At 32.7% G+C, this 230,686-nt stretch carries 210 protein-coding genes and 2 tRNA genes (2 of these 212 cut by a window edge); 98 read left to right on the top strand and 114 right to left on the bottom strand.

Going from position 1 to position 230,686, the window contains the following annotated elements:
* Positions 1–2,680, top strand: the 3' portion of a protein-coding gene (locus RH81_RS09675) for an alpha-amylase family glycosyl hydrolase (RefSeq protein WP_033959980.1). Its footprint begins 188 nt before the window's first position; the window shows 2,680 of its 2,868 coding nt (coding positions 189–2,868); the start codon falls outside the window, past its left edge; the stop codon is at positions 2,678–2,680.
* A gap of 121 nt (positions 2,681–2,801) precedes the next feature.
* On the opposite strand, the gene RH81_RS09670 is transcribed toward RH81_RS09675, so the two are convergent.
* Positions 2,802–2,883: transfer RNA gene (locus tag RH81_RS09670), tRNA-Leu, on the bottom strand.
* Between the two features lie 120 nt (positions 2,884–3,003).
* Here RH81_RS09670 and RH81_RS09665 point away from each other — a divergent pair.
* Positions 3,004–4,392 carry a dipeptidase gene (locus RH81_RS09665; protein WP_033959979.1) on the top strand — a complete coding sequence of 463 codons (1,389 nt, stop codon included), beginning with the start codon at positions 3,004–3,006 and terminating at the stop codon, positions 4,390–4,392.
* A gap of 9 nt (positions 4,393–4,401) precedes the next feature.
* Here the strand turns inward: RH81_RS09665 and RH81_RS09660 are convergent, their stop codons facing one another.
* Positions 4,402–5,778 (bottom strand): M28 family peptidase, encoded by a 1,377-nt coding sequence (locus tag RH81_RS09660; protein WP_033959977.1) that lies wholly within the window; start codon positions 5,776–5,778, stop codon positions 4,402–4,404.
* Between the two features lie 125 nt (positions 5,779–5,903).
* On the opposite strand from RH81_RS09660, the gene RH81_RS09655 reads away from it, so the two are divergent.
* The 3 genes from RH81_RS09655 (at position 5,904) to RH81_RS09645 (ending at position 9,939) form a co-directional block, all read left to right on the top strand.
* The gene (locus RH81_RS09655) at positions 5,904–6,269 is read left to right on the top strand and encodes a BlaI/MecI/CopY family transcriptional regulator (RefSeq protein ID WP_033959975.1); all 366 of its coding nucleotides are present in this window, start codon (positions 5,904–5,906) and stop codon (positions 6,267–6,269) included.
* 146 nt (positions 6,270–6,415) lie between these two features.
* Positions 6,416–8,644, top strand: a complete 2,229-nt coding sequence (locus RH81_RS16505; RefSeq protein WP_161791981.1) for a M56 family metallopeptidase — start codon at positions 6,416–6,418, stop codon at positions 8,642–8,644.
* 194 nt (positions 8,645–8,838) lie between these two features.
* On the top strand, positions 8,839–9,939 hold the full coding sequence (locus RH81_RS09645; protein ID WP_033959974.1) for a DUF4407 domain-containing protein: 1,101 nt from the start codon (positions 8,839–8,841) through the stop codon (positions 9,937–9,939).
* 3 nt (positions 9,940–9,942) lie between these two features.
* On the opposite strand, the gene RH81_RS09640 is transcribed toward RH81_RS09645, so the two are convergent.
* The 12 genes from RH81_RS09640 to RH81_RS09585 all read right to left on the bottom strand — a co-directional run bounded on the left by RH81_RS09640 (position 9,943) and on the right by RH81_RS09585 (position 18,807).
* Complete coding sequence (locus RH81_RS09640) at positions 9,943–10,236, bottom strand: STAS domain-containing protein (RefSeq protein WP_033959973.1); 294 nt, start codon at positions 10,234–10,236, stop codon at positions 9,943–9,945.
* Between the two features lie 187 nt (positions 10,237–10,423).
* On the bottom strand, positions 10,424–12,157 hold the full coding sequence (locus tag RH81_RS09635) for a DUF885 domain-containing protein (RefSeq protein WP_033959971.1): 1,734 nt from the start codon (positions 12,155–12,157) through the stop codon (positions 10,424–10,426).
* 4 nt (positions 12,158–12,161) lie between these two features.
* Complete coding sequence (locus tag RH81_RS09630; RefSeq protein ID WP_033959970.1) at positions 12,162–12,428, bottom strand: DUF1272 domain-containing protein; 267 nt, start codon at positions 12,426–12,428, stop codon at positions 12,162–12,164.
* A 124-nt stretch (positions 12,429–12,552) separates the two neighbouring features.
* On the bottom strand, positions 12,553–13,380 hold the full coding sequence (locus tag RH81_RS09625; protein WP_033959969.1) for a hypothetical protein: 828 nt from the start codon (positions 13,378–13,380) through the stop codon (positions 12,553–12,555).
* Between the two features lie 272 nt (positions 13,381–13,652).
* Positions 13,653–14,231 (bottom strand): PhnA domain-containing protein, encoded by a 579-nt coding sequence (locus RH81_RS09620; RefSeq protein ID WP_033959968.1) that lies wholly within the window; start codon positions 14,229–14,231, stop codon positions 13,653–13,655.
* 31 nt (positions 14,232–14,262) lie between these two features.
* Entirely contained in the window at positions 14,263–14,625 is a 363-nt protein-coding gene (locus RH81_RS09615) for an MmcQ/YjbR family DNA-binding protein (RefSeq protein ID WP_033959967.1), read from the bottom strand.
* Positions 14,622–15,023 carry a GNAT family N-acetyltransferase gene (locus RH81_RS09610; RefSeq protein WP_033959966.1) on the bottom strand — a complete coding sequence of 134 codons (402 nt, stop codon included), beginning with the start codon at positions 15,021–15,023 and terminating at the stop codon, positions 14,622–14,624. The genes RH81_RS09615 and RH81_RS09610 overlap by 4 nt, the downstream gene beginning before the upstream one ends.
* Positions 15,020–15,631, bottom strand: coding sequence for a DUF4230 domain-containing protein (locus RH81_RS09605; protein ID WP_033959964.1), 612 nt, complete (start codon positions 15,629–15,631; stop codon positions 15,020–15,022). Before RH81_RS09605 ends, RH81_RS09610 begins: the two co-directional genes overlap by 4 nt.
* Positions 15,632–15,667: 36 nt before the next feature.
* On the bottom strand, positions 15,668–16,435 hold the full coding sequence (locus RH81_RS09600; RefSeq protein ID WP_033959963.1) for a cyclase family protein: 768 nt from the start codon (positions 16,433–16,435) through the stop codon (positions 15,668–15,670).
* Positions 16,435–17,595, bottom strand: coding sequence for a radical SAM family heme chaperone HemW (gene hemW / locus RH81_RS09595; protein ID WP_033959962.1), 1,161 nt, complete (start codon positions 17,593–17,595; stop codon positions 16,435–16,437). The genes RH81_RS09600 and hemW overlap by 1 nt, the downstream gene beginning before the upstream one ends.
* A 21-nt stretch (positions 17,596–17,616) precedes the next feature.
* On the bottom strand, positions 17,617–18,171 hold the full coding sequence (gene ruvC / locus RH81_RS09590) for a crossover junction endodeoxyribonuclease RuvC (protein WP_033959960.1): 555 nt from the start codon (positions 18,169–18,171) through the stop codon (positions 17,617–17,619).
* A gap of 3 nt (positions 18,172–18,174) precedes the next feature.
* Positions 18,175–18,807 carry an outer membrane beta-barrel protein gene (locus tag RH81_RS09585; RefSeq protein WP_033959959.1) on the bottom strand — a complete coding sequence of 211 codons (633 nt, stop codon included), beginning with the start codon at positions 18,805–18,807 and terminating at the stop codon, positions 18,175–18,177.
* 26 nt (positions 18,808–18,833) lie between these two features.
* Here RH81_RS09585 and RH81_RS09580 point away from each other — a divergent pair, with 26 nt between their 5' ends.
* The 4 genes from RH81_RS09580 to RH81_RS09565 are packed head-to-tail and all read left to right on the top strand — an operon-like array spanning position 18,834 to position 22,595.
* Entirely contained in the window at positions 18,834–19,808 is a 975-nt protein-coding gene (locus RH81_RS09580) for a lysylphosphatidylglycerol synthase domain-containing protein (protein WP_033959957.1), read from the top strand.
* Positions 19,808–20,932 (top strand): glycosyltransferase, encoded by a 1,125-nt coding sequence (locus RH81_RS09575; RefSeq protein ID WP_033959956.1) that lies wholly within the window; start codon positions 19,808–19,810, stop codon positions 20,930–20,932. The genes RH81_RS09580 and RH81_RS09575 overlap by 1 nt, the downstream gene beginning before the upstream one ends.
* A gap of 53 nt (positions 20,933–20,985) precedes the next feature.
* Positions 20,986–21,858 (top strand): outer membrane beta-barrel protein, encoded by an 873-nt coding sequence (locus RH81_RS09570; RefSeq protein ID WP_033959951.1) that lies wholly within the window; start codon positions 20,986–20,988, stop codon positions 21,856–21,858.
* Positions 21,858–22,595, top strand: a complete 738-nt coding sequence (locus RH81_RS09565) for a Bax inhibitor-1/YccA family protein (protein WP_033959950.1) — start codon at positions 21,858–21,860, stop codon at positions 22,593–22,595. The genes RH81_RS09570 and RH81_RS09565 overlap by 1 nt, the downstream gene beginning before the upstream one ends.
* On the opposite strand, the gene RH81_RS09560 is transcribed toward RH81_RS09565, so the two are convergent.
* The 3 genes from RH81_RS09560 to RH81_RS09550 all read right to left on the bottom strand — a co-directional run bounded on the left by RH81_RS09560 (position 22,582) and on the right by RH81_RS09550 (position 25,298).
* Positions 22,582–23,058 (bottom strand): hypothetical protein, encoded by a 477-nt coding sequence (locus RH81_RS09560; RefSeq protein WP_033959949.1) that lies wholly within the window; start codon positions 23,056–23,058, stop codon positions 22,582–22,584. The genes RH81_RS09565 and RH81_RS09560 overlap by 14 nt on opposite strands.
* 217 nt (positions 23,059–23,275) lie before the next feature.
* A complete protein-coding gene (locus RH81_RS09555; protein ID WP_033959948.1) occupies positions 23,276–24,934 on the bottom strand; it encodes a M56 family metallopeptidase in 1,659 nt (552 codons plus the stop codon).
* Between the two features lies 1 nt (position 24,935).
* Complete coding sequence (locus RH81_RS09550) at positions 24,936–25,298, bottom strand: BlaI/MecI/CopY family transcriptional regulator (protein ID WP_033959947.1); 363 nt, start codon at positions 25,296–25,298, stop codon at positions 24,936–24,938.
* A 119-nt stretch (positions 25,299–25,417) separates the two neighbouring features.
* Here RH81_RS09550 and RH81_RS09545 point away from each other — a divergent pair, with 119 nt between their 5' ends.
* On the top strand, positions 25,418–25,915 hold the full coding sequence (locus RH81_RS09545; protein ID WP_033959946.1) for a DUF456 domain-containing protein: 498 nt from the start codon (positions 25,418–25,420) through the stop codon (positions 25,913–25,915).
* A gap of 250 nt (positions 25,916–26,165) precedes the next feature.
* On the opposite strand, the gene RH81_RS09540 is transcribed toward RH81_RS09545, so the two are convergent.
* From RH81_RS09540 to RH81_RS09515, 6 genes are all read right to left on the bottom strand, one after another.
* Complete coding sequence (locus tag RH81_RS09540; RefSeq protein ID WP_033959945.1) at positions 26,166–26,834, bottom strand: response regulator; 669 nt, start codon at positions 26,832–26,834, stop codon at positions 26,166–26,168.
* Positions 26,834–28,867: a tetratricopeptide repeat-containing sensor histidine kinase gene (locus tag RH81_RS09535; RefSeq protein ID WP_152604816.1), complete on the bottom strand. Its 2,034-nt coding sequence runs from the start codon at positions 28,865–28,867 to the stop codon at positions 26,834–26,836. The genes RH81_RS09540 and RH81_RS09535 overlap by 1 nt, the downstream gene beginning before the upstream one ends.
* A 135-nt stretch (positions 28,868–29,002) precedes the next feature.
* Complete coding sequence (locus RH81_RS09530) at positions 29,003–29,185, bottom strand: hypothetical protein (protein WP_033959943.1); 183 nt, start codon at positions 29,183–29,185, stop codon at positions 29,003–29,005.
* An 807-nt stretch (positions 29,186–29,992) separates the two neighbouring features.
* Positions 29,993–30,376 carry a hypothetical protein gene (locus RH81_RS16500; protein ID WP_152604815.1) on the bottom strand — a complete coding sequence of 128 codons (384 nt, stop codon included), beginning with the start codon at positions 30,374–30,376 and terminating at the stop codon, positions 29,993–29,995.
* A gap of 86 nt (positions 30,377–30,462) precedes the next feature.
* The gene (locus RH81_RS09520) at positions 30,463–30,996 is read right to left on the bottom strand and encodes a hypothetical protein (RefSeq protein ID WP_033959942.1); all 534 of its coding nucleotides are present in this window, start codon (positions 30,994–30,996) and stop codon (positions 30,463–30,465) included.
* Between the two features lies 1 nt (position 30,997).
* Positions 30,998–31,822 carry an MraY family glycosyltransferase gene (locus RH81_RS09515; protein ID WP_033959941.1) on the bottom strand — a complete coding sequence of 275 codons (825 nt, stop codon included), beginning with the start codon at positions 31,820–31,822 and terminating at the stop codon, positions 30,998–31,000.
* 77 nt (positions 31,823–31,899) lie between these two features.
* On the opposite strand from RH81_RS09515, the gene RH81_RS09510 reads away from it, so the two are divergent.
* Complete coding sequence (locus RH81_RS09510; RefSeq protein WP_033960305.1) at positions 31,900–32,142, top strand: helix-turn-helix domain-containing protein; 243 nt, start codon at positions 31,900–31,902, stop codon at positions 32,140–32,142.
* A 280-nt stretch (positions 32,143–32,422) separates the two neighbouring features.
* On the opposite strand, the gene RH81_RS09505 is transcribed toward RH81_RS09510, so the two are convergent.
* Together RH81_RS09505 and RH81_RS09500 are read right to left on the bottom strand one after the other, a co-directional pair.
* Positions 32,423–32,857, bottom strand: a complete 435-nt coding sequence (locus RH81_RS09505; RefSeq protein WP_033959940.1) for a JAB domain-containing protein — start codon at positions 32,855–32,857, stop codon at positions 32,423–32,425.
* Between the two features lie 76 nt (positions 32,858–32,933).
* Positions 32,934–33,329, bottom strand: coding sequence for a hypothetical protein (locus tag RH81_RS09500; protein WP_033959939.1), 396 nt, complete (start codon positions 33,327–33,329; stop codon positions 32,934–32,936).
* Between the two features lie 595 nt (positions 33,330–33,924).
* Here RH81_RS09500 and RH81_RS09495 point away from each other — a divergent pair.
* From RH81_RS09495 to RH81_RS09480, 4 genes are all read left to right on the top strand, one after another.
* Positions 33,925–34,434: a hypothetical protein gene (locus RH81_RS09495; RefSeq protein ID WP_033959938.1), complete on the top strand. Its 510-nt coding sequence runs from the start codon at positions 33,925–33,927 to the stop codon at positions 34,432–34,434.
* 167 nt (positions 34,435–34,601) lie between these two features.
* Entirely contained in the window at positions 34,602–35,426 is an 825-nt protein-coding gene (locus RH81_RS09490) for a class I SAM-dependent methyltransferase (protein ID WP_033959937.1), read from the top strand.
* A 144-nt stretch (positions 35,427–35,570) separates the two neighbouring features.
* Entirely contained in the window at positions 35,571–35,837 is a 267-nt protein-coding gene (locus RH81_RS09485) for a hypothetical protein (RefSeq protein WP_033959936.1), read from the top strand.
* A gap of 45 nt (positions 35,838–35,882) precedes the next feature.
* The gene (locus RH81_RS09480) at positions 35,883–36,122 is read left to right on the top strand and encodes an RNA-binding protein (protein ID WP_033959935.1); all 240 of its coding nucleotides are present in this window, start codon (positions 35,883–35,885) and stop codon (positions 36,120–36,122) included.
* A gap of 72 nt (positions 36,123–36,194) precedes the next feature.
* Here the strand turns inward: RH81_RS09480 and RH81_RS09475 are convergent, their stop codons facing one another.
* From RH81_RS09475 to trxA, 6 genes are all read right to left on the bottom strand, one after another.
* Positions 36,195–36,761, bottom strand: coding sequence for a DUF3871 family protein (locus RH81_RS09475; RefSeq protein ID WP_081988262.1), 567 nt, complete (start codon positions 36,759–36,761; stop codon positions 36,195–36,197).
* A gap of 48 nt (positions 36,762–36,809) precedes the next feature.
* Positions 36,810–38,024: a site-specific integrase gene (locus RH81_RS09470; RefSeq protein ID WP_033959934.1), complete on the bottom strand. Its 1,215-nt coding sequence runs from the start codon at positions 38,022–38,024 to the stop codon at positions 36,810–36,812.
* Positions 38,025–38,329: 305 nt separating this feature from the next.
* Positions 38,330–38,403, bottom strand: a tRNA-Asp gene (locus tag RH81_RS09465).
* 77 nt (positions 38,404–38,480) lie between these two features.
* Complete coding sequence (locus RH81_RS09460; RefSeq protein WP_033959933.1) at positions 38,481–39,410, bottom strand: DUF58 domain-containing protein; 930 nt, start codon at positions 39,408–39,410, stop codon at positions 38,481–38,483.
* 4 nt (positions 39,411–39,414) lie between these two features.
* Positions 39,415–39,960, bottom strand: coding sequence for a ClpP family protease (locus RH81_RS09455; RefSeq protein ID WP_033959932.1), 546 nt, complete (start codon positions 39,958–39,960; stop codon positions 39,415–39,417).
* A gap of 92 nt (positions 39,961–40,052) precedes the next feature.
* Positions 40,053–40,370 (bottom strand): thioredoxin, encoded by a 318-nt coding sequence (trxA, locus tag RH81_RS09450; RefSeq protein WP_033959931.1) that lies wholly within the window; start codon positions 40,368–40,370, stop codon positions 40,053–40,055.
* A gap of 298 nt (positions 40,371–40,668) precedes the next feature.
* On the opposite strand from trxA, the gene RH81_RS09445 reads away from it, so the two are divergent.
* The 3 genes from RH81_RS09445 to RH81_RS16495 are packed head-to-tail and all read left to right on the top strand — an operon-like array spanning position 40,669 to position 41,846.
* The gene (locus RH81_RS09445) at positions 40,669–41,100 is read left to right on the top strand and encodes an SRPBCC family protein (protein ID WP_033959930.1); all 432 of its coding nucleotides are present in this window, start codon (positions 40,669–40,671) and stop codon (positions 41,098–41,100) included.
* Positions 41,090–41,419, top strand: a complete 330-nt coding sequence (locus tag RH81_RS09440) for an ArsR/SmtB family transcription factor (RefSeq protein ID WP_033959929.1) — start codon at positions 41,090–41,092, stop codon at positions 41,417–41,419. The genes RH81_RS09445 and RH81_RS09440 overlap by 11 nt, the downstream gene beginning before the upstream one ends.
* A complete protein-coding gene (locus tag RH81_RS16495; RefSeq protein ID WP_052172493.1) occupies positions 41,412–41,846 on the top strand; it encodes an SRPBCC family protein in 435 nt (144 codons plus the stop codon). The genes RH81_RS09440 and RH81_RS16495 overlap by 8 nt, the downstream gene beginning before the upstream one ends.
* Positions 41,847–41,858: 12 nt before the next feature.
* Here the strand turns inward: RH81_RS16495 and dnaE are convergent, their stop codons facing one another.
* On the bottom strand, positions 41,859–46,244 hold the full coding sequence (gene dnaE, locus RH81_RS09430; protein ID WP_033959928.1) for a DNA polymerase III subunit alpha: 4,386 nt from the start codon (positions 46,242–46,244) through the stop codon (positions 41,859–41,861).
* A gap of 167 nt (positions 46,245–46,411) precedes the next feature.
* Positions 46,412–47,809, bottom strand: coding sequence for a DUF6252 domain-containing protein (locus tag RH81_RS16490; RefSeq protein WP_152604814.1), 1,398 nt, complete (start codon positions 47,807–47,809; stop codon positions 46,412–46,414).
* Between the two features lie 193 nt (positions 47,810–48,002).
* On the opposite strand from RH81_RS16490, the gene RH81_RS09420 reads away from it, so the two are divergent.
* The 5 genes from RH81_RS09420 to RH81_RS09400 all read left to right on the top strand — a co-directional run bounded on the left by RH81_RS09420 (position 48,003) and on the right by RH81_RS09400 (position 52,102).
* Positions 48,003–48,545 (top strand): 30S ribosomal protein S16, encoded by a 543-nt coding sequence (locus tag RH81_RS09420; RefSeq protein ID WP_033959927.1) that lies wholly within the window; start codon positions 48,003–48,005, stop codon positions 48,543–48,545.
* Positions 48,546–48,622: 77 nt separating this feature from the next.
* Positions 48,623–49,153, top strand: a complete 531-nt coding sequence (rimM, locus tag RH81_RS09415; RefSeq protein WP_033959926.1) for a ribosome maturation factor RimM — start codon at positions 48,623–48,625, stop codon at positions 49,151–49,153.
* Entirely contained in the window at positions 49,146–49,859 is a 714-nt protein-coding gene (locus RH81_RS09410) for a tRNA1(Val) (adenine(37)-N6)-methyltransferase (protein ID WP_033959925.1), read from the top strand. Before rimM ends, RH81_RS09410 begins: the two co-directional genes overlap by 8 nt.
* A gap of 53 nt (positions 49,860–49,912) precedes the next feature.
* Complete coding sequence (locus RH81_RS09405) at positions 49,913–51,091, top strand: acyl-CoA dehydrogenase family protein (RefSeq protein WP_033959923.1); 1,179 nt, start codon at positions 49,913–49,915, stop codon at positions 51,089–51,091.
* Between the two features lie 114 nt (positions 51,092–51,205).
* Complete coding sequence (locus RH81_RS09400) at positions 51,206–52,102, top strand: metallophosphoesterase family protein (RefSeq protein WP_033959922.1); 897 nt, start codon at positions 51,206–51,208, stop codon at positions 52,100–52,102.
* Between the two features lie 2 nt (positions 52,103–52,104).
* Here RH81_RS09400 and RH81_RS09395 read toward each other — a convergent pair whose 3' ends face one another.
* The 4 genes from RH81_RS09395 to RH81_RS09380 all read right to left on the bottom strand — a co-directional run bounded on the left by RH81_RS09395 (position 52,105) and on the right by RH81_RS09380 (position 54,946).
* Positions 52,105–52,437, bottom strand: coding sequence for a 2Fe-2S iron-sulfur cluster-binding protein (locus RH81_RS09395; RefSeq protein WP_033959921.1), 333 nt, complete (start codon positions 52,435–52,437; stop codon positions 52,105–52,107).
* The gene (locus RH81_RS09390) at positions 52,437–53,498 is read right to left on the bottom strand and encodes an NAD(P)/FAD-dependent oxidoreductase (RefSeq protein WP_033959920.1); all 1,062 of its coding nucleotides are present in this window, start codon (positions 53,496–53,498) and stop codon (positions 52,437–52,439) included. The genes RH81_RS09395 and RH81_RS09390 overlap by 1 nt, the downstream gene beginning before the upstream one ends.
* 65 nt (positions 53,499–53,563) lie before the next feature.
* On the bottom strand, positions 53,564–53,806 hold the full coding sequence (locus tag RH81_RS09385; protein WP_033959917.1) for a NifU family protein: 243 nt from the start codon (positions 53,804–53,806) through the stop codon (positions 53,564–53,566).
* 3 nt (positions 53,807–53,809) lie between these two features.
* A complete protein-coding gene (locus RH81_RS09380) occupies positions 53,810–54,946 on the bottom strand; it encodes an Mrp/NBP35 family ATP-binding protein (RefSeq protein WP_033960301.1) in 1,137 nt (378 codons plus the stop codon).
* Between the two features lie 168 nt (positions 54,947–55,114).
* Here RH81_RS09380 and RH81_RS09375 point away from each other — a divergent pair, with 168 nt between their 5' ends.
* Genes RH81_RS09375 through RH81_RS09365 form a run of 3 tightly spaced genes read left to right on the top strand, consistent with a single transcriptional unit; the run spans position 55,115 to position 62,449 of the window.
* The gene (locus tag RH81_RS09375; RefSeq protein WP_033960300.1) at positions 55,115–57,529 is read left to right on the top strand and encodes a T9SS type A sorting domain-containing protein; all 2,415 of its coding nucleotides are present in this window, start codon (positions 55,115–55,117) and stop codon (positions 57,527–57,529) included.
* A 3-nt stretch (positions 57,530–57,532) separates the two neighbouring features.
* A complete protein-coding gene (locus RH81_RS09370) occupies positions 57,533–59,947 on the top strand; it encodes a T9SS type A sorting domain-containing protein (protein ID WP_033959912.1) in 2,415 nt (804 codons plus the stop codon).
* 3 nt (positions 59,948–59,950) lie between these two features.
* Positions 59,951–62,449, top strand: coding sequence for a T9SS type A sorting domain-containing protein (locus RH81_RS09365; RefSeq protein WP_033959911.1), 2,499 nt, complete (start codon positions 59,951–59,953; stop codon positions 62,447–62,449).
* Here the strand turns inward: RH81_RS09365 and RH81_RS09360 are convergent, their stop codons facing one another.
* From RH81_RS09360 to trmB, 3 genes are read right to left on the bottom strand one after another with little or no spacing between them, the layout of a single operon-like run.
* On the bottom strand, positions 62,450–62,779 hold the full coding sequence (locus RH81_RS09360) for an MGMT family protein (protein WP_033959910.1): 330 nt from the start codon (positions 62,777–62,779) through the stop codon (positions 62,450–62,452).
* 1 nt (position 62,780) lies between these two features.
* Positions 62,781–63,413, bottom strand: coding sequence for a LysE family transporter (locus RH81_RS09355; RefSeq protein ID WP_033959909.1), 633 nt, complete (start codon positions 63,411–63,413; stop codon positions 62,781–62,783).
* Positions 63,414–63,416: 3 nt separating this feature from the next.
* Positions 63,417–64,091 carry a tRNA (guanosine(46)-N7)-methyltransferase TrmB gene (gene trmB / locus RH81_RS09350; protein ID WP_033959908.1) on the bottom strand — a complete coding sequence of 225 codons (675 nt, stop codon included), beginning with the start codon at positions 64,089–64,091 and terminating at the stop codon, positions 63,417–63,419.
* A 177-nt stretch (positions 64,092–64,268) separates the two neighbouring features.
* On the opposite strand from trmB, the gene RH81_RS09345 reads away from it, so the two are divergent.
* Positions 64,269–65,246, top strand: a complete 978-nt coding sequence (locus RH81_RS09345; protein WP_241478976.1) for a glycosyltransferase — start codon at positions 64,269–64,271, stop codon at positions 65,244–65,246.
* Here the strand turns inward: RH81_RS09345 and RH81_RS09340 are convergent.
* Together RH81_RS09340 and RH81_RS09335 are read right to left on the bottom strand one after the other, a co-directional pair.
* Positions 65,220–66,263 carry a sensor histidine kinase gene (locus RH81_RS09340; RefSeq protein ID WP_033959906.1) on the bottom strand — a complete coding sequence of 348 codons (1,044 nt, stop codon included), beginning with the start codon at positions 66,261–66,263 and terminating at the stop codon, positions 65,220–65,222. The two genes, RH81_RS09345 and RH81_RS09340, sit on opposite strands and share 27 nt — an antisense overlap.
* Positions 66,263–66,946, bottom strand: coding sequence for a response regulator transcription factor (locus tag RH81_RS09335; protein ID WP_033959905.1), 684 nt, complete (start codon positions 66,944–66,946; stop codon positions 66,263–66,265). Before RH81_RS09335 ends, RH81_RS09340 begins: the two co-directional genes overlap by 1 nt.
* A gap of 265 nt (positions 66,947–67,211) precedes the next feature.
* Between RH81_RS09335 and RH81_RS09330 the strand changes: the two genes are divergently transcribed.
* The 4 genes from RH81_RS09330 to RH81_RS09315 all read left to right on the top strand — a co-directional run bounded on the left by RH81_RS09330 (position 67,212) and on the right by RH81_RS09315 (position 71,192).
* Positions 67,212–67,505, top strand: coding sequence for a T9SS type A sorting domain-containing protein (locus RH81_RS09330; RefSeq protein WP_241478975.1), 294 nt, complete (start codon positions 67,212–67,214; stop codon positions 67,503–67,505).
* A 120-nt stretch (positions 67,506–67,625) separates the two neighbouring features.
* Positions 67,626–69,656: a T9SS type A sorting domain-containing protein gene (locus tag RH81_RS09325; RefSeq protein ID WP_033959903.1), complete on the top strand. Its 2,031-nt coding sequence runs from the start codon at positions 67,626–67,628 to the stop codon at positions 69,654–69,656.
* A 75-nt stretch (positions 69,657–69,731) separates the two neighbouring features.
* Entirely contained in the window at positions 69,732–70,712 is a 981-nt protein-coding gene (locus RH81_RS09320) for a LuxE/PaaK family acyltransferase (RefSeq protein WP_033959902.1), read from the top strand.
* 30 nt (positions 70,713–70,742) lie between these two features.
* Positions 70,743–71,192, top strand: coding sequence for a YHS domain-containing (seleno)protein (locus RH81_RS09315; RefSeq protein WP_033959901.1), 450 nt, complete (start codon positions 70,743–70,745; stop codon positions 71,190–71,192).
* 86 nt (positions 71,193–71,278) lie between these two features.
* Here the strand turns inward: RH81_RS09315 and tyrS are convergent, their stop codons facing one another.
* Positions 71,279–72,571 (bottom strand): tyrosine--tRNA ligase, encoded by a 1,293-nt coding sequence (tyrS, locus tag RH81_RS09310; RefSeq protein ID WP_033959899.1) that lies wholly within the window; start codon positions 72,569–72,571, stop codon positions 71,279–71,281.
* A 70-nt stretch (positions 72,572–72,641) separates the two neighbouring features.
* Here tyrS and RH81_RS09305 point away from each other — a divergent pair, with 70 nt between their 5' ends.
* A complete protein-coding gene (locus tag RH81_RS09305) occupies positions 72,642–73,664 on the top strand; it encodes an NAD-dependent epimerase/dehydratase family protein (protein WP_033959898.1) in 1,023 nt (340 codons plus the stop codon).
* On the opposite strand, the gene RH81_RS09300 is transcribed toward RH81_RS09305, so the two are convergent.
* The 3 genes from RH81_RS09300 to RH81_RS09290 are packed head-to-tail and all read right to left on the bottom strand — an operon-like array spanning position 73,661 to position 76,209.
* Positions 73,661–74,107, bottom strand: coding sequence for a DUF4296 domain-containing protein (locus tag RH81_RS09300; protein ID WP_052172490.1), 447 nt, complete (start codon positions 74,105–74,107; stop codon positions 73,661–73,663). The genes RH81_RS09305 and RH81_RS09300 overlap by 4 nt on opposite strands.
* Complete coding sequence (locus RH81_RS09295; protein ID WP_033959897.1) at positions 74,104–75,450, bottom strand: dihydroorotase; 1,347 nt, start codon at positions 75,448–75,450, stop codon at positions 74,104–74,106. Before RH81_RS09295 ends, RH81_RS09300 begins: the two co-directional genes overlap by 4 nt.
* A 30-nt stretch (positions 75,451–75,480) precedes the next feature.
* Complete coding sequence (locus RH81_RS09290) at positions 75,481–76,209, bottom strand: polyprenol monophosphomannose synthase (RefSeq protein WP_033959895.1); 729 nt, start codon at positions 76,207–76,209, stop codon at positions 75,481–75,483.
* Between the two features lie 167 nt (positions 76,210–76,376).
* Here RH81_RS09290 and RH81_RS09285 point away from each other — a divergent pair, with 167 nt between their 5' ends.
* Complete coding sequence (locus RH81_RS09285) at positions 76,377–77,030, top strand: DUF4271 domain-containing protein (RefSeq protein ID WP_033959894.1); 654 nt, start codon at positions 76,377–76,379, stop codon at positions 77,028–77,030.
* A 15-nt stretch (positions 77,031–77,045) separates the two neighbouring features.
* Positions 77,046–77,798 (top strand): uroporphyrinogen-III synthase, encoded by a 753-nt coding sequence (locus RH81_RS09280; protein WP_033960298.1) that lies wholly within the window; start codon positions 77,046–77,048, stop codon positions 77,796–77,798.
* Between the two features lie 75 nt (positions 77,799–77,873).
* Here RH81_RS09280 and pckA read toward each other — a convergent pair whose 3' ends face one another.
* Both pckA and RH81_RS09270 read right to left on the bottom strand, forming a co-directional pair.
* On the bottom strand, positions 77,874–79,490 hold the full coding sequence (pckA, locus tag RH81_RS09275; protein ID WP_033959892.1) for a phosphoenolpyruvate carboxykinase (ATP): 1,617 nt from the start codon (positions 79,488–79,490) through the stop codon (positions 77,874–77,876).
* Positions 79,491–79,550: 60 nt separating this feature from the next.
* Positions 79,551–79,946, bottom strand: coding sequence for a DUF423 domain-containing protein (locus RH81_RS09270; RefSeq protein ID WP_033959890.1), 396 nt, complete (start codon positions 79,944–79,946; stop codon positions 79,551–79,553).
* A 77-nt stretch (positions 79,947–80,023) separates the two neighbouring features.
* Here RH81_RS09270 and RH81_RS09265 point away from each other — a divergent pair, with 77 nt between their 5' ends.
* Both RH81_RS09265 and RH81_RS09260 read left to right on the top strand, forming a co-directional pair.
* Complete coding sequence (locus RH81_RS09265; RefSeq protein ID WP_033959883.1) at positions 80,024–81,388, top strand: saccharopine dehydrogenase family protein; 1,365 nt, start codon at positions 80,024–80,026, stop codon at positions 81,386–81,388.
* Positions 81,389–81,410: 22 nt separating this feature from the next.
* Entirely contained in the window at positions 81,411–81,881 is a 471-nt protein-coding gene (locus tag RH81_RS09260) for an Lrp/AsnC ligand binding domain-containing protein (protein ID WP_033959882.1), read from the top strand.
* 51 nt (positions 81,882–81,932) lie between these two features.
* On the opposite strand, the gene RH81_RS09255 is transcribed toward RH81_RS09260, so the two are convergent.
* The 3 genes from RH81_RS09255 to leuS form a co-directional block, all read right to left on the bottom strand.
* A complete protein-coding gene (locus tag RH81_RS09255) occupies positions 81,933–82,628 on the bottom strand; it encodes a zinc metallopeptidase (protein WP_033960297.1) in 696 nt (231 codons plus the stop codon).
* Positions 82,629–82,712: 84 nt separating this feature from the next.
* Positions 82,713–83,054: an outer membrane protein assembly factor BamE domain-containing protein gene (gene bamE, locus RH81_RS09250; protein WP_052172489.1), complete on the bottom strand. Its 342-nt coding sequence runs from the start codon at positions 83,052–83,054 to the stop codon at positions 82,713–82,715.
* A gap of 1 nt (position 83,055) precedes the next feature.
* The gene (gene leuS, locus RH81_RS09245; RefSeq protein ID WP_033959881.1) at positions 83,056–85,908 is read right to left on the bottom strand and encodes a leucine--tRNA ligase; all 2,853 of its coding nucleotides are present in this window, start codon (positions 85,906–85,908) and stop codon (positions 83,056–83,058) included.
* A 122-nt stretch (positions 85,909–86,030) separates the two neighbouring features.
* Between leuS and RH81_RS09240 the strand changes: the two genes are divergently transcribed.
* The 5 genes from RH81_RS09240 to RH81_RS16485 all read left to right on the top strand — a co-directional run bounded on the left by RH81_RS09240 (position 86,031) and on the right by RH81_RS16485 (position 89,619).
* A complete protein-coding gene (locus RH81_RS09240) occupies positions 86,031–86,909 on the top strand; it encodes a cell division protein FtsX (RefSeq protein WP_033959879.1) in 879 nt (292 codons plus the stop codon).
* Positions 86,910–86,965: 56 nt separating this feature from the next.
* Positions 86,966–87,229 carry a DUF3098 domain-containing protein gene (locus RH81_RS09235; RefSeq protein WP_033959878.1) on the top strand — a complete coding sequence of 88 codons (264 nt, stop codon included), beginning with the start codon at positions 86,966–86,968 and terminating at the stop codon, positions 87,227–87,229.
* Between the two features lie 50 nt (positions 87,230–87,279).
* Positions 87,280–88,071, top strand: coding sequence for an undecaprenyl-diphosphate phosphatase (locus RH81_RS09230; protein ID WP_033959876.1), 792 nt, complete (start codon positions 87,280–87,282; stop codon positions 88,069–88,071).
* 4 nt (positions 88,072–88,075) lie between these two features.
* Positions 88,076–88,765, top strand: coding sequence for a tRNA pseudouridine(55) synthase TruB (gene truB, locus RH81_RS09225; protein WP_033959875.1), 690 nt, complete (start codon positions 88,076–88,078; stop codon positions 88,763–88,765).
* A gap of 98 nt (positions 88,766–88,863) precedes the next feature.
* Positions 88,864–89,619: a hypothetical protein gene (locus tag RH81_RS16485; protein WP_152604813.1), complete on the top strand. Its 756-nt coding sequence runs from the start codon at positions 88,864–88,866 to the stop codon at positions 89,617–89,619.
* On the opposite strand, the gene RH81_RS09215 is transcribed toward RH81_RS16485, so the two are convergent.
* Complete coding sequence (locus RH81_RS09215; protein ID WP_033959874.1) at positions 89,616–90,236, bottom strand: thioredoxin family protein; 621 nt, start codon at positions 90,234–90,236, stop codon at positions 89,616–89,618. The two genes, RH81_RS16485 and RH81_RS09215, sit on opposite strands and share 4 nt — an antisense overlap.
* 144 nt (positions 90,237–90,380) lie before the next feature.
* Here RH81_RS09215 and RH81_RS09210 point away from each other — a divergent pair, with 144 nt between their 5' ends.
* Positions 90,381–90,944: a DNA-3-methyladenine glycosylase I gene (locus tag RH81_RS09210; RefSeq protein ID WP_033959873.1), complete on the top strand. Its 564-nt coding sequence runs from the start codon at positions 90,381–90,383 to the stop codon at positions 90,942–90,944.
* On the opposite strand, the gene aat is transcribed toward RH81_RS09210, so the two are convergent.
* The 3 genes from aat to RH81_RS09195 all read right to left on the bottom strand — a co-directional run bounded on the left by aat (position 90,941) and on the right by RH81_RS09195 (position 92,959).
* Entirely contained in the window at positions 90,941–91,573 is a 633-nt protein-coding gene (gene aat, locus RH81_RS09205) for a leucyl/phenylalanyl-tRNA--protein transferase (protein WP_033959872.1), read from the bottom strand. The two genes, RH81_RS09210 and aat, sit on opposite strands and share 4 nt — an antisense overlap.
* A 108-nt stretch (positions 91,574–91,681) precedes the next feature.
* Positions 91,682–92,053 (bottom strand): DUF3127 domain-containing protein, encoded by a 372-nt coding sequence (locus RH81_RS09200; RefSeq protein WP_033959871.1) that lies wholly within the window; start codon positions 92,051–92,053, stop codon positions 91,682–91,684.
* Positions 92,054–92,089: 36 nt separating this feature from the next.
* The gene (locus tag RH81_RS09195; protein WP_033959869.1) at positions 92,090–92,959 is read right to left on the bottom strand and encodes a flavin reductase family protein; all 870 of its coding nucleotides are present in this window, start codon (positions 92,957–92,959) and stop codon (positions 92,090–92,092) included.
* Between the two features lie 201 nt (positions 92,960–93,160).
* Between RH81_RS09195 and RH81_RS09190 the strand changes: the two genes are divergently transcribed.
* Positions 93,161–94,315, top strand: coding sequence for a sensor histidine kinase (locus tag RH81_RS09190; protein ID WP_033959867.1), 1,155 nt, complete (start codon positions 93,161–93,163; stop codon positions 94,313–94,315).
* 9 nt (positions 94,316–94,324) lie between these two features.
* A complete protein-coding gene (locus RH81_RS09185) occupies positions 94,325–94,681 on the top strand; it encodes a hypothetical protein (RefSeq protein ID WP_033959866.1) in 357 nt (118 codons plus the stop codon).
* Here RH81_RS09185 and RH81_RS09180 read toward each other — a convergent pair whose 3' ends face one another.
* Both RH81_RS09180 and greA read right to left on the bottom strand, forming a co-directional pair.
* Positions 94,682–95,071 carry an HIT family protein gene (locus RH81_RS09180; RefSeq protein WP_033959865.1) on the bottom strand — a complete coding sequence of 130 codons (390 nt, stop codon included), beginning with the start codon at positions 95,069–95,071 and terminating at the stop codon, positions 94,682–94,684.
* A 115-nt stretch (positions 95,072–95,186) separates the two neighbouring features.
* Positions 95,187–95,660, bottom strand: a complete 474-nt coding sequence (gene greA / locus RH81_RS09175; RefSeq protein WP_033959864.1) for a transcription elongation factor GreA — start codon at positions 95,658–95,660, stop codon at positions 95,187–95,189.
* Between the two features lie 148 nt (positions 95,661–95,808).
* Here greA and RH81_RS09170 point away from each other — a divergent pair, with 148 nt between their 5' ends.
* Positions 95,809–96,237, top strand: coding sequence for a Rieske (2Fe-2S) protein (locus tag RH81_RS09170; RefSeq protein ID WP_033959863.1), 429 nt, complete (start codon positions 95,809–95,811; stop codon positions 96,235–96,237).
* 73 nt (positions 96,238–96,310) lie between these two features.
* Here RH81_RS09170 and RH81_RS09165 read toward each other — a convergent pair whose 3' ends face one another.
* The 8 genes from RH81_RS09165 to RH81_RS09130 all read right to left on the bottom strand — a co-directional run bounded on the left by RH81_RS09165 (position 96,311) and on the right by RH81_RS09130 (position 103,567).
* A complete protein-coding gene (locus RH81_RS09165; protein ID WP_033959862.1) occupies positions 96,311–98,491 on the bottom strand; it encodes a TonB-dependent receptor in 2,181 nt (726 codons plus the stop codon).
* A 346-nt stretch (positions 98,492–98,837) separates the two neighbouring features.
* Positions 98,838–99,245 carry an alternative ribosome rescue aminoacyl-tRNA hydrolase ArfB gene (gene arfB, locus RH81_RS09160; protein WP_033959861.1) on the bottom strand — a complete coding sequence of 136 codons (408 nt, stop codon included), beginning with the start codon at positions 99,243–99,245 and terminating at the stop codon, positions 98,838–98,840.
* A gap of 1 nt (position 99,246) precedes the next feature.
* The gene (locus RH81_RS09155) at positions 99,247–100,803 is read right to left on the bottom strand and encodes a DUF4301 family protein (RefSeq protein WP_033959860.1); all 1,557 of its coding nucleotides are present in this window, start codon (positions 100,801–100,803) and stop codon (positions 99,247–99,249) included.
* Positions 100,800–101,375: an AAA family ATPase gene (locus RH81_RS09150; RefSeq protein ID WP_033959859.1), complete on the bottom strand. Its 576-nt coding sequence runs from the start codon at positions 101,373–101,375 to the stop codon at positions 100,800–100,802. Before RH81_RS09150 ends, RH81_RS09155 begins: the two co-directional genes overlap by 4 nt.
* Positions 101,327–101,968 carry a nicotinamide riboside transporter PnuC gene (gene pnuC, locus RH81_RS09145; protein WP_081988260.1) on the bottom strand — a complete coding sequence of 214 codons (642 nt, stop codon included), beginning with the start codon at positions 101,966–101,968 and terminating at the stop codon, positions 101,327–101,329. The genes RH81_RS09150 and pnuC overlap by 49 nt, the downstream gene beginning before the upstream one ends.
* The gene (locus tag RH81_RS09140) at positions 101,952–102,212 is read right to left on the bottom strand and encodes a thiamine-binding protein (protein WP_033959858.1); all 261 of its coding nucleotides are present in this window, start codon (positions 102,210–102,212) and stop codon (positions 101,952–101,954) included. Before RH81_RS09140 ends, pnuC begins: the two co-directional genes overlap by 17 nt.
* Positions 102,213–102,214: 2 nt before the next feature.
* Positions 102,215–102,940 carry a phosphoglycerol geranylgeranyltransferase gene (locus tag RH81_RS09135; RefSeq protein WP_033959857.1) on the bottom strand — a complete coding sequence of 242 codons (726 nt, stop codon included), beginning with the start codon at positions 102,938–102,940 and terminating at the stop codon, positions 102,215–102,217.
* The gene (locus RH81_RS09130; RefSeq protein WP_033959856.1) at positions 102,941–103,567 is read right to left on the bottom strand and encodes a 4'-phosphopantetheinyl transferase family protein; all 627 of its coding nucleotides are present in this window, start codon (positions 103,565–103,567) and stop codon (positions 102,941–102,943) included.
* Positions 103,568–103,702: 135 nt separating this feature from the next.
* Between RH81_RS09130 and ahcY the strand changes: the two genes are divergently transcribed.
* The 4 genes from ahcY to RH81_RS09110 all read left to right on the top strand — a co-directional run bounded on the left by ahcY (position 103,703) and on the right by RH81_RS09110 (position 107,646).
* Positions 103,703–105,019, top strand: a complete 1,317-nt coding sequence (ahcY, locus tag RH81_RS09125) for an adenosylhomocysteinase (protein ID WP_033959855.1) — start codon at positions 103,703–103,705, stop codon at positions 105,017–105,019.
* A gap of 112 nt (positions 105,020–105,131) precedes the next feature.
* Positions 105,132–106,274 (top strand): methionine aminotransferase, encoded by a 1,143-nt coding sequence (locus RH81_RS09120; RefSeq protein WP_033959853.1) that lies wholly within the window; start codon positions 105,132–105,134, stop codon positions 106,272–106,274.
* Between the two features lie 65 nt (positions 106,275–106,339).
* Entirely contained in the window at positions 106,340–106,681 is a 342-nt protein-coding gene (locus RH81_RS09115) for a hypothetical protein (protein WP_152604812.1), read from the top strand.
* 185 nt (positions 106,682–106,866) lie between these two features.
* Positions 106,867–107,646, top strand: coding sequence for an amidohydrolase (locus RH81_RS09110; protein ID WP_033959849.1), 780 nt, complete (start codon positions 106,867–106,869; stop codon positions 107,644–107,646).
* Here RH81_RS09110 and RH81_RS09105 read toward each other — a convergent pair.
* Positions 107,633–109,240 (bottom strand): Ig-like domain-containing domain, encoded by a 1,608-nt coding sequence (locus tag RH81_RS09105; protein WP_033959848.1) that lies wholly within the window; start codon positions 109,238–109,240, stop codon positions 107,633–107,635. The two genes, RH81_RS09110 and RH81_RS09105, sit on opposite strands and share 14 nt — an antisense overlap.
* Before the next feature lie 84 nt (positions 109,241–109,324).
* Entirely contained in the window at positions 109,325–110,005 is a 681-nt protein-coding gene (locus tag RH81_RS09100; protein WP_033959847.1) for a ComF family protein, read from the bottom strand.
* A gap of 69 nt (positions 110,006–110,074) precedes the next feature.
* Here RH81_RS09100 and RH81_RS09095 point away from each other — a divergent pair, with 69 nt between their 5' ends.
* The gene (locus RH81_RS09095) at positions 110,075–110,959 is read left to right on the top strand and encodes a hypothetical protein (RefSeq protein WP_033959846.1); all 885 of its coding nucleotides are present in this window, start codon (positions 110,075–110,077) and stop codon (positions 110,957–110,959) included.
* Between the two features lie 63 nt (positions 110,960–111,022).
* Entirely contained in the window at positions 111,023–112,564 is a 1,542-nt protein-coding gene (locus RH81_RS09090; RefSeq protein WP_033959844.1) for a glycine--tRNA ligase, read from the top strand.
* A 145-nt stretch (positions 112,565–112,709) separates the two neighbouring features.
* Here RH81_RS09090 and RH81_RS09085 read toward each other — a convergent pair whose 3' ends face one another.
* From RH81_RS09085 to RH81_RS09070, 4 genes are all read right to left on the bottom strand, one after another.
* Positions 112,710–113,855: an efflux RND transporter periplasmic adaptor subunit gene (locus RH81_RS09085; protein ID WP_033959843.1), complete on the bottom strand. Its 1,146-nt coding sequence runs from the start codon at positions 113,853–113,855 to the stop codon at positions 112,710–112,712.
* 2 nt (positions 113,856–113,857) lie between these two features.
* The gene (locus RH81_RS09080; RefSeq protein WP_033959841.1) at positions 113,858–118,171 is read right to left on the bottom strand and encodes a CusA/CzcA family heavy metal efflux RND transporter; all 4,314 of its coding nucleotides are present in this window, start codon (positions 118,169–118,171) and stop codon (positions 113,858–113,860) included.
* 77 nt (positions 118,172–118,248) lie between these two features.
* On the bottom strand, positions 118,249–118,638 hold the full coding sequence (locus RH81_RS09075) for a hypothetical protein (RefSeq protein ID WP_033959840.1): 390 nt from the start codon (positions 118,636–118,638) through the stop codon (positions 118,249–118,251).
* 55 nt (positions 118,639–118,693) lie between these two features.
* Positions 118,694–122,104: a hypothetical protein gene (locus RH81_RS09070; protein ID WP_033959838.1), complete on the bottom strand. Its 3,411-nt coding sequence runs from the start codon at positions 122,102–122,104 to the stop codon at positions 118,694–118,696.
* A gap of 111 nt (positions 122,105–122,215) precedes the next feature.
* On the opposite strand from RH81_RS09070, the gene RH81_RS09065 reads away from it, so the two are divergent.
* The 3 genes from RH81_RS09065 to RH81_RS09055 all read left to right on the top strand — a co-directional run bounded on the left by RH81_RS09065 (position 122,216) and on the right by RH81_RS09055 (position 125,097).
* Positions 122,216–122,977, top strand: a complete 762-nt coding sequence (locus RH81_RS09065; RefSeq protein ID WP_033959837.1) for an exodeoxyribonuclease III — start codon at positions 122,216–122,218, stop codon at positions 122,975–122,977.
* Between the two features lie 35 nt (positions 122,978–123,012).
* Entirely contained in the window at positions 123,013–123,972 is a 960-nt protein-coding gene (locus tag RH81_RS09060; protein ID WP_033959836.1) for an OmpA family protein, read from the top strand.
* An 87-nt stretch (positions 123,973–124,059) separates the two neighbouring features.
* Positions 124,060–125,097, top strand: coding sequence for an aldo/keto reductase (locus RH81_RS09055; protein ID WP_033959835.1), 1,038 nt, complete (start codon positions 124,060–124,062; stop codon positions 125,095–125,097).
* A 62-nt stretch (positions 125,098–125,159) separates the two neighbouring features.
* Here the strand turns inward: RH81_RS09055 and RH81_RS09050 are convergent, their stop codons facing one another.
* The gene (locus tag RH81_RS09050; protein WP_033959834.1) at positions 125,160–126,704 is read right to left on the bottom strand and encodes an Rne/Rng family ribonuclease; all 1,545 of its coding nucleotides are present in this window, start codon (positions 126,702–126,704) and stop codon (positions 125,160–125,162) included.
* A gap of 311 nt (positions 126,705–127,015) precedes the next feature.
* Entirely contained in the window at positions 127,016–127,306 is a 291-nt protein-coding gene (locus tag RH81_RS09045; protein WP_028870804.1) for an HU family DNA-binding protein, read from the bottom strand.
* A 133-nt stretch (positions 127,307–127,439) separates the two neighbouring features.
* On the opposite strand from RH81_RS09045, the gene mutY reads away from it, so the two are divergent.
* The 4 genes from mutY (at position 127,440) to gldD (ending at position 130,955) form a co-directional block, all read left to right on the top strand.
* On the top strand, positions 127,440–128,486 hold the full coding sequence (gene mutY, locus RH81_RS09040) for an A/G-specific adenine glycosylase (protein WP_033959832.1): 1,047 nt from the start codon (positions 127,440–127,442) through the stop codon (positions 128,484–128,486).
* A 77-nt stretch (positions 128,487–128,563) separates the two neighbouring features.
* Complete coding sequence (locus RH81_RS09035; RefSeq protein ID WP_033959830.1) at positions 128,564–129,007, top strand: single-stranded DNA-binding protein; 444 nt, start codon at positions 128,564–128,566, stop codon at positions 129,005–129,007.
* Positions 129,008–129,025: 18 nt separating this feature from the next.
* A complete protein-coding gene (locus tag RH81_RS09030; protein WP_033959829.1) occupies positions 129,026–130,336 on the top strand; it encodes a gliding motility-associated protein GldE in 1,311 nt (436 codons plus the stop codon).
* 43 nt (positions 130,337–130,379) lie between these two features.
* Entirely contained in the window at positions 130,380–130,955 is a 576-nt protein-coding gene (gldD, locus tag RH81_RS09025; RefSeq protein WP_033959828.1) for a gliding motility lipoprotein GldD, read from the top strand.
* Between the two features lie 5 nt (positions 130,956–130,960).
* Here gldD and pgi read toward each other — a convergent pair whose 3' ends face one another.
* The 9 genes from pgi to uvrC all read right to left on the bottom strand — a co-directional run bounded on the left by pgi (position 130,961) and on the right by uvrC (position 142,931).
* Positions 130,961–132,607, bottom strand: a complete 1,647-nt coding sequence (gene pgi / locus RH81_RS09020) for a glucose-6-phosphate isomerase (RefSeq protein WP_033959827.1) — start codon at positions 132,605–132,607, stop codon at positions 130,961–130,963.
* A 2-nt stretch (positions 132,608–132,609) separates the two neighbouring features.
* Positions 132,610–133,896: a M23 family metallopeptidase gene (locus RH81_RS09015; RefSeq protein ID WP_033959826.1), complete on the bottom strand. Its 1,287-nt coding sequence runs from the start codon at positions 133,894–133,896 to the stop codon at positions 132,610–132,612.
* Between the two features lie 9 nt (positions 133,897–133,905).
* Complete coding sequence (locus tag RH81_RS09010) at positions 133,906–134,838, bottom strand: tryptophan 2,3-dioxygenase family protein (RefSeq protein ID WP_033959825.1); 933 nt, start codon at positions 134,836–134,838, stop codon at positions 133,906–133,908.
* A gap of 6 nt (positions 134,839–134,844) precedes the next feature.
* Positions 134,845–135,624, bottom strand: coding sequence for a DUF3108 domain-containing protein (locus tag RH81_RS09005; RefSeq protein WP_033960293.1), 780 nt, complete (start codon positions 135,622–135,624; stop codon positions 134,845–134,847).
* A gap of 196 nt (positions 135,625–135,820) precedes the next feature.
* Entirely contained in the window at positions 135,821–136,981 is a 1,161-nt protein-coding gene (gene hppD / locus RH81_RS09000; RefSeq protein ID WP_033959824.1) for a 4-hydroxyphenylpyruvate dioxygenase, read from the bottom strand.
* A gap of 76 nt (positions 136,982–137,057) precedes the next feature.
* A complete protein-coding gene (locus RH81_RS08995; RefSeq protein WP_052172487.1) occupies positions 137,058–137,543 on the bottom strand; it encodes a CCC motif membrane protein in 486 nt (161 codons plus the stop codon).
* A gap of 9 nt (positions 137,544–137,552) precedes the next feature.
* A complete protein-coding gene (locus RH81_RS08990) occupies positions 137,553–138,710 on the bottom strand; it encodes a homogentisate 1,2-dioxygenase (RefSeq protein ID WP_033959823.1) in 1,158 nt (385 codons plus the stop codon).
* 187 nt (positions 138,711–138,897) lie between these two features.
* Positions 138,898–141,141 carry a patatin-like phospholipase family protein gene (locus RH81_RS08985; protein WP_033959822.1) on the bottom strand — a complete coding sequence of 748 codons (2,244 nt, stop codon included), beginning with the start codon at positions 141,139–141,141 and terminating at the stop codon, positions 138,898–138,900.
* Positions 141,138–142,931, bottom strand: coding sequence for an excinuclease ABC subunit UvrC (gene uvrC / locus RH81_RS08980; protein WP_033959821.1), 1,794 nt, complete (start codon positions 142,929–142,931; stop codon positions 141,138–141,140). Before uvrC ends, RH81_RS08985 begins: the two co-directional genes overlap by 4 nt.
* A gap of 120 nt (positions 142,932–143,051) precedes the next feature.
* Between uvrC and rimK the strand changes: the two genes are divergently transcribed.
* The 3 genes from rimK to RH81_RS08965 are packed head-to-tail and all read left to right on the top strand — an operon-like array spanning position 143,052 to position 145,454.
* Positions 143,052–143,930 (top strand): 30S ribosomal protein S6--L-glutamate ligase, encoded by an 879-nt coding sequence (rimK, locus tag RH81_RS08975; protein ID WP_033959820.1) that lies wholly within the window; start codon positions 143,052–143,054, stop codon positions 143,928–143,930.
* Positions 143,927–144,898 carry a succinylglutamate desuccinylase/aspartoacylase family protein gene (locus tag RH81_RS08970; RefSeq protein WP_033959818.1) on the top strand — a complete coding sequence of 324 codons (972 nt, stop codon included), beginning with the start codon at positions 143,927–143,929 and terminating at the stop codon, positions 144,896–144,898. The genes rimK and RH81_RS08970 overlap by 4 nt, the downstream gene beginning before the upstream one ends.
* Positions 144,891–145,454: a 5-formyltetrahydrofolate cyclo-ligase gene (locus tag RH81_RS08965; protein ID WP_033959817.1), complete on the top strand. Its 564-nt coding sequence runs from the start codon at positions 144,891–144,893 to the stop codon at positions 145,452–145,454. Before RH81_RS08970 ends, RH81_RS08965 begins: the two co-directional genes overlap by 8 nt.
* On the opposite strand, the gene RH81_RS08960 is transcribed toward RH81_RS08965, so the two are convergent.
* The 10 genes from RH81_RS08960 to panC all read right to left on the bottom strand — a co-directional run bounded on the left by RH81_RS08960 (position 145,451) and on the right by panC (position 157,393).
* On the bottom strand, positions 145,451–146,104 hold the full coding sequence (locus RH81_RS08960; protein ID WP_033959815.1) for a lipoprotein signal peptidase: 654 nt from the start codon (positions 146,102–146,104) through the stop codon (positions 145,451–145,453). The genes RH81_RS08965 and RH81_RS08960 overlap by 4 nt on opposite strands.
* 112 nt (positions 146,105–146,216) lie before the next feature.
* On the bottom strand, positions 146,217–146,597 hold the full coding sequence (locus RH81_RS08955) for a TraR/DksA family transcriptional regulator (protein WP_033959814.1): 381 nt from the start codon (positions 146,595–146,597) through the stop codon (positions 146,217–146,219).
* Positions 146,598–146,601: 4 nt separating this feature from the next.
* Complete coding sequence (ileS, locus tag RH81_RS08950; protein WP_033959813.1) at positions 146,602–150,006, bottom strand: isoleucine--tRNA ligase; 3,405 nt, start codon at positions 150,004–150,006, stop codon at positions 146,602–146,604.
* Positions 150,007–150,555: 549 nt separating this feature from the next.
* The gene (locus RH81_RS08945) at positions 150,556–151,134 is read right to left on the bottom strand and encodes a Crp/Fnr family transcriptional regulator (RefSeq protein WP_033959812.1); all 579 of its coding nucleotides are present in this window, start codon (positions 151,132–151,134) and stop codon (positions 150,556–150,558) included.
* Between the two features lie 114 nt (positions 151,135–151,248).
* Entirely contained in the window at positions 151,249–152,607 is a 1,359-nt protein-coding gene (radA, locus tag RH81_RS08940; protein ID WP_033959811.1) for a DNA repair protein RadA, read from the bottom strand.
* Between the two features lie 172 nt (positions 152,608–152,779).
* Positions 152,780–153,961, bottom strand: coding sequence for an alpha/beta hydrolase (locus tag RH81_RS08935; protein WP_052172486.1), 1,182 nt, complete (start codon positions 153,959–153,961; stop codon positions 152,780–152,782).
* Positions 153,962–154,048: 87 nt separating this feature from the next.
* A complete protein-coding gene (locus RH81_RS08930; RefSeq protein ID WP_241478974.1) occupies positions 154,049–155,188 on the bottom strand; it encodes an alpha/beta hydrolase in 1,140 nt (379 codons plus the stop codon).
* 32 nt (positions 155,189–155,220) lie between these two features.
* Entirely contained in the window at positions 155,221–156,174 is a 954-nt protein-coding gene (locus RH81_RS08925) for a lysylphosphatidylglycerol synthase transmembrane domain-containing protein (protein WP_033959809.1), read from the bottom strand.
* A 4-nt stretch (positions 156,175–156,178) separates the two neighbouring features.
* Positions 156,179–156,529 carry an aspartate 1-decarboxylase gene (panD, locus tag RH81_RS08920; protein ID WP_033959808.1) on the bottom strand — a complete coding sequence of 117 codons (351 nt, stop codon included), beginning with the start codon at positions 156,527–156,529 and terminating at the stop codon, positions 156,179–156,181.
* A gap of 12 nt (positions 156,530–156,541) precedes the next feature.
* Positions 156,542–157,393 (bottom strand): pantoate--beta-alanine ligase, encoded by an 852-nt coding sequence (gene panC / locus RH81_RS08915; RefSeq protein ID WP_033959807.1) that lies wholly within the window; start codon positions 157,391–157,393, stop codon positions 156,542–156,544.
* 108 nt (positions 157,394–157,501) lie between these two features.
* On the opposite strand from panC, the gene RH81_RS08910 reads away from it, so the two are divergent.
* The 7 genes from RH81_RS08910 to RH81_RS08880 all read left to right on the top strand — a co-directional run bounded on the left by RH81_RS08910 (position 157,502) and on the right by RH81_RS08880 (position 168,485).
* Entirely contained in the window at positions 157,502–158,311 is an 810-nt protein-coding gene (locus RH81_RS08910; protein WP_033959806.1) for a glycogen/starch synthase, read from the top strand.
* A gap of 12 nt (positions 158,312–158,323) precedes the next feature.
* On the top strand, positions 158,324–159,970 hold the full coding sequence (locus tag RH81_RS08905; RefSeq protein ID WP_033959805.1) for a BamH family beta-barrel-assembly machinery protein: 1,647 nt from the start codon (positions 158,324–158,326) through the stop codon (positions 159,968–159,970).
* An 8-nt stretch (positions 159,971–159,978) separates the two neighbouring features.
* Positions 159,979–161,826, top strand: coding sequence for a glutamine--fructose-6-phosphate transaminase (isomerizing) (glmS, locus tag RH81_RS08900; RefSeq protein WP_033959804.1), 1,848 nt, complete (start codon positions 159,979–159,981; stop codon positions 161,824–161,826).
* A gap of 163 nt (positions 161,827–161,989) precedes the next feature.
* Positions 161,990–164,818 (top strand): TonB-dependent receptor, encoded by a 2,829-nt coding sequence (locus tag RH81_RS08895; protein ID WP_033959803.1) that lies wholly within the window; start codon positions 161,990–161,992, stop codon positions 164,816–164,818.
* Positions 164,819–164,840: 22 nt separating this feature from the next.
* Positions 164,841–166,490 (top strand): lipase, encoded by a 1,650-nt coding sequence (locus RH81_RS08890; RefSeq protein WP_033959802.1) that lies wholly within the window; start codon positions 164,841–164,843, stop codon positions 166,488–166,490.
* A gap of 191 nt (positions 166,491–166,681) precedes the next feature.
* Entirely contained in the window at positions 166,682–168,190 is a 1,509-nt protein-coding gene (gene atpD, locus RH81_RS08885; RefSeq protein WP_033959800.1) for a F0F1 ATP synthase subunit beta, read from the top strand.
* A gap of 19 nt (positions 168,191–168,209) precedes the next feature.
* Positions 168,210–168,485: a F0F1 ATP synthase subunit delta/epsilon gene (locus tag RH81_RS08880; protein ID WP_033959799.1), complete on the top strand. Its 276-nt coding sequence runs from the start codon at positions 168,210–168,212 to the stop codon at positions 168,483–168,485.
* Positions 168,486–168,565: 80 nt separating this feature from the next.
* Here RH81_RS08880 and RH81_RS17010 read toward each other — a convergent pair whose 3' ends face one another.
* From RH81_RS17010 to RH81_RS08870, 3 genes are all read right to left on the bottom strand, one after another.
* Positions 168,566–168,733, bottom strand: a complete 168-nt coding sequence (locus RH81_RS17010; protein WP_161791980.1) for a hypothetical protein — start codon at positions 168,731–168,733, stop codon at positions 168,566–168,568.
* 167 nt (positions 168,734–168,900) lie between these two features.
* On the bottom strand, positions 168,901–169,116 hold the full coding sequence (locus tag RH81_RS08875; protein WP_033959797.1) for a helix-turn-helix domain-containing protein: 216 nt from the start codon (positions 169,114–169,116) through the stop codon (positions 168,901–168,903).
* A 2-nt stretch (positions 169,117–169,118) separates the two neighbouring features.
* Positions 169,119–169,643, bottom strand: coding sequence for a DUF2975 domain-containing protein (locus tag RH81_RS08870; protein ID WP_033959796.1), 525 nt, complete (start codon positions 169,641–169,643; stop codon positions 169,119–169,121).
* A gap of 60 nt (positions 169,644–169,703) precedes the next feature.
* Here RH81_RS08870 and RH81_RS08865 point away from each other — a divergent pair, with 60 nt between their 5' ends.
* From RH81_RS08865 to RH81_RS08820, 10 genes are all read left to right on the top strand, one after another.
* A complete protein-coding gene (locus RH81_RS08865) occupies positions 169,704–170,303 on the top strand; it encodes a hypothetical protein (RefSeq protein WP_152604811.1) in 600 nt (199 codons plus the stop codon).
* 9 nt (positions 170,304–170,312) lie between these two features.
* Positions 170,313–171,458 (top strand): aminotransferase class I/II-fold pyridoxal phosphate-dependent enzyme, encoded by a 1,146-nt coding sequence (locus RH81_RS08860; protein WP_033959789.1) that lies wholly within the window; start codon positions 170,313–170,315, stop codon positions 171,456–171,458.
* A 15-nt stretch (positions 171,459–171,473) separates the two neighbouring features.
* On the top strand, positions 171,474–171,851 hold the full coding sequence (locus RH81_RS08855) for a putative signal transducing protein (protein WP_033959788.1): 378 nt from the start codon (positions 171,474–171,476) through the stop codon (positions 171,849–171,851).
* Complete coding sequence (gene bioD / locus RH81_RS08850; protein WP_033959787.1) at positions 171,851–172,459, top strand: dethiobiotin synthase; 609 nt, start codon at positions 171,851–171,853, stop codon at positions 172,457–172,459. Before RH81_RS08855 ends, bioD begins: the two co-directional genes overlap by 1 nt.
* Entirely contained in the window at positions 172,456–173,721 is a 1,266-nt protein-coding gene (bioA, locus tag RH81_RS08845; protein ID WP_033959786.1) for an adenosylmethionine--8-amino-7-oxononanoate transaminase, read from the top strand. Before bioD ends, bioA begins: the two co-directional genes overlap by 4 nt.
* A 24-nt stretch (positions 173,722–173,745) precedes the next feature.
* A complete protein-coding gene (locus tag RH81_RS08840) occupies positions 173,746–174,888 on the top strand; it encodes a beta-ketoacyl synthase N-terminal-like domain-containing protein (RefSeq protein WP_033959785.1) in 1,143 nt (380 codons plus the stop codon).
* Between the two features lie 74 nt (positions 174,889–174,962).
* The gene (bioB, locus tag RH81_RS08835; RefSeq protein ID WP_033959783.1) at positions 174,963–176,057 is read left to right on the top strand and encodes a biotin synthase BioB; all 1,095 of its coding nucleotides are present in this window, start codon (positions 174,963–174,965) and stop codon (positions 176,055–176,057) included.
* Between the two features lie 2 nt (positions 176,058–176,059).
* Entirely contained in the window at positions 176,060–176,377 is a 318-nt protein-coding gene (locus RH81_RS08830; RefSeq protein WP_277619913.1) for a DUF3784 domain-containing protein, read from the top strand.
* A gap of 103 nt (positions 176,378–176,480) precedes the next feature.
* On the top strand, positions 176,481–177,344 hold the full coding sequence (locus RH81_RS08825) for a cupin-like domain-containing protein (protein WP_033959782.1): 864 nt from the start codon (positions 176,481–176,483) through the stop codon (positions 177,342–177,344).
* Between the two features lie 62 nt (positions 177,345–177,406).
* Positions 177,407–177,898 (top strand): DUF6646 family protein, encoded by a 492-nt coding sequence (locus RH81_RS08820; protein WP_033959781.1) that lies wholly within the window; start codon positions 177,407–177,409, stop codon positions 177,896–177,898.
* 49 nt (positions 177,899–177,947) lie between these two features.
* On the opposite strand, the gene RH81_RS08815 is transcribed toward RH81_RS08820, so the two are convergent.
* Complete coding sequence (locus RH81_RS08815) at positions 177,948–178,421, bottom strand: regulatory protein RecX (RefSeq protein ID WP_033959780.1); 474 nt, start codon at positions 178,419–178,421, stop codon at positions 177,948–177,950.
* 113 nt (positions 178,422–178,534) lie between these two features.
* Between RH81_RS08815 and RH81_RS08810 the strand changes: the two genes are divergently transcribed.
* On the top strand, positions 178,535–183,205 hold the full coding sequence (locus RH81_RS08810; RefSeq protein ID WP_033959779.1) for a lamin tail domain-containing protein: 4,671 nt from the start codon (positions 178,535–178,537) through the stop codon (positions 183,203–183,205).
* 54 nt (positions 183,206–183,259) lie between these two features.
* Here RH81_RS08810 and RH81_RS08805 read toward each other — a convergent pair whose 3' ends face one another.
* The 4 genes from RH81_RS08805 to gdhA all read right to left on the bottom strand — a co-directional run bounded on the left by RH81_RS08805 (position 183,260) and on the right by gdhA (position 190,280).
* Positions 183,260–185,674, bottom strand: coding sequence for a TonB-dependent receptor plug domain-containing protein (locus tag RH81_RS08805; RefSeq protein ID WP_033959778.1), 2,415 nt, complete (start codon positions 185,672–185,674; stop codon positions 183,260–183,262).
* 17 nt (positions 185,675–185,691) lie between these two features.
* Positions 185,692–186,411, bottom strand: a complete 720-nt coding sequence (gene recO, locus RH81_RS08800; protein ID WP_033959777.1) for a DNA repair protein RecO — start codon at positions 186,409–186,411, stop codon at positions 185,692–185,694.
* An 18-nt stretch (positions 186,412–186,429) separates the two neighbouring features.
* Complete coding sequence (gene porZ, locus RH81_RS08795; RefSeq protein ID WP_033959776.1) at positions 186,430–188,820, bottom strand: type IX secretion system anionic LPS delivery protein PorZ; 2,391 nt, start codon at positions 188,818–188,820, stop codon at positions 186,430–186,432.
* A 116-nt stretch (positions 188,821–188,936) separates the two neighbouring features.
* Positions 188,937–190,280 (bottom strand): NADP-specific glutamate dehydrogenase, encoded by a 1,344-nt coding sequence (gdhA, locus tag RH81_RS08790; protein WP_033959775.1) that lies wholly within the window; start codon positions 190,278–190,280, stop codon positions 188,937–188,939.
* A gap of 212 nt (positions 190,281–190,492) precedes the next feature.
* Here gdhA and RH81_RS08785 point away from each other — a divergent pair, with 212 nt between their 5' ends.
* The gene (locus tag RH81_RS08785; protein ID WP_033959773.1) at positions 190,493–191,308 is read left to right on the top strand and encodes a THC0290_0291 family protein; all 816 of its coding nucleotides are present in this window, start codon (positions 190,493–190,495) and stop codon (positions 191,306–191,308) included.
* A 72-nt stretch (positions 191,309–191,380) separates the two neighbouring features.
* On the opposite strand, the gene RH81_RS08780 is transcribed toward RH81_RS08785, so the two are convergent.
* Positions 191,381–192,523: a cystathionine gamma-synthase gene (locus RH81_RS08780; RefSeq protein WP_033959772.1), complete on the bottom strand. Its 1,143-nt coding sequence runs from the start codon at positions 192,521–192,523 to the stop codon at positions 191,381–191,383.
* Between the two features lie 144 nt (positions 192,524–192,667).
* Between RH81_RS08780 and RH81_RS08775 the strand changes: the two genes are divergently transcribed.
* The gene (locus RH81_RS08775) at positions 192,668–193,387 is read left to right on the top strand and encodes a DUF3298 and DUF4163 domain-containing protein (RefSeq protein ID WP_033960289.1); all 720 of its coding nucleotides are present in this window, start codon (positions 192,668–192,670) and stop codon (positions 193,385–193,387) included.
* Here RH81_RS08775 and RH81_RS08770 read toward each other — a convergent pair.
* The gene (locus RH81_RS08770; RefSeq protein WP_033959771.1) at positions 193,384–194,631 is read right to left on the bottom strand and encodes a cation:proton antiporter; all 1,248 of its coding nucleotides are present in this window, start codon (positions 194,629–194,631) and stop codon (positions 193,384–193,386) included. The two genes, RH81_RS08775 and RH81_RS08770, sit on opposite strands and share 4 nt — an antisense overlap.
* A 95-nt stretch (positions 194,632–194,726) precedes the next feature.
* Here RH81_RS08770 and RH81_RS08765 point away from each other — a divergent pair, with 95 nt between their 5' ends.
* Both RH81_RS08765 and RH81_RS08760 read left to right on the top strand, forming a co-directional pair.
* Positions 194,727–195,086: an arsenate reductase family protein gene (locus tag RH81_RS08765; RefSeq protein ID WP_033959770.1), complete on the top strand. Its 360-nt coding sequence runs from the start codon at positions 194,727–194,729 to the stop codon at positions 195,084–195,086.
* Complete coding sequence (locus tag RH81_RS08760) at positions 195,079–195,972, top strand: DMT family transporter (protein ID WP_033959769.1); 894 nt, start codon at positions 195,079–195,081, stop codon at positions 195,970–195,972. The genes RH81_RS08765 and RH81_RS08760 overlap by 8 nt, the downstream gene beginning before the upstream one ends.
* Here the strand turns inward: RH81_RS08760 and RH81_RS08755 are convergent.
* Positions 195,964–196,440 (bottom strand): acyl-CoA thioesterase, encoded by a 477-nt coding sequence (locus tag RH81_RS08755; RefSeq protein WP_033959768.1) that lies wholly within the window; start codon positions 196,438–196,440, stop codon positions 195,964–195,966. The two genes, RH81_RS08760 and RH81_RS08755, sit on opposite strands and share 9 nt — an antisense overlap.
* Before the next feature lie 106 nt (positions 196,441–196,546).
* On the opposite strand from RH81_RS08755, the gene RH81_RS08750 reads away from it, so the two are divergent.
* Genes RH81_RS08750 through nadD form a run of 3 tightly spaced genes read left to right on the top strand, consistent with a single transcriptional unit; the run spans position 196,547 to position 198,600 of the window.
* Positions 196,547–197,404 carry a YicC/YloC family endoribonuclease gene (locus RH81_RS08750; RefSeq protein ID WP_033959767.1) on the top strand — a complete coding sequence of 286 codons (858 nt, stop codon included), beginning with the start codon at positions 196,547–196,549 and terminating at the stop codon, positions 197,402–197,404.
* Positions 197,405–197,427: 23 nt separating this feature from the next.
* Entirely contained in the window at positions 197,428–198,018 is a 591-nt protein-coding gene (gmk, locus tag RH81_RS08745; RefSeq protein WP_033959766.1) for a guanylate kinase, read from the top strand.
* A 3-nt stretch (positions 198,019–198,021) separates the two neighbouring features.
* Positions 198,022–198,600, top strand: a complete 579-nt coding sequence (nadD, locus tag RH81_RS08740; RefSeq protein WP_033959765.1) for a nicotinate (nicotinamide) nucleotide adenylyltransferase — start codon at positions 198,022–198,024, stop codon at positions 198,598–198,600.
* 3 nt (positions 198,601–198,603) lie between these two features.
* Here the strand turns inward: nadD and RH81_RS08735 are convergent, their stop codons facing one another.
* The 4 genes from RH81_RS08735 to RH81_RS08720 form a co-directional block, all read right to left on the bottom strand.
* A complete protein-coding gene (locus tag RH81_RS08735) occupies positions 198,604–198,963 on the bottom strand; it encodes a YraN family protein (protein ID WP_033959764.1) in 360 nt (119 codons plus the stop codon).
* The gene (locus tag RH81_RS08730; protein WP_033959763.1) at positions 198,964–199,725 is read right to left on the bottom strand and encodes a HEAT repeat domain-containing protein; all 762 of its coding nucleotides are present in this window, start codon (positions 199,723–199,725) and stop codon (positions 198,964–198,966) included. It abuts the gene before it with no gap.
* Between the two features lie 18 nt (positions 199,726–199,743).
* Positions 199,744–200,583 (bottom strand): winged helix-turn-helix domain-containing protein, encoded by an 840-nt coding sequence (locus RH81_RS08725; protein WP_033959762.1) that lies wholly within the window; start codon positions 200,581–200,583, stop codon positions 199,744–199,746.
* 137 nt (positions 200,584–200,720) lie between these two features.
* Positions 200,721–201,734: a S66 peptidase family protein gene (locus RH81_RS08720; RefSeq protein ID WP_033959761.1), complete on the bottom strand. Its 1,014-nt coding sequence runs from the start codon at positions 201,732–201,734 to the stop codon at positions 200,721–200,723.
* A gap of 74 nt (positions 201,735–201,808) precedes the next feature.
* On the opposite strand from RH81_RS08720, the gene metG reads away from it, so the two are divergent.
* Complete coding sequence (metG, locus tag RH81_RS08715; RefSeq protein WP_033959760.1) at positions 201,809–203,854, top strand: methionine--tRNA ligase; 2,046 nt, start codon at positions 201,809–201,811, stop codon at positions 203,852–203,854.
* Position 203,855: 1 nt separating this feature from the next.
* Here metG and RH81_RS08710 read toward each other — a convergent pair whose 3' ends face one another.
* Positions 203,856–204,200, bottom strand: a complete 345-nt coding sequence (locus tag RH81_RS08710) for a T9SS type A sorting domain-containing protein (RefSeq protein WP_033959759.1) — start codon at positions 204,198–204,200, stop codon at positions 203,856–203,858.
* A gap of 87 nt (positions 204,201–204,287) precedes the next feature.
* Between RH81_RS08710 and RH81_RS08705 the strand changes: the two genes are divergently transcribed.
* The 8 genes from RH81_RS08705 (at position 204,288) to RH81_RS08675 (ending at position 210,477) form a co-directional block, all read left to right on the top strand.
* Positions 204,288–206,417: a Tex family protein gene (locus tag RH81_RS08705; protein ID WP_033959758.1), complete on the top strand. Its 2,130-nt coding sequence runs from the start codon at positions 204,288–204,290 to the stop codon at positions 206,415–206,417.
* 109 nt (positions 206,418–206,526) lie between these two features.
* Complete coding sequence (locus RH81_RS08700; RefSeq protein WP_033959757.1) at positions 206,527–207,048, top strand: ferritin; 522 nt, start codon at positions 206,527–206,529, stop codon at positions 207,046–207,048.
* Between the two features lie 292 nt (positions 207,049–207,340).
* Positions 207,341–208,183: an AraC family transcriptional regulator gene (locus RH81_RS08695; RefSeq protein WP_033959756.1), complete on the top strand. Its 843-nt coding sequence runs from the start codon at positions 207,341–207,343 to the stop codon at positions 208,181–208,183.
* A gap of 90 nt (positions 208,184–208,273) precedes the next feature.
* Positions 208,274–208,432: a hypothetical protein gene (locus RH81_RS17005; protein WP_161791979.1), complete on the top strand. Its 159-nt coding sequence runs from the start codon at positions 208,274–208,276 to the stop codon at positions 208,430–208,432.
* A gap of 141 nt (positions 208,433–208,573) precedes the next feature.
* Positions 208,574–209,122, top strand: coding sequence for a carboxymuconolactone decarboxylase family protein (locus RH81_RS08690; RefSeq protein WP_033959755.1), 549 nt, complete (start codon positions 208,574–208,576; stop codon positions 209,120–209,122).
* A 25-nt stretch (positions 209,123–209,147) separates the two neighbouring features.
* Complete coding sequence (locus RH81_RS08685) at positions 209,148–209,501, top strand: hypothetical protein (protein WP_033959754.1); 354 nt, start codon at positions 209,148–209,150, stop codon at positions 209,499–209,501.
* Between the two features lie 24 nt (positions 209,502–209,525).
* Positions 209,526–209,915, top strand: coding sequence for a cupredoxin domain-containing protein (locus RH81_RS08680; RefSeq protein ID WP_033959753.1), 390 nt, complete (start codon positions 209,526–209,528; stop codon positions 209,913–209,915).
* Positions 209,916–210,042: 127 nt separating this feature from the next.
* Entirely contained in the window at positions 210,043–210,477 is a 435-nt protein-coding gene (locus RH81_RS08675) for a hypothetical protein (RefSeq protein WP_033959751.1), read from the top strand.
* 72 nt (positions 210,478–210,549) lie between these two features.
* Here RH81_RS08675 and RH81_RS08670 read toward each other — a convergent pair whose 3' ends face one another.
* Entirely contained in the window at positions 210,550–211,611 is a 1,062-nt protein-coding gene (locus tag RH81_RS08670) for an endonuclease/exonuclease/phosphatase family protein (protein WP_033959745.1), read from the bottom strand.
* Positions 211,612–211,751: 140 nt separating this feature from the next.
* Here RH81_RS08670 and RH81_RS08665 point away from each other — a divergent pair, with 140 nt between their 5' ends.
* The 3 genes from RH81_RS08665 (at position 211,752) to RH81_RS08655 (ending at position 216,434) form a co-directional block, all read left to right on the top strand.
* A complete protein-coding gene (locus RH81_RS08665; protein WP_033959744.1) occupies positions 211,752–214,535 on the top strand; it encodes a TonB-dependent receptor in 2,784 nt (927 codons plus the stop codon).
* Between the two features lie 12 nt (positions 214,536–214,547).
* A complete protein-coding gene (locus tag RH81_RS08660; RefSeq protein ID WP_241478973.1) occupies positions 214,548–215,990 on the top strand; it encodes a DUF5689 domain-containing protein in 1,443 nt (480 codons plus the stop codon).
* 69 nt (positions 215,991–216,059) lie between these two features.
* Positions 216,060–216,434, top strand: coding sequence for a hypothetical protein (locus RH81_RS08655; protein WP_033959743.1), 375 nt, complete (start codon positions 216,060–216,062; stop codon positions 216,432–216,434).
* A 45-nt stretch (positions 216,435–216,479) separates the two neighbouring features.
* On the opposite strand, the gene RH81_RS16480 is transcribed toward RH81_RS08655, so the two are convergent.
* The 5 genes from RH81_RS16480 to RH81_RS08630 form a co-directional block, all read right to left on the bottom strand.
* Positions 216,480–221,810 (bottom strand): choice-of-anchor L domain-containing protein, encoded by a 5,331-nt coding sequence (locus RH81_RS16480; protein WP_081988258.1) that lies wholly within the window; start codon positions 221,808–221,810, stop codon positions 216,480–216,482.
* Positions 221,811–221,928: 118 nt separating this feature from the next.
* Entirely contained in the window at positions 221,929–223,842 is a 1,914-nt protein-coding gene (locus RH81_RS08645) for an OmpA family protein (RefSeq protein ID WP_033959742.1), read from the bottom strand.
* A gap of 18 nt (positions 223,843–223,860) precedes the next feature.
* The gene (locus RH81_RS08640; protein WP_033959741.1) at positions 223,861–224,769 is read right to left on the bottom strand and encodes a PorP/SprF family type IX secretion system membrane protein; all 909 of its coding nucleotides are present in this window, start codon (positions 224,767–224,769) and stop codon (positions 223,861–223,863) included.
* Between the two features lie 108 nt (positions 224,770–224,877).
* Positions 224,878–230,073 carry a T9SS type B sorting domain-containing protein gene (locus tag RH81_RS08635; RefSeq protein ID WP_033959740.1) on the bottom strand — a complete coding sequence of 1,732 codons (5,196 nt, stop codon included), beginning with the start codon at positions 230,071–230,073 and terminating at the stop codon, positions 224,878–224,880.
* Between the two features lie 211 nt (positions 230,074–230,284).
* A protein-coding gene (locus tag RH81_RS08630; protein ID WP_033959738.1) for an endonuclease/exonuclease/phosphatase family protein crosses the window boundary here: on the bottom strand, positions 230,285–230,686 show its 3' end. The gene runs 561 nt beyond the window's last position; the window shows 402 of its 963 coding nt (coding positions 562–963); its start codon lies off the right edge, out of view; it ends in the stop codon at positions 230,285–230,287.

Raw genomic sequence — 230,686 nt, 5'->3', positions numbered from 1 at the left:
TAATGCAGACGCTTTTGGTTTTAATGTTATAGGTAATTGGGGACAAGATGATGGTGTTGGTCAAATGACAAATGAAGGTGGTGGACTATATAGTATTACGATTACACCTCAAAACTATTATGCTATTACTCAACCGCAAGCAGATGCTGCAACTCAATTAGGAATTGTATTCAGAAATGAAGATGGCACTCAAGAATTAAAAGATGATGGATGTAATGATTTTATATTTCCAGTAGGTACGGTAAATGTAACTATTATGCAACCATCAAGTTCTCCCGTTGTGATAAACTCTGGAGATGATTTAACTATTAATGCACTTATAGCTTTCCAAGGATCAACTACAGTAATGGGAAGTTTCGAAATATTCTATAATAATGTCTCCGTAGACACAGGAACTTGTGGTTTTCCTACATGTAGTAGTACTATTCAAAATATTACTGAAAGTGGTATCGTTCGTGTTGTTGGATCTCCAACTAGTACAACCGATACTGGAGAAGCTAGCTTTGAGGTTTTTGTAGTAACTACAGTTACAGAACAAGCGCTTCCTGCAGGTGTTGAAGATGGTATTAATTATAGCTCAGATCCAACAAGAGCAACTTTAGTATTAACAGCTCCTGGAAAAGAATTTATACAAATAGCTGGCAGTTTTAATAACTATACACCTACTAATGCTGACGTTATGAAACGTGATCCTAGCACAGGAAAATATTGGTTAGAACTAACTGGTTTAACATCGGGTCAAATAGAAACCTATCAATATTGGGTTTTTGACACTAATCCTATTACAGATTCTCCTGGATTAGTAAAAACTTCTGACCCATTTTCTACCTTAGTATTATCGCCTTTTGATGATCCATATATTCCAAGTAATAGTTACCCTAATTTACCCGTATATCCTGCTGGTCAAGAACGCGAGGTAACAGTTTTGCAAACAGGTCAAACCCCTTACCCTTGGCAAGTAACAAATTTCACAAAACCAAAAAAGGAAGATTTAATAGTTTACGAAGTTTTAATAAGAGATTTTGATGCTGATAGAAATTATCAAAACCTAATTGATCGTATAGACTACTTTAAAAATCTTAATGTTAATGCAATACAATTAATGCCAGTAATGGAGTATGAAGGCAATGAAAGTTGGGGATACAATACAGCATTCCACATGGCATTAGATAAATACTATGGTACAGAAGATAAATTTAAAGAATTTGTAGACCTATGCCACCAAAATGGAATAGCTGTCATTCTTGATATTGCTTTAAATCATGCTTTCGGAAGAAATCCTATGGCACGCATGTGGATGGACGATCCAGATGGTGATGGTTGGGGTGGACCAAGTAGTGATAACCCCTATTTTAATGAAGTCCCACAACATAGTTATAATGTAGGATCTGATTTTAATCATCAAAGTAGTTTAACTCAAGAATACACAAGACGTGTCGTTAAACATTGGATTGAAGACTTTAAAATTGATGGATTCCGTTGGGATTTAACTAAAGGGTTTACTCAAAATTGTGAAAACAATGAAGGATGTACTAATAGTTACCAACAAGATCGTGTAGATATATTAAAAGCTTATGCAGATTATTCTTGGTCATTAGATAACAATCATTACGTGATTTTTGAACACTTAGGGTCAGAAAATGAAGAAAAAGAATGGGCTAACCATCGTTATAGTGAAGGAAAAGGTGTTATGATGTGGGGAAAAATGACTGACCCATACAACCAACTTACAATGGGCTTTAATTCTAACAATGACATTAATGGTGTAGGTCACAAATCTCGTTCTCAATTTCAAGGACCAAGACTTATGGGATACACTGAAAGTCATGATGAAGAACGTTTAATGTATAAAAATGTTACATTCGGAAACCAATCAAATGGGTCTCATAATGTTAGAGATTTAAATACTGCACTTTCAAGAATGTCAGCATTAGGTGCCGTTTCTATAACAGTTCCAGGGCCAAAAATGTTATGGCATTTTGCTCCTTTAGGTATGGATAATTCATTATTTACATGTCCCGACGGAAGTGTTGATGATGATGGATGTAAACTAGATACAAAACCTCAACCACAATGGGTAGACAACTGGTTAGGCAATTCGAATAGAAAACAAATTTATGATGATTGGGCTAGATTAATTGAACTAAAAATTAATGAACCAGTTTTTGAAGGTGATTATGCTATTACTTCAGGTAGTCTAACTCCAAGAATTGACATTTTCGACGCTAGTGTTCCAAGTGGTGAAATACAAAATGTTATTGTATTAGCTAACTTTGATGTTGTTTCACGAACGATCAACACAAACTTTCCTACAGGAGGTAACTGGTATGATTTAATGGATGAGACAGGCAATACAACCTTTAGTGCATCAACAATTAATATTCCAGCTGGTCAGTTTAGAATCTTTGGTAATCTTCCTTCTACCTTAGGTAATGAAGGGTTTACTGCAGATGAATCTTTTAGTATTTATCCTAACCCAGTAAACGATTCTTTTAAAACGAATAAAGCTTTAGAGAACTTGCAAATATTTGATATCACTGGAAAATTAGTAAAATCATTTAATGGTGAGTTTACTAGAAACGATACTTATGATATTTCAGATTTGACGCCAAGTCTTTATCTAGTTAAGATAGAAAATAAAAATGGTCAAACTTTGACTTCAAAAATTTTAAAACTTTAAATTGATTTTATAGCAATTTGAATTAGCCTGAAAAAAGCTTTCCATATTTATTGGAAAGCTTTTTTATTTAAATAATATCCAAAAAAAAGTCAACTCTAAAGAGTTGACTTTTAAAACTATGTACAGGCGGAGAGACTCGAACTCTCACACCTCGCGGCACTAGATCCTAAGTCTAGCGTGTCTACCAATTCCACCACGCCTGCAACTTTCCAATTAATATTGGGATGCAAATATAAACAATACTTTCAATATTCAAATAACTTTAATTGCGAAAAAATCATCTTCATTTTCGTATTTTTGAAAGAATCTAAAAATAGTTACCCATGCAACACATTCAATCGTATATAAAAGACCATAAAGACCGGTTTCTAAATGAACTAATCGACCTCCTTAAAATACCTTCAGTTAGTGCAGATCCAGCATTTAAAGATCATGTATTTAAAACTGCAGATGTCATTAAAGAAAGTCTATTAAAAGCTGGCTGTGATCATGTGGAAATTTGCGAAACGGATGGCTTCCCAATTGTTTATGGTGAAAAAATGATTGATGAAAATCTTCCGACTGTATTGGTTTACGGACATTATGACGTTCAACCAGCCGATCCATTAGAATTATGGGATTCGCCACCTTATGAACCGGTTATCAAAAAAACTGATATTCACCCGGAAGGCGCAATTTTTGCTCGTGGTGCGTGTGATGACAAAGGACAAATGTACATGCATGTTAAAGCCATGGAGTTTATGACTGAAACTGACCAATTGCCCTGTAATGTGAAGTTTATGATTGAAGGTGAGGAAGAAGTTGGAAGTGTGAACCTTTCTAAATTTGTAAAAAACAACCAGGAAAAACTTAAAAATGATGTAATCTTAATTTCTGACACTGGAATGATTGCACAAGATGTACCATCAATTACCACTGGGTTAAGAGGTTTAAGTTATGTTGAAGTTGAAGTGACAGGACCAAATAGAGACCTGCATTCTGGTTTATATGGAGGCGCTGTAGCAAACCCAATAAATATTCTTACAAAAATGATTGCGTCACTACATGATGAAAACAATCACATTACAATTCCTGGTTTTTATGATAAAGTAGAAGATCTCTCTGATGAAGAAAGAGCAGAAATGGCTAAGGCTCCTTTCTCATTAGAAGGTTACCAAAAATCAATAGACATTGATTCTGTTTATGGCGAAAAAGGTTACACAACCAACGAACGAAATTCTATAAGACCAACACTTGATGTAAATGGAATTTGGGGAGGATATATAGGTGAAGGTGCAAAAACCGTTATTGCTAGTAAGGCCTATGCAAAAATATCTATGCGATTAGTACCTAATCAAGAATGGGAAGAGATTACAGAATTATTTACAGTTCATTTTGAAAGCATTGCTCCCGCTGGTGTACGAGTCAAGGTAAAGCCTCATCATGGTGGACAAGGTTATGTAACTCCTATTGATAGTATTGGATATAAAGCTGCATCAATGGCTTATCAAGATACATTTGGTAAAACACCAATCCCACAACGTAGTGGAGGAAGTATTCCTATAGTATCACTTTTTGAACAAGAATTAAAAAGTAAAACCATTTTAATGGGATTCGGATTAAATAGTGATGCCATTCATTCTCCTAACGAACATTTTGGAGTATGGAACTATTTTAAAGGGATAGAAACTATTCCGTTATTTTATAAATACTTTACAGAGTTAAAGAAATAGCTAGTAAGACTATTCTTTTACAATTTTATAGGTTCCTGTTTTTTCAGAAGATGACACTTTTAAGAAATAAACACCTCGAGGTAAATTTTTCATATTTAATGAAATTACTTCGTTGGTAATACTCTTTTGTAATACTAATTTTCCAGACACATCAAATAAGTCTAAAGCAATAGATTCGGTATTATTAGTGATTTCAATATTAAGATTTGTCTTTACAGGATTAGGAAAGACTTTAATTTCTGACGCTAAGAAATCATCTAGACCTAATGTATCAAATACGATACATTCACTTAATTCTGTACAAGTCCCTGAAGTAATTTCAACAGCATAATTCCCACTTACCGAAGGTATATAAGATTGTGATGTGGCACCAGAAATCGAAGAACTTGTATCACAATTTATCCATTGGTATGATGCAGAAGCTTGATTTGCAGTTAATGTTGTAACCGTCTGACTAACACCATTATCAACATTTACTAATCCTCCAACAGTTGCCATATAAGCGGTTGTTAGCTTCGTCAACTCATGAAAATAAGGTAAATCAATAGTGCTAAAACGATCTCCAGATGAATGATAAAAAGGAGTTTGATCATTGGTTTCCCATGATTCCCCTAACAAAACTGCAGAATAATCATTAGCCCAAAAACTAGAATGATCACTTGAAAAAGTTCCGGGATTTACCACAATAACACTCAAGTCGAAAGTATAACTATTTAACACTGCAACAATATCGTCTTTCATATCGATAGAACCAGCAAAATCTCTAATATCAATATCAAATTGATTATCGCCTGCAGTTCCTGGAGCATCACCATCATATCCCATCATATCTAAATTTAAAACACCTAAAATATTGTCACCATTACCAGCAGCTTGTGCAGCATAAAATGATGACCCATTTAGTCCAGTTTCTTCTTCATCCCACAAAGCATAAACTATTGTATTATCTAAACACTGAGTTGAAAGGATTCTTGCGGCTTCCAAAACAGCAGCTGTACCTGTTGCGTTATCATCTGCGCAATAATCTGCTACAGAATCATAATGCGCACAAATAATATAAATATTGTTTGGATTGGTCTTACCTAGTTGCGTTGCAATTATATTTCTCCCATTAGAATCAAACTGTTGATCATTTATAGTGATATTGTCCAATTCCTCAAGCTTTTGAACTAAATAGTCACCAGCTAATTCATTATTTGCTTGTTGTCTATTCGTTATTGTAACTGTATTTTCATCAACAACAGTTGTTATTTCTCCAGTAAATTCTCTTAGTGTAAGTGATAAATTGTCTAAATCAACCGCATCAATAATATCTTGAATGGATTGCGCATAGGAACTAAACACACATAAAAAAAAGCATATAATAGTAGATCTAAAAGTATTCATTGTGGGCAATTTTTCTTTTAATTTTTACCAAATATAGTGGATTTTAACAAAATAAGAGTTGGTGTAATTTGGAAATTAGCTTTTTTGTTCTACATTTGTAGAATTAACTCTAAACATGTAGAAGAATGCAATTGTCAAAAACGGAAGAACAACTCATGCAACATTTGTGGAAATTAGAAAAGGCATTCATGAAAGATTTACTTGTCGCCTACCCAGAACCAAAACCAGCGACAACAACTGTGGCCACGCTCTTAAAACGCATGATAGATAAAGGTTTTGTAGCATACAAACTCTACGGGAAATCTAGAGAATACATACCATTGGTTAAGAAAAAAGATTACTTCTCAAAGCATATGAATTCATTAATAAAGACATTTTTTGACGATAGTGCAAGTCAATTTGCATCATTCTTTACTAAAGAAACGAATTTGACTAAAGAAGAATTAGAAGATTTAAAAGCCTTAATAGATAACGAAATTAAAAATAAGTAATCATGTTGATTTATCTTTTAAAGTCCAGCGCTTGTCTTGCGATCTTTATGATCTTCTATAAATTGATCTTAGAAAAAACAAGCGCTCATAAACTCAAACGCCTATATCTATTAAGCGCTCTAGGATTAGCCTTTGTTATTCCTTTTATGACTTTCATAGAGTATGTAGAACCCGTTATTTCAGAATTACAATTGGTATCGACGACTAATGACTTAATGATTAGTGATACTGCTATAATAGAAGAAAAAGTAAATTATTTACCCATTATATTATATTTGATTTATGCTATAGGCGCTTTGTTTTTTTTAATTAAGTTTTGTGTCAACTTAACTCAAATCATTTCCAGAATTAAGCGCAGCCCTAAATTTAATTCTAATCCATTTATAAATGTTTTAGTAAAAAACTTAGCAGTACCTCATACGTTTTTCAATTACATCTTTTTGAATAAACATAAGTTTGAAACTAATGACATTCCTACTGAAGTCATTTTACATGAACAGACACATGCAAAACAAAAGCATAGTCTTGATATCATTATTTTAGAACTTCTACAAATTGCATTCTGGTTTAATCCTTTAATTTATTTCATCAAAAAAGACATAAAACTAAATCACGAATTTCTAGCAGATTCTGCTGTTTTAAAAAATGGCATTCAGCCGTCAACCTATCAAAATATCATATTGGCTTTCTCATCAAAAGCGACTAATCATCAATTGGCAAACGCCATTAATTATTCATCTATCAAAAAACGATTTACAGTTATGAACACAAGAACATCAAAAACATCAGTTTGGTTTAGAAGTCTTTTACTTTTTCCTTTAATTGCATTCACGCTATACGGTTTCAGCGAAAAAATAGAAATTGAAAAAGAAACTACTTTAGAAAATTCATTAGAAGAGTCAGTTAATAATGCAAAGACGGACAAAGCGGCTTATTATAAGTATGTCACATTCATGTTTAAGGACACAAACGGAAAAGTAATTGCAACTAAAAGCTATTATGAATTAACTCAAGAAGAGAAGGACAGGTTGCTTCCACTTAATGGACAAATTAAAAGAAAATCACCTACCCAATCTGATTTAAACCGTTGGAAAGATTCTAAAACTTATGGTGTTTGGTATGGCGACAAACAAATAAGTAATAGTTCACTAGACACATTCTCACCATCTGACTTTAGTTTATTTAACGAAAGTAAACTAGAAAAAAATGCTGTAGACTACGGCAAATATTTCCATCAAGTAAACCTATATTCTAACATGTACTTTAATGAGCAGCATAAAAACAATGCAGCATATCTAAGTAAAAACACTGTTATTACAATTATTCAAAACGACACACAAAAAACAGCATCTTCTAAAGAAGTTTCAGAGTACAACAAACTTGCAAAACAGTACAATGCACAACCAAAAGACAAACGTATTATAAAACTTAAGGACATCAAGCGTCTTGAAACACTTTATGGTTTAATGAGTGTAGAACAAAAGAAAAACGCTCAACCTTTTCCAGAATGTCCACCTCAACCTCCTGCTCCACCTAAAGTAAAAAAGGATAATCATACCAAAACTGGATTTATTAAAATTAATGGTGCTGCGCACTATTTTGTAAAGAACGATAACAGCACTAAGTATTATAACCGAAAAGGTTTTGAAGTATCGAAATCCGGAAAGGTTCTAAGTGATTCACAAATAAACGCATCAGATGTTATTCCTGGTCAATACATTACTAAAGTGTATTCCAATGACGAAGTCGTTGTAGAGTTTAAAAAAAACAAACAAAATCAAGAGGGAGTATTAAACATACCACCACCTCCAAAAGAACCAAAAGAACCAAAAGCTCCGAAAGAACCAAAAACTCCGAAAGTTGAGAAAGCTCCGAAAGTTGAGAAAGCTCCGAAGACCGAAAAAGGTTCAAAAGAAAAGAAAAAAATAAAAACTGAAAAGAAAACAAAGACCAAGTCAATTCAAGATAAAAAAGCACCTGTACCAACAGCAAATTCAACTGGAGATCATATTGTAGACATGGCTAAAAAAAATGCAGAGTTTTATTATCAAGGAAGAGTCATTTCTTCAGATAGAGCCATCAGACTTTATAAAAAAAACAATACGCTTAATTTTGTTACTAAAAATAATGAAACAAATAAGCCCAAAGTTTTTCTAAGTACAGGACCCAAAATAAACGATGATAGAGTACAAAAAGATCTTCCAAAACCAAATCGTGGAAATATTATAAGTCATGTAAAGGTTATGAATAGACATGGTGCAAAGTTCTTTATAGAACAAAAAGAGGTGACTTTTAAAGACGCCTTAAAACATCTACGACATAACAAAGATTCAGACTTAATAACTTCATATGAATCTAACAATGTTATCATTTAACCTAGACCAAAATTAGTTGGTGTTTTAGGTAAAAGGATCTCTGATTAAAATTTCATTAGTCAGATTACAAAAATTGTAAGGCCTTTCTAACAAAATCAGAAGATTTGAGTTGGAAAGGTCTTTTTCTTCATAAAAAGTGTAACATCTGAGGCTTTTTTGCGTTCTAATAGACAATCAATCAAAATCAAATCATTATGCTTAAAAAATTCTTCATCATCTGTTCAGGTTCTGATACAGACATTCTAGAAAATTGCTCTATTGGCGAACAAAACAAATTTGCTGGCATTGGCGCCACAGTATTTTTTACTGCTGTAATGGCATTTATTGCTTGTAGCTATGCATTATATACTGTTTTTGACAATCTTTATGCAGCTATAGGTTTTGGTTTTGTTTGGGGATTATTAATCTTTAATTTAGATCGTTTTATTGTGTCAACAATTAAAAAACGTGACAATATAATTGATGAAATCATACAAGCGTCACCAAGATTAATCTTAGCAGTGATAATTGCTGTTGTGATTTCAAAACCTTTAGAATTAAAGATTTTCGAGAAGGAAATCAATCAGGTCCTTTTAGAACAAAAGAACGATTTAACTCTAGCAAATAAGACCCAAATCGCACAACAATTCACTCCAAATGTTCTAGCACTTGAAGATGATGCAAAAGCATTACAATCTCAAATAAACACTAAAGAAACTGAAGTTAATGCACTTTACGACACTTACATTTCAGAAGCTGAGGGAACTGCAGGCACGCAACTTTTAGGAAAAGGTCCTGTGTACAAAGAAAAACGAGAAAAACACGATGCCGCTTTAGCAGAATTACAACAACTCAAAGCAGATAATAAAGCAAAAATTGCATCTGTTGAAAATCAGATAGTGCAATTAAAAACAGATTATGACACTCAAGTTGTAACGTCACAGCCTATTATTGATGGTTTTGATGGTTTAATGGCTCGTGTTAATGCTTTAGGTGAATTACCTTGGTTACCATCACTTTTTATTTTACTGTTGTTTTTGGCTATTGAAACGTCACCTATATTCGCGAAACTTTTATCTCCTAAGGGAGAATATGATTATAAGTTAGAAGATGCAGAAACTGCTGTTAAAACTTGGGTAGAGCAGAAAGTAAACGAGCGTAAAGTTCTTTTAAAAACTGATCAAACACTCAATAATAAAATTTACAACGATATTGCTGAAGAGGATGAGCTCTATGCTTATAAACGCAAAAAAGCTAGGGAATTAATGCAACTGCAGGCAGATGCCTTTTTTAATCATCAAAAAAATGCTTTGTAGTTACTAAGCTGCTGTTGTTTCTTGTTCTTTATTTTTAAAATGGTTAAACACCTCTTGGCATCCTAACCCAATTATTGATAAACGCTTTTGTTTTAAAATCGATTCATTGTGTAATTGTGCAATTGCAGTAACACCATGTCTATCTATACTTTTTAAATCTTCAATACTAATAGTAATTGCATTAGCTTTATCAAAAATGTTTCTGAATTTACTTTTAAACAGGTGAATGTTGTGCCTATCTAAAGACCCTTTTACTTTAAAAAAGTTGTTTGAGAAGTGTGTAATTTCTAAGTTCATAATAATAGCATTATAAGGTTAATTTTACTGTAAATTTTGGCGCTATAATCAATGATTTGTGATATAAATATGCGACAATCTAAACAGCTTATGCTATTTACTCGACTAAATGTATAATTGGTAAGATTTCGTTCATGAATGGCATTTTTTATCCGATAAAATACACACTCACAGTATTTTAAAAGACTTAATCGGAATTTACTTTTGAAATATAATCGTTGATTCTATCCTCTAAAATAGCTAGTGTAACTGTTCCTTGATTTAAAATAACATCATGAAACTCTCTAATATCAAATTTTAAACCTAAAGTGGTCTCAGCCTTTGTGCGAAGTTCTCTGATTTTAAGCTCGCCTATTTTGTACGATAAGGCTTGTCCTGGCCAAGAAATATATCGATCTGTTTCCGTATTAATTTCATGAAGAGATAATGCTGTATTTGAAGCCATATAATCCACGACTTGTTCACGTGTCCAGCCTTTAGCATGAATGCCAGTATCAACAACCAATCTACAAGCTCTCCACATTTCATATGTAAGCTTCCCAAACTGTTCGTAAGGTGTAGTGTACATTCCCATTTCTTCGGCTAAAAACTCACAGTACAAACCCCAACCCTCTCCATATGCAGATAAGTACAGGTTTTTTCTAAATCTAGGAATGCTGTCGCCTAATTCATTATTTAAACTCCCTTGCAAATGATGACCAGGAACGGCTTCATGAACTGTTAACGATGGCATAGTATATAAAGTTCTACTTGGTAAATTATAGGTGTTCACCCAATAATAACCTGGATTTGTACTTTCTTTTGTAGTACCAATATAACGACCTGTTGTATATTTTGGTGCAATTGCATCCGGAACTGGAGCCACACCATAAGGTTTACGAGGCAAAGTTTTAAAGAAACGTGGTAATTGTGCATCTGCACGTTTTGCCATATCTCTAGCTATCATTAATAGTTGTTCTGGTGTATCTGCATAAAACTGTTTGTCAGTTCTTAAAAAATGAAAGAAATCTTCAAAGCTTCCCTTGAAGTTTAAATCACTGATAATCGTTTCCATTTCAGATTTTATCCGAGAAACTTCCTTGAGTCCGATTTGATGAATATCATCAGCACTATACTGTGTACTCGTTGTATAATAATTAATTCTGTTTTGATAATAGGCGTTTCCATTAGGTGTTTCAGAAACTCCTAAGGTTGTTCTTGTTTTTGGTAAGTATTCAGTTTCAAAAAACGTCTTAATTCTTTTGAATTGAGGAGTCACGTTGGTTTTAATAGCTGTTTTTGCAGCCGTTAAAACTGAATCTTTCTGGCTTTTACTCAAATCACTAGGAAGGTTTTTAAATGGCGAATAGTAAAAACTGTCTTCAAAATCAGCAACGATATGCGTATCGTAAGTAGACTCATAACCTTCAAAAATAATTCTTGGTTGCGACACACCTTTTTCTAAACCTTCTCTTAAGTGCGCCAAATTTTGATTTACAAATTCAGGAATAGCATTTAGCTTTTTCAGATATTCTCTAACTTGCCAATAGTTTGCTAGTGGTCGCACTTCATAAGTTAAATTGGAGTGAAACCCTGAATCAGATAATAACGGATTTAAATAGCCTTCAAAATCATAAAAATCAATTTGATCTTGTAACACAAACTTTAATAGTGTAAATGAAATTTGTTCAGTTCCACTGAGTGTCTCTGGATTAATTTTAGAAAGCTCAACTAATTTTACTTTAGCAAATTCAGCTTCAGATTTATAATAATCTTTTGTAAAAAGTCCTAATGGATATTCATTTCTGTCATAACCTTCGTGATCTTGATAGTTTTCAATTATAGCATTGAAATCTTTTGAACTCGAATCTGATTTAACCACATCTTGAACTGAAAGAAGACTAAAAGATAAGGCAACTATTAGAAATTTAAAATAGGACATGAATTTAATTTTTATTTAATCGTTCTTGATGTTTTTTTAGATCAACAGGCTTATGCACAATAGTTGTTGAAACAGGATATTTTTTCAATAAATTTTTAGGGCGAGTTGGACGTTTTTCAAAACCACCTCCACAATTAGGACAAACATGTTCTAAAACTGTTTCAACACATTCTTTACAAAACGTACATTCAAATGTACAAATCATCGCTTCAGAAGAATCGAAAGGCAATGCTTTATTACAGTTTTCACAAGTTGGTCTTGTCTCTAACATTATGAAATTTTATATTTCTTCACTAAATTAATATTTATATTTCATTAAGGCGTTGTTAACTTAAAACATTACTAAATAAAAAGAGAGAGTCTTTCAACTCTCTCTTTTTAAAACTATTATTTTTTTATTTACTTAGACCAGCTATAGATGTAAATATTTCATCTCCATGATTTGGAGCAAGATATTTACTCATTGTCTTTCCAAAAGCATTTCTTGAAGCTTCATCTGTCCAATGTGCATTAAAAAGCTCTCCGTTTTTTTCTCCCATGTTTTCTAAATCTTCCATATTATCTAATATATAAGCTTGCATAAATACTGTTCTATCTGCTCCCCAAGCATGACTATGTGGATAATATGCCTTTATCGTTTCATTTTTGTGAATTACATTTTCAACGTACTCCATTCTAAGTTTATTAAATTCTTCAGCAGAACCATCTTCTGGATAGGCAAAATGTCTTGTTTGTAGATACAAAATCATATCTTCTGTAGGCTTGTTTGCCATGATTTTTGAGCCAGGCATTACTGCATAAATTTCATCAGAATGATCTATTGAATAAAAATCTCCTTGTTTTTTTAAAAAAGCGTCTCTTGCTGCTTCATCAGGCCACGCTTCTTTTTCAAGTTCTGCGTTTCGTATTCCTGCTTTTTCAATTGCATCCCAATTCGCAAATACTCGCACATACCTAAGTTCGGTATTATCACTTGTCCAGCGGTGAACAAAAAATCCAGAACCCATAATATGCTCATTTTTCATAGTGACTTTATCAAGATATTCTTTCTCAACCTCATCCCATGAGTCTTCTGTATCATAGTCTAAATCCCAATGCATGGTAGTTATAACATAATATTGAGGTCCTGCTTGGTCAGCTTTGGCATCTTGTGCAGACATTGTGGTAGAAAATAGCAATGCAAATACAGCTATTGCAACAAAAAAATTAATGGTTGTTTTCATAATTTTAAAAATTAAGATTAGTATAATTGATTAATAATAAAATACTTAATGTTAATTTGGGACAACCTTAATCTGGGAAAATAAATAATTTAAATAGGATACTATTTATTTTTTCGTGTGGAGATGAATAAAATGTAATATACAAAAAAAAGAATGGATAATTATCTTTTAAAATCCTTAGTAACAAAGCTTACTGCATAATACAATACTATTGATTAACTGAAAAAGGCTTGCAATTTCTTGCAAGCCTTTTTGTATTTGTGTTTATAGAACTATATTTTCTTCACGTAGTCAGTAATTATAACAGTTAGCGTAGGACCAACTTTACCTTCAATATACTTTTCGTTTTCGTGATCTAATCGAATGTTTCTAACGGCAGTTCCTTGTTTAGCAACCAAGCTAGAACCTTTCACTTTTAAATCTTTTATAAGTACTACAGAATCTCCTACTTGAAGTACTACACCATTAACATCTCTATGAATTAACTTTTCTGGATCTGCCTCACCTTCACCTGTAGATTTAGCAAATTCTAAAACCTCATCTTCCAAATACATCATATCTAGCAAATCTTTAGGCCAACCTTCTTCTCTCAATCTAGACAACATTCTCCAAGCAGTAACTTGCACAGCTTGATGCTCGCTCCACATACTATCGTTTAAACATCTCCAATGGTTTGGGTCTGTCGTTTCTGGATCTTCAATTTGGCTAACACATATTTTACATGCTAAAATCGATTTATTTAAACTTTCATCTTTTATAGGAGCAAGTGTATAGACTTTTAAATGTTCGTCATTACCACATAATTCACATTTACTATCTGCTCTCTTATTTAATTCTCTTTCTAAACTCATTGTTATATTTTATGATTCAAAAGTACTGTTATTATTTTAAGCTTTCTCTCATTTTTTTAGTCATGCCTTTAACGACCATATCATAAGAATGATCAATTAACTCCAAAATAAATTTAGGCTGCAATTCGCCTTTGTAGATATACACTGAATTCCAATGTTTTTTACTCATATGCCAACCAGCAGTAATACTTTCATATTCGGCACGTAACTCTTCTGAATATTCCGGATCACATTTTAGATTGACCGATCCTTCGCCTTTCTCCCATTTTTCTAATGGGAATAGAGCAAACATTTTTCCTAATACTTTAAACACAAGGGTATCTTGATCGAAAGGAAATCCATCAGTTACTCCTTTTTTCTTGAGGCAGTATTCTCTTAGTTGTTCTATGTTCATTTTATTAAGCGTTCCATTACTTTTTCAGGATACTTCAGCTCACTATATCCAAACTGATTATAAAGCTTATGAGCATCTGAAGTTTTTAACATCCAAACCTTGCAAGATTTAAGCAAAGGTTCTTCATTTACAACTTTCATTAATTGCTTAGAATAACCTTTCCCTCTGTGTTCAGTAAGAATAAATACATCCATTAAGTAGGCAAAAACCACATAATCGGTAGCTATACGAGCAAATCCTATTTGTTTATTATCTATGTAAACGCCAAAACACAAAGAATGCTCAATTGATGTTTTTACTTCATCTTTTGTTCTGCCTTTAGCCCAATAAGTATCGGTCAAAAACTCATGAATCAGGTTAATATCTAAACGTGATTTGTCTTTGGATATTTCTATCACTCCTTAATTTTTTTTGGTGTTTTATCTTCAATTTTTAAAGCAGAATAATCTAGCTTCCAACCTATAGTATGAACAATGGTTTCTATAAGTAATACTGAATCTAGCGCTTCTTTTTTTGCGATTTCATACAAACCACTTTCTGGCACTTTATTCATAATATGAAGTTTAGCCTCGTTGTGTAATTCGGTTAAATCTGAAGCTTCAAACTTATTAAACATACCATCAGTCTTATCATAATAATTTAAATCGGTTTCAATAGATAGTACTTCTGGCTGCGGAAAATGAAATAGTTTTACTGTTTTAGTTTTAGTATCAGACTCTAATTGAATTTTAGACAAATCAAAACCAACATGTGCTTTGGCATTAATAATCACCAATGCTTTTTTACGACTAGTTACTAGTTTTAGAAAACGTTCTTTAACGTCTTCATAATGATATATCTCGGCGAAATCACCTTCAACAGTAATAAACTTACAAACTTTCTTAATCTTATCTAATAGGATAACAGATTGAGAATTTGTTCGTTTTTTTATACTGAATTGTTTGACTATAGTAACAATGGCTAAGGTTACTAAGATACTTATGATAATGATAAAAAATGTTTCCATATTAATTGTAATTGCTTTAAAGATTCTTAATAAAGACTAAAAATTCACTTTTATATTATTAAGAACTTTAAATAAAACCGGTTTACTTGGTGAGGCATCATTTTCAAAAGGAGCAATTTGCAAATTTAGCATATACTCACCATCATCTATTTTATTTGAGACGTATATAAATTCGGTTATTGTGCAATCTTTCCGAAGTTTGCCATTAAAATTCCAAAAGGCTTTATGAGCTTTAAGTTCGCCTCCATCTTCTTCTTTATCAACACTTGGCAAATCAATTAACAAATGCTTTATCCCTTTGCTTACTAAATATTCAACAGCATCTTCTTTTAAATACGTCCAATTGGTTTTTGAATATTGTTTAGACAATTTATCCTTCATATTTGGAATTGTTCTTATCACAATAGCATCGCGCTTTTTATTGCCTAATGCGAACTGGAATTGTTTTTTTGAAATCACAGTATCTTCACCTTCTTGTTCAGGAGCAACGGTAATCACTTCCGCTAAAAAGAAAAACTGTTTAAGATTTTTATTTACAGAATGAAATTCTTTGGTGATGTGACCTACACATTCAGTATGTGTTCCATGAGCGTGCGGATTAAACTGAATGTTATTGAAATTCACGTCTGCACCTTCTGCAACACTTCCAATCCAATCATCTGTTTTTACAGGTTCTATTTTTGGCTCATCAATATACCATGCATTCACATTCGATTTTGTGGCTCGCATTGGTATTGAGATATCCAAAGGTTGTGATAAGTCTACTTGTAGTTTTCTTGAGTTGTATTGTATTGTTGCTAACACTATAAATTAATTTTAAATAAATCTGAAGCTATTCCATCACATAAAAATTGTCCTTTTTTGGTGACTCGTAAATGCTCATCATCAATATACAATAAATGTTGATTTATAAAAACTTCTGATTGTTCTATTAGATAATCCTTAAAAACTGTGCCAAAGTCTTTTTTAACTTTATGAAGAGACACTCCCCAAATTGTTCTCAAACCAGTCATAACATACTCGTTGTATTGATCTGTAGTTGTTAAAGTCTCTGTTTCTATTGGAAGCGTTTCACTTTGAATCGCCTTAATATATTTCGAATTATTACGAACATTCCAACCACGTTCTTTTCCATTAAACGAATGTGCTGAAGGTCCGATGCCTATATAAGATTTCCCTTGCCAATAGGCAGAATTATTTTTACTGAAATAATCTTCCTTTCCAAAATTTGATAATTCGTAGTGAATAAAACCATTTTGATCCAATGTATCGACAAGCAAATGAAATTGCTCATGAGCTTTATCATCATCGACATTATCAATAATTCCTTTTTTTATAAAACTTGCTAAAGCCGTTTTTGGCTCGACAGTTAATGCATAGCTTGAAATATGCGGAATGTTATAAGATAAGGCTATTTCTATATTTTGCTTCCAACGATTGTTACTCAAACCAGGAATGCCATAAATTAAATCGACTGAAATGTTATCGAAATATTGCGTTGCTACATCTAAACATACTTTTGCTTCTTCAGCATTGTGAGCGCGATTCATGAGCTTAAGGTCTTCTTCAAAAAAAGATTGAATACCAATTGATAGTCGATTGATTCCAATGCTCCTATAGTCTTCAAAAATAGTCTTAGATTCTGTTTGAACTGACTGTTCTGCTTTAATCAGATCATCAGGATTAGCTTCAAGGGTAATTTCTGGAGTTGATACCACTTCATAAGAACCATAAACAGTGTCTATTAAAAACTTAAGTTCTTTAATGGTTAGTAAACTTGGAGTTCCGCCACCAAAATAAATAGTCTCAATTGTGATGTTCTCAAATTCATCCTTTCTAAGTTGAATTTCTTTAGCCAATGCAACGACCATCTCATCTCTCTTCTTTAAACTTGTAGAAAAGTGAAAGTCGCAATAGTGGCAAGCCTGTTTGCAGAATGGTATGTGGATATAGATGCCTGACATTAAAAATGTAATAAACTAAAGTTATTTCTTAACACGATCTTGATTCTGCTTTACAAAACTTCCCCAACCAGAATAACTTTTACCAATTTCAATGCGACCTTCATTATAAAAATGACAAACTGCAGCTGCTAAACCATCCATTGAATCTAAATTTTTTGGTAAGGTTTTTAACCCTAATAAACTTTGTAGCATTTTTGCCACTTGCTCTTTACTGGCATTTCCATTTCCGGTAATCGCCATTTTTATTTTTTTAGGCGCATATTCTGTAATTGGGATTTCGCGAGATAATCCTGCTGCCATAGCAACCCCTTGAGCTCTTCCTAGTTTCAACATACTTTGAACATTCTTTCCAAAGAAAGGCGCTTCAATTGCAATTTCATCAGGATGATGCGTATCTATCAATTCGATAGTACGTTCGAAAATGAGTTTTAATTTGAGATAATGATCACTATATTTTTTTAGGTCCAATTCATTGAGTTGAAGGAATGTCATTGTCTTCCCTTCAACTTTTATGAGTCCGAAACCCATTATTGTAGTTCCAGGATCAATACCTAATATGATTTTTTCTTTAGCCATTGATTAACAATATTGACATCCACTTAACGAGAATGTAATTCCGAAGGAAATGGTTAACAGGTTTCCGTTAAAAGATCCAAAACCATCAATTACTGGGTCAAAATCTTTTCCCATTCCCAAAATATAAGACACATCAGTATACAAAGACATGAACTTACTTAAACCATAATGTACTTCAAGACCAGCCATAACATTTAAAAACGATACCTTATTACTTGCAAAATCACCTAATGGTTTGACAAAAGTATAACCAGGTCCAGCATGAACTACTAAAGCAATTTGCTCCGGCAAAAAAGTAAGCTTCTCTGTAGGATCATATACAACTTGTACATTTATTCTAGAATAATTAATTTTAAACTCTGGTGAATTGTCTTCACTTGAAAATCTATTGTATCCAAAATCGAGTTTAGCTCCAAATTGGGGTTTAAACATCCTTTGGAATCCAGCATTAATCGTCGGGAAATTCATCGACTTTGATTCGAATCCTTCCACAAAACCAGATTGCGACGGACTATTTAAACCTAGAGCGATTTGAGCTTTCCACATATTAGTGCTTCTTTGCGCAAATGAAAAAGCTGTAAACAATAAGGTTACTATTAATAATTTATGTTTTTGAGTTTTAAAAATCGAAATCATGTCATTATATTGGTTTATTTTGTGCTATGCATTTTGGAAACCTTCCTTACAAAACTAAACAATTCTTTCTTGTACTTATTAAATTAAGTATCGTTGTTGGTGCATTTTATTTTATCTACAAAAAATTGACAGAAAACGACGAACTCGATTTCCATGTTTTTCTTCAGTTTTTAAAAGAAAATGACTCTTTTTCAACCAAAACCATACTTTTTTTGCTGTTTTTAACCTTATTTAACTGGTTTTTGGAAATTTTAAAATGGAAAACTTTGGTTGCAACCATAGAAAAAATAAGCTTTAAAAATGCATTAGAACAAAGCTTAGGATCTTTAACTGCTTCCTTATTTACACCAAACCGAATAGGAGAATATGGCGCAAAGGCCGTTTACTTTTCTTCAGGGAAGCGAAAAAAAATAGTCCTGCTAAATTTTTTAGGCAACATGATGCAAATGGGTGCAACAGTTTTATTTGGAGTTATTGGATTATACATTTTAAATTCTAAATATGACTTGGATATAAATTACTATAAAGCATCTCGCTTCTTGGTCATAATTATTTTAGTGGTTCTATTCGCCGCTTTTGGACTCAAGCAAAACAAGTACAAAATAAAAGGCTTTTCAATTGAGCGAATATTACAATTTTTTAAAAATATTTCGGCTACCACAAAATTTTTTGGAATAGCTTTATCAGTTACAAGATATCTCGTGTTTTCATTTCAATTCTATTATTTACTCCATGTATTTGGTGTGAACGTTAGTTACTACAATGCCATGATTGTTATCACTTCTATGTATTTATTAGCATCTGTAATACCTTCTGTTTTTATCTTTGATGTCATCATAAAAAGTAGTGTTGCTGTGTATATGTTTTCAATTGTCGGTGTAAACGATTTTACTACACTTAGTATCGTTACATTGATGTGGCTTCTTAATTTTGTATTGCCTAGTTTGTTTGGAAGTTACTACGTGCTGAATTTTAATTTACCTAAAGACAACAATATATAATGCTGATCATTTCTATTATTATCATCCTACTATATCTACTTTTAATTGGCAGTTTTACCATTGGATTTGATAAGGTGAAATTGACATCCCTCGAAGACATTAAAGCAAAAGTTGATTTTAGTATTGTCATTCCGTTTAGAAATGAAGCTGAATGTTTACCTGATTTATTGAATTCTATTTTAGAGTTGAAATATGATAAGCACAAATTTGAAATTCTATTTATTGATGATGACTCTGAAGATGATTCGGTTAAACTTATTAGAAGTAAACTAAGTAAAACTCAGATAGATTTCAGCATATTAATTAATGATCGCAATTCAAGCTCCCCAAAAAAAGATGCGATAACTAAAGCCATTACCGAATCAAAATACGAATGGATTGTCACAACAGATGCCGACTGTAAACTTCCAAAATACTGGCTAGATAGTTTTGATTGTTTTATTCAAAAAAATGACACAAAATTCATAGTAGCTCCAGTAACTTACTATCAGACAACTTCATTTTTAAAACGGTTTCAATTGCTCGACTTCTTAAGTCTTCAAGGTGTGAGTATTGGTGGTTTTGGTATAAATAAACCCATATTGTGTAATGGTGCAAATCTAGCCTATACCAAATCCCTTTTTATTGAATTAGACGGTTTTAAAGGCAATTCGCACATTTCAAGTGGAGATGATATTTTCTTATTACAAAAGGCTATTTATAAATGTCCCAAACAGATTCATTACTTAAAGAATGAGAGTGCAATTGTGCAAACCTTGGCTCAGTCTACCTTAAAAAGCTTAGTCTCTCAACGTGTTCGTTGGGCAGCTAAAACATCTAGCTATAACAGTCTTTTTGGTAAACTCACCGGACTGACAGTTTTTTTAATGAATGGATTTTTAGTGTGTTCTCCTCTTTTAACTCTTGCTAATTTTATTTCCTTAAAAACGTTGATTTATACATTTGTAATTAAGTTTAGTATCGACTTTTTATTGCTATTTAAAACTGCACGTTTTTTTAATCAGGACTCGTTTCTGGCATCTTTCTTATTTTCAAGTTTTATATATCCATTCTTTTCTGTTTACGTGGTTTTTACTTCAGTATTTAAGGGTTACAAATGGAAAGATAGAGCGTACACCAAATAGTACTTTCTCAATTATTTTTGTTAGATTTACATGAATAACAACCCAATATCCTGATGAAAAAAATAATCTGTATTATATGCTTTATTCTTAGCGTTTCATTTCTAAACGCTCAAGAAAGCTACACTATAAATGGAGAAACTCTCGAATTAAAAACCGAAGTCGATGGTAAATTAGATTTACTTTGGAATATCATAGATGGTAAATACCGCTATTTTGTTAGGACTGAAGACAATACAATCACAGAATTAAAAAACACTAAAGTAGAGCGAAAATTCCAAGAAGAATACAAAACATTACTTAACGAGTTGACAAACAACTCCATGTCTACAAAACGTCTTAACCTAACATTGTTTAGTCTTAAGGAGTTTATTGATAAATACAATATTTCAGTGGACAGTAATTATCAATCTAATGTAAGTAGAAGTAAACTTCAGTTTAGAATTGGAGTCTTTGGTGGTATGACCAATAGTCCTTTTGTCACTAATCCTAATAATGAAACAACACCATTATTTGGAGCAGAATTAGAAGTAGTTGAAGCCGAACGTATTTCGAGACATGCTGTTTTTATGCAATTAAAACATGTAATTGAACAGGATGAGATTAAATATTCTACAACAGAATTAGCATTAGGATATCGTTTTAGAGTTATTAATAAAGAAACGTTTAGTTTATATGCAAATGTGAAATTTGCAACACTTAACTTTTCTAATGCTACAGTAGTTACTGACCTAAATGGTGTTATTACCACTGAAGAATTTGACGAAACAGCTTTCGATGTACCATTTATTTTTGGTGTTGGAGCAGATATTAATATTAGTAAAAATAGCTTTATCACATTAGGTTATAATGAACTCTTTGCTTTGTTCTTAGATAATCAAGGTAATTTTTCAACCGACTTTTCTATAGGCTACAAATTTAATTTGTAATGCGCTTATCTAATTACAAAACCAATAATCCAGTATTTTCAGGATACTTCTGGGAAGAGCAGAATGATTCAAATAAGAAAATGACTGTTACTGGTATTATTGTAAAATCATTACTATGTATTTTAGTAATTGCTGCTATTACTGCTTATATCTGGAAACTTAACGAAGGTGGAATGCCTGTAAAATGGTTTACACTTGGAGGTATGCTAGCTGCAATCGTTATTAGTGTTATAATCTCTGTAAGGCAAAATTGGGCTCCTTTTTTAGTTCCTCTATACACTATTGCCAAAGGTATTTTTCTTGGTGGATTTTCAGCTTATGCTCATAAACATTTCCCTGAAATGCCTTTCCAAGCAATTGGAGTTACTATAGTTACTTTTTTTGTCATGCTCATCTTTTATCAAACTAGAGTTATTGTAATCACAAAAAAATTAAGAAGTGTAATTATTACGGCTACTGTGAGTATTATAGTTGTGTATTTGATCTCTTGGGTTTTGAGTTTCTTTGGAATCAAAAGTTACCTTTGGGGAACATCCTGGTTTGCTATTGTCTTTAATTGCATAGCTGCAATCGTTGCGTCTTTCGCATTGCTTTTAGACTTTGACTATATTGAACGCTATAAAAATAAAGCTCCAAAATATAAAGAATGGTTAGCAACTTGGGGACTTTTAGCCACACTCATTTGGCTCTACGTAGAAATCCTAAGATTGATGCAAAAATTAGCTATTCGATTTTAATAATCACAGGCAAACTAAACTGAGTTGTGACTTGCTGACTTCGCTTAATTGCTGGATATATTTTAGGTAAAGAATCTAAACTTAGGCGCAACAAACTATCTAATTGTGGTATTTCCTGTTTTGTTAATGCACTACTTTGTATAGAACTAATTGAAAACTCACCTTTATTATCAATAGTAATTTTAAGTTTAACCGTATCCTCAATAGACTCTGAAACAATAATATGGTATTGGGACAAATTAGTATTTAATATGTCTCTTAATGTGTTTTCAAAACATTGCTTTTTATTGGTCTTTCCAGAGGTAGAATCGCAAGATGCAAATGTAGGATATTCGTCTACGTCATTCCACGAAAACGTTTCCAATTCATTTTCTAATAACTCTTCAGAATATACTTTCTTCTTGTTGAAGTAATCACAAGACATCATGTTGATGAGCAATAAGAAAATAAATATGCGTTTCATGTGATAATATCTATTATTTTTCTATAGGTCACATGTTGTTCGCTATTAATCTTTCTTTTGGGTGATAACGTTTTTAACATACTCGTTTCATGTTTGTATAACTGAAAGCGAAAAGTACAATTTTTTTAGATATTATAGAGGCTAACCGCAAAAGTTAAAAACCGAAGACTGTGCTTCGGTTTTTAACTTTGTATTTGTAAGATGAATCCTAATCTCACTAATTTTTCTTGTCCTCCTTTTTATCTGGTGCTATTTGAAACAGAATAGGTAAACTATAAGGCACAGTAACAGCTTTGCCGTCTTGCTTTCCAGGTGTAAATTGTGGTAATAAATTAATAACACGCTTTGCTTCAACTTCTAATTCTGGAAGAGGTGCTCTAGATTTAACATCAATAATGTTTCCCTTAGCATTTATTTTAAAAATTACAGTAATACGCTGTTTACCAGACAATCCTAATTTTTTTGCTAGATCTAAATTGAAATTTTTACTGACATGCATCGCTATGTTTTTACTCAAACACGTTTTACGTTCGTCATTAGATTTCAGATTTTGACATGCAGGCATTACTGGAACTTCGTCAACGACACCAAAAGGCACTTCCACTGTCTCAATAACGTCTTGAAGAGCTGGATTATTTATACCATCCTCAGAAGTAAGAACTAACATTCTCTTTAATGATTTTTCTTCATATTCAGATAGTTCTCCCTGAACTTGAATTTGTTCGAATACGGTATTAATAGCCTTCATTAAAGCTGTTTGATTTGATCTACTCGCATACGCTTGTACATTTTTAACCAAATCCAAATCTAACTCAGTACCTGACACTAAATTGACTAATAATTCAAACCCTTCGTCTTCTTCTGCCGTTACATTCCCTTTAATTTCAACTTGATGTATTACTGCTTTTATTTTTTTAGTTAAAACCGTTTCTTTGTCATTACTCGATTGTGAACCTTCAGTTAGTACTGTTTCTTCTATGTCTAGAGTTTTTTCTGTTGCATATGATGACGTATAAATAAGCATTGAACACACCATTGGAAATAACAAGGCATACTTTAAAATATTAATTTGTTTTGATTTTGATTTACTTAACATAATGATTCGTTTTTTGATTAATGATTGTTTAAAAAATGGATTTACAAATGAAAATTGTCTGGTTTCAAAAACTTGAGCTAATAAATTGTCGTAGTACTCGGCTTTACTTTGTTGTTTTACTGCTTTTGCGTCTGCAATATATTCGTGTAACGTCGCTATTCTATTTTGATACATATAAATTAATGGATTGAACCAAAACACAATTCGAAGTACTTCAAAAAACAGTAAATCTAAAGTGTGCTTTTGCTTGACGTGAACCATTTCATGTTCTAAAATAGACGATCGATCTTTTGTGTCAATTTTTTCACCTAAAAACACATAATGGAAAAAAGAAAATGCTGCATTACTATTAATAAGCTTAATGACCAACAGATTATTACTCCAGTGTTTTGGTTGTTGTGAAGCCAATAATACTAGCTTGAAAATTTTGAAAGCTAGAATTATTAAAGCAACACACATACCGCTAAAAAGTAGGATACTCCATAACGAAGTTGATTCAGAAGCAAAAGTGATTCCAGCTAGGTTTCCAAAATCAGGATTTATAGAACTAGTTTCAGTAACGTTACCAATAATAACTTCTGGTAAACGAATAACAAATTCCTCTGGCATGATGGCTTTTACGATATCTAACTTTATGAAGGGTATCAAAACCGATAACATGGCAGTTGCCAGAAGGTAAACTCTATTCCAATTGAAGAATGTTTCTTTACGAAGGAACACATCATAAACAACTAAAAACCCAAGTTGAAATGCAATGACCTGTAATATATAGTGTAGCATGTTATGAGTTGTTTTTATTAATTTCTTTTAAAATAGTTTCCATGTCCTTAAGATCTACATCGTTTTTCTTTACAAAAAATGATACCATACTTTGAAAAGATCCTTGAAAGTAATTATCAACCAAGGTGTTTATAGACTGATTGCTGTAATCTTGCTTTTGAACAATTGGAAAATACAAATGACCTTTGCCTTGCTTTTCATAATCAACAAATCCTTTAGTTTCTAAAATTCTAACTATAGTAGAAACTGTATTATATGCTGGTTTTGGCTCAGGCAATTCTGCAATAATGTCTTTTACATTGGTCTTTTTTAGTTGCCAAAGAACCTGCATAATCTCCTCTTCTGCTTTTGTAAGTTGCTTCATGTTTTAAAAATTGAATACACAAATATAACTAAAAACTTAGTTTGAACTAATTTTTTAGTTCAAAAATGTAACAAATCAATCCCTTTAACGTCTAACGTATTGAATTTTAATACTATTTAATGGATATTTTTTTAACCATACTTGCTGCCTTTTTTGTGATTTTAGGAATTATTGGCAGTTTTTTACCAGTCCTGCCTGGACCTTTAACCGGTTGGATTGGCTTACTTATTTTACATCTTACTGATGTTATTCCAATGAATTGGACATTTTTAATTATTACACTTGTCGTCGCCATTGTTATATGGATCCTTGATTATATTATTCCTGCTATGGGAACAAAACGCTTTGGAGGTAGCAGAGCTGGTATGATTGGAACTTCAATAGGATTAGTACTTGGTTTGCTATCACCAATTCCTTTAGGAATCATAATTGGACCTTTTGTTGGTGCCTTAGTAGGTGAATTAATTAATAAAAGTGAATTTGATAAAGCGCTTAAAGCTGCTTTTGGCTCTTTTTTAGGGTTTTTAGCATCTACATTTTTAAAGTTTATGGTAGCTCTCTTTTTTTTGGGGCTCTTTATTGTGAAGATTGTTGAGTACCAAGATGTACTATTTTAATCTTAAATGTATAAAAAGACAAAACCTAACAACTAATGAGAATTGTTAGGTTTTTTTTCTTTGCTATTAATTCAACAAAATACTTAGAGGGATTAATTAATTCTGTTGACTAGTCAAATATAGGTTTAGATAATAACTTTTAGGTGCGGAAAAACCGTAAACTTGATGCGGAAAAACCGTAGTTTATAGAATTGACAAGGCTTTGAAGATGTGTTTTTAAGACAGAAAACCGTGAAATAAGTTGATTTTATTATAAAAAGCCTTTTTTTCTAGCTTCCATAATCAAGGATTCGTCTTTTCCGTCTGAAATAGAAAACAATAATTTAAGATGTTTTTTTCGTTTTTCTATAGCACTCATTGACAGATTAATATGTTCTGGGAGACTTCTAGTTTTCATTCCTTGCGCTAACAGATGTAGAATTTTTCTATTAACCTCATCTACATAAATCTCGTTAATAACTGATTTATTTAAGAAGTTGGTTACTGTACTACTGTAATATGGTGGATCAATTAATATGTGATGAAATGCTTCAGCAAGTTCACTAGAAGTCAAATCACTTTTAATTAAAAAACCATCTGGATTAATTTCTTTTACAATACTATGTATACGATATGATTCGTTAAACATGGTAAGAATTATAATCTTCGCATTGGGAAGTAAATTCTTGGCTATTTTAGCAAGGTCTTCCCCAGAAGTGATTTTTCCATCAGACGATGGAGGCAAACTAATATCAAAAAAACAAACATCATAAGGTCGCTCGTCTGCAGCTCTTTCCATCAACAAATTTGCAGCATCACATGTATTAGCCGTATCAATAACTAATGTTTGATCGTCATTTTTTGTAGCCATCAAGGTATTCTGGTATCCTTCAATAATGATAGGATGGTCATCAACCATTAAAATATGAATGTGCTGCATTATGGGTTGGTTTTATAGGGAATATTTATATTAATCGTTGTTCCTTTATTAATCTCTGATATAAAATCTACCATTCCTTCTAGGTCATCGACTCTAGCGTTGATATTCTTAAGACCAATTCCTTTTTTACTCTTATTAATATCAAATCCTTCTCCATCATCAGTGATTGATAATAAAATTACGTTATTTTTTAATTGGAAACTAATTTTAACCCCTTCAGCTTTGGCATGTTTGTATATGTTTTGGAGCGACTCCTGAATAATTCTATAAATATTAATTTTATTTTTGTTAGACACAATTTCCCAACTCACGTCATCTGTATAATCAAATTCGTGTTTGAGTTTGTAGGCACTTGTTTGCTTTTCAATAAGTTCTGAAACGATATCCATAAAACCAGAACCTGAAACAAAATCGGTATTAAGGTCATGAGATATTTTACGAATATCATTCTCAATAGTCATTAGCTCTTTTATGTAAGTTGCTCTATTTTGAATGGCTTCTTTACCTTCAGAAAAATTTAAGCTATCCAAACTTAGTCTTGTTCCAAATAATCGCCCTAAAATGCCATCATGCATTTCTTGTGAGATTCGTTTTTTCTCATTTGCTCTAGCTTCATCTACTTTGTCCTGTTGTGACAACATGAGGTTATAGATTTCTTCATTAGCTTTTTGTTGATCTTTTTCAAACTGCAACTCTTTGTTTTTTGCACGCTGCGTGATGATCACATATAACAAGAATAAGGTCACTAATAATACCGCAGATACAATCATCAACCACATGCGTTGTTGAGAAATACGTTCGTTTTCCTCTTCAATTTTATCGGTATCAAATTCTATTCTAGCAAACTTATTACGTACATTTCTCTCGACGTTGAGTAAACTATCACTAAGTTTTATATGTTCGTTTAGATAGGTTTTACCGTCTTCTCCTTCTCTTAATTCAGATAAAATTAATAAAGACTCTAATAAAATATCATTAGATTCTATGTTTTTGGAAATATTATAAGTTTCCTTAGCATATTTTAGAGCGTCTTCTTTTCTACCAAGCTCTTTATAAAACTTAGCCATACTAACTGTTACACCTATTTTGGTGATTGGGTCATCAATACTATCACTAATTTTATAAGCCCTATTAAATAGCGTCTCAATATTGTCAATATTCTCATCGCCTTTTAAAAATCTAGTGTATGCTATATTTTCTAGTATTAGCGCATAGAAAGAAGGGTCTTCTTCAAATAAGTTTTTATTTTTTAATAAACTAGAATATAAACTAATTGCTTTATCTAAATCTCCTAACTCCCTGTAAACAAAGGCTAAATTATTAATTGAATACAGTTTATTGTATTTGCCAAACTTCATATCATCACTAATCTTTAAAGCTTCATTATGATACTCCAGAGAGTTTTGATAAAGTTTAAGATTTAATGAATTGATGCCTAGTAAATTATATAGAATCCAAAGATCATCTGAGACGCTTTCAGATTTAGGTAATTTTTGTAAAACTTCTATTGCTTTTATGGCATTATCTTCTGCTCCTATAAAATCATTTTCAACCTGTTGAATACTAGCTATATTTATCAAAACGGAAGATACATTTCGTTCTTGATTAAGGTAATCATACATTTCTAATGCATTTGAATAGTAATAATAAGCACTATCATTTTGCTGATTTGCATGATGATAATAACCTAAATTATGATTTACATTAGCTATTGAAGAAGAATCGTTTAATTTTTTGGCCAATTTCAGGTTATCAACACTTTGGTTTCTATATAAATTAAGATTATCCATCATCATGTGAAAAAATGACAGGTTCTTGTTACTTATTAAGATTGTTGTATCTAGAGTTGTTTCGAATGAGAGCTCACTTGCTTTCTTTGCATATAAAAATCGCTCATCCAATGAAAGTGTTTCATCAGAAGAGAGCTTTCTTAACTTAAGAATACTATCAATATCCTTTTCAGGTATAACATTCTGCGAATAAACAGTAGATAAACTAAGAAGTAGAATTAAAGGAAAAACAAAATGTCGCAAAATAGATTGGTTTATCAATGTTGCTACCAAATGTAGAATATTTTATTTTATACTTTAATATAGTTGCAAAATATTTTAAACATAAAAACCCTTACTTAAAAAAGTAAGGGCTAATATTTATTGTATAAGAATAATTTAACTCTTGTTAATTCCGCTAGTAGGTAATTTCAATTTTCCTTTATTATGAGCCATTAGATCAATCTGCTTTTGTGGCTTGAAAGTAGTCTCATTTGTATCTACTACAATATCGCTACTTTGTCCTGAAACAGTTAATAATACTACTGCTAATAATAGAAATGTAATTTTTAGGGTCTTCATAATTATATAATTTAGGGTTTATTAGATTCTATTTTGTTAATAATTAAACAGCATCAAAAAATGCCAGTCGAGGGAAGAATGGATTATTAACTAAATGGCAAACATGCCAAAACATCAAAAAATTTTTGAGGGAATTTTAAACGCACAAAACGTTTAATAAATAGAATGGATTAATAAAATTACCTTGATAAGTGATTTAGGGGCTTATGAAGGACTGTAAACATAATACTATTTAGTCTTCAAACAAAAATAAATCCGTTTAAATGTAATATTTCATCGATTAAATGCTTTTTTTTAACAAAAATAATGTTCATTACTTGTTAATAAGTCGGTTTATTGGATGTTCGGATTAAAAGGTACTGTATCTTGATTATCTGGTAATCCATCCAAATCAGAATCTCTAAATCTTACAACATGAACCAAATACAAGTGAAATTACTGCTAAAATGATAATGTACTTAAATGCTTTCATGTTGTTGTTGTTTATAATCACATCAGGGAAATTTAAAATTGTCATCAAAACACGCATAAAACAAAAAAGCATCCCGATTTTCAATTAAGAAAAAAGGAAAGCTTCTCATCGGTAAGAACTCAACAACATTGAGTTTCTTACAACTCTCAGATTTCTCTGAGAACAACACAACTACTTTTATTGCTTAAAAAAAGCCCTAATTTCTTAGAGCTTTAGTTTTGCAATTTTTAGCGGTCTGGACGGGTGAATTCTTATAACTAATATGCCCTTATAAATAAAGGGTTCATGTTATACTATAAGAAAAACAACTCCTAATTACACTCCTTTCGATATTATTATTGAATTAATGTATGTAACAATCGTAGTAATATAGTTTTATTACAATAGTATAAACATACTACTTTATCCTTATATATAATGCCATGTCCTAGAGTCAATAAATAATCCTCACATTGAGACAAACACCATATATTGAGCTCTCCTAGTTTCTCTACATCTGAAAACCTCTTCTCTTTTAATTCTTTGTAAAAAGCCTGTGTTCTGTTTTCAAAGGTAAGTATAACACCTTCGAGAATATCTAAATTAAATAGTAATTCAGTTTTATCTGAATGAACATTAAGAAATTTATTTAATGATATATCTATGTTTAAGTAACTATCAAGTCCTTTTATTCTGTCTGGTAATATATCTAGGTTGAATTCCCAATTTTCATATTGCATACCTATTTTAAAAGGTATATTATTTTTTCTCATAACTATTGGGTATAAAAAAACCATCTATTTAGATGGTTAAATGAATCTGTATTTTAAAACTCTTTAGAGTAGTGCAATCTATTATAGGTTTTCTGGAATAAGATAATATTTCTAAAATCACACTTAGCTAATTGTACTTCTATTTTAGTATAAGGTTCTGTAGTAAGTTTTACTCTTATGATTTCATCAAACCTTAAACCTTTCCAAGTTACTTTATGTTTATCAAGCCATAAATTAATCTCATCTTCATCGTGTTGAACTATTTTATACTCCTTCATTATTTTTTCAAAGAATATTTCTTTTGGCTCTAGCTCTGATACTTTTAAAAGCTCAAAATACAACTCGATAAAAATACATTCTTGCTCTCTAGTTGGACAAGCACAAGGAAATACATGAATAGAGTTATCTCTTACCCATTTACTCCATTTACCACAATTTGACTTTGAAATAGCTTCATAAAACTCAGCTTCATATTTCATAAGCCACCAATTGATATGATGAATACTATAGGTCAAGTTATTAGTTGTAATTATAAAATCATCTATATACTTTCTTGTAAAATCAAATGTTATTTCTTGTTTATTCATACTATTTCCTCTCGTATTTAATAAAAATATACAAAAAAAGCACTAGAGCAAGAAAACCAATTACTACAAAATACCAATACTTAATCAACAAATAAACAACTCCAAATACATAGATAATTATATAAACAACAAATGAAACACCTATTACCCATAGGAATATATTTTGGACAGTTTTTATCTTCAAAATCTCTTTTAAGAATTTTATTAACTTAAAGCCAATTAAATATATATCATCAATAATTTGCTTTAAGTTATCTGACCTAGAATAATAATAATTTAATCCAAGAATTGACAGAACTAATAATATTCCTGACAGTTTGAAAACTTCATCATAATACCCCCATATATAAAAGACTCCAATCTTATCTAAAAAGATGCGATATACAAATTCAATTGTAAAATATAGTATATTAATAAACATTAAGACGATTCCTAAATTATCTAGTAAGTTAGGACTCTCTTCCAAATGGATTTCTTTAGTATTATTATCACCATTCTTTAGGGTGTCACCTAAATTTCTCTTTTGATTTTTATGAAGCTGTCTTTTTTCTTCAACAGAACCAGCTTTAGATATCTCTTCTACAAGCTTATCAAAATCATCTCTCGCTTTAAAATATTTGTCATAAACTTCATCTGAATTAGACACATCCTTATTAAGAAGATTCCAACCACTTACATAGTCATCAAAATTAGATTGTACATCATTTAATGACGTAACAGATACTCTATATTTAATTAAATCATCAAATGTTGGTTCTCTACCTATTTTTTCTTTAATTATTTTATAGTAACCATCTGCTTGTGCTAAACATTCCCATTTTCCCATAATCATGCAAACTTGCCATATATGGCATTAAACATTGTAAATATAAGTCTTTCATTCACTTGTCAAATATGTCAAGTGTGGAAGAGTCAGATTTACTTAAAATTACTGGTAAAAGAATACAACAAATTAGAATCTCAAAAGGGTATTCTCAAGTTGATTTAGCTGGTAAAATTCTAGGTGTATTTGATACTACTAATGTCTCTAGAATTGAATCTGGGAGAACCAATCCTACACTAAACACTTTACATAGGATAGCAGAAGCATTAGAAGTATCACTCTCTGAATTACTCAATATTGAAGAGTGTGAAACTGATGTTTAGCTATTTACAACTTGATACTTAGCACTCCTTGTTCCTAGAGATATAGTAATATATCAAATGACACCTTAACTATCTTAATAACAAATCACTCTTTTTAATTAAGATTTGGCTATGATATATAATCTACAAACTATCACTTAGATTGAAAACCTCTATAAACTAATGATTATTGACACATTCACACGAGAGTAAAACAAAATTACTACCATATTAGGGAAAGGTCAAGAAGACCTTACAGAATGGTTAATTAGTTATATAAGTGTCATACCAAATTGTAAGGTCAAATCAATCCTTCATCCTTAAAACTAAAAAAGCTGTCTTTTGAAATAATCAAATGGTCTAATAGACTAATCTCTACTATTTCACATGCTTTATTTAGCCTACTAGTAATCCTTTTATCTGCTTCACTAGGCTTTAAATTTCCACTAGGATGATTATGAACTAATACTATATGTGATGTGACTGCTTTTAAAGCAACACTTAAAATAAGTTTTATGTCCACTATACAACCTGTAATTCCTCCTTTTGATAAGTCATATATTCCTATGACTATATTAGCTCTATTAAGTAGGACAACTTTCACTTCTTCCTGAAGTTCAATTAAATTATTGTCCCAATGATTCATCACTAATTCAAATACACTTTCACTGCTATCAATTTTCACTTTGTTCGGATTCTCATTGGAATACGAAACCTTTATTTCTGACACCTTCATACATGTTGAAATTAAAACTTCCAGTTTATATTTGCCACCTATATAATAGATATACAAAAACTGGAAGTATGATTAATTAATCTATTAACTCTTCCTCTAGAACACCATTCTGAGAAAAGGTATGTTCTTCAGCAAATAGCTTTTGAACAGCTTTATCTTCTTTAGATGATGATATAGGTTCTGGAGCATAAACAAATCTGTGATTTAGAATTCTCACATCTCCTGTCTCCTTGATTTCGTACTCGTAAGCTTCACATTCTTGCCTTTCTATCTTTCCATGCATAGAAGTTCCTAATAAAGCTTTACAGGTGTCTTCATCAAATGTAGAAGAGATGAAGGTTCTTCTTGCTGTAGCATAGAATAGATTAGTCTCTTGACTTAATGCCATTTCAATGCCACCTTGTAGCTCTAAAACAAAGAATGTTTTACCATCATCTACTTGTCTTTCTTCGTAGTTAACAATACGTACCATAATATTTAAATTTTTGAGTTGAACAAAAACCCTACAAAATATTTTACTTCTTTAAGACCATAGATAACAGCTATCAACTTGTATCATATCTGCCTGTAAAAAAGTGAAATCTTTTAATTGGGGTTGGGGGAGTTTTCCTCCCTAAAAATAAGTGCGGGTATTTACTAGGGAGGGGGGCGTGAGTGTGATACCCGTATTTTAAAATCTTTTATGAAAAAAAATTTTATGATTTAATTTCAGTAGATTTATATTCTCTCCTCTGTATATTTATTGTCCAAAAAATCTATTAGATTTGTAGGTATAGATATAGAGTGGATATAGTTAATACCTATATCCAATTGTTGTGGGTAATTGCCTGCGGCACATAGAAACCGCGTTTTGCAAACGCTCCTTTTCTACTAATTACCCACAATGCTCCCTGTTGATCGCACCTCGACTAATTAATGTATATTTATGCAGTTCCTTGTGAGCTCCTCAAGAAACTACACACAACATAATGTATAGCGAATGAGGCGCGAACATAGCTCTTCGTGAGGCGCGCCTCACTACGCTATACACAGGGAGCATTGGCATTAAGTTTGACAAAACAAAAACTATGGAATATAATCTTGAACAGACTGCGTTAATTGTCGAAATAATTGGTGGAATCGTAATTATTATTTCCCTTCTTTTTGTTGGGTTGCAATTAAAAGAAAGTGCTAAGGCTACACGTTCAGCGACTGCTGTGACAACAGTATCAGAACTTACTTCTTGGTACAGCAATTTAGGAAATAGTGAACAAGGAAGTTATGTCTTTTGGAACTTTATGACCAATCCTGATTCAATAACACCAGTAGAACGATTTCAAGCTATAATGAATTTACACGGTATATTGTTAACGTGGCAGAACAGCTATTACCTCGTTAAAGAAGGCACGCTTGACAAAAGAGTACAAGAATCATTACTTGAAATTATTAACGGAGTAAAAAACAACCCAGGGTTTCAAGTTTTTTGGCAGTCACGTAAAGCAATTTTTCTAAAGGAATTCCAAGAATATGTTGAAGAAATAATGGCAACTGATAAGACAAATTCAGAAGGAATATATGATGTAGTGGATGAAAAATAACCTAATGCCAACACGGTGTATAATTAATTGCTAATAGTGGGTAAAGAGTATCTCGGAAATCCTAGCGGATTTCCTTACTCCTGCCCTTTTTTGCTATCTTAGTCGCTTACGCAACTAACCATACACAAACCGTTGGCAACAATTAAAACTAAATTAACTCTGAAAAAATGGAAAGTTTAAATCTAAGTATAGAGAATCATTATCTCAAAGAAGCACTTTATGAGGATATTGTCAATCGACTTAAAGAACAAAATATTGATTTAGAAAATGTAAAGAGATCTGACATTGCTGGAGCTGATGAGTTTCACGTACGTGGAGCAACAGTCTCAAAAGAGCTTGCCAATAGTATTGACCTAAACGGACTTAATGTTTTAGATGTTGGCTGTGGATTAGGAGGACCTTGCAGAATGCTTGCTGATGAATATAATTGTCAGACAACTGGAATTGACCTTAGTAATGAATACGTAAGAACAGCCAATAAATTATCTAAACTCGTAAATTTAAATAATAAAACAACTTTTGTACAAGGAGACGCTGCTGAACTACCATTTGAGGATAATAAATTTGATGTTGTTTGGACACAGCACGTTCAAATGAATATTCCAGATAAGAAAAAGTTTTATTCAGAAATAAATAGAGTATTGAAAACTGGTGGATATTTTCTTTTTTATGATATTCTTAAAAAAGGAGATGGAGAAATCAATTACCCAATGCCTTGGGCTAGTAATATCAACCATAGTTTCTTGTTTAAAATAGAAGAAATGGATGGATTTTTAAAAGAGTTTGGCTTAACAAAAGAACAGTCCACAAATCAAACTCAAGCAGGAATAGATTTTTTTAATGCACTCGTTGCTCGACTGAAAGAGTTTGGACCACCAAAAATGGGACTTAATGTCTTAATGGGCGAAACAACAAAACCTAAACTTATGAATCTTCTAACTCATTTAAAAACTGGTGAATTAGAACTTATAAGTGGTGTTTACAGAAAATAACTGTAGCCAACAACGTGTATAATTCATTGCTAGTTCAATGATTACTTGGAAAATCCTACAAACTCTAAGTCGTACAAATCATATTCAAACTCGTTATGTATTATAAAATGTATGAGTACAATAATTTGAAAATAAATAATTTAAATGAAACTATTCGCTTTTTTAAAAAACATCTTTGTTAAGGCGTCCAATAATCCATTTGAAAAAAAAATAAGGAAAATGGGTTACAAAAAAGAGAAAGATGGAACATTTTTGAAATTAAGCCATGGTGGTAGGACAATGATATGGTTATCATCACAAGGGGTTAAAATTAAAGTATATGCTTCTGGATATGGTGAATCTGATTTCCTACCTTATTCAATTCTAGACGAAGATAGATTAGAAAGGTTTATTTTAGAAAATGAGTTATAATGAATAAAAGAAACTTTTGTTTAAGAAGCAAAAATAAATATTAGTATGAAGTCAACTTATTCATCAACAAGATTACTTTTTAAAAGAGATAGTATTGAAAAATTATCATGGGAAGATAAAATCAGCATATATTCTACAAATGACCAATGTACATATGAAATGACAAAAAAAGAATTTTATGATGTTTTTTCAAATGTTGTTAAAACAAAAAGCTACAGGGAAAATGGAGCTTATAATTACCTTAAAACCCCATCAAAAGCTTTTCAGTTTATAGTTAAAAATTAAACCTATAAGAAGCAAATTAATTGCTTGTAACTTAAGAAAAAGAAAAGCCCAACCTTAAAGATTGGGCATCACTCAACTCAAAAACCAATGGTATTTAGAATCACCATTGATAGCATTAGCCAACCCTTTTGAAAAATCAAAGGCATTGACATTCCTTGACAGGAAAGAGTCTATATAGGAGCTCTTATTAGCTCCTGTGAAGAGGTTGTAAACATTCCAGAGGCTTATATCTCCATTGTCATTTCTACAAAAGTTTTCATCTAAATAATAGTCTTTAGCCACAGCAGAAATTTGTCCATCATTCAGCAATAATTCTGGAACGCCAAGCTTATCCTTTTTTGGTAAATAATTGTATAGTCTTGACTTACCTATTAGCTGAGCAAACTGATGTTCAGTTAAATTCTGTTGAGCCAATTGCTTCATAGAATTCAAATGATTTTCTGCTCCATAATTTTGAAGTACCTCCAAAAGTTTTGATTTCATACCAATATAACTATCAGCTCTTAAATCCTCTACATAGCCATTAACATCTGGACTTATAACAATCTTATTACCTGTTTCAAATTTCGAAAAATCTTTAGGGTCTATTTGTTTAAAATCAATAGGGAAATCTTGAAAGTGATTGTTTGGAAGCTTCATAAACAAATTTAACTGTGCTATAAATATATTACAACACAGTTAATTAGCTCATCTAATTTTAAACTTTTTATTAAGTCTTATCATCTCTTCGCTAATCTTTCTCTGAACTACTTCTCCATAATGCTCTTGAGTGGTTTGCATTTTACTATGACCTAAAAGCTTGGATACAACCTCCATTGGCACATCATTGTAAAGCAATACAGTTGTTGCAAAAGTCTTTCTAGCAATATGATGTGTAAGGTTGATTTTAATTCCAACAACATCAGCTATTTCCTTTAAATAAGCATTAAACTTTGGATTTGACACCCTTGGAAACACATAGTCTAAATCTTCATGATGGTATTTTTCCACTATTCTCATTGCTTGTGGCATTAATGGTACTTTATAACTTCTTGAAGTTTTTACTCTATGTACCTTTATCCAAAGGTTGTCATCAAACTCTACAATAATATCATTTCTGGTTAAAGCAATCATTTCTTTAAATGCTAATCCTGTATAGCAACAAAACACAAACATATCCTTGATTTGCTGTATTCTTTGAAGTTCAAAATTCTTGTTTTCTAGCTTTAAAAGTTCTTCCTGAGAAAGATAAACAATCTCTTTCTTAACTCTCCTTGCTTTATAAAGCATAAAAGGGTCTTTGTCTAAGTAATCTTCAGCTATAGCATACCTTATTGACCTTCTAAACCTTTGTATCACCTTATTTAAGGTTATTTGAGCAAAGTTCTTTTCAGTTTTAAGGTAATATTCATAGTGTGTTATAAAACTGCTTTTAATGGCTGAGAGTTTTACATCTTTAGATTTATACTTCCATTTAATGAAGCTTTTCAAATGTTTACCATAGGCTATATATTTCTTATGAGTATCTTCATTCAACTCTTTGCCAACTAATCTTTCTAGGTATTTTAAAAACAGATTATAAACTTCATAGACTCCTAAATCTGCTTTAACCTTTTCACCTTTGTAATGTCTGAAAATATCTTCTACATCAAAATTAACTTGATTAACTTGAAGCAATAAAAAAGCCTGATTCATTTTAGATGTAATCAGGCTTAGTTGTGTATTTACAAAGTTATGTTCTTTTTCTGGTGGTTTGACAAATTGGTTTTTACTATTCCAATTCTCAGGATTTATATAGTATCCAGTTGCAAACTCTTTCCTTTGTTTTTTATAAGTAATTCTACAATAAATAGGAGAAGTGTTGTCTTTCTTTTTCCTGCTTTTGTAAATTACAAATAAAATAGTCACCCTATTTATCTGCATAATTGGTAGTTTTTTAGTTATTAAAAAATGTATTTGATTGATTTTGTGAAAGATAGAGCATCCCCTTTTAGAAAAAAGAGTGTCCCCTAATAATACCCCTTTTGATGGTATTTGTAGATTGAAATGCCATAAAACAAAAAAGCATCCCGATTTTCTTATTCAGAAAAAAGGAAAGCTTCTCATCGGTAAGAACCCAACAACATTGAGTTTCTTACAACTCTCAGATTTCTCTGAGAACAACACAACTACTTTTATTGCTTAAAAAAAGCCCTAATTTCTTAGAGCTTTAGTTTTGCAATTTTTAGCGGTCTGGACGGGACTCGAACCCGCGACCTTCGCCGTGACAGGGCGACATTCTAACCAACTGAACTACCAGACCGTTGCTTTATTGCGAGGGCAAATATACATTCGATTTTTAATATCACAAATCTTTTATAAAGATTTTTGACAAAATTTTTAAATAAATTTTTGACGCTCTACCATGTAGGTAGTTAGGATCTTATTAAAAGGTTGATTTATGTCTGCTTCAACATATTTAATTTGATACTGTAAACACTTTAACCTAATGGCTTTAAAGTAATCTTCTACAGCAGTTTCATAACCTTCTTTAACTGTATCAGGATACAAATTAATGAACTCATTCGTTTCTACATCAATAAAACGTTTAGGTGCATTATCAAAATCAAACTTTAATTCTTTCTCTTTATCAATGACATGAAATAATACAACTTCATGCTTATTATGCTTTAAATGTCTCAAGGCTTCAAATAATTTCACATCATCTGTAGAGGTTTGAAACATGTCTGTAAAAAAGAAAATTAAAGAACGCCTGTGAATGTTTTCTGCTATTTGATGCAGATACTTATACGTTTCTGTTTTCTTATTGAGCGGTTTTGAAATGACTGCATTACTTAACTGACTCAATAACATCTGATGATGACGTTCACTTCCTTTTTCGGGAGCATAATAATCATACGCATCGCTATAAATACTTAAGCCTACAGCATCGCGTTGCTTTTTTAATATATGCATCATAGATGCAGACGCTAATGCCGAAAAGGCAATTTTGTTAAGATTTGAAATACTGAAATCTTTCATTTCAGGATAATGCATCGAACTACTATTATCTATAATAAGATGACAACGTAAATTAGTTTCATCATCATAACGTTTAGTATAGAGCTTATCAGTTTTGGCATATAACTTCCAATCAATATGACGTGTACTTTCGCCTTGGTTGTAAATTTTATGTTCAGCAAACTCAGCAGAAAACCCATGAAACGGACTCTTATGCATTCCTGCAATAAACCCTTCCACAACTTGCTTAGCAAGAAGCTCCAGGTTTTTAAATCCTCCGGCTTTATTGAGTTCTGCTTGTAAATTCATCTGCTTATTCTAGTATACCATCAACAATCCCATATGCTTTAGACTCCTCTGCTCCCATCCAATGGTCACGATTAAAATCTTTCATCACCTTATCAAAATCTTGTCCGCAATTATCAGCCAAAATTTTTGCACTTAACTCTTTTGTTTTTAAGATTTCTTGAGCTGTAATTTCAATATCACTCGCTTGACCACGAGCGCCTCCACTTGGCTGGTGTATCATTACACGAGCATGTGGTTGGATAAAACGTTTTCCTTTAGTTCCAACAGATAATAATATAGATCCCATTGACGCAGCTAATCCTGTACAAATTGTTGACACATCACTATTTAAAGACTTAATACAATCATACATAGCAAATCCAGATGTTACATAACCTCCTGGACTATTAATATATAAATGAATGTCTTTAGTCTCTAATGCATCTAAATACATCAAACGGTCTATCACATGCTTTGCTGACTTATCATCCACCATTCCCCAAAGAAACACTTTACGTTCTTCTAATAATTTATTGTCTATTACATCTTGTGCTTTTTCTTTCTTGCTCATATATGTTTTGTCTTAGGTCTTAATAATTAGCTAAAAATAAAAAAAGGTTCACCATACTGGCAAACCTTTTATCATTTCTTTTAGAATATATCTTATAATAAAGAATCGATTGCGTCTGTGTAAGCATTTTTAGGAGCAACTCCTACTTGACGTCCTACAACTTCACCGTTTTTGAATACCAAAACCGTTGGAATGTTACGTACACCATACTTTGCTGCAAACTCTTGATTTGCATCAACATCTACTTTCCCTACGACAGCTTTACCATCGTATTCTGTACTTATTTCATCAATGATTGGTCCAACCATTCTACATGGTCCACACCAAGCTGCCCAAAAATCTACCACTACTGGTTTGTCGCTATTTAATACTGTTTCTTCAAACGTTGCATCTGTTATTTCTAATGCCATAATTATATGTTATAAATGTGTTTAACTTCGTTTTAATACACAAAATTAGTCAAAAATTTTGCCAAACCTTACAATGGATGTATTTGTTTTGATTATGAAGTTATTGATTCAACATATACTTTTATTTGGGCGCATAAACCCGGCTCTCACAAGTCGCTCTCTTCAAGGAGCTCCAACAATTGCTCCATCCTTTGCGCAAAGAAGGCAATACAATACGCAACCAAAAAGTTGCATATTAAAAAATTATTATTTATTTTAGCAGTCATAAAGTTGTCTATTAATCAAAAATCGAATAATTATGAAAGACACAATCTCAAAAGAAAAAATATTTAATCATCCTATAGAGAAAGTATGGGACGCCATTTCTAAAGCCGAAGAAATCTCATCATGGTTTATTCAAGCAGACTTTAAAGCTGAAAAAGGATATCAATACACATTCACCTCAGAAGTAAACGAAAAAGGATGCACAACTATTAGCGGAACCGTTAAAGAAGCAAATCCGTATGTACTAGTATATACGTGGATTGTAGCCGATACTGAAATAGAAACTACAGTGACTTGGAAATTAGAAGCTGTTTCTGAAGGCACAAAATTACATTTAGAACATTCAGGAATTTCTAACTATGCTGGAGATTCAGCCATAGCCATGTTTGAGAGCTTTAATGGTGGCTGGAACGGTTGCATTAATCAACTCATAGATTATTTAAAACAAGAAGTTAATGCAGGATAGAATCACTCAATTATTTAAAGCAATTGCAGATCCAACAAGGCGTGACATTTTTCACGCCTTAGTGATTGCTAGTACAGCATTATCTATTACTCAAATCGCAAATCAATTTGAAATTAGCAGACAAGGTGTTACCAAACATATCAAAACTTTAGAAGATGCTGGTTTGATTAAGTTAGATAATAAAGGTCGAGAACGCTTTTGTTATGCTAATGCAAAACCACTTAAAGAACTAAATAAATGGATGCAATTCTATGAACAATTCTGGGGTGATTCACTAGATAATTTAGACACTTATTTAAATACGAACAAAAATGCTTAATAATACTGTAACTCATCCAAACACCAATTATCATAAACAAATTGAAGCATCTTCAACTGCTAAAACCGTGTTTAACGCTTTAACCGATGGGATAAATCTTTGGTGGTCCAACACAAGTAATTCAGTGCAAAAAGAAGGAGGTCATTTTACTATTCATTTTGAAAATGGGCATTGGTGGACCTTCAAAATTCTTGAATTTACTCCAAATCATGACATCGTATGGAAATGTATCGATGGTGAACCTGATTTTAATAAAGAATGGATTGGACAAATTTTACATTGGGAAATTATTGAAGACAATTCAAAAACAATAATCAAATTTCATCAAGTAGGTCTATCTCCTAAAATAGAATGTTATAAAGTTTGTTCGACAACCTGGGATAAGTTTATTACAGATCGATTAAAAAAACATGTAGAAACCAGATAACGAGCACTTAAATTAATTCAATTTATAGTATACTCCGTCATTATCCAATTCTTCCAAAAGTTCTTGTGAAATTTTGATTTTTTGGATCCTACTTGGTAGGTTCAATTTAATTTCCTCTTCATTATCATAGATTACAAAATTCAGCGCATGATTGCCATCATGACTTTTAAATAAATCATGAAGTTTGGCAATTCGTTGTTCTTTTAAATCATCAATATTGAGTTGAATGGACAGTTTCTTTGCGTAGGTATCCATCACGTCATGCAACAACTGAAAGCTATTAAATTGCAACCTTGGATCACTCTTTTTCCCTGTTTCACGATTAACCCAACCTTCTCTTACATAAGACTTCACGTAGACAAAACTATTCTTAACCAAGAAGTGACGATACTTTAGGTATTCTTCTCCAAAAATTCTAAACTCGAAACTATCTGTATAATCTTCAACCATAAATAAGGCCCAGCCCTTGCCTTGCTTACTCACGCGATGTTGCACATCTGTAACGACTCCACCAAAGGTTATTTCTCGATTAACGTAATTTTCTAACTCATTAAAAAGTGCCAGACTACCATTACAAAACGTTTTCATTTCAACTTTAAAATCGTCTAGTGGATGACCAGATATATAAACACCTACGACTTCTTTCTCTTGAGCCAATTTTTCCATTGTTCCCCATTCTTCACAAGGTGGAACAACAGGTTCGTCAATTTGAACTTCACTAGTTGCTCCAAACAAACTTACTTGTGCCGAATTTTCATTCTCTTGGTGTTTCGCACCATATTTTATGGCTTTCTCCAAAAAGGTAATGCTATCTCCATCATCATGAAAATATTGTGCGCGATGCGCTTCTCCAAATCCGTCAAAACCACCAGCTAAAGCTAAATTTTCAAATGCTTTTTTATTTGCAGCTCGAAGATCAATACGTTTCGCTAAATCAAAAATTGATTTGAAATGACCATCTTTCTTTCTGTTTCCAACAATGGTCATCACCGCACCATGACCAACACCTTTAATCGCTCCCATTCCGAAGCGAACTGCATAATCTTGGTTCACCGAAAACTTATAATACGACTCATTTACATCTGGACCTAAAACATCTAATCGCATCCGTTTACACTCTTCCATGAAAAAGGTAACCTGCTTAATATCATTCATATTATTAGACAATACCGCAGCCATATATTCTGCTGGATAATGCGCTTTTAAGTAAGCAGTTTGGTATGCAATCCAAGCATAGCACGTTGAGTGGGATTTATTAAAGGCATAACTAGCAAAAGCTTCCCAATCTTTCCAAACTTTCTCGAGAACTTTAGCATCATGACCATTGGCACTAGCTTGCTCAATAAATTTTGGCTTCATTTTATCAAGGACTGCAATTTGCTTCTTACCCATAGCCTTACGAAGTACATCTGCTTCACCTTTGGTAAAGTCTGCTAACTTTTGAGACAATAACATTACTTGCTCTTGGTAGACTGTAATTCCGTAGGTTTCTTTAAGGTACTCTTCCATTGCTGGCAAATCGTACTCAATGTCCTCGTCACCATGCTTTCTACGAACAAAACTCGGAATGTATTCCATTGGTCCAGGACGATAGAGTGCATTCATAGCAATAAGATCTTCAAACACTGAAGGTTTTAAATCTTTAAGGTGCTTTTGCATTCCTGGTGATTCGTATTGGAATACACCTACTGTTTCTCCTTTTTGAAACAGTTCATATGTTTTTTCATCATCTAGTGGAAAACTATCTGGATCCAATAAAATATCATGTTTGGCTTTAACGATTTTAACTGTATCCTTAATTAAGGTCAAGGTTTTTAATCCCAGGAAATCCATTTTCAGTAATCCAGCATCTTCAACTACAGAGTTATCAAACTGAGTGACATACAAGTCAGAATCCTTAGCAGTTGCCACAGGAACGAATTTGGTTATATCATCTGGGGTAATAATCACACCACAAGCATGAATTCCTGTATTACGAACAGAGCCTTCTAAGCTTCTAGCAAGATTAATGGTTTCAGATTCTAAGTCATCACCATCTGCAATATTGAGTAACTGATTTACTTTCTCTAAATCTTCAGCTCTGAATTTTTTTGCTAATTCTTTTTCATTAAGTCCAAAAATCTTATTCAATTTAGACATGGTTGGAATCAACTTCGCAATTCGATCTGCATCAAATAAAGGCAAGTCTAAAACTCGCGCTGTATCTCTAATGGATGACTTTGCAGCCATGGTTCCATAAGTTATAATTTGAGCCACCTGATTGGATCCATATTTTTCAATCACGTAATCCATCACACGACTTCGACCTTCATCATCAAAATCGATATCAATATCAGGCATACTTACACGATCTGGATTTAAAAAACGCTCAAAAAGTAAGTCGTACTTTAATGGGTCTATATTAGTAATCCAAAGGCAATATGCAACTACAGATCCTGCTGCCGAACCACGACCTGGACCAACAGACACATCCATATTTCGAGCTTCTCGAATAAAATCTTCAACAATCAAAAAGTATCCTGGATATCCTGTGTTTTCAATAACACTCAATTCGAAATCTAGACGTTCTATAATATCTTCAGAAAGATCTTCATAGCGTTTTTTAGCGCCTTCGTAAGTTAAATGTCTTAGGTAAGCATTCTCTCCTCGTTTTCCAGCATCAGCAACATCAGCACTGTCTTCAAATTCTTCTGGAATATCAAATGCAGGTAATAATACATCACGTGCCAGTTGAAAAGCTTCAACCTTATCGACAACCTCTTGAATATTAGTAATTGCTTCAGGAATATCCCTAAACAAAGCCTTCATTTCTTCTGAAGACTTGAAATAATATTCTTGGTTAGGCATTCCATAACGATAACCTCTTCCTCTACCAATTGGAGTGGCTTGCTTTTCACCATCTTTTACACATAACAAAATATCATGAGCATTGGCATCGTCTTGTTTACAATAGTAGGTGTTATTTGATGCTATGAGTTTCACTTCGTGTTTTTGTGCCAGCTTTACAAGAACTGGATTCACTCGGTTTTCATCTTCTTGGTTGTGACGCATCAACTCAACATATAAATCATCACCAAATTCTTGTTTCCACCATACCAAGGCTTCTTCTGCTTGGTTTTCACCAACATTTAATACTTTACTTGGTACTTCTCCATAGAGATTACCAGTTAAACAAATCAAGTCTTCTTTATATTGCTGAATCAATTTTTTATCAATTCGTGGCAAGTAGTAAAAGCCATCCACAAAAGCATGAGATGATAACTTAGCTAAATTGTGATACCCGTTTTTATTTTTTGCAATTAATACAATTTGGTAGCCATTGTCTTTTCTAGTTTTATCAGTATGATCTTCACAAACAAAAAACTCACAACCTAGTATTGGTTTGATTTCTTTTAAATCTGAAGTTTCACCTTTTTCTTCAGCTTCTGCGATTTCCGATTGCACAGATTTGTTATGATTATTAACCGCTTTTACAAAATGAAAAGCTCCCATCATATTGGCATGATCAGTCAATGCTACAGCTGACATATCATTTTCTGCAGCAACTGCAACCAAGTCTATAATACTAATTGTTGACTGGAGTACAGAAAATTGTGAATGGTTATGAAGATGCACGAAATCAACATCTGCCAAACCAGAGATATTTTCTTTTATTTCTGCTTCTGAAATATCAACAGCTTGTGATTTTTGAAGTCGCTCATTAATCTTAGCACTTTCCTTTTTAAGGTTAATATGCTTTAATCCTATAAACTGAATCGTTTGTGGATTCTTTTCATTAAAGTCTTGAAAATAATCAGGCTGAACATCTAATTGTTCCTTTGTGTATTCACCTAAACGAAGTAATTCAAAAAAGCAACGAGTTGTTGCTTCAACATCGGCAGTTGCATTATGCGCTTCTGAAAAAGGTGCGTTGAATAAAAATTGATGTAACTCGGTTAACGTTGGTAATTTAAACTTCCCATAACGACCTCCTGGGATTTCACACAACTTGGCTGTGTGTTCTGTACACGTATCTAAAACCGGTAATTCTTGAAGCTGATTTGCAACATCTCCTCTAACAAATTCGGCTCCCATGATATTGAGATCAAACTTTACATTCTGTCCAACAACAAATTTTGTTTTAGATAATGCATCATTAAACTTCTCAAGTACATCTTGAAGCGAAACCCCTTGCTCTTGTGCTAATTCAGTAGAAATTCCATGGATTTTCTCAGCATCATAAGGAATATTGAATCCTTCCGGTTGTACCAAATAATCTTGATGATCGATACAGTTACCCATTTCATCATGGAGCTGCCAAGCTATTTGAATACATCTAGGCCAATTATCAACGTCTGTAATTGGTGCATCCCATCGTTTTGGTAATCCTGTTGTTTCGGTATCGAAGATTAAGTACATGTAATTTTATTTCAATTTTAAATCTAAACTTTCCGAAGTAAGGCCTGAAAAGCAAGTCCATAAAATTACGAAGAAACTCCTCTTTTTTAAAAGGAAAGTTATGAACAGTTTTAAACAAAAAAAGTCAGCTTTCACAAGCTGACTTTTATATAGTTTTTTTAAGAAATTTAGACGTTATCCAAATAATCTGGCACACCATCCATATCGGTGTCTACAGCATCTGCAGGATCTCCATCCATATTAGGATCTGCATTTTCATTTATTGTTAAAAGACCATCACCATCATCGTCATCATCTAAATAATCAACTTGACCATCGACGTCTGTATCTCCAGTTCCAGTTTCGAACTGAGTAAATAAGCCATCTCCATCATCGTCGTTATCCAAATAATTTACAACACCATCACCATCTGTATCTCCGCCTTCATTTTGTGTTAATATTCCATCTCCATCATCATCATTGTCAAGATAATCAACATCACCATCACCATCAGTATCTAATGGATTCCCATTTTCATCTTTAGCTTCATCAATAGTTAGAATTCCGTCACCATCATCATCGTTGTCTAATATATTAGGAAGACCATCACCATCAGTATCATCATCAAACACACCATCACCATTAAAGTCTTCAAAAGCATTTGGTATGCCATCATTATCATCGTCTCCACAATTTAAATCATCTAATTCTAATTGTATACTTCCATCAAGGTCTTCGCAGAAATCAATTTGTTCTTGTAAATACAATTGATAATCTAAACACGCCAATATGTAGTCTCCGATAGTAGTGTTTTCAATAACATCTTCTGCGATATTTCTATTTTCTTCTGCAATTTCACATGGAAAAACACAAGCATTTAATTCGTCAATTCTAATTCGAATAGCACCACCAATATCACCACAATATTCTCTTTGAATTTCTAAGGATGCGGCAAGAGCCTCACAAGCAGTAATATAATCACTACTACTAATATAAGTAAGCTCGTCTGCTGTAGTTGCATCAAAAGCCGCTTGAAGCAAATCTGATTGCTCTTCGGCATCAGCACATGTAAAAATCATTGCTGGAAAACTTCCTGAAGTTAAAGGCACTCTATAAAATATCCCACCATTAAGTGGATCTTCTTCAGTAGTACCACTAAAGTTTACAACACGTAAACCTGTTTCGTCATAGGCATTAAAACGAAATGTACCAGTAAATGTATTATTTATAATTTCATCTAAGAAAATTTTACCATACTCAGGATAAAGTGTTACACTAGGATCTGGTCTGTTATTTGTAGAAAAAACAGTACCATCTCCAGTAGTAAAAGTTGCTACCATAGATTGTACATCACCCAAATTATAAGAACCAACAGCAGCTGAAGGGATTCTAAGTTTTAATGTTTCAACATTATTTCCTCCAGTAATGGTTAGATATCCATTACTATCTATATCAGCATTAAAAAATTCTGCTTTCCAGAGTACATAATCTTTATTACCTTGTATTGATGGTGAATTAAATTCAACTTCATCACCACAACTTGCAAATGTCAATACTGTTATAAGGAGTATAACTAATCTTTTCATTGGGTTTAATTTTTCTTCCTCTAAATAAAAATGAGGCACATTTTTGGGTAAATATAACGTTTTAGAACTTTCAAAAGTATAATAAAATTTCAATATTACTTAATTTCAAATAAAATGTTCTAAATTAAATAAATGTATTATCTTTGCGCTCTCATTAATAATAGAGGTCGAGAACCTCACTAATTAATTAAATATGTCAGTTAAAATTAGATTACAAAGACACGGTAAAAAAGGGAAGCCTTACTACTGGATCGTAGCAGCAGATGCAAGATCAAAAAGAGATGGTAAATACTTAGAAAAATTAGGTGCTTACAACCCAAACACTAACCCAGCAACAGTAGAATTAGATGTTGATGGTACAGTACAATGGCTACAGGATGGTGCACAACCTACTGATACAGCTAGAGCAATTTTATCTTATAAAGGTGCAATGCTTAAAAATCACCTTGCAGGTGGTGTTGCTAAAGGTGCTTTAACAGAAGAACAAGCTGAAGCAAAATTCAATGCTTGGTTAGATGAGAAAGCAACTAAAGTAATGGCAAAAGAAGCTGGTTTATCTGAAGTTGAAGCGAAAGCAAAAGCTGACGCCTTGGCTGCTGAAAAAGCAGTTAATGAAGCAAGAATAGCAGCTGCGGCTCCTGTTGTTGAAGAAGTAGTAGCTGAAGAAGTAGTAGCTGAAGAAGCGAAAGCTGAAAGTGAAGGTGAAGAAGTAACAGCTTCAAACGAAGAAGAATAGAAAAATATTTTTTATACTTTTAAACTCCGATACAATGTATCGGAGTTTTTTTGTTAAATAGCATAGTACAATTAGATATGAATAAAAAAGATTGTTTCTTTCTAGGTAAGATTGTCAAAAAATACAGCTTTAAAGGTGAGTTATTAATAAAATTAGACACCGATGAACCTAAGATCTATGAACATATGGAATCCGTATTTGTAGAAGTACGTAATAACCTTGTTCCTTTTTTTATTGAATCTTCTCAACTACATAAATCTGAATTACTAAGAATTAAATTTGAAGAAGTAGATACCGAAGCAGATGCAGATTCTTTAATGAAAAGTAATTTATACTTGCCTCTTGAATTTTTACCAAAACTTGATGACGATAAATTTTATTTTCATGAAATTATTGGTTTTAAAGTAGAAGACAAAACCTTCGGTCATGTTGGAATTATAAAATCTATCAACGACTCGACAGCTCAATCACTTTTTGAAATAGATAGAGATGGAATAGAAATCTTAATCCCAATGAATGACGAATTTATTTCTAAGATTGATAAAAAAAATAAAATCATTTTTGTTGATACTCCTGAAGGACTGATTGATTTATATTTAGATGAGTAAGCCTTTTCAATTCAAACATTTTAGTGTAAACCAGAACCAATGTGCTATGAAAATTGGTACAGATGGTGTGCTATTGGGTGCATGGACTTCTATTGAAGCCAACCCCTTTTCGATTTTAGATATTGGAGCCGGAACTGGTGTTTTATCTTTAATGCTAGCTCAGCGAAGTCATGCTCAAGTTATCGAAGCCTTAGAAATTGATGATCAAGCCTATGAGCAATGTGTAAATAACTTTGAACAATCGCCTTGGAGCGATCGTTTGTTTTGTTATCATGCTTCCTTAGAAGAGTATGCAGAAGAAATTGATGATACCTATGATTTAATTATTTGTAATCCACCTTTCTATTCTGAAACTTATAAAACTGAAAACTCACAACGTGATTTAGCACGATTTCAAGACGCCATGCCTTTTGGGCATTTATTAGAGAGCGTTGTTAATTTGCTTTCTGAAAATGGTTTGTTTTCCGTAGTCATACCATTTTCTGAGGAACAAAACTTTATAGTCTTAGCATCTAAAGTTTCTCTTTTCCCTAACCGAATAACACGTGTAAAGGGCACGCCTTCAACAGATATAAAACGAAGTCTAATTGAATTTTCATCTTCAAAAACAGATATCCTAACTTCAGAATTAATTATTGAAACCAGTCGTCATGACTACACAGAAGACTACATCAATTTGACAAAGGATTTTTATTTGAAAATGTAGTTTTAAGAAAACGATTTCGTTATTTTTGTTATCCAAACAAAATATATCTTATAATGAAGCCAGATTTATTCGAAGCACCTGATTATTATAATCTTGATGAATTACTTTCTGAAGAACATAAATTAGTACGTGATGCAGCTAGAGACTGGGTAAAACGTGATGTTTCACCTATAATTGAAGAATATGCTCAAAAAGCAGAATTCCCAACTCAAATTGTTAAAGGCTTAGCTGAAATTGGCGCTTTTGGCCCTTATATCCCAGTGGAATATGGAGGAGCTGGATTAGACCAAATTTCTTACGGTTTAATCATGCAAGAAATTGAACGTGGAGATTCTGGTGTAAGGAGTACAGCTTCTGTACAGTCGTCTTTAGTTATGTATCCTATTTGGAAATACGGAAATGAAGAACAACGCATGAAGTATCTACCAAAACTTGCTTCAGGTGAATGGATTGGATCTTTTGGTCTTACAGAACCTGATCATGGTAGTAATCCTAGTGGAATGGTGACAAACTTTAAAGATATGGGAGACCATTATCTTTTAAATGGTGCAAAAATGTGGATTTCAAATTCTCCTTTTTGTCAAGTCGCTGTAGTTTGGGCTAAAGATGAAAGTGGACGTATTCATGGTTTAATTGTTGAACGTGGCATGGAAGGTTTCTCAACACCTGAAACACACAACAAATGGTCTCTTCGTGCAAGTGCTACTGGAGAACTTATTTTTGACAACGTGAAGGTTCCTAAAGAAAATTTACTGCCAAACAAATCTGGTCTTGGAGCTCCACTTGGATGCTTAGATTCGGCACGTTTTGGTATTGCTTGGGGAGCAATTGGAGCAGCAATGGATTGCTACGATACTGCCTTACGTTATAGCAAAGAACGTATTCAGTTTGGGAAACCTATTGGCCAGTTTCAATTACAACAAAAGAAATTAGCTGAAATGATTACTGAAATCACAAAAGCACAATTATTAGCATGGCGTTTAGGAGTTATGCGTGAAAATGGAACTGCTACTTCTGCCCAAATTTCTATGGCAAAACGAAACAATGTTGATATGGCATTAAAAATTGCTCGCGACGCTAGACAAATGTTAGGCGGAATGGGAATTAGTGGTGAATATTCTATCATGAGACATATGATGAACCTTGAAAGTGTAGTGACTTATGAAGGTACTCACGATATTCATTTACTTATAACAGGTTTAGATGTCACAGGTCTCAACGCCTTCAAATAGGCCACAAAGTGGCTTTTATTATCCTACTCATGTGGAATCGTTATGAGTAGTATTTAAAATAAAAATTAAGAAATGCCTCTCAAATGAAAGGCATTTTTTGTTTACATTTACTTCATGTCTTCAAAAACTAGATTAGATCGCGCTTACAAGAATGCTAAAGTTGTTCCATTTGACAATTCTAGCAAGATTGTTCTTTTCAGTGACTGTCATAGAGGTGATAATAGTTTTGCAGATGACTTCGCCAATAACAGAAACATCTATTTTCATGCCTTAAAACAATATCATACTGAAGGATTTAGTTATTGCGAACTTGGCGATGGCGATGAGCTTTGGGAAAATATCTCATTTGATTCTATTTTAAATGCACACAAAAACGTGTATATGTTGTTGAAATTGTTTCATGAACAAGAACGACTTCATATGATTTGGGGAAATCATGATATGGTATATCGTGATCCCAAATATGTAGAAAAGAATTTATCAACTTATTTTGACGCAAAAATTGGAGAAGATGTAGAGTTGTTTTGCAATCTTAAATATCATGAAGCTGTAGTTTTGAAACATTCTGATTCTGGTCAAGAACTATTTTTAACGCATGGTCATCAAGCCGATTGGTGGAATTATTTATTTTGGAAATGGAGCCGATTTATGGTTCGCGTTCTCTGGAAACCGCTTAACGTAATGGGTATTGCAGATCCGACTAGTCCAGCAAAAAATTATAAAGAATTAATTAAAATTGAGCGTAGGACTAAAAAGTGGATTACTGAAAACGACAACTTAATTACCGTTGTTGGTCATACACACAGACCACGATTTCCTGAACCAGGAGACATTGCTTTTTTTAACGATGGTAGCTGTGTACATCCGAGAAGTATAACAGGTATTGAAATTGAAAATGGTGAAATATCACTCATCAAATGGCAAATAGCCACATCTGATGATGGTACCTTAAAAATTGTTAGAATTTTACTGGAAGGACCTAATAAATTGTCTGATTATAAAACAGAGTAAGGTTACGATTCGGGAGCTAACACGACTTCTAAACCTTCCATTTCTGGAGTCATTTGAATTTGACAACCTAAGCGCGAGTTATCTTGAACATAAAACGCTTCACTTAGCATCGCTTCTTCATCATCTTGCTTTTCTGGTAGTTCTGTTTCGCTTAATACATAGCATTGACAGGAAGCGCACATTGCCATGCCACCACAAATACCAATAGTTCCTTCAGGAGCCAATTCATAAGAACGCACAATTTCCATAAGGTTCATTGCCATATCTGTTGGTGCTTTTACTTCATGCGTAACACCATCTCTATCGGTAATTTTTATATTGACATCTTGTTCCACTACTCTATCTTTTTAACAACTGCTTTTGGCGCTTCTTTTCTTGTGCCATCAAAACCATCTACTCCACTAACCGTTGTGTATTTTAATACGTAACGCTTGCCTGGATTAATAATTTGGTATGCAGCTTGACACATTAATGTTGCCTCATGAAAACCACACAAGATTAATTTTAATTTACCTGGATATGTGTTTACATCACCAATGGCGAAAATCCCAGGGATATTGGTTTGATAATCTAAAGCATTATCAACTTTAATGGCGTTTTTTTCAATTTCTAAACCCCAATTTGCAATAGGTCCTAATTTTGGTGATAAACCAAAAAGCGGAATAAAGTGATCACATTCTACTTCAAATTCTTTTTCAATATGTTGCGCTTGTTTTACAACAATTGCTTTCACTTTTTTATCTCCAACGATTCCAATAACCTCAGCTGGAGTAATTAATTCAATCTTGCCTTCGTTTTTCAATTCTTGAACTTTATCAACAGAATCTAGATGCCCACGAAACTCATTTCGTCTATGAATTAAAGTTACTTTGCTTGCCACATGGCTTAAAAAAATACTCCAATCTAGTGCTGAATCTCCTCCACCTGCAATCACTACATTTTTATCTCTATAGAATTCAGGGTCTTTTATAATATATTCTACGCCTTTATCTTCAAAATCAACAATATTATGAATTAATGGTTTTCGAGGTTCAAAACTTCCTAATCCACCAGCAATTGCAACTACAGATGCATGATGTTTTGTTCCTTTATTGGTCGTTACAATAAATGTACCATCATCTTGTTTGTCAATAGTTTCTGCACGTTCTCCAAGCGTAAAACCTGGTTCAAACTGTTTGCATTGTTCTAATAATTTATCGGTAAGATCGCCTGCAAGAATTTCAGGATATGCAGGAATATCATAAATAGGTTTTTTTGGATATATTTCTGAACATTGTCCACCTGGTTGCGGCAGAGCATCAATTAAATGACATTTCAATTTAAGTAAACCAGCTTCAAACACCGTAAATAAACCTGTTGGTCCAGCGCCAATTATGAGTATATCTGTTTTAATCATGAATCTAAATTTCGGAACGTAAAATTAATTGAAAAACAAGACAAATTATGTGACAAAAGTCACATTTAGGCTTCAATATTAATTACGTGTTCTATTTGCGGAGCATATTTTTTAATGGTCATCTCTACACCAGATTTAAGTGTCATTTGATTAACACTACATCCAACACAAGCGCCTTGCAATTGTACCTTTACTAGGGTATCATTTTCAATAGATAATAATGAAATATCGCCTCCATCACTTTGTAAAAAAGGACGGATTTCGTCTAATGCTTTTTCGACATTAAGTCTAAGTTCTTCTGTACTCATTTATTATTTCTTTACTGCTGAACATCCAGCCATAGTTGTTATTTTAATTGCATCTGTTGGAGGCAGATCGTCATTTCGTCTTACGACTTCTTCAACAACATTTTGCGTTAACTTCTCGAAAGCTTGTTCTAAAGTCGTCGCTGTTTGTAATGCCGCTGGACGACCAATATCTCCTGCTTCTCTAATGCTCTGTACTAACGGTAAATCACCTAAAAATCGGACTCCCAAGTCTTCTGCTAAATTTTTAGCGCCTTCTTTTCCGAAGATGTAATATTTGTTATCAGGAAGCTCATCAGGTGTAAAGTAAGCCATATTTTCGATAATACCTAAAACTGGTACGTTGATGCTTTCTTGCTGAAACATTGCAACACCTTTTTTGGCATCTGCCAACGCTACATTTTGAGGTGTACTTACTACAACAGCTCCTGTAATTGGAAGTGATTGCATGATACTTAAATGAATATCACCTGTTCCTGGAGGTAAATCAATTAATAAAAAATCGAGTTCTCCCCAAGCCGCATCAAAAATCATTTGATTAAGTGCTTTTGCTGCCATTGGACCTCTCCAAACTACAGCTTGATCAGGTTTTGTGAAAAAACCAATAGATAACATTTTAACACCGTAGTTTTCTACAGGACGCATTTTAGATTTCCCATCTACATTTACTGCAACAGGTCTTTCTAGTTCTACATCAAACATAATTGGCATTGAAGGACCATAAATATCGGCATCTAAAACACCAACTTTAAAACCCATTTTTGCTAAGGTCACTGCTAAATTTGCAGTAACTGTAGATTTACCAACACCTCCTTTTCCGGAAGCGACAGCTATAATATTTTGAATGCCTGGAATCTTTTTCCCTTTAATCACATTAGGAGCAGATTTAGCAGGTGCATCAACTTTTACATTAACAGTTATTTTAGCCTTTTCATACACAATATCATGAATGGTTTTCATGATCTCTACTTCAGTTTTCTTTTTGGCTTGCAAACTTGGATTCTTAATTGTGATATCAACAATAACTTCATCTGCGAAGGTTACCACATTTGTGACAGCTCCACTCTCTACCATATTTTGTCCTTCTCCAGGAACAGTAATAGTTTCGAGCGCCTTAAATATATCTTGTTTATTTAATTTCATAATCATTTTTAAAAATAGATTCTATTCAGAATCATTCTAAATGCAAAGGTACTTAATAAACCTTGAAGTTTAAAGTGTTGGGATTGCTATTTCTTATGGTATAATTTGGATTGATTATGACTCAATTTGTAAAAAAAATGTAACTTTAATAACTTGAAAACCAACTTTATGAAAAACCTCTACACTTTATTAGTTGCACTTTTTATCTCATTTACCTTAAATGCACAGATTATTGATATTCCTGATGCTAACCTAAAAAATGCATTGGTAAATACACCTTGTGTATCTGTTCAGGGAAACCCTAACACTGATGCAGATACAAATGATGATGGTGAAATAGAAGTTTCTGAAGCATTAGCAATTACAACAGCTTTGCTTCTGCAAGATCAATCTATATCATCATTAGAAGGTATTGAGAATTTTGTTAATCTTTCTACGCTTTCGGTAGGTAATAATCAAATTTCAACTTTTGAATTCAGTTGGCTACCTAATTTAACTACTCTTTCGATACATAATAATTTATTTGAGTTTTTGGATGTAAATAATGCCCCAAATTTAATGTATCTAGAATGTACAAATAATCAATTAACATCATTAGATATTAGCAATACTCCAAACTTATTGTCTCTACATTGTGAGATGAATCAATTAACCTCATTGACTCTAGAGAATTTGCCCTCACTTGATATACTCTCTTGTAGTGATAATCAACTTACGACATTAGATTTAAGCGCTATTCACGTCTATGAGTTTTCCTGTGATAATAATCCAAATTTAACGTCATTAGAATTAAATTCATACATAGGTGAACTTAGTCTTAATAATATCGGTTTAACTGAGCTAGACGTAAGTGGATTACCAAACCTTTATATATTTGGTTGCAGAAATAATCTCAATTTAACTTTTGTTAAGGTAGGTCAAGGGTATTCAGAAACTAGCGGTTATTTTATTGAAGACAATCCTGTACTTGAAACTATCTCTTTTAAAAACGGCCTAGGTAATTTTTCAGGTTTTGAATATGCCTATTATTCTATATGTAATAACCCAAATTTAACTTTTGTTTGCGCAGATGAAAATGAGATAGAGAGTTGGACATATACGGTTAATGAAGGAGGTGATATCATTACTATAAATGTAGAAGGTGTACAAGAAATAGTTGATAATTGTGGTTATACGAACGTTGCTGTTAGCTCTTATTGTTCTTTTGAACCAGGAGGTGATTATTATACTATTGAAGGAAATGCAAGATTAGATTTAGACACAGATGGTTGTGACTCTAACGATGCTATTTTTCCTAATCTAAATTTTGCAATCACTAATGGATCTGAAACTGGTAATTTCATTTCTGACACTTCTGGAGATTATTACATTCCAGTGGGTAATGTTTCGCACACCATAACACCTACTCTAGAAAATTTGAATTATTTTTCTGTTTCACCTACAAGTTTGGATGTGTCTTTCCCAACAGATGTAAGTCCGTTTTTACAAGACTTCTGCATCACACCGATTGGTACTTTTAATGATTTAGAGATTACCATCATTCCATTAGAGCTTGCGCGTCCCGGTTTTGACACCAATTATAAAGTGATTTATAAAAATAAAGGAACAACAGCCTTATCTGGAAGTATCGATTTTGGGTTTCAAGATGAAGTCATAGAGTTTGTTACCTCAACACCTCCAAATGAATCTGGACTCCCGGATTTATTAAGTTATAGTTTTATTGATTTAGCTCCTTTTGAAAGTCGAGAGATTAATTTAACGATGAACTTAAATTCTCCAATGGAAACACCTCCTTTAAACGATGGAGATGAACTAACATTTATAACTAGTATTAATTCTTCAGAAACTGATGAAACTCCTGATGATAATACTTTTGAGCTTCATCAAACTGTAGTGAATTCGTTTGATCCAAATGACAAAACATGTCTGGAAGGTGATTTTATTACTCCTGAAATGGTTGGCGACTATGTACACTATATGATTCGTTTTGAAAATACAGGAACTGCAGATGCTATAAATATTGTGGTTAAAGATGATATAGATATTAGTAAATACGATTTAGCTACGCTTGTACCTTTACATTCAAGTCATGATTATGTGGCTAGAATTAAGGATGATGCATCAAATTATTATGTTGAATTTATTTTTGAAAATATCAACTTACCTTTTGATGGTGCCAATAATGATGGTTATATCGTTTTTAAAATTAAAACGCTTGATACTTTAGCATTGAATGATACCTTTGAAAATGATGCAGAAATTTACTTCGATTTTAATTTCCCAATCATTACTAATAATGAACAGACTACAATTGCGACTTTAAGTACTGAAGACTTTGAGTTGGCTAACAACTCTATTTTGTTATATCCTAATCCGACAATTGATAAGCTAACTTTAGAATCAAAGCAAGCTATTAAACATATCTCTATTTACGATATTTCTGGCAGACTCATAAATGAGATAGCTGTTATAGGCTTAAAAACTGAACTAACGATTTCTATTGAAGCGCTTTCAGCAGGTAATTATTTCCTAAAGATTAAAACAGAAACTGGAGAAGTTGTAAAGCAAATTATTAAAGATTAAACTATGAAAAATTACTACATATTTCTCGTCACCCTTTTAATCTCATTTACTATTAATGCTCAGATTATTGATTTTCCTGATGCTAACCTAAAAAACGCCTTGGTAAATACGAATTGTGTATCTGTTCCTGGAAATGCTAATACTGATGCCGACACAAATGAAGACGGCGAAATAGAAGTTTCAGAAGCATTAGCAATTACAACAGGTTTGTTCATTCAAGGTCAATCTATTTCATCATTAGAAGGCATTGAAAACTTTGCAAATCTTACTGCTCTTTTTGTAGATAATAACCAAATTTCCACTTTTGATTTTAGTTGGTTACCTAATTTATCTAATCTTTCGATAAGTAATAATTTATTTACGTTTTTAGATGTAAACAATGCTCCAAATTTAATGTTTCTAGAATGCTCAAATAATCAATTAACATCTTTAGACTTTATTAACGCTCCAAATTTAAGAGGTCTAGAATGCTTAAATAATCAACTAACCTCATTGCTTTTTGGAAATTCATCATTACTTGATATACTAGAGTGTAGTGATAATGAATTGACCTCATTAGATATTGGTGATTTGGAAGTCACTGAACTTTACTGTACTAATAACCCTAATTTAACGTCATTAGAATTAAGTTTAACCTTAGATTTCCTTACTCTTGCTAATATTGGTATATCTGAACTTGACGTAAGTGAACTACAATACATGACACATTTTTCTTGCCAAATTAATCCCAATTTGACTTCAGTTCAGTTAGGTGGTGACAATTATGATGATGGCAATTATTATATTGAAGGTAATCCTATACTAGAAACGATCTCTTTTAAAAATGGATTAAGTAATTATGATGGTTTTGAATATAGTTCTTATTCTATCTGTAATAACCCAAATTTAACTTTTGTTTGCGCAGACGAAAATGAGATTGAGAGTTGGACATATACAATTGATGAAGGAGGTGATATCATTACTATATATGTAGATGGTGTACAACAAATAGTGGATAATTGTGGCTATACAAATGTTACTGTGAGCCCGTATTGCACTTTTAATCCAGGTGGAGATAATTATTTTATTGAAGGTAATACAACACTTGATTTAGATAGCAATGGTTGTGACTCAAATGATATTTTTTATCCTAACTTAAACTTTGAAATTACTACTGATACTGAAACAAGAAACTTTATTGCAAACGCTTCCGGAGATTATTCTATTCCTGTTGGAGAGGGTGCATACATTCTGACCCCAAGTCTTGATAATCCAACTTATTTTTCTGTTACACCTTCAAGCTTAGTTGTAGATTTCCCAACAGATGAAAGTCCGTTTACTCAAGATTTTTGCATAGCACCAATTGGCACATTTAATGATTTAGAAATCACCATCATCCCATTAGAGCTTGCACGTCCTGGTTTTGATACGCACTATACACTTATGTATAAAAACAAAGGCACAACAGTTTTATCTGGAAGTGTGGATTTAACGTTTGAAGATGACCTTATGGATTTGGTCTTTGCTACTCCAACTGAAGATGCGCAATCTCCTAACCAATTAACTTGGAATTTCAATGATTTAGAACCTTTTGAAAGTCGTAACATTGATTTTATAATGAATCTCAATTCTCCTATGGAAACGCCTCCAGTAAATGGTGGTGAAGTTTTAGTGTTTGAAGCAACTATCAATTCTTCTGAAACTGATGAAACACCAGATGACAATACATCTACATTAAATCAAACCGTAGTCAATTCCTATGATCCTAACGATAAAACTTGTTTAGAAGGTAATTTTATTACACCTGAAATGGTTGGTAATTTTGTACACTATATGATCCGTTTTGAAAACACAGGAACTGCTAGTGCTGTAAATATTGTTGTAAAAGATGACATTGATAGAACCAAATATGATATTTCAACACTTATTCCGTTAAACGCTAGTCATGATTATGTTGCCAGAATACAAAACAATGCAACGGACAATTATGTAGAGTTCATTTTTGAAAACATCAACTTACCGTTTGATGATGCTAATAATGATGGCTATATCGTTTTTAAAATTAAAACATTAGACACTTTGGCTTTGAATGATACTTTTGAAAATGATGCCGAAATTTACTTCGATTTTAATTTCCCAATCGTAACCAATAACGAACAGACAACCATAGCAACGTTAAGTACTGAAGACTTTCAATTGTCAAATAATTCTATTTTGTTGTATCCTAATCCGACTACTAATCATTTAATTTTAGAATCAAAACAAGCTATCAATCACATCTCTATTTACGATATTTCCGGCAGACTCATAAATGAGATTGCTGTGATTGGATCAAAAACTAACGTCAATATTTCTACTGAAGACCTTTCAAGTGGTACTTATTTTGTGAAAATTAAAACGAATCAAGGAAAAATTGTACAAAAAGTAATTAAAGATTAATTTATGAAAAACCTCTACGTTTTACTAGTTGCCCTTTTAATCTCTTTTACGATTAATGCACAAATTATTAATTTTCCGGATACCAATTTTAAGAATGCTTTGGTGAATACAGATTGTGTTGACACAGATAATGATGAAGTTTTTGATTCTGACGCTGACACTAACAATGACGGTGAAATAGAAGTTTCTGAAGCAGAGGCAGTAACAAACTTATATTTAAATTCATTGTCTATTTCATCATTAAATGGAATTGAAAACTTTGTAAACCTTGAATATTTAAGCTGTAATTCAAATGAAATTTCGAATTTAAATTTATCATTAAATCAACTCAAAATATTGAATTGCAGCAGCAATTCATTAACCAGCTTAGACGTTTCCAACTTGCCTGGATTAGAAGAATTAAATTGTGACTTTAACCAAATAACATCTTTAGAGATTTTGGATGCACCTAACTTAGTTAATCTATACTGTATTGATAATCAAATCGAAACGCTCACGCTCGGTGACTTACCATCACTAAATATACTCGATTGCACTACTAATCAAATATCATCCTTTGAGTATAATTCGTTACCCAATTTGAGTCGATTTCTAATAGGATATAATTCACTAACTTCTTTAGATGTGAATAACTTACCGAGTTTAGTAAGATTATATTGTCGCAATAACCAATTAACATCTTTAGAAATTATAGATGCACCTAACTTAGAACTCCTTCGATGCTACTCTAATCAAATAGAAACGTTGACAATTGGAAATTCACCCTTATTAGCAGCGTTATCATGCTATGACAATCAATTAACCTCCTTAGATTTGAGCGGTACTCCTAGTTTAACTTTTCTTTCTTGTGAAGAAAATCAATTAACAACATTAGATTTATCTAACAACACAGTTCCATTTTCCTCAATTTATGCTAATGATAATCAATTAACAACACTGATATTGAAAAATGGTATATCTGATGTGACTATTTCTGAGCCAATAGATTTATATAGTTATAATTTCAATAACAATCCAAACCTATTTTATATATGTGCAGATGAATATGAATTCAACTCCGTTGAATTAATATTAGAAAATTCCGGAATAACATTTTATACTTTAAACTCTTACTGTTCGTTCGTTCCTGGAAATGACTATTTTATTATAGAAGGCAATACAAGAATTGATTCTGATGTTAATGGTTGTGATATTAACGATGCTGTTTTTACTAATCTTAACTTTGCAATCACAAATGGCACTGAAACTAGGAATTTTGTTTCCAATACAACAGGAGATTATTCTATTCCTGTTGAAGCAGACACTTACACTATTACTCCCATTCTTGAAAATCCCGAATATTTTATGGTGATGCCTTTAAACATTGCTGTTTCATTTCCATCAGATGCAAGTCCACACCAACAAGATTTTTGTATTACACCTAATGGTGAACACAACGATTTAGAAATTACGATCATTCCTCTTGAAGATGCGCGTCCTGGTTTTGATACTGATTATAAACTTGTTTATAAAAACAAAGGAACTACAACTTTGTCAGGTTATTTAGAATTCATTTTTTCTGATATTATCAACGTGTCTAGTTTTATTAACGCAGCACCTTCAGAAGACGGTAATTTAGGTGGAATTCTCACATGGGATTTTATTGACTTAGCACCTTTTGAATCTAGAGAGATTGATATTACTATGAATTTGAATCCACCAACAGATCCAGATTTTCCATTGAACGATGGTGATTTATTAAGTTTTAATGCTCAAATATTCCCGGTTAATAACGATTCCACTCCAACTGACAATGCTTCTTCATTGCGTCAACCGGTTGTAAATTCTTTTGATCCTAATGATAAAACATGTTTGGAAGGTGATTTTATTTCTCCTGAAATGATTGGTGAGTATGTACATTATATGATTCGTTTTGAAAATACTGGAAGTGCAAGTGCTGTAAATATTGTTGTAAAAGATATTATTGACACTAATAAGTACGATTTAGCTTCACTTATTCCTTTACATGCAAGTCATAATTTTGTAGCTAGAATAAACAATGATGCTAATTACATAGAATTTATTTTTGAAAATATCAATTTACCTTTTGACGATTCAAATAATGATGGTTTCATTGCTTTCAAAATTAAAACATTAGAGACCTTAGTTTTAGGAGATACTTTTGAAAACAATGCTGAGATTTATTTTGATTTCAATTTTCCTATCATTACGAATATTGCACAAACTACCATCGCTACGTTGAGTATTGAAGAGTTTGAGTTAGCAAACAATAACATCACATTGTATCCTAACCCAACAACAAATGTTTTGCATTTAGAATCAAAACAAGCAATTAAGCAAATTAGTATTTATGATATTTCTGGACGACGCATTAAAGAAATTGCTCTGATTGGTTCAAAAACTTATGTGAATTTTTCTACTGAAGACCTTTCAAGTGGTACTTATTTTGTGAAAATTAAAATGATTCAAGGAGAAGTTGTACGAAAAGTAATTAAGGATTAATTATAACTCTTTAGCTGGATCCCAATAAATCGTATCTAAATCTTGTATTTGGTTGTCAACAACAGTGATGCCTTCGCTTTCTAACAATTGTTGCATGAGGTTAGTACCATCAAAATGATGTTTTCCTGTAAGAAGACCTTTTCTATTTACAACACGATGCGCAGGAATATCTTTTCCGTGAGAACCGTTCATTGCATAACCTACCATTCTAGCGCTTCTTTTTGCGCCAAGATAATTTGCAATTGCACCATAACTCGTAACTCTTCCAAAGGGAATTACCTTAGCAACCTCGTATACTTTATCGAAGAAATTTAAAGTTTCAGGCTTCATCTTACAGATCCTTTATTATATGAATCAATGTTACTGCTGCCACAATCCCAGTTATAATTCCAATACTTTTATTCATGTTCTTTTGGGATGTAAACTGTTTACTCTTGACTTTATCAAAAAAGAAGATATAGACATAAAGCATTACGAATGTGCCCATTGATGCTCCAGAACAGTATGTCAATATGCTCGTAGGATCAAAAGCAAACCAACCAAATCCAGCAATTGTTATGGTCATATAAGCTTGGTATGGTATTGGAAACACATTAATTGCAGATAAAAACATGCCTTGAAATATACGACTGTGTTTACTACTTCTGGAATCGGTTTCTACATCTGGCTTATTTTCTGTTTTAGCCAGTAATAAAAAGTAAATTGTAATTAATATAAAAATCACAAAAGCAACGCGTTGTAAAATTTCTACAACATCTTTATGATTACTCAAATAACGAGCAAACATTGCAGCAATGTAAGTCTGTAAAAAAACGATGAGACAAACACCTATAGAGAACATTATACCTCTATTTGCGCCTTCTTTTAAGCTAATTTTTGCAGCAGTCATATTTAGTAATCCAGGTGGAACAACTCCTAATAGTGCTATCAATAATCCTAGAAAAAAAATGACTGTAATATTCAAAATCTATTTTAATTTAAACCTAATATACGTAATTGGTTTGTTATGCTCCAAATATTGCGATTCGTAAAAGGTTTGGATGCTTGTAACCTCTTCAGGACTACCTTCTTGTTTATACACATCATGATTAGCATAAAGTATGTCGTGACCTTCGCCTTGTAAAAGACCAAGCGTGTATCCATGCATAAACTCACTGTCTGTCTTTAGGTTTACAATGCCATCAGGTTTTAAAATAGTTTTATAACGTTTTAAAAACTGAGAATTTGTCATTCGGTGTTTAGTACGCTTATATTTTATTTGTGGATCTGGAAAAGTAATCCAAATCTCATCTACTTCATTTTCAGCAAAAGCAAAATCAACGAGTTCTATTTGAGTTCTTATAAACCCAACGTTTGGAATTCCTTCTTCAATAGCAGTCTTTGCACCTCTCCAAAATCGAGCACCTTTAATATCAATACCAATAAAATTCTTTTCAGGGTATTTCTTAGCCAATTCAACAGAATACTCTCCCTTACCACAACCTAGTTCTAAAACTAAAGGGTTTGAGTTCTTAAAAAAGTTGGCTTGCCAATTTCCTTTCAATTGAAAATTACCGGTTACTAATTCATCACGTGTTGGCTGGATGACATTAGCAAACGTATCATTTTCATTAAACCGTTTTAATTTATTCTTACTTCCCACAATTAATTTAATATTTCGCCAAAATTAACGAAACATATTAGTATTATCTTTGTTTTTATCTGTCATGTTTAAATTAGAATTCCACTGAAACAAGAAGAACCTAAAAAACGAATACTTGTAGCTCCTTTAAATTGGGGTTTAGGTCATGCTGCGAGGTGCATACCTTTAATTCATGCATTGCTAGCAAATTGTTTTGAACCTGTAATTGCAAGTGATGGGATTGCTTTAAAATTATTGCAAAAAGAATTTCCTGAACTTGAAACCATTGAATTGCCTTCCTATAACATTACATATTCAAAAAAGGGACAATTCTTTAAACTAAAAATGCTTCAAAACTCTCCGAAACTAATTAAAGCAGTTAATGCCGAAAAGAGAGTTACTAATACCATAATTAAGGATTACAATATTGATGGCATTATTTCAGATAATAGACTTGGTGTGCATAGCAAACATATTCCATGTGTGTTTATGACGCATCAGCTCAAAGTTTTAAGCGGAAATACAACTTGGTTAAGCACCGAAATGCATCAAAAAATAATCAAACGCTTTGATGAATGTTGGGTGCCTGATAATATTGGTGAAGACAATTTAAGTGGAGAACTTGGTCATGCTACTGTCGCAGGTATTCCTGTAAAGTATATTGGTCCGTTAAGTCGTTTCAGTAAGTTAGATAGCGAATCAAAATATGACCTTATGGTTTTACTTTCTGGTCCAGAACCTCAACGCACACTGTTGCAAAATTTGCTTTTAAAAAAACTAAATTCGTTTAAAGGGAAGCTATTATTAGTGAAAGGCATTGTTGACGACGAGTCTAAAGCAACTGTTAAGGATAATATGACTAGTTATAATTTTATGACGAGCACAGATTTAGAAAAAGCAATAAACGAGAGTAATGTTGTAATATCTAGATCAGGATATACTACAGTAATGGATTTAGCAAAACTGGATAAAAAAGCATTTTTCATTCCAACACCTGGTCAATTTGAACAAGAATATATTGCAAAACGATTAACAAAACTTGGTTATGTACCGAGTTGCAACCAAAATGAATTTAAAATTGAAATGCTTAAATCTATTGAAGAGTTTAGTGGTTTAAAGTCAACTGACTACATTACCAATTACAAAAAGTTATTTAGCCTTTTCAAGGGTAAATGAGAACTCACTACCAATACCTAAATCGCTTTCGACATAAATTTTTTCATCATGAGCTTCAATAATATGCTTTACAATAGACAATCCTAAACCAGAACCACCTTCTTTACGAGAACCACTTTTGTCAACTCTAAAAAAGCGTTCGAAAAGTCGTGTTAGATTTTCTTTAGAGATGCCTTCACCATTATCGGTAATGCGAATAATCACTTTATTTTTTATTAGATTCTCTATGCTAATTTCAGTAGTCCCTTTTTCCTTTCCATATTTTATGGAATTAACTACAAGATTTGTTAGCACTTGCTGTATTCGGTCTTTATCGGCAGTAACCATGATTGGCAAACTATAATCCATATCAAAAGTTAGCGTGATTTTCTTTTTAGCAGCTTTCATTTCCAATAAATCAAAGACGCTTTTTACCAATTCAATAATATCAAAGGTTTCAATATTTAGTCTCAAATCACCAACCTCTAGTTTGGTAATCATGTCTAAATCTTTTACAATATAAATAAGTCGTTCTAAACCTTTACTGGCTCTATTCAAGTATTTCTCGCTTACATTTTTATCGTCAATTGCACCATCAATCAAGGTTAATAAATAGCCTTGAACAGTAAATAGCGGTGTTTTAAGTTCGTGAGAAACGTTACCTAAAAACTCTTTTCGATACTCTTCCCTTACTTTTAAGGTTTCAATCTCCATCTTTTTATCACTGGCATACTTTTCAATTTCTTGAGTAAGCGTTACCATGTCTGTTGTAATGGGCTGTTTACGTAATGTAGAAGATTCCAGAAGAGTTAAATCGTCATAAATTCTTTTTACACGTCTATAGATAAATCGTTCTACTCTGTACTGAATTACAATAAAAGAAATTAAATAGGTGAATATGGCAAAAACTAACAAATAGAGAAAATCAACTGAATGAAGTATATACAAAAAAACACTCGATAAGAGCGTTAAAAAAATAGTAACGTACAGTGAAGTTTTAAAAGCAAACTTATACGTTTTTTTTATTTTGTTTTGCATCAATCTACAAACTTATAACCAACACCTTTAACGGTTTTAAAGCTATGATCTCCAATCTTTTCACGAAGTTTTCTAATATGAACATCAATTGTACGTCCACCAACGACAACTTCATTACCCCAAACCTTATCTAAGATTTCTTCTCGCTTAAAGACCTTTCCTGGTTTTGTTGCTAACAAAGATAACAATTCGAATTCTTTTCGCGGTAAAATGATTTCTTTGCCTTGAAGTGATATTTTGTATTCTTCTCTATTAATAATTAAGTCTCCTATTTCAAGAATGCTTTGGGTCTCATCCTGTTCTTTAAGACGTCTCAAAAGTGCTTTTACTTTACTAACCAAAACTTTAGGTTTAATTGGTTTTGTAATATAATCATCCGCTCCTGCATCGAAACCAGCCATTTGCGAATAATCTTCTCCTCTTGCCGTTAAAAATGTAATAATGGTATCACTCAAGTCTGGAATTTTCCTAATCAATCCACAGGCTTCAATACCATCCATTTCAGGCATCATTACATCTAAAATTATCAGTTGAGGCTTTTCTTTTTTAGCAATCTTAACAGCTTCAAGTCCGTTTTCGGCAGTAATAATCTTATAACCTTCAGAAGACAAGTTATAACCAACTATCTCTAAAATATCTGGTTCATCATCAACCAATAAAATTTTAATATCTCTTTTTTTCATGATTAAGCTATTCCTATAAACCTATAGGTTTTTGTCTTAGATTTTAAAAATCCTACGTAAAGATAGGATTAATAACAAAAAAGAATAAACTCCTTTACATTAATAACATTAAGTTAACCTTGCCATGATTTTCTAGAAACAATTTATAGGGTTTCTTAAGTAAAAAATACTTTTGGTACAAAATTTGGTACTTTATTACTAATATCAATACTATATTATAATTGTGATGAAAAACTACCTGTTTATTTTTTTAGTTTGTTGTTTCTTGAATTTACCCAATTTAGGTAATGCTCAATCAGTTGATCATACTACAACAATATCAAGTACTATTGAAGGTTTGTCTATATTTCCTAACCCTGTAAAAAATGACAAAATTTTTATCACAACTAAGCATAATTTACCTAAAACTATCGAGATTTATGATGTTTTAGGCAAACGGATTTTTGCTGCTTCAATCTTAAGTGAATCACTTAATATTTCTAGATTATCTCCTGGTATCTACATTCTCAAAATAAAAGAGAATAAATTATCTGCAACTAGAAAATTGGTAGTAAGGTAATTAGGGATTAATATTATCATATTGTAAAATAGCTCTTTATCGCTACATTAATTAGTGAAAAACCCTAAATCTTACTATATTTGTTCTGCAATTTTTATTATCAATCTAATTATACAAATTATGAAAAAACTTTACTTTTTATGTTTAACATTGCTTGTAGCTACTATGTCTTATGGACAAGAAGCTGTAGTCACTGGATACATGGACTCTCCATGTCCTAGTCAAGCTGCACGAACAGTCGAAATATATGTCGACGGTACAATTGACTTTACTGGATGGAACTTAGTTAGACAATCTAACGGAGGAGGATTTACAGCAAATATTGATATTTCAACTCTTGGTACTCTTACTAATGAATTTGCTTACATTACTAATAGTGCAGCAACACTTGATGCAGAATTTGGTATTAACACAAATGTATTTGAAGATTCAAATGTAAATGCTAATGGAGATGATGGATGGCAACTTACTGATGCTGGTGATACTGTTATAGACAGATTCGGTGTAGATGGTGAAGATGCAACAGGTTTTGATTGGGAACATCTTGATTCATATGCATATCGTGTAGATGGTGTGCCTGCTAATGGAGGTGCATTTGTTGTCACAGATTTTACTTATGGTGCATTAAATTTACTTGATGGTGAAGGTTTATGTAACGCTTCAACTGCTTTAAGTAATTTTGTGCCATTTGGAACATACTCTCCTATGGCAAATACAAATCCAACAATTAGTATTACATCTCCAAATGATGGACAAGCACTTGCTTCTGGAACAACTTCTGTAAATGTAGAATTCACAATAGCAAACGCTCCTGGAGCAACTGCAAATATTTCTGTTATTACAAATGGAGGAGCTCCTGTTGCATCTAATGGAGTAGTGAGTCCTTTTGAAATTACTCCTACTGCTGATGGTGACACATTTTCTGTGAGTATAGATTTAATTGATGGTGGAATTGTAGATACAGATACGGCAGATTTTAGTATTGCTTATCCATGTGATTTACAATTAGGAACAATTACTGAAACATGTGATGATATTACACCTGCTGCAGATGATACTTATAATGTAACTATTGATTTTACAGGTGGAGGAACTTCTACTTATGCAATTGATACAGCTGGAAATGGTACTCTTGGTGGTGACGATCCTACAACGGAAGCTGCTGGTACAATTACTGTCACAGGAATCCTTGAAGGAACAGATTTTACAATGACCTTCGTTGGTGATATGGGAAATAGTAGTTGCGATTTATCAAGAAGTATTAATAGTCCTAATTGTGACCCTCAATTAACTTTACCTCTTTACGATACATTCGCTTATGCTGATGGACCTTTAGTAGGAAATAGCGAATGGTCTAGCCATAGTGGAACTGCTGATGATTTAGTAGTAACTTCTGGCCAAGCTTTAGTTCAACATGGAACACCAAGTGAAGATGTTAACTTACCTTTTACATCAGTAACTGGAAGCCTTTATTTTGCATTTGATATGCTTGTTCAAGATCCTGGAGCTCCTATTACTGGATCTGATACAGAATATTTCGCCCATTTTAAAACAGAAGGATTTGACTTTATTGCTCAAGTATTTATTGAAGCTCCTACTGGAGGAGGAGATTATACCGTTGGTATCTCTAGTGATCAAAATTCAGCAGATGCAACATGGGCTGCAGATTTAACTTATGGGAATTCATACAGAATTACTGTAAAATATGATCAAGTTACTGCCATTGCTACACTTTGGGTTGATGCTGCTCTTGAAAGTGATACATCTATCATAGGTGCTGATGAAGCTGATCCAGGTGATACTGTCGCTTCATTTGCTCTTAGACAATCTGATTCTGATGAAAACGAAGGGATATTAGTTGATAATTTAGCTGTTACTCAAACATTTGCTGAAACATTATCTAACGAAGAGTTTACTATTGCAAGTGGCTTTAAAGTATATCCAAATCCAACTTCATTAGGATTTGTAAACATTGCAAGTGCTAAAAACGATACTATTTCAGTTGCTGTTTATGATATCTTAGGAAAAGAAGTTATTAATGAAACATTAAACAATAACCGTTTAGATGTATCTACTCTTAATACTGGAGTTTACATTATGAAGGTTACTCAAAATAATGCGTCAGTAACTAAAAAATTAATCATTAAGTAATTACTTAATTTTTATAACATATTTAAAAGCGTTGTCTATTGGCAACGCTTTTTCTTTTTACCTACTTTTGTAGTGATGATAAACACTCAGGATATCTTTTCTATTTCTTCAGAAGACACATTCAACTCGCTAGCATTGGATGTTTTTAAATTTCAATTTGATAACAATCCTGTTTATCGTTCGTTCTGTGATTTGTTATACATTCATCCTAGTGATATAAAGTGTATTGAAGACATTCCTTTTTTACCAATTCAATTTTTTAAAAGTCATAATATCGTAAGTTCTACTCATCCAATTGAAGCTACATTTTCAAGTAGTGGCACAACAGGAAGTATTACTAGCAAGCATAATGTTACAGATTTAAACATCTACGAAGAAAGCTTTAGAAAGGGTTTTCATGAGTTCTACGGAAACATTGAAGATTATGTGGTTCTTGCTTTATTACCAAGTTATTTAGAGCGACAAGGCTCTTCTTTGGTTTATATGGTGAATGACATGATTACACAATCTAAACATTCTGAAAGTGGCTTCTATTTAGATAATATTTCAGAATTGAAAGAACACCTTATCACCTTAGATTCAAAAGGACAAAAGGTATTACTTATAGGTGTATCTTTTGCACTTTTAGATTTAGTTGAACAGTATCAGTTCCATCTTAAAAATACCATTATAATGGAAACTGGTGGCATGAAAGGTCGCAGAAAAGAACTCGTTAGAGCCGAATTACATTCTATCCTAAAACAAGGTTTTGGTGTCACTAATATTCATAGTGAATATGGCATGACCGAATTATTAAGTCAGGCTTATTCTAAAGGCAATGGCCAATTTGAATGTCCGAGTTGGATGCAAATCCTCACTCGTGATCCTGAAGACGCTCTTGCTCTTCAAAAAAAGCAAAAAACAGGAGGCATTAATGTCATTGACTTGGCTAATATTAATTCATGTTCATTTATTGCAACTCAAGACTTAGGTCGCATTGCTAAGGATGGTTCTTTTGAAATTATTGGTCGTTTCGATTCTAGTGATATTAGAGGTTGTAATTTAATGGTATTGTAAAGTCTGAAATATTTTATCGACTAGTGATACATGAAAACATTTCTATTTACTTGTATTAATCTTTTTATAATTCAAATTGGATTGTCACAATCTATAGATTATAATATTCAAAAAGGTTACGTCGCTGAGGGTTATGATGTCGTTTCTTATTTTGAAAATGAAGCTATTGAAGGCAAAAAGGAATTCAAAACGACTTATGATAATGCTACTTATAAGTTTTCATCTGAAGACAACTTAAACACCTTTTTAAATAATCCTAAAAAATACATTCCGCAGTATGGAGGTTATTGTGCCTATGCTATTGCAGAAAAATCAAAGAAAGTAAAAATAGATCCTGAAACCTTCGAAATTAGAGATGGGAAGCTCTATCTCTTCTATAATTCTTGGGGAACAAACACCCTAAAATTGTGGCTTGAAAATAATGTGAAAGGTTTACAAGAAAAAGCCGACAAAAACTGGGAAGCTATAATTTTGGAATAGTTTAGAGTTCTATGAAAAAGAAAAATTAGCTTCAATAGTTGGTTGGTTAATGTTAAACGCCTCATCGCTTGATGAGGCGTTTTTCTTTACACAACCTTTATAATATATGTATTCTTCTTTCCTTTATTTATGATAATATATTTATCATTTATCAAATCGTCTTGAGATAATTGGTAATTTTCTTTTACCTTTTCCTTATTTACAGCTACAGCATTTTCTTTTAAAGCACGACGTGCTTCACTGTTAGACGCTAAGAAATTTGTTTTAGCAGCTAAAGCTCCAATCATATCAATATCTGATAACTCATCTTTAGAAATTTCAGCCTGAGGCACGCCTTCAAACACATCTAAAAATGTTTTCTCATCTAATGTTTTTATATCTGCTTTAAACGTTTTGCTAAACAATATATTAGAAGCTTTCTCGGCATTTTCAAAATCAGATTTTGAATGAACCATCGATGTAATTTCTTCGGCTAAACGTTTTTGCAATCCTCTTTGATGAGGTGCTTCTTGATGAGAAGCAACAATAGCTTTAATTTCATCTTCAGTTAAAAAAGTAAATATCTTTATATATTTTTCAGCATCTTCATCACTAGAGTTCAACCAATATTGGTAGAATTTGTAAGACGATGTTCTATTGGCATCTAACCAAACGTTACCACCTTCAGACTTCCCAAATTTAGAACCATCACTTTTAGTAATTAACGGACACGTAATTGCAAAACCTTTACCTTGAGCAATGCGTCGAATCAATTCAGTTCCTGTTGTGATATTTCCCCATTGATCGCTTCCTCCCATTTGAATAGTACAGTTATTCTCTCTGTATAAATGAAGAAAATCATAACCTTGAACCAATTGGTATGTGAATTCTGTAAATGACATACCATCTGATGATTCAGAAGAAATTCTGTTTTTTACAGAATCTTTAGCCATCATATAATTAACTGTGATATGCTTACCGACATCACGAATAAATTCTAAAAATGAGAATTCCTTCATCCAGTCGTAATTATTAACTAATTCGGCTGAGTTAGGCACATCACTTTCAAAATCTAAAAAATGAGCCAATTGATTTTTAATAGCGTCTTGGTTGTGACGTAATGTTTTTTCGTCAAGCAAATTACGTTCACTAGATTTTCCTGAAGGGTCACCAATCATCCCTGTTGCTCCACCTACCAAAGCAAATGGCTTATGACCACAACGTTGGTAATGCGCTAATAACATAATAGGAACAAGATTTCCTATGTGCAAAGAGTCTGCAGTTGGATCAAATCCAATATAAGCAGAACGCATAGCTTCCATTAAATGATCTTCTGCTCCAGGCATCGTATCATGTATCATCCCTCTCCATTGTAACTCTTCAACAAAATTCTTTATCATAACATGTAAATTAGTAATCTTTGGCAAATATAGATTTATAGCTCAAAAGAAAAAAGACTAATTTTACAAAATGATTTTAGTAACAGGAGGTACAGGGTTAGTCGGTTCACATTTATTGTACAAACTTGTTAGTGAAAACGAGCACGTAAAAGCCATTTACAGAAGAGCACATACCTTAGAACGTGTTAAGCATGTATTCTCTTATTACACTGAAAATTATAAAGAACTATACGATAAAATTGAATGGGTTGAAGCTGATTTAAATGACGTTCCATCTCTAGAATTAGCTTTTAAAGATGTTGACTATGTTTATCATTGTGCAGCTTTGGTGAGTTTTGAACCCAATAAATATTATCAACTCAGAAACATAAATATTGATGGGACTGCTAATATTGTCAACCTTTCCGTTTCAAACAATATCAAAAAACTTTGCTACGTAAGTTCAATTGCAGCTATTGGTCATGAACCCAATCCAAACCAATTAATTACTGAGCAAACAGAATGGAATCCAGAAGAGGATAACAGTGTATATGCCATTACTAAATATGGCGCAGAAATGGAAGTTTGGAGAGGCACTCAAGAAGGTGTTCCTGCAATTATTATAAATCCGGGAATTATTTTAGGTCCAGGATATTGGAAAGGTGGAAGTAGCGGGAATTTATTTAGACTTATCCACAAAGGATTAAAATATTATACTTCAGGCACATCTGGATATGTTGGTGTTTGGGATGTTTGTGATATCATGTTCAAGTTAATGCATAGTGACCTTGAAAATGAACGCTATATTTTAATTTCTGAAAACTTATCGTTTAATGACTTTCAGAAAAAAGTCGCTCAAGCGCTAAATGTAAACCCAGCAAAAAAAGAAGCTAGTACTTTTATATTAGAAATAGGTTGGCGTTTAGATTGGCTTATGAGTAAATTGTTTGGGAAGCGAAGAAAAATTTCAAAACAGTTGGCCAAATCGGTTAGAACTAAAACGATTTATGATAATTCAAAAATTAAAAACGCTTTGCAAATAGAGTTTAGAACTATTGAAAATTCTATAGCCAAGGTCTCAAAATATTATTTAAAAGACACCAGTAAACTTTAGTCTTTCTTAAATACTCTTGGCTTCTTTTCAGTTTTTAAAGTATCTCCTAATTTTTTTATAGAATCAAGTCTTTTTTTCTTTTGTTCTTCCTTGAGATCTATTTCTTTTTGATATTTAGCTTTCTTTGTTTTTATCCTCTCTTCAACCTTATTAATCATGCTTTCATATGCTTTGATGTCATAAGCATAATATTCATTACTCTTTACAAATTGAAGGCTATCAATTTGATATTTCTCATAGATATAAACTGTTGGAGTAACATTATTATTTTCTAATTTCCTCTTATCAGCTCCTTTTGCGGCATTAAAGATAAATACATCAAAAAGAATGTTGACCATCTTATTCTTGGCGATCAAATTTTTTGGTTTTTTAGGTTTCTCTATATGATTACAAGCAATGCATAACCCTAAAATAAAAATAAGAAGACTTATACGTTTTATCATCTGTTAAAAGTTAATCGTTTACCAGCCTTAACATCAATAACTTTAAAATTGTTGTATGCTAAAGTTCCGTTTACAAAAGTGTGGGTAATTCTAGACCTAAATGTAGTGCCTTCAAAAGGTGACCAACCGCATTTGTACAAAATATTTTCTTTGTTGACAGACCAAGGATTATTTATATTGATAACAACTAAATCTGCAAAGTAACCTGGTTTTATATAACCTCGTTTTTCAACTTCAAATAAAATTGAAGGATTATGGCACATTTTTTCTGCAATTTTCTCTAATGATATTTTTCCTCTATGGAACATTTCAATCATAGCGACAAAGGCATGCTGAACTAAAGGACCTCCTGAAGGTGCTTTTGTATAAATATCACTTTTTTCTTCTAAAGTATGAGGTGCATGGTCTGTAGCAATCACATCAATTCTGTCATCTAAAAGTGCTTTCCAAAGCTGATCTCTGTCTTTAGCCGTTTTAACTGCTGGATTCCATTTAATAAGTGTTCCTTTTTTATCATAATCCTCATCACTAAACCATAAATGATGAATACAAACTTCGGCTGTGATTTTTTTATCTTTTAATGGAATTTTATTGCTGAACAATTTTGTTTCCTTACCTGTTGACAAATGAAAAACATGTAATCGTGCTCCAGTCTTTTTAGCCAATTCAATTGCCTTTGATGAAGATATGTAACAGGCTTCTTCACTTCTAATAATTGGATGTTTACTAATTGGAATGTCCTCACCATATTGGTCAATATGTTCTTGAAGATTTTTTCTTATTGTAGCTTCATCTTCACAATGTACAGAAATAACCATTTTGGTACTACTGAATATTTTTTCTAATACTTTAGGGTTATCAACCAACATATTTCCTGTTGATGATCCTAAAAACAATTTTAATCCTGCAACAGATTTCGGGTCAACCTTTAATATTTCGTCAAGATTGTCGTTAGTGCCTCCAAACATAAAGGAGTAATTGGCATATGACGTTTTAGAAGCAATGTCAAATTTGTCTTCCAAAGCTTCAACAGTTGTTGTTTGAGGATTTGTGTTTGGCATCTCAATAAACGATGTAATCCCTCCAGCAATAGCAGCTCTAGACTCTGTTTCTATATTTGCTTTGTGCGTAAGTCCTGGTTCTCTAAAATGAACCTGATCATCAATTGCTCCTGGAAACACATAATTACCTTCTACATCAATAATAACAACATCTGCAGATTTTGCACTTATAGAATCAGAAACTTCCTTAATAATATCATCTTCAATTAAAATATCACCTTCTATAATTTTGCCTTCATTAACAATTCTGGCATTTTTAATAAGTGTCGTCTTCTTTTTCATTTAAATAAATTTCTCAACCTTTAACTAATCTTACTTTTTATTAATTAGGCTTTTTAGCTTCATATTAATCACTCCAAAAATAGCTTCAGAAATAATACCTCCACTCATTTTTGATTTCCCTTTTGTTCTATCTGTAAATATAACTGGAACTTCTATAATTTTAAACTTTTGCAAATAGGCTTTAAATTTCATTTCGATCTGAAAGGCATAACCCACAAACTTGATATTATTCAAATCAATTGTTTCTAAAACCTTTCGCTTGTAACAAACAAATCCAGCAGTGGTATCATGAATTCGCATTCTTGTAATAAACCTCACGTATTTAGAAGCGAAATAAGACAACAATAGGCGTTTCATATCCCAATTCACAACATTTATATTATTGTTAATATAACGAGAACCTATTGACATATCTGCGCCTTCTAACGCACAGGTATTGTAAAGTCTAATAAGATCGTTTGGGTCATGAGAAAAATCGGCATCCATTTCAAAAATGTATTCAAAATGTTTTTCTAAACACCATTTGAAGCCTGCAATATATGCAGAACCCAATCCTGTTTTTTCCTGTCGTGATAATATAAAAAGCCGATCTTTAAATTCCCCTTGTAGTTCTTTGACTTTTAAACCAGTTAAATCTGGAGAATTATCATCTACAACCAAGATATCGAAGGCTTTTTCTTGAGAAAATATCGCTCGAATAATAGCTTCTATATTTTCTATTTCATTATAGGTTGGTATGATGACAATTGCGTCTCTCATTAATATAAGCTTGACTTAACTTTTTTTTAATCAACTATGACAAAAGTAAGTTTTTAAACGATTAATTGAACAGTAAAAATCATAAACAATGTTAATCTTAATAAATCTCTAAGAAGTATTGAAATATAAAATGATACCACATCGAAATTTCTTTATAATTTTACAAGATGCTTAGAGAAGTTATATCTAATGACTGGTTTACTGTTTTTCTAATTCTAGGATTAGCTTTTATCACCTTGTGTAAGTTTTTATTTACGCCCAGGTTTAAGGACTTTGTAAAAGTCATTGGCAACTCTAAATACTTGAAGATTTATGCCAGAGATCAAAAATTCATTGATGGTTTTGATGCGCTGCTATTCCTTAATCTTATTATTTCAGTCTCGATATTTTCATATGTTGTCTATGCAGCTCTAGTTCATCCTTCAGAATTCGACCTCTCTCAGTTTTTTAAACTTATTTTTGGCATTGGTGTTCTCTTTCTAATCAAGGTGCTATTAGAACGCTTAATTGGTAGCATTTTCGAGATAGATTCGCTAATAGATTCGTATCTGTTTCAAAAAACAACTTATAAAAACTATACTGGCTTTTTATTACTTCCTATCAATTGCTTATTGATATATACAGTCGCTCCAACAAAGCCTATTATATACGTTTGTATTGCCTTAATTATATTAATAAATCTACTTGGATTTATAAGCTCATTTAAAAATCATCAAAAATTATTATTAAACAACTTTTTCTATTTTATTTTGTATCTTTGCGCTCTTGAAATCGGACCCTATCTGATTTTATATAAGTTAATTAAAGATTTTAACGCTTAAAACACTTTAATGGATATGACGAAAGTGAAAACAATTTTAGTGTCTCAACCAGAACCTAAAATAGAAAACTCTCCTTACTTTGATCTTCAAGAAAAGCAAAAGGTAAAAATAGATTTCAGACCATTTATTCATGTTGAAGGAGTAGAAGCTAAAGATATTAGACAACAAAAAGTCGATCTTTTAAATTATACGGCCATCATACTTACCAGTAGAAACTCTGTAGATCATTTCTTTAGAGTCGCTGAAGAAATGAGATTCAAAGTTCCAGATTCAATGAAATACTTCTGCCAATCTGAAGCTGTTGCTTATTACTTACAAAAGTATGTTGTTTATAGAAAACGAAAAATATATGTTGGCAAGCGTACCTTTGCCGATTTGACGCCTTTAATCAAAAAGTATAAAGACGAAAGTTTCCTGTTACCAACTACAGACAAGCTAAAACCTGAAGTACCTGAAATTTTAAACGAATTAGGTGTTAAGTGGAAACAAGCAACTTTTTACAAAACTGTAATTAGTGATTTATCAGATTTGGCTAATGTATACTATGATATTTTAGTATTCTTTAGTCCTTCAGGTATTGAATCATTATTTCACAACTTTCCAGAATTCAAACAAAACGATACACGTATAGCTGTTTTTGGAAACACTACTATAAAAGCTGTTGAATCTCACGGGTTAAGAGTTGACATATCTGCTCCAACACCAGAAACGCCTTCTATGACGATGGCTTTGGAGAAATATATAGAAAAGACGAATAAAGGAAAATAATTTTATTCCCTTATAGATATTAAAAAAAGCGATTTCAATTAGAAATCGCTTTTTTTGTTTAACACTCGTAACTAATTAAAACGAATAGCGTTGAGGGCCACCACGTCTAATTTCTTCACTAGCGTAATCTTCAAATTGTTTAAAGTTTTCACGGAATGAATTCGATAATTTAAAAGCTGTTTTATAATATGCCTCATCATTATCCCATGACTTTCTCGGACTTAACACATCATCAGGAACTCCTGGACATGTTCTAGGTTGAGCGACACCAAAAACAGAATGTATATGATAATCCTCATAATTATAAAGTCCTAAGTCTCCATTAAGTACTGCGCTTATCATAGCACGCGTATATTTTAATTTCATACGAGTACCTACACCGTAAGGACCACCAGTCCATCCAGTATTAACAAGCCAAACATTTACACCAGCTTCTTTCATTTTAGCACTTAACATATCAGCATATTCAGTTGGATGTAATGGCATAAAAGGTGCGCCAAAACAAGCAGAAAAACTAGGCTGTGGTTCAACTACACCTGCTTCCGTCCCAGCAACCTTAGCCGTATATCCAGAAATAAAATGATATGCAGCCTGACTAGGTGTTAATTTTGAGATAGGAGGCAATACACCAAACGCATCTGCTGTTAAGAAGAATATGTTTTTTGGGTTTTTCCCTATAGAAGGCTCTTTAATGTTTTCAATGTGAAAAATAGGATAACTTACACGTGTGTTTTGTGTAATAGAGGTATCTTCAAAATCTACGCTTCCTTTATCATCAATGATTACATTTTCAAGAATTGCTCCTTTTTTTATTGCTTCAAAAATTTCAGGTTCTTGCTCTTGCGATAAATTAATAACTTTAGCATAACAACCACCTTCAAAATTAAATACAGTATTTTCATTTGTCCAACCATGTTCATCATCTCCAATTAAACTTCTGTCCGGATCTGTAGACAATGTTGTTTTTCCTGTACCAGATAAACCAAAAAAGATGGCAGTATCTCCACCTTTTCCAACATTAGCACTACAATGCATAGGTAATGTGTTTTTAAATACTGGGAGAATAAAGTTTAATGCAGAAAAAATTCCTTTTTTAATCTCTCCTGTGTATCCAGTACCTCCAATTAAAGCAATCTTCTTGGAGAAATTTAAAATGGCAAAATTATGTTGTCTTGTACTATCAACTTCAGGGTCAGCCATAAATCCAGGCGCATTAATTACCGTCCATTCTGGAGAAAAGTTTTTTAATTCGTCTTCTGTTGGCCGTAAAAACATGTTATAAGAAAACATGTTACTCCATGGATATTCATTAATTACTCGAATATTCAACTTGTAATCGGGATCAGCACATGCATAACAATCTCTAACAAATACTTCTTTCTCTGAAAGATAATTTACCACTTTATCATAGAGCTTATCAAAAGCATCTGGCTCGAAGGGAACATTAATATTTCCCCACCAAACTTTATCTTTGGTAATATCATCTTTTACAATAAATCTATCTTGAGGAGATCTACCAGTAAATTCTCCTGTATTAACAGCAAGAGCTCCAGTAGATACTTCAACACCTTGACCTTTTTCTATTGTAATGTCATGAAGTTCGTCAGCAGATAATTGATATCTAACTTTAGCATCCTTAATGCCATAATTATCTAACTCAATCGTTTTCGTAATTTGTGTATGGTTTACCATAATTTGTTTATGTTGTTTAGACTGCAAAATTAAACAATATTTTAAAGTACCACCTTTAATTTATGATTTATCAGTACCCACTTTTAAAAAGTTTATCAACAATATTAGCCAAGCTATTATTAATAACAAACCTCCTATAGGTGTGATAAATCCAATACTTTTAAAATCAAACGATATTAAATCATTTGTTGCAAGACCATAAATAGAACCAGAGAAGAAAACTAGACCAACGATTACTAAATAAAAGATAGTGCGTTTTGCCTTTTCTGATATTGACTTCAAATTCCCTAAAATGAGTAGAAAAAAAGCATGATACATTTGATAACGTACTCCTGTTTCAAATGTTTGTTGAGATTCTAGAGTTATCAAAGATTTCAAGCCATGAGCTGCAAAGGCTCCCAATACAATCCCAAGTATACCCAAAATAGTTGCCGAAATAAAAATAGTCCTGTTCATATAATTGAAATTTTGGTTTTAATAACCCTTAGTATTTAGTAAATTCGTCATTACAAAACTACTCAACAAAAGCCATTATGCGAAAGATTTTAGTTATTGGTGCAGGAAAATCTGCATCTTTCCTTATAAAATATTTATTAAACAAATCTACTGAAGAAAACCTACATATAATTGTTGGTGATATTAATATCCAGAATGCCAGAAAACTAATAAATAATCATGAGAATGGACAAGCCATAACACTTGATGTTTTTAGCAGCCATTCGAGAAAAGAAGCTATTGAAAATGCAGATATTGTAGTATCAATGCTTCCTGCACGTTATCATATTGAAGTTGCAAAAGACTGTATTACCTACGGGAAAAATATGGTAACTGCTTCTTATGTAAGTAAGGAAATGGAAGATTTAGATAATGCCGCAAAAAATAAAGGACTCGTTTTCATGAATGAGATCGGAGTTGATCCCGGAATTGATCATATGAGTGCAATGAAAGTTATTGATGACATTAGATCTCAAGGCGGAAAAATGATTCTATTCGAATCGTTTACAGGTGGACTTGTTGCTCCAGAAAGTGATAACAACCTATGGAATTATAAATTTACTTGGAACCCAAGAAATGTTGTTTTAGCAGGTCAAGGTGGTGCAGCCAAGTTTTTGCAAGAAGGAACTTATAAGTATATTCCATATAACCGTTTATTTAGACGTACAGAATTTTTAGAAATTGAAGGCTACGGAAGGTTTGAAGCTTATGCAAATAGAGATTCTTTAAAATATCAAAGAGCTTACGGAATGGACGATATCAAAACCTTATATCGTGGTACTATGCGTCGAGTTGGCTATGGTCGTGCCTGGAATATTTTTATTCTATTAGGAATGACAGCAGACGATTATACTATTGATGATAGTGAAAACATGAGCTATCGTGACTTCATAAATGCTTTTTTACCATATAGTCATACAGACTCGGTTGAATTAAAATTTAGACATGCCTTAAAAATTGATCAAGATGATATTGTCTGGGACAAGCTTGAAGAGTTAGACCTTTTTAGTAAAACTAAAATGGTAGAACTAAAAAAAGCCACACCTGCACAAATACTTCAAAAGATTTTAATGGACAGCTGGACACTGCAAGATGATGATAAGGATATGATTGTGATGTACCACAAATTTGGATACGAACTAAATGGTAAAATGCATCAAATAGATTCGACAATGGTTGTAAAAGGAGATGACAGAACTTATACTGCCATGTCAAAAACCGTAGGCTTACCAGTTGCTATTGCAACGCTAGCTATTTTAAACGAAAAAATAACAACTCCTGGAGTTCAAATTCCTATTCACAAAGAAATCTATGAGCCAATCTTAAGTGAACTAGAAGGCTTCGGAATTAAATTCTCAGAAAAAGAAGTACCTTATTTAGGTTACAACCCATTGAATGTGTAATCACTAATTCTTGACAAACAAGATGAAAACTGTTAACCAAAACATACAAATTGATGGTATTGATAAAAAGATACTAAGAGCTTTAATGACTGATGCCAGAACGCCAATTTTAGAAATTGCGCGTCAAGTTGGTATTTCGGGAGCAGCTATACATCAACGATTACGTAAACTAGAAAAGTCGAAGTTAATTTCAGGTTCTAAATTTATAATCAATCCGAAAGTTTTAGGCTATACCACTATGGCATTTATTGGTGTTTTCTTGGACAAAGCAGTAAGTAATCCTGAAGCGGTAAAGCAATTACAAAAGATTCCAGAAGTATTAGAATGCCATTTCACAACAGGTAACTGGTCCATTTTTATTAAAATTTTGTGTAAGGATAATGAACATTTAATGCACGTACTTAATAGAGACATTCAATCTATTACAGGAGTTTCTAGAACAGAGACATTTATTTCCTTAGATCAGCAGATAGACAGGCAGATAAAAATCTAATAAAAAAAGCATCCTTAATAGGATGCTTTTTTTATTAAATCGTGATTCTGTTTAATCTCGTCCTCCAAACACTTGAAGTGCCCAATACAATAATGAAGCAAGAGCTCCAATTGCCGCAACTAAATACGTTCTTGCTGCCCATTTCAATGCGTCTTCTGAACCTTTATATTCTTCTGGAGTTACCATGTTTTTAGCTTTTAACCAAGCCAATGCTCTATTACTAGCATCGTACTCAACTGGTAATGTTATAAAACTGAATAAGGTTGCAAACGCCATAAATACCAATCCTGCAACAGATACCCAATAGCCAAATCCGACACCAGCAGCAGCTCCTAGAATTATACCTCCAATGACTAACCATTGAGACATTCCAGAAGTGACACTTACTATTGGCACTAAAGCCGATCGCATCCCTAAAGCGCTATATGCTTGTGCATGTTGAACCGCATGACCAACCTCATGAGCTGCAACTGCAGCTGACGCAGCGTTTCTTTGGTTATATACAGCCTCACTAAGGTTTACTGTTTTATTTTTTGGATTATAATGATCTGTTAACTGACCTGAAACTGAAATCACTTCAACATCACCTATACCATTATCTGCCAACATTTTTTCTGCAATTTCTCGTCCGCTCATGCCATTTCTCAATTGCAATTTAGAATATTTAGCAAACTTTCGTTTTAATTGATTACTTACTAACCAGCTCACCAAAGCTATGGCTCCAATTAGCACGTAGTATCCCATCATTCCACTCATAATTTTTATATTATAATTTATACTTTAAAGATAACAAAAAGTGAGCCACTTTTATTGTAAGAAATTTTGTCAGTATCACTCCTCGGCATAAATCACCTTACTAGCCAAATCGTCTTCAAAAATGACAACGAGTTGTTCTTCTTCAGAATCAAAAAAACTAGGAACTTCACCTAAACTATAAATTAAATGATCTTTACCTGTAAGATTAGACACTTCAGGCTCGCCCAATAAACGAATCACCTCTTGTTTTGTTTTACCAATAAGCAAATCACTTTCAATAATATCCTTTCGCATCTTGTAACGTTTTGAAGGATATACTTTCCAAGTGGTTTGGTCAAATTTGTTTTCGTAAACAGATATCAAAAGCACGCTAATTAAAGTAGCTAAGATTAATACCGCAACGGTTTTCTTAAACATATTATCCTACAATATTGACAATTTTACCAGGTACGACAATCACTTTTTTAGGTGTACGACCTTCTAACTGTGCTATGGTTTTTTCATGAGCCATAACTGCTTTTTCAATCTCTTCCTTACTCATATCTAATGGTAATTCTAGAGTAAAACGCATTTTACCATTAAATGATATTGGATAGTTTTTACTACTCTCAACCAAGTGCTTTTCTTCGAATTCAGGAAAATCAGCTGTTGCGATTGAGGTTTCATTACCAAGTCTATTCCATAGTTCTTCTGCAATGTGAGGTGCATAAGGTGAAATTACAGCTAATAAAGGTTCAAGAATTTCCTTACTTGTACATTTTTGAGCCGTTAACTCATTAACAGCAATCATAAAGGTAGATACAGAAGTATTGAACGAAAAGTTCTCTATATCTTCAACTACTTTCTTGATTGTTTTATGAAGTGTTTTTAAATTGTCTTTTGTTGGTTCTGCATCAGTAACATTTAAACCATTGTCATTAACATACAACTTCCACAATTTTTTAAGGAAACCGTGTACACCTGTAATACCAGCAGTATTCCATGGCTTAGCTTGTTCTAAAGGTCCTAAAAACATTTCGTAAAGACGCAAACTGTCTGCTCCATATTGTTTACAGATGGCATCTGGGTTAACAACGTTGTATTTAGATTTTGACATTTTTTCGACCTCGCGACCTACTTTATAAACGCCATCTTCTAATATAAATTCTGCTTCTTTGAATTCTTCTCTCCAATTTTTAAAGGCTTCAATATCCAACTCATCAGAAGCATTTACGAAAGACACATCTGAATGAATAGGTTGTACCTGTTTACCTTCAATTAATCCTTTAGACAAAAATTTATTTGTTCCTTCTTCTTTATAAACAAAAGCACTCGTCCCAAGTATCATTCCTTGGTTGATTAGCTTTTTAAAAGGCTCATCGACATTAATAAAACCTCTATCTTTCATAAACTTCACCCAAAAACGAGAGTACAATAAATGTCCTGTCGCATGTTCGCTTCCGCCAATATATAAATCAACATTTTCCCAATAGTTTAAAGCATTTTGAGTAGCAAAAGCTCCATCTCTATTAGCAACTTCTTCCATATATCTAAAGAAATACCATGAGCTTCCTGCCCAACCTGGCATCGTATTTAATTCTAATGGAAAAACAGTCGTATTGTTTACTTTATCATTTGAAACCACAGAATTACTTTCTGTAGACCAAGCCCAAACATCAGCACGACCTAAAGGTGGCTCGCCTTCTTCAGTTGGTAAATATTTTTCTATTTCTGGCAATACAATTGGTAAATGTTGTTGTTCAATCATTTGTGGTTTGCCCTTCACATAATACACAGGAAATGGTTCGCCCCAATAACGCTGACGAGAAAACACGGCATCACGTAACCTGTAATTGGTTTTCCCTTCGCCTTGATCGAGTTGTTCTAATTCGTAAATAGCACGTTTGGTTGCTTTTTTATAGTTCATTCCATTCAAGAAATCACTATTCGCAATCTTTACATTGTCCTTGGCAGCAAAGGCTTCTTCAGAAATATCAACACCTTCAAAAATATTCGGAATCTCAATATTAAAATGTTTTGCAAAGTCGTAATCCCGTTGATCGCCACAAGGTACAGACATTACTGCTCCTGTTCCGTAGCCAGCTAAAACGTAATCACCAATCCAAATAGGAATTGGTTCTTTTGAAAACGGATGCTCAGCATAGGCACCTGTGAATGCTCCCGAAATAGTTTTCACATCAGCCATTCGATCACGTTCACTTCGCTTTGCAGTAGCTTGAATATAAGCTTCAACATCTCCTTTTTGATCATCAGTAGTAATCTTTGACACCAAATCGTGTTCTGGAGCTAAAGTCATAAACGACACACCATAAATTGTATCTGGACGTGTTGTAAAAACTTCAATCACCTCAGCACTATCTTTTACTTTGAACGTCACACTTGCTCCTACCGATTTCCCAATCCAGTTGCGTTGACTTTCCTTAAGTGAATCTGTACAATCAATCGTTTCTAAACCTTGAAGTAAACGCTCTGCATAAGCAGAAATACGCATACTCCATTGCGTCATTTTCTTTCTAATCACTGGATGACTTCCTCGCTCAGATAAGCCATTAACAATTTCATCATTTGCTAATACTGTTCCTAATGCAGGACACCAGTTAACTTCAGTTTCAGCCAAATAAGTCAATCTATATTTTAATAGGACGTCTTGTTTCTTTTCCGAAGAAAAACTGTTCCATTCTTTAGCAGTAAAAGATTCAACATCATCATCACAAGCCGGATTTACACCTGAATTTCCTTCTTCTGAAAACAACTTTTCTAATTCAGAAATTGGAAATGCGCATTGATGATTTTTACAATACCAAGATTCAAACAATTGAATGAAAATCCATTGCGTCCATTTATAATATTCTGGATTACTAGTACGCACTTCTCTACTCCAATCGAATGAAAATCCGATTCTGTCTAATTGTTTTCTATAGCCTTCAATTTCATTTCCAGCCTTATCAACACCTCCTTCAATGTTCACTCTTGTCGTATCTGCTGGATGCTGACCAGTTTGAATTGCATACTGTTCTGCAGGCAAACCAAAACTATCATAACCTTGAGGATGCAATACATTAAATCCTTTATGACGCTTGTAACGTGCATAAATATCACTTGCAATATAACCTAACGGATGACCAACATGTAAGCCTGCTCCACTAGGGTAAGGGAACATATCCAATACATAATATTTAGGCTTATCGCTATTGTTTTCAGCTTTAAACGTTTGGTTTTCTGCCCAATATTTTTGCCATTTGGCTTCTATCTCGTTAAAATGATAACTCATTGTTTTTCTGCAAATTTAGACCGCAAATTTAAAGGTATTACAACACAATTAAAAGTTTAAGCGTTGTAAACATTATACAAAGGGAATTGTTTTATATTTTTACACCATCAATGCATTAACATATGAGTTCATCTTTTGACAGATATCAAAAACGAAAATTAATCACATCTTACTTTTCAGTAGTAATAAGTATTGCATTAGTACTGTTTTTATTGGGTTGTTTGGGCTTACTAGTAGTGAATGCTAAAAAAGTGGCAGATCATTTCAGAGAGCAAGTTGTTGTGACTATCTATTTGAATGATTCGGCTAAGCAAGTTGAAATTGACCAATTAGAGAATACTTTGGTCATGGCTGAATACTCAAAATCAACAGAATATGTCTCAAAAGAGCAAGCTGCAGAACTTATGAAAGCTGAAACTGGCGAAGACTTTATGGATTTTGTAGGTTATAATCCTCTCCAAAATTCGATAGATGTATATCTCAAAGCAGATTTTGTTACCAACGAAACTCTGGACGGAATAACTGAAGAATTAGCTAATAAGAAATTTATTGAAGACATCACATACGATAACGATCTTGTCGAGCTTATGAATGATAACGTCAAAAAAATTACTTTTTGGGTCTTATTGTTGAGTGCGATATTTACAGTAATTGCTGTTTTATTGATTAATAGTTCTATTAGACTGGCTGTGTATTCGAAACGATTTATTATTAAAACCATGCAAATGGTTGGAGCTACTAAAACTTTTATTAGACGACCATTTGTTTTTAAAAGTGTACAATTAGGTGTCATTGGAGCCATACTAGCCTTAATAGGAATGGGGATTGTTTTGTATTACCTCGATTTAACATTCCCAGAATTGGAATTATTACAGAATCCTGTTTTAGTCGGAAGTTTATTTGTAGGTATCTTTTTATTAGGTGTATTGATAACATGGATAAGTACTTTTATAGCAACACAACGTTTCTTAAATCTGAAAACAGATCAGTTATACTATTAATATTTAATTAAGAATTAGCACTAAAATTTCTTTTATATTTACACCATAATTTAATCATGGGAGAACAAAAACGTAAAGAGACTTCAAAAAACGAATTCATATTCGGAAAGAAAAACTATAAGTTCATGCTTATTGGTTTAGGGTTTATTGCTCTTGGTTTCATTCTAATGTCTGGAGGCGGAAGTGATGATCCCAATGTATTTGATCCTTCTATATTTAGCTGGAGACGTATTCGCTTAGCTCCTGCTGTAGTATTAATTGGTTTCGGAATTCAAGTCTATGCTATTTTATTAAATCCGAATAAAGATTCAAAATCTTAAATTTCTTTTCTTTTTAGCTTTTGGTGTATCTATTTTGATATTTTTGCCACATGGATATTATTGATTCAATTATATTAGGAATTATTCAAGGTCTAACTGAGTTTTTACCAGTGTCTTCTAGTGGTCACTTAGAATTGGGTAAAGCTATTCTTGGTGATGAATCAATCCCAAAAGAAAGCCTTTTATTTACAGTTGTCTTACATTTTGCTACAGCTCTAAGTACCATCGTCGTATTTAGAAAAGATGTCTGGTCTATCTTAAAAGGAATTCTAAAGTTTCAATGGAATGAAGATTTAGAATTTGTTTCTAAAATTGCTTTATCAATGCTTCCTGCAGTTGCGGTTGGTCTCTTTTTTGAAGAACAACTCGAGAAATTATTTGGCGGAAATATCTTGCTTGTTGGTTGTATGCTTATTGTTACAGCCATATTACTTTTTTCAGCAGACAGAGCTAAAGACACATCAAAAAAAATATCATTTAAAAATGCTTTTATTATTGGTGTTTCTCAAGCCATTGCTATGATTCCTGGTATATCGCGTTCTGGAGCAACAATTTCTACTTCAGTTTTACTTGGAAACGATAAAACAAAAGCAGCTCGTTTTTCCTTTTTAATGGTCGTTCCATTAATCTTCGGAAAAATAGCTAAAGACATTGTTGGCGGTGAATTAACATACGACAGTGGCAATTTTACCTCATTAAGTGTTGGTTTTTTAGCTGCATTTATATCAGGATTATTTGCTTGTACATGGATGATAAGTATCGTGAAGAAAAGTAAACTTATCTACTTCTCTATTTACTGTGTAATCGTTGGTATAATTGCAATAATCATCTCTTTAATTTAATCATATGCTAACTGCAGAAGACTACCAATCTGGACAAGTATTACTTATTGATAAGCCATTGACATGGACCTCTTTTCAAGCCGTAAATAAGCTTCGTTGGGAAATTAGACAAGCATTTAATATAAAAAAAATTAAAGTTGGACATGCTGGGACTCTTGATCCTTTAGCTACTGGTTTGTTAATTATTTGCACAGGTAAAATGACTAAACAAATCAATACATTTCAAGGTCAGGATAAGGAATACACTGGAATTTTTACTATTGGAGGCACAACGCCTTCTTACGATTTAGAAACTGATATCGACAAAACATTTCCAACAGAACATATCACAGAAGATCTTATTCATGAAACTACTCATCAATTTATTGGAAGTATTGAACAGTTTCCTCCTATATTTTCTGCATTAAAAAAAGACGGAAAACGCTTATACGAATTTGCTAGAGCTGGCGAAGATGTAGAGATCAAATCACGAACTGTAAGTGTTTCAGAATTTGAAATTACAAATATTGAAGGGAATCATATCAACTTTAGAATCGTTTGCAGTAAAGGCACATACATAAGATCATTGGCTTACGATTTTGGAAAAGCATTAAACTCTGGCGCACACCTTTCAGAATTAAGACGAACAAAAATTGGCGATTTCCATGTTGACAATGCCATGTCTCCTGAAGATTTTATTGCGAAATTAGCTTAAGTTTCAAAATACTATAGAGTTGCTTTTCAACGACTTTTAATCTAAATTACATATCTTAACGTATATCATATACGAACCAAAACTAAAAATTAACCTTTTTGAATTTCTTAGATAAACATAAGGCATTGCTTATTACGTTCTTAATTTCCGGAACCTTAGTTCTTGCCATGTTTAGTTTTCACATTAAAAAATCTGCAGATTTTATTTCAGAAAGTTTTTATGAAATAGAGCCACAAACAATCGAGGAGTTAAGAGCTTTGGAAGAAGAACTCAGAGCCGCAGAAGCTTCTAAATCGACTACCAACCAAGCTTTTAATGAAGACCAAGAATTCAAAGAAATGATGAAGAACTTCAAATCGATGGCTTCTAATGACTTCGAAAGAGCTACCGAAGAACAAGAAGAGGTTTCAGAAGAAACCTCAGAAACTCCAAACGATGTGATGACCTCTAATTCTAATTACAACAGTTCTAAAGCGTATGCTGTAAAAGAAAAAGAGCGACAATCATTTAATAAAGCTAAAGATATTTTGGCTATGCATTCGTCAAAGAAAACTGATGACGATAGTAAATCTAATAGAAGTAGCAGTGTGTCATTTTCCCTAAGAAATAGAGATAAAGTAAAATTACCTCCACCAGTTTATCTCTGTGAAGTGACAGGGAAGATTGTAGTTAATATTACAGTCGATAAGAATGGACAAGTCAGTGATACTTATATCAATTCGTCATCATCTTCAGACAATCAATGCTTAATTGATCATGCTCTTGAGTATGCCAAAAATGCCATTTTTTCGTCAGATACAACTACAAAAAGCCAGATTGGATCTATCACGTATTATTTTAAGGGGAAAAATTAAAGACCTATTAATGCTATTACATCATTAATAATATTTCGTCCTTTATTTTTATTGTACCAACCTTGTAAATCCTCTTTAAATTCTGGTGTCAATCCTCCATGTTCAGTTTTATAATCATTTACCATCTGAGTTGCCTCACTTGGTCTTGGTCCAAATGTATTTAAAACTTCACCAGTAGTATTATCAATCATGATTAACTTCGCAATTGCTCGTCCACCATTGGTTAAAAACTGATCCATTAAAGCTTCATTTTCATCTCTGAAAACCAATTTCAATTCGATATTCTCAGAAAGTTCAGAAAGTTTATTTAGAACAGGAATCACATGAGCTGCATCTCCACACCAACTTTCAGCAATTACAAGCCAAGTCATGTTTCCTTTAAAATTTGAAACCTTGTCTTTAACCTCTTCTGAAATTTTAATGGTCTTATCCCAACGCTTCATTCGTCTGTCATTAAGCATGGTGTAATTTGCTAATGCTTCTGTTTTTTCATTTCCCGTAGTCGAACCTTGTTCAACTAAATCACGCACCAACGTACGATAGTCTTGGTATGAAATTCCTTTCGTTAAGCTTTCGCTTATAATGTCCTTTACTGATATATGTTCCAATGTTGTCATGATATTTTATTTTTGCAATTTAGTATAAACCCAAACAATGAAAGATGACTAAAATCATATAATTAAAATCATTCCTTGTTTGGTCATAGGTTAAGACGAAATATTAAGCAAAAACTTACTATTTTTAGAGTTCAATTCAAGGTTATGGAAAAACACAGGTGTGGTTGGTGCGTTGGTAACGATTTATACGAAGCTTATCATGATGAGGAATGGGGAGTTCCTGTTTTCGATGATGCAACGCTATTTGAGTTTTTAATTCTGGAAACATTTCAGGCTGGTTTAAGTTGGATTACGGTTTTAAAAAAGCGTGAAAATTTCAGAAATGCTTTTGATAATTTCGATTATAAAAAAATCTCTAAATACAATCAGAAAAAAATAGACAGCTTGCTAGAAAATGAAGGTATAATCAGAAACAAACTTAAAGTAAATGCGACGATAACTAATGCACACGCGTTTATGAAAATTCAAGAAGAATATGGTTCATTTTCAAAATACATTTGGGATTTTGTTGATGGCAAACCAATAAAAAATAGTTTTAAAGACTACAGAAAAGCTCCTGCGAACACACCTTTAAGCGACACTTTAAGTAAAGACTTAAAAAAAAGAGGCTTTAAATTTGTAGGCTCTACAGTAATTTATGCTCATATGCAGGCCACAGGAATGATTAATGATCATGAAGTAAATTGTTTTAGATATAATGAAGTTTAGTCTAAGAACTTTAAGAATTCTTCTCTAGAGATGTCTTCTGCGCCTAAACTTTCGAGATGATTTGTATACACTTGGCAATCTATTAACTTATAGTTGGTATTTTGAATAAATGTAATAAATGCAACTTTGCTCGCATTGCTTACTTTACTAAACATACTTTCACCGCAAAACACACCATTATCTAAATCTATTCCATAAAAACCTCCCACGAGATCTTCATTCAGCCAAACTTCAACAGATTTCGCAACACCTAAGTTATGAAGTTTTACGTAAGCATCTTTCAAGTCATTGGTAATCCAAGTCCCTTTCTGACCATCTCTTTTTATTTTTGAACAGTTACTAATAATACCTTCAAAATCTTTATTTACTGTGATTTCAAAATCAGAATTTCTTAAGACTTGCTTCATGCTTTTAGAGACTTTTAATTTCTCTGGGTAAAGCACAAATCGAGGATCTGGAGACCACCATAAAATGGGTCCATCATCATCATCATCAAACCATGGAAAAATACCACTCTTGTAGGCCAAAATTAATCGTTCAGTAGACAAATCACCTCCATACGATAATAATCCTTCATTCGTGGCTTTTGAAACATCAGGAAATGCAATGTCCTTACCTAAAAACTCCATATAAAATGATACTCAATATTTATATTTTAAAATACAAAAAAAGACCTCAATAGTAATTATTGAAGCCTTAAATTTTAAAAACGTGTAATAAACGTTTAACTATTCTATTTAGAAAGGAAGATCGTCATGATCTTCTTCATTCAAGTTTGTTGCTGGCTCAAAAGCTTCAGCAGGAGCTACTGGTGGCATGTTTTCTCCAGTTGCCGCAAGATTTTCAATTCTCCAACCTTGAACAGAGTTAAAATACTTAGTTTCTCCTTGTGGATTAACCCACTCTCTTCCTCTTAGGTTGATATTAACTTTTACACCTTGACCAACTTGAAAGTTGTTTAATAAATCTGTTTTGTCTTGAACAAATTCAATCAAAATATGCTGTGGATATTGCTCCTCAGTAGTTACTACCAATTCTCTTTTTCTAAAACCATTGCTACCAAAGGTTTGCGTTTCGCTAATCATTTTAACTTTTCCTTGTACTTCCATTCTCGTAATACTTATAATTAATTTATATTATTGTTTTTATGATAATAATAGCTTCCATGCGCTATTAACATCGCCATAGCTCAAATAATTTCTCGCTATTTTATGTTTTTGTCTGTGAGACATCTCTTTTATATTTGGATAACGCTCACTAACATTATTAATAAACTCTTCTACTTCTTCTTTTGTTGGTAAAACCTCAACATTACCTAACATCCCTATATCATTTCCAGTTAAAATCATGCTGTTTTTAACTTCACTAGGCATCGCATCCACTCCAACACCTAATATTGATAATGGCTTAGGTATTTCAAAGAAGCCACTTTTTGCTCTATTGTAATAATTTCCTCCTGCTCTAGCAACTAAATCTAGTTTTTCTTGAACTATAATTTGTTTGTCATCCATTACTGAATCATCAATATGGAATTTCAACACTTCACATATTATTAGATTTCCAGCTCCTCCCTCAGTTCCTAATTCTATAATTTCATTAACTCGGCATTCAAACTGTACAGGAGATTCAGCAACTCTAAATGGTTTTACCACATCAGATTCTAACATTGTTAAACCTGACTTTTCAAACTCATTTACCCCTTTTGCGTACTCTGTACTACTCAAAGACATCTGCTGAACAATGTCGTAATTAACAACATTAATAACGACCTCTTTTGTCGCTTGAGCATTTTCTAAAGTGTGCTTAGTAGTATTATTTCGTACACGACGTGCAGGTGAAAATATTAAAATTGGAGGATTCGAACTAAAGACATTAAAATAACTAAAAGGAGATAAATTAGGATTTCCATCAGAATCAATAGTGCTTGCAAATGCTATAGGTCTTGGTGCTACTGCACTTAACAAATAACCATGCAATCTTGCTGTCGAAATACTTTTAGGATCAAAAGATGTCATCTAAATTTCTAGTTTTGTCTAATATGAATGCAAATGTAACCATAATGCTAAAGGTATGAAAATGATTTGCTTGCTCGTTAGGACAATATTATTAACAGATTTGCATTGTATATTAATAACTTTCTAAAATTAAGATTAGAACTTAAAGATTTTCCAATTACTAAATACTTTAAGTATATTTAAAATTCAAAATTATACTTGATGGCTCAAACCATAAACAGAAACTTTACACGATGGATCGTCATTGTGGCTTCCTTCATTATTATCTCACTTATTCTTTGGAATACCTATGTGTTTTTTCAACATTTTAAGGCTGAAGAACGCACAAAAATGGAAAACTGGTCGTATGCTCTTACTACTTTAATTGAATCATCCGATGATGCTGAAATAGAAGTGACCTCAAGAATTATTGAAAGTAATACGACTACACCAATGATTCTACTTGATCCTAATAACAATATAAATAGTATTAGAAATATTGATACTACAAAAGTAGCATCATCAAAACAATACTTAGAAAAATTAAAAGCCACTTTTAAAAACGAGAATACTCCAATTCCTGTTGTTATAAATGATCAACTTTTTAATACTATTTATTACGGAAATTCTCCTTTACTCAATAAACTTAAATATTACCCTTTAGCGCTTTTGTTAATTATATTCCTTTTTGCAGCAGTTGCCTATTTCTTTTATAAAAGTTCAAAAACTGCCGATCAAAATAAATTATGGACTGGAATGGCTAAAGAAACAGCACACCAAATTGGAACACCATTATCTTCGCTCGTTGGATGGACAGAAATTTTACGTTCAGAACACGTAAATCCTGATTATTTAGTAGAGATTGAAAAGGATATTACAAGATTACAAACCATTACCGATCGTTTTAGTAAAATTGGTTCTATTCCAAAGCTTGAAAAATCAGATATCGTCAAAGAAACCATAGATTCCTATGAATATTTAAAAGCACGTTCATCAAAATTAATTGATTTTGAAATCTCTACTCCTGATGAAGTTATGATGGTAGATTTAAATCAACAATTATTTAGCTGGACAATCGAAAACTTAGTTAAAAATGCCATTGATGCCATGAAAGGGAAAGGTCAATTAAATTTGGCTATTACAAGCGACGGGAAATTTGTAAACATAAAAGTTTCTGATACTGGGAAAGGTATTTCAAAACAAAATTTCAATACCATTTTTCAACCTGGATATACTAGTAAAAAACGAGGTTGGGGTTTAGGACTGTCATTGGCAAAGCGTATTATTGAAGATTACCACGATGGAAAAATAAAAGTTCTTAGCTCTGAAATTGGAAAGGGAACTACCTTGCAAATATCATTAAAACTATTGTCTTAACTTTAAGTCATGAAATTGCAACAACACTTTACTTTAAAAGAAGTACAGCTCAATAATAATTGCCCTGAATGTTATTCTAATGATGGATTAGAGCTTACGTTTAAACAGAAGTTTGTTGAAAACTTATTTTACAAAGCCATAACACAAGACACTGTGCATGAGATGCGCTGCAATACATGTGACACCGATATTTTCCCAGTTAGATGGACAGATGATATCGAACAGGTTGTAGAGTATCAAAAAAGGGCAGTTACTCCAAAACCTAAATCTTTAAAACTCAAAAAAGCAGGTTGGGTTTTCGTAATTATAGATCTATTACTATTAGTTGCCGTAATCCTCTTTTCAACTGGAATTTTATCCTTTTAATTATAACTGTGATGCGATAGTAGCTGCAATAGATTGAAACTCGTCTTTATCCAATGTAGTTTTATTAATAAATTGAGCATCTTCCATTGTATTTAAAGGTATTAAATGCACATGTGCATGCGGAACTTCTAAACCAATAACAGTCATTCCTACACGTTTACAAGGCACTGCTTTCTCAATAGCAACAGCAACTTTTCTAGAAAATTCCATAAGACCATGATAGGAAGACTCATCTAAATCGAATAGTTTATCAATTTCCTTTTTAGGGATACAAAGTGTATGACCTTTTGCATTTGGATTGATATCTAAAAATGCAAGATAATCTTCAGTTTCTGCAACTTTATAACATGGGATTTCGCCAGAAATGATTTTTGTGAAGATAGATGCCATTATTGATTTGTTTAGAGTGTATGTAAATATAAAAAGATTCCTAATGATTAGGAATCTTTTCTAATGTTTTCATATGTATGTTAGTCACTAAAAATAGTTAATGTGACAAGTTCAATTATCTGCTAATTTCTAATATATCAAATTTCATTACTCCATTTGGCACTTGGACTTCAGCAACTTCACCAACAGTCTTCCCTAATAAACCTTTCCCAATTGGTGAATTTACAGAGATTTTTCCTGAAGCTAAATCAGCTTCACCATCAGCAACCAACGTATAGGTTAGTTCCATACCATTCGTTTGATTTTTTATTCTCACACTAGATAAAACCAGCGCCTTTGACGTATCCATTTGAGACTCATCAATTACACGTGCTCCTGCTAAAGTATCTTCAAGTTTAGAAATTTTCATTTCTAACATACCCTGTGCTTCTTTTGCAGCATCATACTCAGCATTTTCACTCAAATCACCTTTATCTCTGGCTTCTCCGATTGCTCGAGATGCATTTGGTCTCTCAATATCCTTTAATTGTTTAAGTTCATCTCTTAACTTTTTTAAACCTTCAGGAGTATAATAAGATACTTTACTCATAATTCATTCGTTTATTAATAAAAAAAAGATTCCGAAACATGTCCGGAATAAAAAAATCCCGCTCGCACGAGATTTGTTATACAAAGATACAAAATATTTATTTCAACCTTTAAATTATTGTAAATTGTCACCAAAATTTAACAAGCTAATGAAGAAACTTATATTCGTTTTATCGCTCTTACTTTTAACCACTTGTAAAAAAAGTGACGACGACTCTGTAAATAATTGTAACTTTTTAATTAATGTTGGCGTCAATAGGACTATTAGCCTGAATTTACCTCAGTATAGTCAATTACAGTTTACTACCAATTCTGTTTATATTGCTAATGAAGGAAATGCAGGTATTTATGTGACTAATGTAGGTGGAAACTTTAGAGCTTATGATGCTGCTGATCCTAATCATATTCCTGACACCTGTTCTTTTTTAACTGCTAATGGCACAATAGTAACTTGTGGCTGTCCAGAAGAAAATCAATATAATTTATTAACTGGTTTTGCTGAAGGAGCGCAATTACCTTGTGCTTTGCAAGAATATCGTGTAACCGCTAATGGATCTGAATTAACAATTACGAATTGATTCAAAATAATGAAGACATAAAAAAACTCCCAAATGATGAATTTGGGAGTTTTTTTTATATTTTATATTGAGTCTAAAATTTCAACGTAGCTCCCAACAAAAAGTTTGTTGTGGCTTGCGGATAAAACCCAGCACCTTCAACTGTTGTAATTGTTCCTGGATTCGTAAAATCATCATCATAAGTGAAATAATATCCATTAGAAACATACTTCTCATTAAAGATATTATTGACCAATCCAGTAAAAATAACAGCATCAAAAATTGATTTTGGTTTAATTGTATAAGAGACACTAAAATCATTTATAAAGAAGCTATCAAGTTTTGATATATCGGCTTCAGTATTACTCATGTATTGTTCACCAACAAATTTGCTTAATAACGACATTTGTAAATTTTTAATCGGTTGATAAACGATGGCATTCGCAGCAATAAGTTCTGGTGAAAAAGCGATATCTGTTTTGCCAAGATTCATCAAATCTCCATCAAAGGAAATAATAGTTTCTCTGTTTTGATTTGAACTTAACGTAATATTAGGTTGCAAAGTCAATTTTGAAGACACAGGAATCACAGCTTCTAACTCCAAGCCTAAACGATAACTTTCTCCACTATTTGTTCGAATTGGGTTTCCAACACCATCAATATTTCCAGTAAGAACCAACTGTTCATTGTACAGCATTAAGTAACCATTAGCATTAAAACTAAAGTTCCTTTTTTTATGTCGCCATCCTAATTCAAAGTCATTAAGTTGTTCTGGATTAATATCTGGATTGTTTTCAAAATCGCCACGACTTGGTTCTCTATTAGCTCTGGCATATGAGAAATACAAATCGTTTTTGGTGTTTAATTCATAAGTGATTCCAGCTTTTGGGTTGAAAAATGTAAAATTTTCATCTACCGTAAAATTAGTCAAATTGGAAGCTATTCCTGATGTTGCATAATTCACATTTCTCATTTGTAAATCACCATAAAGCTTTATCTTATCGTTAAGTCTAAAATTAGCTTTTACAAATACTGAAAAGTCGTTTTTCTTTCCATTACCATCATAATAGCGGTCTCTAATATCACTCTGACTAGCAAACTCGGCCCAAACAACTTCTCCAAAATGATCTCCATCATAATGACTAAACGATGTGCCAAAAATCATATCTAGATTATTGTTCTTATAATTTGCACTTGCATTGAAAACGTAAAAGTCATTATCTAACCATCGACGTCTAATTAAATCTGTAGTTGTTTGTTGTTGGCCATTAACGGTTAAAGGCTGAAATCCATAAGTGTCAAAATCATCATCCTCTCTAAACTGTTCAAAAAATCCTCGACCATAAGTGTAGTTTAATCCTACTGTTGTCGACCATTGGTTGTTATAACGCTGACTCCAATGCAACTGGTAATGATCTTGTTTGTAGTCATCAACTTCACGATCATAAAATCGTGTACTCCCATCATCATCCGTATAAATTCCTGCAGGATTAAATGTTCTATCATCTTTTAGAGTTTGAGCATCAATTCCAAACCAAGATTGATAGGTAACTTCACTACCTCCAAATGTAATGGCTTTAATAAGCGTGTTATCATCAATATAAGACCCTTGTAAAAAGTAAGATTTTAAATCTGTAGATGCTCTGTCAATATAACCATCTGAAGAAATATTAGACAAACGACCAGCAATTTCAAAGTGTTCATTTAGCACACCTGTACTAAACTTCAAAGTATGTTTTCTTGTATTAAAACTTCCGATGGAATTAGAAATTTCTCCATTAGCTTCTTTTGAAATAGCATCAGTAAGCACATTTATACTAGCTCCGAAAGCACCAGAACCATTAGTAGATGTACCAACTCCTCTCTGTAATTGCAGACTTTCCACAGATGAGGCAAAGTCTCCTAAATTCACCCAAAACGTACCTAAAGATTCGGCATCATTATAAGGAATGCCATTAATAGTAATGTTAGTCGATTGCGCACTAACACCACGAACACGAATACCTGTATAACCAATTCCTGCTCCAGCATCTGAAGTGGTAACAACGGAAGGTAAAAAGTTTAATAAAACGGGAATGTCTTGCCCTAAATTTCGTTTAGTAAGGTCTTCTTTTGTAACATTAGAATGCGTAATTGGTGATTTAGCGTCAACGCGAACAGCTTTTACTAAAACTTCGTCAAGCTTTTCAACTTTGGTTGAGTCTTGTTCTTTTTCTTGTGAAAACGCACAATACGATAGTACAAAAAGACTTAAGAATGCGAATAAATTTTTCATGCGATTATAGTTTATAATCGAATAAAAAGAGGTCATTATTCTTTGTTAATAATTAGTTTTTTGAGCATTAAGCTTATACAATATTGAAATGATGTTTTAAGTTTTGAATCACTACATGTATAATTACAACATGTTCAAATTCAGAAGTAAAACAAACATTGATGACCTTATCGCACTCGCTAAAAATGTCCAGTGGACATTTTCGTTATGCTCGCTTCCTTAACAGCATTACCTGCTCAGGTTCAATGGGTATGATCTCAGCCGATAATAGGCACCCCTTTTTTGAGAACGTTGCAAAGGTAAAATAGATTTATTGATTGCGCATCAATATTCTTTAAATTTTTAATTAATCTATTTGAGGTGGTTTGCGATTTGACTTCTTCTCAGACTTTTTGCGCTTGTTTGCTAATCGCTTTCTTTTAACTGCCTTAGGTGTTTTTGTTGGAATTCGTTCTTTGTCCTCAATCAAATTGGTTTTGATTAACTCTAAAAAACGACTTATGACTATAGCTTTATTTTTATGTTGACTTCGGCTTTCACCACACTGCAAAATCAAAACAAAAGCTTTGGTTAATCTCGTTTCCAAATTAGTTTTAAGTAACTCTTTTTGTTCTTCTGATAAGATTTCAGAAGATTCTAAATCAAAGGTCAATTCAACCTTAGATGCAGTTTTATTAACATGTTGTCCACCAGCTCCAGAACTTCGAACGGCTTTAAAAGCTAATTCATTTAATATGGCTTGTTCATCAAACATTTTATTTGATTTGATGTGGCGCTTTTAATAAATCGTTAACTGTTTTTACGGGATTGAATGTAATTAAAGGAACTTCAACAAAAATGGTATTCCAATTAGCCATGCTACCATTCCAAAGTCCAGGAAGCTCAAGTGCTTTAAGATCTTTTCCTGTTTTTGTTTTCATGGTAATAAAAGCAGCTTTAGAATCGATAAACTTTTTTAAATCGAACTTTTCGCCTTTATAATTTTTAGCACCACAAACCAAATCAACAGGATTAAAATGAGTGGCATTCTTTGAAATTTGTTTTTGAAGTTTACTCTTCTTATTAATTTGAGCAGATTCTACTATTTGAAGCGATATTCTTCCGCTTTCATCTTTAACCCAGAACGGTCCACCTCCTGGTTCTCCTTCATTTTTCACCATTCCACAAACACGAATTGGGCGATTCAGTTTTTCAGTTAAATATTCTATCTGATATTTAAGGGAATATTTTTCAAACTCAGAACTAATCTTTACATTCATTTTATTGACCAAAAACTCACCTATTTCAATAAGTTGTTCTTCGTTAACAACAACCTCATCTAATAAGTGTAGATAATTAAATGCTTGCTCTTGTATCTTTAATAAAATACCTGCCAGCACCTTCTTGTATTTGGCAACCTCATTCTTGTATTTATAGGTAACAACATTATCTATATTCTTAATGAAAATAATGTCTGCATTAAGGTCATTTAAATTTTCAATCAATGCGCCATGACCTGAAGGTCTAAAGAGTAAAGAATCATTTTCTTCTCTAAACGGTTTGTTTTTTGGTGATACAGCAATTGTATCTGTAGATTCCTTTTGATATGAAAAAGAAATATCAAACTTGGAACCTGTTTTTTCTTCTACTTTTTGTTCAATTCTAGAAAATTCTTCGTCAAATTTATGATTGTGTTTTTCAGATATGGTAAAGTGTAGCTTTGTAGATTCATTATTTGAAGAATATAAAGCTGACTCATATAAATGCTCTTCAAAAGCTGTAGACACAACTTGGTTTTTATATTCATGAAAAGGCATTAGACCTTTTGGTGAATTTCCATAATCGAGCTTGTCATGATCCAACATCATTTGAACAAACTTTAAACCTTGTTCGTTTATAGATAAAGAATCAAAATCGGGATGATTTTCTTTAAGTCTTCCTTGAACCGTATGATAAAATGGAAATTTATCTAAACCAATAAAAAAGAGAGACAATTCGTTGTTTTTGTGTTTATTAATATAGGAATTTATACTTCCTTTTTCAAGATCATATTCCTCTAAAAAACTATACAAAAACTTAAACATTCTAGTCGCTGCACCAGATGCTGGAACGAATTTTAAAATGGAAATGATGTCTTTTTTAGATTCAAAATAAGACATAAACTGTTGTATGTCATTATCAGACAGTCTTAATATGCCATCATTTATTGTGGCTTCCGCGACGAGATTAGCAAAAGGAATTCCATTCTCAAAAAGTTCAATTTGTCTTTCTACTTTTTTTAAAGTCAGTCCTTTACGTTCTATTTGTTGTATGTCTTTTTCTGAAAAAATCAATCTACCTTATTTAAAAGTTCATTTATTTGGGTTTTACAAATGCTAAGTCGTTCTTCAAAACTTCCTTTAACAATAATATATCTTTTTTTAGATTCTACTAGAGCTTGTTCAAAAGCGGTAAACATTTGCAACCTTGAATTGGGTTGATCTCGAATTGAATCAGCCTCCCAAGGCGTGTCAATATAAGTCAAAAAATATAAATCATAAGTGTTTTCGTAAGCATATTTTTTAACTAGATCTGGACAAAATCCGTCATAATAAAGCTCAGAATAGACCTTAGTTTCTAGCAAGTCAGTATCACAAATTAAAAACGTATTTGCTCTCTTAAGTTGCTCATTTTCTGAGTTAATTTGTCCGACAGCAATAGGTAAAACATCATTTTGAGATAACTGCAGGTTCTGTTTTGCTTTAGTTTCAGCATAACTTCGAGAAAACTCTTGCACATAAACTGTATCGTAATATTTAGCCAATTCTTTAGCGAGTGATGACTTTCCAGTAGATTCTGGACCATACAAAACGACTTTTATACAGTTTGGGTTTCCTTCTGAGATTTGTTTAAGCTTTTCTTCCATGCTAAATAGCCTTGTATTGCTAAAATGGTAAATATTAAATATTGCAAAGATAACATTCCCCAACCTCTATAAGCATAAAGTGGGACTGTGATAATATCTGCAAAAATCCAAAGCGTCCAATTTTCTAACTTTTTATTAGCCATAAACCACATCGCAGTAAAAAAGATACCTGATGTGAATATATCAATATAATTAGAAGAATCGATCACTGTTCCGTATCCTTTATAAATCAAATAAGTTATGAGCATTGTAAGTAGAAACATGCCAAATCCAATCCACTTCTCTTTGTTACTTGTTCTTGAAATTGGTACTACATATTTATCATTCTTTTTTCTTGACCAATTCCACCATCCGTAAATACTCATTACAGAATAGTAAAAATTCATCATCATATCTCCCATGAGCTCATCATGTAAAAAAATGTAAACTGTAATTACTGTAGCAACAAGTCCGACAGGATAAACCAAAATATTCTCTCGCATTGCAAATATTACACTTGCAATACCAAAGAAGAAGGCTATAGCTTCGAGAACAATTAAATGAGTCGCTCTATTTTGATAGGTTTCAAAAAAAAACTCAAAAATGTGGTTCATAGTCGTATCTATCAGATTTTACGATTTTCATATGAAGCAAACCTCTCTCTATGAGCTGAAACGCTTCTTTAATTTCAACAGTCAACAAGCTCATCACCTCATCATAGTCTCCATAAACTTGTGTGCTCAAAGGGTTTTCTAAGACTTTTAGTTTAGAAGCTCGTAATTGTTTTATAAAATGAATAATTGCAGGTTCATAATCGTCATGCAAAGGCGTCAATGTTAGTTCAACTGATATATTCATAGCTATTTTTTTAATTCATCAAAAAAGGAAACATCTTCTTCAAAAGCAGTTCCAATCACGACAAGATTTGCTCCAGAATTGTAGGCCTCTTCCAATTGCTTTTTACTTCTAATTCCGCCCCCAACAATTAAAGGAATACTTAACTCTTGCTTTACAGTACTAATTATTTCTAATGGCACAGGGTTTAAAGCACCACTTCCTGCTTCAAGATACACTAATTGCATACCTAATAGCTCTCCTGCTTTAGCAGTATCGACAATCTGCTGTACATTTTGCCTAGATAAAGGTTTGGTTTTAGTCACCTTTTCTACCGAAGTTTGTTTGCCGTTTTCAATTAAAACATAACCTGTTGGTATGACTTCCAAATTTGAACTTCTCAATTTTGAAACTGCCTTTATATGTTTACTAATTAGATAATCTGGATTAGTTCCAGAAATTAAGGATAAGAACAGTAACGCATCTGCCTGATTTGTAATTTGAGTTACATCACCCGGAAATAAAACAATAGGTAAATTTGTGTGTACTTTAATTTTGACAACTAATTCTTGAGTCTCATTTTCATCAACAGTACTGCCACCAACAAAAATATGTGTAGCGATTGATTGATTCACCTTTTTAATAAATCCGGATACCATTTCAACAGCCATTTTATCAGGATCTATTAAAACTGCTAAGAGTTTTTCTCCTTTAGAAATTGAATTTAATATGTTGTTGTAAACTGCCTTCATTTATGTTGTCACAAAAGCACAAGTGAATCCTTCAAATTCTAAGAAATGCGTATTGTATCTATATTTTTTGTTTTTGTAATCTATCCATGCTACAGTTTCATTATCATCGAGCATAAATGGAATGACTAAAAAGTGTTCTCTAAAAAGCATACCAGGCGTCGCAAACAATTTATATAAGGACTCTTTAATTCCCCAAATAATTGTCAGTTTTTTAATGTAGTCTTCATCCTTTTCAGACACATAATTAAACTCATAATCCACAAACTTCTTGGCAATAATAGCAATCTTTTCACGCTGTTTTTCAATATCTATTCCAACTTCAGAATCACTTATAATTACTCCTGAAAAGGTAAAAGAATGTGTAATAGAAATATGCTTTCCATCTTTTAAATGTGGTTTCCCATTCTCGTCATAATATAAATCTTGATCTGTATATCCAAAATCTCTCAGAAGATGACGAACACTTAAGAATCCACGTTGATGAAGCTCGCTCTTCATTCCTAAAACCCGTTCTAAACTGTTTGATTTTAAATCTAACGGTCTTAACAAATCCTCGTAAGACTCAGTAATCTTCCAGATTTTAACAGTAGTTTGTGAGTTAGAAATGAGTGTTTTATAGAGAGGCATTTAATTTTCTGAAAGTTAATAGTTATCTTTGCACTGCTAAAACGCAAAATTAGGCAATTTTGATAAGCGAATTTAACTATTTTAAGTTCAACACCAAAGTTGTCGACTTTTAAAAACATTAAGAAAATAAGAGATATGAATACAAAAACAATTCCTTTCGTAGCTAACAAAGTAAAAGACATGTCGCTTGCGGCTTGGGGAAGAAAAGAAATTGAATTAGCTGAAGCAGAAATGCCAGGATTAATGAGTTTACGTGAAGAGTATAAAGACTCACAACCCCTTAAAGGCGCTCGTATTGCTGGGTGTTTGCACATGACGATTCAAACTGCTGTTTTAATTGAAACATTACAATCACTTGGAGCAGAAGTTACTTGGAGTTCTTGTAACATTTTCTCAACTCAAGATCAAGCTGCTGCAGCTATTGCTGAAGCAGGAACTGCTGTTTATGCATGGAAAGACATGACAGAAGAAGAATTTGATTGGTGTATTGAACAAACCTTATTCTTTGGTGAAGACAGAAAACCATTAAATTTAATTTTAGATGATGGTGGAGATTTAACAAATATGGTTTTGGATAGATATCCAGAGTTAGCAGCAGGAATTAATGGTTTATCAGAGGAAACTACAACCGGAGTTCACCGTTTATACGATAGAGTAAAAGCAGGAACGTTACCTATGCCTGCAATTAATGTTAATGATTCGGTTACTAAATCGAAGTTTGACAATAAATATGGTTGTAAAGAATCTGCTGTAGATGCCATTCGTCGTGCAACAGATATTATGTTAGCAGGTAAACGTGTAACTGTTTGTGGTTATGGTGATGTTGGTAAAGGAACTGCTGCCTCTTTTAAAGGTGCTGGAAGTATCGTTACTGTAACAGAAATTGATCCAATTTGTGCTTTACAAGCTGCAATGGATGGTTTTGAAGTAAAGAAATTAGAAACAGTTATTGGAAATACAGATATCGTAATAACAACTACTGGGAATAAAGATATAGTTCAATCACGTCATTTTGAAGCATTAAAAGACAAAGCAATCGTTTGTAACATTGGCCACTTTGATAATGAAATTGATATGGCTTGGTTAAATGAAAATCATGGTCATACTAAAGATACTATTAAGCCACAAGTAGATAAATATAACGTCAACGGAAACGATGTTATAATTTTAGCTGAAGGTCGTTTAGTAAACTTAGGTTGTGCAACTGGTCATCCAAGTTTTGTAATGAGTAACTCATTTACAAACCAAACGTTAGCGCAAATTGAATTGTGGACTAACAAAGAAGCTTACGGAAATGATGTATATATGCTACCTAAAGCTTTAGATGAAAAAGTTGCAAAATTACACTTAGCAAAAATCGGTGTTGAGCTTACAGAGCTTCGTGAAGATCAAGCAAGTTATATTGGTGTAACTGTTGAAGGTCCTTACAAACCTGAACATTACAGGTACTAGATTAATTACTAAAGCGTAACGCTTTTAGACATATAAAACCCTTGCAGAGATGTAAGGGTTTTTTTTGTTTCTAATCTTCCTTTTGAATAAATGGTCTTTGTATATTTACTTTATGCAATTCACACCAAAACTCAACAACGTAGAAACCTCTATCTTTTCAGTAATGAGTGCTTTAGCCAATAAGCACAATGCCATTAATTTATCACAAGGGTTTCCGAATTTTAAGAGCGATCAAAAATTAATTGATGGTGTAACATTAGCTATGAATTCTGGTTACAATCAGTATGCACCAATGGCTGGAAGTTTAGAATTACGTCAAGCCATATCTAAAAAATTCGAAATTCTATATAACTTAAGTTACCATCCAGAAACTGAAATTACAGTTACAGCTGGTGCAACTCAAGCCATATTTACAATCATTTCTTCATTTATAAAACCAAATGATGAAGTCATCATATTTAAACCAGCTTATGATAGCTATCAACCTTCTATTGAAGCCAATGGTGGAAAAGCAATTTCTATTGCCTTAGAAGCTCCAAATTATAGAATTAATTGGGACACAGTAAAAGACAATATCAATCCTAATACAAAAATGATAATCATTAATACACCTCACAATCCTACAGGTACTGTGATGAGTAATAATGACATGCTGAAACTTCAAGAACTTACCGATGGAACAAACATTATTATTCTTAGTGATGAAGTATATGAGCATATTATTTTTGATGGTGAACAACATCAAAGCATTTGTAGATTTAAAAACTTAAAACAACGTAGTTTTATTACAGCATCTTTTGGTAAAACCTTTCATAATACAGGCTGGAAAATTGGCTACTGTTGCGCTCCAAAAGAATTAATGGAAGCCTTTAGAAATGTGCATCAATTCAATGTGTTTTCTGTACATCATCCGACTCAAAAAGCGCTAGCCGATTATCTACAAGACTCAAATAATTATCTAGAGCTCCCAAATTTCTATCAAGAAAAGCGCGATATCTTTTTAAATCTTATTAAAGATTCAAGGTTTAAATTCAAACCTTCAAAAGGTACTTATTTCCAGGTATTAGAGTATTCGGAAATTACATCTATGAATGATGTAGAATTTGCTAAACAATTAACTATTGAAAATGGTATTGCTTCTATTCCTTTATCTGTTTTTTACGACAATAAACTAGATCACAAAGTATTACGCTTTTGCTTTGCAAAAACCAATGAGACCTTAAAACAAGCCGCTGACATCCTAAATGAGATTTAACTAAATCTATAGTGACTTTTAAGTTATTTATGGTTCTAATATATAGAACTATAAAATTTAAAGTAATGAAATATATTATCCTAATCTTCGTACTTATGTTTAGCATTTCTCTAAATGCTCAAGACGTTAAAAAAGAAGGAAAGACGATTGCTGAAACTCTTAAACTAAAAGAGAATGTTTCAAGTAAAGAGGCGAAAAAACTAGAAAAAGGAAAGAATAAAGCCGAAAAAGCTCAAAAAAGAGATCAAGACAGACTTGATAGTGCAACCAAAAGATTAAAGAGCTCTCAAAAAAAATACGATAGACTTAAACGAAAAGGCAAACTATCTCCTAAACAAGAAGCTAAATGGTTAAAAAAACTTGAAGGTTACCAGGAAGATCTAAAAAGAGCAAAAAGGAAAGTTTAAACTACGTATTTAAATAATACATCATCTATTTCAGTTATAACATTGATAACTGAAATAGATTTTTTTTATATCTAAAATTTGTAAATTTAGTACATGAAACGAGCATACTAAAACTGTTTAATCACCCAAAGAAATTATTAATAGCGAACAGCATGTGACCGTTAAAAAACAATATAATTAAACACATGAAAAACGAATTAAAGATTGCCTTAGTGCAATCAAATTTAGTTTGGGAAAACCCAGAACAAAACAGACATAATTTTAGTTCTAAAATAGCCGAAATATCTGAGTCTGTAGATATTATCATATTGCCAGAAATGTTTACATCTGGATTTACAATGAATGCCGATCAAGTTGCAGAAACCATGACAGGCGAAACCATAGCTTGGATGAAAGACCTATCCAAAGAAAAGGATGCGGCAATTACTGGAAGTCTTATCATAAAAGTAGGTGACACTTTCTTTAACCGCTTGGTATTTGTTCATCCAAATGGAGAAATAGATTGTTATGACAAACGTCACACTTTTACATTGGCAGGCGAACACAAAGTTTTTAAAGCAGGTCACCATAATGTAATTATTGATTTTGAAGGCTGGAAAATCAAGCCTTTAATCTGTTATGATTTACGTTTTCCTGTTTGGGCTAGAAATACTGAAAATTATGATCTTTTATTTTACGTGGCTAATTGGCCAAAAGTAAGAGTTAGTGCTTGGGATGCTTTATTACAAGCTCGTGCTATTGAAAACATGAGCTACTGCATAGGAATTAATCGCGTTGGTCTTGATGCAAATAATTTTGAATATTCTGGACATTCAGCAGCTTATGATGCATTAGGAAAACGAATGGACACCATTCCATATGATAAAGAAGCTATTGAAATTGTAACCCTAAATAAAGCTCATGTCGAAACCTATAGAAAGAAACTAGGATTCTTAAATGATAAAGATAATTTTAATCTAATTTAAACACTTCTTCTGGATAATCCCAACCTGCTCGCCCATCAATCAGGCCTTTCGCATAACTAACACGTTCTGGTTGTTTTTGTAATAAGAAATTTCCTGAATCCCATTTTTGATTGCCATTAGTGTCATAAATCACACGAATGTAATACATACTTGGATCCAAATTTTTAAAGTCAAACAATTGTTCTTCTGTTGCAAATTGCTCGTATTTAACTTCTCCTTTTTCTGTTGTAAGTTGCACAATAACAGGATACACAGCATTTTCTAATCGAACTCGTATATTGGTATAATCTGCAAAGTTTTTTGTTCTTAAAGCATAATTCAAGGTGTCATTAACATTACCAAAGAAGTCTTCAAATGTGTTTGGTAACAATTGAATATTATACTTGTCTGATTCTTTCTTTTCAAATTTAAAACTGTAAATATTCTTAAGCTCATCAAAGCTTGTCGTAAACGGAACGTTAATAGAATCTTTATCTAAAATGGTGACTTGCTTTTCATCAATTTTCACAAAAGGAACTGTCCCTTCAAGCATAAAGTCTTCTGTAAAGTTTATGCTTCCAGACTGAAAAGCTCTTATCACCAATGAATCTTTGTCGATATCTCTAAATTTATGCATTAAGGTATCTACAAACGTTTTTTTAGTAATAACAAAAAAAGCAGAATCTATTTCAATCTTCGGCTTGTACCAATAGTATAAAGAGTCTTTTATTTTGTCTTTTGTAATTCTTTTTTCAAAGCCCTCAGGTGTGTCGCCTAACAATTCAATTTCCATATCTTCATAATCACCTTCATATCCAAAAGCAATTTTCTGACCAGCAATTTGTTTGGGTCTTTTGATATCAAAATCCAACACTTCTTTGAATAACTTTAAGGTATAACTTGAATCTGTCGGAACTGAAACAACACCTTCATAGAACCCAATTTTATCACTTTTTTGCTGATAAGTAAAGTTTCCATTCTCATCTTTAAGCGCAATAATTTTATACTGTCCTTCTTTAATGTTTTCAATACTAAAGTTTGTTAAACTATCTAGCGTATTAGTAATGTATTTTGGTTTCTGTTTGTAAACTGTTGAATCTGTATAGGTAGAATCTAGTTCATATAACATCACAGAAACGAAAGTATCAGGCTTCAATTTTTCAGCATCCATAATTGTACCTTTCACAGAAAGTGAATCAATAATATCTCCTGTAGAAAACACATACCTGTAATAATCGTAAGGATTTTCTTCGTTATTATCAACAATACTTTGACCAAAATTGAAGGCGTAAGTAGTATTATCTTCAAGCGTATCATTTATAATAATCTTAATATACTTACTTGCTGCACCTAAAGGAGTAATTGTAGGTTCTGTGTCCATTGGAGGTGAAATAATAAGCTGCTTTTGCATATTCTTCACCTTGATAAACTCATTGAAATATATACGGATCTCATTCCCTTTGAAATTTGTTGAGAAATTTTCTGGGACTACTTTTGTAATTAATGGTGGTTCAATATCTATTTCTCCACCAGAAGGCCTACCTCTATTAGCACAAGTAGAAAGCATACCTATACTTAACACTAAAACTAAAATCTTAAACCATTTAATACGCATTATGAATTCTAAATTTTGAACAAATTAACAACTATTTCAACCATAGCCAAAACAATTAACGTCCTTTTGACACTAGATAAACTTCTAATCTGTGATTGCCATTGTTGCTAGACTAAGTTTTATCCCTTCTATTGTAAAAAGTGCATTAGCACATGCTTCTATTGTTGCTCCTGTTGTTATAATATCATCAACTAGTAAAATATGTTTGTGCTTTAAAGTTTCTTGTTCAGATATTGTAAAATTTGCTTCAATGTTTGAACTTCGTTTCAATCGATCTTTAAACACTTGCGTTTTTGTTGCTGACAGCTTAACTAGTGTACTTGAATTATAATCTGCATTTAAGGCAATTGCTAAAGCTCTTCCAAATTTATCTACTTGATTATATCCTCTCTGTTTTTGTTTTGATTTATGCAATGGAACTGGTACAACAACATCTATAGTTTTATAGGAATCAGAATTTTTAAGCTCCTCTCCTAACCATTCGCCCAAGAACTGACCAATAACTTCATGACCTCTATATTTTAAATTATGCATGAGTTGTTGAACAATTCCTTTTTTAGAGAAATGCAAAAGCGCTGTAGCTTCTACAAGTTTTACACGACCATACACCATTTTATGTACAGCATTAGAACTGTCAAAATGAAAATTTGTTAGTGGTAATTGATGTCTACACGTTGTGCAAACATGTAGTTCATTGTCGGTCAAATGGTTTTGACAGGCCAAACAAACCTTTGGAAAAAATAAGTTTAACAAATTTATTACCATTTCATCGATTAAAATAAATTATTGTGATCATATTCTCTAGTTTCGCAAAGTAAAATAACAAAATTAATAATGATAGTTAACCCTCAATTATTTAACTATAGATTAATTATTGGTTCATTAATAGTTGCTGTTACAGTTTTAGGCGTTTTTAGTTTCACTAATTATCAATCCATTAAAACGCATCAACAATTTTTAGAACAAGAAAAGAAACTAGTAGAAAGTGAGTTATCACAAATGATAACAAGATATGACGAAGTTTCTATTTCAAATGATATAATCGCATCACAACTGGTAGTTGCTAAAAAAGATACTAGACTCGTTTTAGACTCTCTTAGTATGCTTCGAAGTGATCTTTCTGTTATTTCAAGATTCAAACAACAACTTTACAGTTTAAAACTTAAGAATAAATCCTTATTCACTGCAATTGACTCTCTAGATTTGGCAAACCAAAGTCTTGAAGAAGACAAAATAGTTGCTTACAATGAATTAGAAGTACAGCGTAGAGCAAACGTGACTTTATTAAAAGCAAATGAAAACCTTAATAGAAGTTTAGAAAAAGGCGCTCTACTAACTGCAAATTCATTTGATGCTAAATCGTTCACAAAAATTCTTGGTAAAAAACGTGCATCTAAGAGAGCTAAAAAGGTTGATCATATCGAAGTGTGTTTTACTTTGGCTGAAAATTCATTAACCGAACAAGGAGAAAAAGAAATCTATATTCAAATTGTTAATCCACAAAATAATGTTGTAGCTGATAAAGGCGCTATTGTTTTCGGGAATTCTTCTTTAATATATAGCTCTAAAAAAATAGTGGATTACCATAATGAAGTCATTGATATTTGTGTAGACATTAAGGCAGATGCAGATGAAAAACCACTTACTGAAGGCACCTATTTTATTAATGTTTTTAATAAAGACCGTAAACTAGGAAGCACTGAAGTAAAATTAAATTAAATAACACAACATAATTTATTAAAAACCGCTCTATAAATTGGAGCGGTTTTTTATTTTTGCACTATGGCAAACGAAGATCAATTTAAAAAAGTAATCTCTCATGCAAAAGAGTATGGTTACGTATTTCAAAGTAGCGAAATCTATGATGGATTAAGCGCAGTTTATGATTATGCTCAGAATGGAGCAGAACTCAAAAAAAATATCCGTGACTATTGGTGGAAAGCCATGGTGCAAATGAATGATAATATTGTAGGTATTGATACTGCAATATTTATGCATCCAACAACTTGGAAAGCATCTGGTCATGTAGATGCCTTTAGCGATCCTTTAATTGACAATAAAGATTCGAAAAAGAGATATCGTGCAGATGTTTTAGTGGAAGATTATTGTGCTAAAATTGAAAATAAAATTGAAAAAGAAGTCAAAAAAGCTGCAAAACGCTTTGGAGACGCTTTCAATAAAGAAGAGTTTTTAAGCACTAATGGAAGAGTTGTAGGTTATCAAGAAAAGATAAGCACTATTCTTAAACGCTTAGGTCAATCTCTAGAAAAGGAAGATTTAGCAGATGTAAAAGCGCTGATTGAAGAACTGGAAATTGCCGACCCTTTATCTGGTTCTAGAAACTGGACAGATGTTAAGCAATTTAATTTGATGTTTGGAACCAAACTTGGTGCCAGTGCAGAAAGCGCAATGGACTTATACTTACGTCCAGAAACAGCTCAAGGTATTTTCGTCAATTTCTTGAACGTTCAAAAATCTGGACGTATGAAAATTCCATTCGGAATTGCTCAAACAGGAAAAGCGTTTAGAAATGAAATCGTTGCAAGACAGTTTATTTTTAGAATGCGTGAATTTGAACAAATGGAAATGCAATTCTTTATCAAACCTGGCACTCAAAAAGAATGGTTTGAACACTGGAAAGAAACTCGTATGAAATGGCATCTGTCTTTAGGAATGGGACAAGATAATTACCGTTTTCATGATCATGAAAAATTAGCCCATTATGCAGATGCTGCAACAGATATAGAATTTAAATTCCCATTTGGGTTTAAAGAATTAGAAGGAATTCACTCACGTACCGATTTTGATTTAAAACAACATGAGGAGTTCTCTGGCAAAAAACTACAGTATTTTGATCAAGAAGAAAAAGCAAGTTATACACCTTATGTTTTAGAAACGTCAATTGGTTTAGATCGTATGTTCTTAGCCGTATTTTCAAATGCTCTAGAAGATGAAACTCTAGAAGATGGTAGCGTAAGAACAGTTTTAAAATTACCTGCAGTTTTAGCTCCAACTAAAGCAGCAATATTTCCTCTAATTGCAAAAGATGGCTTACCAGAAATCGCTAAACAAATTGTAGATGATTTAAAATGGGATTTCAATCTAGTTTATGAAGAAAAAGACACTGTAGGAAAACGTTATAGACGTCAAGATGCTAACGGAACTCCGTTTTGTATTACTGTAGATCACGATACATTAGAAGACAACATGGTTACCATTCGTCATAGAGATACTATGGAACAGCAACGTGTCAAGATTGAAGATTTACGTGAGATCATCAAAAAAGAAGTAGATGTAAAACATTGGCTTCAAAAAATGAAATAATAAATTCTTGTCCAAACAGGAATCTTGTAAAAAACTCCCAAGTAATTACTTGGGAGTTTTTTTATAATACATTGTAATTAACCGTAATTCCTTTTAAAAATTAAAGATACAATCCTAGTAAAAAGGTTGTCTAAAAATTTAACACCTAATGTGCATGTCCACCTTCGCTATCATTTAAAAGCATGCTGTTTCCTTTAACTAAGATTTGTTTGTCTTTTAGTTCTTCACTATTTAAAACTTCAACGCTTGTTTCAGTTTTAAAACCAATCTCTAATTTTACTTTTTCTAAATGAAATTCGTCACCATGTTGTTCTTCTAAAACCAAAACATAAGCCTCATCACCAATTTCAATCACTGCTTCTTTTGGAAGTCCAATATTTTTTCTGCTTTTAATAATAATATCTGCATCCACAAACATACCTACGATAAAGTTTTCTTTATCATTATCAACATGTCCATGTACTTTTACACGTCTTGTTTGTTCGTCAATTGTGGTACCCACTAAATGTACTTCTGCTTCAAAGGTTTTATCTGAAGCTTCAGGGATTTTAAACAGTATTTTCTGATCTTTTTTCACTTTCATTATGTCCTTTTCAAACACAGATAATTCTAAATGAATATGATCAATATCAACAATTTCCATAATAACATCACTTGGCGACACATAAGTTCCATTGCTAACGTTAACCTTAGTAATATGGCCATTCATTGGTGCATATAGATTTATGGTTGTAGAAATGCGTCCTTGCTCAACATTATTTGGATTAAGATTCATCATTTGCAATTTTTTACGCAATCCATTGTAATGTGCTAAGTTGCTTTTGTACACACTCTCTGCTTTTAAATAGTTTTTTTCAGAAGTGATTTTTTCATCAAACAATGTTTTTTGTCTGGTAAACTCAGATTTCAAGTAATTTAATTGCTCAGCAACCTCAAGGTAATTTTGCTGAATCTCAACAAACTCCGGATTTTTAAGAGTAACTAAAAGCTGTCCTTTTTTTACTCTATCTCCAATTAATAATGGTGTTTTGGTAATATAGCCACCTATAAATGTTGTAACACTAGATTTGTTGTGTGGTGGCACATCTATCATTCCATTTACTTTTACGATATCATTAAAACTGTATTCGGCTAACGTCCCGAAAGCCATTTTTTCGCCTTCAAATTGGGCTTTAGTTATAGTTAAACCTTCATCATGTGCTTCTGCTTCTGGTGTTGTTTCTACTTTTTTATCTGAACTTCCACAGGCTATTAAAACCATTGAAAATAATAGGATATATATGTTTTTCATCTTTATAAAATTAAATGATTGATTGTGATAACTGTTTGATTGTATTGGTTTAATTGCTCTAAATAATCAAGTTGAATATCTTTAGCTGTTTCTAAGCTTTGAATGTATTGAAAGAAATCAATTTCACCTTCTTTAAAGGTTCTATTTGCTGTTTTTATAATCTCTTCAGAAAGCGTTTCCCCTTGTGTTTCATAATATTGTATGGCTTCTTCATACTGCTGAAGTTTCGCCAATAAAGATTGGTATTCTGCATTCAGTTTAGCTTGATAATCTTGTTTTTGTTCTATAACTATTTCTTGAGCAATTTTGGCTGCCTTAATTTTAGAGCGCTGTCCACCAAACAAAATTGGAATCTTAATACCCAGTTGATACCCTTTTATATTATCATTTAAGCCACTGTTAGTGCCTTGAAAGTATTCTGCATTTAAATCTGGATACAGGCTTTGCCTCTCTAGTTTGGTTTGTGCTTTTTGGTAATTAATTGAGGCATCAAAAATCGATAAACCCACATTTTGTTGGGTAGATAAATTATCTACTTCTAGCTTCAATAGTAATCCATCTTCAATGGTAATAGAATCTACTTGCACGATTTTCTTAAGCTGCTCTCGATATAAAATTACATCTTGAAGTGACTGTTTATAAAGTGTTTCCAACTGTTTTTGTTTGGATTGCGCCGTAATCATTTCCAAATAATTAGTTTCGCCTAACTCAAAACGACGTTTTGCCTTTTTTGCAAAATCCTGATACAAGCTATCTAAATATTTATAATTTTCTGCTTTGTTTTTAGCATAACTTAATTGGTAATAAATAGCATAAACCTGTTTTTTAATTTGCTGTAACTGCAAGCTGAAATTAGCTTCCTGTAAACCTACTTTAGATTGGTTCAATTTTTTTTCAGCGAAATAAACCGTTGGGAATTTAAAGTCTTGCGAGATGCCAAAAACTTTTAAAGGCTCATTGTTTATAGCCAGATTGCTTTCGTCATAATTATAATAAATATTAGTTTTATCAAAAGTGAAAGCAGAACCAACTAATGCGTTAGATTGGTCAATTTTTAAGTTTTCTGCTTTTAAATTCGCGTTATTTTCAATAGCTAATTCTAAAGCCTGTTCGATATTTAATGGTTTATTTTGTGCTTGAACATTAAACGTTAAAAGCAATATAACCACAGGTACTATAGTTTTCTTATTCATTTTAAGTTCTTTTTTTTCTTCAAACCAGGCATATAAAACAGGCAAAACTACTAAGGTCAGTAAGGTTGCAGTAACTAATCCACCAATAACTACAGTGGCTAAAGGACGTTGTACTTCTGCTCCAGCATTTGTAGAAATAGCCATAGGCAAAAACCCTAAAGCTGCCGCTGCTGCTGTTAATAACACAGGACGTAAACGTTCAACTGTTCCTTTTTTAATACGTTCTTCAATGTTTGAAATACCCTCAGCTTTTAGTTCTTTAAAATGCTCGATTAATACAATTCCGTTTAGTACTGCAATTCCAAACAAGGCAATAAAACCAACTCCAGCAGAAATACTAAAAGGCAAATCTCTTAGCCACAATAATAGTATACCACCAACAGCAGAAAGCGGAATGGCAGAGTAAACAATTAAGGCTTCTTTAATAGAATTAAATGCGAAATAAAGCAGTATAAATATTAATACCAAAGCCACTGGAACAGCAACTAACAATCGATCTTTTGCACTTTGCAGATTTTCAAATTGTCCACCATAAGTAATGTTGTAACCCACGGGAAGCTTGAGCTTGCTTTCAATAATTTCCTGCACATCATTTACAACCGATTGCAGATCTCTATTTCTAACATTAATTCCAACGACAATGCGACGTTTAGTGTCATCTCTCGATATTTGAGCAGGACCAGTTGTATAGGTGATATCTGCCAATTCACTAAGCGGAATCTTATTTCCACTAGGTGTATCGACATATAAATTTTGTAAACTTTCTAGATCCTTTCTATTGTCTTGGTCTAAACGCATCACCAAATCAAAACGTTTTTCTCCTTCAAACACACTACCGACAGACTCACCTGCAAATCCCATAGAAATGATTTTATTTAAATCTGAAATATTAAGTCCGTAACGAGCAATTTTACTTCTATTAAATTTCACACTCATTTGCGGCAAACCTTCAACTTTTTCTACTGTAATATCTGCAGCACCTTCTACATTATCAATGAGTGCTTTAATCTCATCTGCTTTATTTGCTAGGACAGTTAAATCTTCACCAAAAATCTTAATTGCAACATCTGCTCTAACACCAGTGATAAGTTCATTAAATCTCATTTCAATAGGTTGCGTAAACTCGACCTCCATACCAGGTATCACTGCTAAGGCTTCTTTAAATTTATCAGCTAATTCATCTTTACTACTTGCCGAAGTCCATTCTGCTTTAGGTTTGAGTTTAACAATAACATCACTTTCCTCCATAGACATAGGATCTGTTGGTACTTCTGCGGCTCCAATTCGTGTAACTACTTGATCTACTTCTGGAAAATTATCTAATAAAATTTGTTCTATTCGCGTTGTTATTTCTATAGTCTTCCCAAGAGATGTTCCTGTTTTTAAAACGGGTTGAATAGCAAAGTCACCTTCATCTAAAGTGGGAATAAATTCGCCTCCCATTCTACTAAAAATCCAAATACTAGACGCAAGCAAAATAGCTGAAAGAACAACTACTATTCTTTTGTTAGATAAAGCCCAATTAATAATTGGTTGATAAGCTTTATTTAGAAAATTCATTAATCTAACAGAAATGTTTTTCGCAGACTGTTTACTAGGTTTTAAAAACAATGAAGACACGACGGGAACATACGTTAAGCACAAAATCATGGCTCCAATTAAGGCAAAGCTAAATGTCATTGCCATAGGTTTAAACATTTTGCCTTCAATACCACTTAAAGACAGAATTGGAATAAACACAATTAAGATGATTAATTGCCCAAAAATTGCAGAATTCATCATTTTTGAAGCGCTTTTAAGTGTTATTTGATCAATTTCTGCTTGTTTTTCGTTTTTGCTTATTCCTGAAAGGTGTGCAGATTTGGACATAATTTGGAACGCAATAAACTCTACAATAATTACTGCTCCATCAATGATAATTCCAAAATCGATGGCACCTAAACTCATTAAATTGGCATCTACTCCAAATTGACGCATTAGGATAATAGCAAATAATAAACTTAACGGAATAACGGAAGCAATTACTAAACCAGAACGCCAATTACCTAGAAGTAAAACCACTACGAAAATGACAATTAAAGATCCTAATATTAGGTTTTCGGCAACCGTAAAAGTAGTTTTTGCAATAAGTTCGCTTCGTTCTAAAAATCCGTTAATATAAACGCCTTCTGGTAATGTATTTTGTATAGATGCAACGCGCTCTTTTACAGCATCAATTACCTCTTTAGAGTTACCATCTCTAAGCATCATGATTTGCCCTAACACTTTTTCACCTTCACCATTTCCTGTTATTGCTCCAAATCGTGTAGCGCTACCAAAGCCAACCTTCGCAACATCTTTAATGTAAATTGGTGTGCCATCATTTTTCACAACAATCCTTTCAATATCTTGTAATGAAGTAACCAAACCTTCTCCACGAATAAAAAAGGCTTTGTTATTTTTTTCTATATAACCACCACCAGAAACACTGTTGTTTTTTTCTAAAGCATCGTAAATTTCTGCAATAGAGATATTCATAGCAGTTAACTTATTTGGATTGATAGCTACTTCGTATTGTTTTAAAAACCCTCCCCAAGTATTGACTTCAACTACTCCAGAAATTCCAGAAAGTTGACGTTTTACAATCCAATCTTGGATGGTACGTAAATCGGTTGTGGTGTATTTGTCTTCATAACCAGGTTTTACATCTAAAATGTATTGGTAAATCTCACCCAAACCTGTAGTAATAGGACCCATTTCAGGCGAGCCAAAACCTTCTGGAATTTGTTCTGAAGCCGATTTGATCTTTTCGGCAATAAGTTGTCGAGGTAAATACGTCCCTAAATCGTCATCGAAAACAATAGTAACCACTGATAATCCAAATTTCGAAATGGATCGAATCTCTTCAACTCCCGGTAAATTAGCCATTTCTAACTCTACAGGATAGGTAATAAATTGCTCTACATCTTGGGTAGACAAATTTCTAGATGTGGTAATTACCTGTACTTGATTATTGGTAATATCAGGTACTGCGCCAATTGGGATTTGAGTTAGCGAAAAAATCCCAAAACCAAAAATAAAGGCAGTAAAAAGGAAAATAATCAGCTTATTTCGTAAGCTGAATTTAATGATGTATTCTAACATAATTCATTGTAAAAAGCATTAATAATTCCACTTAATGATAGTAATAATGTGGACTTTTAAAAATTGATACTAATAAATTAAGCTAATTTTGGTGGTTGAAAAATAGATGATTTTTCGAATAAAGAAGTAGATTCTTTGTAGAAAAAATTAAAAGGAATCTCTATAAATGGCTCGCAACTTAAATCGAATGTAATGGTTTGAACCATAAAAGCAATACTAACATGAGAACAACTTTGATGTTGATGCTTAAAGGGTAAATCTTCGTGTTCATCATGATTGGTTTCATGGTCGGCTACACGTTCACCATAATGTTCTGCTAAAAACTGATAAAAAGTATCGCCATAGGTTTCCTGATGGAATTGTGCATGCTCAAATAAGACGCTGATTTTGGATAAATCTTCAGCACCAACATTGAAACTTTGAAAAAGAATCAAAAAAGAAAATGTTATGGCAAACAGTTTTTGCATACTTGGCAAAGGTATAAAAAAAACGTAGTTGATATGTGACGAAAGTTACAAATCGTTAAAAATAAGCTTTTAACTGAACAGTTCCCGTGTGAATAGTTTTACTTGTTTCTGTTTTTCTTCCGAAGTAATTTAAGTTTAAATCTAAAAATTTAGTCAGTTTCTTTTGTGCCAATAAACTCCATGTAAAGTTATTTCCTGGTTGAAGGCCTTCTAAAATTTGATAAGCAACAGGTGTATTTGGATTGCCATCATATTCATTTTTGAAGTAATTGACTTCACCAGTTAAAGCAATTTTTTGAGCATTGTTATAGGTAAATGATAATCCTAAATTATTCTGTAATAAGCCTTCCATATCACCAACAGTATTATCCTTAGTGGTATACTGATAGAATATTGCAAAGCGTGCATTTTCATTAAATATATAAGACAGCTTTGGTTCGAAACGTATTTGCTCTAAATTATAATTTCGAGATACAAAATTCTCATTTATACTTTCATTAAATTCTAAACTAGATTCAAAATTAAAAAGCCAACTCTTTGCAAATTTGTGATTAAATTGAAGTTGATGACTTTGCAATTTATTCTCTTGAAACCCTGTTGATAATACTGACCTATTGGTATTATTCAAAAATGTATATGACGTTGTATAATGTTGTTTTCCTCTGTTATAAAACAATACATTTCTAACACTTTTATTAAGTGCTAATTGATTTTCTTCATTTGTAGAAAATGGATTTAAATCAAATGTATTGCCTTGTCTTTGATCTTTTCTATCGATCAAATATGAGGTTTGGTTATAAAAATGCGACCAGAGTTTTTTGGTTTTATTCTCAGAAGTTGACCACTGTTGCGGATTAATAGTTAAGGTCTGACTGAATCTGTTTTGATGTGTTCTAACAAAGATTTGATTTGGCAGTAAAACACGAATAAAACTACCTTCGTCAGCGAATTGAGCCAGTTCAAATTCATCGAGTTCCTGTATTCCATTTTCATTGTAATCAATCCAAGTATAAGCGCCTTGACCTGGTTCAACTTCAACATAGGTGAAATCTTGTCGAGGCAAGGTTCCTGAATTGGTTTCAAAAACCGTATTCCAAATGATTAGATTTTTGAACAATTTTTGATTAAAATTTAATCTTGAGTTTAAAGACTGGTCTTCTTCTAAATCTGGGTCTTCTTGTTTAAGTCGTCTATAATTAGCGAAGATAGCCAGGTCTGTATTTATGTTTTTAATGATCCGAGATTTTAAATAGTAAGTGTTAGAACTATTTACTTTTTCAATACGATTTAATCTCAAACTGTCATTAACTCTCTTGATATAACCAACCTCAACAAAAACTTTTGTGCTATCTCCTATTCCAGTAAAAACTTCATATGATGTAAATCGCTGACTTAAATTGGTTAATGAATCGTTAGATTTTAAGCGCTGCTCATTATCTTCCATAGCCAGTTTTGTTCCTACCCATTGCTTTTTAAAATTGTAAACAACACGATTAAAAGAACGTAAAAATGTAGATTGTGAGGCACTACTTCTATTGCTTAGGTAACTAGATGTTGAATACACATTAAATTGATTCAATCTAAGACTTGCCATAAGGTTATGACGATTACCATTAAAGTTTTCAGAGAAATTTAAATGTTCAAATTTGTAATTGGCTATTCCTTTTTCTGGATGTAATAATTCTAATCCTGAAGACAATAAAGTTTGATTTCCGAGTGGATCTTCTAAATTCCAATCACGATTAAATTCAGGTCTATATAAACGTTCTATAGTTCTAAAATCCTTCTGTATGATATCTCCATCAGCATATGCGTTCAAGTTCCATAAGCTATCTGTTTTAACGATTTGCTGTCTTACAGTTAATTTCCCTGCAAAACCGTCATTATCACTATCATCTATATCAGAATACAAATTTAAATCGTTTCTACTTCCAGCCAATTCAAATAAAATATCTGTTCTTTCAGTAGGTTTGTACGTACCATTAACAACAGCAACCTGCAATTTCACAGGTGCAATCAATTGCACAATTGGTTCGTAACTTCCTTGAAGAACACCTCCTACTGGTGGAATGTATTCAAAAATATTACTAATGGCATTGCTATTTACGATGATATAGTTTCCTTGATTGATGCCAACTTGTGTGAACCTAACACTAAACAAATCGTCTTCTGGATTATTAGAAAATACAAAGATTTCTTCTCCTCCAACAATATCCTTTCGGTATAAAATACGATTCTCATCAAACGACTCAGAAACATCAGAAGGCGCAACCATTTGAGATTGATCATCACCTGCATCAGAAAGAATATCGACTTGATCTGAAGATAAATTTTGTTGCAAAGGCTGGTTTTTCGAATCGACTTCAGAATATAATGAAACTCCTAATTTGAGTTTTTCCGTTTCATAATTTCCACCTCCAAAAACAGTGAAACGAGAGAAATTACGTTCGCTAAACTGGTAGTCGACAGTAATTCTCATTTCAGAAGTAATTGGAAATGTAGAATTGAAAATAATCTCGCCAGCATTATAATCGATAATATAATCCTTGTTTTCACCACGCTCAATAGCAATTCCATTCACATAAACGGTTTCACTTCCAGAGACAATCAATACATACAACTCACTATTTGGTCCACTTAGTTTATAAGGTCCTTGATTGCCTTCTTGAGCTGTAAATTGGCTACTTGTAAATTGACCTCTTACTAAAGCTCCAGCCGCAAATACGTTAGTTTTAGATTCTTCTTTATCAAAATCTACATTTACAAACAACCCTTGAACACGTTTTGTAAACGACGCAAAATAACTGTTGTCGTTTATTAAGTCGATATCTCCAGCTCTTATATTCCAAGTATCACTAAAGAGTTCAATAAATACCTGATCAAATTCATCTAACCTCTGAGAGTATCCACTTTCTTGTAATGGGATATTTGCATCTTGAATAGAAGCTCTAAGAGATACCTTATCACTTAACTTTCCAGAGATTTGCAAATCTAATTCACTATTCAAAACTGAATTTTGATTATTTCCAATAGTAACACCACGAGATATACTACCTGATGTACTCAATCCATCAAAAGGCAAATAGGAACGTTGCACATTTGATTGATTAAGCTTGTATAAACGCTGAAGATTGTCTGTGTTTTCAACAATGATACGTTCATCTAATTGAAAATACTTTTTGGTAATAAAATCAGGATACCTTAAATAGTCGATTACAATTGAATCTGTATCAACAAGTTTTTTGAAGGTCAATAACGCTTTTGAAAAATCAACGCGATAATAAGATGAATCAATAATTGTATTATCCTTTCGTCTCAAAATAAAACTGTTGGTATTGATACTAACAGTATCCACTTTTATGGAATCTCTAACCGCTACTTTTTTAGTCCTATAATTAGAGATTGGCTCTTGCGCAAATGCAGAGCAACCCATAATAAAACAGATAAGTGAAATAGCAATTTTCATTTAGTATATAAACTTCTAAAGACAGAAATTATTTTATGGTTAAAACCTCCTTAAAATAATAGTGTAAAAGTACAGTATTATTTAATTTAGCTGAAATCTTAAAATTTCAGAATGAAAATCATCTCATACAATGTTAATGGAATAAGAGCAGCGATGAAAAAGGGCTTTATCGATTGGCTTACAAGCGCAAATCCAGATGTGATTTGCTTACAAGAAATCAAAGCCATGAAAGAGCAGGTTGATATTGAAGCTATAGAAAATGCTGGTTACAAGTATAATTATTGGTTTAGTGCCCAAAAAAAAGGTTACAGTGGTGTTGCCATTTTAAGTAAAATTGAACCAAAACATGTAGAATACGGAACAGGTATTGCCTCTATGGATTTCGAAGGTCGAAATATAAGAGCAGACTTTGATGGTCTATCTGTGATGAGTATGTACTTACCTTCTGGGACAAATGATGCGAGATTGGCTCATAAGTTTGAGTATATGGATATGATTCATCAGTATTTAAATGACTTGCGAAAAGATTTACCTAACCTCGTGGTTCTAGGTGATTATAATATTTGTCATGAGGCGATGGACATTCACAACCCGAAAATGAAAGGTGTTTCTGGTTTTTTACCAGAAGAACGTGAATGGCTTGGAAACTTTATCGATAGTGGATTTATAGATTCGTTTCGATTTTTACATCCTGAAAAACAAGAATACAGCTGGTGGAGTTATAGAGCAAATTCTAGAGCAAACAACAAAGGTTGGCGACTAGATTATGCTATGGCTAGTAAGCCATTACAAGAAAACATCAAACGAAGCGTTATACTTTCGGAAGCGGTACATAGTGACCACTGTCCGATTTTAATTGAAATTGAAAACTAAAATTTAAACAAATCAACAACCTAATACTACAACCTATGCTTAAAAAATTGTCATTAATAGCACTAACTTTAATTCTAACAACCTCATGTGTGTCTAAAAAAATATATACAGATTTGGAGGATAAATATGCAGAATTAAAAAAAGAAAATCGAAAGTTATCTGATAACAATCAAGATTTAGAAACCGCTTTAAACAAAGCTAAAAATGATCTAACTAAACTGCAGTCAGATTATGACCAAGCCTTAGAACAGCGCAATAAATTACAAGGAGATTATAATGCAACAAAAGCAAATCTTGACAATCTAAATGCTTCTTATGATGCTTTAGAAAAGAATAGTTCTGCATCAATTGCAGAAAACTCTAAAAAGAATCGTGAGTTACTAGCTCAACTTGAAGCAAAGGAACTGGCTTTAGCCGCAGAAAATGCAAGACTTGATAAATTGAAAGCAGAATTAGAAGCACGTTCTCAACGTGTAGCTGAACTAGAAAACGTGATAGCTTCTAAAGATGCTGCCATGACAAAGTTAAAAGATGCCATATCAAAAGCTTTAACCAACTTTGAAGGTAATGGCTTAACCGTTGAACAACGTAACGGAAAGGTGTATGTATCTATGGAGAACAAACTACTTTTTGAATCTGGTAGTTGGGCTGTTGGATCTAACGGAAAACAAGCTGTAAAAAAATTAGGTGAAGTTCTGGCTGAAAATCCTGAAATTGCTATTTTAATTGAAGGACATACAGATGATGTGCCGTATAAAGGCAACGCACAATTAAGTGGTAACTGGGATTTATCAGCTAAGCGTGCTACTGCTATTGTAAACATTTTAAGAGAAAACGAGTCAATCAATCCAGAAAATTTAACAGCTGCTGGTCGAGGTGAATTTGCTCCAGTTGCTAGTAATGACAATTCCGAAGGCAAAGCCCAAAATCGTCGTATTGAAGTCATTTTGACACCAAAACTCGATGAGATTTCAAAGCTCTTAAATGAGTTGTAAGTCGAAACTTAACATAGATTTAGACCTTTCAGTTTTTATAAAGCTGAAAGGTCTTCTTATCTTTACACTTCTTTAAACCAAACCAAAATGAGATATACAACACTTCCTAAAACTGATATAAAAGTTAGTAAAATATGCTTAGGTACTATGACTTGGGGAAATCAAAACACCCAAGATGAAGGTTTTGCTCAAATGGATTTAGCCTTAGACAAAGGCGTTAATTTCTTTGATGTTGCAGAGTTATATCCCGTTCCTGCAACTGCAGAAACGTATGCCGAAACCGAACGTATTATTGGTAATTGGTTTGAAAAAAGTGGAAATAGAGATAAAGTAGTCTTAGCTACAAAAATTGCTGGACCAGGCGATTATACTGCTCACATTAGAACTAATGGTTTTAGCAAAGAAGCGCTTAACGATGCTGTAGACAAGAGTTTAAAGCGATTAAAGACGGATTACATTGATTTGTATCAACTGCATTGGCCAGAACGCGATACAAATACATTTGGTGTTAGAGATTATAGTCATAGTTCAAAAGACCCTTGGACAGATAATTTTAATGAGGTGTTGCATAATCTAGATGAGATTGTCAAGTCTGGAAAAATACGAAAAGTTGGAATCTCAAATGAGAAAGCTTGGGGAACTATGCGCTACTTAGAAGAATCTACCAAGAATGAATTACCAAGAATGATTACCATTCAAAATGCATACAATTTATTGAATAGAGTATTTGAAGGTGATATGGCAGAAATTGCAATTCGAGAAGAGATTGGTTTATTAGCTTATTCTCCAATGGCATTTGGTGTGCTATCTGGTAAATATATTAAAGGTATTGAAGGTGATAACGCTAGGTTAAAGCTCTTCCCAAGGTTTGCAAGATATAGTGGAGGCAAAGCAACTGAAGCTACAAAACGTTATTTAAAAATTGCTGAAGATAACAATATGACTTTGGCTCAAATGTCATTAGCGTTTGTAACAGACAGACCGTTTATGACGAGTAATATAATTGGCGCAACCTCATTAGAGCAGTTAGAAGAAAATATTGATAGTATTGACATTACACTAAGTGATGAAGTTCTCAAAGCCATTAATGAGGTTCATGCAGAGATTCCAAATCCTGCGCCTTAATAATCATAAAAGCTTTTAAAAACAAAAACCCCTTCCACATAATGTGAAAGGGGTTTTAGATATTATTTGATTTCCTTACCATCTTTATCAATAAAGTGGTATTCAAGATATGTGTAAGCATCTCTAGGTAAAACTTTTACCCATTTTTTGTGTTCTAAAAACCATTTAGAACGTACTGATGGAAACCCTTTGGTTATAAAGGCTGCTATAAATGGATGCGCATTAAGCGTTATCTTCTTATAGTCTTTTTTGAAAAGCCTTTCTAGGTCTTGCGTAATGTTTTGAATCACTTTAATTGGTGCTTCAATTTCACTACCTGCAATACCATTAGGATTTTCTTCTTTAGTTTTAATGTTGCGTTCTGGGCGAACACGTTGTCTGGTAATTTGTATCAAACCAAACTTACTAGGTGGCAAAATTTTATGTTTTGCCTTATCATCATTCATTTCGTCACGAAGATGATTGTACAATTTTTTTCGATTCTCTGCTCTTCCCATGTCAATAAAATCAACAACAATAATTCCTCCCATATCACGTAAACGTAACTGACGAGCAATTTCTGAAGCAGAGATCAGATTGACTTCTAAAGCAGTGTCTTCTTGATTCTTTTCTTTGTTAGAACGATTACCACTATTGACATCAACAACATGCATCGCTTCGGTATGTTCAATTACCAAATAGGCTCCTTTTGCCATGGAGACTGTGCGACCGAAAGATGTTTTAATTTGACGTTCAATACCATACTTTTCATAAAGTGGCACGCCATTTTTATACAGCTTCACAATTGATTCTTTAGCAGGTGCAATTTCTTGCACGTAATCTTTAATCTGTCCATAAAGCACTTCGTCATCTATTGTAATACTTGAGAATGAATCGTCAAAGATATCTCTTAAAATAGAAGAGGCTTTGTTCATTTCACTCAACACCTTACTAGGATGATGTGCTTTATTTAATTTTCTACACATTGCTGTCCATCTATTCAGCAAATTCTGTAAATCTTTGTCGAGTTCGGCAACTTTTTTGCCTTCTGCGACCGTACGAATTATAACTCCAAAACCTTTAGGCGTTATGCTTCTTACCAAACGTTTTAAACGTTCTTTTTCTTCTTTAGACTCAATCTTTTGAGAGATTGAAATTCGATCAGAAAATGGCACTAAAACAATATAACGACCAGCAATAGATAACTCGCTACTAATACGAGGACCTTTGGTTGAAATTGGTTCTTTTACAATTTGTACTAATAGAGATTGATTTGATTTTAAAGCGTTAGCTATGCTTCCGTTTTTATCAATATCTTTCTCAAACTGAAAATTTTTCAGTAAAAAATCGGTATGTCTACCTGCGCTTACACGTTTAACGAATTTTAAAAGGGAAGGTAATTTTGGTCCTAAATCATGATAATGCAAAAAAGCATCTTTTTCATAACCTACATTTACAAATGCAGCATTTAGACCAGGAACAGCTTTACGTATTTTGGCAATAAATATATCACCAACGGCAAAGTTGTTATCATCTTCATCTTTGTGTAACTCGATAAGTTTTCCATCTTTTAATAAGGCAAAATCAACAATATCAGAACTCGATCTTATAATCAATTCTTTTTCCATTTTGTTAATTTTAATCTATTTTGATTCATTTCAAAACAGATGGATAATTTATTTGACACAGGATGTTTAATCCAGTAAATCCACGCATTACGAAGGTTAACGTAATGAAAACTCATGAATTTTATATCAAAGAACGTTGTTTTTAAAAATCGAAAAAGTAGTTAAAAAACTACTTTCTCAATTTATTTCTTTTTGTGACGATTAGCGCGTCTACGTTTCTTACGCTTGTGCGTCGCGACCTTATGTCTTTTTCTTTTTTTACCACTTGGCATAAATAAGTATTTTTTAAATTAATATTTCTTTTTAATGTCTTAATTGACCTCAACGTTGGTCTTAACACCTTCAACAAATACTTTTGCAGGTTTAAATGCAGGAATATTGTGTGCTGGTATCTTTATTGTTGTGTTTTTTGAAATGTTACGTCCAGTTTTTTCTGCTCTTGTCTTTACGATAAAACTTCCAAAACCTCTTAGGTATACATTATCTCCTCCTTCTAGTGAAGATTTAACTTCTTCCATAAATGTTTCAACTGTTGCTTGAACATCTCCTTTTTCAATTCCTAATTTATCAGAAATTTTAGCTACTATATCAGCTTTTGTCATTGTTATTAATTTTAGGGTTATCTATTAATTATAAGGGATGCAAATATAGGTAATTTAATTTCAATATTTCAAGCGTAATTAATTAAAATTTAACCTTATAAAGATTTATTTTTGCTGTAATTATAAAATATTTATGGATTTTAAGAAAGTATTAACTAATTGGTATTCAGCAAATAAGCGAGAACTCCCTTGGAGAAATACCAAAAATCCTTATTACATTTGGTTATCTGAAATAATCATGCAACAAACCCAAATCAAACAAGGGTTGCCATATTACGAAGATTTTGCTTCAAATTACCCAACAGTCTTTGATCTTTCAAATGCTGAAGAACAAGCTATTTTAAAACTTTGGCAAGGTCTAGGCTACTACTCAAGAGCAAGAAATTTACATGCCTCAGCGAAATACGTTGCTACAGAACTAAAAGGCGAATTCCCATCTACATACTCAGAAATTATAAAACTTAAAGGTGTTGGTGATTATACAGCAAGCGCTATTGCTTCTATTTGTTTTGACGAACCAACAGCTGTGGTTGATGGAAATGTATATAGAGTATTGTCTCGTTATTTTGGAATTGATACTCCTATTAATTCCACACGAGGCATTAAGGACTTTAAAAAACTAGCAACTTCATTAATAGATACCGAAAATCCAGGTGATTACAATCAGGCGCTAATGGAATTTGGAGCCATTCAATGCAAGCCTAAAAATCCAAATTGTATTGTTTGTCCATTGAAAGATAGTTGTGTCGCTCTTCAAAAAGGAACCGTTGCTAGTCTTCCCGTAAAATTGAAGAAAACCAAAGTCACAAAAAAACACTTTAATTTTCTAGTTCTAGTGTCTTCAGACAAAAGAACACTTTTTGAACAAAGACAAACAAAAGGTATTTGGCAAAACCTGTATCAATTCCCTTTAGTTGAAACCGAACAAGAACTTCATTCGGACAACTTTAAAGCCTATCCAGAAATCAAATCCTATTTCAATGATATTGTATTCGAGTATAGCTTATACAATACCAAAGAACTTGTGCACAAACTATCACATCAACATTTATATACAAAATTCTGGATTATTGAAATTGACAAACTCCCAAAACAAGGGATTCCCATTTCAGAACTAAAAACCTATCCTACGCCTATTGTGATTGGTAACTTCATTGAGGAATTTAATTTCCCTATATAAAGAACTCACAATTTTTTCATACTTTTAATACTACCATTACAAATTGCTTAATTTTGTAATCTTAAAAACAAATAACTATGTCAGGAACATTAAATAAAGTGATGCTAATTGGGCATTTAGGTGATGAAGTGAAAATGCATTATTTTGATGGCGGAAACTGTGTTGGTCGTTTTCCATTAGCAACCAATGAAACCTACACAAACAAACAGACTAATGAGCGTGTTACCAATACAGAATGGCACAACGTAGTTGTAAGAAATAAAGCAGCCGAAATATGCGAAAAATATCTTTCTAAAGGTGATAAGGTATATATTGAAGGTCGTTTAAAAACAAGAAAATGGCAAGACGATAAAGGAAATGATCGCTATTCGACTGAAATTCAGTGCACAGATTTCACCTTTTTATCTAATAAAAATGAAACACCTGCTGGCAATACTAGTCATCAACCGGAGTCTAATCATGCGACAGCAAATACGACATCACAGCCTATTGCTGAAGACAATGACGACTTACCATTTTAAAAATTAAATAATTTCATATTGGATCCTGAACCCTCGTGTTTAATATTATTACTACTTTCTGGAAATTCAGCATTAATTTCCGGTCTCATACTGCTTATTATTTTACTATTTAGTTCTGCATTGATTTCTGGTGTTGAAGTGGCTTTATTTTCATTAACAAAATCTGATATTGACACTGGTTTAGACGAACAACCAAAAGCATTTACAATAATTTCAAAACTTTTAGAACGGCCTAAGAAATTACTGGCAACTATATTAATTGCTAATAATTTTATCAATATTGGGATTGTAATTTTGTTTGCCTATTTGGGAGAAACATTATTTTATAACATAGAGGTTGCATGGATGAGGTTTCTTTTAGAAGTCGTAGTAATAACCTTTTTAATTTTATTATTTGGTGAGATTATTCCTAAAATTTATGCCAGTAGAAATCGTGTTAAGTTTTCGATATTTATGGCGATACCTCTAAAGATTCTAGATGCTATTTTCTCTCCCGTAAGTTTACCAATGCGATTTGTAACGCTTGCCATTCACAATGGTTTAGGAAAACAAAAATCTAATATTAGTGTTGATCAATTATCTCAAGCTTTAAAACTTACTTCAAATAGTGACACTACTATTGAAGAACATAAAATCCTGCAAGGGATTGTGTCTTTTGGAAACACAGATACGAAGCAAGTTATGCGACCACGAATGGATATTTTCGCACTTAATGAAGATCAAAAATTCAGTGAGATCATTCCTGAAATCATAAAAAATGGTTATTCAAGAATTCCCGTTTATAAAGAAAGTATCGATACTGTAACTGGTATAATATATGTGAAAGATTTATTGCCACATATAGATCGAAAAGAATTTGACTGGACTGGTCTACTGCGTGAACCGTTCTTTGTTCCTGAAAACAAAAAATTAGATGATCTAATGGTAGAGTTTCAAGACAAAAAAGTTCATTTAGCAGTTGTAGTTGATGAATATGGTGGAACATCTGGATTAGTATCTCTTGAAGATGTTATTGAAGAGATTGTTGGTGATATTAGTGATGAGTTTGATGATGATGATGTGATTTACACAAAAATAGATGATAAAAATTTCACATTTGAAGGCAAAACCACATTAAAAGATTTTTATAAAATTATTGATTTAGAAGACGAGTCCGTTTTTGAAGACCATAAAGGAGAAGCTGAAACAATAGCGGGTTTCGTATTAGAAATCTCTGGAATATTTCCAAGACTAAAAAGTAAAATAAATTTTAAAAATTACGTTTTCACTATTGAAGCTATTGAGAAAAAACGTATCAAAGACATTAAATTCACCATATTAGACAAATAAAACATTGTATTTATTCGTTTATTGATATCTGTATAAATCACCTATGAGAAAGTTTCTTTTATTATGTATTGTTATTTCCTGTATTGCTTGTGGTAGTGATCCTATTCCTAAACCAAAAGCAATGTTGCGCTTAGAGTATCCGCAACCAACTTATAAAAAAGTAGGTCTTCCTCTACCGTTTACTTTTGAAAAAAACGAATTGGCAGCTCCAATTTCTAAGATAAAATTAGATGGAGTAAACAATATTTATGGTGTAGATATCAACTACCCAAAGCTAAAAGGAACTGTCTATCTGACTTATAAAAAAGTTAAAGACAACAACCTTACTGATTTATTACGAGATGCTCAAAACCTTACTCAAAAGCACACCATGAAAGCTGATGAAATAGAAGGAGATATTTATGAAAACCCAGAAAACAACGTTTTTGGAATGTTTTATGAAGTCGGTGGAAATGCGGCTTCACAGTCTCAATTTTATGTAACTGACAGTATCAACCACTTCTTAGTTGGCTCACTTTACTTTTATGCTAAGCCAAATTATGATTCTATATATCCAGCAGCAGTGTATCTAAAAAATGACATTAAGCACATTATGGAATCTATTGAGTGGAAAAACTAAATAGGTTACTTTTTGTTTTGATAATAATCAATCAGGTTTTGAGTTGAATTATCGTGTGAATTAAAAACATTAGTATCGTTTAATTCTTTTAAAATGGTATTTGCTAATTGTTTTCCAAGTTCTACTCCAAATTGATCGTAGCTATAGATGTTCCATACAATGCCTTGTACAAAAATTTTATGTTCGTACATAGCTATTAGTTTCCCCAAACTTTCTGGAGTTAATTGATCTATCAAAAAGGTCGTAGTAGGTTTATTCCCTTCAAATATTTTAAAAGGTGTTAATGCTTTTATTTGGTCTTCTGAAAGTCCTTGTGTTTTTAATTCATCAACAACTACAGCTTTAGGTTTTCCGTTCATTAAAGCTTCTGTCTGAGCAAAAAAGTTAGACATCAACTTATCTTGATGATCTTGATTACCATGTAATGATTTTGCGAATCCGATGAATTCTGCAGGAATCAATTTTGTCCCTTGATGAATAAGTTGAAAGAAAGCGTGTTGAGAATTAGTTCCAGGTTCTCCCCAAATAATAGTTCCCGTTTCATAATCTACTTTATCTCCATTTCTATCAATACTCTTGCCATTACTTTCCATAATACCTTGTTGAAGATATGTTGCAAATTGATTTAAGTATTGAGAATATGGAATAACGGCTTCACTTTCAGCTTTAAAGAAATTGTTATACCATACACTTAAAAGTGCCGAAATAACAGGAATGTTCTTATCAAAATCTTCAGTTCTGAAGTGCTCATCCATTTTGTGAGCACCAAAAAGTAAGTTGTCGAAATTATCAAATCCAACTGCCAAACTAATTGATAAACCGACAGCACTCCATAGAGAGAATCGTCCTCCAACCCAATTCCACATTGGAAATATATTATCTTCATCGATTCCAAAATCTTTGACTTTTTCAATATTGGTTGAAACCGCTACAAAATGTTTTGAAACCGCTTCTTTCGGAGCACTTTTCAAAAACCATTCTCTTAGTGTATTAGCATTAGACAACGTCTCTTGAGTTGTAAATGTTTTTGAAACTATTACAAAAAGTGTTGTTTCAGGATTTAAGTTTTTGATAACTTCATTAACATGATCACCATCAACATTACTTACAAAGTGTGTTGTCAATTGATTTTTATAATACGCTAAAGAATCAACTACCATTGCTGGTCCGAGATCTGAACCTCCAATTCCAATATTTACAACATCAGTAAAAGCGTTTCCTGTATGACTCTTTAATTCTCCATTGATTACCTTATTCGAAAAGTCTTTAATCTTGTTTTTGACATCATAAATCTCTGGCATTACATTCTTACCATTTACAATAACCTCAGCATTTTCTGGATTACGCAATGCTGTATGCAATACTTCACGTCCTTCAGTTTTGTTAATCACTTCACCACCAAAGTATTTATCCATGGCATCTTTTAAATCCACTTCATTAGCTAATTCAATGAGCAAATTTAAAGTTTCTTTAGACATTCGATGTTTTGAATAATCTACATAAAAGTCTTCCCAACGAATCGTCATTTCAGTTGCTCTGTTGCTATTCTCAGCAAATAATTCAATTAAGTGAGCGTCTTTTATGGTATTAAAATGTGCTTGCAATTTACTCCAAGCTTCAGTTGTAGTTGGATTTATGGTTTTTAATGCCATTATTATGTTTTGGATGTTAGTGCGTCTTCTTCAGTAGGAGGTTCAATAGTATTTTCTTCAAATTGAATTTGATCCAACTTTAATTTTAAATGTTTTATAAACTCTGTGTATTGTGCTTTTAAAGAATCTGGAATAGATTCGGCAGCTGGTAATTTTTCTCTAAATGGATCTACTTGTTTTCCGTTTTTCCAAAAGCGATAGCAAACGTGAGGTCCTCCAGAATTTCCTGTCATTCCAACCCAACCAATTACATCTCCTTGTTTTACAAATGCTCCTTTTTTAACATTTTGAGCTTTCATATGTAGGTATTGTGTACTGTAAGTTCCGTTGTGTTTAATTTTCACATATTTACCATTACCACCTCTACGTCTAGACTCGGTTACAGTACCATTTGCAGTGGCCAAAATTGGTGTTCCTATTGGAGCAGCAAAATCGGTACCTTTATGTGGTCGTAATTTATATCCATAGTAAGCGATGCGTCTATTTAAGTTGTATCGTGACGAGATTCGACTAAACTGAACCGGAGCCTTTAAAAAGGTACGTCTTAAACTCTTGGTGTCTTCATCAAAATAGTCAGCAATATTTTTAGTGCTGTCTACCATAAAATTGAAAGCGTAAAAAGATTCATCCTTATGTTGAAAATAAGCAGCATCTATACTTTCAATTCCTGCGTAAATTGAGTCTTCAATAAAACGTTGTTTATAGACAATCTTAAATCGGTCACCTTTTTGGAGTCTAAAGAAATCAATTGTCCAAGCATAAATATCGCTCATATCATTGATTAGTTGATATGGCAACCCTTGAGATTCCATAGTTTCAGATAAACTACTCATTACAATTCCTGAAGCTTCTCTTTCTACTAATGTGATTGGTTTTTTCCCTCTGTAAGTTTCTATTGAATCCGCAAACTTAATGACTACATAATCGATGCTGTTAGGTTGATAAATAAAACATTCAGGTGTTTGCAAAGAATCGCTTGCACACAAGAGCGTGTAAGGCTTACCTACTTGCAACCTTCTAATATCAAAACTATCTTTTGCATTTTCAGCAATATTGAAAATTCGAGGATAACCTATATGATTCCGTTCTAGGATTTCCCCAAAGCTATCTCCTTTTCTTATGGTGTCTCTTTTTACGATATAGTCTTCAAGAACAAACCCAAATTCTTTTTTTTGCTCTGGTTCTACTATTGATTGTAAATCTTCGGTATCTACTTTTTTATCGTCGTCTTTACAAGACCAGAAACTAAAACAGATAAGAAGTGCTATTAATAATTGTTTTGGTTGCATTAATTAATTCTATAAATTTTCTCCCCAATTTTTCAGTTCGTCTTCACTCCAAAGTTCTGGGAAGAATATACGTTTTTGATATTTAGGATGCATGTATTTTTTCCAATCGCTTCCTCCTGTTGCCTCACCATCACCAGTACCACTTTCGATATAATGTTTTGCTGCATTATAATGAGCAATAACCCAAGTGATATTTACAGTATAATCATAATGACGCATGGCCTTGATTAACTTGTCATCTTTTTGGTCAGCTTCAGGCAATTCCTTGAAACGTGTCCATAAATTTTTAGTGTTATACGTTTGCATGAAACGAATAAAATCACCTTTGTAACGCTTTTCAAAATTAGTTAAAAGCGCTGATTTTTTACCAGTTTTATAATCCTTTCCGGCTGCTTGCCAATATAAATGCTCAAAGGCATGTTCAAAAGGTGTGTCTCTGTCTATGGTTTTTCTGAATCTAAAGTCGATAAGGTTTATTAGCTCTGTAGAAGCAAATTCTATCATTCTATATTGTGCACTTTGAAAGCCACTAGCAGGTGTTAACGTGTATCGGAATTTCATATACTGCTCAACGTCCATTCCGTTTTGCATAATCGTAAACGAAGTAGTTAACATATCGAAATAACGACTAATACGCATGAGTTTATTTTCAAAATAAACCGCATCTAAATCATCTTTTTCTGCGACCTGCTGGATTTCCCAAAGAATCATCTTAAAAAGAAGCTCGTTAATTTGATGGTAAGCAATAAACACCATCTCATCTGGAAGTGTTGTGCGCTGTATTTGCAGGTTTAATAAAGCATCTGTTTGGATATAGTCCCAATAAGTAATTGGCTTACTGTAAAGCAAACCATATAAATGGTCATCTGTATCTTGGTCTATTTTTGCGTACTTTTCTTCTAGTTGTTTGACGACATCGTCAAATTTGTGTAAATCGTCCATGTTAGTTTAGTCAAATTGAATTTGAAATGAATGTTTTAAACCTTTAAAAGCTTCCAAGTTAGCTTGTAATGATCCTACTGCTAAATTTGCTTTAATTTTTAAAGGAATTTTATTATCGTCAGCACTTACCCAAAGGGTTAAACTTTCTTGTTCTTTAAAAACTCGACCTGCCATAACATAAGGTCTGAACTTTAATGTTTTCACTTTACCAAATTCAGTTTCTATAGTTTCTCTTCCTAAAAACTTCAATTTAAAAATGTAGTTTTCCTCATCAAAAAACATATTAAGACTAACAATTTCTCCTTCCTTTATACTTTCCGTATCATAATTATTACGAAGGTAATAAAAGGCCGAAACCATGTCTTGAACATCTTTTTCTGTAGCTACAATTTTTTTAGTATTGTGTTTTTTATTTTCAATTAATGCTTGCTGTTTTTCATGATCGAAATCTATCTCAATGTCTTTGGTATGACCACCTTCATTAATTTTTCTAACGAATTTATAGGGCATTCCAGTTTCTTTATCAATAAAACTTTCATATCTGTCTTTTACTTTAAAAAACCATTTGATAGCTCCAGTTGTCCAACCTTTTCCAACAACATGATATACAGGTTTCCCATCGATGGTAGATTCTTTAACTTCTAGAGTTGCATTCCCCGCTTTTAAGAAATTACTGTAACTCATTTCAAACTTAAACCATTCGCCTTCTTGAAATGCAGATTTCTCTTGAGCAAATGATATTTGCATCCCAATTAATAGACCTATTATAAGTAGTATATTTTTCATTTTAGACATAATTGTAAAGTAACTTTTATAGCTACGTTTAGTTGTTTAGTAGGGAGAATTACAATTACTGTTCCAAAAATATAAAAAAACTTGAGACCAATAGTCAATATAGCTGTTATAGTTATGTTAGAGTTTATAAAAAAATAACCTACAAGCTTAAAAGCTTGTAGGTCTATATCTTTCTATTAAGGATCCTTTATAAAGTTCCTCTTTTAGCCTGCTCACGCTCTATAGACTCAAATAGTGCTTTAAAGTTTCCAGCACCAAAGCCTTGCGCTCCCATTCGCTGAATGATTTCAAAAAATAAGGTTGGTCTGTCTTCTACAGGTTTAGTGAAAATTTGTAACAAATACCCTTCTTCATCTGCATCCACAAGTATTGATAATTTCTGAAGCTCTTTGATATCTTCGTTCATCATATCCATGTGAACTCCTAAACGTCTAGGAATATCATCGTAATATGCTTGAGGTGGTGGAGGTAAAAACTCAATACCTCTAGCTTTTAATTGAGCAACTGTTTTAATGATATCATCTGTTGCTACAGCTATGTGTTGAACTCCAGAATCTTCATAAAAATCTAAATACTCTTCAATTTGAGATTTTTTAGCAGCCTTTGCAGGTTCATTTATTGGAAACTTGATTCGTCCATTACCATTACTCATTACTTTACTCATGAGTGCTGAATATTCTGTATGAATTTGTTTATCATCAAAGGATAAGAAATTCACAAATCCCATCACATCTTCGTACCATTTTACCCAAGTATTCATTTGTCCCCAACCTACATTACCAACCATGTGATCTATATATTTTAGACCTACTGGCTCAGGATTATAGTCTGATTCCCATTTCACGAATCCAGGCATAAATGCACCTGTATAATTTTTACGTTCAACAAACATGTGAACTGTTTCTCCATAAGTGTAAATTCCTGCACGTACAACTTCTCCAAACTCATCCTTTTCAACCGTAGGTTCCATGTATGATTTTGCACCTCTTTTAGTCGTCTCTTCGTATGATTTTCTAGCATCATCAACCCAAAGGGCTACAACTTTAACACCATCACCATGTTTTACAATATGATCGTTTATGGGAGATTTACTATTAAGAGGTGTTGTTAATACTAATCGCACCTTATCTTGTTTTAAAACATAGCTCACAGAATCTTTAGAACCTGTTTCTAATCCTTTATAAGCATGTGACTGAAAACCAAATGCCGTTTTATAAAAATGAGCTGATTGTTTTGCATTACCTACATAGAACTCTACATAATCTGTTCCTAATAATGGTAAAAAATCTTGAGCTCCATCGAAAATTTTTTCCAAACCGTAATCGACACTTTTTACTTCTTTTGCCATAATATTATTCTTTTATTTCCTTCCTGCTTTTAAGAAACAGGAAACAACTCAAACTAGAAATCTATTTGAGTTTTTATTAATTATTTAAACTATCTAATTTTATCTCGTTACCTGTAATTTCTTCAACACCTATAGAATCAATACTAATTGTATCTTCACTAATTTCAAAATCTTCATCATAATCGTAATTTGAATCATTCTCCCATTCATCAAACGTCTCATTTCCATTTAAAAATTCCTCATAAAACCCTTGAGAAGACATTGTTCCGTAAAACACAACAACACCAATGAAAAACAAAACCACTAAAGCATTAAACACCACTGCTATGATATTTATAATTTTTGCTGTTCCTACATTAGCCCTACTACTTTGAGAGAACGCTTCAGGATGTAATGCATATTCTTTAATGCTTTTGTTTGCAATTACCAATCCAATAATTCCTAAGATTAATGGTATAATAGCAAAAATTCCGTAGCAACAACATCCAGCAAAACCAATTACAAGAGCTACTATTCCTAAAACTAATGCCGAAGGATCAGCAGGTAATTTATTTTCTATCATGATAAAATTTTATTCTAACCATGATTTATAATATTCTTCATCTGCAATTTTCATAGCTTCTTCAGTTACCATAAGCGGTTTAAAAGTATCAACCATAACTGCTAATTCTTCAGTTTCTTTTTTACCAATACTTCTCTCTGCTGCTCCTGGGTGTGGACCATGCGGAATTCCTGCAGGATGCAATGAAATATGTCCAGCTTCAACATCGTTACGACTCATAAAGTCACCATCTACATAATACAAGACCTCATCTGCATCAATATTACTATGATTATAAGGCGCAGGAATTGATTGTGGATGATAATCGTACAAACGTGGCACAAACGAACAAATTACAAATGCAGTAGTTTCGAATGTTTGATGAACTGGAGGTGGTAAATGTATACGCCCTGTTATAGGTTCAAAATCGTGAATTGACAAAGCGTAAGGATAATTAAATCCATCGTATCCTACAACATCGAAAGGATGCGAATCATAAACTATATCAAAAATTTCGTCTTTCTTTTTTACTTTTATGGTGAAATTCCCTATTTCGTTATTGGTTTCTAATTCATATGGTCTGCGAATATCGCGTTCGCAATAAGGTGAATGCTCTAACAATTGCCCAAACCAATTACGATACTGTTTTGGTGTGTATATTGGTGCGTGAGATTCTACTATAAACAATCTATTATCTTCGGTATCGAAATCTATTTTATAAATAATCCCACGAGGAATTATTAAATAGTCACCATATTTAAAATCTAAATTTCCATAAATGGTTCTTAGCTTACCCGTTCCTTTATGAACGAAAATCATTTCATCAGAATCTGTGTTTTTGTAAAAATATTCTGTTGTAGATTTTCGTGGTGCTGCTAAAGCGATATGACAATCTGAATTTGTTAATACAATTTTTCTACTCTCTAGATAATCGTCTTCTGGTGGCACTTGAAAACCTCTCAATCTAAACGACTGTATGTTATTTTCTTTGGCGATTTTTGGTGCAACACTGTATTGGCTTTTTATTTCTTTAACTCGTGTAGGGCGTTGTTCGTGATATGAATTTGTAGACATTCCGTCAAATCCAACCGTACCAAACAATTGCTCGTAATACAAGCTACCATCTTCTTTTCTGAATTGTGTATGTCGCTTATGAGGAATCTTTCCAAGCTTATGATAAAAAGGCATGTTATTTATTATTAAAAATTAGAATTTATAAGTTTAGAGTTCGTTTACTCTAACTTTTTCACTTGATATAAAGATACAATAATGCGTGCTTATTCTGGATTTCTCTTGATAAGAAATTGAAGGTGAGATAATAAATCTTTGAATAATAGATTTAACATACTTCAAATATCGTGAAAATCTTGATATTTTAAAACCAAAATCCAATATTAAAAAACCAAATGCTTTGACGTTGTTCTGGTGAATACGAAAACTTAGCTTGTATAGGTCCTAAGAAGGTTTCGACGCCATATCCAACTGCATAACCTCTGTAATCTGGAAGTGAGAACCACTCTCCAGATTCAAATATTGCAGTATCAACATTTGCCCAATTCCCTTCAAAAGTAAGGTGATGCTTTTTGAAAATCTCATAGTCTGCCGAGAATAGTGCCTTCACATAACTATTCCCTGTTAATGAAATAAAGTCATATCCATAAAAAGGAATGAAGTTATTTATTAAGTTATTTCCGTAGCCTCCCAACGCAAAATCAAGTGTATTTGTAGTGTTCTCTCCTATTTTAAAACCGCCTTCAGTTTTTATATTAAATGCCAGTTTATCTGACACACTAAAAGCGTAACCCATATCTGCTTTTACAATTGCAAAAGGCTCAAAACCAGTATTAAATTTGGAAGACACTAAATACCAATGCACGTCACCATTAAAAAAAACTCCTCTATTAGGGAAATACTTATTATCATAAGTATCTAACTTTATATTTCCAAAAACACTTCCATAATCTGTGTTCTCAAATAAAAACTCATCAGTTTGAGAGTTAAGTGTAATGGTTTCAGATTTAATTTTAAGTCTTTTATGCTCTGCTCCAACACTCAATGCAAAATCTTTCCTGAATAAGGTTTGTAGATAAAACTGATTCGTTTGATCTTTAATCTCAACATCTATTTTATTTAATGCAGAACCAACAATGTCATTAAAATCTACAATTAATAATTCTGGATTAATACTTTTATGAAATTGATTATATCTAGAGGTAATACCAATGCTCCAATAAAATCCTTTATCAATAAAATATTCAAAATTATACCTAACATTATCACCTAAAATTATATCTAAGGAAGCTACATCATTATCAAATAACAGCCTTTTCTTAGTGAAATTAACTAAAGCCGCACTTTTATAAAGGTCATCATAATGAAGACCTAATTTTAAAAATGTTGTAATCTCATTTTCAATCAAGGTAGCATAAAGATCATAGCCTTCTTTATCTTTTGATTTTTTAAATTGATATTTAAATGTATCAAAATTATTAGTGGCTATAAGATTATTAACACCTCTGTCAAAATCTTCATAACTTACTTTTGAATCGTCTTTAAATTTCAGTTTGCCAATAACATAAGATCTCGTATACCTTTTATTACCTTTTATTGAAATCCAATTTATTTTTATACTATCCATTGAAACCATATTACCAATTGGTCGTATCGCATTAGTCGTTTCATATTTAGGTAAAGCCTTTAACTTTTCGATCTGTTTTAAGGTCGCCTGTTTACCATTCTCAATAATCTTTTGGCTTTCACTAAATGACACGACAGAAAAATCTTTAATATCAGGATGAATATAGATATCTGTAATTTTAGATTTCCTCTTCATGTCGTTAACTGTTCTAAAATTATTTATCTGTAGTAAAACATCTGGTGCTGATTTTAATTCACTTCTATCACTTAGATCATCTTGTACATCAACACCAATAATAATATCCATGCCTTTCGCCTTAAGTTCTTCTATTGGATAATTATTGACCACTCCACCATCTACTAGTAATTGATCATCAATCAAAACTGGCTGAAACAAAGTGGGAAAAGCTCCACTAGCTGTAACTGCTTCTGCTAAGTTTCCAGATTCTAAAATAACTGCTTCTCCATTTTCAATATTAGTCGCTAAACAAAAAAACGGAATGGGCAATTGATCAAATTGTCTTATTTCACTAACATGTAAAGTGAGTTTGGATAATAAATTAAATACATTTTGACCTCTTGAAAGTGCAGAAGGTAACTTTATCTTAAACTTATCAAAAGGAAGATTAACTGCATATTTTTCAGAATTATCACGCTCGTGGAACGTTTTTACAGATCTTGGTAATTCGTCGCTAATCACCTTATCATAATCTAAACTTTTAAAAATAGAATCTAATTGTTTCCCTGAATACCCAGAAGCATATAAAGAACCAACAATAGCTCCCATACTTGTCCCAGCGATATAGTCTATTTTAATACCAAGACTGTCAATTATCTTTAATGTACCTATGTGTGCGAACCCTTTGGCACCACCACCACTTAACACCAAACCTACTTTTGGAGTATCGGTATTTATTGAGTCTTGCGCTTTAGAAGAAAAGGGCAAACATATAATTAATATAGCGACAAGGAGCTTCTTCATTTTGAGTTATAATAGTCTTTTATCTTTTTTGCTCTTGAGTTTCCAACCACGTTTTCTAAATCTTTTTCATCAGCTTCAGAAATTCGTTTAACAGACTTAAATTGTTTCATTAAAGCCACAACAGTTTGTTCACCAATTCCTGGAATGGTTTCTAATTCTGTTGTTAACGCGCTTTTACTTCTTCTATTTCTATGATGTTCGATTCCGAAACGATGCGCTTCATTACGCAATTGTTGGATTATTTTAAGCGTTTCACTTTTTTTGTCTAAATATAAAGGAATTGGGTCATCTGGGTAAAATAATTCTTCCAAACGTTTCGCAATTCCGATGATTGCAATTTTATTCCTAAGATTTAACACATCTAAACTTTTTAACGCGGAAGATAGCTGGCCTTTTCCTCCATCAATAATAATCAATTGTGGTAATGGTTGTTCTTCATCTATTAAGCGTTTATATCTGCGATACACAACTTCTTCCATCGATGCAAAATCATCTGGACCTTCAACAGTTTTAATATTAAAATGTCTGTAATCTTTTTTACTTGGTTTGCCATCTTTAAAAACAACACAAGCAGCTACAGGATGTGTCCCTTGAATATTCGAATTATCAAAACACTCTATTTGACGTGGCTCTTCAGGTAATCGCAAATCTGATTTCATTTGTGCCATAATTCGGTTGGCATGACGATCTGGATCGACAATTTTAACTTGTTTGAAACGTTCCATTCTGTAATACTTTGCATTACGAAGGGATAAATCTAAAATCCGTTTTTTATCACCAAGCTTTGGAATGGTTACTTTTAAATCTTCGCCTAAATCTATTTTAAATGGCACATAAATTTCAGTTGAGTTTAAAGTAAAACGCTGTCTTATTTCAGTAATGGCAAGTTCTAATAATTGTTTATCTGTTTCGTCGAGTTTCTTCTTAATTTCAAGTGTATGTGATCTAATAATATTTCCGTAGGATAGTTGTAAAAAATTAATATAACCATAGCCTTCATCACTCTTAATTGAAAACACATCAACATTACTAATCTTAGGGTTTACAATGGTAGATTTTGCTTGGTAATTTTCAAGAATTTCTATTTTTTCTTTAATTCGTTGCGCTTCTTCAAATTGCATCTCTTGAGCCAATTGCTTCATTTGCATTTTAAACTGTGCCAACGAATCTTTAAAATTTCCTTTTAAGATTTCTCTGATAGCTGTAATATATTGATTGTATTCATCTTCCTTTTGCAAATCTTCACAAGGTCCTTTACAGTTTCCTAAATGATATTCTAAACACACTTTGTATTTGCCAGATTCAATTTTTTCTTTAGATAAATTAAAGTTGCAATTTCTGAGGTGATAGAGTCCTTTGATTAAATCTAATAAGGTATGAACAGTCTTCATACTTGTATAAGGTCCGAAGTATTCGGAACCGTCTTTAAAAACACGTCGTGTTGGAAACACCCTTGGAAATCGTTCTTTCTTGATACAAATCCATGGATATGATTTGTCATCTTTTAAAAGCACATTGTATCGTGGCTGATATTTTTTTATAAGATTATTCTCTAATAAAAGTGCATCTTTTTCAGTCTCTACAACAATATGTTGGACACTTGCGATTTTTTTGACAAGCACTCGTGTTTTACCATTCTCATGTGTTTTGGTAAAATATGATTTGACTCTCTTCTTGATGTTTTTTGCTTTTCCTACATAGATTAACTTACCATCGACATCATAATATTGGTATACACCAGGTTCTTGTGGCAAGGTTTTTAATTGTAACTCTAAAGTAGGGTTTTGCATAATTCAAAGTTAAATGAAAAGCTTATAACGCAAAAAAAATCATAAGCTATTTTAGTATATTGCAACATCAAAAGTAATTATCTAAAAACACTCTTTACTTAAACCAATTAAGTATATCCAATGAACATAGTCATTTTATCTAGAAATCCACATTTGTATTCTACTCAACGACTAGTCAAAGAAGGAGAAGCGAGAGGTCATGAAATGGAAGTCATTGATCCTTTGAAATGTGATATTATCATTGAAAAGGAAAAACCAACCATTTATTATAAAGACAGATACTTAGATTATGTAGATGCTATTATTCCCAGAATAGGTTCTTCTGTTACCTTTTATGGTTGCGCTCTGGTAAGACAGTTCGAAGAAATGGGCGTATTTACTATTGTAACTTCAGATGCTATACAACGCTCGAGAGATAAATTGCGCAGTTTACAACGCCTAAGTAAAGCAGGAATTGGAATGCCTAAAACCGTATTTACAAACTACTCTCGTGATGTTGAAGAAGTTATCGAACATGTTGGCGGAACACCAGTAATCATAAAGCTTTTAGAAGGCACTCAAGGTTTAGGAGTAGTTTTAGCGGAATCAAAAAATGCTGCTGAATCTGTACTCGAAGCTTTTAACGGACTGCAAGCACGTGTGATTGTGCAAGAGTTTATTAAAGAAGCAAAAGGCGCAGACATTAGAGCTTTAGTTGTAGATGGTCAAGTTGTTGGAGCTATGAAGCGACAAGGCAAAGAAGGAGACTTTAGATCAAATTTACATCGTGGTGGAAGTGCTAATATTATTAAACTAAATACAGACGAATTAAAACTAGCAATGAATGCATCGAGAGTATTAAAACTCCCTGTTTGTGGTGTTGACATGTTACAATCATCTAGAGGACCTTTACTATTAGAAGTAAACTCAACTCCAGGTCTAGAAGGTATTGAAGGAGCCACAGGTAGAAATATAGCAAGAGCAATTATCACTTTTATAGAAAGCAGTAAAAATAAATGAGCGATAAAGACATATTAGAAATATTAGGTGAAAAAGTAGCTTTAGGTGAAAGCGCAACAGTTACTTTTGAAGTCGCTAAACTACATACTCGAAACACACTAGATGTTCCTATTATTATTGAGCGCTCTAAAAAACCAGGACCAACAGTCTTAATGACAGCTGGTATTCATGGTGATGAAATTAATGGTGTAGAAATCGTTCGACAAATAATTGCTAAAGGGATTAATAAACCAAAAAAAGGAACAATTATTTGTGTGCCAGTAATCAATGTTTTTGGTTTCTTAAACATGGATCGCTTGTTTCCTGATGGTCGTGATCTTAATCGTGTTTTTCCAGGTGGTGCAAAGGGTTCATTAGCGAGTAGAGTAGCGCATTTTGTGATGAAAGAGATTGTACCACATGCCGATTTTATTATTGACTTTCATACAGGTGGTGCAGATCGATTTAATGCAGCACAGATTCGTATTACTAAAGATAATCCAGTACTATCTGAGTTGGCTCACGTTTTTGGTGCTCCTTTCATTTATTATTCTAAAAACCGAAACAAGTCTTTTAGAAACTCCTGCTATAAGTTAGGCGTGCCTATGCTTTTATTTGAAGGTGGCAAATCTTTTAATATTCATAGTAACATTACCAATACTGGAGTAAATGGCGCCAAACGTATTTTAAATCATTTGGACATGCTTAACTCTAAATTTAAAGCATCAAAACCCAAAACTAAGGCTACCATCATTTCGGATAGTAAATGGTTAAGGGCTAAATATTCGGGCATGTTTAAGGCAACAGTAGCGATAAATACATATGTGGAAAAAAATGAAGTTCTAGGAAACATTACTGATCCTTATGGAAGTTTCAATCATTTCGTAAAAGCACCAAATGCTGGTTATATTTTTAATGTAAACGAATCTCCAATCATCTATCAAGGTGATGCTGTTTTTCATATTACAACTGCTGTAAAAAATGATTAAAGCTGAATTAAGAGCGACATACAAACTATTACGGAAGAATCTTTCCGAAGGTCAAATTGAAGATCAGAGTTTGCAAATTGCCAATCAATTACTCGCATTACCAATCTGGAATTACGAGTTTTATCATACATTTTTATCTATAACAGAACACAAAGAGGTCAACACAGATTATATCTTAAGTATCCTTTCAGGAAAAGATAAACATATCGTTATTTCAAAAAGTGATTTTACAACAATAGAAATGGTGCACTACTTATTAACTGATAGCACTAAAATCAAAAAAAACAAATGGAATATCCCTGAACCTGTTAGTGGTATTCCAATTGATACTAAACAACTTGATGTTGTTTTTATTCCTCTTTTGGCATTTGATCAAAAAGGAAATCGTGTTGGTTATGGAAAAGGATTCTACGACAAATTTTTAGCAAATTGCAAACCTGAAACTATTAAAATTGGGCTTTCTTTTTTTAAAAGCGAGGAACAAATTATTGCTGTTTATGAAGGAGATATACTATTGGATTATTGTGTGACTCCTGAAAAGGTTTACACGTTTTAAGCTAAAGAATTTTCAGTAACTTCTTCCTTTTCTTCATTATTAAAAGCACGTTTATTAAAGAAAATTAAAATCCCAATTCCTGTGCTAATTGCCATATCTGCAATATTGAAAACAGGCTCAAAAAACGTAAAGTATTGCCCTCCATAAAACGGAATCCAATCAGGTAATACACCACTCCACATTGGGAAATGTAACATATCTACAACTTTACCATGAAAAATAGCATCGTAACCTCCTTCAGCAGGTAAAAAAGAAGCCACTTGTCCAGAACTTGAATCAAAAAAGACTCCGTAAAAAACTGAATCAATAATATTACCTAAAGCTCCAGCTAAAATAAGAGACACTGCAAAAATTAATGTTTTGGGACTTTTAACTTTGATAGATTTATTTAACCAATACCCAATCCCAAAAACTGCTAATATTCTAAAAATAGTCAAACAAACTTTTGCTGTCCTATCTGAAATAAACGAGACAAAATCACTAATTTTTGTTCCCCAAGCCATGCCTTCATTTTCTACAAATAAAATCTGAAACCAAGAGAATACTTCTACTCTTTCAGTTAACGCAAAATTTGTTTTAATGTAGATTTTAGATATTTGATCTACCAATAAAATAATGACAATAAGAAGTGTTGCTTTTTTTAAAGACATGATTGAATATTACAGATTGTAAAAATAAACCTTTTATTTAGTTAGCAATCTCTTGCAAAAAGAAAAACGCCTTATTTACATAAGACGTTTTTTATAGGAAACTAATTTTGTGTTATTGCATGTTTTTTGCTTCAATACTTAAAGTAGCATGAGGCACTAACTTAAGACGTTCTATATTGATGAGTTTTCCAGTAACTCTACAAACGCCATAAGATTTGTTTTCAATTCTAATAATAGCATTTTTTAAATCTCTAATGAATTTTTCTTGACGTATTGCCAATTGAGAGTTTGCTTCTTTACTCATTGTTGCACTTCCTTCTTCAAATGCCTTAAACGTTGGCGATGTATCATCTGTACCATTATTATGGTCGTTCATGTACGCACTTTTAATGAGTTCTAAATCGTGTTCTGCTTTTTCGATTTTTTCTAAAAGCAATGTTTTAAATTCTGCTAGATCTTTATCTGAATATCTTACTGTACTATCTGTTCCCATGATTTTAAATTTTTTGTATAAACAATTTGGTATTTACATCATCAAAAGCAATTTCTATACCATCTTTTAGGTTGTCTAAAATTTCTAATTCGTCTGTTAGAGTTTCTGTTTTTATATACTCTAAGTTCTTGTTTATTGCGTTAATAATATGTTCGTCTTTTTGAAACTGTACTGCAATTCTATCTGTCAATTCAAAACCAGAATCTTTACGTAGATTTTGGATTCTATTTACTAATTCTCTTGCAATACCTTCTTTTTGTAACTCTTCAGTAATGGTAACATCTAAAGCTACTGTTAACGCACCTGAACTTGCCACAAGCCATCCTTCAATATCTTTTGATGTTATCTCGACATCTGATTGTTCTAAAGTAATGTTTTTTCCATTAATTTCAACGTCGAGACTACCATTTTGCTCGATTTTTTTGATGTCTTCTGCTGAAAAACTGTTAACTGCCTGAGCTACAGCTTTCATATCTGCACCAAAACGTGGTCCTAAAACTTTGAAATTTGGTTTAATTTGTTTTACTAATATTCCTGAAGCGTCTTCTAAAACCTCAACAGATTTCACATTCACTTCAGATTTTATCAATTCGGCAACTGCTAAAATCTCATCTTTTTGATCTTTCGAGTCAATAGGAATCATGATTTTTTGAAGTGGCTGACGTACTTTAATCTTTTCTTTAGCTCTTAACGATAATACTAATGAAGAAATTGTTTGTGCGCTTTCCATTTTACGTTCTAACGCCTTATCAACAAAAGATGCATCAAACTTTGGGAATTCAGATAAGTGCACACTTTCAAACGTTTCCTTATTCGTCACTGAATTTAAATCCATATATAAACGATCCATAAAGAAAGGAGCTATTGGAGCACCTAACTTGGCAATGGTTGTCATACATGTATACAAAGTTTGATAAGCCGAAATTTTATCAGATTGATAATCGCCTTTCCAGAAACGCCTTCTACTTAAACGTACATACCAATTACTAACGTAATCTTGTGTAAAGTCTGAAATTGCTCTAGCCGCTTTTGTTGGCTCGTACTCTTCATAGAAATTGTCTACCTTTTGAATTAAGGTATGCAATTCAGATAAAATCCAACGGTCAATTTCTGGTCGTTCAGCCAATGGAATATCAGCTTCGCTATATGTGAATTTATCTAAATTGGTGTATAATGTAAAAAACGAATAGGTGTTATATAGTGTTCCGAAAAACTTTCGTCTCACCTCTTCAATTCCTTCTAGATCAAATTTTAAATTATCCCAAGGATTAGCATTCATAATCATATACCAACGTGTGGCATCTGCTCCATAATTCCCTAAGGTTTCAAAAGGATCTGTTGCGTTACCTAAACGTTTCGACATTTTTTGTCCGTTCTTATCTAATACTAAACCATTAGACACTACGTTTTTGTAAGCTACAGAATCGAATACCATTGTTCCAATCGCATGAAGCGTATAAAACCATCCACGAGTTTGGTCAACACCTTCAGCAATAAAATCGGCTGGAAATGATTTCCCTTCATCAATGAGTTCCTTATTCTCAAAAGGATAATGCCATTGTGCATAAGGCATAGAGCCAGAATCGAACCAAACATCAATCAAGTCGCTTTCACGTTGCATTGGTTGTCCGTTTGGCGATACTAACACAATCTCATCAACAATATTTTTGTGTAAATCTATTTTAGCATAGTTCTCATCGGAATTGTTTCCAACTTCAAAATCGTCGAAGATATCTTTTGAAAGTACTCCAGCCTGAACAGCTTTTGCCATTTCATTTTTAAGTTCTCCAACAGAACCAACACAGATTTCTTCAGTTCCATCTTCAGTTCTCCAAATTGGTAATGGAATTCCCCAATATCGAGATCGCGATAAATTCCAATCGTTTGCATTTGCTAACCAATTACCAAAACGACCTTCTCCGGTTGATTTTGGTTTCCAATTAATAGTTTTATTTAGCTCATGCATTCTATCTTTCACATCAGTTACTTTGATGAACCAAGAATCTAATGGATAATATAAAATTGGCTTATCAGTTCTCCAACAGTTTGGATAACTGTGCTTATACTTTTCAACCTTAAAGGCTTTATTCTCTTCTTTTAATTTAATAGCGAGCTCAACATCAATTGAACGTTCTGGAGCTTCACCATCATTGTAATATTCGTTCTTTACATACTTACCAGCAAATTCACCAAGTTCTGGTCTAAAACGACCTTGTAAATCGACTAAAGGCACTAAATTACCATTGTCATCCTTTACTAACAGCGGAGGAATTTCTGGAGTAGCTTGTTTTGCTACTAATGCATCATCTGCTCCAAAAGTAGGTGCCGTATGTACTATTCCTGTACCATCTTCAGTTGTTACGAAATCTCCTGAGATAACTCTAAAAGCATCTTGCGGATTGTCATTTGGTAAGGCGTATGGCAATAACTGCTCGTAAGTAATTCCGACTAAGTCCTTTCCTTTAAACTCTTTTACAACAAAATATGGAATCTTTTTATCTCCTGAATTGTATGCTAACAATTCCGATTTGTCTTCAACTAAATTGAATTTTCCAGAGAATTGATAGTTCACTAATTTCTTAGCTAAAATTACATTCATTGGTTTGAATGTATATTGATTATAGGTTTCAACCAATACATAATCTATTTTTGAACCAACAGTTAACGCTGTATTACTTGGTAATGTCCAAGGTGTTGTTGTCCAAGCTAAAAAGAAAATATCTCCTTCATTTTGTAAAAAGTCAGGTAATGAAGCTTCGTTAGCCTTAAACTGAGCAACAACAGTTGTGTCAGTCACATCTTGATAGGTTCCTGGTTGATTAAGTTCGTGAGAACTTAGACCTGTTCCTGCTTTTGGTGAATATGGCTGAATTGTATAGCCTTTATATAGTAAGCTTTTATCGTAAATTTGTTTTAGCAACCACCAAACACTTTCCATGTATTTTGGATCGTAAGTAACATATGGATCATCCATGTTTACCCAATATCCCATTTTTTGAGTGAGATCGTTCCAAACATCTGTGTAGCGCATGACTGCTTTTCTACAAGCTGCATTGTAATCTTCGACAGAAATCGTTTTCCCAATATCTTCCTTAGTAATTCCTAATTCTTTTTCAACACCAAGTTCAATAGGTAAACCATGTGTATCCCAACCTGCTTTCCGCTTTACTTGGAAACCTTTCATGGTTTTATAACGTGGAAAAATATCTTTAATAGTACGAGCTAAAACATGGTGTACACCAGGTAATCCGTTTGCAGATGGCGGTCCTTCAAAAAAGACAAAAGGTTCGTTACCTTCTCTAGTAGAAATACTTTTTTCAAAGATGTTATTTTCTTCCCAATAGTTAAGAATTTCTTCTGCTACTTTTGGTAAGTCAAGTCCTTTATACTCAGGAAATTTAGCGCTCATGTTATCAGTGTTCTAATCGAGTCGCGAAATTAAGGAATTTTGAGAAAATTATAAGGGTGTTATAGGCAAAAAAGAGAATGTATTTATCGGATTAAAGTTAGTTTGTTCTGATAAATCCTTTTGTAATTAATTAAACGACAAAAATCACGATTACAAATACGATTGATAATGCTATTAACGAAACGATCCTTTTTATGTTTTTCATGGGAGAGATACTAGTTCGTCCATAATGATTAAGACACTAAAAACTAACATTATTATTACGATTAATAATGCTATAAAGGATAGGAATCTTTTTGTGTTCTTCATTAGAGAAATAATAGTGCCTTCTAAAAATTAGACACTAAAAACTCAATTAAGTCACAATGCAAGCATGAAAATTTATGGATAAAAGAATTTACAACAATTAACTTTAGACATTATTAAGCAAAAAAAAGCAAACATTAAAATGTTTGCTTTTAACCATCTGCTATTTAAATATTGGGATTAAAGGTTTGTTAGTTGGATAACAAACGTAAGAACTTCTACTTCAAAACCCAATAACATATGTTAATTCTGCTTAATATCTTTTCTAATTCTACTTAATTGAACTGCCGATATATTTAAATACGAAGCGATCTGATATTGAGCAATTTGGTCGTCTATACCTGGAATTTTAATTTTTAATAATTGGTATCGCTCAGTTGCATTTAAGGAAACGGACTCGAATTGCTTCCTTTCATAAATTAAAAACAGATATTCTAAAACTCTATTATAAAGGTTACTTATTTCAATAATGGTTTCTGTCAAATTAAAAAAATCTTTAAAATCTATCTCATAAACTTCACAATCTGTTAACGCTTCATAAGTTAAAAGGGAAGGTTTTTTAGTTATAATTGAACTAAAGGGACCGACAAAACTAATTGGTGAATAAATATTTTTAGTATATTCTTTTCCTGCTTCAGAATTACGAACAGAACGCATTAACCCAGAAGACAAAAAATAAACTTTGTTACTCATTCCTCCTTGTTTAATTGTATTTTCTCCTGCTTTTAAAGTTTTTCTGGTCGAAAGGTTTTTAAGAATCAAAAATGTTTCTTTAGAAACATTAAATCTTGACTTTAGAAAATCAAAACTTGGATTTCCCATAATTTAGTTGGTTAAAGGGTTGGTAAAATTCAAGTTTGTTCTTTTAAAAGTTGCAAACAAATATTACCTATGAAGATGTCAATAAAAAGGATAATGTGTTGAAGTACACCTTAACTAAACCAATAAACCAACCAAATCTTCAATCTTAGAGATCAATTGAATCTTTATTACAGTATTTTTTAATGCGATTTTATTGTATTTAGATACAAATATGGTCGAAAACCCGAGTTTTTCAGCTTCCAAAATACGTTGTTCCACGCGTTGCACTGGGCGAATTTCGCCTGACAATCCAACTTCAGCAGCAAAGCAATAATCACTTGCTAAAGACTCATCTTCATTTGATGATAGAATAGCAGCTACTACAGCCAAATCAATAGCAGGATCGTCAACAGTAATTCCGCCTGTGATATTTAAAAATACATCCTTTGCTCCTAATCTGAATCCAGCTCGTTTTTCTAAAACAGCCAACAACATATTTAAACGTTTGGCATTAAATCCTGTAGCACTTCTTTGAGGTGTTCCATAAACTGCCGTACTTACTAAAGCTTGTACCTCAATCATTAATGGTCGCATGCCTTCTAAGGTTGCAGCAACTGCATTACCAGAAAGTTCCTCGTCTTTTTGAGAGATTAAAATTTCTGATGGGTTAGAAACTTCTCTCAATCCAGAACCTTGCATTTCATAAATTCCTAATTCGTTTGTAGATCCAAATCGGTTTTTATTAGCTCGAAGAATTCTAAACACATGATTACGATCTCCTTCAAATTGTAAAACCGTATCAACCATATGTTCCAAAATTTTTGGTCCAGCGATATGTCCATCTTTAGTAATGTGTCCAATTAAAATTACTGGTGTTGCTGTTTCTTTTGCAAATTTGATAAGTTCTGTTGTACACTCTTTAATTTGCGAAATGCTTCCACTAGAAGATTCGATATAGTCACTATGCAATGTTTGAATAGAATCTATAACCACAATATCTGGTTCTAATTCTTCAATTTGCTTGAAAATATTTTGGGTTTTGGTTTCCGTTAAAATATAACAATTGTTGGTATTAGGATTAATACGTTCGGCACGCATTTTAATCTGTTGCTGACTTTCTTCACCTGAAACATACAATGTTTTATATGGAAGTTTTAAAGATATTTGAAGTAGCAACGTACTCTTTCCAATTCCAGGCTCTCCTCCTAAAAGGGTCAAAGATCCAGGCACTAAACCTCCACCTAGCACACGATTAAATTCTTGATCAGAGGTATCTAGTCTTGCTTCTTTAGAGATATCAATCTCATTAATTTTTAATGGTTTTGAAACGCGTTTTGAACTTGTAGATGGTGTTTTCCAATCGCTTTTTTCTGGCTTTTGAATGACTTCTTCAGTGATCGTATTCCATTCTTTACAAGCTGTGCACTGCCCTTGCCATTTTGAATATTGGGAACCACAATTCTGACAGAAAAAGGTTGTTTTTAATTTAGCCATGAAAACAATTTAGACGGCTAAATTAAGATATTTTTAGTTGATATCTTTAAACCAAGTTATGATAGATATGATTTTTATTGCAGCTAGTTTTGAAGGCATATTTGTGAAAACAAAAGCCTTTACCTTTAGGTACAACCACTCAAACAAATAATCTGTTGAGTAAATGCTATATTTAGTTTTCTTCATCTTCGTCCTCATTTTCGTTATCATCAATAGCAAGTTGTTGGATGCTTTCGATTTTAGATTTAATATAATCTTTATCTATAATTGTCGTTTCACCAAGTAAAAGTGCAGATTCGTAATATTTGGTAGCTCTTTTATTTTTACCGATTTTTTCGGCATGTAGCGCCAAATAATAAGTTCCTAATAGTGAGTTTGGATCTTGTTTATTTGCTAGTTTACCTATGTTTTGTAATGATTCTAAATCATCTCGTTCTTCAGCTATAGTCGCAATTTCAGAGAACTCTTCTTCTGTTATTGGTTTAATAATTCCGAAGTATTCCTCAATCCGTTCATATCTGTTTACTATATAATCATCTAAGGTTCCGTCGTAAGTCAGTACTTTTTCATTGATTTCCTTTTCATCTAAAGGTTTGTAAATCTCAAAAATCTTATCTAAAGCCTTTGATAATGCTCCAGTAACAAGTGTATAATGACTATCTCCTTTAAGTTCATCATAATAAAACGTTAGTTTTTGAGTGTCTAAAGTTTTTAGGACACTACTAGTCTCCCGTATATTATTTCGTATACTAGGAACATCTTTATCACTAGTTGCTACATAATAAAATACATCATTTTTTAAATGGCCTAAACGTGTTGCTAAATTACTTGACATTGTTCCCTTATAATCTGGGCTAATATTTATATAAGCTTGAAAAACGGGCTCGTCGGTAAATAAATAAGAGTTTATAAAATTAGCCATCATGTTATGACCTATAGCCACTCTAAAAGGGCTCGTATTATAATTATCATCTACATATGGAAGGAGTTCATTTTGTACAAAGTCATAAAAACGCTTTCCCGATTCAAAAGGCATACCTGTAAGCTCATCAAAATAACCATCATAAAATCGTTCTTCACCTTGAACAATACCAACAACAATAGACTCAGGCATTTCTTTGAAATAAGTTTGAAAATGCACTTGACCTAATACTGGTTCAAATAAGTAATCACCATCAAAAACAATAATTACGGGATGCTTAATTGGAGATTCAGGATCGTAATTATCAGGTAATTTGATTTTTATATCTCTTGTAGTATTAAGAGATCGAGAAGGCAACTCTTTATAAATCGTCTGTGAAAAAAGTGAAGTACTAAATAGGACTACACATGAAATAAGTAGGTATTTTTTCATCGTTTAGTAGGGATTTGGGGTAGTAAATATAATAATCCCAACGACAAAACACGCATTTATTCGATGAACTGCATGATTTTTTTTAAATCAATCTTTAAGCTCATAAATTTTATCGAGTAACATCTCTTTAGTAATGTAATCTGACTCCTCGAGTAAAAGACCAGACTGGTAGCTGTTTAGAGCTCTTTTTAAATTCCCATCTTCTTCATAAAACATACCTTGATAGTAAGCACCAATCATAGAATCTGGATATTCTTGTCTCGCTAATTTTGAAAGTGCTTTTAACGACTCTATATCATTTTTTTTCTTTGAAGCGGATGCAATTGCTCTTAAATCGTTTTCAACAACCTTCTTTTCAAAACCATAAAACAACTCGATATCTTCATACTTTTTCATTAAATATTCAAAAGGACTCCCTTCATATTCTAATACTTTTTCTTTGTATTCCTTTTTAGTAATAGGCTTATAAAATGAAAATATTTGGTTTAGAGCTTTTGGAATTCCCAATCCAACTAAAGAATAATGATTTGCGTCCTCAAAATCATCAAATCTGTAATGGAAAAATTCATTATCTATTCCTTTTAAAGCAGAATCTAAAGCTAATATATCAGTCTTTAAACCTTTGACATCATCATCTGCTGTCGCTAAATAATAAAAAGTATTTGACTCTAATAAAGGTGCTCTCTGCGCCATCAAAGTAGGGATTTCTGGTGCTAACTCAGGACTAAGTAGTACATAAGCTCTAAATAATGGCTTGTCCTTAAATATGTAATAGTTTATAAAATTAGCACTCATATCATGACCAACAGCAATTCTGAAATCTGAAACCATATAATTATCTTCTATGTAAGGAATTAATTCCATCCCTAAAAATTCAAAGAAATCAGCACCTTCAGCTATTGGAAAATTGGTTTCATCTGCATAAAAGAAGTCATCGTCTCTTGTTTCTCTTTGATTTACACCAACAACAATACAATTAGGAATATCTTCCCAATACGATTGATAATCTGTGTTACCCACAACTGGCTCAAAAAGATAATCTCCATCTAGAACAATAACTAAAGGGTATAAGGTTTCTTCTTCAGCATCATAATTTCTAGGTAATTGAATTTTAATATCCCTTGACCCATCAATCTTTACCGACTCAAAAGGTTCATAAATCACTTGTGCTACTAGTGGAAATGTAAAAAGAAAAACAAATGTGAATAACGTAAAATGCTTCATCATGGTTATTATATTATGCAATGCAAGGTAAAAAATTATTCCTTTCTATTGTAGATAGGTAAGTAAATTAGAGACAAACCACCAAGAATAATTATCATAAATGTTTGTGATGACCACATAATCCAACCAAAAGCAATACTAGGTTCTTTAGCAATGGCAAATATGGAAAACGCTGCATAAATCGCTACTGGATAAGAACCAATACCTCCATTTGTTGCTGCAATACTAAAGCTAGCAGATATAAATCCTATTAAAATTGCCGCTAAAGGCAAGGTTGAAGTTTCTTCTAGTGATAAAGATGTTACATAAAACATTAAGACATACATTGCCCAAATAAACAGTGTATGAAAAATAAATGCCCATTTGTGTTTCATTTTAAAAATAGTCATGATTCCTTCAACTAATCCAGTAACAAAGGATCTAACTTTAATAGCAAAATTCGACTGGCTTCTTTTTATAAAAACGAATAGAGAAGTTATTAGAACCAATACTAAAACTAAACCAAAAATGATTTTTTTAGGTTCAAATCGTTCAACAAAAAACTGGTAAATAAAATCAAACTCTAAAAATAAAGTAATTGATATGATGCCTAGCATGACGAGCATATCAGCAATACGCTCAGCGACTATTGTCCCAAAACCTTTTTCAAAAGGTACACCTTCATAATTAGTTAATATAGTTGCTCGAGTAATTTCTCCGGCTCTAGGAATAGTATAATTAACAAGATAGGTTGCAAAAACAGCCATAATACTATTTGGTAATCTTAAGGTATAACCTAAAGGTTCAATCATAAACTTCCAGCGATATGCTCTTGAGAGGTGACTTAATAAACCAAAAAACAGACCTAAACTAATATAGAAATAGTCAGCATTTTTAAAATACGTGATTAACTCTTCAACAGAAATTTTAGATAGTGAATACCATACTAACAACACTCCTAATAATAAAGGGAGGACTATTTTTAGGAATTTTGCTGTCTTTTTATTCAAAAGTTTACTTTAAAAGATTAGTAGCTTCATCAGGAAACACTAATGATGGTTTGAACACTTTTGCGTCTTCAATATCCATAAACGCATAAGTTATTAAAATAAGTGTATCACCTACGGAAACTTTACGAGCGGCTGCTCCATTTAGTGTAATTTCACCACTATTTCGTGGACCAGGAATACAATAAGTTTCTAAGCGCTCTCCATTATCGTTATTTACGATTTGAACTTTTTCACCTTGAATAACATTAGCGGCTTCCATTAAATTTTCATCAATAGTGATACTACCAATGTAATTAAGGGCTGCGCCTGTAACTTTTACTCTATGAATCTTAGATTTTACTACCTGAATTTGCATAGGCAAAGATAATTAATTTAGTGCGATATTATCTATAAGTCTAATATCATCTGCATATACAGCTATAAAAGCTCTATATGTCTTTTTGTTAGATTTTCGTTTTGCAGTTTTAAGAGTATCTATATCTGCAATTAAAAAATATTCTAATTCTAATAAATCATGTTTAGCAAATTGACTCTCAACCCATTTCGTCACTTTATTAGCACTGTTGGTACGAAATTTTTCTTTGGCTGTATTAAGTGTTTTGTAGATAAAGGGAGCTGCTATTCTATATTCCGGTTTCAATCTCGTATTACGAGAACTCATAGCTAAACCATCTTTAGCTCTATGTATTTTACAACCAACAACTTCAACAGGTAAGTGGTATTTTTCAACTAGTTTCTTTACAATCATTAATTGTTGAAAGTCCTTCTCACCAAAATACGATTTATCAGGTCTAACAATTTCAAATAGTCGTTTTACTATGGTACCTACTCCATCAAAATGGCCATCTCTAAATCTACCTTCCATTTCATGCTCAAGACCATCGTAATTAAAGGAAGCCGACTTCACATCATCTCCATAAATATCTTCAACTGTAGGTGCATATATTACAATTTTACTTTTTGATATCGTACTGAGTAATTCGGCATCTTTATTTAAAGTTCTTGGATATTTCACGAGGTCTTCTTCATTATCGAACTGGGTAGGATTAACAAAAACACTAACCACGACAATGTCATTTTGTTGCAGACCTTTTTCAATTAAAGATGCATGACCTAGATGCAATGCTCCCATTGTAGGAACAAAACCAATTGTTTTTTTATTCGCTTTAAGATCCTCAACATAAATATTGAGTTCTTTTTTATTGTAGTATATCTTCACCTTGTAACAAAAGTTTAACAGCGTGCAAACTTAATATTTTACTGGCAATCTGCATAAATTTTTGTAATTTTGCATGTTTTTAATTTTAATTCCAAAAACGACAGATTTATGAAAGATAAGAGAATATTGTATGTGTCATCTGAGGTTGTACCATATTTACCAGAAACTGAGATTTCTTCAATGTCATTTGAAGCACCCAAAATGGTAAACAAACAAGGTGGACAAATACGAATATTTATGCCTCGTTACGGAAACATAAATGAAAGAAGACATCAATTACATGAAGTGATTAGGTTATCTGGAATAAACCTTGTAATCAATGACTTAGACATGCCTTTGATAATTAAAGTTGCATCAATTCCAAAAGAAAGAATTCAGGTATACTTTATTGATAATGAAGAATACTTCAAACGAAAAGCTACACTTACAGATGAAGACGGGAAATTATTTCCAGATAACGATGAGCGTGCTATCTTTTTTGCAAAAGGTGTTATTGAAACTGTAAAAAAATTAAACTGGTCTCCAGATATTATTCATGTTAATGGATGGCTAGCATCTTTATTACCATTATATCTAAAAGAATTTTATAAAGACGAACCTTTATTTACTGAAAGTAAAATTGTGACCTCTATATACAATCAAAGCTTCGAAGGAACGTTAGATAAGGACATGGTCAAAAAAGTGAAATTTGATAATATTGATGAAGCTAGTCTTAAATTACTAAATACTCCTAATTATAGCAACCTGATGAAAATTGCAATAGATCATTCAGATGCTTTAATTAAAGGCTCTAGTGATTTGCCAAAAGATCTTGAAGACCATTTAGACGCTTGTGAAAAACCTGTCTTAGATTATTTTCCAATTGAAGAATTTGCAGAACCTTACACAGAGTTTTACAACACCAAAGTACTAAATTAGTTAAAAGCATACATGAAAAATAAGAAAATTGCCCTAAGAAACTTAATGATTCTTGCAATAACAACAAGCTTTTTTATTGCTTGTGATAAAGATTTTGCAACTATAGAATCTGATATTATAAATGATGATAATGCAACAAATTTTGATACTTTTTCAAGAGAATTTGATGTTATTGCTTTCACAAAAGCTTTGCCTCCAGTTCAAACTAGCTTATTACCAGTTAATATGTTGGGCGTTTATAATGATGATATTTACGGACAAACAACTGGTAATATTGTAACTCAATTAAGGTCTTCTCTATTAGACCCAGACTTTGGTGATGGCGTTATTTTAGATTCAGTGGTTATAAGCATACCATACTTTAGTAGGGCTATTGAAGTTAATAGTGATGGAGAAACTATTTATGAATTAGATTCAGTTTTTGGATCTGCTGAAATGAAACTTTCTATTTATGAAAGCAATTATTTTTTAAGAGATTTTGATCCAACTTCAAGTATTAACGATTCTCAAGTTTATTATTCAGACCAATCCACAGGTACAAGTCCTATTAGTGATTCACAACTTGAGGGTACATTGATTCATGAAATTCCTGTATTTATTCCAAGTGCAAAACAAATACAATTAAAAAATTCAGATCAGGAGATTACAGGACGTTCTGTTCCTGCCTTACGTATTTCGTTCAATGCTGACGACCCAACAGATCAAGATGAAATTGATTACTGGCAAGAAAAGATTATCGACAAAGAAGATCAGCCAGAACTAAGCAATACCAACAACTTTAACGATTATTTTAGAGGTTTATATTTCAAATCTGAAGCTAATGTAGCTGGAACTGGGACTATGTCTCTATTAAACTTTGCAAACTCTAATGCAAACGTAACATTATACTACACAAGAGATAACTCACTTTCTGATTCAGATCCTATTCAAACAACTTTTGTTTTAAGTTTTACTGGAAACCGAGCAAACTTTTTATCAAATGACCATGTGTATCCTGTTGGTGACGAAATTCAAGGTGATGAATTGTTATACCTAAAAGGAGGAGAAGGCTCTATAGCTACTATAAAGTTGTTTGATGGCGAGAATACAGATGATGACATTCTATTTAATAGCTTTGAAACTTTTAAGAATGAGTTCGTTGAAATAGACGAAGATGGAAAATTCATTAAAAGTAAAAAACTAATAAATGAAGCGCATCTCATTTTTTATGTTGACCAATCTAGTGTTAACAATGTTATTGAACCAGAACGTATCTATTTGTACAACATGGATAACAATACACCTTTAATTGATTACTTTTTTGATACAGCAAGTACAATAACGCCTGTTAATTCAAGAACTGGTCATTTAGGTCGACTAGAACGTGAGGATGGTGAAGACGGAAATGGCGTTAGATACAAGATTAGAATTACTGAACATATTAATAATTTATTAATAAGAGATTCAACAAATGTTAGCCTAGGCTTAGCGGTCTCAGGGAATGTTAACGTTGAAAGTAATTCTCAAGATTATGATGTTTTAAACACTGATGATTCCATCGATAACGTGCCTGTAAGTTCAATTGTAACACAAAGAGGAACAGTTCTTATCGGAAATAACACTATGGACCCAGAAAAAAAATTATATTTGGAAATCTTTTATACAGAACCAAATAATTAGAAATTACTATGTGCGGAATTGTTGGATACATTGGTCATCGTGAAGCTTACCCTATTATTCTTAAAGGTCTTAAACGATTAGAATATAGAGGTTATGATAGTGCAGGAATTGCTCTATTTGATGGAAATGATATTAAATTATCAAAAACCAAAGGCAAAGTTGCTGACCTTGAGGAAAAAGTTGGAAAAGAAATTCCTACTAGTGCAACCTTAGGTATTGGTCACACACGCTGGGCAACTCATGGTGTTCCAAATGATGTTAACTCACATCCACATTATTCTAATTCAGGTAATCTTGTTATAATTCATAATGGTATTATAGAAAATTATGAATCTTTAAAAAAAGAATTAATAAAAAGAGGTTATGTCTTCAAATCTGATACAGATACTGAGGTTTTAGTCAATCTTATTGAAGATGTCAAGAAAAACGAAAACATAAAACTAGGAAAAGCTGTTCAGATTGCTTTAAATCAAGTTATTGGAGCTTATGCTATTGCCGTTTTTGACAAAAATAAACCTAACGAAATTGTAGTTGCAAGACTTGGTAGTCCTTTAGCTATCGGAATTGGAGATGACGAATTTTTCATAGCTAGTGATGCTTCCCCTTTTATTGAGTATACAAAAAATGCTATTTATCTTGAAGATGAAGAGATGGCTGTTATTCGACGAGACAAAGGTGTAAAAGTTAGAAAGATTAAAGATGACTCGTTAGTAGATCCTTACGTTCAAGAGCTTCAGCTTAATCTAGAACAAATTGAAAAAGGTGGCTATGATCACTTTATGCTTAAGGAAATTTTCGAACAACCAAGTGCAATTAGAGACACTTTTAGAGGTCGTATGTTACCAAATGAAGGCATCATAAAAATGTCTGGTATTGAAGACAATATGAAAACCTTCCTAAATGCCAACAGAATTATTGTTATAGCATGTGGAACGTCTTGGCACGCTGGTTTAGTTTCAGAATATATTTTTGAAGATTTAGCTAGAATCCCTGTAGAAGTTGAATATGCTTCAGAGTTTAGATATAGAAATCCAGTTATTACTGATAAAGATGTCGTGATCGCCATTTCTCAATCAGGAGAAACTGCAGATACATTGGCAGCAATTAAATTAGCGAAATCTAGAGGCGCTTTTGTCTTTGGAGTATGTAATGTAGTTGGTTCATCTATTGCAAGAGAAACAGATGCAGGAGCTTATACACATGCTGGTCCAGAAATTGGAGTAGCTTCTACAAAAGCATTTACTACACAAATAACTGTTTTAACTTTAATTGCACTTCGTCTTGCTAGAGCTAAAGGAACAATTTCTAGTTCAGAGTTTAGACATCATATGATTGAATTAGAGCTTATTCCAGAAAAAGTTAAAAAAGCTCTTGAGTCAGATGCATATGTTAAGACTATTGCAGATATTTATAAAAATTCAAAAAACTTTTTATACTTAGGAAGAGGATATAATTTCCCAGTTGCACTTGAAGGGGCTTTAAAACTTAAAGAGATATCTTATATCCATGCAGAAGGTTATCCAGCTGCAGAAATGAAACATGGACCTATTGCCTTAATAGATGAAAACATGCCAATTGTTGTAATAGCAACAAAAAAAGGACATTACGAAAAAGTTGTAAGTAACATTCAAGAAATCAAATCCCGTAAAGGTAAAATTATTGGAATTGTTACTGAAGGTGATGAACAAGTAAGGGCATTAGCAGATCATGTTATTGAAGTTCCTGAGACAATAGAATCGTTAACACCTCTGTTAACAACAATTCCATTGCAGCTGTTATCATACCACATTGCTTTAATGTTAGAAAAAAATGTTGATCAGCCTAGAAACCTTGCCAAAGCAGTAACGGTAGAATAGCCATTAGTAAACAGACAAAAACATTGTCATTTTAGGAATTTAACAAAAATCATATATGCTTTTTGCTAAAAACTATTATGCATGCATACTTTTTTGAGAAATATTCACTGCATTCGCATATAATTATTTATATTGCTATAATAAATTTAACTAATTCCCTAAAATGAAGACACTTTTTAAAACTATTATGTTGTTTTGTTGTGCACTAACTTTTGCGCAAACAACAGTAAAAGGTAAAATCACTGATAATAATGGCCAACCCTTACCAGGAGCCAATATTATTGTAATTGGAACCACTACAGGTACAATTTCAGATTATGATGGTAATTACACCTTAACAGTTTCCCAAGACCCACCATTTACAATACAAATAAGTAGTGTAGGTTTTGAAACTGTTGATCAAGAGATTACCACTAACCCTCAAACGATTGATGTGATCTTAAGTGAAGGTACGTCCTTAGATGAGGTGGTTATTTCAGCTTCTAGAACTCCAGAGCGAGTTTTTGAATCTCCAGTTACTATTGAACGATTTGGATTAAAGGAAATCAAAAACACTGCATCTGCAGATTTTTATGATGGCCTTGAAAACCTCAAAGGGGTAGACATTAATACCAATAGTTTAACTTTTAAATCTATAAACACTAGAGGTTTTGCAACTTTTGCAAACACACGTTTCATGCAATTAGTTGACGGTATGGACAACTCAGCTCCTGCATTAAATTTCCCATTAGGAAACTTATTAGGAATGATTGAGACAGATGTTCTTAGTGTTGAATTATTGCCTGGAGCATCATCTGCACTATACGGAGCAAATGCTTTTAATGGTATTTTATTCATGCGAAGTAAAAACCCTTTTGACCACCAAGGTTTAAGTGGTTATATAAAACAAGGAATTACATCTCAAGACGCAGCAGGTGACAATGACTATACGGATTTTGGAATAAGAGGTGCATTCAAATTTAGTGAGCACTTTGCAGCTAAAGTGAATTTCTCATATTTAAAAGGTACCGATTGGTATGCAAACAATGCTAGTGGTAAAGACAACAAAAATTTTGTAGATGGAACAAGTACTAGAGAAAACGACATTAATTATGATGGTGTAAACGTCTATGGTGATTTAGTTTCAACTAATATAAAAGGTGTTGCACAAATATTAGTAGATACAGGAATTACAAATGGTGTAGATATTGTTCCATTAATCCCTTCTGTAAATGTAAGTAGAACTGGATATAGAGAACAAGATTTAACTGACTATAATGCAGAAAGCATTAAAGCAGATTGGGGTTTATATTTTAGACCTTGGGCTAATGACTTCGAAATTCAGTATGTAGGTAAAGTTGGTTCTGGTTCTACCATTTACCAAGGATCAAACAGATATACTATTAAAAACTTCTTTTTACAGCAACATAAAATTGAAATTAAAAATGATAACTTCTTCGTAAGAGGTTATGTTAATTCTGATAATGCTGGAGATTCTTACGATATGGTATTTACTGGTGTAAATATCAACAGACAATGGAAATCTGATGAAGTTTGGTTTGGAACATACGTAAATGGTTTCACTAATGCTACCATAGGTGGATTAAATGCGACCCAAGCACATGCTGTAGCAAGACAAGCAGCAGACACAGGTCGTTTTTTACCAGGAACTCCAGAATTTGAAGCTGCTTTTGATAAGGTGACTAATGATCCTAGTGTATTAACTGGTAGTCAATTTAAAGATGAATCAAAATTTTATCATGGTGATGCTAATTATAATTTTAGTCACATGGTTGATTGGGCAGAAATTCAAGTTGGTGGTTCTTACAGACAATACCAATTAAATTCTTTTGGATCTATATATACTGATAAAGATGGTCCTATTGATTATTCAGAATTTGGTGTTTACACACAAATACAGAAAAAATTCTTAGAAGAAGATCGTTTAAAATTAACAGCATCTATGCGTTATGATAAATCTGAATTCTTTGATGGTTTTATATCTCCAAGAGTTTCAGTTGGATATAATATTGGCGAAGATGAAAATCATAACATTAGAGCTTCTTTCCAAACAGGATTTAGAAACCCAGACACACAATCACTTTACATTGGTTTAGATGCCGGAAGAATTATCCTTGTTGGTAGTGCTCCCGATAACCCAGGAAGAGAGGTTAGACCTTATGATTTAAGCTCAACAGGTCAATCTGTTTTAGGTGGTTCAACTGTTTTGTTTAGCGCAGAAAACGCTTATGCTAATTCATTTACAGCAAGTTCAGTAACTACTTTCGGACAATCTTTTAATCCAGGTGATTTAGAAATAGCGAGTCCTAGTAAAGTAAAACCAGAACAGGTTTCTTCAGTTGAAGTTGGATACAGAGGTAAAATAAAAAATAAACTTATTGTAGATTTTAGTGCATACTATAATCAATACAAAGATTTTATAACTACTGTAGATGTTGTTACACCTTTTTATGGAGATGTAGAATTTCAACAAATACTTCCAGGTACAAGTACACCTCTAGCTCTTGCAGCTTTAGGAAGTGGAGATGCTACAGCTTTTAGAGCATATACTAACACTGACGCTGATGTGAATTCTTATGGAGCTGCTATTGGTCTTAGTTCAAAAATTCTTAATGGTTTTGATATAGGCCTTAATTATACCTATGCAAAGTTAGATTTTGATGCCGAAGGAAATCCAGATTTCCAAACTAATTTTAATACACCAGAACATAAAGTTAAAGCCTCTTTTGGTAAGGTTAATCTATTAGATAATTTAGGCTTCAACGTAGCATGGAGATGGAGTGATACGTATTTCTGGGAAGCATCTTTTGCTCAAGGGCAAGTGCCTTCTTTTCACGTATTTGATGCGCAAATCAATTATAGAGTTCCTTCTTTAAAATCGACTTTTAAAATTGGTGCAGCTAATCTTGGAGGAGAAGAATACTTTACTGCTGTAGGAACTGGACTTATTGGATCTCAATACTACTTGTCTTGGACAATAAATAACTTATAAGAAGAATCAAAAAAAAAACAAAATGAAACATATAAAATATATATTATTCTCAGCGGTACTGATTGCTTTCGCATCATGTAGTGAAGATGACGATTTCGTAAACAAAGAAATCATAGAAACCTTACCAGCCTTAACTGTTGGTTCAGCAGATTTTTCAAATTATGTCGCAATTGGAGCGTCTTTTACTGCTGGTGTTACTGATGGTGGTTTATTTATTGCTGGTCAAGAACGTTCATTCCCACAATTACTGTCAGAACAGTTTGCAATTGGTGGAGGAGGGACTTTCACTCAACCGTTAATGGCAGATAATACTGGTGGAATTTTAGCAGGTGGTAATGTAGTTGGTAATTATAGACTTGTTTTTGGTGGAGCAGGACCTGTCCCATTAGATGCATTTTTAACAAGTCAAGGGGCACCAGTGCCTCCTATTACAACGGAAGCTGGAAATAATATTGGCAGTAACTTCAATAACTTTGGAATTCCTAGCGCGAAGAGTTTTCATCTAGTAACACCAGGTTATGCCGCTTTTAATCCCTTCTATACGAGAATCGCTTCTTCAGGAACATCAACAGTTTTAGGTGATGCATTAGCGCAAAATCCAACATTTTTCACATTAAGTGAAGTTGGTGGAAATGACGTCTTAGGTTATGCTACTTCTGGAGGAACAGGTGTAGATCAAACAGGAAACTTTGATCCATCAAGTTATGAAAGAAATGATATCACTGATCCTAATGTATTTGGCCAAGCATTTTCAAGTATGGTTGATGCATTAACTCAAAATGGTGCTAAAGGTGTGGTTACAACTGTACCAGATATCACTAGTTTATCTCATTTCACAACAGTACCTCATAATCCATTAGATCCAAATGATCCAGATACTGGAGCAGGTCTCGTAGCGCAAATACCTACACTAAACCAAATATATGGCGCTCTAAACCAAATATTTGCTGTAGCAGATCCATCACGTATTATTACGTTTTCAACAACTGAAACTAATGAAGTAGTAATTATAGACGAAGATTTAGCTGATTTATCTGCTGTGATAGCAGGAACTTTAGGTCCAGATCCAGCATTCGCTGCATTTATTGGACAATTTGGATTACCTCCTGAAGCCGCACCATTAGTTGCTGGTTTCTTAGGAGCGACATATGGACAAGCAAGAGAAGCAAATGCAAATGATTTACTTGTGTTACCTAGCAGTTCTATTATTGGAAAAGTAAATGAAGCAAATGCTGCAGCTTTAGCTCCAGTATTAGGACCTCAAGTAGCAGGTCAATTTTCAGTTGAGGGTATAACTTTACCTTTAGAAGATAAATGGGTATTAACGCCTCAAGAACAAAACGCTATTGCAATGGCAACTTCAGCTTATAACGCAACAATCTTTGCTGTAACAGACGCAAATCCAAATGTTGCTGTAGCAGATTTAAGAGCAGTTTTAGAACAAGCTTCTGTGTCTGGTTATCCATATGATGATTATTTGATGACAACAGATTTAGTTTTTGGTGGTTTAGTAAGTTTAGATGGAATTCATCTAACATCTAGAGGATATGGCTTAATGGCTACAGAATTCTTAGTAGCAATTGATGAAGCTTTTGGTTCAAATTTTATAGCATCGGGAACAACTCCTGTTGCTGATGATTTACCAACAAACTACTCTCCTAGCCTACAATAAAATATCATAAAATACGACTTAAAAAACACCTTCAAATTGAAGGTGTTTTTTTATACAGAAAAAAGCAAAAAAAATGCCTTTATTTTTCAATTAAAAAATATATCTTTGCAGCGCGAAAAAGTAGTGCTTTGTTATATTATATGAAGTCTATTTTTCAGTATTGAAATATCTAAACATTAAACACATAAGTAATGTCAAAAGTTACAGGTAAAGTTGCACAAATAGTAGGTCCAGTTATCGATGTTCAATTCGGAGCTGATTCTGAACTTCCAAAAATTTATGATTCGTTAGAAATTAAGAAAGCTGACGGTTCTCTTTTAGTACTAGAAGTACAATCTCACATTGGTGAAGATAGTGTTCGTACTATTGCTATGGATTCATCTGATGGTTTAAGTAGAGGAACAGAAGTTACGGCTACTGGTGCTCCTATTCAAATGCCAATTGGAGATGATATTTACGGACGTCTTTTCAATGTAATTGGAGATGCTATTGATGGTATTGGAGATTTACCTAAAGCAGGTGATGCAGGTTTACCAATTCACAGACAAGCTCCTAGATTTGAAGATTTATCAACATCTACTGAGGTTTTATTTACTGGTATTAAAGTAATCGATTTAATTGAGCCTTATGCTAAAGGTGGTAAAATTGGTTTATTTGGTGGTGCTGGTGTAGGTAAAACAGTATTGATTCAAGAGTTGATTAACAACATTGCGAAAGGACACGGTGGACTTTCAGTATTTGCTGGTGTAGGAGAACGTACTCGTGAAGGGAACGATTTACTTCGTGAAATGTTAGAGTCAGGTATTATCAAGTATGGTGATGAGTTTATGCACTCTATGGAAGAAGGCGGATGGGATTTATCTAAAGTTGATAAATCTGTAATGAAAGAATCTAAAGCAACTTTCGTATTTGGACAAATGAATGAGCCTCCTGGAGCTCGTGCACGTGTGGCACTTTCAGGATTAACTATAGCAGAATATTTCCGTGATGGGGCTGGTGAAGGACAAGGGAAAGATGTACTTTTCTTCGTAGATAATATCTTCCGTTTTACACAAGCTGGATCTGAGGTATCTGCATTATTAGGTCGTATGCCTTCTGCGGTAGGTTACCAACCAACATTAGCAACAGAAATGGGTGCGATGCAAGAACGTATTACATCAACAAAAAGAGGATCTATTACATCTGTACAAGCGGTTTACGTACCTGCAGATGATTTAACCGATCCTGCTCCTGCTACAACCTTTGCTCACTTAGATGCAACAACAGTTTTATCTCGTAAAATTGCTGAGTTAGGTATTTATCCTGCTGTGGATCCTTTAGATTCTACATCACGTATCTTAACAGCTGACATTTTAGGAGCTGAACATTATGATTGTGCACAAAGAGTAAAAGAGTTATTACAACGTTATAAAGAATTACAAGATATTATTGCCATCTTAGGTATGGAAGAATTATCTGAAGAAGATAAAATGGCTGTAGGTAGAGCTAGACGTGTACAACGTTTCTTATCACAACCTTTCCACGTAGCTGAGCAATTTACAGGACTTAAAGGTGTTTTAGTAGATATTAAAGAAACTATTAAAGGATTTAATATGATTATGGATGGTGAATTAGATCACTTACCAGAAGCAGCGTTTAACCTTAAAGGAACTATTGAAGAAGCTATTGAAGCTGGAGATAAAATGCTTGCTGAAGCTTAATATAAAAACAACCTAAATTATGTATTTAGAAATTGTATCACCAGAAGCTACATTGTTTAGCGGAGAAGTAACAAGTGTTGCTGTTCCTGGTGTATCTGGTGAGTTTGAAATGCTTAATAATCACGCACCTGTTGTATCGCTTTTAAAAGAAGGCAATGTAAAGATTAATGGAAACATTACTTTAGAAGAAGAGGTTGAAGCTAAATTCAACAAAACGGATAAAGGATTTTGGTTACCTATTACTTCTGGAACTATTGAAATGAAAGACAATAAAGTAATCGTTCTCGCAGATTAAGTTTACTTTATTTACAAATATTAAAAACGCCAAACATATGTTTGGCGTTTTTTGTTTATAATACTGATTTAGGCAGTCTGTTAAAAGCTACTTAATCCTGCGACGTAGTTAGTATACATCTCAGATTGAAGCGAATTAATTACAGCCATAATCGTTTTAATGAATAAGGCTACAAACAGTACTAATAGTAAAACTGTAGTACAATCTAAAGCCTTTAAAAACTGAAAGTTTTTGTTTTTAGTTTGCATTTTAGTTGATTGAGTTGGTTAGAATCAAGCCTAATGTACTAAATTTTATCAACATATTCTTAACTCTTGAAATGTTATTTCATTGCATTACAGTGGTTTATAATTTTCCTACAGCTTCAAACTCAACTATTAACTCCTGAAGTATGGTCGAAATATTATTAATTAAACTAATTTTTATCGTCTTCAATATATTCTAAAATATCTGCTGGTTGACAGTCTAATGCTTCACAAATAGCCTCCAAAGTTGAAAACCGAATTGCTTTGGCTTTACCAGATTTCAGAATAGATAGATTAGCTGTGGTTATACCAATAATTTCAGCCAATTCTTTGCTTTTCATTTTCCGCTTGGTAAGCATAACATCAAGATGTACTACTATTGGCATAACTATATGGTTAATTCGTTATCCTCTTCTGCTTGCTTCCCTCGTTTAAAAATTTCAGCAAGAATATAAAACGCCAATCCTGCAGGAATCAAAAATGTGAATTCTGCTTTGAGCTCATTAAAAAAGTTAAATGTAGATTCTTCAATTGCAGCCAAAAGGAATCTTAAAATCAAAACACTAATGGTATATTGAATAAAAATATTTCCAATCTTTTTAAAGTATTTGATGTTATTTTCACTGAAGTAATTTCCGTTTTCAATTTCTTTTAGAATAGATAAGAAATATGAAAATCCATAAATGAGATATCCTCGCCAAAAAAAGAGTCCAGCACTTATAGCATAATAACTCCATTGAATAGCGTTTTTAGATGTAAACCAAGGTTCATTTTTATCTGCTGATATAGCCCAATTTTGAAATTCTTTAAATTGATTAAAATCAAACTCACGCATATCATTTAGTAAAACTGAAATAGCGGAAAGTAAAACAACCCATGTAATTATAGTCAAAATGTTAGTATTGTCTTTCATTTAATTATTGTTTAACGATAACAAATATACAAAAATTATTGAAAAACGATAATTTTATTAATGAAAGAATATTTTTATTGTATAATCAATTACTATAAAATCAATATTTCATTATCTATATTTGTAGTTATGGATGCAACTATTAGATACAGCAGAATAGTCCCTTTTTGGAAAATTACAATTGGTATCGCCTTAATACTAATTGGGATCTACGGGATTCTATTTATTAGCGTTTTAAATGGGTTAATTCTTTTTGTAATGTCATTCTTATTAATAAGAACGGACGGCTCCGAAATTGACTTAGAATCTAAAAAATACAGAAAAACTCATTCTTTTTTAGGACTTAAAATAGGTACATGGAAGCCCTTACCAAATGTTGAATATGTGTCTGTATTTGCAACTACAGAAGATGTTAGTGTAAGAGCATTATCTGCCGAGACAACCAACAGTAGAGATGTGATAATACTGAATGTTTTTTATGATCGAAATAAAAAATTCGCCGTGTACTCTACTACAAATTTAAAAGATGCTTTTGATGTGGCTTCGCACATTGCAGATGCATTATTAATTGATCTTGTAGATGCTACAGAAAAAGGTAATTATAAATGGGTAGATAAAGTAGCTCTTAGAGAAAAGGGTGAGATTGTATACATAGACTAATTGTAATTAATGCTTCCTGAAAAACTCAAAAACAAACTAGAGAAACGACAACAAGAAAATGCCTTCCGTCAATTAGGGAAATCAAACCATCTTATCGATTTTTCTTCTAATGACTATTTGGGGTTCTCAAAGGCTAAAGACATATTTGACAAAGCTTCTAAAGTTTTAGCTGAACAAAATAGCATCCAAAATGGAGCAACAGGTTCTCGTTTACTATCCGGAAATCATAAACTATATCAAATTGTAGAACAGCAAATAAGTGGTTTTCATAATTCTGAAACTGCATTAATTTTCAATTCTGGTTATGATGCCAACTTAGGATTCTTCTCATGTGTTCCACAACGAAACGATGTTGTTTTTTATGACGAATATTGCCATGCCAGCATTCGTGATGGTATTACAATGAGTCTTGCAAAAGCCTTTAAGTTTAAGCATAATGATTTGACTCATTTGGAAGAGATACTGAAACAAGTTCAAAACGAAAATGACATTTACATCGTTACCGAATCTGTATTCTCTATGGATGGCGATTCTCCAGATTTGACAGAATTGTCGCGGATCACTATAAAACATAATGCCAATCTTATTATCGATGAAGCTCATGCTGTTGGTGTCTTTGGAGAAAATGGCAATGGTCTTATAAGTCATCTACAACTCGAAGATTCTGTTTTTGCAAGGATTATTACTTTTGGAAAAGCGTTAGGCGCTCATGGTGCTGCTATTTTATGCAGTAAAGACCTCAAAAATTACCTCATCAATTTTTCAAGACCATTTATTTATACCACTGCACTTCCTCCTCATAGTTTGGCAACAATTAAAACCTCATATGATGAACTTGTCAATCAGAATGATAACATAACAGCTCACATAAAAACACTTCAAAGTAATATTACATTCTTTAATTCAGAAATAGAACGACTCAGACTACAAGAGCTATTTATCGAAAGTCATTCTGCAATACATTGCTCTGTGATTTCAGGAAATGAAAATGTTAAACGTATTGCTCAAGAACTTCAAAATCATGGTTTTGATGTAAAAGCCATCTTATCTCCAACGGTTGCCAAAGGAAAAGAACGGTTGCGTTTGTGTTTACACAGTTATAATTCTTCTGAAGAAATGACAAAAGTCTTAGAGTTACTTGCTACTTTTGTTTAAAATCAATTCATCTTTATGATAGATAATTATACAATTCTTACTACGTTTCCTTATTCGACAGAAGCTCAAATCACAAAATCTAAACTTGAAGACGAAGGGATTTCGGTCATGTTATTGGATGAAAAAACTGTAGATTCTGACCCTTTAATAAGTCAAGCCATTGGAGGAGTGAAACTTTTAGTATTGAATAATGATTTTGAAAATGCATTAAAAATTTTTAATGATATAAGACCATATGAACTAGATGACGACGGAAATGCTATTCATTGTCCATCGTGCAATTCTAATCATACTTTGATAGCACCTTTAGAACGGAAGAATTTGTTTTATATGCTCTTCCCTTTTTTTGAAAAGACAAAACACATTTGTAACGATTGTAAAACCATTTTTTAATGAGCACATATTTCATTACAGGTATAGGAACTGATGTTGGGAAAACTGTGGCTTCTGCTATTGTTACTGAAGCTCTCGAAGCAGATTACTGGAAACCTATTCAAGCAGGTGAATTAGAACATTGCGACACTAAAAAGGTTCAACAACTAATATCAAATAAACTATCAAAATTTCACAAAAACAGTTACACTTTAAAAACTCCCATGAGTCCGCATGCTGCAGCAGATGTGGAAGGTGTTTCTATAGAACTTAAACATATAAAACCACCTAAGACTAAGAACGATTTAGTAATTGAAGGTGCTGGAGGATTATTAGTTCCTATAAATGAAAATAATACAATTTTAGATCTAATCAAACCAAATTATAAGGTTGTTGTGGTTTCAAGACATTATTTAGGAAGTATTAACCATTCACTTTTAACTATAAATTTACTAAAGGACAAAGGGTTTGATGTATCTGTTATTTTCAGTGGTATTGAACATAAAACAACAGAAGATATCATAATAAAAATGACTACTGTAAACGTGATTGGTCGCATTGAAGAAGAACCTTATTTTGACAAAAATGTGGTGAAAGCATACGCAGAAGAATTTAGAGATAATCTATGAGCTTAAAACAAAGAGATAAAAAACACATTTGGCATCCATTAACGCAACACAAATTGCATCCTGAAACAATTGCAATCACTAAAGCGAAAGGATGTATTCTATTTGACGAAGATGGTAATGAATATATTGATGCAATTGCGTCTTGGTATACATGTATGTATGGACATTGTAATCCATATATAACCCAGAAGGTTTCTAGTCAAATGCAAGTTTTAGATCAAGTTGTTTTTAGTGGGTTTACGCATGAGCCAGCCGTTAAGCTTTCAGAAGCTTTAATTGATATACTTCCAGAAAATCAAAACAAACTCTTTTTTAGTGACAATGGCTCTACTTCTGTGGAAATTGGTATTAAGATGGCATTACAATATCATTTCAATCGTGGTGAAAAACGCAAAGTATTAATTGCTTTCGAAGATAGTTTTCATGGTGATACCTTTGGAGCAATGAGTGTTTCAGGATTATCAATTTATAATGGTCCTTTTGAAGATTTCTTTTTGGAGGTTAAACGCATTCCAACACCTAGTGGAGAGAATCATGACATTATTTTAAACCAACTAGAAGAATTAGTCTCTAAACATGAAATTGCAGGTTTTGTATACGAACCCTTAGTGCAAGGAGCTGCTGCTATGAAAATGCATAATGCGGAAGGTTTAAATGAAATATTGAACTTCTGTAAAATACATCAGATCATAACAGTTGCCGATGAAGTAATGACAGGGTTTGGTAAAACCGGAAGATCTTTTGCTTCCGATCATATAGAAAACAAACCAGATATCATCTGTTTAAGTAAAGCCTTAACTGGAGGTTTGTTGCCAATGGCAATTACAAGTTGTTCCCAAAATATCTATGATGCTTTTTATAGTGATGATATGAGTAAAGGATTGTTCCATGGTCATACCTATTCTGCAAATCCATTATCTTGTACTGCTGCTTTAGCCGGAATTGAATTACTGAATTCTGATGACATTCAAGATTGCATAAAACGAATTATTACTTCTCATCAACAGTTTGGTGAACATATTAAAAACCATCCCAAAGTAGCTTCAATTCGTCAAACCGGAATTATTTTCGCTTTAGATTTAAATATCGAAATGGAACGCTATGGCGATTTGCGCGACAAACTCTTTCAGTTCTTTATGAAAAATGGAATATTCTTAAGACCCTTAGGAAACACAATTTATATTCAAGCACCTTATGTTATTTCAGAAGAACAATTACAAAAGGTGTATCAAGTTATTGAAGATGCTTTAGAAATAGTTTAGCTTTGCAATTATAAAACTAGACACTTGCAAAAACCCATTTCAATAACATCTATTTCTTCTATTTCTCCTTTAGGTAAAACTCCTGAAGACATATGGAATAACTATAAAAATGATCAACACTTTTTCACAAATAAAGATGGAAATTGGGTTGCAAAAATGTCTTCCGAATTAAAAAACGAAATTGATCATTTAAGACAATCTAATACAAAATATAAAAGACTCGACGAATCTGTTCTTTATGCAATTTACAGCTCTAGACAAGCCGTTAAAAACGCAAATTGGGATACTTCGGACAACTTCGGAATAAATATTGGATCTTCAAGAGGAGCAACAGCACTTTTTGAACAATACCACAAAAAATTTCTTGAAAACAATAAAGCAGAAACCTTAACCTCTCCTACAACCACTTTAGGAAACATCTCTTCTTGGGTCGCTCATGATTTACAAACTAAAGGACCAGAAATATCTCATTCTATAACCTGTTCTTCTGCCTTGCATGCTATGCTTAATGGTATTGCTTGGATTAACTCTGGAATGTGTGATAAATTTCTAGTTGGAGGAAGTGAAGCGCCTCTTACTACATTTACTATTGCACAAATGCAAGCCTTAAAAATTTATGCTCAAGCAACAAAAACCAAATATCCAAATCAGTCACTAAACCTCAACAAAACTGAAAACTCCATGATTCTAGGTGAAGGAGCAGCAATGGCGTGTTTAGAATCTGGAGAACAACCAAATGCGTTAGCGAAAATAATTGGTATCGGTTATGCTACTGAAATTTTAGAACATAATGCTTCTCTATCTACAAATGCTATTTGTTTTCAGCGTTCTATGACTATGGCTTTAGGAAAATTAAAACCAAAAGACATCGATATTATAGTCACACATACTCCTGGAACGATAAAAGGAGATCAAGCTGAAATAAATGCGGTTAAATCCGTTTTTAAGACTAATATGCCTGCGCTTACAAATAACAAATGGAAAATTGGTCATAGTCTAGGAGCTTCTGGTATGTCAAATATTGAAATGGCTATACTAATGATACAACATCAAGAATTTATTGCAATTCCGTATTTAGAAGCAAAAGTTCCTAAACAAATAAACAAAGTCATGGTAAATGCAGTTGGATTTGGAGGAAATGCTGTGAGCATAATTCTATCTAAGTAAAAATTGTTAAAAAACAATTCATATTTAAAACCTAGTTTATATAATATCTTTATTTAATATTTTATTTTTGACCTATGAGCGAAACACGACACAATTGGACTAAAGAAGAAATTCTAGAGATATACAATACCCCTTTAATGGAACTATTATATGATGCTGCAACCTTACATCGTAAGCATCATGATCCCAATACAGTTCAGGTATCAACATTATTGTCAATTAAAACTGGTGGTTGTCCTGAAGACTGTGGTTATTGCCCGCAAGCTGCAAGGTATCACACAGATATTGAAGGTAATGATCTTATGACAGTTCAACATGTGAAAGCTCAAGCCTTAAGAGCAAAATCTTCAGGAAGTTCTCGAGTTTGTATGGGAGCCGCATGGAGAAATGTAAAAGATGGTGAAGAATTTGATCAAGTTTTAGAAATGGTAAGAACCATCAATAAACTAGACATGGAAGTATGCTGTACTTTAGGCATGATTACCGAAAACCAGGCACAGCGTCTTGCCGAAGCTGGTTTATATGCTTATAATCACAACTTAGATTCTTCCGAAGAATATTATAAAGAAGTTATTTCCACACGTGGTTATGAAGACCGTTTAGAGACTATTGATAATGTTCGTAAAACCAACGTAACGGTTTGCTCTGGTGGTATTATTGGCATGGGAGAAAAAATTGAAGATAGAGCTGGAATGTTAGTAGCTCTTTCAACTTTAAACCCACAACCAGAGTCAGTTCCAATCAATGCTTTAGTGGCAGTTGAAGGCACACCTTTAGAAGAAGAAAAACCAGTTTCTATTTGGGATATGGTAAGAATGGTTGCCACAACAAGAATAGTGATGCCAGAAACTCAAGTACGACTTAGTGCTGGAAGAACTGAAATGACTAGAGAAGGTCAAGCTATGTGTTTCTTTGCTGGAGCAAATTCTATTTTTGCTGGTGACAAACTACTAACAACACCAAATCCTGATGTAAATGAAGACATGGAAATGTTTAAACTTCTAGGTTTAAATCCACAAAAACCATTCATTAAAAAAATGCAACCAGAAACAGTAGAAGCTAAAGATTCTCAATATGAACCATTAGGTGAAAAACCAAAATGGTCGAGACCAGAGCATACTATTGAACGTAATTTAGATGCAAAGCAAAAAGCGAAAGCTCTTAAGTAATTATGATAATTGTTGTCTCCATTATCCTTATCATACTAGGTATAGCAATAAAATATGGTAAGATGTATTTTTTGATAGCAGGTTATAATACTATGTCAGAAAAAGAACAGAAGCAATATGACATTGACGGAATAGCTAGCGTCTTTAGAAATACAATGTTTGGAATGTCTTTTATTATGATTTTAGGTTATCTCATTTCCAAATGGACTGAATACCCTGAAATTGAAACTTATGTGCTTTTCGGAGCACTTATAATTGGTTTACCTTACCTATTGATTGTTTCAAATTCGCGCAAATACAAAATTAAAAAAGACAATTAACCAATTTAAAACTAATCAATTTCATTATTGGAAAACTAAACTTTAACAAACAATTTATTTCGTTTCGTAACGTTTTCTTAACTTTGAACATTATCATTTTCTGATGTCAACACTGAATCTTCAAGACATTCCTCGTGTGAAAAACATCTCCAAAGAGGAATTTATAACAAACTATCTTAAACCACAAAAACCTGTGGTAATCGAACGTTATATTGAAGATTGGCCCGCTTACAATAAATGGAGTCTTGACTATATAAAAGAAATTGCTGGTGACAAAACTGTGCCTTTATATGATGACAGACATGTTGATTATAAGGACGGTTTTAACGATCCACATGCTCAAATGAAAATGAGTGAATACGTTGATCTTCTCAAAAATGAACCGACAAAGTATCGTATATTTCTTTGGAATATCTTAAAGGAAATTCCTCAATTACAACATGATTTTAAATATCCGGATTTTGGTTTAAAACTAATGAAGAGCCTGCCAATGCTGTTTTTTGGTGGTCAAAATTCACACACGTTTATGCATTATGACATAGATTTTGCTAACATCTTTCATTTTCATTTTGAGGGAGAAAAATTGTGTGTTTTGTTTGATCAAAAGCAAAATGACTATTTATATAAAATTCCACACTCCTTAATCACAAGAGAAGATATCGATTTTTTAAATCCAGATTTCACGAAGTGGCCAGCACTAAAACATGCTAAAGGATGGCAGTGTAAATTAAATCATGGCGAAGTATTATATATGCCTGAAGGTTATTGGCATTATATGAAATACTTAACTCCAGGTTTTTCAATGAGTTTACGTGCTATTGCAAGGCGTCCAAAAAATTTAGGAAAGGCAGTTTACAATGTTCTATTCATGCGTCATTTTGATAATCTAATGAGAAAAATCAAAGGCCAAAAATGGATAGACTGGAAAAACGAACAAGCTATTTCTAGAACAAATAAGAGTTTTTAGTAGAAACACTTCAGTATTAAAAACTTGTATATATTTGCAAACTCAATTTTTAGACAAAAACTATGAAAAAATTATTTTTTATTATCGCATTAGTATCGATCTCTTTAGTAAATGCACAAGCATTTAAAGGAAAAGGAGATCAAAAATTTCAAATTGGTGCAAACTTTCAAGATGAAGCTACGGGTATTAATGTAAGCTACGATTATGGTTTAGGAGAAAACATTTCTGTAGGAGTGTCTTCAACCTATGCCTTAGGTGTTGACAGTCGATTAGATGCTGATTTTGGTGACCGTTTTGATTTAAAAGCGAGATTTAATGCTAATTTAGGTAACGTGATTAATGTTGATGAAAATTTTGACGTTTATCCTGGACTAAGTCTTAGTTTAAAAAACTTTGGTGGTCATATAGGAGCACGTTATTTCTTTTCTGATGGTTTTGGAGTCTTTACTGAAGCGAATTTCCCTTTAGCAAAGTATAGTAATGACAAATCAGAAGTTAGTTATTACATTCATAACCAATTCACAGTCAATATTGGAGCTACTTTCAGCTTGTAAGAAGAAAACTCAAAATGCAAAAAGCACCTTTTAATAATAGGTGCTTTTTTTATGGAATTAATTCACGAATCTTATCGTAAACCAAATGACTTTCCCAGCCTCTGTAAAACAAGTAATCTGCTAATTTTTTTCGCTTTTTTTGAGAATTAGTTTCTTTTATCATTCCCAACCTTTTTTCAGCTAGTTCATTAAATGTATTGAAATATTCGTCAGTATCAATTTCTTTTAGAGCTATTGTAATAATTGTTTTGTTAATATCTTTTCGTTTCAATTCTAACTGTAATCTTTGTTTTCCCCATTTTTTTATTCTGAATTTTCCACGAACAAAAGCTTTGGCGTAACGTTCTTCATTTAAAAAATTATGTTGAAGTAAATGAACGATAATTCGATCTCTTGCCTCAGGAATTATCTTCATCTCGTACAATTTTTGATTAACCTCTTTATGGCAACGTTCTTGGTATGCACAATAATGCTCCAATCGTTTTTTTGCTTCATCTACTGTATATGTTTTTTTGAGAATCATATCACAAAAATATAACATTTTGTTAATAAATATCTTGACTTAAACCGCTCATTTTTAACTATTTTTGCTTAAATTTGCTAGCTTGCCTTTATGGTAATTAATTGATTATCCCTATGAAAATAAATTACGCCCTTATCGTAATTACATTCTTATGTGCGATTTTGTCTTCTCATGGACAAACAAAAATTGATGAACTTACATTTGAAACTGCAGGTGGATACACAACTAGCGTTTCTGAATTCACTGATGGATTTGAGGATTACTTTGTTAGAACAGATGGAACTACAAACATTGATGGATCTCAAATGGTTTTTATTAACCAGCAAGGCACCTATTTTTTTGCTGTTCATGATACGAATGGAGATGGAGGCCCAAGTAATCTAACTCTAAATTTTAATAACATTGACATCACTAATTATAGTAGTTTACAGTTACGAATTCATATTGCTGAAGATGATGAAGGTGGTAACCAAGATTGGGATGGGAATTCTTATATGCACATAACAGGTTCAGTTGATTCTGCTGCCTCTCAAAATATTTTATGGATAGAAGCTACTGGTGGTGGAACAAATACAGAACCTCGATTAGATACAAATTTCAATGGAAGTGGTAATAGTACCGTTTTAACGGATACTTTTACTCAGTTTACTGCAAATATTTCTGGCACTGGTGCAGACCTAGATTTACAAATAGAATTTAACGGCTTAAATGATGGTGATGAAGATATTGCCATTGACAACATTGAAATTTGGGGTGTTTTTATTACTCCAACTCCAACAATTACAGCATCTACTACAAACGTAACAAATTTAGATTATGCTTTAGGAGCTGGACCAGCTGTCGATAATTTTGATATTACTGGTGACTTATTAGATGTAGCAAGTACCACAACTATTACTTCTAATTCTACAAATTTTGAAGTATCATTAACTGCAGTTGGTGGTTATGGTAGCGCTGTAAATGTACCAGCTGGAACTTTAAACGGCACTACAACAATTTTCACACGGTTAATATCTGGTTTATTGGTCAATCCCTATAGTACAACTTTAAATATCACTAATGGTACTACTGGGCTTAGTAGTACTCCAACTATTAATGTTAGTGGTGAAGTTACTGCCCCAGTTGCTGATGTGGTAATTACTGAAATCATGTATAACACTCCAGGTAGTGATGATTATGAATGGATAGAAATATGTAACCTCAATGGTACAGCTCAAGATGTTAGTAATTATGTAATAGATGTCAATGGGACACCTCGTTTTACATTTCCTTCAAGTACTTCCATTCTTGCAAATAGTTGTATTACAATTATTTTAGGTCATTTAGTCACATCTCCTGCTCCTGAATGTATTTTCCCTCCAGATTATTCAAATCCAATTGGCAATACAAACGTCTTACCAAATACTCAAGCCACTATTACTTTAGAATCTCCAACGAGCATTCCCATAGACTCAGTTTTTTATGATGATTTTGATAATGCTGATACTGATGGTTTGGGAAGTTCATTTCATGTTGTTGATGCTACACTTGACAATTCAGACACGGTTGCTAACTGGCAAGGTGTTATTAATGGTGGTTCTCCAAGAATTAACACATTGACACCTTCATGCTTATTTCCAGATATTAATGTAGAAGGTAATGTTGGGACATTTCCAGATATCGCTGGTAATGGGTCTAATATTCCTGTTGGATTTAATAATACCCTTTTTATTGCAACAGCAATTGGCAGTGTTACTCCTCAAACAAAATCCTATAGAATTCAAAATACTGGAGCTGAGGTATTGAACATTAATTCTATTACACTTTCAGGAGCAAATCTAGGTGATTTTACAGTGTCTAATATTCCAGCTACAGTTGCAGTTAGTTCATTTGAAACGTTTGATGTCACTTTTAATCCTTCAGGAACAGGTGACCGAACGGCTGTTGTCTCAATTGATTCTGATGACCCCGACTCTTATGAAGATCCTTATGAGTTCAATATAAAAGGCACAGGTGTGTGTTCATCCCTTACAATTAGCGTCTCAAGTTTTGCGCCTTTAGATGGACCTGTTGGAACAGAAGTTACTATTACTGGGAATGGTTTTTCAGCAGCTTCAATAGTAAGTATTGGAGGTTTACCAGCTACGGTTATTTCAGCAACTGCAACAGAACTTGTAGTTAAAATACCAAATATCACGAATTCAGGACCTTTTACTATTACTGAAGGATCTTGTTTTACAATCTCCTTAGATTTTATTTTAACTTCTAATAATTCAAATTGTGGTCTTACAGAATTGATTATGTCTGAAGTTTATGATCAAGATGGATTTAGTTTAGGATATATTGAAGTATATAATGGTACTGGTAACACTATTGATTTATCGAGTTATTACATCAGACGTTATGGTAACGCTCAAGATCTTGCAGATGATTTTTATACAGATTATTATTTTCCAACTTCACAAGCTTCTATAGATGATGGCGAGGTTATATTTGGTAGAATCAGTACTGATGCAAATATAGTTACCCCAGATTTTGACTTCACAACTGTTATTGGTTTTGCTGGCATTAATGGAGATGATATATTACATCTATATAATGCAACGACCTTGATCGATGTCTACATCGTTCCAAATAACATTGTTGGTTATACAGCAACAAGAAGTGTTACTACATCTGGTCCAAGCACAACACCTACAGATTGGACGCATACTAATTCAGAAACTACAGGTAATTTAGGGGATTTTAACTATGTTCAAGTTATAGATAGACCAACCATTGTAGGCCCAGTTGATTTTACAGAATGTGGTGATTCTGCCGAATTTGAAGTCCAAGCATCTCCAAATGATGGTAGTAACGCATTAACATACCAATGGTATTACAATGAAGGTAATGATACTGATTTAGATTGGGAAGTTGTTACTGGAGCTGCATTTCCTTTACTTAGTCTTATATCTGGTATCAATACAGACACTTTAACTTTAACTGGTCCATTTGAGTCATATGATGGTTATCAATTTTATTGTTTAGTCACAGAAGATGGTGCCTGTGGTATTGCCTCTAGTGCAGCAAAGCTAAATATTCCAACAACAACTTGGACAGTATCTAACACATGGGACAATGGTACACCTGATATTTATACAATTGCAATCCTAAACAATAGTTATGACACAGTAACCTATGGTAGTTTTAGCGCATGTAGGCTTACTATAGCTTCTGGCACTTTAAATATTAGAAATAACAACTATGTAGAAGTAAATTATGATCTCATCGTAAATGGAATATTAGACATTGAAACTGAAGGTTCTTTAGTAATGGTTGATGATGCTGGGACTGTCACTAATAATGGTACTACAAACGTTCACAAAACCACTACAGAAATGGAAACTTACGATTATACGTATTGGTCTTCTCCTGTAGATTATTCTGTTTCTGCCACTGCTGCCCAAACAGTCCTAACTGGATTCCATACAAATAGAATATATAGCTTTGACACGTCTCAATTCTCGGATTTAAATGCAGATAGCTTTGATGACGATCAAAATTCTTGGACTCAGCATTATTCATCTATGTCAAGTGGTATTGGATATGCAGCAATGAGTGATGGTTCAGGTTCACATTTTCGTAGCATCACATTTAATGGAAGGTTAAATACAGGTATTATTCCTGTTACTGTCGCATTAAGTCAAAATGCTGCCGATACAACTGATGACTGGAATCTTTTAGGTAATCCATATCCTTCTGCAATTTATGCTGATGAATTTATTGTTCATAATATCAATTTAAGTGGCACAGTATATCTATGGACGCATGAAGATGATATTTCAATTTCTAATCCTGGCCCTGACGCTTACAATTTTAATTCTAATGATTATGCCATGTATAATCTTGTTGGTGGTGTTGGTACAGGTGTTGGATCAGCTTCAACTGGAACTATAGTTAGTAGTATCCCAACCGGTTATATCGCTTCCGGACAAGGCTTTTTTATTGATGCTATAACTGCCGGTACAGTGGAATTTACGAATGCTATGCGTAACAGAAATCACATCAATTCTGACTTCTTTAGAAATTCGGAATCCAATTCATCTACTCAATCTACCTCTTCTACTGATACCGAAAAAGATAGAATGTGGATCAATATGACTAATTCCGATGGTGCATTCAGCCAAATATTAATTGGATATATGGAAGATGGAACATTAGGAAAAGATAGGCTTTATGATGGTATTCGCTTAGAAGGCTCTAATTATATTGACTTTTATTCAAAAGATGCAACAAACTTATATAAATATGGTATTCAAGGAAGACCACCATTTACTATAGAGGATGTTATTCCATTAGGTTATGACTCTGGAATTTTAGGAGGTTTAACTATTTCTCTATATGAAACCGAAGGCATCCTAAACGATGTTACTGTATATTTAAGGGATAATCTTCTAAATACAGTACATAGTTTAACTAATTCTGATTATACATTTACAACGGAAGATGGGAATTTCTCAGATCGATTTGAAATTATTTTCCAAACGGAAGATGCTTTATCAATTGGAGAAAATGAAATTAGTCCAAACGAGCTATCTATTATTGAATTACAAAGCGGTAGTGTGAAATTTTCAGTTGGTAACAATTTGACAATTAACACTATTGAGATTATTGATCTTTTAGGAAGAACACTTTATAGCCTTCAAGGTAATAATTCAACTGAAACATTTGAGTTAAATAATTTAAGTCAGACAGCATATATAGCTAAAGTAACCTTATCTAATGGTCAAACGATAACTAAACGCGCTATTAAACGTAACTGATTTTTATAAAAAACACTTGTAAAGGCTTCCACTCTGTTTGAGGTCTTTTTTGTATCACAAACTGTACTTTAAAGACACGATTAGGTTTCTTCCTGGAGCAGTAATACCAGAAGAATATGTTAGGTATCGTTGGTCAGTTATATTTTCTAAAGCAGCTGTAATAGTAGTCGATTTAGATATTTGATATTGCGTTCTTAAATTTAGAGTATACCATGAAGGCGAATATGGATTTCCATTACTGTCTAAAGCATAAATAAATTCTTTAGACTGCTCTGATGGTGCTAATTGATCAAATGATAATTCGTCATTATATTCTAAAAACGCATCAATCTGAAGTTTATTTTTCTGCCAAACAACATGTGTGTTACCAAAGTTTGGCGCAACATGTCTTACCGGAAGCTCTAATCCATTATTTTCTTGAACACCTCCAATTACATTGTATTGAGATACAAGTTTCAAGTTGTTAGAAAATTTAAATTGAATTCCGGCTTCAAAACCATAGATTCGCTCTTTGGATGCATTCTGTATAGCTTGAACGTCACTTAACTCGCCATCATATATTATTTGAGAATCACCATTTAATGTAAAGTCACTTCGTACTAATGCATTATCTAAAAACGTATAATAAGTGGCCATATCAACAATACACACATTATCAAAATTAAGTTTTAGACCAAGTTCTGCTCCATACGCATATTCCGCTTTTAAGTTTTGATTAGGCACAACAACAGAGCCTGGTTCAGAATCAAAAACTTTACCAATGTCGTCAATATTGGGCGCTCTAAATGCTGTTGAAGCATTAAATTTCCATTGTATCATTTCATTTGGAATCCAACTTATTCCGGCAGTACCAGTTAAGGCTCCAGTATCAATTTTTGAACTATCAAAAGGGAGATTTAAAAACACATTGTTTTCAGTAAAATCAGCATTAGCTAGAACATAATTATATCTCAAGCCTGATTGAAATACAAACTTAGGATTAGGCTTGTATTTAAAGCTTGCATAAGCAGCAATAGATTGCCAGTCAGAGCCATTTGGATATCTTGAGACTGTTGAAGCACTTTCATTTGTAGTAATGTTTTCTGTAAACCCAACTGACTTCACTTTATTATAAACATATTCCAAACCATAAAAAACAGTGCTTTTATCACTTATGTCTTTTTCTAAATCAAGGTTAAAAGAATATGAATCTACAGCCTCTTCCCGAATGCTTCTTAAACTAGATTGAAAATCACGATCAAATCTACTCTCCTGAAAGTTTTGGTATGCAACTGTGGCCTGAATTTTATCATACAGATTAGAACTACTACTTAGCTTTGTCACTTGAAAATTACCCATAAACCAACGTTGTGGTCCATAATTCCATTCAGCAGAACGTAATTCATCATCTCTGTATCTAAGTAATCTATCATATCTTGAATACGATGATGTTGTTGTATAGTACAATCCTAAATCAAAACTTATATTTTCTTTAGGTTCATATCGTACTTTTTGAAGGAAATTAATTTGATCATAACCGGTTGGCACTTGAATTCTAGGGTTATCATTTTGAACAATAACATCTTCACCATTTACCGTTTCTACATATTCTGGTCTTAAATACTCGTCAGGACCATGTTTACCCATTCTCAAATCATCAAAATCGGTATAACTTATACTACTTAAAAAGGCCCATTTTTTTAATCCGAAGTTAAAGTCTAAATGACCTGTTTTTTCTTTATTAGCTGTAGCATATCTTGCAACAGCATTCGCATTAAAGTACAAGGAGTCTTTATAAGACAATTGCGGTTTTTGAGTATAAAAACTCATAACACCTCCTATTGCATCACTTCCATAAACAACAGAACCTGCACCTAAGGTAATTTCTGTATTTTGAATAGTAAAAGGATCAATAGATATAACGCTCTGTGAATTTCCACTTCTAAATATGGCATTATTCATTCTAACACCATCAACAGTTATTAATAGTCGATTGGTAGAAAAACCTCTAATAATTGGACTACCTCCTCCTAATTGACTTTTTTGAATATATACGTTCCCAGTACCTTCAAGTAAATCCGCACTGGTTTGTGGATTTGCAAACTGAATGTCTGCAGAATTAATATTAACTATAGTTTGAGGAATATCGCGCTTGCTTTGTTCGAACTTTGATGCAGAAATCACCACTTGATCTAAACCTTCTATTTTTGGCACTAAAAAAACAACGTTATTGTTTTTTATTATTGCCGACTTTTTAGCCCCATATTTTACATAAAGTATATTTTGAAAATAAACCGTTTCATTCGTGTCAAATTGATCTAAATTAGCTTTACCATCAATATCGGTAATAGCTGATTTATCCTTTTTAGAATTATAGATAGTAACTCCAACTACTGGTATTTGTGTCTCTTGATCAAGCACTTTAATGTCCTGAGCATGAGCGCTAATAACAGCGCATAAACAAATAACTAGTGCATTAATTAACTTCATAAAAAGCAAAGATATTTCTAATTGAATACTTGGTTAAATACTTGTAGAGATTTTGGTTTTTTAAAACTGCCCAAATGTAATTCAAAATATAACAATAACATGGTTAAAAATGATTGTCTTTGTTTCGAACTTATCTTGATTGTTTTTAACTCATCAAACTTTATGCCTAACAACCTTTTTAGAAGCATTAAATTCTCACCTGAAACAGAATATACGTTTGATTTTTGATTTTCAAATAATCCATTTGAAAGGTTAAAATAAAGCGCATCACTATTTGTGTTTTCAGGATAAAAGCCAAGATACTGGGTTAGATTCAGTAAAAATAATAGATGAAAATTAGAAAATTCATCTTGATAATCGAGCCATTTAAATGTGACTTCTAGATATTCATAAAGTTGGAGGTTTTGCTCCTCTTCAATTAAAACTGTAGATAGTATTTCTGCCAAAAACATGGCGATAGAACTCTTAAAAACATTTGTATGAACACTCCTATATATATAGTCAATTTTGACTTCTTTAATATATTGAAGTGATTGATTAGCTTTGAAATTCTCTTCAATTTGGAGCTGTGATAATAATTGAAAATAGACTGCTTTAGATTTTCCTTTATTATTTTTTAATGCACCACGAATCAAATATGAAACAAGACCTTTTTGTTTTGTAAAACATTTGGCAATAAGATCATTATCACGATATCTTATTTTAGAAATAACAATAGCTTTGTTTTTGTTGAGCATAATAGATATGCAATATAATTATCTTACAATAAGTAGTTTTAATATTTTAGTTTCAAAAGAGTCTAAATCAGAAATAAAAATGAGGTAAACTCCACTAGCTACCACATTATTCCCTAGATTTTTACCATTCCAAATCGCTGTTCCTCCATCTATTGCAAAATTATAATTAGCACTTGATGATCTTTGATTTACTCTAGATTGTGCTTCTGCAACAAGATTACCTTCTATATCTGTTATTTTTATATTTACATTCTCTGTTAGGTTGGAGATTTTTACTCCGTTATTTATATCATTTAGATTATTTGATCCAAGAATATTATATTCTGGTCGAACAGGATTTGGGTATACATAGGCTTCTTCTAGAGTTTCTTCAGGTTTTGTTCCTCCTGAAGAAAATGATAGTAATCCATAAGGTGTAGCAATATAAACTCTTCCTGTTGTTGGGTCAATAGATATGTCGTTTATATTATTCGTTGGTAATGGTGAATTCTCTGGAGTAAAATGAAAAATTGTTTCTTGTCCGTCTGGTGAAAAATAAAATAATCCAGAATCTGAAGTACCTACCCATTTGTTATTTGAACCATCAACAGCAATAGATGTTACTAATTGATTTGAAAGCAATTCTTTAGGAATACCTTCTTCTAAAATAACTATATTATTGACAAATGGGTCAGTAAAAAAATTGGATGGATTAAATAATATTCTTAACCCTTTTTCTGTTCCAATCCAAAGTTGACCATTGTTATCGAGAGCTAAAGATTTAACATAAGGTGAAGGGAAATTGTTCACTTCACCATCTGCAAAACTTAATAGGTCACTTCCTCCATTTTCATTGAAGCCTACTACTCCAAAAGAAAATGACCCTATGAATTTATTATTTTGATTATCAGTAACTATAGATGAATAGCCTATATTACTACTAAAAGGAGGTACTGGAATTATTGATGTAAAATCGTAAGAAGTCCACTGGCCATTTTCAAACCTATTTAATGGTCTTTGATTACGTCCATTCATCAACCATAACACACCGTTTTGGTCAAAAGTAAGAGCTGTATTAAAATGAGCATTACCTGTGAAAGGTGTAATAGTGCTGTTGTCTTGGTTATAAAGTATGGTAGGAACATCATCATTTATTTCAATTAGTCCAGACCCATACGAGCTAATGAAAACTTGATTAGAATTAAATGGATTTACTGCTATATGCGATAAAAAAACTGGATTAGTAATGGTTTCCGCAATTGTATCGTAAGGTGTATTTATCCACTCTTCATTTTTATAGTGACTGATTCCTGTTTTTCTTATACCTTCATCAGGATTAAAAGTTCTAGAGTACCCACCGAAAACAGTCCAAATTTCGTTTGGAGGTGTTTTAATGGCAAACACATTATTACTTAGTGGACCATCTGGATATATCTCTTCAAATGTATCTGTGTTGATAAATGATGTCTTTATCACTCCTCGTCCTGGTTTTCCATCATTAACGATACCTGAAGTCCCAATAAATATTTCATTTTGGTTATTTGTTAAGCCTGCTGTGAACTGAATCCCTAAGTCAGGATCATTATCAATTGTATTGGTTAAATTAAATAATCCGTCATAAATATAAACTGTATTTGCAGTAGTAATTATTAGGTTTGACCCATTATTTCTCATGTCTGCAGGTAATAAAGGGTATTGAAATATCGGAATAAACGGATTTACAAGTACATCTACAATAGCTCTATTAAATCCTATAGCAAATATTTTATCATCAACGTTTTCAATGAATTTGAAATTTCCTGATCTAATGGTTTCCCATTGATTGAAATCAATAAGATTAGGATTTAACAAATCTGCTTTTTTTATTCCATTACCATTACTACATGCTGCATAAAGAAAACCATCATAAACAGTTGTTTGGTTAATTATTATTTGAGAACCTCCATTACCAATAAAATAAGTGTCTCCAAATTCTAATCGCTCCAGATCATAAACCGATATTCCATAATTTGTAGAGATATAAAGCAGCCCTTGGTTTTCATAAAAGTGATTGATGTTTTTCTTGTCTGGTGGTATAGTTACCTTATTTAAAATATCTATTATAGTTAATACTTCATTATCGCTTAAAACAATATCTATCAAACCTGTATCGTAACCGATAACCAATATATCATTAATATCACTGTAATATACGCTAGATATTTTACCACCTGACAATCCTTCAATCGTGCTTATTTTATTGATTTCATTGGTGTCATAATCGAATGTAAAAACGGCATTCTCAGAGGCAGCATATAAAACGTCCTCACTACTTGAAAAGTCTATAATATTAAGATAAGAAAAGTGTCCTTCCCATAAACTTGAAAAGTCTTGTGCATTAACAAATAATGAACAAGAAAAAGTAACTAAAGTTATAAGTATTCGTTTCATAAAAATAAAAATCAAATATATTTATAAGTAACGATTTAATTTAAATAATCATACATTATATCATAAAAAAAGCTCTCAATTAATTATTGAGAGCTTTTAAAGTTTATTTCAAAAGTTTATACAACACCTTGATCTAACATCGCATCAGCGACTTTTACAAAACCAGCGACATTTGCTCCTTTTACATAATCAACATAACCATCATCATTTGTTCCATAAGTTACACATGATTGATGAATATCATCCATGATTTTGAGGAGTTTGGCATCAACTTCTTCTCGTGTCCAATTCATACGTAATGAATTTTGACTCATTTCCAAGCCTGAAGTAGCAACTCCTCCAGCATTTGATGCTTTACCTGGAGCAAACAATATTTTAGCATTTTGAAAAGCTTCAATAGCTTCTGGAGTAGTAGGCATATTTGCGCCTTCAGCTACAGCAATAACATTATTATTAATTAAAGCTTGAGCTTCATTTCCATTCAATTCATTTTGTGTTGCACATGGTAAAGCAATATCACAATTTACAGACCATGGTCTTTCTCCCGCATGATATATAGCAGATGAATATTGATTAACATACTCACTGATTCTTCCACGTTTAACATTCTTAAGATTCATTATAAATGCTAATTTATCAGCATCTATACCATCAGCATCATGAATATATCCACCAGAGTCAGACAGTGTAAGTACTTTTCCGCCTAATTGTGTGATTTTCTCACAAGCATATTGAGCTACATTTCCAGAACCAGAAATTACAACTGTTTTACCATCGATAGAATCGTTTTTTGTTTTTAGCATATTCTGTGCAAAGTAAACACAGCCATAGCCAGTTGCTTCAGGTCGTATTAAAGATCCGCCGTAAGACATTCCTTTACCTGTTAAAATTCCAGTAAATTCATTTTGCAATCTTTTATACTGACCAAACATATATCCTATTTCTCTTCCACCAACACCAATGTCTCCAGCAGGAACATCTGTATTTGCACCAATGTGTCTAAACAATTCGGTCATAAACGACTGGCAAAAACGCATCACTTCAATATCACTTTTTCCTTTAGGATTAAAGTCAGAACCTCCTTTTCCCCCTCCCATTGGAAGAGTTGTTAGAGAATTCTTGAAAACTTGTTCAAATCCTAAAAATTTAAGGATACTTAGATTTACAGAAGGATGAAAACGCAATCCTCCTTTATAAGGGCCAATAGCAGAGTTAAATTCAACTCTAAAACCTCTATTTACCTGAGTATTCCCTTGATCATCTATCCAAGGTACTCTAAAAATAATTGTGCGTTCTGGCTCTACCATACGCTCTAATAGCATTTTCCCTTGATATTTAGGATTAACTTCAATAAAAGGAATTACTGTTTCTGCAACTTCATGCACTGCTTGTAAGAATTCGGTTTCATGACCGTTTTTTTCCGTAACAAGATTTAAAAAAGTTTCAATTTTATCTTTCATCTATTAAATTATTAATAATCAATGTTCATTTTAGTAGCACAAATATACATTATCTTTAAAATTTACGTATATATATATTTATATTCTCAGTATGAGATTGACAAAATAATTATAATCTAATATAAAAACTACAAGAGGAACTACTTTTGTTTGGTAGTTAGGTCAGTTTTTATATATTTGTTAACAAATATGCCCTTGGTAATTTAGATCCTATGACGCTTAATTTTAAACAATTAACATTTGTATTCGTTTTAATAATGGGTATCAATGAAGCGAATGCTCAACTCGGCTTTTCGCACGAAATAGGTATTATAGCTGGCCCTGTAGCCTTTCAATCAGATTTTGGAGTTCGTAGTGATTTTGAAACTAACTCTGGTAATACTGGTATTGGAATAGGTATAGTTCATTATATTAATTTTGCTTACCGAGCAGATTGTAACTGTTATTCTACAGACACCTTCTTTAATGACCACTTTAAGTTAAGAAATGAAATCTCTTGGAATAAAACCAAATTAAACCATTTTGGAGAGTGGGTTGATCGAGCGTCTACTAATATAAACTACGAAAAATTGCGCCAACATTCTGGAGTTTCAAATAATTTTGATATTGGTACACAAATAGAATTTTTCCCTAAAAGTATTCGTTCGTTTCAAGCGTTTAGTTATTCATTCGCACCATTTGTTAGTTTAGGTGTGCATTTCACGTCTTACAATCCTGAAGTAGAGACTTCCTTTGGTGATGGCAACATAAACAACGAGAATAACTTTTTCGGAGGTTGGGTTAATGCAACTGATCCTAATTTCCAGGAAGATCCCTTTTTATTTGATGGAAGCGGCACAACATGGTCAGTAGTTGGAAGTGTTGGTACAAGATATAAGTTAACTATCCTTTCTGATTTAATGATTGATTTAAGATGGCAATACTTTTTTAATAATGACGTAGACGGATTAGACCATAATTTAGATTCCAACAAAGCTAATGATTGGTTAGTATGGTTAAATTTTGGATACATTTACTATTTAGATTAAAATATAAGCACATATAATAAAAAAGACCAAGTTAAAAACTTGGTCTTTTTTATTTGCGACTATTCCTTTTCTCTAATCATCAATTGCTTGTTTTAAATCTGCAATTAAATCATCTTCATCTTCAATACCAACACTCAATCTAATTAGAGAATCAACAACTCCCGTTTTCTCTCTTTCTTCTTTAGGAATACTTGCATGTGTCATACTCGCTGGATGTCCAGCTAACGATTCTACACCACCTAATGACTCAGCCAGGGTAAATATCTTTAGGCCTTCTATGATCTTTATTGCCTCTTCATAGTTATTTCCATTCGTTGTAAAAGAAACCATACCTCCGAAATCAGTCATTTGCTCTTTTGCAATATCATGATTCGGATGACTTTCAAAACCAGGCCAGTAGACCTTCTCAATTTTTGGATGACTCGCTAAAAATTCTGCAACAGCTTTTCCATTTTCACAATGACGTTGCATTCTAATATGCAAGGTTTTAATTCCTCTCAATGCTAAAAAACTATCTTGAGGACCACATACTGCTCCACTTGCATTTTGAATAAAATATAAACGATCTGCCAAATCCTTATCCTTAACAATTAGCGCTCCCATAACCAAATCACTATGTCCACCCAAATACTTGGTAGCCGAGTGCATAACGATATCTGCACCTAAATCTAAGGGTCTTTGTAAATAAGGTGTTGCAAAAGTATTATCAACAGCTAACAAGATATTATGCTTTTTAGCAATTGATGCAGTGGCTTTAACATCAATAATATTCATCATCGGATTTGTTGGTGTCTCAACCCAGATCAATTTGGTATTTTCATTGATATAGTTTTCAATATTGGAAGCATTCTCCATGCCTATAAAATGAAATATAATACCAAACTTCTTAAATATACTTGTAAACAATCGATACGAACCACCATATAAATCATTGGTTGAAATTACTTCATCTCCTAGTTGTAATAGCTTTATAACGGCATCAATGGCAGCTAAACCAGAACCAAATGCTAATCCATGGTTTCCATTTTCAATACTTGCAAAAGCATTTTCTAAAGCATTTCTAGTTGGATTATGCGTTCTAGAATATTCATACCCTTTATGACCTCCAGGTGTAGATTGTGCGTAAGTTGATGTTTGATAAATTGGAGGCATTACACTTCCATAAGCTGGATCGTCCTCTTGTCCTCCATGTATTGTTTTTGTATTAAATTTCATAGTCTTACTTTTAGAAAATCTTAAGTCGTTGAAAGGCAAAAATCATTTCAATTTATTGCAATGTGCAACAAATTAAAACTTTAATTCGTTGTATTCAAATGTATGTAATACCTTTATTGAATGTTTAACAGATTGTACCAAGTTTTGAAAAAAAAAATCCTTTTAGTTGTCGCTTTAAGTTTTCTTTTTTCCTGTAATGAAGAGGTGAAAATTGATTTCTTAGAAGAAAACATTGAAGCATCCAAAGATGCTGAAATATCTATAAACTATCCAAAAGCTGATGGTAGTAAAGTAGTTTCAGAACTCATAAATAATACCATTAAAAATTACATTGTAAGTCAAACTAACTTAAGTGAAGATTCTTTAACTAATCTTTCAATTAATGATGCTGTCGAACGTTTCAATACTGAATATAAAAACTTTAAAAACGATTTTCCTGATAGCTCTCAAAAATGGGAAGCCTTTATTGATGGTGAAGTTACTTATCGTTCTCCCGAAGTTATTAGTATTGCTATAAATTCGTATTTAGATACAGGTGGAGCTCATGGTAATACCAATATAAAGTTCTTTAACTTCAATCCACAATCAGGTGAATTATATTCTAAAACTGAACTCATTAATAATACTGTAGGGCTTTCAAATGTTATTGAAAACAAGCTAAAAGAAGAAGTTAAATCAAATTCAGATGAACCTATAGAAGATTTTTTCTTCGGAAAAGATTTTCAATTACCCGAAAGTATTGGTTATAGTGATGAAGGCTTAATCATTTTATACAATCCATACGAAATCGCATCCTACTCTCAAGGTATCATAGAATTTACAATCCCTTTTAATGAAGTTAACTCGTTACTGAACATTAACTAATCTGCATTTTTTGTCAATCTTTTTATAATCGGTTCAACAGTTAAACCTTGACCAATTATTGACACTACAACTATAATGTAAGTAATTACTAAAAATAATTCACGATGCATTTCTTGAGTTAAACTTAATGCTAACGCAATAGATATTCCACCTCGTAAACCTCCCCAAGTCATAATCAAATTAGTATTAGGGACAAATTGAAGTTTCTTTGCATAAAACTTAATTGGTAGCCATAAAGACAAATATCTGCTAAATAGAACTAATGGTACAGCTATTAATCCTGAAATAATATAATCAAGCTCAAAATTTAGAACAAGCATTTCCATACCAATCATAACAAATAAAACTGTATTTAAAAGCACATCTATCAATTCCCAAAACTTATCCACGTAAGCCTCCGTAATTTCAGACATAGAAGAGTTTCTAATCGTATCATGGCCAACAATAAGTCCAGCAGTAACCATGGCTAAAGGTGCAGACATATGTAATTTGTGTGCTAACAAACTTCCTCCCATAACAGTAGCAATCGTAATGATAACCTCAACCTCATAATTGTCAATTGACTTTAATAGTTTGTAGGTTACATAGCCTAAAATGAGCCCAAGACCAATTCCGCCCAGAACTTCAATACCAAACAATTGTACTATTTCTGAAACGTCTATTGCTGCATTTGGTGATTTAGCAATAGAAAAAATCGTTAAAAAGATAACAACTCCTACTCCATCGTTAAATAAAGATTCGCCAACGATTTTTGCTTCCAATTTTTTTGGAGCGTTGGCCTTTTTTAAAATCCCAAGTACTGCAATCGGATCTGTTGGAGATATTAATGCTCCAAATAATAAACAGTAAATAAAATTAATATGAAAGCCAAAAAGGCCAAACATATAATACATGAAAATCCCTACCAAAAATGTAGAAACTAATACTCCCAGAGTAGCAAAGACAAGTACTGGTCCGCGTTGTATTTTTAGCTGATTAAAATTAGTGTGCAAAGCTCCAGCAAATAACAAGAAACTTAACATTATATCTAATAGGACAGTTTCAAAGTCTATTTGAGAAATCAATTCTTTTTCACGTAAATACAAGGTGTCATCAAATTGACCAATAGCGACAATTATAATAGTAAAAACTATAGTTATTACCATGAGCCCAATGGTAATTGGCAGTTTTAAAAATCTAACATTTATATAACCGAAAAGTGCCGATAAAACTATTAAAATTGATGCAATAGCAAAATAATCCATGAGCTTATAAATTTTAGTTAAAAGTAACTAATTTTCTTTTTAAATCTAATTACCTTGCATTGATTAAACCATCATCTTTCTAGAGTCTTAAAGCCATGAAAAAAGTTTATCACCTTAAAACTTGCAATACTTGTGATAGAATAATAAAAACATTGGACCTTCCTAATGATTTCATTTTTCAAGATATTAAATCTGACGAGATTTCAGTAAAGCAAATAGAACAGCTTAAAGAATTGGCAGGTAATTACGAAGCCTTATTTAGCAAAAGAGCAAAGCTTTACAAAGAAATGGGATTAAAAGATCAAACCCTAAGCGAAGCTGATTTTAAACACTATATCTTAGATCATTATACGTTTTTAAAACGTCCTGTTATTGTGTTCAATGACCAAGTTTTTATTGGTAATAGTGCTAAAACTGTAGAAGCTGCAAAGGCTTATATCCACGCAAATGAATAGTAGGAAATTTGCACTTATTGCAGTGTTTTTAGTTCAACTTTTATACGGACTAAATTACACCTATGCTAAGAACGTTATAAATGAAGGCTTCATACAGTCCTTTGCTTTTGTACTATTAAGAGTTATTGGTGCAACTATTTTATTTTGGGGATTTAGTTTCTTTTTCAAAAAACAGAAAATAGAACCAAAAGATTTTGTAACCATATTCTTTGCCGCAGTTTTTGGTGTTGGTATAAATATGCTTCTATTTCTAAAAGGCTTAGAGTTAACAACACCTATTCATGCTTCAGTAATTATGACGATCACACCTGTAATTATTCTGGTTTTATCTATCTTCTTTCTTGATGAAAAGTTAACAAAATTGAAAGTCTTCGGAATTGTTATTGCTTTTTCTGGAGGTATTTTGCTTACAGCTCTAGGAGATTCTACTAGAGTTGGAGACAACGTTGCATTAGGTAATTTATGTATTTTTATAAATGCCATCTCTTACAGTATATATGTAATTATCATTAAAAGACTAACCGCAAAATATCATCCATTTACATTTATAAAATGGCTGTTTTTATTTGGTATCATTTTGACTCTACCTTTCGGATATCAAGAAACTTTAGAAATTCAATGGCACACATTTACACCATACATTTGGTTTTCAGTATTATTTGTGATTATTGGAGCAACATTTGGAACCTATCTTTTAAATCCTCTCGCTTTAAATTCTTTAAAAGCATCCACTGTTGGAACTTTTATTTATTTACAGCCTGTTATTGCTGGTGTTTTTGCAATTGTCATGGGAGTTGATGCTGTAAGTCCTGTAAAGTTAATCGCTATGTTATTCATCTTTTCAGGTGTCTATTTAGTGACTAAAAAAACCAAAGTATTAGCTTAAATTCTTAGGTGCTTTTCCAGATACTCTTGTGTCTTCTTTTGTCAATAACTTAAAGCGTTCAGTCTTCGGAAAGGATTCCGACTGTTTCAATAAAACATCAGGCAATATAGTAAGCTTGCGCGTTTTTAAATCAATCCAAGACCCTAACATATCGCTCGTTGCTAAGTGTTGTCCTTTTTCATCATATAAATTATGTTCAAACTTAAAAAACATTCCGTCTTCACTTAATCCAGAGACTTCAACACTCACAGTTATTGGTTTCCCTATAAAAGATTCTTTGTAATAGTAGGTGTGTTCAAAAAATACAACTGGTCCAATATTGAATGAAGCCAGTTCGTTCATCGAAAATCCATACTCTATAAAAAAGCCCATTCTTGCATGGCTCATAAAGTTTGTATAGGCTGAATTTGCCAAATGGCCATTAGCATCAATATCACTCCAACGAATTTCAAAATCTTTTTTATACATGGTACACATTTAAGTTTTCAAAGTTATTAATTTTTATAATGCTCAACCATGAATTATAACGTTATGATTTTCGTTACCTTTGTTCAACTTTTTTTTTAAAACTCATATGATACAATCAATGACTGGTTACGGAAAATCTGTAATACAACTTCCGACCAAAAAAATATCGATAGAAGTAAAATCGCTAAACAGCAAAAACTTAGATCTTAATACAAGAATGCCTTCATTGTATCGTGAAAAGGAACTAAGCATTAGAAAGCTCATTGCATCTAAATTGGTGAGAGGTAAAATAGATTTTTCATTATATATGGAAATCACAGGCGAAGAAACGTCGACCCAAATCAATAAAACAGTTGTGAATCAATACATCAAACAACTCAAAAATGTTGTTGATGGTGATGAAACCGAATTGCTAAAAATGGCGATTCGCCTTCCAGATGCTTTAACTACTGAACGTGAGGAAATGGATGAGAACGAATGGTCTCAAATTTCAAAAGAAATTGACAGTAGTTTAGAAAAGATTCTACAATATAGAGTTGACGAAGGGAAAAGTCTTGAAGATGAATTTGTGTCTCGCGCTCAAAATATTTCAGATTTGCTCGACGAGGTTATTGCCATGGATCCTGATCGTATTGATGGTGTTCGAGAACGTTTAAATAAAGGTATTTCAGATATTAAAGAAAAGGTTGATGAAAATCGATTTGAGCAAGAACTCGTGTATTACATTGAGAAATTTGATATCACTGAAGAAAAAGTGCGTTTAAAAAACCACTTAGACTACTTTCAAAAAGCATTACAATCTGACGATTCTAATGGTAAAAAACTTGGTTTTATCTCTCAAGAAATGGGTAGGGAAATCAACACCATTGGTTCGAAATCAAATTATGCACCAATGCAAAAATTGGTTGTTCAAATGAAAGACGAACTCGAAAAAATTAAGGAACAGTTATTGAACGTACTTTAATAAACCTAATTTAATTCAAATTTGTGTCAGAAATAAAGAATAAAAATAGAGGAAAGTTACTAGTGTTTTCAGCACCTTCTGGTTCTGGAAAAACAACTATTGTTAGACATTTACTCAAACAGAAGGAGCTTAATTTAGAGTTTTCTATTTCAGCAACGTCTAGAGAAAAACGCGGAAATGAAATCCACGGAAAAGATTACTACTTCTTAGATATTAAAGATTTTAAAAACAGAATCAAGAACGATGAGTTTTTAGAATGGGAAGAAGTCTATAGAGATAATTTCTACGGAACTTTAAAAACTGAAATTGAACGCATTTGGGGAAAAGGTAAAAATGTCATTTTTGATATTGATGTTTCTGGCGGATTAAGAATTAAGAAGAAGTTCCCAGAAGAAACTTTAGCTGTTTTTGTAAAACCACCAGATTTAAATGAACTTATCATTAGACTTAAAGAACGTGGAGAAGAAAGTAAAGATAAGATTAGCATGCGAGTTGCAAAAGCTCCTGCTGAATTAGCGACTGCACCTTTATTTGACGAAATTGTTCTCAATAAAGATTTAGATAAAGCGTTAAATGATGCTCACAAATTAGTGTCTAATTTCATTAATTCATAACTCATGAAAATTGGATTGTATTTTGGGACGTTTAATCCAATTCACGTTGGACATTTAACCATTGCAAACCATTTAGCTGAATATAGCGATTTAGATAAAATCTGGTTTGTTGTTACACCTCACAGTCCGTTTAAAAAGAAAAGCTCATTGTTGAATGACCGTCAGCGTTATGAAATGGTGTATCGTGCAACAAAAGATTATTTAAAACTTGAGCCAAGTGATATTGAGTTTGATTTACCACAACCCAATTACACGATTAATACGCTTACCTATTTAAAAGAAAAATACCCAGATTCTAAATTTGCTCTTATAATGGGTGAAGATAATTTGAAGAGTTTTCACAAGTGGAAAAACTACCAACTCATCTTAGACAATCATGATATCTATGTGTATCCTAGAATTTCAAATGGTTCAACAGATGCTAAATTTAATACACATTCAAAAATCAAGAAGGTAGATGCTCCTATTATGGAATTGTCTTCAACATTTATAAGAAAATCTATTAAAGAAGGCAAAAATGTAAGACCAATGCTTCCTGAGTACGTTTGGGAATATTTGGATGAAATGAATTTTTATAAGTAAGTCTTAAAAATGATAATAGGCATTTTCTAAATGCTCAATATCAAATTGATTTCCATTTTTTACGATAGCAATAATATCAAAACGCACCTCAATATCAAGTTGGTTGGACGTTACATAATTATCTACCGCTTTAACAATCCTTTGAATTTGCTTCGGTTTTAAAAAATCTTGAGGGTTGCCAAAAACATTAGTAGAACGTGTTTTAACTTCAACAACAGCAAGTACATTTTCCTTTTTAGCAATAATATCAACTTCAGCTTTCTGAAATATATAATTACGTGTAAGAACCTTGTAACCGTTCTTTTCTAGAAAAACTGCAGCTAAGTCTTCACCTTTTTTTCCTAATTCGTTATGATTTGCCATCTAGTTTTTATAATGGGTATCAATATACACAATTGCTTCATCTTGACTCAATATCGCAAATTTCTTGTATCGATTATGAACATCTACAATTTCGTCTAAAGCTTTTTCAACTAAAGGTTTGTTTTTCCATGTATTAAGATGTGCAACAACTGTTTTTAAACAGCCATTTTTATAAGCAATTTGCCCAAGAACATGAACTAAAGTATCAGAGACTCTTTTTGTGTCATCAAACTCCAATTCTTTTAATAGTGGTAAAATATCCTGTGGATGTGTACGTCCACGAAGTTCAATACCATGACAAATCTCACGTCTAATTTCTTTATCAGGATGTTTTAGATACGCTTTAGCCCATTCTAAAACAGGATTAGGGTTCTTCTCTCCCATTTTCTTAATAGATCCAATAACGGCATTCCGAACACGATGGTGATCATCAAATAATCCTGAATTCATAAAATCTTCGATCTTATCAAAATGAAATTTCCCGATTTCGCCAGATGCATTAATTACACTCTGTCGAATTAACTCGTCATCAGATTGCATTAAAGTTTTTAAAACTGAAAAAATAGAGGTTTGTAACTGCGTCTGTGAATAGAAGATTTTACCGATTGCTAAATATCCCGTTTTACGAATGTAAGTGTCGTCGTCTGAAAAATATATTGCTATTTTTTCACTTGAACCTTTTGACAAATCAGTTGCAATCTCACGATTGATCTTTTCAACTAATTGATCTCTTTCAGGTTTTGGTAGGTCATAAAATGCCATGACAAATATTTATTTAAACTATTCTTTAGTCACCTCTAACTTATAACCTACACCATGCACGTTAGTGATTTTGATAGAAGTATCTTCATTTAGTTTTTTCCTTAATTTAGAGATATAGGTGTCGAGGCTTCGTCCAACAAAAACACCATGATCTTCCCATACTCGTTTTGATAATTCATCTCTTTTTACGACATCATTTAAATTATCACACAAAATTTCTAATAGTTCACACTCTTTTTTTGACAAGCCTATTTCTTTTTCTATGTAAAGTAATTTGCTTTGGTCTTTATCAAATTTATAATTTCCAATCGTATAAAAAAGATGATCAACAGAAGGTTTAATAGACTTCCTTTTTTGTCTGTATAAAAACCCTAGAATTAAAAGTAGAGGAACGATCAACCAAAGATAAATAATTGATGATTGTTCTTTTCCATTTTCAAATCCTATTTGGATCGTATAACAATTAAGAGGCAGAGCACGTCCGGCACAAGGAATAATGCTTTCTTCTTCGTTATTTTTTATCTCATAACTATAAGCTACTTCATAGTCATTGCATTGTATGACCTCAACACGATAATCTCCTGGTAGGTTTGCTTTGGCAAGGCTGTTTTTGACAAATGTGACGAGTTCGTCTGGTTTAAAAGATAGCTCTTGTTGAAATGACAACTGATACTTTTCTGTATCAATTTTAGTAACTGGTAAAACTAATGATGTAGAATCTTGATTGGATAATAATAACTTATTTCCAATATCTCTAATTGCAATTTTTGTAATTTCTATTTGCGAATCATCTCGATTACAAGACGAAAAAATTAGAGTTACAAAAAGCACTAAAATTATGTAAGCATATCTTTTCATAGGCTTTACAAATAAATGATAAATAAGCGAACTATAGTATCCATTCACATTTCTTTTACACTTTTTTGACACTTACTTTGCCCATAAAAAGGTTTAGTTTAAAAACAGAAAATGAAAAAAGGAAAATCCTGAAAGCTTTATTTTTTGAAAATCAAAGATGACATTTCTTTCTCTACCTTCAAGGTAATATCACTACCTAAAACCATTGCTCGATTATCCTTTTCGTGACCTGCTGGCATATTGAAGGCTATTGGAAAATCATAATCTGCTAATGCATCTAAAATGAGTTGTTCAACAGAGGTTCCCCAAAGCGTCGTATTCTTTCTAAGTTTACTCATATCTCCAACTATAAGACCTTTACAATTCTCAAAATAACCTGCGCGCTTTAAACTTTGAAGCATACGATCTATATGATATTTGTATTCACCTATCTCTTCTATAAACAAGATTTTACCTGTCATATCTAGACTCGTTTTAGATCCAAGCATCGTATGCAACATGGTGAGGTTTCCACCTACTAGCTGACCACTAGTCTCTCCTGTTCTATTATAACTAGATCCTTCTAAGGTGTAATTAACTGGGTTCCCAAAAATGGTTGATCTAAACGTCGCTAACGCTTCTTTAATATCATCCAAATCTTTAGTAAGACTAACACACATTAACGCATGAATAGATTGAAAACCTTCGTTATGAATTTGATTATGTAAAGCTGTAATATCACTATAACCAATAATCCATTTTGGATGATCTTTAAGTTTCGTGTAATCTAATTTATCTAAAATCCTTACCGTTCCGTAGCCACCTCTTGCACACCAAATAGCGCTAACCGTTGGATCATCTAAAGCTGTTTGAAAATCTTCACAACGTTCATCATCAGTACCTGCAAAGTGATCTGCTTTACTAAATATATGTTTACCTACAACAGTCTTCAATCCCCAACTTTGCAGTAAATCAACCGCTTGTTGCACTTCATTATTTCTGTTTTTTAGTATTCCTGAAGGCGCAACAATCGCTACAGTATCTCCAGCTTTTAGGTATGGTGGTTGTATCAAAGCAGTTTGGTTTTGTTGAACAGATATATCTTGAGCACTAATTTTTCCGAAGAAAAAAAAGACACAACTCAAGACAAAAAAATAGCGGAATTTCGACATATTGTAAATGTACATTTTTTTTCTAAATCCCTTGCAAAATGCGTACTTTTGTGGCTTGTTAAAACGAATTCAAGATGTCTAAAAGATATACAATTACTGCTGCATTACCATATACTAATGGTCCGATTCATATTGGCCACTTAGCTGGTGTTTATGTGCCTGCAGATATTTACGCACGCTACAAACGCTTAACTGGAAATGATGTCGCATTCATTTGTGGAAGTGATGAACATGGTGTTCCAATTACTATTAAAGCCAAGAAAGAAGGCGTTTCCCCTCAAGATATCGTAGATAAATATCATGAAATTATTAAGAAATCGTTTGTAGACTTCGGTATTACGTTTGACAACTATTCACGAACATCTGCTAAAATTCATCATGATACTGCATCTGAATTTTTTAAAACCTTATATGATAAACACGAGTTTATTGAAGAGGTTACAGAACAATTATATGACGAAGAAGCAAATCAGTTTTTAGCCGATAGATTCGTAACAGGAACATGTCCAAAATGCGGAAATGAAGAAGCTTACGGAGATCAATGTGAAAATTGTGGTTCAAGTTTAAATGCAACTGATCTTATCAATCCTAAATCAGCTATAACTGGAAATGTTCCTTCTTTAAAAGAAACTAAGCATTGGTTTTTACCTCTAAATAAATATGAAGACTTTTTAAAAGAATGGATTTTAAAAGGGCATAAAAAAGATTGGAAACCTAATGTTTACGGACAAGTAAAATCATGGATTGATGATGGTTTAAGACCAAGAGCTGTGACTCGTGATTTAGATTGGGGAATTCCTGTTCCTGTTCCAGGAGGAGAAGGCAAAGTGCTTTACGTATGGTTTGATGCGCCTATTGGTTACATTTCAGCAACTAAAGAATGGGCTCAAAACGTTGGTAAAGATTGGGAACCTTATTGGAAAGACAAAGACACCAAATTGGTTCACTTTATAGGAAAGGATAATATCGTTTTTCACTGTATTATTTTTCCAGCAATGCTAAAAGCAGAAGGTTCATATATATTACCAGATAATGTACCTGCTAATGAATTTTTAAATCTTGAAGGCAAGAAATTATCCACTTCTAAAAACTGGGCTGTTTGGTTACCAGATTATTTAGAAGATTTCCCAAACCAACAAGATGTATTGCGTTATTCATTAACTGCTAATGCTCCAGAAAGTAAGGATAATGATTTTACTTGGAAAGACTTTCAAGCAAGAAATAATAATGAGTTGGTAGCTATCTTCGGAAACTTTATCAATCGCGTTGTTGTTCTTACTAATAAATATTATGGCGGAATTATTCCTGAAGCTTCGGAATTTTCAGAAGTTGATAATGAAACCTTAGCTGCTATAAAAGCATATCCTTCAGTGATTGAAAGTTCTTTAGAACGTTACCGTTTTAGAGAAGCAAGTCAAGAATTGATGAATTTAGCGCGTTTAGGAAATAAATATTTAGCTGATGAAGAACCTTGGAAATTGGTGAAAACAGATGAAGTTCGTACAAAAACAATCATGTATGTTGCACTTCAAATAGCAAGTGCATTGGCGACATTGTGTGAACCTTTTTTACCATTCACTTCAGATAAATTAAAAGGCATTCTAAATACTACTGATAATTCTTGGGCTGATATTTCTACGAAAAATATTCTCATTCCAGCTGGACACCAAATAGGTAAAGGTGAATTACTATTCTCTAAAATTGAAGACAAGACCATTCAAGAACAACTTGATAAATTAGAAGCTAGCAAGAAAGCTAATGAAGCTGCTAATAAAGTATTAGAACCTCAAAAGGATATCATCACTTTTGATGATTTCACTAAATTAGATATGAGAGTTGGGACTATTCTTGAAGCCGAAAAAATGCCTAAAACTAAGAAGTTATTAGTTTTAAAAGTAGATACAGGTATCGATATAAGAACGATTGTGTCTGGTATTGCTGAGAGCTTTACTCCAGAAGAAGTGATTGGAAAGCAAGTGACTGTTTTAGTGAACTTAGCACCAAGAGCATTGCGAGGTGTTGAAAGTGAAGGTATGATTTTAATGACCGAAACTCCTGAAGGTAAATTGGTGTTTGTAAATCCAGATACAGCAGTTAATAGTGGGTTGCAGATTAGCTAGACTATTGCACAACAAGCTTTTTAATGTCTTGTCTATCATGTTTGTCAATCACTTTTAAAAGGTAAATCCCGCTTTTTAATTCAGAGAGATTCATTCTGATAATACTTTTATCAAATTGGTAGAGCGCAACACTAGTTCCAAATGCATCGATAATTTCAATGCTTTTTATTTTATGAGTTCCTATTACAAATAAGTCATCTACAACAGGATTTGGATGGAATTTAAAGACCGGTTCTTCTGCCTCATCAATAGTCTGATTTTCTAGAGCTAATTCAGTCTTTTTTTCTTGAGAAAATGATATATTACAAACGATTAAAATCGAGAAAATAGTGAGTGCACTTTTCATAATTTCAGACTTAGTGATTGATGATGAAGGACTATCATTAACGATTTAAAAATCAATTAATTATAAGTTATAGTCAAAATAATTGCAATGATTCAATTAGTACCATACATAATTTCTAAAACCAAACTATCTGAATCTTCAGTAAAAAACACAGTCAACTTACTAAATCAAGACTGTACCATTCCATTTATTTCAAGGTATAGAAAAGAAGCAACTAGCAACTTGGATGAAGTTCAAATTGGAGATATCGTTAAATACAAAGACCTTTTCGAAGCCTTAGAAAAACGGAAAAAAGCAATCCTAAAAGCATTAGAAGAGCAAGGGGTTTTAACTTCAGAATTAAAAGCAAAAGTAACCGCTTGTGCAGATTCTACAACACTTGAAGATTTATACCTTCCATACAAAAAAAGCAGAAAAACAAAAGCAGAAACCGCTCGAAAAAACGGACTAGAACCTTTGGCGAAAATCATTATGTCGCAAAACGCAAATGATATTGAATCTATAGCTTTTAAATACGTAAAAGGTGATGTGTCATCTGTAGAAAGTGCATTGGAAGGTGCGCGACATATTATTGCAGAGTGGATTAATGAACGTTCAGATATAAGAAACAATCTTCGAAACCAATTAGAACGTCATGCAATGATCTCTACTAAAGTTGTTAAATCAAAAAAGGATGATGAAAATGCTCAAAAATTTAGAGATTATTTTGAATGGGAAGAGGCATTAAGTAGAATTCCATCACACAGATTATTGGCCATTTTGAGAGCAGAAAACGAAGGTTTTATTCGAGTAAAAATTGAAATCGATAACGAGCGTGCTTTAGAGCGTATCGAACATAAAATCATTCAAGGTCAAAATTCATGTGCTGACCAAATTGAACTTGCCATTTCAGATGCTTATAAACGTTTATTATTACCATCATTAAGCAATGAAGGTTTACATAAAGCAAAAGATAAAGCCGATGAAGCAGCCATTTCAATATTTGCAAAAAACTTAAAGCAGTTACTTCTTGGTTCGCCTTTAGGTGAAAAACGTGTTTTAGCTTTAGACCCTGGGTTTAGATCAGGATGCAAAGTTGTTTGTTTAGATGAAAAAGGTGATTTAAAGCATAACGAAACCATATATCCTCATCCTCCAAAAAACGACCAAATTGGAGCAATGAAAAAAATAAGTTTTCTAACCGAAGCTCATCATATCGAAGCGATTGCTATTGGAAACGGAACTGCATCACGAGAAACCGAAGCATTGATTAGGAAAATACGGTTTAAAAACGACATCCAAGTGTTTGTTGTTAGTGAAGCTGGAGCAAGTATTTATTCGGCATCTAAAATTGCTCGTGAGGAGTTTCCTAATTATGATGTAACCGTTAGAGGATCCGTTTCAATTGGTCGACGTTTACAAGATCCCTTAGCAGAATTAGTAAAAATTGATGCCAAGTCCATTGGTGTTGGTCAATATCAGCATGATGTAGACCAAAATAAACTCAAAAAAGAATTGGATGTTGTTGTTGAAAACTGCGTGAATGCGGTTGGTGTCAATATCAATACAGCCAGTCATAGTTTACTAAGTTACGTTTCTGGAATTGGTTCTAAATTAGCTGAAAACATTGTAAACTACAGAAGTAAAAACGGTGCATTTCAGAATAGAAACTCTATTAAAAAAGTACCACGTTTAGGTGATAAAGCATTTGAACAAGGTGTCGGTTTTTTAAGAATTAAGGATGGTGAAAACCCTTTGGATGATTCTGCAGTACATCCAGAAAGTTATGCTATCGTTAAAAAAATGGCAAAAGATGAAGGTATATCGCTTTCAGAATTAATTGGAAACAAAACCATTCTTCTAAAGATAAATTTAAAAAATTATTGCACTGAAACTGTTGGTTTATTAACCTTAGAAGACATTATAAAAGAACTCGAAAAGCCTGGCTTAGATATTAGAGAACAAGCCAAAGTATTTACTTTTAATCAAAATATCAAAACGATTTCAGACTTAAGAGAAGGTCAACTTCTTCCTGGAATTGTCAATAACATTACAGCATTTGGTTGTTTTGTAGATGTAGGGATTAAAGAAAGTGGATTGATTCACGTTTCTAACTTATCTGATAGTTTTGTTAAAGATGTAAATGAACATGTGAATTTACATCAGCAGATTGTTGTTAAAGTTTTGGATGTTGATATCCCAAGAAAACGGATTCAATTAAAATTACACAAGATTTAAATACTCAAGGTGTTTTCTTATAAAAGAACTATTCCAAATTAGAAAACCTTGCCAATCAATTATTTTATTTGTCTTTATAACTGCTTATCTTTGTTTAAAATCAGGAATTATGTTATCAAAAACTATTGAAGCCGCATTAAACAAACAAATACGAATCGAAGCAGAATCGTCACAAGTATATTTAGCAATGGCTGTTTGGGCTGAAGTTAAAGGACTAGAAGGTATCTCTAATTTTATGTATGACCAATCTGATGAAGAACGCGAACACATGCTTAAGTTGATCAAGTTTGTAAATGAACGTGGTGGACATGCACTTATATCAGAATTGAAAGCACCAAACGTTACGTTTAATTCGTTTAAAGAAATGTTTGAAAAACTATTAGCTCATGAGATCTTTGTTTCTGAAAGCATTAATGACTTGGTTCACATCTCTTTAGAAAACAGAGATTACGCTACACATAACTTCTTACAATGGTACGTTTCTGAACAAATTGAGGAAGAAGCAACAGCTAGAACTATCTTAGATAAAGTGAATATGATTGGCGATGATAAAGGTGGTTTGTATTTATTTGACAGAGATATTCAACAACTCACAGTTGTAAGTTCTGCAGGGCCAAATGGTGCTCAATAAATGTTAAAGTTTATTTAGATTCAATTTAAATAATTATTTTTGCGCTGTTGTTTTCTAGCAAATTCGATGGGCAAAAAAAATAAAAATAAGAAACTTAAAAACGAACGTATTAAAGTTCTTCAAACTTCTGGCTTGGACCCCTTGGTTAAAGCAAAAACTGAATGCTGCAAAAAGTATAAAAAGTCAGAATTCAAGCGCTGTAAAAAATGTCCTTGTTTTGATTTAATCAAAAAAGTGGCTTAAATCTTCTCATATTTTGTAATTTTTAATTCGCTAAACAGACTTAGTGAATATGATACATACTTTTAAAGAATTTTCTACCAATGCCATTTTCAATGTTGGAAATGAAACCGATTTAAAATCATTTCAAACACCCAAACAAACTGAACTCTATACTTTTATTTGGGCTCAATCGGAAGCTATAGAAATCATTATTGATAGTATCCCATTTATCATTGAACCTCACAGTATTTTAGCACTCACTCCTATTCAGTATTTACAGTACATCTCAGGTCAAGATGCCATTGTCTATCAATTTAATAGAGAATTCTATTGCATTAAAGATCATGATCAAGAGGTGAGTTGTGTTGGTATTTTATTTTTTGGAAACACAAACATTCCTATTATTCATCTAGATAAAATTGAACAACACAAATTTCAAATACTACATGAAGTGTTTATTGATGAGCTAGAAACTAAAGATAATATTCAAGCAGAAATGTTACGGATGCTTATGGCTCGTTTTATTATTAAAAGCACACGTTTACTTAAAGCAAAAGAAGGCATTGTTGAAACCGCTAAAAGTTCAAAAGTAGATTTATTAAGATCTTTTAATTTTTTAGTAGAACAACATTTCAAAACTGAACATAGCGTTTCGTTTTATGCTGAAAAACTATTTAAATCTCCAAAAACCTTATCTAATAATTTCGCCAAACTAAACCGTAGTCCGTTACAAATTATTCATGAGCGCGTCGTTTTAGAAGCCAAACGTCTTTTAATATATTCAGACAAATCAGCTAAAGAGATTGCTTATGAAGTAGGTTTCGATGACGCCTCACATTTGAGTAGACTGTTTAAAAAACACACTTCACAGTCACCTTCAGACTTTAAAAAACAATTAATAACTTCAAGTTAGGAAGAATTGACAAGTTCTTGGGCAAATTCTTCATTCTTTAACTACATCTCCTATCGCATCTTTGCATTGTAATATTAAAACAATCATACGATGACAACACCAAACAAATCACTATTCAATTTAATAGAAATATTCAGAAGAAGCCCTAAACGAAGTACAAAGACTCTGGTTACTAAAACACATTGTGAGCAGAGCCACCTTCACGATTACTATTGTGATGCCGAAAAGCCATATGTGAATCCGAATTAAACTTAAAGGGAAAAATTGACAAGCACAAAGGAAGAATATTCATTTTATAAGCTTTATTCCCGACTCATCTTTGTACCAACAAAAAAATCAAATAAATAATAACAATACTCTGAGTAACATCAGAGCTAAAAATTTAAAATTATGAACACATTTAATGTACCAACTAGAGAAGACGTAAGTACCAATAACCAAACAATTTTTGACAACCTAAATAAAGCGTTAGGTTTTGTACCAAACTTATATGCTACCTACGCTTATAGTGATACAGCACTTGAGAATTACTTAACATTTGCTAATGCAAAAACATCTCTTTCTGCTAAAGAAAAAGAAGTTATAAACTTAGCCGTAAGCCAGGTAAATGATTGTAATTACTGTTTATCTGCTCATACTGCAATAGGGAAAATGAATGGATTTACAGATGAACAAATCTTAGAGTTTAGAGCTGGATTTTCTTCTGTAAACACGAAATTAGATACGCTAGCAAAACTATCGAAAAACATTACTGAAAATAGAGGAAAAACTGATGAAGTAGTATTAGAAAATTTCTTTAATGCAGGGTATACAAAAGGGAATTTAATTGACGTCATTTCTTTAGTAGGTGACAAAACAATTTCCAATTACATAAACAACACTACAGATGTTGCTATAGATTTTCCTGTAGCACAACCATTAGAATTAGAAACAATATAATTATTAATCCATAAAAAAAACAAAAATGAATAACACGATCGAGAATGCACTTTCAGATTTAAAAACTTTATTAGGAAACGGACAGTTTTTAGAAGCAATGGACAAGTACTTAGATGATAATGTAGTACTTCAAGAAGCAAATAATACGCCTAAAGTAGGTAAAGAAACGGCAATCATTGCAGAAAAAGAACTGCTGGCTACAGTAACAGAATTTATTGGGTATGATATTAAAAACATTTCAGTTTCTGGTGATATATCTTACTATGAAGCTACCATGGAATTTAAAACAAACGATGGTCAACATCACAAATTTGAACAAGTAAATAGAACCCAGTGGAAAGATGGCAAAATTATTAACGAACGCTATTACCACGCTTAATTTAACCAAATACATATATTTAAAATGAAAAAAATTATCTCAGTACTCGTAATTGCTTTAGCATTTTCAGTAAACACAAATGCTCAAGACAAAATGATGAAAGACACTAAAGCAACTGTAGTTACTTTAGAACAAACGGAAGGAGAATTTACCCAAAAGGAAATCACCTTAGAAGCAGGTGCTTATATATTTGAAATTGAAAACAATAATGTTGGCCATCAAGTAGGATTTGTATTAATGTCAAAAGGCAAGGATGCTTCAAATCCAGAAAACCACATTAAAACAGCTTATGTAACTAAAGTCGTTGATAACAACTCAAAGGAGACATCAAATGTGACAAACTTGGAAAAAGGGGAGTATGTATATTTCTGCCCAATGAATCCGACACCTCAATATACGTTGATAGTGAAGTAGACTTATTGAATTGATTAATAGCTAAAACAGAGTGTCTTTTAATGAAAGGCACTCTGTTTTTTTATGGGTATTAAAGTGTCTCCATATAATTACTACATTTGCAGTGTTAACTTTTCAAATCAAAACTATGTACAGTACTCTTCAAATGATTCATTCTTATTGGGCCTATTTGGTTTTAGCAATGATTGTTATTGCCAGTTTTAATGCGATAATAAAATACTTAGGTGGAAAAGAATTTCATGCTATAGATTTTAGAATAGCATTATTCACACTAATTGTATCTCATATCCAACTATTAATAGGTTTAGTGCTCTATTTTGTATCACCTAATGGATTAAAAAACATAACCGCCAATGGGATGGGTGGATTAGATCCATTTGCAAGACTATTAGCTGTAGAGCATCCATTTGTTGGAATTCTTGCAGTCACGTTTATTACAATTGGGTATTCAAAACATAAAAAGAAACTCACATCAAAACCTAAATTTAAGGTGCTTTCAATATTTTACACACTAGGTTTACTTTTAGTATTATCTAGAATTCCTTGGTCTAATTGGTTTTAATCTTAATTGTATTATATAAAAAAAGCGCAAACATATGTTTGCGCTTTTTTTATATAAGTTTTTATTTAATTCTTATTTGGCTTCTTTAACAACATAAACATAAACTGGAAAGTGATCACTAAACCCATTGGTAAAGCCGCTTGAGAAACTTCTAAAAGGATACCCTTTCCAACGACCATGCTTACTAATTAAATAGTTACGGCTAAATATTTCAGCTCTATAAAACCTATAAGACGAATAATCTTTTTCTAATAAAGGCTTTGTAACTAAAATTTGGTCAAATAAACTCCAAGCATCTCTATATGCTGTAGTACCTAGGCCTACTTTTCTAAACATGTTTTCATAAGGATTATAAATTCCTTTTAAACCAACATCTTCTTTATCACCTTCTGCTTTTAAAACTTTTTTAACGCTCTCGTTAGTTGGGTTGTCATTTAAATCTCCCATGATTAAAATCTTAGCATAAGGATCAATAGACTGTAAAGAATCTGAAAGTCGTTTACTCACCTTTGCTGCAGCAACACGATTTACTCTACTTTTTGCTTCACCACCACTTCTTGATGGCCAGTGATTTACTACAAGATGAATAAGATCTCCATCTAGTTCTCCAGAAACTAATAATTGATCTCTTGTTTGTCTACGCTCTTTTGTATTATGATCATAGATTTTCACTTCATGAGAACTATGACTTATTGGTCTGAATAGTTTCTTCTGGTATAATAATGCAACATCAATTCCTCTAACATCTGGAGATTCGTAATGAATAATTCCATAATCTCTACCAACTAATAAAGGATCGTTTACCACATCAACTAATACTTGTCGGTTTTCAACCTCACAAACTCCAATAATTGCTGGGGAATTCCCGGTAACATCAGCGCCAATTTCAGCTATAACTCGAGCCATATTTTGCACTTTCTTAATGTACACTTCTTCTCTATTAGCCTTCATTTCCATTATTGGACTTCTCTCATCAAATTTGGTAGTATCATTGACAGTGTCAAATAAATTTTCTAAATTGTAGAATGCTATTGCATGAACTTTAAATGGTTTTTTCTCTTTTGGCTCTTGAGCAAAAAGATTAAAAGTCAATAAAAAACAAATGACTGTTATTGAAATATGTAGTGGTTTCATCTAGTAGTATTATTATGTTATTATTATAATCTATACAAATGTTGAGCCAAAAGTATGTATTTATTATAAATAATGTAAATTTGCAAGCCTTAAATAACTATTATTTAATGCGAAACGACTATTAACTTTTATAATTAAGCATGAAAAAAAGTATTTTTATTTTTTTACTTGGGATTTTTTCTTTTAGTACAGCGTTTGCTCAACAGACTCTAATTAAGGGTAGTGTTAAAGATGCTGTTACCAATGAACCCATACCAGATGTTACTATTACTATTGAAGAAACTTCACAAACTACAACCACAGATGGTTTAGGTGTATTTACATTTTCTTCGAATGTTCCATTAGGAGAACAAGTTTTAAAAATATCTAAAGAAGGTTATATCACTAAAAGATATCCTATTGTAGTAAACGAAGGCCAAACTGTAGATATTACAGATATGTCCTTAGACATTGATGTCACAGATTCTGTAGACTTGTTTACAATTTCATTAACAGACGATGAACTTAATGACGACACTAGTGGCTCAGACAATATTTCTGGGTTATTACAATCGTCTCTAGACATTTTTCAACGTACAGCTGCTTTTGAGTTTAGCTCTTCTTTCTTTAGAGTTAGAGGTTTAGATTCAGACAATGGTTCTGTTTTGATTAACGGTATTGAAATGAACAAGCAATACAACGGAAGACCACAATGGAGTAATTGGGGAGGACTTAATGATGTCATGCGTAACCAAGAATTAACTTCTGGGTTAACACCTTCAGCATATAATTTTGGTGGTATTTTAGGAACATCTAACATTAGTACTAGAGCTTCAAAATACAGACAAGGTGGTCGTATAACATATTCATCATCTAACCGTAGTTATACTAACCGTTTAATGGCTAGTTATAATTCTGGACTTGTAGAAGGTGGATGGGCTTATAGCTTTGCTATTGGCAGACGATGGGGAAATGAAGGGTATCAAGATGCTTCATTATATGATTCTAATTCATTTTTCGCTTCTATTGAAAAGAAAATTAATGATAAGCATAGTATAAACTTTACGTCTATTTATGCACCAAACAGAAGAGGTAAATCTTCACCTAACACTCAAGAAGTATTTGACCTTAAAGGTATTAAGTATAACGAATATTGGGGTTATTTAGATGGAGATAAACGTAACTCTCGTATTAAAGAAGTGAAAGAACCAATAGTAATGTTAAACCATTATTGGACTATTAGTGATAAAACATCTTTAAACACAAACGTAGCTTACCAATGGGGTTCTTTAGGAAATAGTCGTTTAGACTATTCTGGAGGTGGAAATCCAAGTCCAGCTTATTACCAAGATTTACCTAGTTACTTTTTAGCTGACGATGATGGTCCTGACTATGCTGGAGCATATATTGCAGAACAGAATTTCATAAACGATGGACAAATTGATTGGAATCGTATTATAGATGCTAACGTAACTAATAACATTCCGACTAATGGAGGGGCAAGACCTGCTGCTTATGTTCTTTATGAAGACAGAGCTGATGACAAACAATTGACGATAAATTCAATTTTAAGTTCAGAAATTAATGAGAACATTTTATTAAATGCCTCTATTAACTATAAAAGATTAAAGTCTGAAAATTTTGGAGAAATTTTAGATTTATTAGGATCTAATGTAGGTTTACTGAATGTAGATTCTTTTGACGGTTTCCAATATGATGTTCAAAACCCTGACCGTTTAATCGGTGAAGGTGATAAATACAGATATAATTATAATTTGTATGCTAATGAAATTTCTGGATATGCTCAAGGACAATTTAAATACAACAAAGTTGACTTCTTTTTATCTGCAAGTATTACAAATACAACATATCAAAGAGAAGGATTATGGGAACACAGTAGATTTGCTGGAGACTTATCTTACGGTAAAGGAAAAGAATTAGATTTTACTGGATTTGGTGGAAAAGGTGGATTTACCTATAAAATAACTGGTAAGCATTTAATAGATGTAAACGCTGGTTATATTACAAGAGCTCCTTCATTACGTAACACGTATTCTAACTCTAGAGAAAACCACAATATTGTTAGAGATATTGAGGAAGAAAAAGTAAGCTCTTTTGATGCTAGCTATATTTTTAGATCTTCAATTGTAAAAGCAAAACTTACTGCATATTACTCTAAAATACAAGATGCTAACGAAGTTGGATTTTATTTTGCTGATGGTCTAAGTGGTGGTGCAGATATTGAAGACAATGACACCTCTGCCTTTGTACAAGAAATATTACAAGGAATTGATAAAAAACACATTGGTATAGAATTAGGTATTGAAGCACAAATTACACCAACTATTAAATTAAAAGGTGTTGCTTCTGTAGGTCAATATACTTATGATAACAATCCTGATTTATACTTAACATCATCTAGTATTAATACTCCAGATGGTTCTATAAACTTTGGTCAAGCTAATCTAAAAGATTACAAAATTGCTGGAGGTCCTCAAAGAGCTGCATCTATTGGATTCGAATATCGTGATCCTGACTACTGGTGGTTTGGAGCTACAGCTAACTTCTTCTCAAATGCTTATGTAGATGTAAATGCATTAACTAGAACTGAAAACTTTTATTTAGATGCTGATGGTATACCATTTAATGATTACGATGAAGACTTAGCTACAGAATTATTAAAACAAGAAGAGTTTAACGATTATATGGTTGTTAACTTAGTAGGAGGAAAATCATGGAAAATAGGTGACAAATATATTGGCTTTTTTGCTAGTGTAGGTAACCTGTTAGACAAGAAATATAAAACTGGAGGTTTTGAGCAAGGAAGAAATGCAAATTTCAGAGAATTAAGAGATGATAATTCTAATCCTAAACGTTCTTTCGGACCAAAGTATTGGTATGGACGTGGTACAAATTACTTTGTAAATGTGTACCTTAGATTTTAAAAAAAAACAATTATGAAAAAATTAATATTAACACTTATGAAAACGAATAAAATTTTTACACTTTTCACGATTATAGCTATGAGTTTTGCTGTAACTTCGTGTGTACAAGACGACGACTTTACGGTACCTAGTAGTTTAGGTGACGAAGAAAATGCACTTTTAAATAGCTTATTAACTGGAGGCGCTACTGAAAACACAATTGCTCAAGTAAAAGCAATGTATTTAGTTGAATCTGATCCAGGAGATAATGCAGCTGTACTTATTGATACTGATATCTATGTTAAAGGATATGTATCTTCATCTGATGAAACTGGAAACTATTTTAAAGAATTTTATATTCAAGATAGTCCTTCTAACCCTACAGGTGCTTTAAAAATAGCAATAAATCAAGTAGATACTTATAATCAATTTAATATAGGAAGAGAAGTATATATTAACTTGAATGGTCTTTATGTTGGTGAAGAAAGAGTTGAAAACGGAGTTATCACGATTGGTGGTGATTCTGAAACAGATGATTTTGGTACTACGGTTGTAAGATTAAACGAAAACCAAACAGCAAGACAAGTACTTAGATCTCCTACAACTGAATTAATGACACCATTAGTGGTTTCTTTTTCTCAAATAACTAATAACCAAGTTGGCCTATTAGTAAGCATTGAAAATGTTGAATTTGCTGCAAATTTAGCTGGACAAAATTATTTTGATCCTGCTGAAACTTTTGATACTCAAAGAACACTTCAAGCATGTGAGGGAGCTACTTATACAGAGTTTAACCTAGAAACTAGTAGTTTCGCTAATTTTAAAAATGATCCATTACCTATTGATAATGGAACAATTACTGCTGTTGTAAGTAAAACTTTTGATGGTAGTCAATTAATATTAGCCTTAAACTCTCCAGATGATGTTATTATGAACAATACAAGATGTACATTATTAACACCAATTTTCATTGAAGATTTTCAAGATGCTCAAGATAACTCAAACTTGGATACACCAGGTTGGGTAAACTTCGCAGAAGAAGGTGGTGAATTATGGACTGAACAATTATTTAGTGGTATTGGAACAGCTGAATTCTCTTCATTTAGTACAGGAGATTCTTCAAACATTGGTTGGTTAGTATCTCCAGGAATTGATATGGATGCTCAATCTGGTGAAGTTTTAAGCTTCAAAACAGCACAACACCATTTAGATGTTGATTCTGAAGATAATGGAATTAAAGTATTTGTTTCTACCGATTTTGATGGTACTAATGTATTATCAGCTACTTGGGAAGAGCAAACAGCAAGTTTTCCAACTATGGATACTTCATGGTATGATTTAATTGGATCTGGTCCAATTGATTTATCATCTTATACTGGAACTTTATATATAGCTTTTAGAGTTACTGGTTCTGGAAATGATTCTGATCTTGATGGAGCTTTTCAAGTTGATGACGTTGCAATCGTAGGACTCTAGTATAAAACAATTATATATAAAAACCTGCTAATTCACGTTAGCAGGTTTTTTTTTAACCATTTACTCGCTATGACAACATTTGATTCCATTTTTTTTAGCGTTTTTAATCACTATAAAACAACGCATAAACAAAAAGCTAACACAATAGCTCTAGTATATATTTCGCTCTTGCAAATCGCCTTAGTTTTAGTATTAGGCGTATTCTTCTCTATCTTTTTAGAACAAATGCACGTCAATACGTTTTCTGCTACTAAAGGATGGACTCTTTTTGTTATGATAAGTGTCTTTGTTTACTTTAGAAATTGGATTGTTTACAGCGGAAGAAAACGAAAAGTCTTGAATGCAAAAACTAATAAAAACAAGCAATCAATACATAACATATGGTTATTATGGTTCCTTTTATTAGGTTGTATTTCTTTAGCTTTTATCTTATTAAACGCATAAAAAAAAGCCTCTATATAGAGGCTTTTTTATTTATATACTTATTTATTAATTCTCTCTTTGAATATAAACCCAAGCGGTTCTTCGCTTTCCGTTTTGATATTCCATAGTATAGAAATAAGTTCCAACAGGCAATGCATCACCATCATCTGTTTGTCCAAACCATTCGTTAGTATAGTTCTTCTTAGTGTAGACTAAGGTACCATTTCTATTAAAAATTTCTAGTTTAGTAACTCCATAACTACTCAAATCAAAGACATCATTGCTACCATCTCCATTTGGAGAAATTCCTTGAGGAATAACACATGTCTCTAACTCTATAACTGTAATAAATGTACTATTAGAACATTGAGTATCATTAAAAATCACTTCTATTTCGTAATCACCAGCATCAATAACTGGTAATGTTAATCCATTTTCATTTGATACTAATCCATTATCCAAGTACCAATTAATAGTTACTTCAGATTCTGTATAGTTTCCAGGAGTTGCTTCAATAATAATTGGAACTATAGCATTTGGACACACTTCATAATCAAAATCGGTCGTAAATGATGTTAGAGGTTCTGTACCAATAATTAAATCAAAACTATTAGTCACATAACAATCTGCAAAAGTTAATGTCTCAACTCTAACAAATACAGTTTCTCCAGAACTATCATAAGGACTTGCTAAAGCTCCAGTTGCAGCCATAGCATCTGCTTGAGATACGTGATATGTAACAATAAACTGAGAAGCATCTTGACCGTTTAGAACATTTACATCATTAGAAATCAAATCAAATTCGGCAATACCATCATCATCGTTATCACATCCTATCATATCAGCACTTTCAGCTGTATGTGATGGACTAGAAATAGATAAATCAAAGCTAGTTGTTTCGTAACAGCCTGTAACATTATCTTCAATTCTAATATAGATTGTTTGAGGGTTTGATGTATTCGTGTAAGGTGACATTATATCATTCACATTTGCATCTGCATTTGTTTGAGACTCATGATAAGTCACAGTGAAATCAGCAGGACTCTGTGTGCCTAATACAACACTGGTATTTACACTAAGGTCAAATACAGCTTCATTAGTAGTTGAACAAGCCGTTAAATCATCTGGAATATTTGCCACTACAGGTTTTGGTAAAAATTCAATTAAGACTTCATCATCAATTATACAAGATGGTGAGAAAATAATCTGAACAGTATATAAACCAGCTTCGGTTACGTTAAGTGTAGAAGCTATTTCACCAGGAATAACAAAGCCATCCAGGTACCAAACATGGTCAATATTCGGAGCTGAAGTATCTAAAATAACAGGTTCATCTTCACAAACTGCATTTCCTCCAGCAATAGTAATATCTCCACCTAAATCTACTTCTCCAATATCAAAACTTCCTGCTTTTAAGAAAACACCAGAATCATATATATTATCTCTTGCATCAGCAATAACTAATTTAATATGATACGATTCACCGATATTTACTGGTGAAAATGCAGTAAACACATCTGTTCTTCCATCAAAAGAAATTGGAGGCAAGTTATTTGGAATATATTCTCCAAAATATTGCTCATTTATTGCTGGGCAAACACCATTATCTGGATGAATATTTGTTACCAAAATTGGATCTGTAGTACCAGGTACAACAGCTAAATTTGTCGTTACGTTATTTGAATCTGTTAATAAGAATGCAAATGCATCAGAAAATTGACACTCAAAACCACCCATATCATATTCTTCCGAAGCCATTAGGAAATCAAAACTCAATTCATCATTTAATGGTACGAAATCAAATTCTATAATGGTCGCATTGTTTGTAACATCACCAGCGATAGCAGTTAAATCTGCATCTCCAGGCCATGCTCCTGTTCCACTAGACACAAAATTAGTATTTGGTCCAGCAGCTTGACTTGCATCACCTGAAGTTAACAATAATCCGTCTTCAAAAGGGAATCCACCATCTGGGTTAGAAAAATATCCTATTCCGTTTGCTTCACCAAAATTAGTACCAGTTGAGAACGTAATATTAGAAATTTGAGCACAAGGGCTATCAATTAAAACATCTATTATCAACTCATCTACTGTATATGTTGTTTGGTCAACTAAAACATTGCCAGACCCAGGTCTAATACAAAGATCAAATGTATAATCAACTGGATCACCACCTGCTGAGAATATTCTAACATAATATGTATTTCCGATAGTCAATACTGGAGTCACACTAGCATCGGCATCAGAACAATATAATTCTATTGGAGCGCCACAAGTTCCTTCATAAACCGCGTGATCTACATCTTGGAAGAAACCTCCTCCATTTATATTTAATATAGAAATAATTTGAATGTCATTTAGCGCAGTAAACTCAAACCATACATCATCATCGGCATCTCCTGTACAACTGCCATTTGGCACACCTGAATCTGTACCCTCTAACAACGTTCCTGGAGTTACTAAAGTACAAGAGTCATCTGCATTAACTTGAGCAACAGTAGCATCACATGGGTTATCATTGTCTGGTGGACAAGCTAACAACTGAATTGCTGAGCTATTTATAATACAATTTGAATCTTGGTCATTACTTGTAGTAATAATTACATCTACTCCAAAAGGAAATGGTCCAACTTGATAAACGCCTACAGCGGTTGCTGATGCTGTATTAGCATCAATATTATTAGAAATTGTTAATGATGTTGCATCACCTAATGTTGTAACATTGACATTAACTAAAAATTGATTCCCATTTGCACAATCATCAATAACTTGATATGTTGCTGCAGGATTTATACACGTCGCACATGATACTGTAAAATCAATACCATTTGGAAAAGCTCCTGACGTACAACTTACAGATCCATCTGATAAAATTTGAATAGTAATCGTATCTCCTGGTGATTGGAATGATAACCCTGATATATCTCCATCATTTCCTTCACCATTATAAAGTACTGTACCATTTCCATCTGTGACTAACAAAAAGTCAAATGGATCTCCTTCTATTTCTCCTTGGTTTATTGCCAAATTAAGTGGAGTTCCGTCTGAACTAGTATAAGTTAACGTTATAGAATCACCATTATCGTAACATAAATAGCCTGCTACTTGTCCTCCAGTACAATCTACTATTGTATCTAAACAAAGTTCTTGTGTTAATGCGCCACTTGTTATTTGACAATTGGTATCATCATCATTATCAACTGTAATTACTACTGGTACATTATTTGCAAATGGACCAAAAGTCACTATTCCTAATGCACTTACTGTTTGTGGTGCACTACCTTGATCATCACTTATTGTGATTGAAGTCGCTGAACCTAAATTTGTTAAATCTACATCTACAAAGAATTCTGGGCCTACAACACAGTTTGAAACTACACTATACGTCGCCTCTGGATTTACACATGTTGCACAAGCAACTGTAAAGTCCCATTCTGCTGTACAACAACCACTGCCTGATGCACAACTTACTGAACCATCTGAATCAATCTCAAAATACATAGAGTCACCTACTGAATCAAACGTTAATCCTGTTAAGTCTCCTCCATTATTACCTTGGAATAGTAATGTTCCTGTGTTATCAACGCCATCATATATTAGTATATCATCACAACAACTCTCTATTCCTCCTGCATTAAATGTAATTCTTACTGGACTTCCATCTGATGATGTAAATGTCCAATTCGTTGTATCATTGTTATCGTAACAGTATGTGATATTTGTTGGTGCCTGAGTACAATCTATAAGAAAATCAGACTGTATCGTTGTTGTGAAATTAACAGGTCCAGCCCAAGAGCTAAATACGCCACCTCCACAATCTGCTCGTAACCACACTTCATAATCTGTTGAGAAACTTAATCCTGTCTCATTTACTGTCGTAGCTCCTACTGTTGTTCCTGGTCCACTTGGCTCTCCTGAACCTGCTGGTACAACAACATATTCCCATGACGTCTCGCCATTGTTACCATTCCAGTCTATATCTGCGTTTGTTCCGCCTACATTAGATACTACAATACTACTTGGTGCTATACAAAATGATCCACATGTTTCAACACGCATTAAATCAATTGACATATCGCCTTCAAAATCTCCTGTTCCTGTATGGCTAAACTCTACAAATATCGTCTGACCTAAATAAGCATCTAAGTTAATTCCTATTGGAACCCAAGCTTGAGCTCCATCGGTTTGTAATTCTCCTGACCACGTAAATAAAGTTGTAAATGGTCCTGCCGCTGAATTTGAAACACCTACATTCATAACTCCCATATCTGCACCAAAAGCATGCATATAAAAAGATAATTCTGCGCCATCAATTGCGCTTGTTAAATCTATCGATGGACTTACAGCCGAAGCTGTATCTGTTGTTCCACCTGATGACTCATAATTCATAAAGCCTGCTCCACTAAATGCTGCATCAGCACCTGTTCCTCCTGAACCTGAATCATTAGGAACTTCCCAGAATCCATCTTGATTCGTATTCGTTAAATCACCAGTCCATCCATCAAACGTATCAAACTCTGCAGTATAGATAAAAGATGAACTTCCTGAAACGCACGTTACACCAACTGGTGCTGGTGGTGGTGTATTAAATGTTCTAAAGTTGATTGGTCCTGACCAAAAACTAAAACCATTAGCTCCACAATCTGATCTCACCCAAACTTCGTAATCTGTAATTGCTGTTAAACCAGCAACATTATACGGATTATTTGCTGTTGTTGGAGTTCCGGAACCTGTTGGCTCTCCTGTTCCAGCTGCCTGAACTACAATTTCCCAGTTGGTTTCTGAGCCTCCTGTTGTCCATGTAACATCTGCAGATATATCTGTAATATTATCAACTGTGAGTCCTGCTGGAAAATCACATGTAGAATTATAAACTATTATATTATCAAGTAACCAGTACCACGCCCAAATATTTCCGTCATTATAAACAAAACGTATTTGCATATTAGCATTTGAAAATGCGGTTATATCTATATGTTGCCCGTCTGGAGCATCAAAATTACCAATGTCTGCAGTTTGGTTTAAAACCTCAACCCAACTAGTTCCGTCAAAAACTTCAACAATTGCTGAATCTCCTCCTCCATTATTATAGAACTGGTCAAAATCTAAATAAAGCAAAGCCGCGCCTGTTGTATCAAACACAGGTGATGTTAGGGTCTCGATGAGCTCAACACCGTCTCCATTGGCATCACTATCAACAATGGCAACATTACTCCCATTTAAACCATTAGCTCCACCTTGCAATCCAGAAATCCAAGAATCACCAGTGGCTCCTCCTGCATCTGTAACTGTCCATGTTGCTGGAATATCTGCGTCAAAATCCTCTTGAAGATAGGTCTGTGCATTTATGCTAATGGATAGCATAAACAGCATACTTGTTAATATAATTTTTTTCATTTGATTTAGTTGATCTAGTTAGTCTTATCTTTTGGTTTGACTACTTTATTAAACACAAAAAGCCCTGCTATATAACAGAGCTCTTATGGTTGGTTGGTTAGTCATTATATTTATTTAATTATTTTGCTTGTGGTCCTCCGCTTACAATAATAAATTCTGATCTTCTATTTAGTTGATGATCCTCTTCGGAACAATTTGAACCACAATCAACTTTTGGTTCGCTCTCTCCTTTACCAGATCCAGTTATTCTAGATTTATCAACACCTTTAGAAATAACATATTGAACAGTTGTTTTAGCTCTTCTATCTGATAACTTCTCATTGTATGATGCCGAACCTCTACTATCTGTATGAGATTTAGCATTAATAACCATATCTGGATATTTATTCATAATCTGAACTAATTTATCTAATTCAAAAGCGGCTTGAGCAGTCACATTTGATTTATCAAATTCAAAGAAAATAGGATTCAAAATAATTTCTACTGGTCCTACAATAACCTCAATAGGATCAAGCATTATACTCACCTTCTCTTCTTCTTCGCTAGAAGCACCAACTGTTATTTTTTGACTAACATAGCCATCCATAACAATTTCTAATACTGATTCCTTTTCAGTTTCAACAATAAAATCAACAGTACCATCAGAATTAGTTACTTTAGATAGCACTTTATTTCCTTGATCATCATATAAGGTTACACTTGCTGCATTTATTGGATTTCCAGTTTTTGAGTCTACTACTGTTCCAGCAATTAACACATCATTTAATGGTTGTAATCTTTTAATACCATAAACATCATCACCACCTAATCCACCATCTCTATTAGATGATACATATCCTTCTTTTGACTCTTCATCTAGATTGAAGGCAAAATCATCGGCACTACTATTAATTGGAATTCCAATATTACGTACTGGCCCAGTTTTACCATCGACTACTTTAGTATGAAATACATCAAGATTTCCAAGTCCTAAATGACCATTAGAAGAAAAATAAAGCGTGTTATTACTACTTATAAAAGGGAACATTTCTTGAGCTTGAGTATTTACTTTTTGCCCTAAATTCATTGCCTCTCCTAAAGAACCGTCTTCATTGATAGCTGCCTTGTAAATATCAAACATTCCAAAACCTCCTGGCATATCTGATGAAAAGTATAGCATTTTACCATCTGGACTTACAGAAGGGTTTTTCACTGAATAGTCTTTACTGTTAATATCGAATCCTTCAACATTACCCCAAGTACTTCCTGATTTAGTAGCTTTAAAAAGGTGTAATAAACTATATCTTACTTTAGTTATTGAATCCTTTTCGTATTCTTTTTCAAAGTAACTTTCTCTAGAGAAATACATTGTTTTACCATCAGGAGTAAAAGATACTATCCCTTCATGATGTTTTGTGTTTATTTCGTCTTCAACTAGAGCACCTGCAAGGTAAGTACCATCTTCATTTTTCACCATCTCATAGATGTCTAAAAATGGTTCTTCATTCCATCCATAAGTTTTACGTGATGTATTTCTTGCAGATGTGATATAAAGTTTTCCATCTTTTAAAGTACCTCCAAAATCAGCATACTTAGTATTAAATCCTAAATTTTGAATATTGAATTTTTTACCTTTTTCTAAAATTTTAGGAAGATAATCTGGATTATTACTAAATGCTATACCTCTATCATCACTTGGGCGCATTTTAGCAAACTTAGCCATTTGTACATTTGACTCTTCATACTTACCATTAGCTTTAAGCATTTGAGAATACTTAAATATCATTTCTGGATTATCTGCCGTTTCTAATGCTTTAGCATACCATTTTTCAGCCTCTTGCGTATTAAATACGTTATAATATGACTCGGCTAATTGGCTATAGACATAGGTGTCACCTTTACCATTTTCAATTAGTTTGGCATAAACTTCAGCAGCTTCAACAAATTCAAATCTTGAGAAGTGTTTATCTGCTTTTTTTGTGTTCTTATTTTGAGCCATTAAGCTAAAACTACTTAATGCTACTATTGTAAAAAGTGTAAATATATTTTTCATAATGTTTAGCTTAGCTGGTTAGAAATATCTAGGTGAACGTGAAACTTTTCTCGGGAAGTTCAAATCGAATAATAGCATGAACTCATGAGATGCAGGTGCATATTTTTTAATATCTGAAGTTACAGCATCATATGCATACCCAATTCTAATTACTGGAGTTACCGCAAAATTAATCAATCCAGAATACGAATCATCTAATCTATAAGAAGCACCTATTTCAAATTTATCGAAAAACAAAGCGTTTAAATTAACATCATATGATGTAGGCGCATCAAATGCAGATTTAACTAAAAAAGAAGGTTTTAATTTTGTGTTCTTTGATACGTCAAACACATAACCACCAGTTAAGAAATAATGTGTTTCTTCAGACCCTAATTTATAACCATCTGAATCTAAATGAACCGAATTCAAAATGTTTGGTACAGAAAAAGACAAGTAGTAGTTATCCGTATAATAAAAGACTCCAGCTCCAACATTAGGAGTAGTGGAGTTAATATCTTTAAATAATGGATCGTCCTCATCAATTAGGTCAATGTTTTGTGCACTAATTCCTATATCGTGAAATGTTGCTCCTGCTTTTAAACCAAAAGCTAATCGATTTGCTCCTCCAAGTCGTAATGTATAAGAAAAATCTGCATAAGCATTTGTTTCTTTTACAGGACCGATTTGATCTGATATAACAGATAAACCTAAACCTACATTTTCACTCACAGGAAGATGTCCAAAAAATGTAGCTGTTTCTGGTGCACCATCTATACCTGTCCATTGTGTACGGTATAATAATCCAAACGAAAGATTTTCTCTAGATCCTGCATAAGCTGGATTAATCACATTCATGTTATACATGTACTGTGTGTATTGTGGATCTTGCTGTCCATACATTTGTGTTGCAATGAGAAATACAACAATAATATAAAGTTTTTTCATCTGTTAATTTTTAGTTGTTTTTAGTTGTTGGGTTAAATTTGTACAGTATTTATCTACTTTATAAGACAAATACTGTACGCCTTAATATTAATTGGTTGAATAGTTATTTTAATTTAATCTCTGAATGTAAACCCATGCTGTTCTTTGTTTACCATTCTCATATTCCATAGTATAGAAATATGTTCCTACTGGTAAATCACCACCATCATCAGTTTGTCCATACCATTCATTAGTATAATTTTTCTTAGAATAAACTAAGGTTCCATGTCTATTAAAAATTTCTAGTTTAGTAACGCCATAACTACTTAAATCAAATGTGTCATTACTACCATCTCCATTTGGTGAAATTCCTTCAGGAATAACACAAGTTGGTAATTCTATAACAATTTGTTCAGCAATACTAAAACACATAGTTTGATTATTTATAACTTCAATCTCATAAAGACCTGCTTCTAAAACCGGAAGGGTTAAACCATTCTCACCTGCAATTAAGCCACTATCAAAATACCAGTTTATTGTCACGTCACTTTCTGTATAATTATTAGCTGTTGCAGTTATTAAAATTGGAACTGTTGCAGCAGGACATACTTCGTAATCAAAGTTCGTGGTGAATGAAGTATCAGGTAATGGATCTACTACTAGTTCCATTGTGTTTGTTGAAAAACAATCAAAAGCTAAATTACTTTCTATTCTTACATATACAGTTGTTGTTCCACTACTATATAATGAAGAGGTATCAATTGCTCCAGATCCAGCATCAGCGTCAGCTGGAGTTTCATGATATGTTACTGTAAAATCCATTGCACTTTGACCTCCTAGTACATTTCCATCCTGAGAAGCAAGATCGAATAAAGTAATTCCATCAAAATCATCATCACATTCAGGATAAACTACACTAGCTACTGTAGGTGTTGGTCCTGAAATAATCAATTGAAAACTTGACGTTGCAAAACAGAATGTTGCACCAGCATCTTCAATTCTAATAAATATTGTTTGAGGGTTTGTTACATTAGTATAATTTAATGGTAAAGCTCCAATACCTTGCTGTGCTTCTGCTAAAGTTAAATGATACGTTACATTAAATTCTGCCGGATCTTGTAATCCAAGAATAGTTGCTGTTTGAATACCCAAATCAAAATCTTCAATACCATCTGCTGAAGCATCGTCACAAGTAATTATATCTGCAACAGGGTTCGCAATTGGTTCTGCTCCAAAAGTAATTGTAATATCATCTTGTGCTTGCGACTGACATTGATCATCAAAAGCAATTACGGTATATGTACATGAATCAGTTACTGTTAAAATAGAAGTCTCTTCTCCTGTAATAATAAATCCATCACAGTACCATTCGTAACGATCTGCAAATGGTGAATCTGCGACAATATCATAAGATGCAAAACCACATAATTGTTGATCCATACCTACTTCAACCTCAATCTGTGCTGTAACATTACCATCACCTGGGTCTCCTGTATTAGTTTGACTAATTGAAATTGTTCCCGGATCATCAGAGAAATTCGTTACAAGTAACATGTAAATTTCACCATTAAGTGCATTATCAATAGTTAAGTTTTCCGTATCAGCAGCATCATAACTACAATCTACAATATTACCGAATGGATAAAAATTGGCATCTGCCGTATTATTAGGGCAAGTTGGGCAATCATCAAAAACAATGTTTAAACATGCATCTTCAACAGTAACAAATGGTCCCCAAAGAACAAAATCCACATCCAAACCGTTTCCAGCATCATCAACTTGAGCAATTTCAATTTCAATTAATCCAGGGTCACCAATTTGGATAATATTCCAAGTTGGGTTTGGTGCACTTGCTAAACATGCAATGTCATTATTATCTGGAATACCAATAATATTAGAAGTTACTAATGCTCCACCTTCTTCACAGAAATTTTCAGCGTTTTCACAAATAATATTTGTAGGAGCATTTTTAATACATAAATCAAATGTACTCGTCTCAGAATCACTTCCGCCTGAGAACACTCTAATATAATATGTGTTACCTACTACTAATTCTGGTGAAACACTTGCTGCATTATCATTACATTCTAATTCAACTAAATTATCGCAAGCACCATCGTAAATTGCGTGATCTATATTGAAAGTACCACCTGCAATATTAAGTATTGAAATAAGTTGAACTTCACTTTCTGCTACAAATTGAAACCATACATCATCATCTGGATCGCCAGTACAAGTGCCATCTGGAACACCAGAAGGTGTTGCTTCAATAAGAGAACCTGGAGTTAATAAATCACATGTGTTATCAGTATTAACTACTGCAATAGTAGCATCACATGGGTTATCATTATCTGGAGGACAAGCTAACAACTGAATTGCTGAGCTATTTATAACACAATTTACATCTTGGTCGTTGCTAATTGTAACTATTACATCTACTAAGAATGGGAATGGCCCTATTTGGTATACTCCGACTCCAGTTACTGGAACTGTAATGGCATCTATGTTATTAGAAATTGTTAAAGATGTTGCATCACCTAATGTCGTAACATTAACATCAATTAAAAATTGTTGCCCATTAGCACAATCATCAATAACTTGATATGTTGCTGCAGGATTGATACATGTTGCACATGCCACTGTAAAGTTTACACCATTTGGAAAAGCTCCAGACGTACAACTTACAGATCCATCTGATAAAATTTGAATAGTAATAGTATCCGTTATAGATTGAAATGTCAATCCAGATAAATCACCATCATTTCCTTCATCATTATAGAGTACTGTTCCATTTCCATCTGTCACTAACAAAAAGTCAAATGGAGCTCCTTCTATCTCACCATCATTAAACGTTAAGTTTAAAGGTAAGCCATCAGAACTAGTATAAGTTAAAATCACAGAATCACCATTATCATAACATATAAAGCCTGCTATTGGTCCTCCAGTACAATCTACTATTGTATCTAAACAAAGTTCTTGTGTTAATGCGCCACTTGTTATTTGACAATTGGTATCATCATCATTATCAACTGTAATTACTACTGGTACATTATTTGCAAATGGTCCAAAAGTCACTATTCCTAATGCACTTACTGTTTGTGGTGCACCACCTTGATCATCACTTATTGTGATTGAAGTCGCTGAACCTAAATTTGTTAAATCTACATCTACAAAGAATTCTGGGCCTACAACACAGTTTGAAACTACACTATATGTCGCCTCTGGATTCACACACGTTGCACAAGCAACTGTAAAGTCCCATTCTGCTGTACAACAACCACTGCCTGATGCACAACTTACTGAACCATCTGAATCAATCTCAAAATACATAGAGTCACCTACCGAATCAAACGTTAATCCTGTTAAGTCTCCTCCATTATTACCTTGGAATAGTAATGTTCCTGTGTTATCAACGCCATCATATATTAGTATATCATCACAACAACTCTCTATTCCTCCTGCATTAAATGTAATTCTTACTGGACTTCCATCTGATGATGTAAATGTCCAATTCGTTGTATCATTGTTATCGTAACAGTATGTGATATTTGTTGGTGCCTGAGTACAATCTATAAGAAAATCAGACTGTATCGTTGTTGTGAAATTAATAGGCCCAGCCCAAGAGCTAAATACGCCACCTCCACAATCTGCTCGTAACCACACTTCATAATCTGTTGAGAAACTTAATCCTGTCTCATTTACTGTCGTTGCTCCTACTGTTGTTCCTGGTCCACTTGGCTCTCCTGAACCTCCTGGCACAACAACATATTCCCATGAAGTTTCGCCATTGTTACCATTCCAGTCTATATCTGCGTTTGTTCCGCCTACATTAGATACTACAATACTACTTGGTGCTATACAAAATGATCCACACGCTTCAACACGCATTAAATCAATTGACATATCGCCTTCAAAATCTCCTGTTCCCGTATGGCTAAATTCTACAAATATCGTCTGACCTAAATAGGCATCTAAGTTAATTCCTATTGGAACCCAAGCTTGAGCTCCATCAGTTTGTAAATCTCCTGACCACGTAAATAAAGTTGTAAATGGTCCTGCAGCTGAATTTGAAACACCTACATTTAAAACTCCCATATCTGCACCAAAAGCATGCATATAAAAAGATAATTCTGCGCCATCAATTGCGCTTGTTAAATCTATCGATGGACTTACAGCCGAAGCTGTATCTGTTGTCCCACCAGATGACTCATAATTCATAAAGCTTGCTCCACTAAATGCTGCATCGGCACCTGTTGCTCCTGAACCTGAATCATTAGGAACTTCCCATAATCCATCTTGATTCGTATTCGTTAAATCACCAGTCCATCCATCAAACGTATCAAACTCTGCAGTATAGATAAAAGATGAACTTCCTGAAACGCACGTTACACCAACTGGTGCTGGTGGTGGTGTATTAAATGTTCTAAAGTTGATTGGTCCTACCCAACTACTAAATTCACCACTACAATCCGATCTTACATAAACTTCGTAATCTGTAATTGCTGTTAAACCAGTAACAATATATGGGTTATTTGCTGTAGTTGCTGTTCCTGAACCTGTTGGAGCACCTGTTCCCGCTAATTGAACTACAACTTCCCAGTTGGTTTCTGTTCCTCCAGGAGTCCATGTAACATCCGCAGATAAATCTGTAACATTACTAACTGTAATTCCTGATGGTTCTGGACAGGATACTTCAAAAATATTAATAGAGTCAAAACCAACTCCTTCATCTTGAACACTTCCATCAGACCCAAATCCAACTCTTAATAAAACGTTACTTTCTCCAGCTAATCCTACTAATGCATGGCGAGCAACAACCCAGCCACCTGAACCATTAGTTGATGAATTTCTACCTGTCCATCCAATTGCTTGTCCTCCTGGATTTCCTGCAATAGAATCATCATTATACCAATTATTCGGATCATTTAAATTTCCAACATTTTGCCATGATGTACCATCATCAAGTGAGGACTGTAAAACCATACCATCCCAACTAAATTCTGAATTCCACCAAACACTCAATTCTATTGATGGAGCACTTAAAGATGACAAGTCAAATACTGGACTTACCACAGAAGCAGCTTCATTTGTGTTATATTCACCTGTTAAGTTAGTCACCCATGAATTTACACCAGTATCGGCACTATTTATAATTGTGTTTGCTGGTGTTCCAAGTTCCCAAGTACCGGCTGCAGGATCATCAACTGTCCATCCTCCGTCACCAGATTCAAAATCTTCAAAATATGGATAAGAAGTAATTTGAGCATTTGAATTCCAAGCAGATAAAATGAGGAGAAATGCTAATAGAAAAGTAATCTTTTTCATGTGATATATACTATTAATTATTTTATATAATTTATTGACATTAAACACCTTAACCCTAGCTACTCAAAATTGAGGCTAAGCAAATAAGGTCAAACATAATAAGAATAGGAGCGAATAAGTATCCGAAGATAAAAAAAATGACTATTAACGTAGCCTTAACATTGTTATAATAGATAAAGCGCTGTTTTTATCGATAAAAAGAATTTAGCTATTAATTCGTCATACTTAATCGCATATAGACCGGAAAATGATCACTAAATCCACCCTTGTACTTTTTTCCTGAATAAGTCCTAAAAGGTTGTCCTTTAAATTTACCTTGATATTGCGTTAAGAACTTCTCATCAAAAATGTCAGCCTCTTCAAATTTTAAGCTTTCATCGTCTGTTTCAAAAAAATTGGTAGAGAATAATATTTGATCAAAAACATTCCATTTAAATTTATGGTTTTGAGTTCCTCTAGAATAGGATACTAACGTTTTCATTGGGTTAAACAATTCTCCTTTTTCATTTAGCATTTTTACGCTTTCATTATTTGGATTATCATTAAAATCACCCATAACTATAATTTTAGGATTGGCTTCTTTAGTTCTTATTGTTCCTATGATTTCAATAGC

Origin of the sequence: Psychroserpens jangbogonensis (genome assembly GCF_000797465.1) — a bacterium.
Classification (GTDB): domain Bacteria; phylum Bacteroidota; class Bacteroidia; order Flavobacteriales; family Flavobacteriaceae; genus Psychroserpens; species Psychroserpens jangbogonensis.
The sequence above is the reverse complement of the archived record's forward strand: the minus strand, read 5'-3'. Positions and strand labels throughout refer to the sequence as shown.

What these genes read in the sequence shown, in the direction of transcription:
- RH81_RS09665 (WP_033959979.1), top strand. Translation starts at nt 3,004, where the DNA reads ATGCAACACATTCAATCGTATATAAAAGACCATAAAGACCGGTTTCTA.
- RH81_RS09660 (WP_033959977.1), bottom strand. Translation starts at nt 5,778, where the DNA reads ATGAATACTTTTAGATCTACTATTATATGCTTTTTTTTATGTGTGTTT.
- RH81_RS09655 (WP_033959975.1), top strand. Translation starts at nt 5,904, where the DNA reads ATGCAATTGTCAAAAACGGAAGAACAACTCATGCAACATTTGTGGAAA.
- RH81_RS16505 (WP_161791981.1), top strand. Translation starts at nt 6,416, where the DNA reads ATGACTTTCATAGAGTATGTAGAACCCGTTATTTCAGAATTACAATTG.
- RH81_RS09645 (WP_033959974.1), top strand. Translation starts at nt 8,839, where the DNA reads ATGCTTAAAAAATTCTTCATCATCTGTTCAGGTTCTGATACAGACATT.
- RH81_RS09640 (WP_033959973.1), bottom strand. Translation starts at nt 10,236, where the DNA reads ATGAACTTAGAAATTACACACTTCTCAAACAACTTTTTTAAAGTAAAA.
- RH81_RS09635 (WP_033959971.1), bottom strand. Translation starts at nt 12,157, where the DNA reads ATGTCCTATTTTAAATTTCTAATAGTTGCCTTATCTTTTAGTCTTCTT.
- RH81_RS09630 (WP_033959970.1), bottom strand. Translation starts at nt 12,428, where the DNA reads ATGTTAGAGACAAGACCAACTTGTGAAAACTGTAATAAAGCATTGCCT.
- RH81_RS09625 (WP_033959969.1), bottom strand. Translation starts at nt 13,380, where the DNA reads ATGAAAACAACCATTAATTTTTTTGTTGCAATAGCTGTATTTGCATTG.
- RH81_RS09620 (WP_033959968.1), bottom strand. Translation starts at nt 14,231, where the DNA reads ATGAGTTTAGAAAGAGAATTAAATAAGAGAGCAGATAGTAAATGTGAA.
- RH81_RS09615 (WP_033959967.1), bottom strand. Translation starts at nt 14,625, where the DNA reads ATGAACATAGAACAACTAAGAGAATACTGCCTCAAGAAAAAAGGAGTA.
- RH81_RS09605 (WP_033959964.1), bottom strand. Translation starts at nt 15,631, where the DNA reads ATGGAAACATTTTTTATCATTATCATAAGTATCTTAGTAACCTTAGCC.
- hemW (WP_033959962.1), bottom strand. Translation starts at nt 17,595, where the DNA reads ATGTCAGGCATCTATATCCACATACCATTCTGCAAACAGGCTTGCCAC.
- ruvC (WP_033959960.1), bottom strand. Translation starts at nt 18,171, where the DNA reads ATGGCTAAAGAAAAAATCATATTAGGTATTGATCCTGGAACTACAATA.
- RH81_RS09585 (WP_033959959.1), bottom strand. Translation starts at nt 18,807, where the DNA reads ATGATTTCGATTTTTAAAACTCAAAAACATAAATTATTAATAGTAACC.
- RH81_RS09580 (WP_033959957.1), top strand. Translation starts at nt 18,834, where the DNA reads ATGCATTTTGGAAACCTTCCTTACAAAACTAAACAATTCTTTCTTGTA.
- RH81_RS09575 (WP_033959956.1), top strand. Translation starts at nt 19,808, where the DNA reads ATGCTGATCATTTCTATTATTATCATCCTACTATATCTACTTTTAATT.
- RH81_RS09570 (WP_033959951.1), top strand. Translation starts at nt 20,986, where the DNA reads ATGAAAAAAATAATCTGTATTATATGCTTTATTCTTAGCGTTTCATTT.
- RH81_RS09565 (WP_033959950.1), top strand. Translation starts at nt 21,858, where the DNA reads ATGCGCTTATCTAATTACAAAACCAATAATCCAGTATTTTCAGGATAC.
- RH81_RS09560 (WP_033959949.1), bottom strand. Translation starts at nt 23,058, where the DNA reads ATGAAACGCATATTTATTTTCTTATTGCTCATCAACATGATGTCTTGT.
- RH81_RS09555 (WP_033959948.1), bottom strand. Translation starts at nt 24,934, where the DNA reads ATGCTACACTATATATTACAGGTCATTGCATTTCAACTTGGGTTTTTA.
- RH81_RS09550 (WP_033959947.1), bottom strand. Translation starts at nt 25,298, where the DNA reads ATGAAGCAACTTACAAAAGCAGAAGAGGAGATTATGCAGGTTCTTTGG.
- RH81_RS09545 (WP_033959946.1), top strand. Translation starts at nt 25,418, where the DNA reads ATGGATATTTTTTTAACCATACTTGCTGCCTTTTTTGTGATTTTAGGA.
- RH81_RS09540 (WP_033959945.1), bottom strand. Translation starts at nt 26,834, where the DNA reads ATGCAGCACATTCATATTTTAATGGTTGATGACCATCCTATCATTATT.
- RH81_RS09530 (WP_033959943.1), bottom strand. Translation starts at nt 29,185, where the DNA reads ATGAAGACCCTAAAAATTACATTTCTATTATTAGCAGTAGTATTATTA.
- RH81_RS16500 (WP_152604815.1), bottom strand. Translation starts at nt 30,376, where the DNA reads ATGCAATATGAAAATTGGGAATTCAACCTAGATATATTACCAGACAGA.
- RH81_RS09520 (WP_033959942.1), bottom strand. Translation starts at nt 30,996, where the DNA reads ATGAATAAACAAGAAATAACATTTGATTTTACAAGAAAGTATATAGAT.
- RH81_RS09515 (WP_033959941.1), bottom strand. Translation starts at nt 31,822, where the DNA reads ATGGGAAAATGGGAATGTTTAGCACAAGCAGATGGTTACTATAAAATA.
- RH81_RS09505 (WP_033959940.1), bottom strand. Translation starts at nt 32,857, where the DNA reads ATGAAGGTGTCAGAAATAAAGGTTTCGTATTCCAATGAGAATCCGAAC.
- RH81_RS09500 (WP_033959939.1), bottom strand. Translation starts at nt 33,329, where the DNA reads ATGGTACGTATTGTTAACTACGAAGAAAGACAAGTAGATGATGGTAAA.
- RH81_RS09495 (WP_033959938.1), top strand. Translation starts at nt 33,925, where the DNA reads ATGGAATATAATCTTGAACAGACTGCGTTAATTGTCGAAATAATTGGT.
- RH81_RS09490 (WP_033959937.1), top strand. Translation starts at nt 34,602, where the DNA reads ATGGAAAGTTTAAATCTAAGTATAGAGAATCATTATCTCAAAGAAGCA.
- RH81_RS09485 (WP_033959936.1), top strand. Translation starts at nt 35,571, where the DNA reads ATGAAACTATTCGCTTTTTTAAAAAACATCTTTGTTAAGGCGTCCAAT.
- RH81_RS09480 (WP_033959935.1), top strand. Translation starts at nt 35,883, where the DNA reads ATGAAGTCAACTTATTCATCAACAAGATTACTTTTTAAAAGAGATAGT.
- RH81_RS09475 (WP_081988262.1), bottom strand. Translation starts at nt 36,761, where the DNA reads ATGAAGCTTCCAAACAATCACTTTCAAGATTTCCCTATTGATTTTAAA.
- RH81_RS09470 (WP_033959934.1), bottom strand. Translation starts at nt 38,024, where the DNA reads ATGCAGATAAATAGGGTGACTATTTTATTTGTAATTTACAAAAGCAGG.
- RH81_RS09460 (WP_033959933.1), bottom strand. Translation starts at nt 39,410, where the DNA reads ATGAATTTACAAGCAGAACTCAATAAAGCCGGAGGATTTAAAAACCTG.
- RH81_RS09455 (WP_033959932.1), bottom strand. Translation starts at nt 39,960, where the DNA reads ATGAGCAAGAAAGAAAAAGCACAAGATGTAATAGACAATAAATTATTA.
- trxA (WP_033959931.1), bottom strand. Translation starts at nt 40,370, where the DNA reads ATGGCATTAGAAATAACAGATGCAACGTTTGAAGAAACAGTATTAAAT.
- RH81_RS09445 (WP_033959930.1), top strand. Translation starts at nt 40,669, where the DNA reads ATGAAAGACACAATCTCAAAAGAAAAAATATTTAATCATCCTATAGAG.
- RH81_RS09440 (WP_033959929.1), top strand. Translation starts at nt 41,090, where the DNA reads ATGCAGGATAGAATCACTCAATTATTTAAAGCAATTGCAGATCCAACA.
- RH81_RS16495 (WP_052172493.1), top strand. Translation starts at nt 41,412, where the DNA reads ATGCTTAATAATACTGTAACTCATCCAAACACCAATTATCATAAACAA.
- dnaE (WP_033959928.1), bottom strand. Translation starts at nt 46,244, where the DNA reads ATGTACTTAATCTTCGATACCGAAACAACAGGATTACCAAAACGATGG.
- RH81_RS16490 (WP_152604814.1), bottom strand. Translation starts at nt 47,809, where the DNA reads ATGAAAAGATTAGTTATACTCCTTATAACAGTATTGACATTTGCAAGT.
- RH81_RS09420 (WP_033959927.1), top strand. Translation starts at nt 48,003, where the DNA reads ATGTCAGTTAAAATTAGATTACAAAGACACGGTAAAAAAGGGAAGCCT.
- rimM (WP_033959926.1), top strand. Translation starts at nt 48,623, where the DNA reads ATGAATAAAAAAGATTGTTTCTTTCTAGGTAAGATTGTCAAAAAATAC.
- RH81_RS09410 (WP_033959925.1), top strand. Translation starts at nt 49,146, where the DNA reads ATGAGTAAGCCTTTTCAATTCAAACATTTTAGTGTAAACCAGAACCAA.
- RH81_RS09405 (WP_033959923.1), top strand. Translation starts at nt 49,913, where the DNA reads ATGAAGCCAGATTTATTCGAAGCACCTGATTATTATAATCTTGATGAA.
- RH81_RS09400 (WP_033959922.1), top strand. Translation starts at nt 51,206, where the DNA reads ATGTCTTCAAAAACTAGATTAGATCGCGCTTACAAGAATGCTAAAGTT.
- RH81_RS09390 (WP_033959920.1), bottom strand. Translation starts at nt 53,498, where the DNA reads ATGATTAAAACAGATATACTCATAATTGGCGCTGGACCAACAGGTTTA.
- RH81_RS09385 (WP_033959917.1), bottom strand. Translation starts at nt 53,806, where the DNA reads ATGAGTACAGAAGAACTTAGACTTAATGTCGAAAAAGCATTAGACGAA.
- RH81_RS09380 (WP_033960301.1), bottom strand. Translation starts at nt 54,946, where the DNA reads ATGAAATTAAATAAACAAGATATATTTAAGGCGCTCGAAACTATTACT.
- RH81_RS09375 (WP_033960300.1), top strand. Translation starts at nt 55,115, where the DNA reads ATGAAAAACCTCTACACTTTATTAGTTGCACTTTTTATCTCATTTACC.
- RH81_RS09370 (WP_033959912.1), top strand. Translation starts at nt 57,533, where the DNA reads ATGAAAAATTACTACATATTTCTCGTCACCCTTTTAATCTCATTTACT.
- RH81_RS09365 (WP_033959911.1), top strand. Translation starts at nt 59,951, where the DNA reads ATGAAAAACCTCTACGTTTTACTAGTTGCCCTTTTAATCTCTTTTACG.
- RH81_RS09360 (WP_033959910.1), bottom strand. Translation starts at nt 62,779, where the DNA reads ATGAAGCCTGAAACTTTAAATTTCTTCGATAAAGTATACGAGGTTGCT.
- RH81_RS09340 (WP_033959906.1), bottom strand. Translation starts at nt 66,263, where the DNA reads ATGCAAAACAAAATAAAAAAAACGTATAAGTTTGCTTTTAAAACTTCA.
- RH81_RS09335 (WP_033959905.1), bottom strand. Translation starts at nt 66,946, where the DNA reads ATGAAAAAAAGAGATATTAAAATTTTATTGGTTGATGATGAACCAGAT.
- RH81_RS09325 (WP_033959903.1), top strand. Translation starts at nt 67,626, where the DNA reads ATGAAAAAACTTTACTTTTTATGTTTAACATTGCTTGTAGCTACTATG.
- RH81_RS09320 (WP_033959902.1), top strand. Translation starts at nt 69,732, where the DNA reads ATGATAAACACTCAGGATATCTTTTCTATTTCTTCAGAAGACACATTC.
- RH81_RS09315 (WP_033959901.1), top strand. Translation starts at nt 70,743, where the DNA reads ATGAAAACATTTCTATTTACTTGTATTAATCTTTTTATAATTCAAATT.
- tyrS (WP_033959899.1), bottom strand. Translation starts at nt 72,571, where the DNA reads ATGATAAAGAATTTTGTTGAAGAGTTACAATGGAGAGGGATGATACAT.
- RH81_RS09305 (WP_033959898.1), top strand. Translation starts at nt 72,642, where the DNA reads ATGATTTTAGTAACAGGAGGTACAGGGTTAGTCGGTTCACATTTATTG.
- RH81_RS09300 (WP_052172490.1), bottom strand. Translation starts at nt 74,107, where the DNA reads ATGATAAAACGTATAAGTCTTCTTATTTTTATTTTAGGGTTATGCATT.
- RH81_RS09295 (WP_033959897.1), bottom strand. Translation starts at nt 75,450, where the DNA reads ATGAAAAAGAAGACGACACTTATTAAAAATGCCAGAATTGTTAATGAA.
- RH81_RS09290 (WP_033959895.1), bottom strand. Translation starts at nt 76,209, where the DNA reads ATGAGAGACGCAATTGTCATCATACCAACCTATAATGAAATAGAAAAT.
- RH81_RS09285 (WP_033959894.1), top strand. Translation starts at nt 76,377, where the DNA reads ATGCTTAGAGAAGTTATATCTAATGACTGGTTTACTGTTTTTCTAATT.
- RH81_RS09280 (WP_033960298.1), top strand. Translation starts at nt 77,046, where the DNA reads ATGACGAAAGTGAAAACAATTTTAGTGTCTCAACCAGAACCTAAAATA.
- pckA (WP_033959892.1), bottom strand. Translation starts at nt 79,490, where the DNA reads ATGGTAAACCATACACAAATTACGAAAACGATTGAGTTAGATAATTAT.
- RH81_RS09270 (WP_033959890.1), bottom strand. Translation starts at nt 79,946, where the DNA reads ATGAACAGGACTATTTTTATTTCGGCAACTATTTTGGGTATACTTGGG.
- RH81_RS09265 (WP_033959883.1), top strand. Translation starts at nt 80,024, where the DNA reads ATGCGAAAGATTTTAGTTATTGGTGCAGGAAAATCTGCATCTTTCCTT.
- RH81_RS09260 (WP_033959882.1), top strand. Translation starts at nt 81,411, where the DNA reads ATGAAAACTGTTAACCAAAACATACAAATTGATGGTATTGATAAAAAG.
- RH81_RS09255 (WP_033960297.1), bottom strand. Translation starts at nt 82,628, where the DNA reads ATGATGGGATACTACGTGCTAATTGGAGCCATAGCTTTGGTGAGCTGG.
- bamE (WP_052172489.1), bottom strand. Translation starts at nt 83,054, where the DNA reads ATGTTTAAGAAAACCGTTGCGGTATTAATCTTAGCTACTTTAATTAGC.
- leuS (WP_033959881.1), bottom strand. Translation starts at nt 85,908, where the DNA reads ATGAGTTATCATTTTAACGAGATAGAAGCCAAATGGCAAAAATATTGG.
- RH81_RS09240 (WP_033959879.1), top strand. Translation starts at nt 86,031, where the DNA reads ATGAGTTCATCTTTTGACAGATATCAAAAACGAAAATTAATCACATCT.
- RH81_RS09235 (WP_033959878.1), top strand. Translation starts at nt 86,966, where the DNA reads ATGGGAGAACAAAAACGTAAAGAGACTTCAAAAAACGAATTCATATTC.
- RH81_RS09230 (WP_033959876.1), top strand. Translation starts at nt 87,280, where the DNA reads ATGGATATTATTGATTCAATTATATTAGGAATTATTCAAGGTCTAACT.
- truB (WP_033959875.1), top strand. Translation starts at nt 88,076, where the DNA reads ATGCTAACTGCAGAAGACTACCAATCTGGACAAGTATTACTTATTGAT.
- RH81_RS09215 (WP_033959874.1), bottom strand. Translation starts at nt 90,236, where the DNA reads ATGACAACATTGGAACATATATCAGTAAAGGACATTATAAGCGAAAGC.
- RH81_RS09210 (WP_033959873.1), top strand. Translation starts at nt 90,381, where the DNA reads ATGGAAAAACACAGGTGTGGTTGGTGCGTTGGTAACGATTTATACGAA.
- aat (WP_033959872.1), bottom strand. Translation starts at nt 91,573, where the DNA reads ATGGAGTTTTTAGGTAAGGACATTGCATTTCCTGATGTTTCAAAAGCC.
- RH81_RS09200 (WP_033959871.1), bottom strand. Translation starts at nt 92,053, where the DNA reads ATGGAAGTACAAGGAAAAGTTAAAATGATTAGCGAAACGCAAACCTTT.
- RH81_RS09195 (WP_033959869.1), bottom strand. Translation starts at nt 92,959, where the DNA reads ATGACATCTTTTGATCCTAAAAGTATTTCGACAGCAAGATTGCATGGT.
- RH81_RS09190 (WP_033959867.1), top strand. Translation starts at nt 93,161, where the DNA reads ATGGCTCAAACCATAAACAGAAACTTTACACGATGGATCGTCATTGTG.
- RH81_RS09185 (WP_033959866.1), top strand. Translation starts at nt 94,325, where the DNA reads ATGAAATTGCAACAACACTTTACTTTAAAAGAAGTACAGCTCAATAAT.
- RH81_RS09180 (WP_033959865.1), bottom strand. Translation starts at nt 95,071, where the DNA reads ATGGCATCTATCTTCACAAAAATCATTTCTGGCGAAATCCCATGTTAT.
- greA (WP_033959864.1), bottom strand. Translation starts at nt 95,660, where the DNA reads ATGAGTAAAGTATCTTATTATACTCCTGAAGGTTTAAAAAAGTTAAGA.
- RH81_RS09170 (WP_033959863.1), top strand. Translation starts at nt 95,809, where the DNA reads ATGAAGAAACTTATATTCGTTTTATCGCTCTTACTTTTAACCACTTGT.
- RH81_RS09165 (WP_033959862.1), bottom strand. Translation starts at nt 98,491, where the DNA reads ATGAAAAATTTATTCGCATTCTTAAGTCTTTTTGTACTATCGTATTGT.
- arfB (WP_033959861.1), bottom strand. Translation starts at nt 99,245, where the DNA reads ATGTTTGATGAACAAGCCATATTAAATGAATTAGCTTTTAAAGCCGTT.
- RH81_RS09150 (WP_033959859.1), bottom strand. Translation starts at nt 101,375, where the DNA reads ATGGAAGAAAAGCTTAAACAAATCTCAGAAGGAAACCCAAACTGTATA.
- pnuC (WP_081988260.1), bottom strand. Translation starts at nt 101,968, where the DNA reads ATGAACCACATTTTTGAGTTTTTTTTTGAAACCTATCAAAATAGAGCG.
- RH81_RS09140 (WP_033959858.1), bottom strand. Translation starts at nt 102,212, where the DNA reads ATGAATATATCAGTTGAACTAACATTGACGCCTTTGCATGACGATTAT.
- RH81_RS09135 (WP_033959857.1), bottom strand. Translation starts at nt 102,940, where the DNA reads ATGAAGGCAGTTTACAACAACATATTAAATTCAATTTCTAAAGGAGAA.
- RH81_RS09130 (WP_033959856.1), bottom strand. Translation starts at nt 103,567, where the DNA reads ATGCCTCTCTATAAAACACTCATTTCTAACTCACAAACTACTGTTAAA.
- ahcY (WP_033959855.1), top strand. Translation starts at nt 103,703, where the DNA reads ATGAATACAAAAACAATTCCTTTCGTAGCTAACAAAGTAAAAGACATG.
- RH81_RS09120 (WP_033959853.1), top strand. Translation starts at nt 105,132, where the DNA reads ATGCAATTCACACCAAAACTCAACAACGTAGAAACCTCTATCTTTTCA.
- RH81_RS09115 (WP_152604812.1), top strand. Translation starts at nt 106,340, where the DNA reads ATGAAATATATTATCCTAATCTTCGTACTTATGTTTAGCATTTCTCTA.
- RH81_RS09110 (WP_033959849.1), top strand. Translation starts at nt 106,867, where the DNA reads ATGAAAAACGAATTAAAGATTGCCTTAGTGCAATCAAATTTAGTTTGG.
- RH81_RS09105 (WP_033959848.1), bottom strand. Translation starts at nt 109,240, where the DNA reads ATGCGTATTAAATGGTTTAAGATTTTAGTTTTAGTGTTAAGTATAGGT.
- RH81_RS09100 (WP_033959847.1), bottom strand. Translation starts at nt 110,005, where the DNA reads ATGGTAATAAATTTGTTAAACTTATTTTTTCCAAAGGTTTGTTTGGCC.
- RH81_RS09095 (WP_033959846.1), top strand. Translation starts at nt 110,075, where the DNA reads ATGATAGTTAACCCTCAATTATTTAACTATAGATTAATTATTGGTTCA.
- RH81_RS09090 (WP_033959844.1), top strand. Translation starts at nt 111,023, where the DNA reads ATGGCAAACGAAGATCAATTTAAAAAAGTAATCTCTCATGCAAAAGAG.
- RH81_RS09085 (WP_033959843.1), bottom strand. Translation starts at nt 113,855, where the DNA reads ATGAAAAACATATATATCCTATTATTTTCAATGGTTTTAATAGCCTGT.
- RH81_RS09080 (WP_033959841.1), bottom strand. Translation starts at nt 118,171, where the DNA reads ATGTTAGAATACATCATTAAATTCAGCTTACGAAATAAGCTGATTATT.
- RH81_RS09075 (WP_033959840.1), bottom strand. Translation starts at nt 118,638, where the DNA reads ATGCAAAAACTGTTTGCCATAACATTTTCTTTTTTGATTCTTTTTCAA.
- RH81_RS09070 (WP_033959838.1), bottom strand. Translation starts at nt 122,104, where the DNA reads ATGAAAATTGCTATTTCACTTATCTGTTTTATTATGGGTTGCTCTGCA.
- RH81_RS09065 (WP_033959837.1), top strand. Translation starts at nt 122,216, where the DNA reads ATGAAAATCATCTCATACAATGTTAATGGAATAAGAGCAGCGATGAAA.
- RH81_RS09060 (WP_033959836.1), top strand. Translation starts at nt 123,013, where the DNA reads ATGCTTAAAAAATTGTCATTAATAGCACTAACTTTAATTCTAACAACC.
- RH81_RS09055 (WP_033959835.1), top strand. Translation starts at nt 124,060, where the DNA reads ATGAGATATACAACACTTCCTAAAACTGATATAAAAGTTAGTAAAATA.
- RH81_RS09050 (WP_033959834.1), bottom strand. Translation starts at nt 126,704, where the DNA reads ATGGAAAAAGAATTGATTATAAGATCGAGTTCTGATATTGTTGATTTT.
- RH81_RS09045 (WP_028870804.1), bottom strand. Translation starts at nt 127,306, where the DNA reads ATGACAAAAGCTGATATAGTAGCTAAAATTTCTGATAAATTAGGAATT.
- mutY (WP_033959832.1), top strand. Translation starts at nt 127,440, where the DNA reads ATGGATTTTAAGAAAGTATTAACTAATTGGTATTCAGCAAATAAGCGA.
- RH81_RS09035 (WP_033959830.1), top strand. Translation starts at nt 128,564, where the DNA reads ATGTCAGGAACATTAAATAAAGTGATGCTAATTGGGCATTTAGGTGAT.
- gldD (WP_033959828.1), top strand. Translation starts at nt 130,380, where the DNA reads ATGAGAAAGTTTCTTTTATTATGTATTGTTATTTCCTGTATTGCTTGT.
- pgi (WP_033959827.1), bottom strand. Translation starts at nt 132,607, where the DNA reads ATGGCATTAAAAACCATAAATCCAACTACAACTGAAGCTTGGAGTAAA.
- RH81_RS09015 (WP_033959826.1), bottom strand. Translation starts at nt 133,896, where the DNA reads ATGCAACCAAAACAATTATTAATAGCACTTCTTATCTGTTTTAGTTTC.
- RH81_RS09010 (WP_033959825.1), bottom strand. Translation starts at nt 134,838, where the DNA reads ATGGACGATTTACACAAATTTGACGATGTCGTCAAACAACTAGAAGAA.
- RH81_RS09005 (WP_033960293.1), bottom strand. Translation starts at nt 135,624, where the DNA reads ATGAAAAATATACTACTTATAATAGGTCTATTAATTGGGATGCAAATA.
- hppD (WP_033959824.1), bottom strand. Translation starts at nt 136,981, where the DNA reads ATGGCAAAAGAAGTAAAAAGTGTCGATTACGGTTTGGAAAAAATTTTC.
- RH81_RS08995 (WP_052172487.1), bottom strand. Translation starts at nt 137,543, where the DNA reads ATGATAGAAAATAAATTACCTGCTGATCCTTCGGCATTAGTTTTAGGA.
- RH81_RS08990 (WP_033959823.1), bottom strand. Translation starts at nt 138,710, where the DNA reads ATGCCTTTTTATCATAAGCTTGGAAAGATTCCTCATAAGCGACATACA.
- RH81_RS08985 (WP_033959822.1), bottom strand. Translation starts at nt 141,141, where the DNA reads ATGAAGAAGCTCCTTGTCGCTATATTAATTATATGTTTGCCCTTTTCT.
- uvrC (WP_033959821.1), bottom strand. Translation starts at nt 142,931, where the DNA reads ATGCAAAACCCTACTTTAGAGTTACAATTAAAAACCTTGCCACAAGAA.
- rimK (WP_033959820.1), top strand. Translation starts at nt 143,052, where the DNA reads ATGAACATAGTCATTTTATCTAGAAATCCACATTTGTATTCTACTCAA.
- RH81_RS08970 (WP_033959818.1), top strand. Translation starts at nt 143,927, where the DNA reads ATGAGCGATAAAGACATATTAGAAATATTAGGTGAAAAAGTAGCTTTA.
- RH81_RS08965 (WP_033959817.1), top strand. Translation starts at nt 144,891, where the DNA reads ATGATTAAAGCTGAATTAAGAGCGACATACAAACTATTACGGAAGAAT.
- RH81_RS08960 (WP_033959815.1), bottom strand. Translation starts at nt 146,104, where the DNA reads ATGTCTTTAAAAAAAGCAACACTTCTTATTGTCATTATTTTATTGGTA.
- RH81_RS08955 (WP_033959814.1), bottom strand. Translation starts at nt 146,597, where the DNA reads ATGGGAACAGATAGTACAGTAAGATATTCAGATAAAGATCTAGCAGAA.
- ileS (WP_033959813.1), bottom strand. Translation starts at nt 150,006, where the DNA reads ATGAGCGCTAAATTTCCTGAGTATAAAGGACTTGACTTACCAAAAGTA.
- RH81_RS08945 (WP_033959812.1), bottom strand. Translation starts at nt 151,134, where the DNA reads ATGGGAAATCCAAGTTTTGATTTTCTAAAGTCAAGATTTAATGTTTCT.
- radA (WP_033959811.1), bottom strand. Translation starts at nt 152,607, where the DNA reads ATGGCTAAATTAAAAACAACCTTTTTCTGTCAGAATTGTGGTTCCCAA.
- RH81_RS08935 (WP_052172486.1), bottom strand. Translation starts at nt 153,961, where the DNA reads ATGAAAAAATACCTACTTATTTCATGTGTAGTCCTATTTAGTACTTCA.
- RH81_RS08930 (WP_241478974.1), bottom strand. Translation starts at nt 155,188, where the DNA reads ATGATGAAGCATTTTACGTTATTCACATTTGTTTTTCTTTTTACATTT.
- panD (WP_033959808.1), bottom strand. Translation starts at nt 156,529, where the DNA reads ATGCAAATTCAGGTAGTAAAATCTAAGATTCATAGAGTAAAAGTTACA.
- RH81_RS08910 (WP_033959806.1), top strand. Translation starts at nt 157,502, where the DNA reads ATGAAAGATAAGAGAATATTGTATGTGTCATCTGAGGTTGTACCATAT.
- RH81_RS08905 (WP_033959805.1), top strand. Translation starts at nt 158,324, where the DNA reads ATGAAAAATAAGAAAATTGCCCTAAGAAACTTAATGATTCTTGCAATA.
- glmS (WP_033959804.1), top strand. Translation starts at nt 159,979, where the DNA reads ATGTGCGGAATTGTTGGATACATTGGTCATCGTGAAGCTTACCCTATT.
- RH81_RS08895 (WP_033959803.1), top strand. Translation starts at nt 161,990, where the DNA reads ATGAAGACACTTTTTAAAACTATTATGTTGTTTTGTTGTGCACTAACT.
- RH81_RS08890 (WP_033959802.1), top strand. Translation starts at nt 164,841, where the DNA reads ATGAAACATATAAAATATATATTATTCTCAGCGGTACTGATTGCTTTC.
- atpD (WP_033959800.1), top strand. Translation starts at nt 166,682, where the DNA reads ATGTCAAAAGTTACAGGTAAAGTTGCACAAATAGTAGGTCCAGTTATC.
- RH81_RS08880 (WP_033959799.1), top strand. Translation starts at nt 168,210, where the DNA reads ATGTATTTAGAAATTGTATCACCAGAAGCTACATTGTTTAGCGGAGAA.
- RH81_RS17010 (WP_161791980.1), bottom strand. Translation starts at nt 168,733, where the DNA reads ATGCAAACTAAAAACAAAAACTTTCAGTTTTTAAAGGCTTTAGATTGT.
- RH81_RS08875 (WP_033959797.1), bottom strand. Translation starts at nt 169,116, where the DNA reads ATGCCAATAGTAGTACATCTTGATGTTATGCTTACCAAGCGGAAAATG.
- RH81_RS08870 (WP_033959796.1), bottom strand. Translation starts at nt 169,643, where the DNA reads ATGAAAGACAATACTAACATTTTGACTATAATTACATGGGTTGTTTTA.
- RH81_RS08865 (WP_152604811.1), top strand. Translation starts at nt 169,704, where the DNA reads ATGAAAGAATATTTTTATTGTATAATCAATTACTATAAAATCAATATT.
- RH81_RS08860 (WP_033959789.1), top strand. Translation starts at nt 170,313, where the DNA reads ATGCTTCCTGAAAAACTCAAAAACAAACTAGAGAAACGACAACAAGAA.
- RH81_RS08855 (WP_033959788.1), top strand. Translation starts at nt 171,474, where the DNA reads ATGATAGATAATTATACAATTCTTACTACGTTTCCTTATTCGACAGAA.
- bioD (WP_033959787.1), top strand. Translation starts at nt 171,851, where the DNA reads ATGAGCACATATTTCATTACAGGTATAGGAACTGATGTTGGGAAAACT.
- bioA (WP_033959786.1), top strand. Translation starts at nt 172,456, where the DNA reads ATGAGCTTAAAACAAAGAGATAAAAAACACATTTGGCATCCATTAACG.
- bioB (WP_033959783.1), top strand. Translation starts at nt 174,963, where the DNA reads ATGAGCGAAACACGACACAATTGGACTAAAGAAGAAATTCTAGAGATA.
- RH81_RS08830 (WP_277619913.1), top strand. Translation starts at nt 176,060, where the DNA reads ATGATAATTGTTGTCTCCATTATCCTTATCATACTAGGTATAGCAATA.
- RH81_RS08825 (WP_033959782.1), top strand. Translation starts at nt 176,481, where the DNA reads ATGTCAACACTGAATCTTCAAGACATTCCTCGTGTGAAAAACATCTCC.
- RH81_RS08820 (WP_033959781.1), top strand. Translation starts at nt 177,407, where the DNA reads ATGAAAAAATTATTTTTTATTATCGCATTAGTATCGATCTCTTTAGTA.
- RH81_RS08815 (WP_033959780.1), bottom strand. Translation starts at nt 178,421, where the DNA reads ATGATTCTCAAAAAAACATATACAGTAGATGAAGCAAAAAAACGATTG.
- RH81_RS08810 (WP_033959779.1), top strand. Translation starts at nt 178,535, where the DNA reads ATGAAAATAAATTACGCCCTTATCGTAATTACATTCTTATGTGCGATT.
- RH81_RS08805 (WP_033959778.1), bottom strand. Translation starts at nt 185,674, where the DNA reads ATGAAGTTAATTAATGCACTAGTTATTTGTTTATGCGCTGTTATTAGC.
- recO (WP_033959777.1), bottom strand. Translation starts at nt 186,411, where the DNA reads ATGCTCAACAAAAACAAAGCTATTGTTATTTCTAAAATAAGATATCGT.
- porZ (WP_033959776.1), bottom strand. Translation starts at nt 188,820, where the DNA reads ATGAAACGAATACTTATAACTTTAGTTACTTTTTCTTGTTCATTATTT.
- gdhA (WP_033959775.1), bottom strand. Translation starts at nt 190,280, where the DNA reads ATGAAAGATAAAATTGAAACTTTTTTAAATCTTGTTACGGAAAAAAAC.
- RH81_RS08785 (WP_033959773.1), top strand. Translation starts at nt 190,493, where the DNA reads ATGACGCTTAATTTTAAACAATTAACATTTGTATTCGTTTTAATAATG.
- RH81_RS08780 (WP_033959772.1), bottom strand. Translation starts at nt 192,523, where the DNA reads ATGAAATTTAATACAAAAACAATACATGGAGGACAAGAGGACGATCCA.
- RH81_RS08770 (WP_033959771.1), bottom strand. Translation starts at nt 194,631, where the DNA reads ATGGATTATTTTGCTATTGCATCAATTTTAATAGTTTTATCGGCACTT.
- RH81_RS08765 (WP_033959770.1), top strand. Translation starts at nt 194,727, where the DNA reads ATGAAAAAAGTTTATCACCTTAAAACTTGCAATACTTGTGATAGAATA.
- RH81_RS08760 (WP_033959769.1), top strand. Translation starts at nt 195,079, where the DNA reads ATGAATAGTAGGAAATTTGCACTTATTGCAGTGTTTTTAGTTCAACTT.
- RH81_RS08755 (WP_033959768.1), bottom strand. Translation starts at nt 196,440, where the DNA reads ATGTATAAAAAAGATTTTGAAATTCGTTGGAGTGATATTGATGCTAAT.
- RH81_RS08750 (WP_033959767.1), top strand. Translation starts at nt 196,547, where the DNA reads ATGATACAATCAATGACTGGTTACGGAAAATCTGTAATACAACTTCCG.
- nadD (WP_033959765.1), top strand. Translation starts at nt 198,022, where the DNA reads ATGAAAATTGGATTGTATTTTGGGACGTTTAATCCAATTCACGTTGGA.
- RH81_RS08735 (WP_033959764.1), bottom strand. Translation starts at nt 198,963, where the DNA reads ATGGCAAATCATAACGAATTAGGAAAAAAAGGTGAAGACTTAGCTGCA.
- RH81_RS08730 (WP_033959763.1), bottom strand. Translation starts at nt 199,725, where the DNA reads ATGGCATTTTATGACCTACCAAAACCTGAAAGAGATCAATTAGTTGAA.
- RH81_RS08725 (WP_033959762.1), bottom strand. Translation starts at nt 200,583, where the DNA reads ATGAAAAGATATGCTTACATAATTTTAGTGCTTTTTGTAACTCTAATT.
- RH81_RS08720 (WP_033959761.1), bottom strand. Translation starts at nt 201,734, where the DNA reads ATGTCGAAATTCCGCTATTTTTTTGTCTTGAGTTGTGTCTTTTTTTTC.
- metG (WP_033959760.1), top strand. Translation starts at nt 201,809, where the DNA reads ATGTCTAAAAGATATACAATTACTGCTGCATTACCATATACTAATGGT.
- RH81_RS08710 (WP_033959759.1), bottom strand. Translation starts at nt 204,200, where the DNA reads ATGAAAAGTGCACTCACTATTTTCTCGATTTTAATCGTTTGTAATATA.
- RH81_RS08705 (WP_033959758.1), top strand. Translation starts at nt 204,288, where the DNA reads ATGATTCAATTAGTACCATACATAATTTCTAAAACCAAACTATCTGAA.
- RH81_RS08700 (WP_033959757.1), top strand. Translation starts at nt 206,527, where the DNA reads ATGTTATCAAAAACTATTGAAGCCGCATTAAACAAACAAATACGAATC.
- RH81_RS08695 (WP_033959756.1), top strand. Translation starts at nt 207,341, where the DNA reads ATGATACATACTTTTAAAGAATTTTCTACCAATGCCATTTTCAATGTT.
- RH81_RS17005 (WP_161791979.1), top strand. Translation starts at nt 208,274, where the DNA reads ATGACAACACCAAACAAATCACTATTCAATTTAATAGAAATATTCAGA.
- RH81_RS08690 (WP_033959755.1), top strand. Translation starts at nt 208,574, where the DNA reads ATGAACACATTTAATGTACCAACTAGAGAAGACGTAAGTACCAATAAC.
- RH81_RS08685 (WP_033959754.1), top strand. Translation starts at nt 209,148, where the DNA reads ATGAATAACACGATCGAGAATGCACTTTCAGATTTAAAAACTTTATTA.
- RH81_RS08680 (WP_033959753.1), top strand. Translation starts at nt 209,526, where the DNA reads ATGAAAAAAATTATCTCAGTACTCGTAATTGCTTTAGCATTTTCAGTA.
- RH81_RS08675 (WP_033959751.1), top strand. Translation starts at nt 210,043, where the DNA reads ATGTACAGTACTCTTCAAATGATTCATTCTTATTGGGCCTATTTGGTT.
- RH81_RS08670 (WP_033959745.1), bottom strand. Translation starts at nt 211,611, where the DNA reads ATGAAACCACTACATATTTCAATAACAGTCATTTGTTTTTTATTGACT.
- RH81_RS08665 (WP_033959744.1), top strand. Translation starts at nt 211,752, where the DNA reads ATGAAAAAAAGTATTTTTATTTTTTTACTTGGGATTTTTTCTTTTAGT.
- RH81_RS08660 (WP_241478973.1), top strand. Translation starts at nt 214,548, where the DNA reads ATGAAAAAATTAATATTAACACTTATGAAAACGAATAAAATTTTTACA.
- RH81_RS08655 (WP_033959743.1), top strand. Translation starts at nt 216,060, where the DNA reads ATGACAACATTTGATTCCATTTTTTTTAGCGTTTTTAATCACTATAAA.
- RH81_RS16480 (WP_081988258.1), bottom strand. Translation starts at nt 221,810, where the DNA reads ATGAAAAAAATTATATTAACAAGTATGCTGTTTATGCTATCCATTAGC.
- RH81_RS08645 (WP_033959742.1), bottom strand. Translation starts at nt 223,842, where the DNA reads ATGAAAAATATATTTACACTTTTTACAATAGTAGCATTAAGTAGTTTT.
- RH81_RS08640 (WP_033959741.1), bottom strand. Translation starts at nt 224,769, where the DNA reads ATGAAAAAACTTTATATTATTGTTGTATTTCTCATTGCAACACAAATG.
- RH81_RS08635 (WP_033959740.1), bottom strand. Translation starts at nt 230,073, where the DNA reads ATGAAAAAGATTACTTTTCTATTAGCATTTCTCCTCATTTTATCTGCT.